Origin of the sequence: Streptomyces sp. NPDC088730 (assembly GCF_044751215.1) — a bacterium.
Classification (GTDB): Bacteria; Actinomycetota; Actinomycetes; order Streptomycetales; family Streptomycetaceae; genus Streptomyces.
This window is the reverse complement of sequence record NZ_JBIVLK010000004.1, coordinates 129,338-360,023: the sequence shown is the minus strand read 5'-3', so window position 1 is coordinate 360,023 and position 230,686 is coordinate 129,338. Positions and strand designations below refer to the sequence as shown.

Genomic DNA, 230,686 nt, shown 5'->3' with positions numbered 1-230,686 from the left:
GTCCCCTCGATCTTCGCGTCCGGGTCCGACCAGGTCAGCAGGGCGGCGCTGTACTCCTTGGTGCTCTGCTTCGGCAGTCCCTTGCGCCCGGCCCCCTGGCCGGCGAGCTCGACCGTGCGCACGGCCGCGGCCCGCGCCCGGTGGTCACCCGTTGTCGTACCGCCGGCGGGACCGGAGGCCGGACCGGAGGTCGCGTAGGCCGCCGACCCCGCTCCGCTCAGGACGAGGATGCCGACAGTCAGGAGCGCCCTTCTCCGCAGACCCAGCGGTCTGTGCGTGTGCTTCTTGCGCGTGCTCAATTCCCCACCCCATCGGTTCGTTCATGGTCACGTGAGTGCTGCAAGTCTTCTTTCAGGTCCCAGAGTTCAGCGTCTTCGAATCGCGGAGCGTCATACCCGGAAGCAGGTCCGGCCCGGCTGCCGGGCGCGGTGGCCTGCGAGGAACGGCGTCAGCCGCTGGTCGGACGCGGTTCTCAGTGCCTAAGCCTTGACGGCGGTTTACGTTGCCGCCCGGAACGCCCCGGACGCCGCGGTGTTCGCCGCCGGGACGCAGGCCAAGAGGTTCGCGGTGGTGCCGATGACGGCCCAGGCCGCCCGTGATCTCAACATCAGTCCCCCCGGGGATGCCGAATTCGCGCCGCGATCCCACCAGGTGTGGCGTGGAGCCCGCGGCTGGAAGGCCTTTCTATCGGACGGCTCTGACATCGGGCCCGGGTTTTTCCACTACGGAGTCGAATCGGTCGGTCCATCACCCGGTCCGGCTGCGGAATCTGGTCGCAGCACGACGGACCGCCCCGGAGCGGACTCGCTACCACGCGCGGACCCGGGAGACGGTGACAGGGCTGCTCCACACGTCCCGCCGCACGTCTGAATCCCTCGCCGGTATGGCCACCTGGACCGGTCTGTGGACCGCTCACACATCCCCGCCCGTCGCTGGACGGGGCAGCGGTGGGCGGGGGTCAGGGCAGGCGCAAGCCGCCGGCCGGCAGGCCCAGTTCCGCTTCCGCGAGTGTGCGGGCGAGGTTGGTGAGGGGGTCCATGCGCCGGTCGGCGCTGGTGTTGATGTACGCGCTGGCGCCGTCCACGACGGCGAGGATGCGTACGGCGGATGCCCACGGATCCTCGCAGCGGAACGACTGCTCCCGCACGCCGCGCGTGATGATCTGCTCGATGCGGTGGCACCAGCGCAGCTCCTGGCTCACCACCTGGTCGTGCAGCACGGGGCGGTAGCGGGACAGGTGCCGCGCGTTGATCCAGAGCTTGCTCACGTTGTCGAACTCGGTGTCCGAGATCAGGGTGAAGAAGCGCTGGAGGGTACCCAGGGGGCCGCCGTTCCCGGCCTCGGCGGCCGCCGCCTCGGGCAGCAGGCCGTCCAGCTCCGCCGTGGTGGCGCTGGTGAACGCCTCGGCCACGAGTTCCTCGACCACGGGGAAGTAGTGGTGGATGAGTCCGGACTGGACTCCGAGGCCGTCCGCGATCCGCTGTCGGGTGACGCACTCCAGGCCGTCCTCAAGGCCGACCCGCGCGGCCGCTGCCACGATCTCGCGCCGGCGTTCGGCCGCCGCTTTGCGGACTTGCCTCTCAGGACCCCTTGACGTCATGGCGAGGATGCTATTGGCTGTGCAGCCAAATAACAATTGGCTCTACAGCCAATAAATGGACCGCCGCTCGAACGGCTGCCGTGGTAACAGCCCGTATCGGGTAGGAACGGCAGGCCGGCGACGGCCTCCACCGTGTGAGCGCCGCCGAACGCGCGCCCAGCAATGCCAGGAGACGAACGTGGACCACAACCGCGCCGATGCCGGTGATCTGGCGGAATACGGCTACGAACAGGAGCTCAGACGCACCCTGTCCGCATGGGCCGTGTTCGCTCTCGGTTTCGCGACGATCTCCCCGGTGGTCGGCATCTACGCCGTCGCCCAGCTGGGGTTCGTCTTCGCCGGCCCCACCTGGATCTGGGCCGTCGTCGCCGCTTTCCTGGGGCAGCTGCTGGTCGCCACGGTCTACGCCGAGCTCTCCTCGCAGTTCCCGATCACCGGCGGGGTCTACCAGTGGGTCCGCCGGCTGGGCGGACCCCGGCTGGGCTGGCTGGTGGGGTGGATCTATCTCGCCTCGGCCATCGCGTCCCTGACCACCGTGGCCTACCTCGGTTCCAGCTGGCTGCACATGCTCTTCAGCGACTCGGCGCTGTCACCGGTGACCCATGTGCTGCTCGGCGTGGTCTTCATCGCCGTGGCCCTGGGCATCAATCTGCTCGGCGTCAACCCGGTCAAGCACTTCCTCAACGCGGGCATCGTCGCCGAAGGCGTTGTCTCCATCGCCGTGAGCGTGTTCCTGCTGCTCTTCGCACGGCACCACGGCTTCAGCATCCTGTTCGACACCCTGGGCGCGGAGTCCGCCTCCGGCGGGTCCGTCGTCGCCGGGTTCGTGACGTGTCTGGCCGTGGCCGGCTGGGCCTTCCTCGGGTTCGACGCGACCACCCAGGTCGCCGAGGAGACCGAGCAGCCGCGGCGCAGCGTGCCCCGGGCTCTGCTGCGCAGTTACGTCTTCGTGGCGTTCACGGTGCTGCTGACCTCGATCGCGGTGACGTTCGCGCTGCGCCGCCCCGAGGACGCCGTCTCCGGGAAGACCGTGGACCCCGTCTTCGACGCGGTGACGCAGGGCCTGGGCAGCTGGAGCGGGAAGCCGTTCATCGTCGTCGTCCTGGTCGCGTTCTTCGCCTGCGCCATCTCGATCCAGACCTATATCGGGCGGGCCGTCTACGCCTTCGCGCGGGACCGGCAGCTGCCCTGCTCCGCCCAGCTCGCCAAGGTCGGAGAGCGCCAGATCCCCTGGGTCTCGCTCACCGTGACGGCCGTCCTCGCCGGGCTCGGCCTCCTGCTCGGGCTCAACGGCAACGCGGCGGCCACGCTGATCTCCTTCGGATCCGGTGGCTTCTACTTCATCTTCCTGGCGGTCGCCCTCGTCGCGCTCGTCGCACGCCTGCGCGGCCGCTGGAATCCGGCGGAGGGCCAGTTCCGCCTGGGCCGGGCCGGTCTGGTGATCAACGTTCTCGCCGTGGTGTGGCTGCTGTTCGAGGCGGTCAACATCGCCTGGCCCCGCGCCGAACTCGCCCCGCCGTCGGGCAGCTGGATCCAGGTGTGGGCCGTGGTGCTGGTCTTCTCCGCGCTGCTCGTCGTCGGACTGGTCTACGTCGCCGTCGCCAAACCCCACACCCGCCTCACCCCCAACAAGTCGACCGAGGAAGTCAAGGCTCTCTGATGTCCGCGCACCTCTCCACCGCCACCGCCCCCGCCCTGGTCCACGACTCCGTGGCCGGACTGCACACCCGCGAGATCTCCCACCGGCCCGCCGGACCCGGCGAGGTCGAGATCGACATCCGCGCCGCCGGGGTGTGCCACTCCGATCTGCACATCCTGACGGGGGACTGGCCCAGCGACCGCCCCCTCGTCATGGGCCACGAGGCCGCCGGCGTGGTCACGGACACAGGTGACGGCGTCGGCGCGGTGAAGGCGGGCGACCACGTCGTCCTCTCCTGGTTCGCGCCCTGCCGCCGCTGCCGGAAGTGCCTGGCCGGCATGGCCTGGCTGTGCACCGGCACCCAGGCCGTGGCGAACACCCTGCCTGACGGCACGACACCCATCACCGACGGACAGGGGGAAGAGGTCTGGCCCTTCCTGGGACTCGGCGCGTTCACCAGCCGGGTCGTCGTTCCCGAATCTGCCGTGGTCAAGGTCCCCGAGGAGCTGCCGTTCGGCATCGGGGCCCTCCTGGGCTGCTCCATCTCCACCGGCATCGGCGCGGTCCTGAACACCGCCGGCGTGCGGGCCGGCGAGTCCGCGGTCGTCGTCGGCGCCGGAGGGGTGGGCCTGTCCGTGGTGATGGGGCTGCGCCTGGTGGGGGCCGATCCCATCATCGCCGTCGACCTCTCGCCCGAGCGTCTGGCCGCCGCCGAACGCTTCGGGGCGACGCACACGCTCGACGCCGCCACGACCGATGTGGCCGCCTGGTGCCAGGAGGAGCTCGGTGGGGTCGACTACGCCTTCGAGGCCATCGGCAGCCCGAAGGTCATCGAGACTCTCCCGGGCATGCTCACCTCCGGCGGGGCGGCCGTCCTGGTCGGCATGGCCGCCGACGGCGCGACGGGCGCGTTCAACCTCTTCGACCTCGCCGACCAGGGGAAACGCATCCTCGGCTGCAACTACGGCTCCAGCGTCGGCGCGATCGACATCCCGAAGCTGGCCCGCCTCTACCTGGCCGGCCGGCTGCCGCTGGACGAGCTGATCGGCAAGGTGCGCCCCCTCAGCGAAGCGGCCGCCGCCTTCGAGGACCTCAAGTCCGCCGTGGGGGCCCGCACCATTCTGGAACCGTAGGACTCCGCAACGCCGCCCGCTGCGGGACTCCGCAGTACCGCCCTCGCGGCTCGTACCGTAGGTGCCGCGACGCCGGCCGCACGGCACACCAGCGAGCGAGGCCGGCGCCGCGACCCCCTGCTACCGCTCCTCGCCCCTCGCACACCCTGGAGACCTGATGTACGCCGTCACCGACCCGTCCACCGGCACGACCACGCAGACCTACCCGACCGCCACCGACGCCGAGATGGCCGCGGCCGTCGACGCCGCCCACGCGGCCACCGCCTGGGGACGGAGCACCTCCGCGGCCGAGCGTGCCGCGCTGCTGCGCCGGCTCGGGGACCTGCACGCGGAGCACCGGGCCGAACTGGCGGCGGGCATCGTGCGCGAGATGGGCAAGCCGCTCGAAGAGGCGGAGGGCGAGATCGACTTCTGCGTCGACATCTACCACTACTACGCCGACCACGCCGAGGAGTTCCTCGCCGACGAGGAGCTGTCGGTCACCTCCGGACCCGGCCACGCCGTCATCCGGCGCAGCCCGGTGGGTGTTCTGCTCGGCATCATGCCGTGGAACTTCCCCGCCTACCAGGTCGCCCGGTTCGCCGCCCCGAACCTCGCCCTGGGCAACACCATCGTCCTCAAGCACGCCCCGCAGTGCCCTGCCACCGCGGCACTGCTTGAGCGGCTGGTGACCGAGGCGGGCTTCCCCGCCGGCGCGTACGTCAACGTGTACGCCACCAACGAGCAGATCGCCGACGTGATCGCGGACCCGCGTGTCCACGGTGTGTCCCTGACCGGCTCTGAGCGGGCCGGTGCCGCCGTCGCGGAGACCGCCGGGCGGCACCTGAAGAAGGTCGTCCTCGAACTCGGCGGCTCCGACCCGTTCGTCGTGCTGTCCGCCGACGACCTCGACTCCGTCGTGGACGCCGCCGTGTCCGCCCGCCTCGACAACACCGGCCAGGCCTGCAACGCGGCCAAGCGGTTCATCGTCACCTCCGGTCTCTACGACACGTTCGTGGAGAAGTTCACCGCCGCGCTCCTCGACCGCCAGTCCGGGGCTCCCCTCTCCTCGGTCGCCGCGGCCGACACCCTGGAGCGCCAGGTGGCCGCCGCCGTCGCGGAAGGCGCGACGCTGCACACCGAGGGCGAACGCCGCGGCGCCCACTTCCCGGCCGGGGTCCTCACCGGCCTCACCACCGAGCACGCCACCGCACGCCAGGAGCTGTTCGGCCCGGTCGCCACGGTCTTCCGGGCGGCCGACGAGGAGGACGCGGTGCGGATCGCCAACGACACCCCGTACGGCCTCGGTTCGTACGTCTACACCACCGACCCCGCACAGGCCGCCCGCGTCGCCGACGGCATCGAGGCGGGCATGGTGTTCATCAACGGTGTCGGCGCCGAGGGCGCCGAGCTGCCCTTCGGCGGCATCAAGCGCTCCGGCTTCGGCCGCGAGCTCGGCCGCCCGGGGATCGAGGAGTTCGTCAACAAGAAGCTCATCCGCACGGTGGCGTAGTCGGGGGCGGGCCCGCGGCGAATCCGGACGCGGGTCAGTACCGGCTGGTGTACTGCGGCGTCGTGTCCTTGGCCCGACGGTCTGCGTCCGGTGCGTGCCGGGCGAGCTTTTCGCCTTCGATGTCGACGTTGGGCAGGATGCGGTCGATCCACCGGGGCAGCGTCCAGGCGCGTGTGCCGAGGAGTGCCAGGGCGGCGGGGACGATCGTCATGCGGACGACGAAGGCGTCGAAGGCCACGGCGATCGCGAGGCCGAAGCCGAGCGACTTGATCATGGCGTCGTCGCCTCCGACGAAGCCGGCGAACACGGAGATCATGATGAGGGCCGCGGCCGTGACGACCTTCGAGCTGTGCTCGAAGCCGGTCGTGATCGCGGTGCGGGCGTCGGCGCCGTGGACGTACGCCTCACGCATGCGCGTCACCAGGAACACCTGGTAGTCCATCGCGAGGCCGAACACGATGCCCACCATGAGGATCGGCATGAGGCTCATGATCGGGCCGGTCTGTTCGAGGCCGACCAGGTCCTTGAGCCAGCCCCACTGGAAGACGGCGACGAGCGCACCGAGCGCGGCCAGGACCGACAGGAGGAAACCGAGCGCCGCCTTCACGGGGACCATGACGGAGCGGAAGACCAGGATCAGCACGAGGATCGCCAGTCCGACGACGAGCGCCAGATAGGGAAGGATCGCCGCGCTGAACTTCGCCGAGATGTCGATGTTCAGTGCGGTGGAGCCGGTCACCATGGACCGGGCGCCGGTGGACGACTCGGTGTCGGCGGCCAGCGAACGGATGTCGCCGACGAGCTCCTTGGTGGCGTCGCTGCTCGGCCCGCTCTTGGGGACCACCGTGATGATGGCGGTGTCGCCGGCCTTGTTGAAGGCGGCGGGCGACACGGACGCCACGTCCGGGAGCCCGGCGACGGCCTTGCTCATGCCGGCGGCGGTGCTGCGGGCGGTGTCAGGGTCCCGGTCGTCGACGGTCAGGGTCAGTGGGCCGTTGAAGCCGGGGCCGAAGGAGTCGGCCAGGATGTCGTACGCCTTGCGCTGGGTGGAGGAGGCGGGCCTGGAGCCGTCGTCCGGGAGCCCGAGCTTGAGCTGGGTGGCGGGCAGGGCGACGACGCCGAGAGCGACGACCGCGAGCACCAGCACCCTGACCGGCCTGCGCAGGACGAAGGCGATCCAGCGGTTGCCGGCCGCCTCGGGGGCGGCGGCCGGAGCCGGAGTGCGCGCGGGCTTCTTACGGGCTCTGCCCAGGACCCGCTCCCCGGCGAACCCCAGCAGCGCCGGCACCAGGGTGACGGCCACGAGAACGGAGACGACGACAGCCCCGGCGGCGGCCAGGCCCATGGCGGTGAGCATGGGCAGGTTGACCACGGCCAGACCGGCGAGGGCGATGACGACGGTCGCGCCGGCGAAGACGACGGCTGAACCAGCGGTGCCGTTGGCCCGTGCCGCGGCTTCCTTCGCGTCGTAACCGTCCGCCCGTTCGGAGCGGTAGCGGGAGACGATGAACAGTGCGTAGTCGATCCCGACGGCGATACCGAGCATCGACGCGAGCGCCGAGGTGTTGCTGTTGAGGTCGAAGGCCGCGCTCACCGCCGTGATGGCCGTGGTGCTGACGCCGACGCCCACGACGGCGGTGATCAGGGGGAGGCCGGCGGCGATGAGGGACCCGAAGGTCATGACCATGATGACGGCGGCGAGGGCGAAGCCGATGGCCTCCGCGGAGTGGCCGCCCTCCGGGGCCGCGAGCGCGTCGCCGGACGCCTCGACCGTCAGCCCGCCGTCGCGGCCCACGTCCAGCGCGGCGTCGATCCCGGTGTGATCGGCGTCGGTCAGGTCCGCTGCGGCAGCGGTGTAGTTGACCTGGGCGTAGGCGGTGGTGCCGTCCGCGCTCACCGCCTTGGTCGCGAACGGATCGCTGACCCGGCCGATGCGGGAAGAGGAGTTCTTGAGGTCCTTCAGTGCCGCTTCGGCCGCTGCCTTGTTCTCGGCACCGCCGATCTTCTGGCCGTCGGGGGCCCGTAGTACGACACGTGCGGACGCGCCTTCGGCGTTGGCGGCCGGGAACTTCTCGCCGAGGAGGTCGAAGGCGCGCTGGGACTCCGTGCCGGGCAGGGTGAAGCTCGAATCGGCCGAACCCGAGGTGCCGGCCGCGCCGGCGCCGACGGCGCCCAGGACGACGGCCCACAGGAGGACGACCAGCCGGCGCCGCCGGAAGGCGAACTGGCCGATCCTGTGCAGGAGAGTTGCCATGAGGGTGTGACTCCGTTTGGAAGGAAGGTGTTCGGTCGGCGGGCATACGCGGCGTGAACGGTGGTCGGCGTGGGTGCCGAACCGGGGCACCTGGCGCTGGGCGAGGGCTGGGCGAGGTGCGTCGCTCCTCGCTCAGCGCTTCCGTCCCCGGGTTCGAGGTGAGGGTGCCGCAGCGCCCCGCCGGGTGCGGCCGCGGACGCTGCGGCGCGTACCGGCCGCCGTCCCCACAGGGCGCGGCACGCCGTCCGGCTCCGTCACCGCGTGTGACGGTCCCGGACCCCGGCGGCGCGGTGCGGCCACCTGACCGGCCGGCCGCGGCGCCGCCGGCCATGTACGCCGTCGGCACTGACGGCGCTGATGCCGGCGGCCGGCCTCGGGGGAGGACCGGCCGCCGTGATCACCATGGTTTCCTGCGAAGACGCCCCGCGATGTCGGCCATAGGTACGGTTCCGGCGCGGGCCTGTCGGTCATTCGGCCGACACGGCGACCCGGACCCGTACACCTACGCTGACCGGCGTGGACCTGGACCTTCCGTTTACTCCCGCGGTCAAACGCCTCATCACCGTCTGTGCGCTGCTCGCGCTCGCCCTGACCGGGTTCGCGGACGTCGCTCTGCTGTCCATGGCGCCCGACCCGTGGCACCCCGCCACGAACTGGCTGCCCGTCCTGGTGACGGGCCCGCTCCTGATCCTCGCCGTGGGGGACACACGCTTCTCGCCCCCGCTGCTGCCGCGCATCTGGATGGCGGTGGCGATGTCACTGACGTTGAGCGGGATCTGTGTCGCGGTGCCCCAGACCGGGTCCTCCGTGGGCGCGCTGGAGACCGCGGGACTGCTCGGTCTGCTTCTTCGCACCGCCGCACGGACCGCGCGCCCGAAGGCGGCCGCCGCATCGGCCGCGGCCCTGAGCCTGACCGTGCTGGTCGTGCCCTTCCGCACCGGCTCGTGGTCGAGCATCGTGGCGGGCGTCTACGTCCTGACCGTGATAGTCGCCATCGTCATCACACTCGGCTGCGCGATCCGCGCCATGGAAGCGCGGCGCCGCCGGGCCATCACCGACGTACGCCAGGCGGAACGCCTCGCGCTCGCCCGCGACCTGCACGACCTGATCGCACATCACATGACCGGAATCATCGTCCAGGCCCACGCGGCCACAGCCGTCTACCCCACCGCGCCCGAAAAGGTCGAGCCGATCCTGCGGAACATCGCGCAGGCCGGCACCGAGACACTGGAATCCATGCGCCGCCTGGTCCGCGTGCTGAGGGAGGACAACCACACCGCGGTCCGCCCGGGAGACCTGCTCAGCGAGCTCGCCGAGCTGACCGCCGGCTACTCGACGCCCGCGGCCGCCGGCCTCGCGCCCGCCACCGCGCGCCTCGAAGCCACCGCTGCCGCGCGCACCGCCCACATCAGCCCCGAAGTGGAGATCTCCGCCTACCGCGTGGCCCAGGAAGCACTCACCAATGTGCGCAGGCACGCCCCCGGCGCCCAGGTCGAGGTCCGCCTCGACGCCGACAGCACCTGGCTGCAGCTCAGCATCACCGACACCGGAGGACCCCAACGCCCCGCTGTGCCGGCCGGCGGCCAGGGCGGCTTCGGCCTCATCGGCCTGCGCGAACGGGTCGAGGCACTCGACGGAGCCCTCCGCACCGGCCCCCTGCCCAGCGGCGGGTGGGAGGTGAGAGCCACCTTCCGGCTGCGTGCCCCGTCCTCGGCCCAGGACACCGCCACGCCCGCCGGCCCCCCGCCCGCGGCCTGACCCGAGCGGCCGGGCCGCTCATCCGGCCGGCCGTACCGCGCCGTGCTCCCACGCCCACGCGGCGATCTCCACCCGGTTGCGAGCCTCGACCTTGGCCTGGATCCGCCCCAGATACGTCTTGACGGTCGACAACGACAGGAACAGCTCGTCGCAGATCTCCTGATTGGTGCGACCGACCGCGATCAGCCGCACGATGTCCAACTCCCGCACGCTCAGCCCGGACGCCGCCACCCCGGACGGCGCCGCACCCGCCTCGGCCAGCTCCAGCCTCTTCAGCAGCCGCACCGTCACCGCCGGGGAGACGAGCGCGTCCCCCCGGGCCGCGGCGTGCACCGCCTCCACCAGCAAGGCCGGCGTGGCGTCCTTCAGCAGGAACCCGCAGGCGCCGTTGCGCAGCGCGGTACGCACGTAGTCGTCCTGGTCGAAGGTCGTGATCACCACGACGTTCAACGGATCGGCCACCCCCGGACCGGCCAGCTGCCGGGTCACCTCCAACCCGTCCAGCCGCGGCATCCGGATGTCGGCGAGCACCACCTGCGGGCGCAGCCGGTGCGCGAGCTCAACGCACTCCACGCCGTCCGCGGCCTCCCCGACCACCTCGATGCCGGGTTGCGCGTCAAGGATCATGCGGAAACCGGCACGCACCAGCTCCTGATCATCGGCAACCACAACGTCAATACTCGTTCCGGGCATACGCCAGTTCGTATCACAGCGGCCGCACCGCCCCGGCGCGCTCCTCCGCCGCCCGGCCCCCTCGACCACCACACCGTCACGTCGCCCACGCACCCGGACCTGCTCCCCGAGGCGCCCGCGGAGGCCGAGGCCGGCCCGCGCCGGAGGCTGCTGCTCCGTGGAGCCGGCGGCGGCCGCTCCGCCACCCGGGACTTCCTCACCGAGGCGAAGGAAGTCGCCCGCTACGTGGCACTCGACAGCCCCGACGCCTGGGCCAACTTCAGCCCGACGAACGTCGCCCTGCACGGACTCAGCGCGGCGGTGGCCTTCGGCGACGCGGGCGTCGCCCTGGACACCGCCCGGCCTCTCATGCGCCGCCACATCCCCGTCTCTGAACGTCGTGCCGCCCTGTGGATCGAGGCCGGCCGCGCATACAGCCAGCAGGGCCGCCTGGCGGACGGGTACCAGGCGCTTCGCATCGCGGAGAGCTGCGCGGCCCAGGACATCCGTCGCCCGGCCGTCCGTGAGCTGGTGGCCGACATGGCCGCCCGCGACCGTCGTCGTACGCTGCCGGAACTGCACCGTTTCAGCCGTCGACTGGGAGTCCCCGCGTGAGTGATCAGCCGGACCGGCAGACCAAGAAGCCCTTCCTCTACGTCGTCGTCTGCGCCTCCGGCATCGCCGGCGACGTCGGCATCCTGATCACCGCGGCCCAGAAGGCCAACTGGGATGTGGGCGTCGTCGCCACCCCGCAGGCCCTCGGCTTCATAGACACCGAGGCGGTCGAGACACAGACCGGCTACCCGATCCGCTCGGCCTGGCGCTCGCCCGGCGACCCACGGCCGCTGCCGCCCGCCGACGCCATCGCGGTGGCCCCGGCCACCTTCAACACGATCAACAAATGGGCTGCCGGGATCTCGGACACCCTGGCGCTGGGCATCCTGTGCGAGGCGTACGGCTTCGGCATCCCCATTGCCGTCATGCCGTACCTGAACTCGGCGCAGGCCGCCCATCCCGCTTACAGCCAGAGCCTGGATCGGCTGCGCGAGATGGGCGTCCTGATCGGTTCGTACGAGCCTCACAAGCCGAAGGCCGGCGGTGGGGCGGACCAGTACCGCTGGGAAGAGACGCTGGAGCTGCTTGCTCCCAAACGGTCCGCACCGGCCTGATCACCGCCGCCGTGCTGGTAGTGGTGCCTGCGGCGGCGGAGGTGCTGCTGCATGGTGGATAGGGGCAGCAGCGCGTAGTGGGGTGCTGCGCGCCGTGGCTTCCTGGGCGCGGGGACCAGGGACGTGACGGTCACCGAGGCGGCGGATGCGCCGGGTCAGCGCGCGGGCAGGGCCGATCGGGGTTGCTCGGGCCTCCGGCGTTGCATCGCCGGAGGCCGGCAGGTGCCCCAAGACGCTTGTGTGGACGGAGGAGCGCATCCTCCATTGGAAGCGCACCGGAGAGAAGCCCTCGCCGGTGATGGTCTGGACGCCGGAACACACCGGGCTCTTCCTCGACCATGTAGCCGGGGACCGGCTGTACGCGCCGTTTCACCTGGTCGCCTTCCGCGGACTTCGGCGAGGCGAGGCGTGCGGTCAGAGGTGGACCGACACGCACCTGGACGCCGGGCTCCTCACTGTCGCCAAGCAACTCGTGGTGAACGGCTGGGAGGTGTACGAGGACGATCCGAAGACGGACGCCGGAGCGCGCACCATCGCCCTCGACTCCGACACGGTCCAGGCCCTGACACGGCACCGTGCCCAGCAGGACAAGGACCGCAAGGAGTGGGAGAGCGCCTGGGTGGAGACCGGAAGGGTCTTCACCCGTGAGAACGGAGAACTGCTCCACCCTGCCAACGTCACGCGGCGGTTCATCGAACTGCACGAGGAACTCGGTCTACCGCCGATCCGGCTCCACGACCTCCGTCACGGTGCCGCCACCCTGGCTCACGCGGCCGGTGCTGGCCTGAAGGACATCCAGGAGCTGCTCGGTCACTCCTCGATCACCATCACGTCGGACACGTACACGAGCCTGCTCCCCGAGGCCGATCTGGCGATCGCAGAGGCTGCGGCCCGGCTCGTGCCGCGAGCGCGCGTCACGTCCGAAAAGGCCGCCCCCGAAGCGGCGGCCGAGCCCGACGACACGGAAAATTCCGGCCCAGAGTCCGTGCCGGATGATGCTGATCCGTTGGGAGAGGGCTTGGCCGACCAGGGCTGACCAGTGGGCCATGTGGGGCCCGGGCTCACGATTCCGTGAGCACCGCTCGGCATTCGCGGCGGGGGTTCAGTCGCTTCGGAGAACGGTGAACCACAGCCCCCGCGGCTGGGTTGCGCCACGGCCACTTCAATACAGCGAAGCTAAGACAGCAATTGATCACTCAAGCAGTGGATGAACAAAGGTCACGGTATGAATGACCTCTCCACTCTCCGACACCTCCTCAGAGAACACGAACCTACCGTTCATGCTGCTGTCCGCTGCCGACGAAGAAGGGAAGTCTTCCACCCTTGACCCTCGATCGAATCCAGGAGCCTTCTGGGTAGCGTTTTCATCAATCACCGCGCCGAGGTCCAGGGAGGGGGCACTGTCGACCCAGGTCTCAGTCCACCCTCCTTGAGGGAAGTCTCGCGGATCTCCAGAGCGTAGATGCTGGCGCATCGACTCCAATACACAATCCTCGACAGTGCGAGCAGCCTCCCGATTCGGAACGAGGCACCGATTGATCAGGACACCGCCCCGAGCGACGTGGGCAGCGACGCGGTCATACACCCTTGGCTCGTTATGCGTGATTCCGACCTTGATCAGCCCTAGGGGTGGAAAATGGATCAGGTATACCCAGTGAGGGAGATCCGGGTCGATCCCCTCTGCGCACCGCAAGCAAGGAGGGGCGCCAGCGGCGAGTGCACAGATGGAGACCTTCCTGCTCGCACCACAGTCGGGCTCAGCACAGTGCGCAGAGACTGGATCCGATAGCTTCGCATACCCGTCGTGCTCTCGAATCAATCCGAACTTGCCATAGAACTCGTTTTGCCAACCAGCGAGCTTTGACGTGAAGCATGCATAGCAATGCGTCCATGGCTTACTCGAACTCGAAAGTATGTGGACGGCGTTGAAGGTGTTCGGGGCAGCACAGAGTACGCACACGACATCGATCGACTCCCAAACTTCCCCAATACGGCTGACCATTTGACTCTCTGGAAGCGTCCTCCCAGACCCATCTACCATCTCAAAACCTGCTTCGCGGACCATTCGGGCCACGTCGCTCTGGTCCATCAGCCAGTGCTCTGGGTTCCGCGCCAGACCGTCCTCATACATGCGGCGACCGACGCACCAGTTGCAGAGTTCAATACTTCGCGACTGGATCTCCTTGTACGGAATCGCCCCGGGCCTGCCACAGGTCTGGCACCGGTATCTCCTCGGGGCCCCAGGAGATACAAACGTCCCCTCTGGATCTACCTTGAGTGCACGGTAGATCGCATCGATACACTCAACACAGCGTCCTGGCTTGCCTTTGCGATTGGCGCTCTCATTCTTGCCACACCTGGAACAGGGTCGGACTGCCATGGGGCCCCCTTCAGCGCGATTGCCTCTACGAGGCTACGGGCGGGCACTGACAACGGGCCGGGGTAGCCATCCTCGCCTCTCAGTGATCCCTTCACCGTGCGCGGTCAGCTCACAGAGGGCATCGCGGACGGATGACCTTGTCGGTGGACTACCGCCCCGGACCTACCGGAGCCTCCCGACGCCTACGCACACCAGGCCATCTGACGTGCATTTTTCATGATTCACAGGGCCCAGTGGGCGCGAGGTAGCCCCGGACAACTACAGCACTCCTAGCAGCAAGAGTCCTCCGGGGCGGCGGGCGGGGCGCTCTGGTTGGACGCCGCGGGCGTGGCCGCAGTCCGGGTGGGTGCAGGGGAGTGGTGCTGGTCGGACGGAAGCTGGCCGGTGGAAGAGTGGACCGTTGAGAACTTCAGGTCGCTCATCGCCACGGATTTGCCGTCGATCCAGCGCGTTGCGGCCATGCTGGACCTCTTCGCCGTTGAGCCGGAGCGCGCGTACAGCACCACCGCCCTAGTTGAGCGCATCAACCTCGACCGCAGTCAGATCAAGGGCGCCCTGACTGCCTTCACCCGGCACCTGCACGCGCACTACGGGCGCGGCAACTGGTCGATGAGGTTCGAGTGGGCCACCGACCCCGACTCCACCTACGCGGCTGAGGCGTTTACCGTCTCGACAAGGCGAACGCCGCTCGCTGGCAGGAAGCACGCGCTACAGCGTAGTGCGCGCGACGGGGTTGGACCTGGTTCAGGGCGGCCCACTCTGCCGAGACGACCGCTGCAGCCCGGCTCGTACCGCGAGCCCGCACCACCTCCGAAAACGCCGCCCCCGAAGCGGTGGCCGAGCCCGACGACACGGAGGATTCCGGCCTGGAGTGCGTGCCGGATGATGCTGATCCATTGGGCGATATTCGGGAGATCAACTCTCCGTCCGCTCACGCACCGCTCACGCAAACGGCCCCGGACGAGAAGTCCGAGGCCGAGTAGGCCCCTCCCTGGGGGATAAACCCCAGGTCAGAGCGGTAACGCGTGGTGCCCCCGGCAGGATTCGAACCTGCGACACCCGCTTTAGGAGAGCGGTGCTCTATCCCCTGAGCTACGGAGGCGCGGGCTTGGAGTGGCCTTGTCGGCGGCCCGGTGGACGGGGCGTCGGCAAGGGCTGCGAGCCCACTGGTCGGACGTGGTGTGGCGCCTTCTGCGATCTTGCCGGTGCAGGCGGCGGGGCATACCGGTGAACGACCAGGGACAGCCTAGCGGATCCGTCCCCGCGAAGGGCTTCCCCATCGGGTCGGTGGCATCGGGCGCCGGGTGTCTGGGTTCTGACCTGCGGTTTTCGTGGGCCCGGGTTCTTGGGGAGGGACGTGGTGGCGGCCCGCCACTCCTCCGTAGCCATCCCCGGCTTCGTCAACCCGGTCCTTCCCGTGCTGGTGTCCGCCGCGTTCGTCTGCGCGCTTGTCGGCCTCGTACTCCATCGCGGGCGACGCACGGTGAGTTGAGGGTGAGGCGTGGTGCGGGTCGCGGGGTCCCTTGACGGGGTGCGGGCGTGGGCATAGCGTCACGAAAGCCCTGAGCAAGCGCTTAGAGAGGTCGTTCGTGCCGCACCCCGACCAGACTCCAGCAGCCCCCGTTCCCGAGCCTGCCCGGGAGGCGGCCAGAGCCGGGCGGGTGGAAGCCGCGCTGACCGGGCCCGGGGGGCCGTTCGCCGTCGTGCGTGCCGAGGACGGGCCGCAGGCGGGGGTGCTCGTGTACGCGGACGGGCCCAGGACGCTTCGTGAGTTCGTGGAGACCACCTGGGCGTTCGGGGACCAGCCGTTCCTGATCTCGGAGGAACGCCGCTATACGTACGGGGAGTTCTTCGCCGCGGCCTCCGCGCTGGCGTGCCGGCTGAGCGGGGTGTACGGGCTGCGGCCGGGGGACCGGGCCGTGGTGGCGATGCGGAATCACCCGGAGTGGCAGATCGCCTTCTGGGCCGCGCAGTTGGCCGGGCTCGTCGCCGTGCCGCTGAACGCCTGGTGGACCCGGGACGAGTTCACGTACGCGCTCGACGACTGCGGGCCCCGGGTGCTCCTGGTCGACGGGGAGCGGTTGCCGCTGGTCGCGGACTGGGCCCGTGGCTCCGGGGCGCGCGTCATCGTCTTCCGTGACGAGGAGCGCGGGGCCCGTGGCGCGGAGCCGGCGGGCGGCGTCGAGTGGTACGCGGACCTGCCCGCGCCCGATCCGTACGCCGCGCCGCCCGAGGTCGAGATCCGGCCAGAGGACGACGCCACGATCATCTACACCTCCGGCACCACCGGCAGGCCCAAGGGCGCCGTCGCCACCCAGCTCGCCCAGGCGGGTGCCGCGCGCAACCCCCGGTTCCACGCGGCGGCGTCCGCGCTCGGCCGGGGCGTCATCCCGGGACAGGGGCCGGCGCCCGTCACGCTGCTCACGTTCCCGTTCTTCCACGTCGCCGCGTTCACCAGCTTCTACGCCGCGATGTCGGCCGGCGGCGCCCTCGTGCTGATGCGCAAGTGGGACGCGGAGGAAGCGCTGCGGCTGATCCGCGAGCACGGGGTGACGCACTACGCCGGGGTGCCGGCCACCGCGCTCCAACTGCTCGCCGCGGCCGCCGAGGAGGAGGACGGGCTGGAGAGCCTCCAGATGCTCAACACGGGCGGGGCCGCCGCCCCGCCGGATCTGGTGGCCCGGCTGACCGCCCGCTACGGGGAGCGGATCGAGCCGCGCAACGGATACGGGCTGACCGAGACCAGCGGCGGCGTCCTGGCGAACTTCGGTGCCGAGTACCGGGCGCATCCCGGCAGCGTCGGCCGCCCGACCCCCACCACCGAGGTACGGATCGCCGGTCCGGCGGGGGAGGAGCTGCCCGAGGGCGAGGCCGGCGAGCTGTGGCTGCGCGGACAGGCGCTGGTCCGGGGCTACTGGCAGGACGAGGAGGCGACGGCGCGGGCGTTCGGCGGCGGCTGGTTCCGTACCGGGGACCTGGCGGTGAGCCACGAGGGGCGGGTCGATGTCGTCGACCGGATCAAGGACATGGTGATCAGGGGCGGCGAGAACGTCTACTGCGTCGAGGTCGAGGGTGTGCTGCACGGCCACCCGGACGTCGAGGACGCGGCGGTCCTGGGTGTCCCCCATCCGGTGCTGGGTGAGGAGGTCGCCGCGGTGGTCAGGCTCCGCGCCGGTGCGGCGGCCACGGCCGAGGAGCTGCGGGCCCATGTGGGCCGGAGTCTGGCCGCTTTCAAGGTCCCGGCCCATGTGCTGGTCTCCGGCGAGCCGCTGCCCCGCAACGCCACCGGGAAGATCCTCAAGCGCGAGCTGCGCGGCCCTGTCGAAACGGAGGTCCGGGAGGTCAGGGGCGGGTGACCCGGACCCGGTAGTCACCCTTGGAGTCCTTGTCGACCACCGCTATGCGTATCCCCGTGGACCGGTCGGTGAAGGTCTGGCCGGGCTGGAACGGGGCGTCGGAGAGCTCCGCGTGCACGTTGGGCAGCCGGGTGCAGCCGCTGCTGTCCTTGGTGCTGTCCGCGACGGAGATGGGGCCCTGGCCGGTGTCGACGTCCGAGTTCACCTTGTAGATCAGCACGCCGGGCCGGCAGACGCCCTGGTCGTTGCCCCCCTGTGTCCGTACCTCCACCGCGTAGCCGGACTCCGCGCTCAGCGGGACGAACGCCAGCTTCGTGCCGCCCCGGGTGGCCAGCGGCTCCAGTACGTGGTCGCTGGTGCCGGTCCGCGAGGCGCAGCTGATCTGGTTGTTGTCCAGCCAGCCGAGCTTCCACTTGTGCCAGCCGAGCAGGTCGTTATTGGCGCCCCAGTCCTCGGACATGATGTCCCAGTGCCCGACCGAGCCGCCGCCCTCCATCGTGTAGAGGTCGGGGAGGCCGAAGACGTGGCCGTTCTCATGCGGCAGGACGCGGTATCCGGTCTGGGCGTACGACCCCGAGCCGTCGTCCTGCCGGCTGTAGACGAAGGACGTGTTGGCGAGCGGCACGCCGTCCGCGTACGGGGCGTCGTCGTTGCCCGAGAAGGTCACCGACAGCACGGTGTCCAGGGCGGAGGGGCCGGCGTTCGGGCTGACGAGAATGTTGACCAGGTCGTACGCGCTGAAGTCCACCTTCGGGTCGGCGGCGGCGACGATGTCCTGGACGAGGTGGCGGTAGCCCGGTTCGTACGGTGAGCCGCGCTCGATCCCGTAACCCGAGAACGGCAGTGGCATCCGCAGCCAGGACTTCACCGGGGCTTCCGGCACGTAGGTGAGTCGTCCGTACGAGCTGGTGCGGAACCAGTCGGTGGTCTGCGGGAAGAACTCCGCGAGCCGGTCCATGGCCGGCTCCGTGCCCGGCGCGTCCGGGAAGTCGACCATCAGGTTGAGCGCGTGGATCTGGCCGGTGGAGCGGGCGTAGCCCGGCTGGGTCGGCATGCCCTCCGACATCTGTACGCCCATGGACGCCGATATCCGGCACGGGCCGATCCCGGCCGTTCCGGTGCTGGACACCGGACCGGCGGAGGCCCGGCTGGGGAGGGGGAGCGTGCTGCTGGCCGAGGCCAGTACCGCGATGACCAGGGCTGTTGCCGCGCCGAGGGCGACCGGGTGGCGGTGCTTGCGTATCCGGTGGCGAGGCTGCTGCATGAAGGCGCCTTCGGGTCCGCGGCAGCCGGCCGACCCTGGCTGCGCTCTGTCGATCAGCCTCTGCCGGGTGGTGCGGGGCCGCGCGTTGGGTGCGCCGAAGGGGTGGGATTCTCCCGTTTCAACATGATGTGACCCAGGTCACATGAGGCCGGGAAATAACCGGGGACCATTTCCCCGTTTGCACCCGTGTCCCCGCGAAACGGGGAGGCGGTCCCCGGTTACGCGGAGAGGCCGCCGGAACAGCACACGTACCAGCAGTCACCGGAAGAGAAGGAGCGCCGTCGTGGACACCGTCACCCCCGCGGTCCCCGGAACCGCGCAGCCGCGTACGCCCCGCCCGCGGGCCGACGCGCTGCGCAACCGGGAGCGGATCGTGACGGCCGCGCGCGAGATGTTCGTCGAGTTCGGGCCGGATGTGCCGCTCGACGAGGTCGCCCGCCGCGCGGGCGTCGGCAACGCCACGCTCTACCGGAACTTCCCGGACCGGGCCGCGCTGACCCATGAGGTCGTCCTCGCGGTCACCTCCCGCACCACCGACCGTGCCGAGGAGGCCGCGAACGAAGAGGGAGACCCCTTCGCCGCGCTCAGCCGCTTCGTGCACGCGGCGGCCGACGAACGGATCGGGGCGCTGTGCCCGATGCTGTCCGGCGGCTTCGACAAGGACCACCCCGAACTGCTCGCCGAGCGGCGGCGCCTCGAAGAGGCCGTCGAAGGACTCGTCGGGCGTGCCATGTCCGCGGGGCGCCTGCGTACCGACATCGCCGTCGGTGACGTACTGGTCGCCCTCTCCCAGCTCACCCGGCCGCTGCCAGGCATCGCCTGTATGAACATCGACCGGTTCACCCACCGCCACCTCCAGCTGTTCCTGGACGGACTGGAGGCCCCGGCCCGGTCCGTCCTGCCCGGTACGGCGGCGACCTTGGAGGACCTGCGGCGCCGGAGCTGACCGGCGCGCCGGGCTCCTGAGACGGCTGCCCGGCCGCCCCGCCCCGATCACCCGCCCCCTTTCTTCTCGACCCTCGTCTCCTCCCGACCCTCACCCTTACGGGCCCTCACCGCATCCACGGTTCACGGCCCGGTTCACGACTTCGCGCGCCCGAACGCGCCCTTAGGTGGCTACTCCCATGTCAAAAACCCCTGATGTCCGACTCCCTGATCCGAGTCGCTGGAAGGCGCTGGCGTTCATCGCCCTCGCCCAGTTGATGGTCGTGCTCGATGCCACGATCGTGAACATCGCGCTGCCGCACGCCCAGACGGACCTGGGCATCACGGATGCCAACAAGCAGTGGGTCATCACCGCCTACGCCCTCGCCTTCGGCGGACTGCTGCTCTTCGGAGGCCGGATCGCCGACCTCTGGGGCCGTAAGCGCACCTTCGTCGTCGGGCTGATCGGCTTCGCGCTGGCCTCCGCACTCGGCGGAGCGGCCCAGAACCAGGGCATGCTCTTCGGCTCGCGCGCACTCCAGGGTGTCTTCGGCGCCCTGCTCGCCCCCGCGGCCCTCTCGCTGCTCGCGGTGATGTTCACCGACGCCAAGGAGCGCGCCAAGGCGTTCGGCATCTACGGTGCGATCGCCGGCGGCGGCGGCGCCGTCGGCCTCATCCTCGGCGGGTTCCTCACCCAGACGCTGAACTGGCGCTGGACGTTCTTCGTCAACATCCCCTTCGCGATCGTCGCCGCCCTGGGCGCGTACTTCGTGATCCGTGAGCCGGCCGGCGGCCGTAACCGGTCCTCGCTCGACATCCCCGGCGTCGTCCTGTCCGCGCTGGGCCTGGTCTCGCTGGTGTACGGATTCACCCGCGCCGAGTCCAGCGGCTGGTCGGACGCGCTGACCATCGGTACGTTCGTCGCCTCCGGTCTGCTGCTGCTGGCCTTCGTGCTGACCGAGTCCAAGGTCAAGTCGCCGCTGCTCCCGCTGCGCGTCCTGATGGACCGCAACCGCGGCGGCGTCTACCTCTCGCTGGGCCTCGGCGTCATCGCGATGTTCGGCCTGTTCCTCTTCCTCACGTACTACCTGCAGGTCGTCCAGGGCTTCTCGCCGATCAAGACCGGCTTCGCCTTCCTCCCGATGATCGCGGGCATGATCACCGGTTCGACGCAGATCGGTGCCCGGCTGATGACCCGGGTGCCGGCCCGGATGCTGATGGGTCCGGGCTTCCTGACCGCCGCCGTCGGCATGCTGGTGCTCACGCAGCTCCAGGTCGACTCGTCCTACGCGGCGGTCATCCTGCCGGGGCAGCTCCTGATGGGCCTGGGCATGGGTACGGCGTTCATGCCCGCCATGTCGCTGGCCACGCACGGCATCGAGCCGCGGGACGCGGGTGTCGCCTCCGCGATGATCAACACCTCGCAGCAGGTCGGCGGCGCGATCGGCACGGCGCTGCTCAACACCATCGCCGCCTCCGCCGCCACGGCGTACGCCACCTCGCACGCCGCGCTCGGCGCCACCGACCCGGAGCAGCTCAAGCTCCAGTCGATGGTGCACGGCTTCACCGGCGCCATCTGGTGGGCCGTCGGCATCCTGGTGGTGGCCTCCGCGATCGCGGCGACCTTCGTCAACGCCGGCCGCCCCTCGACGACCACGACGTCCGGTGGTACCGGTGCCGGTTCGGCCGACGGTGTCGAGGACGAGGTCCGGATTCCGGTCGTCGCCCACTGAGTCACCGCGCGGGGCGCTGGTCACCGCACAGGCCTCTGCCCCGGTTCCGTCCGACGGAACCGGGGCAGAGGTGCGTGCGGTGGGTGGCCTGTGCGGTGGGGCGGGCGGGTCAGCGGAGCCAGGGCAGGTCGGCGTCCGTGCCCTCCGGCTGCAGCCCGGCCGCGACGACCTGCATGATCTCCCCGAGCGAGCGCACCTGCTCGGGGGTGAGCCGGTCGAACAGCGCCTGGCGTACGGCGCTGACGTGGCCCGGTGCCGAGCGGCGGAGCATCTCGTGGCCCTCTTCGGTGAGGACCGCGTTCTGGCCGCGCTTGTCGGAGGGGCAGTCCTCGCGGCGCACCCAGCCGCTCTTCTCCAGCCGGGCGACGGCGTGCGAGAGCCGGGAGCGGGTGATCTTGGCGTCCTTGGCCAGCTCGGTCATCCGCTTCTGGCGGCGGGGCGCCTGGGAGAGCTGGACGAGCAGTCCGTAGTAGATGTGCGGCATACCGGCGTCACGCTGCAACTGGCGGTCGAGGTGATCCTCCAGGAGCGTGGCGGCGTGGAGGTATGCCCGCCAGACGCTCTGTTCTTCGTCGGTGAGCCAACGCGTCTGTTCACCGGTGGATGCCGTGGTCATGTACTCCACTGTACGACCTTTTCTTGAAAGTTGAACTAGATAGAGCTAAGGTCTCCGAAGGTAGGAACTTGAAGCTTAAAGAAGTATTCCTTCTGAAAGCTCCAGTAGAAGACTTACCTTGAGCAGCAGTGGATGGGGAGTGCCATGACAGTCACCGCGGAGCGCATGCCCGCCCTCTACCTCTCCCACGGCGCCCCGCCGCTGGCCGACGACCCGGTCTGGCCCGGTGAACTGGCCGCCTGGTCCGCCGGGCTGCCCCGGCCCACCGCCGTGCTGATGGTCTCGGCCCACTGGGAGGAGGCCCCGCTCGCGCTCGGCGCCACCGAGACGATCCCGCTCGTCTACGACTTCTGGGGCTTCCCCGAGCACTACTACCAGGTGCGGTACGCAGCCCCCGGCGCACCGCTGCTCGCCGAGAGCGTGCGCAAGCTGCTGCGCGGCGCCGGTACCCCGGTCCAGGACATCCCGGACCGGGGCCTCGACCACGGGGCGTACGTCCCGCTGGTGGAGATGTTCCCGGCGGCCGACATCCCGGTGCTGCAGATCTCCATGCCGACCCTGGATCCGCAGAAGCTGATGGACATCGGCCGCAAGCTCGCGCCACTGCGCGACGAGGGCGTCCTGATCGTCGGCAGCGGCTTCTTCACCCACAACCTGGCCGCCCTGCGGCATCCGGGCGGCGGCACCCCCGGCTGGTCGGCGGAGTTCGACGACTGGGGGAGCCGCGCACTCCAGGCGCAGGACGTCGACGCGCTGCTGGACTTCGAGAACAAGTCCCCCGCGGGCCGGCTCGCCCACCCGCGCACCGAGCACTTCGCCCCGCTCTTCGTGACGCTGGGCGCCGCCGAGCAGGAGCTGGACCAGGGGCGCAGCGTGATCGACGGGTTCTGGATGGGGCTGGCCAAGCGCTCGGTGCAGTACGGGTAGGACGCGTTTCGGACGGAGTGCCGTCCGCCGGGGTCAGAGCTCCGGAGGGATGAGCTCGATCGAGCGGAGTGCGGCGGCCAGCGCGGCCGGGCCGCCGACGTCCAGCGCGGTGTCGGTGAACTTGATGGTGTGGTCGTTGCCGTGTGCGGCGGCCCGCGCGAAGACCTCCTCCGGGGTCAGCCCTTCGGGCGCGGCCGGGTGCTCTGCGGGCCGTGCCGGGGTGTACGCGGCGGTGACCGCCGCACTGGCCGCCCACGCCGCGTCCAGGCTCGGGGCCCACAGCTCGCGGGGGAGCGCGGGCAGCGTGCGCAGTACGGCGTTGGGCGCGGTCGCGGCGTGCACCAGCATGATCGGTGAGCCGTGCGCGTGCGCCGCGTAGCGCTCGGTCGCGGCGCGCACCAGCTCCTCCAGCCGGGCGCGGGCGAGGTCCGGGTCCGTCGCGGTCCTGGTACGGGCGGGGTCCGGGTCCGTCGCGGTCCCGGCATGGGCGGGGTCCGGGTCCGTCGCGGTCCCGGTGCGGGCGGGGTCGGCGTCGGTCACCGGCCGGGGCGGCCATACCGGGAACCCGGTGAGCTGGTCCAGCCGTTCCAGGATGCCGCCGCTCTGGTCCGGCACCCGGTCCACGGCGTCCAGTGCGGCGGCCGCGCCGGTCACCGGGGCGAGCGGCGCCAGTGGCGGCAGCGGCTGGTGGCGGGCCGCCCAGTAGCCGAGGCCGTGGGCGAGCTCCGCGACGCGGGGCGCGTTCTCGCCGGAGGCCAGCAGGGCGCGTACGCAGTGGCCGACCCGGATCACCGGGTGCGTGGCGCCGGCCGCGATGCCGGGGAGCAGCCGGGGCCACCACTCGGCGAGGACCTCGCGCCAGGGCCGGTCGACGGTCTCCCGCTCGAAGTACGCCGTCCAGTCGGCGATGCGGCGGGGGTCGCCCAGGGCCTCGCGCCAGTTGTCCGGGGTCACTTCGGCGAACCGGTCGGGCATGTCCTCCAGCTTCGCCCGGTAGTGGTCCAGCCAGCGGTGCACGCCGGGCGCCTGGCCGTGGTGCACCAGTGCCTCGACCGCCATCGGGGCGTGGTTGCTCAGCCAGCCGTCCCGCTCGGGGCCGAAGGAGTGAAGCCGTTCCAGTGCCTCGTCGAGCGTGCCGGAGGTGTCGGGTGAGTTGCGCGTCGTGTCGTCCATGCCGCATCACGCTAGGCACCGCGACCGCTCTCCGTAACGGGCTGCCGACCTAGGGAGACCCACGGCTCCGGTCCTAGGGAGGTAGCCCGGCGGGACTAGGCCGAGGGCCCCAGGTGTTTCTCGTACCAGGCGACGTCCCAGTACCGGCCGAACTTCCGGCCGACCTCCGCGTACGTGCCGAGGTGGCGGAAGCCGAAGCGGTCGTGCAGCCGGACCGAGGCCTCGTTCGGCTGGGTGATACCGGCGTACGCCCGGTGCAGGTCCTCGCCGGCCAGTGCCTCGAAGAGCGCCGTGTAGAGGAGGGTGCCGATGCCGCGCCCGGCGGCGCCGGGGGCGCAGTACACGCTCACCTCGACGGAGGTGGAGTACGCCGCCTTGGGGCGGAAGGCGCTGCTGGTGGCGTACCCCAGGATCCGGGGAGCGGGGCCACCGGCACCCGACGCGTCGACATTACGGACATCCTGAGCAACCAGGAGCCGGTGCGGGCCGTCTACAGGGTGGGAGCGCAACCAGGGCAGACGCTGACCCGGAGTGAAGGGAGCCGTGTCGAATGTGAGGGCGGTCTCACGCACGTAATGGTTGTAGATGTCGGTGAGGGCTTCCAGATCGCCCTCGATACCAGGCCTGACCTGCGCCTCTGTGTCTATCTGTGTCATGTGCCCTCCCTTGGTGGCGCGACAGGGTACTGCATGATCGCGAAAATGAATGCCAGGCATGGGAATTCTGTCCGGATTCCAGTCGTTGTTTCCATCGGAAGCTGGGCACCCGAAAGGGTGTCGCGACCTACTCAGCAAGGAGCACGCATGGCAACCCGTGCCGTCGCCCGACGTTCGTCCTCCACCGGCGGGACCAACCGGGCAAGCAGTGTTCGCGCCGTGGGCGGGGAGATCGCCGATCGCGACCTGGTCGGCATGTATCTCGATGAGATAGCGCGCACGCCGCTGCTCGATGCCGCCAAGGAGGTCGAGCTGTCGCAGGCCGTCGAGGCGGGCGTCTTCGCGCAGCGGATCCTGGACGGCGCGGTGGAGAGCGATGCCGGTGGAGCCTCGCGCGAGGAACTGGAGGCGCTGGTCGCCGACGGCGAGCGCGCCAAGGACGTATTCATCCGGTCCAACCTCCGACTCGTGGTCGCCGTGGCCCGCCGGTATCCGCGGGCCGGGCTTCCGCTGCTCGACCTGATCCAGGAGGGCAACGCGGGCCTGGTGCGTGCGGTCGAGAAGTTCGACTACGCCAAGGGCTTCAAGTTCTCCACGTACGCGACGTGGTGGATCAGGCAGGCCATCACCCGCTCGATAGCCGACCAGTCGCGCACGATCCGGCTCCCCGTCCACCTGGTGGAGGAGCTCGGCCGGATCCGCCGGGTGCAGCGCGAGTTCAACCGCGAGCACGGGCGCGACCCGGAGCACGCGGAGATCGCCGCCGAGCTGGACTCCACGACATCGCGCGTCAGTGACGTGCTGGACTGGGCCCGTGACCCGGTCAGTCTGAACATGTCCGTGGACGACGACGGCGACACCCAGTTCGGAGACCTCCTGGAGGACACCTCTGCGGTGTCCCCCGAGCAGTCGGTGATGACACTGCTGCGCAGCGAGGAGCTGGAGGAGCTGATCGGCAGGCTCGACAACCGCACCGCCTCCATCATCCGGATGCGGTACGGAATCGAGGACGGCCGTGAGCGGACGCTGACCGAGGTGGGCAAGCAGCACGGGCTGACCCGGGAGCGAATCCGCCAGATCGAGAAGCACGCGCTGCTCGAACTGAAGCGAATGGCTCACGACACGGGCTTTGACGCTGCGGCGTGAGCCCAAGTCCAGTAACCTCCGAATTGGGCCACTTCATCGCGGCCCCCCTGAGCTGAGTCCCGGCGCCCACCCCCCCCTGGCGCCGGGGCTCATCCCTTTTTCCGGGCTCAGCCTCCTCACGGTGCCGACTGCGCGGCCGACGGCAGTGCCGCGCGGGTGAGTCTGCCGCCCAGGTCGTCCAGATACGCCACCAGCCGCGGCGGCCCGTGCGCGGTGAATTCGCAGCCGACCAGGGCGAGGCGCACCGCGACCCACTCCAGCGAGTCCGACAGCGCCGCGCGCAGCCGGCAGCTGTGCTCACCGGTCGGTTCCAGCGGGCCGATCGAGGCGGGCAGCCGCGAGGTGACGAACTCCGCCGGTGCCGCGAAGCTCACGTCGATCGCCAGCTCCGGTCTGATGCGTGCCATCGATCTGCCGAGGAGCTCCGCAGCGTCGCCGGTGGGCAGCTCCCGTGGCGTGAAGCGGGCCCCCGTCGGATACGGATCGCTCACCCGGTCGACCCGGAAGGTGCGCCAGGCCTCCCGCTCCAGGTCGTACGCGACCAGATACCAGCGCCACCCGGTGCTGACCAGGCGGTACGGCTCGACCTGCCGCCGCGTCTCGGCGCCGTCCCCCGCTCGGTAGGCGAACCGCAGCCGCTCCCGCCCGGTGACCGCGGAGGCCATCACGGTCAGCGTCTGCGGGTCGATCGTCGCGCCGTCCCCGCGGGCCAGCGGCACCGTCGCGTTCTGGAGGACGGAGACCCGGTGGCGCAGCCGCGAGGGCAGCACCTGCTCCAGCTTGGCCAGCGCCCGGACGGAGGCCTCGTCGACGCCCTCGATGGCGTGACCGGCCCCGACCCGCAGCCCCACCGCGATGGCCACCGCCTCCTCGTCGTCCAGCAGCAGCGGCGGCATGGCCGTGCCCGCCACCAGCCGGTAGCCGCCGATCGCGCCGCGCGACGCCTCCACCGGGTATCCCAGGTCGCGCAGGCGGTCGATGTCCCTCCGAATGGTGCGCGGGCTGACGTCGAGGCGTTCCGCGAGTTCACTGCCCGGCCACTCGCGCGGCGTCTGGAGCAGTGACAGCAGGTTCAGCAGTCGTGCCGGGGTGTCGGTCATGTCACCCAGGATGCCCAGCCATTGGGTCACGAGCTGACCTAATGGGCATTTAACTTCTTCATATGACTTCTTCCGCACCCCAGCCGTCCGGGACAGCCGCCGCCGCGGTGTCCCCGGATGCCTCGGACCGCCGCCGGTGGTTCGCGCTGGCCATCGTGATGACCGCAGCCTTCATGGACCTGGTCGACGTCACGATCGTCAACATCGCCATCCCGAGCATCAAGCGTGACACCGGTGCCTCGTTCAGCTCGATCCAGTGGATCACCGCCGGATACGCCCTGGCCTTCGCCGCCGGGCTGATCACCGGGGGCCGGCTCGGTGACATCTACGGCCGCAAGCGGCTGTTCCTCATCGGGATCGGCGGCTTCACCGTGGCTTCCGCGCTGTGCGGCTTCGCCGCCAACCCGGAGATGCTGGTCGCCTCGCGCATCCTCCAGGGCGGTACGGCCGCGCTGATGGTCCCGCAGGTGCTGTCGATCGTGCACGCCACCTTCCCGGCGCACGAGCGCGGCAAGGTCTTCGGCCTCTTCGGCGCGATCGTCGGCCTCGGCGCCGTGTCCGGGCCGCTGCTGGGCGCGCTGCTCACCGAGTGGAACATCGCCGGTCTCGAATGGCGCCCGATCTTCCTGATCAACCTGCCGGTCGGCATCGCGGGACTGATCCTGGGCCGCAGGTTCATCACCGAGTCCAAGGCGCCCAGGGCGCTGCGCCTCGACCTGATTGGTGTGGTGCTGGTGACGGTGGGGATGCTCATGCTGATCTACCCGCTGACCCGTGGCGAGGAGCTGGACTGGCCGCTCTGGGGCTACCTGTCGATGGCCGGCAGCCTCGTGGTGTTCCTGGTGCTCGTGCTGTTCGAGCAGCGGAAGGCGCGCCGGGACGGTTCGCCGCTGGTCGAGCTGTCGCTGTTCCGGGTCAAGAGCTTCGCCGCCGGTATCGCCGTACAGCTGACCTTCGGTGTCGGCCTCGGCATCTTCTTCCTGGTCTGGACGCTGTACATGCAGGAGGGGCTCGGCTGGAGCGCGCTGCGGGCCGGTACGACCGGCATCCCGTTCTCGGTGGCCGTCTCGGTCGCCGCCGGGATCTCCGTACAGAAGCTGGTGCCGCGCTTCGGGCGCAAGGTCCTCCAGGCGGGCGCGCTGCTGATGGCCGCCGGTCTGCTGCTCTACATCTGGGAGTCCGACCGCTACGGCATGGGGATCACGCCCTGGCAGATGGCGCTGCCGCTGGTGGTGATGGGGCTCGGGATGGGTCTGATCGTCGCCCCGCTGGCCGACGCGGTGCTGTCCGAGGTGCCCAAGGAGCACTCCGGCTCCGCCTCCGGGCTGTTCAACACGGTGCAGCAGATGGGCAACGCGCTGGGGCTCGCGCTCGTCTCGGTGATCTTCTTCGGGGCGATCGGTGACCGGCTCACGCCCGCGCAGGTGGGTCCGGCGTTCGCCGACGCCTTCGAGCAGTCGCTGTGGTGGGTGGCCGGTGTGCTCGCGGCCATCTTCCTGCTGATGTTCGCGCTGCCGGCCCGGCCGAAGCAGCACGTGGAGGGCGGCGACGAGGTGGCCGGGGCCTCCTTCCCCGCGGAAGCCGTCGACGAGCCCGTGCTCACGCACTGAGCGGACGGAGAACGTGAGCGGTGCCCGTACCCCCCGAGGGTGCGGGCACCGCTCACGTTCCGCCCGCTCAGCAGATGCGCGTACGGCTCTCCATCGCGCCGCGCGCCGTCTCCTCGTCGGCGTACACCTCGCACATGTGGCGGCCGTCGGGCGTCGCCGTGTGCTCGACCTCCCACAGGCTCGTCTCGCTGCCGTCCAGGAGCAGGAAGGCGTGCTCGTACAGCGTGAAGCCCGCGTCCCGCCCGTCCACCTGGCACTGGCGGCCGAAGATCTGGGTGATGTGGTGGGCGAAGGCGGCCCGCAGCAGGTGGGCGGTCTCCTCGCCGGGGACGTCACCGTTCTCCGCGCGGCGCAGCACGCGGCGGGCGTGGTCCGCGGAGTTGTCCGGGGCGTACATCCGGGGGAGCGGGGCCGGGGGCGCCGCCATCAGGGCCGTGAGGATCTCCAGGTCACCCTGCGGTCCCTCGTCCCCGAAGACCGGGGCGTCGCGGAAGCCGCCCGCGAGCCGGGCCGCGGCGATGTGCACGTCGGCCTCGTCGTCGTACAGCTCGTGCTGCCGGTCGCCGGGCTGTGAGCCGCAGCGGGGGCCCTCGGGGTCCCGCTGACCGCAGTGCACCAGCTCCCAGAGCGTTAACGGGCTGCCGTCGGACAGCAGATACGTATGCCGGTACGTCTCGCGGTGCAGCGTCGAGCTGTGGTGCGAGGAGTGCAGGGAACTGCTGTGGGCGAGGGCGGAGCCGAGCCGCTCGACCGTGCCGTCGGGCAGGTCGAACGAGTTGAGAGCCCGTCGCAGGAGTCGTTCGAGGTGCTGCTCGGTGGTCTCGTACGGATCGCTCAAGGTGCTTCTCCAGGCCGTCGCCGCGTGTTACCCGATGCGTGCTTAACGTAGTCCCTGGTTCTGACATCGTGACCGGGGTTCAGCAAAACGTATGACGCACGCAGAAGGTTCCCGGCGTTTTGCCCTAACTTCCTTGTGCGGAGGGCGAGTCGGCTGCGGGTCCGCCGCCCGCGGGCCGCCGCGGACGCGGCCGCGTGCCATAGAGGTCGCTGTACGAGAGGAACGTGCCGCCGCCCTCGTGGCCGTTGACGCCGGTAGCGGCCCGCACGGCCTTCACGATGGCGCGGGTCAAGGTCTCCGCACCCGCCGCGAGCAGGTCATTGAGCGCGATCGGGTCCGCCGGGTCCAGGGTCCGTCCGCCGGTGGCCAGCGCGAAGACGGTGTCCCCGTCGGTCAGCAGATGCACGGGCCGGATGGCGCGCGCCAGCCCGTCGTGCGCGGTGCCCGCGAGCTTCTGCGCCTGCGCCCGGCTGAGGTCGGCGTCCGTGGCGACGACGGCGAGCGTGGTGTTGAGCGGGGGGCGCGTGTTCGCGTCGTACGCCCGCGCCAGGCGCTGTTGCGCCGTGCGGTGGACCTCCGGCGCGGGGGCGGCGGCCGGTTCGGCGGCTCCGTACTCGCCGTACAGCACCCCGGTACGGGGATCGAGCACCGAGCCCGCCGCGTTCACCACGACCAGCACGCCCACCGTGACCCCGGACGGCAGCAGGACGCTCGCCGTCCCCACCCCGCCCTTCAGCTGCCCGGCGACCGCGCCCGTGCCCGCGCCGACGCAGCCCTCGGCGACCGCCGCCCCGGGCTCCGTGCGCGCGGCGTCCTCCACGGCGGCCCGGCCGGTCGACGCGTCCGGACGGGCCCGCCAGTCGCCGCCCCGGCCCAGGTCGAAGACGCACGCCGCCGGAACCACCGGAACGACCTGCGCCGGATCCGCCCCGACCCGCACGCCGCGCCCCTGCTCCTCCAGCCAGGCCATCACCCCGGACGCCGCGTCGAGCCCGTACGCGCTGCCCCCGGTCAGCACCACGGCGTCGACGCGCTGCACCAGATTGCGCGGGTCGAGCGCGTCCGTCTCCCGGGTGCCGGGGCCGCCGCCGCGCACATCGACGGCGGCGACCGCACCGCCCTCGGGGGCGAGGACCACGGTGGTGCCGCTGAGAGCACCCTGGCCCGCGAGCGAGGCGTGCCCCACCCGGATCCCGGCAACATCGGTCAGCGCGTCCATCCGGTGCTCCTCGGGGTCGGGGTCGGGGTCGGGGTCGTGAGAGTGGCGGGCGGTACGGGTGAACCTACCCGCGAGGGCGGGAGGAGCGGAGAGGGCGTCCGGACATCCGGGTATCCGGGCGTCCGGGTATCCGGGCGTCCGGATGGCGTCCCACGGCGACGCGCTCACCCCGTAGAGCCGCAAAACAGGACTAACACCCCCTTATATCCCTACGGTGGCGGGGTGACCGAGCCACCAGAGCCCTCCGCCGACAGGCCCGCCCGTTTCGCGCCCCCGGGTACCCGGTCCGCCACGGCCCGCGCGACCGCGGCCGGCGTCATCGTCTCCCTCCTGCTCGTCATCGCGATCGTGCTGGGCAGCAGGCTTCTGGAGAACTTCGACTCGGCCCTCCTGCCCTACGCCGTGGCCACCGTCTTCCTCGCCTTCGGCGTGGCCTACCGCTACACGGTGTGGGTCTCCGCGCCCGGGGCCCGGCGGCTGTTCAAGAAGGGCTGGGGGAGCCTCTTCTCGGTGGCCAACTTCCGCAACGCCCCCACCGCCCTGCCGAAGATGATCGCCACCTACCTCGGCTTCCAGAAATTCCTCGGCGCCCGCTCCCACGCCCGCTGGGCCGCCCACCAGCTGATCTTCTGGGGCTGCATCCTCGCCTCCCTGATCACCTTCCCGCTCACCTGGGGCTGGTTCACCTTCACCTCCGGCAGCGGCTCAGGACCCGGCTACGAGATGCGTATCTGGGGATTCAAGATCATCGGATTCGACTCCCTGAACATCCTCGGCTGGCTGATGTTCCACGGCCTGGACATCGCCGCCGTCCTCGTCATCCCGGGCGCCTCCTACTTCCTGTGGCGCCGGATGAAGGACCGGGGCGCCATCACTGGCCAGCGGTTCGCCTACGACCTGGTGCCGCTGATCGCGCTCATCGTCATCGCCGTCACCGGCCTGCTGCTCACCTTCTCCTCGATCTTCCTGCACGGCGGCGGATACGAGTTCCTGGCGATCCTCCACATGGTCTCGGTGGTCTTCACCCTCATCTACATCCCGTTCGGGAAGTTCTTCCACATCGTCCAGCGGCCCGCCGCGGTCGGCATGCAGCTGTTCAAGTACACCGGCCGGCAGGACCAGGAGGTCTTCAGCTGCCGCCGCTGCGAGGAACCCATCGACACCGCCCCGTACGTCGAGAACCTCCGCGGCACCATGCGCGACCTCAGCCTCGACTTCGACGCGTGGGCCGAGTACTGCCCGCGCTGCAAGCGGGTGCTGCGCGGCAGTGCCTATCTCTCCCAGGTGAAGAAGGGCTTCAAGTGACCGCGGACCCCCGTGCGGCCGACCCCCTGGCGATCGTGCCCCTCGACCCCTCCCTCGCGCCGCCGGGTACCCGCGCCTTCCGGGACGCGGGCGGCATCCCCGCCGACCAGTGGCACGCCGACCAGAACGGCGAGACGCTCGTCCCCACCCACTGCTGCTTCTGCGGTGTCCAGTGCGGGATGTACCTCCGCGTCGACCGGGCCGGCAAGGTCTTCGGCGTCGAGCCGCGCAACCACGACATCAACCGGATGCGCCTGTGTCCCAAGGGCATCAACGCCTACCAGCAGGTCAACCACCCCGACCGGCTCACCGCCCCGCTCATGCGCCGCACCCGCGACGAGGACTTCCGGGAGGTCTCCTGGGACGAGGCCCTCGACTTCACCGTCGCCGAGATCAAGCGCATCCAGCAGACCCACGGGAACGACGCCTTCGGGCTGCTCGGCGGGGCCAGCCTGTTCTCCGAGAAGACCTATCTGGTCGGCAAGTTCGCCCGGGTCGCCCTCAAGTCCCGGCACGTCGACTACAACGGCCGGCTCTGCATGGTCAGCGCCGCCGGTGCCAACAAGCTCGCCTTCGGCATCGACCGGGCAGGCAACCCCTTCTCCGACATCCTGCTCACCGACTGCCTGCTGATCGCGGGCTCCAACGTCGGCGAGTGCTTCCCCGTGATGACCCAGTACGTCTGGGGCGCCCGGGACCGCGGGGCAAGCCTGATCGTCATCGACCCGCGCGAGACAGCCATCGCCCGGACCGCCGACATCCACGTCGCTCTCAAACCCGGCACCGACTCGGCGTTTTTCAACGCCGTGCTGAACGTGGTCATCGAGGAAGGGCTCACCGACGAGAGCTATCTCGCCGCCCACGCCACCGGCTGGGAGGAAGTGAAGGCCAAGGCCGCCGAGTACCCGCCGGCCAGGTCCGCCGAGATCTGCGGGGTCCCCGCCGAACAGATCGTCCAGGTAGCCCGCACCTTCGCCCGCGCGCCCAAGGCCATGGCCTGGCACGCCCGCGGCATCGAGCACCATTCGCAGGGCGTCGAGAACTGCCTCACCGTGATCAACCTCTGCACCGCCACCGGGCACATCGGCAAACCCGGCGCCGGCTACGGAACCCTCACCGGCCAGGGCAACGGGCAGGGGGGCCGCGAGCACGGCCAGAAGTCCGACCTCCTTCCCGGCGGCCGCTCCATCAACAACGAGGAGCACCGACGGCAGATCTGCGAGATCTGGGGCATCGAGGAGTCCGAACTCCCGCCCGCCGGAACCTCGATGATGGAAATGGTCTGGCAGATGCAGCGCCGCGAGATCCGCGGACTGATCGGCATCTGCAACAACCCGTTCGTCTCCCTCCCCAACTACAAGGTGGTCAAGGAGGGGTACGACGCGACGGAGTTCCACGCTCAATTCGACTTCTTCCTCTCCGAGACCGCTGCCAACGCGCATGTCGTCTTCCCCGTCACCACCTGGGCAGAGGACGACGGGGTGATGGCCAACGCCGAGGCCCGGGTGGTCAAGCACAACAAGGCCCAGGACCCGCCCCCCGGCGTACGGACCGACACCTGGGTGATGTGCGAACTGGCCAAACGCCTCGGCGCGGGTGACAAATTCACCTTCGCCGACTCCCGCGAGGTCTTCGACGAACTGCGGATCGCCTCCGCGGGCACCGTCAACGACTACTACGGCATCACCTACGAACGGCTGGAGGAGACGGGCGGAATCGCCTGGCCCTGCCCCTCCACCGACCACCCCGGCACCCCCCGCCTCTTCGAGGACGGCAGGACCTACCACCCCGACGGCAAGATCCATCTGCAGGTCGTCGAGTGGCACCCGCCGATGGACCCGTACGACGACGAGCACCCGATGTCCCTCACCACCGGACGCACCGTCGCGCACTTCCTCTCCGGCAACCAGACCCGCCGGCTGGGCGCACTCGTCGAGCAGACCCCGCGCCCCTGGGCCGAGGTCCACCCCTCCCACGGCTTCCGCAACGGCGAACCGGTCCGCGTCGTCACCCGGCGCGGCAGCGAGGTCTTCCCCGCCCTGGTCACCGAGGCGATCCGCCCCGACACCGTCTTCATCCCGTACCACTGGCCCGTCCCCACCGCCGCCAACGCGCTGACCATCGACGCCCTGGACCCCCGCTCCAAGATTCCGGAGTACAAGGTCTGCGCCTGCCGCATCGAGCACGCCGTGGCGATCGACGAGGTCCCCGCGCCCCCGGTCGCGCCGGGCCATGTCGCCTACCCGGAGACCCAGGTCTCCCGCACCGACCCGCTGCCGCCCACCTCGCCGCAGGGCCGCGGCACCTCGGAGAGGAGCTGATGCCCGCATGATGGGCAGAACGATCTTTATCGACCCGGGGCGCTGCATCGGGTGCCAGGCCTGTGTCTCCGCCTGCCGCGAGTGCGACTCGCACCGGGGCAAGTCGATGATCCACCTCGACTACACCGACGAGGGCCAGTCCGTCGCCTCCCTTCCCACGGTCTGCATGCACTGCGAGGACCCCGTCGCCCCCTGCGCCGAGGTGTGTCCCGCCGACGCGATCCTGGTGACCGCCGACGGGGTGGTGCAGCAGGCCGACACCACCCGCTGCATCGGCTGCGCCAACTGCGTCAACGCCTGCCCCTTCGGTGTCCCGAAGATCGACCTCCAGGCGAAGCTGCAGATGAAGTGCAACCTCTGCTACGACCGCACCGCCTACGGTCTCGCCCCCATGTGCGCCACGGTCTGCCCGACCGGAGCGCTCTTCTACGGAACCGTCGAGGAGCTCCAGGCCGAGCGCCCCGGCGTACAGGTGGCCGACACCTTCGTCTTCGGTGAGAGTGAGGTCCGTACCGGCGTGGCCATGGTCGTCCCCGCCGACCGGGTCCAGTGGCCGGTGCCAGGCGGTCTGCCCGTCGTCGAGATCAACGGGAAGGACGTCCGCCGATGAGCGTCACCGACCAGCCGCCCTCCCCGCCGCCCGCCGGGGACCCGCGCGAGGCCCTGCACGACCGGATCGCCGCGGACTCCCTCACCACCAGGCGCGACTACCTGCGGATCGTCGCCACCGTCTCCGGCGGGCTCGCCGTCGGCGGCCTCGGTGTCGCCGCCGGCATCCTCCCGCGCCACGGTGAGCCCGACGACGCCAAGGCGCCCCAGCCGAAGAAGATCAGCGCTCAGCTGCTGCCCGGGGAGTCCGTCTCCTTCCGTTACCCGGACGAGGAGGACCGCGCGGTGGCCGTCCGGCTCAATGACGGGACGCTCGTCGGCTACTCCGCGATCTGCACCCATCTCGCCTGCGCCGTGCTCTGGCGGAAGGACCGGGGCTCCGAGGGCGAGCTGTACTGCCCCTGCCACGAAGGTGTCTTCGACGCCCGTACCGGCGAGGTCACCGCAGGACCGCCGCCTCGCGGTCTGCCCAAGGTGGTGCTCACCGAGCAGACCGACGGCAGTGTCTGGGCGGTGGGTACCGCGTACTCCGGCGAGAGCGCCGAGCACGGGCTCTGCCGACAGCTGGGCGACGACCGCCCGGACCTCGCCTCCCGGATCGGCTGTCCCGGAGCCAAGCGGGGCGCGGAGGCCCCCGGCGCGGCCGGCGTCACCGGAGCCGGCGAAGCCACCGGTGCCACGGCGGCCCCCCGTGCCACGGCGGCCCCCCGTGCCACGGCGGCCAGCGGGGCCGCTGCCGCCGACGCCCAGACCTCCGGCAGGCGGACATGAGCGACGCCCAGCAGCCCGAGCCCGGCCCGCACTACCCGGAGTACCACCCGGGCAGCGCCCGGCCCGAACTCAACCGGCCCGTCCACGAGCGCTATCCCCAGATCCGGCCCACCAGCGGGTACGGCGACCCCCGTGTCCGCCGCACCGGACCGGGACCGGGAGCCGGCACCGACCAGGAGCCGGAACGCTCCTCGAAGCTCACGGCCCGGCTGACCCTCGCCATGACCGTGGTCATCGGGCAGCTCTGGGGGCTGACCGTGATCATCGACGAATGGATGGAGGGCCACTCCGGCACCGCCTGGTGGGGCGCCGGATTCCTGTGCCTGTCGTTCCTCGTGGTGCTCGGCCTCTGGGCGCTGGACCCGAAGGACCGCTGAGCGGGGGCACGCTCCGGAGGCGGGACGTATCCCGGAGGGCGGCCGGGCCCCGGAGGGCGGCCGGATCGAGGATCCCGGACGTATCCCGGATGCCGGATTCATCCCCGAGGGCGGCCGGACCGAGGAGGGCGGCCGTATCCCCGAGGGCGGCCGTACCCTGGAGGCATGAGTACCGCCCCCTCCTCCGGACCGCGCGATTCGAAGCCGGGCCCGCCGGACCCTCCCAAGCCGAAGCCGGCGCTGGTCTTCGACGACCCGCTGGACCAGCAGTCCTCGGACGATACGGACCGGGGCTGGGGTGAGCGGTCCCCCTCCGGCGGCAGCGCCGCCGATCTGGCCCGCTTCCTCGACGACAAGCCGCCCCACCACATCTGAGCCGGTTACTCCCGGCCGCCCGGCCCTGAGCCCCCGGCCCCGGTGCTGCCGTCCGCCGGGCCGACCCGTTGCGAGACCAGCGCGTCGCGGATCTCCTTGAGCACCTCCAGCTCGCTGACCTCCAGCGTTTCCTGGACGCCCTCCTTCGCCGCCAGCATGGCCGCGCGCCTGGCGAGGTACTTCGCCATCGGGAGGACCATCAGGAAGTAGACGACGGCGGCGGTGATCAGGAAGCTGAGGGTGGCGCTGAGCACCGACCCCCACAGGATCCGGATTCCCTCGGTCGCCTCGCCCGTCGTCGGGTCCGTCGTGCACGGGCCCTTGAGGCAGGAGCTGTAGTGCTCCAGGTCCTTGGTGCCGAACGCACCGACGAGCGGATTGATGACGCCCTTCACGATCGCGTTCACGATGTTGGTGAACGCGGCGCCGATGACGACGGCGACCGCCAGATCGATCACATTGCCACGCATCAGGAAGGCCTTGAAGCCGTCCAGCAGGTTGGCCTTCTTCTTCTCGCTCAAGGGTGAGCCGTCCTTCGTGTGTGCCATAAACGGAGCGAACTCCTCCGCAACTTACGGCAGTACAAAGCGAAACAGTCCAATTCAGCGCAGTTGACAGGTGACATGATGGTTCGTCAGTGCGAATCAGCACAGAATCACCGCAAGTCCGGCTGAGGCTCCCGCGCCCGCCAGCGTCGCGGCCGTGGCTCGCGGCACGGACAGCACGACCAGCGCCCCGTTCTCCGTCGGGCCCCCGGCAGACGTCTGCGGCACCTGGGCCACCCGCGCGCTTCTCGCCAGTACCCGGGCATCGGTCCCGGACCCCGCGGAGGCGATCACATCGACGCGGTCTCCGGGCCGCAGCAGCCGTACGGTCGCCGCGTCCGCGATCCGTACCGGCGCCGACACCAGACGGACCGGCGGCGACGCCCGCTCCCGCGCCGTCCCGGCCGTGCTCGCCGCGGCACCGGCCGCTTCGGTCCCCGTACCGCCGTCGCCGCCCCGGCCCTCACCCCCGCCGAACCCCGAGGCGGCCAGCGCGGCAGCGGTCAGCGCCAGTCCCGCGGCAACCGACCGCCGCCGGCGCCACGCGGCCCGCCACATCCGCTGCCCGCCGCCACCGCGTACCCGCAACGGCGGGAACGCGGGCACCCCGCAGGGCGCGGGAGCGGGCGCGGACATCAACGGAGAGCCGGACGAAGGGGCGGGGGAGGAGACGGATGAGAGGACGGAGGAGGGGGCGGGACGCGGAGATACGGATGAGTCGAGTGAGCGTGGCGAACGCATGACGAACACCGCCTGGGTGAGGAGTCGCGGATCCGGAGCCGGGACGGCCCCGATGAACAGACCCCACGATCCGGCATGCACGGGATTCCCGCTGAGCCCTGTGGACGGCTCAGCGAATGTGGATAACTCCCCCACCCACCCGAGACATTCACCCGAGAAACCCACCCAGGAACCGGCTCAAGAACCGACTCAAGATCCGACCCCAGAAACCAACCCGAGGAACGCACCCCAGGAGCCCATCCCAGAAACCCACCTGAGGACCCACAGAAACCAACCCCGGGAACCAACCCCAGGAACCAACCCCGGAGACGCGCCCCGGGATCCCGTCTACGGCAGCTCGATCCCCGTGTCGATGCCCTCCAGTGCATGCGCGCACGGGCAGTCCCGGTCCGCCTCCGCGGGCAGCCCGGCCACCGCGTCGAAGAGGACCGAGCGCAGCCGGTCGACGTTGGATGCGAAGACCTTGAGCACTTCGGCGTGGGAGACTCCCTCGCCGGTCTCCGCGCCCGCGTCCAGGTCGGTCACCAGGGTCATCGTCGTGTAGCAGAGCCCCAGCTCACGGGCGAGCACGGCCTCCGGGTGCCCGGTCATGCCGACCACCGACCAGCCCATCGCCGCGTGCCAGCGCGATTCCGCCCGGGTCGAGAAGCGCGGCCCCTCGACGACCACCAGCGTTCCGCCGTCCACCGCCTCCCAGTCCCTGCCCCGGGCCGCCGCCAGCGCGGCCTTGCGCCCCTTCGGGCAGTAGGGGTCGGCGAAGCCCAGGTGCACCACGTTCGGCACCGCGCCGTCGGCCCGGGTCTCCCCGTCGTAGAAGGTCTGGGTGCGGGTCTTCGTCCGGTCCACCAGCTGGTCCGGCACGAGCAGCGTCCCCGGCCCGTAATCCGGCCGGAGCCCGCCGACCGCACAGGGGCCGAGCACCTGGCGCACTCCGACCGAGCGCAGCGCCCACAGATTGGCGCGGTAGTTGATGCGGTGCGGCGGCACAGCATGACCGCGGCCGTGCCGGGGGAGGAAGGCGACCCGGCGGCCGCCGATCTCGCCGAGGAAGACGGAGTCGCTCGGCTGTCCGTAAGGGGTGTCCACGCGGACCTCGGTGACGTCCTCCAGGAAGGAGTACAGGCCCGAGCCGCCGATCACACCGATCTCTGCGTTTGCCATGCCGTCACACTATCGGGGCCGCAAACGCCGATGACCCCGCCGAGTTGGATCAGCGGGGTCACGGGTGAAGCAGGTGGGTGGGGTGCCGGCTCAGGCAGCCGACGAACCGCTTGAAGAGCCCGAGGAAGAAGAGCCGGAAGAGCTCGACGACGACGAAGAACTCGAAGCGGAGGACGCCGACGAGGAGGCCGAGGACTTGCTGTCCGACCCCGTCGAGGACGAGGACGATCCGGAACCGGAGTTCTTCGCGGCGGCCGGTGCGGGCGTGCTGCTCGACGAGGAGCCGCGGCTGTCGTTCCGGTAGAAGCCGGAACCCTTGAAGACAATGCCGACCGCCGAGAACACCTTCTTGAGGCGTCCTTCGCAGCTCGGGCACACCGTCAGGGCGTCATCGGTGAACTTCTGCACCGCTTCGAGGCCCTCGCCACACTCGGTGCACTGGTACTGATAGGTCGGCACTTGTTCCTCCTGGCACTCTGACTCAATGAGTGCTAACGACGCTCCATAGTGACGTATTCCGCTGGATCAGTCCACTGTGACCGGCCCGCGGTGACCGATACCACGTGCCACGGTCCGCTCCGAAGGGCTCGGTACGAGCCTGGAACGCAGCGCCAGCAGCGTCACCAGCGCCAGCACCGTGCCCACCAGCGGCACCAGGAATCCGGTGCTCGCGCCATGGGCGTCGGCGAGCTGCCCCGCGATCGTCACGGCCGCCGCCTGCCCGAGTGCGACCGCACCCGTCAGCCAGGTGAACGCCTCGGTCCGGGCGGACGCGGGCACCAGCGCCTCGACCAGCGTGTAGCCGCTGATCAGGGCCGGGGCGATGCAGAGACCGACCAGCAGCCCGAGCGCGGCCAGCAGGGGCACGGAGTGCACCGCCCACAGCCCGGACGCGGTAAGGGTCAGCGCCGCGTACCCGGCGATCAGCCGGCGCCGCGGCCCGCTCTTCCAGGCGATCGCACCGCAGGCGATCCCGGCCAGCATGTTGCCGGCCGCGAAGATTCCGTACAGCACCCCGTTCGCGCCGGGCCTGCCGATCTCCTCCGCGAAGGCGGTCAGCGAGACCTGCATGCCGCCGAAGACCGCGCCGATCCCGAGGAAGGCGACCGCGAGCACGCGCACGCCGGGCACCGACAGGGCGGAGGCGTGCCGCGGGGAGCCGGTGGTCCCGGCCTCGCGCACGGGCGGCTGGGTGGCGCGCTGCGCGGCGAAGAACAGCCCGCCGACCAGCGTCAGCGCGGCTTCCGCGAGGAGCCCCGCCGCCGGGTGCACCCCGGTGCACAGGGCGGTGGCGATGACGGGACCGATGACGAAGGTGAACTCGTCCGTCACCGACTCGAAGGCGGCGGCGGTGGACATCAGGGGCGAGGCCTCACGGCCGGGCGCCGCCCCGAGCACGGCCGCCCAGCGGGCCCGCACCATGGGGCCGATCTGCGGGATCGAGGCACCCGTGGGCACCGCCGCCAGGAACAGCGCCCAGATCGGCGCGTCCGCCAGCGCGAGCGCCGTCAGCGCGCCCACGGAAGCCCCGTGCACCAGCACGCCGGGCAGCAGTACGGCCCGCTGTCCGAACCGGTCCGCGAGCTTACCGGTCTGCGGTGCGAACAGCGCCATGGAGACGCCGCTCACGGCGGCGACGGCGCCCGCGCTGCCGTAGGAGCCGGTGGTGTGCTGGACCAGCAGGACGATGCCGATGGTCAGCATGGCGAAGGGCTGCCGTGCTGCGAAGCCCGGCAGGAGGAAGGTCCACGCACCCGGAGTGCGCAGCAACTGCCCGTATCCGGGGCGGTCGGAGACCGTGGACACCACGGTCCATGCCTTTCTGCCGCCTGGTGGCCGTGCTCCTGCGTTACGGGCCGGCACCTGGGTGCGGGCCCGGTCAGGGGCTGCCGAGAGCTGTCCTCTTCGCGCGGAACTGCGGTAGATGCCGGGCGCTCGCAGCAAAGGCGGAGGACGCCACGACCGCCATACGGTCGCGCCAGCTCTGCGTCAGGCAGAGTTGGTCGATCAAGGTCGTTGGATATCGATCGTCTGGATGCCGATCGCTTGTCGATCGCGCGTCATGGCCGTACGCGTACGGCCGACGGGCAGATTCCTTTCATCGTACAGGCAGGTTTCCAGGTGCACCTGCGATTGTGCGCCAATCACCCTCCGTAACCTGCGAAGACGGGTGCGTCCTCACTGGTGGGCCTTCGCGTCACGGTCTTTCGCGTCACGGTCTCTCGCTTCGCGGTCTTCTGCGTCGCGGTCCTTTGCCCCGCGGCCCTTCGCGTCACCGCCCTTCGTCCCACTGCCTCTGGTGCCGCTGCCCGTTGTCCCGTTGCCCTTTGCCCCAACGCCCTGGGCGTCGCGGGTCCTCGCTTCACGGATCTTCGTCTCGCGGGTCTTCATCTCCCGGGGCGGTGCCCCGTGCGCCCTCGTCTCGTCCGGTGTCCGGCCCAGCTTCTTCACCGCCTTGAGCGCGTTGGAGACATGCGGCCCGGTGAAGGGCTCCGTGTCGGGATTCCCCTCGGTCCCCAGCCAGCCGGCCAGCTTGCCGCCCTCGCCGACCGCGCGCAGCCGTGCCTCCGTCGCGTCGCGCACCGGATCGGTCGTGACCACCAGCAGCTCGTCGCCCCGGCGCAGCACCGTCGGCGGGGTGGGCACGAAGCTCTTGTCGTCCCGTACGACGAGGGTGACCCCGGCCCCCGAGGGCAGTCGCAGTTCACCGACCTCGACGCCGTGCATCTTCGACTTGGCGGGGATGGCCACCGACAGCAGATGTCCGCGCAGCCGTTCCAGGGGCGCCGACTCGATGCCCAGGTCGGCGGCCTCGGACGGGTCCTCCGCGATCTTGAGGGCCTTCGCGAGCCAGGGCAGCGTCGGGCCCTGGATCAGGGTGTAGACGATGACGAGTACGAAGACGATGTTGAAGACCCGGGTGGAGCCCTCGATGCCGGACACCATCGGAATGGTCGCCAGGATGATGGGCACGGCGCCGCGCAGTCCGGCCCAGGACATCAGGGCCTTCTCCTGCCACGGCAATCGGAACGGCGCCAGCGAGAGGAAGACCTCCAGCGGCCGGGCCACCACGGTGAGCACCAGGCCCACGACGACGGCGGGCCAGAAGTCGTCGAGCAGATCGTGCGGGGTGACCAGCAGGCCGAGCAGCACGAACATGCCGATCTGGGCCAGCCAGCCGAGCCCGTCCGCGAAACCGCGGGTGGCGGGCCAGTGCGGCAGCTTGGCGTTGCCGAGGATCATCGCCGCGAGGTAGACGGCGAGGAAGCCACTGCCGTGGACCATGGCGCCCGCCGCGTACGCGGTCACCGCGATCGCCATCACGGCGATCGGGTAGAGGCCGGAGGCCGGCAGCGCCACGTGCCGCAGCCCGAACGAGCCCAGCCAGCCGACCGCGATGCCGATCGCCGCGCCGATCGCCAGCTCCAGCGCTATCTCGCCGACCAGCACGTACCAGTGGTCCACCGGGCCGACGGCCGAGAAGGCCACCACCAGGATCACCACGGGGGCGTCGTTGAAGCCGGATTCGGCCTCCAGGACGCCGGTGATCCGGGACGGCAGCGGCACCTTGCGCAGGACGGAGAAGACCGCGGCGGCGTCCGTGGAGGAGACGACCGCGCCGATGATCAGCGCCTGCCGCCACTCCAGGCCGACCAGGTAGTGCGCCCCGGCGGCGGTCACGCCCACGCTCACCGCGACCCCGACGGTGGAGAGCATCGCGGCCGCGGGCAACGCCGGCCTGACCTCTTTCCACTTCGTGCCGAGGCCGCCCTCGGCGAGGATCACGACCAGGGCCGCGTACCCGATGACCTGCGTCAGTTCCGCGTTGTCGAACTTGACGTCGAAGAGCCCGTCCTGCCCCATGACGACCCCGATGCCGAGGTACAGGAGCAGGCTCGGGAGCCCGCTGCGCGACGAGATCCGGACCGCCGCCACCGCGACGAGCAGGACAAGTGAGCAGACGAGCAGGAGCTCGTTGAGCGCGTGGACAGTCAGTGGCCGGTCCTTCCCTGCGAGCGCCTGCCGGATGGTGTTCCGGCGGCCGGTACTTCGTTACCTTACCTAATCTTTAACGTTTTCTTGATGCGTTCGAGTACTCGTGCGATCGCTACGCAATTCGAACCATCCCGATACCGCGTCAGAGGGGCTCCGAAGCTGCGCCTATGGTTGCTCCTGCACTCCCAGGACCACCCTGCCCCTCGAAGGACAGCGATGCCCGCCAACACAACCGCCTCTTCCGGCTCCACCGGTTCCGCCGGTGGCGGGTCGCGCAAGAAGAAGGGGCGACGCGCCCGACTGATCGTGATCGTCCTGGTGCTGGCGCTTGTCGCGGGTATCGGATACGGCACGTACTGGTCCGTATCGACCGTGCGGGCCTCGTACCCGCAGACCAACGGGACCGCCCGGCTCGCGGGCCTCGACAGCAACGTCGAGGTCAAGCGCGACAGCTACGGCATTCCGCAGATCTACGCGGACTCCGACTCCGACCTGTTCCGCGCCCAGGGATTCGTCCAGGCGCAGGACCGCTTCTGGGAGATGGACGTCCGCCGTCACATGACGGCCGGCCGGCTCTCCGAGATGTTCGGGTCCGGCCAGGTCGAGACGGACTCCTTCCTGCGCACGCTGGGCTGGCGCAAGGTCGCCCAGGAGGAGTACGACCACGTCCTGTCCGCGGAGACCAAGAAGAACCTCCAGTCGTACGCGGACGGCGTCAACGCCTACCTCAAGGGCCGCGACGGCAAGGACATCTCCGTCGAGTACGCGGCGCTGGGCCTCACCAACGACTACAAGCCGGTGAAGTGGACCCCGGTCGACTCCGTCGCCTGGCTGAAGGCGATGGCCTGGGACCTGCGCGGCAACATGCAGGACGAGATCGACCGTTCGCTGATGACCAGCAGGCTCGACGCGAAGCAGATCGAGGACCTGTACCCGCCCTACCCGTACGACAAGCACAAGCCGATCGTCTCCGAGGGCGGGATCTCCCCGGCCACCGGCGAGTACGACCCGCAGGCGGCACCGTCCGACTCGCTCGGCTCCTCGACCGTGCAGGGCGCCACCGAGGGGCTCAACACCCAGCTCGGCGCGCTCTCCGACACCCTCGACGAGATTCCCTCGCTGCTGGGCCCGAACGGCACCGGCATCGGGTCGAACTCCTGGGTGGTCTCGGGCAAGTACACGACGACCAACAAGCCGCTGCTCGCCAACGACCCGCACCTGGCGCCGCAGCTGCCCTCGCTCTGGTACCAGATGGGGCTGCACTGCCGCAGCGTCTCCGCCACCTGCAAGTACGACACCGCCGGTTACACGTTCTCCGGTATGCCGGGCGTGATCATCGGCCACAACCAGGATGTCGCCTGGGGCTTCACCAACCTGGGCGCGGACGTCACCGACCTCTTCCTGGAGAAGGTCTCGGCGGACGGCTACCAGTACGACGGCAAGGTGAAGCCCTTCACCACCCGTGAGGAGACCATCAAGGTCGCGGGCGGCAGGGACCGGCACATCACCGTCCGCGAGACCAACAACGGTCCGCTGGTCTCCGACCGCAGCAGCGAGCTGGAGAAGGTCGGCCAGAAGGCGCCCGTGACCAACGCCGCGCCGGACCGTGCGGACGGCTACGGGGTGGCGCTGAAGTGGACCGCGCTGGAGCCCGGCAAGTCCATGGACGCGGTCTTCGAGCTGAACCGGGCCAAGGACTTCACGACCTTCCGCGCGGCGGCCGAGCACTTCGAGGTTCCCTCGCAGAACCTGATCTACGCCGACACCAAGGGCCACATCGGCTACCAGGCGCCGGGCAGGATCCCGGTCCGCAAGTCCGGCGACGGCACGATGCCCAGCCCCGGCTGGTCCTCCGCCTACGGCTGGAAGGAGGACCCGATCCCGTTCGACGAGCTGCCGTACGAGTACGACCCGAAGCGCGGGTACATCGTCACCGCCAACCAGGCGGTCGTCGACGAGGACAAGTACCCGTACATGCTCACCAAGGACTGGGGCTACGGCACCCGCAGCCAGCGGATCAACGACCTCATCGAGTCGAAGATCAAGGGCGGCGGGAAGATCTCGACCGACGACATGCAGAAGATGCAGATGGACAACACCAGCGAGATCGCCGCGCTGCTGGTGCCCGAGCTGATGAAGATCAACATCTCGGACAAGGACGTCCGCGAGGCGCAGAAGCTGCTGGAGGGCTGGGACTACACCCAGGAGTCCGACTCGGCGGCGGCCGCGTACTTCAACGCGGTCTGGCGCAACATCCTCAAGCTCGCCTTCGGCGACAAGCTGCCCAAGGAGATGCGGGTCAAGGGCGAGTGCCTGAACGTGCCGCCGGCCAAGAGCTCCGGCCCGGTCGACGAGCAGGACAGGCTGGTACGCGAGTGCGGCCAGCGCGCCCCCGACTCGGCGCAGCCGGACGGCGGTGACCGCTGGTACCAGGTCGTCGAGAACCTCATGGACAAGCCGGACAGCGACTGGTGGAAGACGCCGGCGAACCGCAAGGACAAGGCGACCGGCAACCGCGAGGAGCTCTTCGCCCGCGCCATGAAGGACGCGCGCTGGGAGCTGACGGCGAAGCTCGGCAAGGACATCACCACCTGGAACTGGGGCCGGCTGCACCAGCTGACCCTGAAGAACCAGACCCTCGGTACGGAGGGGCCCGGACTGCTCCAGCGGGTCCTCAACCGGGGTCCGTGGAACCTCGGCGGCGGCGAGGCCGCGGTGGACGCCACCGGCTGGAACGCGGCCGGCGGCTACGAGGTCGTCTGGGTCCCGTCGATGCGGATGGTCGTCAACGTGGGGGACTGGGACAAGTCCCGCTGGATCAACCTCACCGGCGCCTCCGGGCACGCGTTCAGCGCGCACTACACCGACCAGACCGACAAGTGGGTCAACGGTGAGCTGCTCGACTGGTCCTACGGGACGAACGCGGTGACCGGCTCGACGACGGACACGCTGACCCTGAAGCCGTAAGGACTGCGGCGGCGGGCGGGCCCGCGGCGCTTCAGCCGATGCCGAAGCGCCGCGATCCCGACGGTGTCACCACCGCGTCCACGGGCTGGTCGTGCGGTTCCTCCGGGACCCGTGCGGCCACCTCGGCGTCGTACAGCAGGACGATCAGCGCCGGGTGCGCCCCGGCCGCCGAGAGGCGGGCCAGCACCCGGTCGTAGCTGCCGCCGCCCCGGCCGAGCCGCATCCCGCGCCCGTCCACCGCGAGGCCCGGCAGCAGCACCGCGTCGGCGTCCAGTACGGCGTCGGGGCCGAGCCGCTCGCCGTCCGGCTCCAGCAGTCCGCGGCCGGCCCTGGCGAGGCCGCCCGCGCCCTCGTACGGCGCCCAGTCCAGGTCGTTGTCCGGCAGGAGCACCGGCAGCAGTACCCGCACTCCCCGTGAGCGCAGCGCGTCCAGCAGGGCGCGGGTGCCCGGCTCGCGCCCCACCGAGACGTACGCGGCGACGGTTCGGGCCCCGGAGAGCTCGGGGAGCGTGAGCGCGCGGCGCGCCAGCGCTTCGGCGGCCCGTTCGACGTCCTGACCGGTCAGGAGGCTCCGTGCGGCGAGCAGTTCGCGCCGCAACAGTGCCTTTGCGGACATGTCGGTGTTCAACGGGGCACCCACGGACCTCTCGTACTGGCGTATATGAGTACAAAGTTAACCGGAGGCTCATCTTCCGCCCATGTGCGCCGGTTAAGGTTCAGCGCATGACTCAGTCGAACCCCAGGATCAGCAAGGCTGTCATTCCGGCGGCGGGCCTCGGTACCCGCTTCCTGCCGGCCACCAAAGCCACTCCCAAAGAGATGCTGCCTGTCGTCGACAAGCCTGCCATCCAGTACGTCGTCGAGGAGGCGGTGGCCGCAGGCCTCTCCGACGTACTGATGATCACCGGTCGCAACAAGCGTCCCCTGGAGGACCACTTCGACCGCAACTACGAACTGGAGTCCGCGCTCACCCGCAAGGGTGATGCCGAACGGCTGCGCAGGGTGCAGGAGTCGAGCGACCTCGCCACCATGCACTACGTCCGCCAGGGTGACCCGCGCGGCCTCGGCCACGCGGTGCTGTGCGCGGCGCCGCACGTCGGTGACCAGCCGTTCGCGGTGCTCCTCGGCGACGACCTGATCGACCCGCGCGATCCGCTGCTGGCGCGCATGGTGGAGATCCAGGAGCGCGAGGGCGGCAGCGTCGTCGCGCTCATGGAGGTACCGCCCGAGCTGATCCACCAGTACGGCTGCGCGGCCGTCGAGCCCACCGCCGAGAGCGATGTGATGCGGATCACCGGCCTGGTCGAGAAGCCGGAACCGGCCGACGCGCCCAGCAACCTCGCCATCATCGGCCGCTATGTCCTGGACCCCGCCGTCTTCGGGATACTGCGCCGGACCGAGCCGGGCCGGGGGGACGAGATCCAGCTGACCGACGCCCTGCAACTGCTGGCGGAGGACGAGAAGACCGGCGGCCCGGTGCACGGGGTCGTCTTCAAGGGCCGCCGCTATGACACCGGTGACCGGAGCGATTACCTCCGTGCCATTGTCAGACTCGCGTGCGAACGTGAAGATCTGGGTCCGGAGTTCCGGACCTGGCTCCGCAGTTACGTCACCGAGGAGATGTAAGACCTTGAGCAGCACGATCTGGTCGGTGGACGAGCACCTGGAAGACATCCTCGCCGCGGTGAAGCCGCTCGAACCCATCGAGCTGCAACTGCCCGACGCGCAGGGCTGCGTCCTGGTCGAGGACGTCGTGGTGGAGGTCGCCCTGCCGCCCTTCGACAACAGCTCGATGGACGGCTACGCGGTCCGCGTCTCCGATGTGGAGGGCGCCACAGAGGAGTTCCCCGCGGTCCTCACCGTCATCGGTGACGTCGCGGCGGGCGACGCCGGGCTCCTCGGTGACCAGCGGGTGGGGCCGGGGGAGGCCGCCCGCATCATGACCGGCGCCCCGCTGCCGGCCGGCGCGGAGGCCGTGATCCCGGTCGAGTGGACCGACGGCGGCACGGGCGAGGGCCCCGCCGCCTCGATGCGCGCCCATAGCGACGCCCCGGAGGGTGCGCGCGGCGAGGTCCGGGTGCACCGCCCGGTCGAGGCCCGTGCCCACGTCAGGGACCGGGGCAGCGACGTCCGGCCGGGTGATCTGGCCCTGCGCGCCGGTTCGGTGGTCGGACCGCCGCAGATCGGCCTGCTCGCGGCGATCGGCCGCTCGACGGTGAAGGTGCGGCCCCGGCCGCGCGTCGTCGTCATCTCGACCGGCAGCGAACTGGTCCAGCCCGGCGAGGAGCTGACCGGAGGCCAGATCTACGACTCGAACAGCTTCGCGCTGACGGCCGCCGCGCGCGACGCGGGCGCGATCGCCTACCGGGTCGGCGCCGTCACCGACGACGCCGAGACGCTGCGGGCCACGATCGAGGACCAGCTGATCCGCGCCGACATCGTCGTCACCACGGGGGGCGTCAGCGTCGGCGCGTACGACGTCGTCAAGGAGGCGCTGTCCTCGGTGGGCGACGAGGACGAGCCGGGCAGCGGCATCGACTTCCGCAAGCTGGCCATGCAGCCCGGCAAGCCGCAGGGCTTCGGCTCCATCGGCCCGGAGCACACCCCGCTGCTGGCGCTGCCGGGCAACCCGGTCTCCAGCTACGTCTCGTTCGAGCTGTTCGTACGGCCCGCGATCCGGACCCTGATGGGCCTGCCGGACGTCCACCGCCCCACCGCCAGGGCCACCCTGGTCTGTGACAAGGCGCTGTCCTCGCCCGACGGCAGGCGGCAGTTCCTGCGCGGCACGTACGACGCGGAGGCGGGCACCGTCACGCCCGTGGGCGGCTCCGGATCGCATCTGATCGCCGCTCTCGCCCAGGCGGACGCGCTGATCGTGCTGCCCGAGGACGTCACCTCGGCCGAGCCCGGCACCGACACCGAGGTGATCCTGATCCGCTGACCGGCGCCGGGTGGCGGTACGGTATCTGCCGCTGTGCCTTCCGGGGGACATCCCCCGGACCCCGGGCCCGCACCCCGGTGCGGTTCAGGGGCAACCGGCGCCCTACCGCTAGGCGGAGTGAGTTGAGTACGCAGAACAGGCTGACGCATATCGACGAGGCGGGCGCCGCCCGCATGGTCGACGTCTCCGAGAAGGACGTCACCGCGCGCGTCGCCCGTGCCAGCGGCCGGGTCCTCGTCTCGCCGCGCGTCATCGAACTGCTCCGGGGCGAAGGGGTCCCCAAGGGCGACGCCCTCGCCACCGCCCGCATCGCCGGGATCATGGGGGCCAAGCGCACCCCGGAGCTGATCCCCCTCTGTCACCCGCTGGCCGTCTCCGGCGTCACGGTCGACCTGAGCGTGGCCGACGACGCGGTGGAGATCCTCGCGACCGTGAAGACCACGGACCGCACGGGCGTGGAGATGGAGGCGCTGACCGCCGTGTCGGTCGCCGCGCTCACCGTCGTCGACATGGTCAAGGCGGTCGACAAGGCCGCGGTCATCACCGGCATCCGGGTCGAGGCGAAGTCGGGCGGCAAGTCCGGCGACTACCGCCGCACCGCGCAGTCCGGGGCGGACGCATGAGCGCCCCGGCGAGGGATTCCACCGGCTACCGCGCCCTCGTGGTGACCGCGTCGAACCGCGCCGCCGCCGGGGTCTACGCGGACAAGGGCGGCCCGCTGATCGCCGAGGCGCTGACCGGGCTCGGCTTCACCGTCGACGGCCCCCGGGTCGTCCCCGACGGCGACCCGGTCGAGCGGGCGCTGCGGGACGGGGTGGCCGCCGCGTACGACGTCATCGTCACCACCGGCGGTACGGGCATCTCGCCCACCGACGGCACTCCCGAGGCCACCCGCGCCGTCCTGGACCACGAGATCCCCGGCATCCCCGAGGCGATCCGTGCGGAGGGCAGGGACAAGGTCCCCACGGCCGCGCTCTCGCGCGGTGCGGCCGGTGTGGCCGAACGCACGCTCATCGTCAATCTGCCCGGCTCCACCGGTGGGGTGCGCGACGGTCTCGCCGTCCTGAGCCGAATCCTGGTGCACGCCGTCGACCAGCTGCGCGGCGGAGACCACCCCCGACCCGGGAGCCCGAGCTGAACGTCCCGACCTGGCCGGTGACCCTGGTGGACGGCGACGTCACCCTCCGGCCGATAAAGCTCCGCGACCAGAACATGTGGCGCGAGGTCAACCGGCGCAACAGGGACTGGCTGCGCCCCTGGGAGGCGACCGTGCCGCCGCCCGCCCCCGGCGGCCCGGTGGCCCAGCGCCCCACGTACCGGCAGATGATCCGGCACCTGCGGTCCGAGGCCCACGCCGGACGGATGCTGCCGTTCGCCATCGAGTACCGGGGCCGGCTGGTCGGCCAGCTGACCGTCGCCGGGATCACCTGGGGCTCGATGTGCTCGGGCCACGTCGGCTACTGGGTCGACCAGGAGGTGGCGGGACGCGGGGTGATGCCGACCGCGGTCGCCCTCGCCGTCGACCACTGTTTCCGCGTGGTCGGACTGCACCGGATCGAGGTGTGCATTCGCCCGGAGAACGCGCCCAGCCGGCGGGTGGTGGCGAAACTGGGATTCCGGGAGGAAGGGATCCGGCCCCGCTATCTGCACATCGACGGTGCCTGGCGGGACCATCTGATCTACGCGCTCACCGCGGAGGAGGTGCCCGACGGCCTGCTCCGGAGGTGGCAGCGGGCCAGGCCGGAGCAGCCCGAACATCGTACTAAATGAAATGTATGTTCGAAATTGATCGCCGTTTGACCGCTACCGGGTGGGCAAACACCGACTGTTGATCCGAACAATCACAAAAAAAGTCCTTGATATCAGCAGGATCGTGCGACACACCGCGCCAATTGGCGGATGCCTCCATGCAAACCCCTCTACGGTGTGAGATGTGAGCAGCAGCGGCCTCATCTACGCAGTCATCGTCGGGGCCTGGGCCGCCTACTTGGTGCCGATGTGGCTCCGCAGGCAGGACGAGCTCAACGAAGCCCGTCCGACGGAGCGCTTCAGCACCGCCATCCGGCTGCTGTCCGGACGGGCGGCGATGGAGCGCCGGTACGCCAAGGGGTTGCAGGAGCGCACCGACGATGAGGCGGCGCCCGACGCCGACCCGGACGCGGACACGGATCGAATGGATTCCGTCGACGTCCGGAACTTCTCCGCGCCTCCGGCGCATACCGAGGCCCGGGTCCATGACCCGGCCCGTACGCCGGAGCGCGCACCGAAGGAGCGCCCGGCCCGGGAACGTCCGGCGCCCCCGACCGGCCCCGACCCCGTATCCGCCCGGCGCGCCCGCCCGCGCCCCGGTGGCATCGATGCCGAACGAGCCCGGCGCGCGCAGCGCACGCAGGTCCTCGCACGCCGTCGGCGTACCACCGTCGTCCTCTTCCTCGGCTTCACGCTCGGCGCGGTCGTCGCGGCGGTCGGCGGCCTCGGCTTCCTCTGGGCCCCCGCGGTTCCCGCGGTACTGCTGAGCACGTACATCGTGCATCTGCGCGCCCAGGAGCGGCGCAGGTTCGCCTTCACCATGGACCGGCGGCGGGCCGAGGTGGCAGCGCAGCACCTGCGCGAGAACCGCCCGCGCAGGCACCAGCCCGTCACGACGGCCACCGCGGAGTCCGACGAGGACCCCGAAGCGCGTCACCCCGCCCCCGAGCCCACCCCCACGGTCTCCCCGCAGGAGGCCGGCCGCCGCGCCCTGGTCGAGCAGACGGACCACGCGGAGTGGGTGGACCAGCAGCGCGAACGCGGCCGGGTCCAGGGCGACAGCTGGGAGCCGGTCCCGGTCCCGCTGCCGACCTACGTCACCGCCCCGGTCGCCCCGCGAGCCACGGGCGGCGTGGAGGTCGGCAACCCGGAGACCTGGAGCGCGGCCCGCTCCAGCACCGCGGAACCCGCCCAGCCGGCCGCCCCGCGCCCCGCGGCACCCCCCGTGGACCCCGCACCGCGCCAGCGCACCGGCCAGTCCCGCCGCTCCCGCGACCGGGGCCGGACGCCTCTCTTCGACCAGTACGACGAGGACGACCGCCCGCGGGCGGCCAACGAGTGAGGCCCCCGCCGCGCGCCGCGACGCCGACTCGGCTGACCAGCGCCTGACGGATTTCCGAGCACCCCGTAGAGGGTGCTAAAGTTTCACTCGTTGCAAGGGCCTGTGGCGCAGTCTGGTAGCGCACCTCGTTCGCATCGAGGGGGTCTGGGGTTCAAATCCCCACAGGTCCACGCACGGACCGTTCGCGAGTTAGCTCGTGAATGGTTCACGGAATCCCGTCCGATCATTCGATCGGACGGGATTCCGTCGTTTCTGGGCTCGTCTGGAGGCCCGGGTGCGCACATCGGGGTGGTTCGGTGGCCGCCGTCCTGCTGCCAGCCCGTGTGCGGCATGGGTGTGCCAGGTCACCAGGATTCTCAGGTTCGCGAGTGACCTGGCCCGGGGCGCGGCGGTGCTTGCGGTTGCCGATGTCGAGGGCCCCCGCCGGCCGTGACGGCGTTGAGGCCGGTGCAGACGGACGGTGCGGACGGTGGGGTGTCGAGTGCGAAGCCGGAATCCTGCGCGGTGCCAGAGCCTGTGTCAGCTTCGCCCGCCTCGTGACCACCTGGCTCGCCCGTCGGGGCAGCATGTACACCCCGCCGCACGAAGGTCCTTGAGTCGGTTCAGGAACGGTGACGAGATCCCGTCCGATCGCAAGATCGGGCGGGATCTTCGTCGTTCCGGGGTCGCTCGATGCCTGGTCGGGGTGGGGGACGGCGGCGTATGCACTGCCAGGTGAGCGCACCGAGGCATACCGGCCCGGAGAGCGCCGGGGCGTCAGTGCTGTGTCAGTGCGGGTCGGCAGACTCTTCGCAGAGTCGCTGGGCGGCAGCCGATCCGCTGCCGGGGCCCGGCGGCTGGGTTTGGAGTCCGAACATGGGTGTGATCGGTACCGACAGGTCAGCCGAGTTGGCTGGTTCAGCCCCCTCCAGCTCCAAGGGTGCAGTCAGCTCGTCCTCGCGTGCGGTCCAGCGGGCCGTACCGGCCGTACTGGCTGAACTCCCCACGTCCTACCCGTACAACAGCGCGTCCCGGCCGCACCAGTGCTTCGGCGACCGTCCCTTGCCGTCGTCCCGTGGCGGTTCCCGCGCCCGGCAGTCGTTCGGGGCCGGCCGGAGCGTCGCCGAACGGGCGGGTGTGGAAGCCGAGTACCCCGTCGCCCGAGGAGAGTGAAGCCGTGGACAGTCCGACCGCGCAGCCCCTTGCCGGGACCCTCATCGACGTGCTGGTCGAGCGCGCCCGCGGGGTGACCGCAGGGCTGCCGCTCTTCACCGCGCTGGACTCCGGCGGTGACCCGACCGACCGGGTGAGCGCCGCCGCGCTGCTCGGCCGGGTGCGTGCCGTGGCCGCCGCCCTGCGCACGGTCGGCGCGGCCGGGGACCGCGTCGTCGTGCCCGCCCTGCCGGGGCTCGACTTCCATGCGGGCTTCCTCGGCTGCCTGTACGCGGGGATGATCGCCGTGCCGGTACCGCCGCTGCGGACCGGCGCACGGCACCGCGCGACCGTCCGCAACGATCGGCTGGAGAAGATCCTCCGTGACTGCGCGCCGGTCGCGGTGCTGGTGTCCACGCCGGAGGAAGCCGAGGACGCGCGGCGTGCCGACGCGGATGCCGGTGCGGGCCCCGAGCCCGTACCGGCCCGGATAGCCGTGCGGCAGCCGGCTGACCAGGGAACGCCGGGTCCCGCTCGTACGGCGTCGGACCCCGCCGCCGTCGCGCTGCTCCAGTACACCTCGGGCTCGACGGGCGACCCCCGTGGGGTGATCGTCGGCCACGGCAGCCTGGTCGCCAACCAGCGTGCGGTACGGGACCGCTGCGAGATCGGCCCCGAGACCACTGTGGTCAGCTGGCTGCCGCTCTTCCACGACATGGGGCTCTGTACCGGGCTCGTCCTGCCCCTGGTCTCGGGGGCGGCCGCCGTCACGATGGAGCCCGCGACCTTCGTGCGCGACCCGCGCGTCTGGCTGCGCGCCATCGAAGCGGAGGAAGACGTGTTCGCGGCCGCGCCGGACTTCGCGTACGAGCTGTGTGTCCGGCGGATTCCGGAGGCCGAGAGGGCCGGGACCGACCTGTCGACCTGGCGGGTTGCGGCCAACGGCTCCGAGCCGGTGAAGGCGTCGACGCTGCGCCGCTTCGCCGAGGCGTTCCGGCCCAGCTTCTTCCGCGAGGAGGTCTTCTCGCCGGGGTACGGGCTCGCCGAGTCGACGCTCATCGTCACGATGGGGAAGCCGCTCTTCCCGGCCCCGGTGCGCCACTACGAGCGGGCCGCCCTCGCGGAGGGCAAGGCCGTACCGGCCACGCCGTCCGCCGGGACGGTCGAGCTGGTCGGCTGCGGCACCGCGGTCACCGGGGCCGCGGTACGCGTCGTCGATCCGGAGACGCGCCGCCCCCTGGCCGAGCGGATGGTGGGCGAGATCTGGGTGGACGCCCCCGGGAACTGCGCGGGGTACTGGCGGAACGAGGCCGGGTCGGCCAAGGTCTTCGGCGCGCGGACCGAGGGCGCCGCCCCGGGGACGGAGGGGAACCACGTACGCACCGGTGACCTGGGATTCCTCGAGGAGGGCGAGCTGTTCGTCACCGGGCGCCTCAAGGACGTACTGATCATCGGCGGCGAGAACTACTTCCCGCAGGACGTCGAGGCGGTGGCCGGCGAAGCCCACGCCGCCTTCGCGTACCAGCGCGCCGCTGCCTGGCCGCTGGAGGAAGAGCGGAACGGGGTCGCCGTCGTGATCGAGACGGCCGAGCGGGACCAGGAGGTGCTGGCCGGGGCCGTACGGGCGGCCGGTATGGCGGTTGCCAGGGCGCTGCCCGCCCCGGTGAGCGTCTTCGCGGTGGCCAGGAACAAGGTGCCCCGTACCACCAGCGGCAAGATCCGCCGCCGGGCCTGCGCCCAGCAGGTGGCGGCCGGACAGCTGCGGCCGCTCGCCCAGTGGTCCAGCCGTTGAAGTCGAGGAGGAGACGTGAGGTCGAGAGGAGACGTGAGGATGAGTAGCCGACGAACCGGTCCGCAGGACGTGTCGGAGCAGGAAGTGGCCGACCACCTGGTCCAGTTGCTCGCCGGACTGCTGGAACTGGCGCCGGAGGCCATTGACCCCGAGGTGCCCCTCAGCGCGTACGGAGTCGACTCGGCGACCAGCACCTGGCTCGCGGGTGAACTGTCCAGCCGGTGCGGCATCCGGGTGGAGCGTGAGCTGCTGCTCGGCCGGCCGAGTGTGGCCGAGGCCGCCGCGGACGTGATGGCGGTGCTGCGCCGGCGGCCGGAGCGCGACCGGGTCTGAGCCGGGACCGCCCGTCCTTCCCGTGGCTGCCACGACGTCGGGGCCGGCCTTCCTCCGTACCCGGTGCGGCCGCTTCCCGGGACCGGGAGGCGGCCGGGACACGCGGGCCTGATCAGCCGGCCTTGGCGTACTTGGCCGTGACCGCCGCCCAGTGTTCGAGGACGTCCGCCGCGCCACCCGAGTCGACGGCTTCGGCGGCCTGTTCGAGGCCGGCCGCGAGCCGCTCGGTGACGGGGCGGCGGCTGGGCTCCAGGGCCGCGAGCCCAGCCGCGGCCGACAGCAGTACCGCGTCCCGGACCGGCCCCCGGTTCCCGGCGAACACCTCGTGGGCCACCCGTGCGTTGTGAGCGCGGTCGCCGCCGCGCAGCGCGGCGGCCGGCGCGTAGCCGATTCCGATGTCCCGCGGGTCGAAGGACTCGGTGCGGACCTCGCCACCGAGGACCGACCAGACCGTGGAGGTAGTGGTGACCGTCAGTTCGTCCATCCCGTCGTCCCCGCGAAAGACCAGCGCGGAGACTCCGCGGCGGGCCAGCACCCCCGCGAGCAGCGGCGCGAGGCGCCGGTCCGCGACGCCCACCGCCTGGGCGGTGGGCGACGCCGGATTGGCCAGCGGGCCCAGCACATTGAAGACGGTGCGGATGCCCAGCTCACGGCGCGGTCCGGCGGCGTGCCGCATCGCCGGGTGGAACGCCGGGGCGAAGCAGAAGGTGATGCCGGTCTCCTCGGCGACCGCCGCGACCTGCTGCGGAGCCAGCGTCAGAGCAACGCCGAGCTCCTCCAGCACATCGGCAGAGCCACAGGCGGAGGAGGCGGAGCGGTTACCGTGTTTGACCACGCGGGCGCCCGCCGCGGCGGCCACGACCGCCGACATCGTGGACACGTTGACGCTGTTGGAGCCGTCGCCACCGGTCCCGACGATGTCCAGCGCGGGGCCCGGGACGTGCAGCGGCACGGCGTGCCGGTACATGGCGTGCACCATGCCCTCGATCTCGTCGACGGTCTCGCCCTTGGCACGCAGCGCCACCAGGAGACCGGCCACGGCGGCCGCCCCGGCGCTGCCCGACATGACCTGGTCCATCGCCCAGGCCGTGTCGTGGGCGGTCAGATCTCCGCGTTCCAGAAGTGTGTTGAGCAGCTCCGGCCAGGTACGGCCCTGTGGCTCGGCAGTCACGGGAATTCTCCTTGAACGGCGCAAGCTGACGTGTCGCCGTCCAGTCTGCGAATGGCGGCAGCTTTCTTCCAGACCAATGTCGGGCGACCGGTACGGACCACTTCAGGAGGGACAGGACCGTGGCCTTGCATATAGCGGTTGAGGTGGTCAGGGATTCCAGAAACTCCCTGACCACGCAGATCCAGGAATTCATCAAGAGGGAGATATCCGAGGGAATTCTCCAGCCGGGCACCCGGCTGCCGTCCAGCCGCCGGCTCGCGGATGATCTGGACGTATCGCGCAGCGTGGTCGTGGAGGCGTACGGACAGCTCGTCGCCGAGGGATACCTGGAGGCGGCCCAGGGCGCGGGCACCAGGGTGGTGGGCCATTTCGAGGCCGAGCCCGCCCCGCCCGCCCTGCTGGACGAAGGCAAGGTGCCGCGGGTCCGCTGGGACCTGCGCCCCGGAGGCGGCAACACTCCGGCCTTTCCGCGGCGCGAGTGGCTGCGCTGCTACCAGCGGGCCCTGCAGGCGACGGAGCCGGCGCACCACGGCTACCCGCCGCCGGCCGGTGACCCCGCGCTGCGCCATGAACTCGCCGGCTACCTGGGCCGTCTGAGGGGGCTGCGCACCTCTCCGGAGCACCTCATGGTGGTGGCCGGATTCGCCCAGACGCTGAGCCTGGTCTGCGAGGTCCTGCCGGGCCTGGGCATCGACGCGCTCGCGATCGAGGACCCGGGCCACCCGGGGCAGCGGCAGTTCGTCCGCGAGAGCGGGCTGCGGGCGGTGCCGGTTCCGGTCGACGGCCAGGGCATCGACGTGGACGCGCTGGCCGCGTCCGGAGTACGCGCCGTCCTGGTCGCCCCCGCCCACCAGTTCCCCACCGGCGTCACCCTGTCCGCGGAGCGCCGCGAGGCCCTGGCGCGCTGGGCCCGGGACGTGGACGGCTGGGTGATCGAGGACGACTACGACGGTGGCCTGTGGTACGAACGGGGCCCTCGGCCACTGGCGTTGCAGCGCCTGATGCCGGGCCGGGTCGTCTACGCGGGCACCGCCAGCAAGACGCTGTCCCCGGGGCTCCGGCTGGGCTGGCTCGCCGCACCCCGGCCGATGCTCGACGAGCTGCTGCGGGCGCGCGCCCGGCACGACCTGGGCACCGAGACCCTTACCCAGCTGGCTTTCGCCGAGCTCCTGCGCACCGGGCTGTTCGACCGCCATCTGCGTCGTCTGAACGCCCTGGGTCGCAGGCGCCGGGACGCCCTGGACGAAGCGGTCTTCAGGTATCTGCCCGGTGCCGTGGTGCTGGGCCGGGGTGCGGGGCTGCACGCCTACGTGCGGCTGCCCCGGCACACCGACGAGGGGGCGCTGGTGGCCGGGGCGCTGCGCCGGTCCGTCCTGGTGCGCGGGGCCGCCGCGTTCCACGCCCGGCCGCGCCGGGATGCCCCGGCCCTGGTGGTGGGCCATGCGCATCTGCCCTGTTCCGGGGTGGCCGAGGCCATCCGCGCGATGGGTGTGCGGTCAGACGCCGATGCGCTGCTCCCGTGAACCCGCCGCGTCGGTGAGGAAGTTACGCATCATGGCGAGCCCGCCGGTCGTGGTGATGCTCTCCGGGTGGAACTGCACCGACTCGATGGGCAGCGTGCGGTGCCTCAGTCCCATCACATAGCCGTGGTCGATGGCGACGGCGGTGGTGACCAGCTGCTCCGGGAGGGGTTCGGCGACGATCAGCGAGTGGTAACGGGTCACTTCGAGGGTGTTGCCCAGCCCCCGGAACAAGCCTTCACCGTCGTGCCTCACCATGCTCGTCCGCCCGTGCATCACCTGGTCCGCCACCTCGATCGTGCCGCCGTGAGCCAGTGCGATGGCCTGGTGCCCGAGGCAGACGCCGAGCAGCGGCACCGTCCCGGCGAACCGGTGCACCAGCTCGACGTGACCGGACTCTGCGGGGTGCCCGGGGCCGGGTCCGAGCACCACCGCGTCGGGGCGCGAGGCGGCCAGCTCGTCGGGGGAGCGGGACAGCGACCGTACGACCTCGGTACGCGCGCCCAGAGTGCGCAGGTACTGGTCGATGATGTGCACGAAACTGTCGTACGCGTCGATCAGCAGGACCTTCATGTCCGGTACGCCCTTCGGCTCCGTGGTGTTCACGACAGCAGCTCCTCACCGGTGAGCGCCCAGTAGGCGGCCCCCATCTTGGCCAGCGTCTCCCGCCACTCGGCCGCGGGTTCCGACTGCGCCACGATGCCCGCCGAGCTCTGGGTGGAGTACGTGCTCCCGTCGTACTCGATGGTGCGGATGCACAGCGCCAGTTCGCTCCAGCCGCGTACGTCGACCAGGCCCACGGCGCCCGCGTAGCTCCCGCGCCGCTGCTCTTCGAGCCCGTCGATGATCTCCATGGCGCGCACCTTGGGCGCGCCGGTCATCGTCCCGGCGGGGAAGGTCGCCCGCACCACCTGCCAGGTGTCCAGACCGTCCTGGAGCCGGCCGGTGACCGTGGAGACGAGATGGAAGACGTGCGAGAAGCTCTCCACCGCCATCAGCCGGTCTACCGGCTGGGTGCTGGGGCGCGCCACCCGGCCGATGTCGTTGCGGCACAGGTCGACCAGCATGATGTGCTCCGCCTGCTCCTTGGTGCTCTCCCGCATCTCCTTGACGCGCCGCTGGTTCTCCTCCTCGTCCGTGCCGCGCCGCGCGGTGCCCGCGATGGGGCGCATCTCGATCGTGTCCCCCTCGACGCGGAAGAACAGCTCGGGGCTGGCGCCGATCAGCACGCTGTCCGCCCGGGGCATCAGGTACATGTAGGGCGACGGGTTGCGCTCCCGCAGCCGGCGGTAGACCTCGACGGGGGTCAACGCGGAACGCACGTCGAGGCGGTGGCCGATCTGGATCTGGTAGATGTCCCCGACCCCGATGTGGGCCAGGCACCGGTCGGCCCAGTCCATGAAGGTCTCCCGGTCCACGCTGTCGTGCACCGACAGGGGCGCGGGCGCCTCGGGAACGGCGGGGCCGGGCCGCCGCGCCAGGGCCGCGACGTCCACCGCGACCCGCGCGTCGGCGAAGGCGTCGCTCCGGGCGGTCAGCCGCCGGACCCGGCCCGACGACAGGTCGTACCAGACGGTGTCCCGGAAGAGCGTGAGGGTGATGTCCGGTCCGCGCGGAACCTTGGTGCGGTCCGGGAGCTCCTCCATGTGCCAGGCGGATTCGTACGCGAGCGTGGTCAGGAAGCCGAAGGCGTACGACGTCGCCGGGATCCGGGTGTCCACGGCGAAGAGGGCCTGCGCCCGCGAGAGCAGGCCCCACACCCGGTCCGGGCCGGTGAAGCGGTATCCGCGCACATCGGAGCCGGCCGGATGCTCGGCGGTCATCCCCAGCGACTCCGCCTCCTGTGCCAGGGCCAGGACGAGCGGACCGGCCCCGTCGATCTCGACGTAGCCGTCGTACACCCGGATCTCGGCCAGCCGGCCGAAGCCGACGACGGCCGAGCGGCGGTCCCGGGCGGCGCCGTCGACGCTCTCGAAGAGGAATACGTCCTGAACCGGGAGCAGCTCCCTCAGGTGTACGTACAGATCGAGAGGATCGTGGTGCGGCAGACCGGTATCGGTGACCGTGATACCGATCCTGCTCGTTCCCGGCATGGTGAACTCCTCGTGAATTCGGTGCCGATGGCGTTATCGGCCGGCCCACTTCTGCTCGGCCGCGGTCAGCAAAACAGTGGTGCGCCGGTGGAGCCAGACCAATCCGCACCCTCGGATGCGGTCCATTCCCGATTCGCTTGACCCGCACCGGCTCGTTGGATTGAGCTGGTGCACGTCTGAATCGGCGACACGAATTCCCGGTCGTCCCCACCGCGCCCCATTGAGAACTTCCTCCCTGTCCGCCGCCCGCCCGGAAGGCCGCAATGAGAGTCAGCAAGAGGGAACCCGAAGCGATGAAAGACGCCCGCGACTCCTGGCGCGGGCTCCCCGCGGCCCAGCAGCCGGACTGGCCCGACAGGGCCGCACTGCGGGCGGCGACCGGGCAGCTGGAGCTCGCCCCGCCGCTGGTCTTCGCCGCCGAATGCGATCTGCTGCGCCGCAGGATGGCCGCGGTGGCGCGCGGGGAGGCCGTCCTCCTCCAGGGCGGCGACTGTGCCGAGACCTTCGCGCGGACGACGGCCGAGGCCATCCACGGAAAGCTCAAGACCCTTCTGCAGATGGCCGTGGTGCTCACCCACGCCACCGCCCTGCCCGTCGTCAAGGTCGGCCGGCTGGCCGGCCAGTACGCGAAGCCCCGTTCCAGTGCCGTGGAGCGGCGCGGCGGCGTAGAACTGCCCTCCTACCGGGGCGATGCGGTGAACGGCGCGGAGTTCACCGCCGAGGCCCGGCGGCCCGACCCGGACCGGCTGCGCAGGATGTACGAGTCGTCGGCCATCACGCTCAACCTCGTCCGGGCCCTGACCACCGGCGGATTCGCCGACCTGCGCCAGGTGCACGCCTGGAACCAGGGCTTCGTGGCGGATTCGCGGGCCGGTGAGCGCTACGAGCGGCTGGCCGACGCGATCGACCGCAGCCTGGCCTTCATGCAGGCCTGCGGGGTCGACACCCGGGAGCTCGGCACCACCGAGTTCTTCGTCAGCCACGAGGGCCTGTTGCTGGAGTACGAGGCGGCCCTGACCCGCGCCGATCCCGGTACGGGCAGGTCGTACGCCACCAGTGGCCATCTGCTGTGGATCGGGGAGCGGACCCGGGACCTGGACGGGGCGCACGTCGAGTACTTCTCGCGGGTGGCCAACCCCATCGCGGTGAAGATCGGCCCCACCGTCAGCCCCGACTCCGTCATGGCGCTGCTCGACCGGCTCGACCCGGGCCGCGAGCCCGGCCGGCTCACCTTCGTGGTCAGGGCGGGCGCCGACCGCATCCGCGACGTGCTGCCCACCTTGGTGCAGAAGGTCGAGGCGGAGGGTGCGCTGGTCTGCTGGGTCAGCGACCCGATGCACGGCAACACCATCACCGCGGCGAGCGGCCACAAGACCCGCAGGTTCGACACGATCCTGGACGAGGTGCGTGGCTTCGTCGAGGTCCACCGCGAGCTGGGCAGCCATCCCGGCGGCATCCACGTGGAGTTCACCGGGGACGACGTCACCGAGTGCATCGGCGGGGGCAACACGGTCCTTCCCGAGCACCTGCACCAGCGCTACGAGACGGCCTGTGACCCGCGCCTGAACCACACGCAATCCCTGGACCTGGCCTTCCTGCTCGCCGAGATGTACCGCGAACTCCCCGGCCGGTCAGGAGCTAGCGACTGCTGAGGCCCCCCGCGCAAGGGCTCGGCCGGTGGATTTGGCGTCCGCTTAAAGACCTGGCGGCTCCGGGACCCCAAGGGCACGCTGAGGCCATCCGGCTCTCGGACGAGAGGGAACGACCGTGTCCCAGCAGGCCCTTCAGCACGGTGTGGCACCCGTCGCCATCCGCAGCGCCGCCTGGTATCTGCCCGAGCACACACTGCCGGTCACCGGGGTGCGGACGCTCGATGAGACCGAGCGGGCCACCCGCGACGCCCTGGGCATCGACACCGTCCGGGCGGACGACCGGCTCGACTCCGTCACTCTCGCGGAACGTGCCGCGCGCCGGGCCCTCGAAGAGGCGGGGCTCGGCGCCGGGGACCTGGGCGCCCTGGTGATGGTGGAGTCGCGGGCCCAGGAGACGTTCCTCAGCTCCGAGGCGACCCGGCTCCAGCAGTTGCTCGGCGCCGACAGCGCCCTCACCTTCTCGGTGGGCGGGCTCGGCTGCGTATCGATCACCCCGGCCCTGCTGGCGGCCCGCGGACTGCTGGCCGCGGACCCCGCCCTGGACCATGTCCTGGTCGTGCACGGCAGCAAGCCGGCCGCCGCCCTGCGCTACCGCCACCCCGTCACGGTGAACGGCGACGCCGGGCAGGCGCTGCTGCTCTCCCGCGGTGGGAGCATGCGGATACGTGACATCGCGCAGCTGAGCAACGGGCGTTACTGGGACCTGTTCCACGTCGACTACCGGGACCGCCCCACCGCCCAGTGGCGCGAACAGTGCACGGAACCCAGCACCTACTCCTTCCGCCTGGCCATGGAGACGCGCAACCGCCTCTCCTCGATGCTCGGCGACCTGCTGAGCCGCAACGGGATCGTCCGCGAGGATGTCGGCGGCTTCGTCAGCCAGAACCTGTCCGCGGGGGGATTCACCTTCCTGGAGGACTCCCTGGGCATCGAACTGCTGCCGGCGTGCCGGCGGAACCTGCGGAGGTACGGACACCTCGGCCCCATTGACGTATTCCTCAATCTCCGCACCGCACTGGACCGCGAAGAGGTGGCCCCCGGCGGCCTCGCGGTCCTGATCAACGTCAGCCCGGTGGCCGCCTGGAGCCTGCTGCTGGTCGAGACAGGTCCACAGGAGGACGTGGCATGAACGACGACGTCAACGACATCAACAACGCCAACGACATCACAGGGCAGATCACCGAGTTCCTGAGCGCGGCGCTCCGGCGGAGGATCGAGCCGGACGACGACTACTTTGAGCAGGGTTTCGCCGACTCCCTGTTCGCGCTGGAGCTGGTGACCTTCGTGGAGGGCCGCTTCGACCTCACGATCGAGGTCGAGGACCTGGATCTCGACAACTTCAGGACCGCCCACCGCATCACGGAGGTCGTGAGGCGCAAGGCCGGTGCCCCGGGGCGGGGAGTGGCGCATGCTGACGGGTCCTGAAGGCGGGCCCGGCGCCGCGACGCCTGAGGCGCCGCCCCCGGACCTGTTCCGGGCGGCGGAGGACGCGGCGGCCGAAGCACGCGCCCGCGCCTCTCGCTGGGACCAGGACGGCGGGCTGCCCGATTCGGTGCGGCAGCGGTTCGCCGCGTCGGGACTGCTCGCCGCCGACCTGCCCGAGCGGTACGGGGGCGCGGGCCTCGATCCACTCACGCTCGGGGAGATCACCGCACGGATCGGCGGTGAGTGCAGCGCCCTGCGCGGGCTGCTGACCGTACAGGGCATGGTCGCGGCGGCGCTGCTGCGCTGGGGAACGGCGGAGCAGCGGGACGACTGGCTGCCCCGGCTGGCCGGCGGCGAGCTGACCGCAGGCCTCGCGGTGACCGAACAGGCGGCCGGCAGCGAGCTGGGCTCGGTGGAGACCCGTATCGATCCACTGGGCCGGTCCGGCTCCCGGGAACTGGTCGTGAGCGGCCGCAAGCGCTGGATCACCTTCGGCGAGGTCGCCGACGTGTTCCTGGTGCTCGGCAGGTACGAGGGGAAGCCGGCCGCCGTGCTCGTGGACGCGGACCGGGCCGGTGTCGAGCGGGAGCCGGTGCGCGGGCAGCTCGGCATGCGGGCCGCCCGGATCGCCCATCTGTCCTTCGAGGGTGTGCGGGTGCCCAGGAGTCAGCTGGTCGCCCCGCCCGGTCTGGGGCTCTCCCATGTCATCGGGACCGCGCTCGACCACGGCCGCTTCACGGTCGCCTGGGGGTGCGTGGGGATGGCGGAGGCGTGCGTCGAGGACGCCGCCACCCACGCGGCGGCCCGCCGCCAGGGCGGCACCCTCCTGGGCGATCACCAGCTGGTCCGGTCGATGCTGGCCAGGGCGGCGGTGGACGCCGCCGGGGCCCGCGAACTCGCCCGCAGGGCCGCGGAGGCCCGTGCCCCGGGGCCGGGGCACGGGGTGCCGGAGACGCTCATGGCCAAGTACGCGGCGGCCTCCGCGGCGGCGACGGCGAGCCGCGACGCCGTCCAGGTGCTCGGTTCGGCCGGCTGCGCACCCGACAGCAGGGCGGGCCGCCACTTCCGGGACGCCAAGGTCATGGAGATCATCGAAGGAGCGCAGCAGGTGTCCGAACTGCACATAGCCGAAAGGCTGTTACGCCGCTTCGGGGCTGCGGAGCGCGGCACGGACCGCCCCGCCGGGTCCCCTTTCCCCGGGGCCGTGTCGTGACGGCGGCGAGCGGCGCTCCGACCGTCAAGTGCCTCGTGTGGGACCTGGACGACACCCTGTGGGACGGCGTGGTGCTGGAGGGCGACGACCCCGAGCCCTTCCCCGCCGCGCTGGAGACCCTGGCCGAGCTGGACCGTCGCGGCATCCTGCACGCCGCCGCCGGCCGCGGCGAGCGGAGCGTCACCGGCCGTCATCTGACGGAACGCGGGCTGGCCGAGTGGTTCTGCGCGGTGCGGGTGGGCTGGGGTGCCAAGTCCGCCTCGGTGCGCCGGATCGCGAAGGCCCTCAACATCGGTCTGGACACCATCGCTTTCGTGGACAACGACCCGGTGGAGCGGGCCGAGGTCGCGAGCGAACTCCCGATGGTCCGCTGCTACCGGGCGGCGGAGGTCGGACAGCTGCCGGAGTTGGCGGAGTTCCGGCCGGAGCACATCACCGCGGAGGCCACCGGACGGCGCCGGCTCTATCAGACCGAGTGGCAACGCCACGAGGCCGAGGAGGAGTTCACCGAAGGGCGCGAGGCGTTCCTCGACTCGCTCGGCCTGGTCATGGAGGTCCGCCCGGCTACGGAGGAGGACCTGTCCCGGGCGAGCGAGCTGACCGTCCGCACCCATCAGCTCAACAGCACCGGGCTGACCTACGGCATTGACGAACTGCGGCGGCTGAGCGCGTCCCCGGACCATCAGGTGCTGCTGGCCAGGCTCAGGGACCGCTTCGGCGACTACGGGATCATCGGCCTGTCCGTCAACGAACTCATCGGGCGGGACTCGGTCCTGCGGCTGATGCTGATGTCCTGCCGGGTCGCCTCGCGCGGGGCGGGGAGCGTGCTGCTGCACCACCTGATCCGGCGGGCACTGGCGGACGGCCGACGCCCGGTCGCGCATTTCACCCCGACAGAGGCCAACCGGAACCTGCTGGTCACCATGCGCTTCGCCGGCTACGCGACGACGGCCGGGGAGCAGGACCGCCTGGTGCTCGCCGTGGACCCGCGGCGCCCGCAGGGCAAGGCCCCGGGCCACACCCGCGTGATCGTCGGTGCGGAACGCCCGGCACGGGAAACGACACAGGAAGCGAGGCCGCGATGACCCGGCATCCAGGTGGCACCGGTGGGTCCGTCCGCGCGGAGGCCACTGCGGAGACCTCGGCAGAGGCCCTGGCGGAGACCCCGGCGCAGGTACGGCCCGTGTGGGCCGCCTTCCGCAGCCAGGTGGCCGCGGTGCCAGAGGAGACCGCGCTCGTGGTCGGCGGGGAGTCGCTGACGTACCGCGAGCTCGACCACGCCACGGCCGGTCTGGCGCGGCTGCTGCGGCGGCACGGGCTGCGGCCGGGCCGGGTCGTCTGTGTCCGGACGGAGCAGAGCGCCCTGTCCGTGGTGGCCATGCTCGCCGCACTGCGCACCGGCGCCACCTGGGCGGTCCTGGAACCGGACCTGCCCGTGGGGCGGTTCGAGGCGCTCTGCCGGGACGTCGACTGCGCGGTGGTGCTGAGCGAGGGCGACGACGCGGTACCGGCCTCCGCGCTCGCGGAGATGGCCGGCCCTCCGGTGGTCCTGGACGCGGCGGACCTCCCGCTGACCCGGCTCGTCCAGGCGGGCCGGGCGCTGCCCGCGGAGCCGTCCCCGCCGGACCAGGGGACGAGCCCCGCCTACATCGCCTACACCTCGGGGTCCACCGGTGTGCCGAAAGGCGTGCTGGTCGGCCGGGAACAGCTCGCGGCGTCCATCGGCTGCCGGGGGCCGGTGTACGGCACCGAGCGCTCCGTCTTCCTGATCGCGCTGCGGCTGTCCTTCGACGGGATCCTGGGCGGAATGTTCTGGTCGCTCACCGGCGGTCACACGCTGGTGCTCCCCGATCCCCGGCAGCTCGCGCGGGTGACGGAGTTCGTCCGGCTGGCCAGGGAACACCGTGTGACCCACCTGTTCAACATCCCCTCCTACTACCGGGCTGTCCTCCAGGACCCGGGTGGTCTGCCCGACACGCTGCGCCTGGTGGTCGTGGGGGGCGAGGTCTGCACCCCCCGGTTGGTGGCCGCACACCGCGAGCGGCTGCCCCGGGTACCGATCGTCAACGAGTACGGGCCCACGGAGACGACCATCGCCTGCACGGTGGAGACCGATCCCGGCCCGGCCGGGGACCGGGTCCCCATCGGGCGGCCCTGGCCGGGGGTGCGGACCCTGGTACTGGACGAGCGGCTGCGTGAGGTGCCGCCCGGGGAGCGGGGCGAGCTCTACGTCGGCGGCTCGCTGGTGGCGATCGGCTACGCGAACCAGCCGGCCCGTACGGCCGAGCGATTCGTCGCGGACCCGTACGGGCGGCGTCCGGGCGGGCGCCTCTACCGGACCGGGGACGTAGCCAGCGTCGACGAGCGGGGCGCGCTGCACTACCACGGCAGAACGGACAACCAGGCCAAGATCCGCGGGATGCGGATCGAACTCGGCGAGATCGAAAGCGTGCTGGAACACCATCCGGGCGTGGAGCAGGCCGTGGTGCTCTGCGAGCGTGCCGGGCAGGGCGAGCCCCAGGTGATCGCCTTCGTGCTGCCGGCACCCGGCAGCACCCCGCCGGACGCCGCGGAGCTGCGCCGACACTGCCGGGGCCGGCTGGTGGAGCAGGCCACACCGACCCTGTTCGTACGGGTCGGCCACATGCCGCTGGACCGCAGCACCAAGGCGGACCGGGCCGCGCTCCGCACCCTGATCCCGACGGACCGGCAGGGCTCCGAGGGCGCCGCGGACGGCGAATGGAGCGGCCACCGACCCGCCGTGGCCCGGGTCTGGGCGGAGGTCCTCGGGCACTCCGGCTCCACCCCGGACGACAACTTCTTCGCCGTCGGCGGGAGTTCGGTCAAGGTCATCGACCTGTTCGACAGGCTGGACGGGCTCTGGCCCGAGGCGCTGCGGGTGGGCGAGCTGTTCGACTACATCACCATCGCCGCCCAGGCACAGCTGATCGCGGAGCGCCTCGGCGAGCGCACCCGGGACGAGGAACCCGCCGCACCGGTCACCTACGAGCTCTGACACGCATGAACGGAGAGGCGACATGAGTGGTACGGGTGTGACACACGGCCGGCCGGCCATCGCAGTGATCGGCATCGCCACCAGATTCCCGCAGGCGGACTCCCTTGCCGCCTTCCACGCGAACCTGCGGGCGGGGAGGGACTCGGTGCGCCCGATCCCCGAGGAACGGGCGCGCGGCACCGGGCTCGATCCCCGGCACGACTACCCGGAGATGGGCTACCTGGAGCGGATCGACCTCTTCGACCACACGTTCTTCGGCCTCTCCCGGCGCGAGGCGGAGGTGACGGACCCGCAGCACCGGCTCGCGCTCCAGCTCACCCAGGAGGTTCTGGAGAACGCCGGATACGCACCCTCGGGGCTCCGGGACAGCCGGACAGCGGTGATCTTCAGTTCGCCGAGCAACGGCTACGCACCCCTGGTGCGCGAGCACGGCACCCTCGGCATGACCGGAAACATCCCCTGCGCCCTGCCCTCCAGGATCTCCCACCTCTTCGGATTCACCGGACCCAGCTACGGCGTGGACACCGGCTGCAACGGCTCGCTCGTCGCCGTGCACCAGGCCTGCCGTGAACTCGCCGACGACGAGGCGGACTACGCCGTCGTGGGCGGGGTGCAGCTCCGCCACGTCGTGCCGCCCGTCGCCGCGGTGGCCGACTTCCCCGGCATCGCCTCGCCGACGGCCCGCTCCCGCGCGTTCGACCGCGCCGCGGACGGCGCGGGTGCCGGCGAGGGCGGCGGGGTGGTGCTCCTCGCCACGCTGGAGCGGGCGTTGGCGGAGGGCGCGTTCATCCACGCCGTGATCCGTGGCAGCGCCGTGGCGCACAACGGCCGGCACTCCGCGACCATCAGCACCCCGAGTGCCCGCTCGCAGGCCCGGGTCATCACCAAGGCGTGGCGCACCGCCTCGCTGGACCCGGCGGACGCCGGATACATCGAGACCCACGGTTCGGGGACCCGGCTCGGCGACGCGGTCGAGGCCGAGGGCCTGGCCCTCGCCCGCCCGGACGGCGACCGCACGGTGAAGGTGGGCTCGGTCAAGACCAACATCGGGCACCTGGACCACGCCGCGGGGATCGCCGGGCTGATCAAGGCGGTACTCAGCGTGCACCACGGCGAGCTGTACCCCTCGCTGCACTTCGAGGAGCCCGCCGACGAGGTCGACCTCGAAGGCGCCCGTCTTGAGGTCGTCACCTCGCTCGAACAGTGGGGCGACGAGCCGCGCCGGGCGGGCGTCAGCTCCTTCAGCCTCGGCGGCGTCAACGCGCACTGCGTGGTGGAGCAGCCCCCGGCGGCCACCCCGGCACCACCCGCCGCCGGCCGCCCGCAGCTGTTCGCGGTGTCCGCCCGCAGCCGGGCCGGCCTGCTCGCCCAGTGCGAGCGGCTGTCGCTCGAACTGCGCGGCGCCCCCCTCCCGCCGGCCGGCGTCGCGCGGACCCTGAACGAGGGCAGGGACCATGGCCCCCACCGTGCGTCGGTGGTCGCCCGGGACACCTCTGAGCTCGCCGCGCGGCTGGCCGCGGAGGTCACTTGGCGCCGGGGCGAGGTGACCTCCGCGGCCGCCACCGGTTCCCCGGCCGCGCCCCGGGTGGTCTTCCTGCTCTCCGCGGACGCCACCCCCGCCGGGCCGCGCGATGAGCTGCCGGAGGAGCTGCCCGTACCGGCCGACCGCGCCGCGACGGCCGGCGGTCAGCTCGCGACGTACCGGCGGCTGGTCCGGGCGGGCGTCTCGCCGGACGGGCTGATGAGTTCGGGGATCTCCCGCTACACCGCCCGGTACCTGCGGGGCGGTCTGAGCACCGAGGACACCGCCACGCTGCGGCGGGCGCAGAGCGGGCAGGACCCGGCGGTGGCGGGCGACCCGCTGCGGGCGGAGCAGCTCCACGCGGCGGCGGAGGAACAGCTTTCCGAGGGCCCCGTGGTGTTCGTGGAGCTGGCGGCCCGTGGCGAGATCAGCGACCGCCTGGCGGCTCACCTCCACGACCGCGCGGACGCCCGCGTGCTCCGTCCGGAGCCCGGTGCGGCCGGCACCGACGTCGCCGTGCTGGAGCTGCTGGGCCGGTTGTACGAGGAAGGCGTCGGCCTGGACTGGGCGGCGCTGCGGGACGACCCCTCGGCGGGCCGGGTTCCGCTGCCGGGGCATCCGTCCACCGGCGTCCGCTGCTGGGCCGGGCCACCGGATGAGCTGCCGCCCTCCGGCGAAGCACCACCCCGGCGGCCCACTGCCGCTCCCGATCCGGCCGCCGCCACCGCTCCGGTTGCGGTGCCTGCCGCCGGGAAACCGGTCCGCGCGCACGGCGGGCAACGGACCGGGGAGCCCCGGACCGTACTGGACTGGCTGCGGGACACCCTCGTCGAGCTGCTGCACGCGGATGAGGTCCCGGCCGACGCGGACTACTTCTCCATCGGCGGCAACTCCGTCATCGCCCTCCAGCTCCTGGAGCGGGTGAGGGCGGGGTACGGGGTCCGGCTCAAGATGGCGGACATCTACGACCACCCCGTCGTCGGCTCGCTCGCGCGGGCCATTCAGGACCGGGCGCCGCACGCGCCCGCGCCGGCGCCGCAGGCCCCGGTCGCCCCGGAGGTGCCCGGCACCGAGCTGCCGCCGATCGTCCCGGGCGGCGAGCCGGTGCAGTCGTACGGGCAGGAGGGGATGTGGTTCCACCACCAGCTCGACCCGGAGACCACGCTCTACAACCTCCCCGGCGCCGCCCGGTACCGCGGCCCCCTGGACGTCGGCACCTTCCGGCTCGCCTGGGAGGACCTGGCGCGGCGCCACGAGGTGCTGCGGTCCAGTCTCGTCGAGGAGGACGGCAGGCCGGGGCTGGTGATCCGGCCCGAACCGGGTGACTTCTTCACCTATCTGGATGTCTCGGAAGAGGACGACCCGGAGGCCGCGGCGGGACCCGTCATCACCGCCGCCAAGCGCTGGGTCTTCGACATCGCCAACGAACCGCTCGTGCGGGTGACGGTGGTGCGGATCGGTGCAGACGACCACATCGTCTGCTCGTGCATGCACCATGCGGTGAACGACGGCTGGGCGCCGCAGATTCAGATGCGGGAGCTGCTGGAGTTCTACACGGCCCGTCTGGAGAACCGCGCCCCCCGCATGGAACCACTGCCGGTGCAGTACGCGGACTACGCGCGCTGGCAGCGCGAACTGCTGGCGGACGGCCGCCTCGACGGTGAACTGAGCTACTGGCGCGAGCGGCTGAGCGACCCGCCCGCGCTGGAGCTGCCCACCGACCGGCCGCGCGCCAAGCGGAGGGACTTCGCGGGTGCGACCCACTGGTTCGCCGTTCCGGGCCCACTGGTGCAGCGGCTGCGCGAGGTGGGCGGCCGGGAGACGGCCACCCTGTTCATGGTGCTGCTCGCCGCGCTCAACGTGCTGCTCGCACGCTGGTCGGGCCAGCGGGACATCGTCGTCGGCACCCCGACCCTCGGCCGCAACCGCCCCGAACTGTGGAATCTGCTCGGCTACTTCAACAACACCGTCGCGCTGCGCTCCGACCTGTCGGGCGAACCGGGCTTCCGCGAGCTGCTGCGCCGGGTGCGCGGGGTGGTACTCGGCGCGCTCGACCACCAGGAGGTCCCGTTCGCCAGGGTCGTGCGCGAGGTCGCGGCGGACCGCGATCCGAGCCGCAGCCCTCTCTTCGACGTGATGTACGTGCATCAGACGCTGCCACCGGCGGCCGACTTCGGCGAGATCGCCGTGACACCCGCCTACGACCCGGAGAGCGGCCGGCACTTCCCCGGGCTGCCCCCCGGCACCGCCAAGTACGACATCTCGATGGTCGTCGGCGAGCAGGCGGACCAGGACGGACTCGTGGTCATGATGGAGTACGCGACGCAGCTCTTCGACGCGGACACGATCTCCGCCATGTCCGAGGCGTTCGTGGCGCTGCTGCACGCCGTGGCGGACAACCCGGAGGCGCGCTGCGACGAGCTTCCCTGCGGACCTCCCCCGGGGGCCGGGCCGGCCATGGAGCGACCGGACCCCGCTCCCGTCCCGTCCGGGGCACCGGCCGAGCGGACCGTCCCGGCCGGGGCACCGGTGGGCGTCGTCGGCGCGGGCACGATGGGGGTCGGTGTGGCGCAGTGCTTCGCGGCGGCCGGCCACCCCGTGGTCGTCGTCGACAACGACCCCGGGGCGCTGGCCTCCGCGCCGGCCCGGCTCCGCGCCGGAATCAGGACCGCCAGGCTGCTGGGCCGACGGGCCGGGGCACCGGAACGGGCGAGCGCGCCCGCACCCGGTACCGAGTCCCTCGTGCGCTGGTCCGACGACCTCGCCGACCTGGCCACCGCTCTCCTGGTGGTGGAGTGCGCCCGGGAGGACGAGGGCGTCAAGGAGGGGATCCTGCGCGAACTGGACCGGATCTGCGGACCCGAGGCGATCTTCGCGTCCAACACCTCGTGCATTCCGGTCGGCCGCCTCGGGTCGTTCACCGGCCGCCCCGACCGGGTCATCGGCACCCACTTCATGAACCCGGCGCCGCTCAAGTCCGCGGTGGAGGTTGTTCGCGCCCCGGAGACCAGCGATCTCACCCTGGAGCGCACGGAACAGTTTCTCGCCCACGCCGGAAAGCACGCACTCGTGGTGCGCGACGCCCCCGGCTTCGTGACGAACCGGGTGCTGATGCTGACGCTCAACGAGGCGGCCGCGGTGCTGGGTGAGGGAACCGCCGACGCCGAGACCGTGGACCGTATCTTCCAGGACTGCTTCGGCCACCCCATGGGCCCGCTGCGCACGGCCGACCTGATCGGCCTCGACACCATCGCCGACTCGCTGGAGGTGCTGCGCCGGCACACCGGAGAGGACCGCTTCCGGCCCTGCCCCCTGCTGGCCCGTCTCGTCGCCGAGGGCAAGGTGGGGCGCAAGTCGGGCAGTGGCTTCTACGAGTACGCGCCACGGCACGCGACCGCCCCCGCCGCCCCGGACCGCCCGGCGTCCGGACGCACGCTCACCGAGCTGCTGGAGTCCGCCGCCCGGAGCCACCCCGACGCGGTCGCCGTCATCGGCGCCGACGAGAGGCTCACGTACCGGGAACTCCACGAGCGGGCCAACCGGCTGGCCCGGCTGCTGCTCGACCGGGGCGCCGGACCGGAATCGGTCGTGGGGCTGCTGCTCCCCAGGTCCGCCGGGACGCTGGTGGCGATGCTCGCGGTGCTCAAGTCCGGCGCCGCGTACCTGCCGCTCGACCCCGGCTACCCGGCCGAGCGGCTCCGCTTCATGATCGAGGACGCGGCACCCCGGTGCGTGCTCACCGAGACCGCCGTCGCCCCGCACGGCACGGGCGGCGCGAGCCGGCCGAGCACGTTCATCCGGCTCGACGACCCCGCGATCGCCGAGGAGCTGGAACGCCTCTCGCCCACGGCACCCTCCGACGCCGACCGCGCCGAACCGCTGCGGCCCGCGCATCCCGCGTACGTCATCTACACCTCCGGCTCCACGGGAACGCCCAAGGGGGTCGTGGTGCCGCACCGCGGTGCGGTGGAGCTGGTCGGCTCGGCGGCCGCCGAGTTCGGGGCCGGTTCGCTGGCCCACTCGCTGGCGGCGACCTCCTTCAGCTTCGACATGTCGGTGGCCGAGATCTTCCCGGCGCTGGCGGCCGGCGGCAGCGTCGAGGTGGTCGGCAGTCTCCTGTCGCTGCTCGACGGGGACCCGCCACGCTGGTCGGGCGGGCTGCTGTGCGCCGTCCCCTCCGTGCTCTCCAGGCTGATGGAGAGCGGCGGTCTCCAGCTGTCGGCCACGACGGTCGCGATGTGCGGTGAGGCACTTCCCGCCTCCCTCGCCGCACGGATCCGGGAGGTCATGCCCGGTACCCGGCTGCTCAACCTGTACGGCCCCACCGAAGCGACCGTCTACGCCACCGCGGCCACCGTCCGGGTGCCGGAGGGGGCACCGCCCATCGGACGGCCGTTGGGCCACATGCGCGCCTACGTGCTCGACAGCTCGCTCCAGCAGGTGGAGGCAGGCCGCCAGGGCGAGTTGTACCTGGCGGGCGGCGGCCTGGCCCGGGGATACCTGCGCCGTCCCGGGCTGAGTGCGGAGCGTTTCGTCGCCGACCCCTTCGGCCCGCCCGGCGAGCGGATGTACCGGACCGGTGATCTGGCCGCCCGACGCCCGGACGGGCAGCTCGACTTCCTCGGCCGCGCCGACGCCCAGGTCAAGGTCAACGGCTTCCGCGTCGAACCCGGCGAGGTGGAGGCGGTCCTCGCCCGGCACCCCGACGTCGCCGAAGCCATGGTCGGTCTCGTGGACAGGAAGGGGACGAGTGGCGGCGCGCGGCTCGTCGCCCACCTGGTGCCCGCGGCGGGAGCCCGTCTCCCCGCTGGTCACGTGCTGCGGGACTGGGCGGCCGAGCGCCTGCCGGCCCATCTGGTACCGGCCGAGCTGAGGGCCGCCGCCGCGCTGCCGCGTACGGGCGGCGGCAAGCTGGACCGGGCGAGGACGCCGGCGGAGGCACGGCCGGAGGAGGCCGGACCGCAGAGCGCCGACGGACCGGGGGAGGAGCGGATAGCGCGGGTGTTCCGCGAGGTGCTCGGGCTCGCCGAAGTCGCCCCGGACGTCAGCTTCTTCGACCTCGGCGGCGACAGCATCATGTCGGTCCAGCTGCTGCGCGGGCTGCGGCGGGCGGGTCTGGTCCTGACACCCCAGGACATCTTCGAGCACCAGTCGGTCGCGGCACTGGCCCGGACGGCGCGCGGCACGAACCGTACGGAGGCACCGGCCGCGATCGCCGGTTCCCCTGGCAACGGGCCGCAGCGCGTCCGGGAGAGGCCCGAAGAAGCCGCCAGCACGGTCCTGCTGCCGCTGAGGGAGTCGGGCGAACTGGCCCCCCTGTTCTGCGTGCACCCGGCGGCCGGCTACTCCTGGTGCTACGCGGGACTCACCTCGCCGCTCGGCGCCGATCGGCCGGTCTACGGCCTGCAGGCCCGTGGGCTGGACGGCCCCGACGTTCTGCCGGCGTCCCTGCGGGCGATGGCGGCGGACTACCTGGACCAGGTCAGGTCCGTCCGGCCCACGGGCCCCTACCACCTCCTCGGCTGGTCCTTCGGCGGGGTGGTCGCCCACGAGATGGCGGTGCAGCTGGAGGAGAGCGGCGAGTCGGTGGAGACACTGGCGATCCTGGATGCCTACCCGCTGGGCGGGGACGCCGCCGACGCCGCGGCCTCGGCCGAGGCCGCGCCGGGTTCGGTCGCCGGCCGGGACATCCTCGGGATGCTCCTGGAGCTCTTCGGCCACGACCCCGCCGGGTGGGCGGGGGAGTCGCTGACGTACCAGCGGTTCGTGGAGATCGCCCGCGCCCAGGAGGGGCCGCTGGCCTCCTTCGACGAGCAGCGGGTCGCCGCGCTGGCCCGGACCTTCACCAACAGCACGCGGATCGCCGGGCTGCACGAGCCGCGCCCGTTCGGCGGCGACGCGGTGCTGTTCACCGCGCGGGAACACTCGCCCGAGACCGCGCTCGGCCTGTGGCGCCCGCTGGTCAAGGGGTCGCTCGAAGCCCTGCCGGTCGACTGCGCGCACAGCGGGATGGGAAGCCCCGCGGTGCTCGGGGACCTCGGCCGCGTACTCGTCGAACGCTGGGCCTCCAGGACGTCACAGAAGGGGTCGGTGAACACTCCGTGAGGAACGAGCCGGAGCACGGGCACGTGGCGGAACACCCGTCGTTGCCGCTCACCACGACACAGCACGGCATCTGGATGGCACAGCAGCTGGCGCCCGTGGTCCGGTACCAGCTGGCGAGTGCGTTCGATGTCGCCGGAGACCTCGATCCGGAGCTGTACGAGGCGGCATTCCGGTTCGCCGTGGCGGAGACCGAGCCGTTCAGGTCCCGGTTCTCCGTCACCGCCTCCGGGGAGCCGAGGCAATGGGCCGGCCCCCTTCCCGCCTGGCACATTCCGGTCGTCGACTTCCGGCGGGAACCCGCGCCGGTGGCCGCCGCCCTGGACTGGATGCGGGAGGACATCCCGCGCCCGCTCGACCTGGAGAACGGCCCGGCGTTCAGAACGGCGTTCCTGCGCCTCTCCGAGGACCGGGTCTGCTGGTACCTGCTCGTCCACCACCTGGTGGTGGACGGCTTCGGCCTGGCGCTGTTCGCCCGGCGGCTCGGCGAGATCTACGCGGCGCTGGAGCGCGGCGAGGCCCCGCGGCCCGGCCACCAGGTGCCGTTGGACACCCTGCTCAACGCCGAACGAGCCTACCGCCGCTCGCCCGGCTTCGAGGCCGACCGTGCGTTCTGGATGGCGAGGATGGCCGGCTGGCAGGCGGCAGGCGGACCGGGTACGTCCCGGCCCGCCGTACCCGGCCGGACCGGCACCGGCCCGACGGGCGGGGCACCGGTGCGCGTCGCGGCCCGGCTGCCCGAGGACCGGGTGGCCGCCCTCCGCGCCCGCGCCTCCGCCCTCGACGTCCCCTGGACGGCGGTGGCGACCGCCTCCGCCGTCCTGCTGGACCACGCCCGCACCGGCGGGGGCGACGAGGTCGTCGTGGGGTTCCCGGTCGGCGCCCGCACCTCCAGGACGATGGGCGCCGTGGCCGGCGCGGCGTCGAACGTGGTCCCGCTGCGGGTGCCGGTCGACCCGCGCCGGTCGACCGGCGAGCTGATCCGGACCGTCGGCGAGGCGACCGCCCTCGCCCTCGGCCACCAGCGCTACCGGTACGAGGACCTCCGCCGCGATCTCGGCTTCACCGGGTCCGCGCCCGCGCCGTACCAACTGACCGCGAACATCGTCCCCTTCAGCTTCGGCCGGGGTTTCGCCGGCCGGCCGATGACGCTCCGGCAGCTGAACACCGGCGTGGTGGAGGACCTCTCCGTCATGATCAGGCCGGCCCACGGCCGGTCCGGCCTGATGGTGGAGGTGCACGCCGAGGCCGGGAGGTACGAACCCGAGGAGGTCGCGGCCGAGGCCGACCGCTGCGTACGCCTGCTCGACCAGCTGATCGACGCACCCCGGCGCCGCGTCGGAGAGCTGGACCTGCTGACACCGCGGGAGCGCGGGCTGCTCGTGCCGGCCGTCGGCACGCCCGCACCCTCCCGTACGCTCCCCGAGCTGTTCGAGCACTGGGCCGCGCTGACACCACAGGCCCCGGCGGTCGGCCACGGTGACCGGCGGCTCACCTATGCCGAGCTCAACGCGGGCGCCAACCGGCTGGCCAGGACCCTGATCCGGCGCGGCGCGGGACCCGGAGCCAGAGTCGCCGTGCTGCTCCCCCGCTCCGCGGAGCTGATCACCGCGATCCTGGCGGTGTCCAAGACCGGCGCGGCCTACCTTCCGCTCGACCCGGAATGGCCGCCGGAGCACACGGAACGGATCCTCGCCGATGCCCGGCCGGTCTGCGTGCTCTCCGGGACCGACCCGACGGAAGCCGCCGCGACCGCGGCGGCGGGCGACGCCGGCCCGGCGGACGGCGACACCGACCTGACGGACGCGGAGCGCGGCGGGCCGATGGTGCCCGACCAGGCGGCCTACGTCATCTACACCTCCGGGACCACCGGCCGCCCCAAGGGCGTGGTGGTCCCGCATCGCGGTCCGGTGGCACTGCTGCGGGACGGCGCCGCCGAGTTCGGCTTCGGCCCCGAGGACACCTGGACGATGTTCCACTCCTGCGCCTTCGACTTCTCCGTGTGGGAGATGTGGGGCGCCCTCGCGCACGGCGGCCGGCTGGTGATCGTCCCGCGCGAGGTGAGCCGGTCCCCCGGAGCCTTTCTCGACCTGCTGGTGCGCGAGCGCGTGACGGTGCTCAACCAGACGCCCTCCGCGTTCCGTTCGCTGGACCTGGCCGAGGCCGAGGAACCGGAGCGGTGGCGGGATCTGGTCCTGCGCTGGATCATCTTCGGCGGCGAGGCGCTGTCCTTCGGCGTCGTGCGCTCCTGGTACGGGCGGCACCCGGGCCCCACGCCCGCCCTCGTCAACATGTACGGCATCACCGAGACCTCGGTCCAGTCCACCCGGCTCGTCCTGGACCACGACCACGACCAGCACCACGACGCGGCGCGGGTCGTCCCGATCGGCCAGGCCGTCGCCGGCACCCGGCTGTACGCGCTGGACAACCTGCTGCGCCCGGTACCGCCCGGGGTGGTCGGTGAGCTGTACATCGCGGGTTCCGGGGTGGCCATGGGCTATCTGCACCGTCCGGCGCTGACGGCGCGACGCTTCGTGGCCGACCCCTTCGGACCCGCCGGGTCCAGGCTGTACCGCTCGGGCGACCTCGTGCGGGCCCGCCGGGACGGGTCGCTGGAGTATCTGGGCAGGTCCGACGACCAGGTCAAGATCCGTGGCTTCCGCATCGAACCGGCCGAGGCCGAGGCGGCGTTGCTCGCCGCCCCGGGGGTCACGGGCGGCGCCGTGCTGGCGAGCTCCGGTCCGCCGACCGGCCCGTCCCGCGCCGGTACGGACGGCGGTACGCGAGCGGAGGGGGCCGCACGGCTGGTGGCCTACGCCGTCCTCACCCGCGAGGCGGCGGGCGACGACCCCGGGCCCGCTCTCGCCCGGCTGCGGGAATGGCTGCGCGAGCGGCTCCCGGCGCACCTGGTCCCCTCCCTGTTCGTCCCGCTCGACAGGCTGCCGCTCACCCCCAACGGGAAGCTGGACCGGGCGGCGCTGCCCTCCCCGCACGCCCACGCGCACACACCGTCGCGCGCCCCGGACATGCCGCTGGAAGCCGAGCTGGCCGGGCTGTACGCCGAACTGCTCGCCGTGGAACAGGTGGGCGCCGAAGACGACTTCTTCCACCTCGGGGGCGACAGCCTGCTGGCGACGCGGCTGATCAGCATGGTGCGCCGGGCCGGCCTCGGCGCACGGGCGGAGCCGGACGTCAGGGACGTCTTCGTCCACCCGACCGTCGCCGGGCTCGCCGCCCATCTCAGCAACCCGGATCATCCGGGCAGCACCTCCGGGGCAACGGGGCCGCGGCCCGTCCCCCGGCTTCCGCTCGCCCGGCACCGAGGCCCCGAGCCGGTCCCGCTCTCCTACGGCCAGCGGCGCTTCTGGTTCCTGTACAAGCTCGCCGGCCCCGACAGCACCTACAACGTCCCCCTGGTGCTCCGCTGCGAAGGCGAACTGGACCAGGAGGCGCTCCGCGCCGCCCTGGGCGACCTCACGGAGCGGCACGAAACCCTGCGCACCCTCATCCAGCGGCGGGACGGCCGGGCGGTCCAGCACATCCTGCCGGCCGAGGCCGCGCGCCCGGCGCTCACGGTCGAAACCCCCGCCCCGGACCGGACGGCGGACGCGCTCCGCGCCGCGGCCGCCCGGCCCTTCCGCCTGGAGAGCGAACTCCCGCTGCGCGCGGTCCTCTTCACCGCGGAGGCGGCGGGCGGCCAGACGCTGCTCCTGCTGCTCCACCACATCGCCTGCGACCGCGCCTCGCTGCCGAGGCTGCTGGACGACCTCGCGACCGCCTACCGGGCGCGTGCCGCCGGTGGCGCCCCGGACTGGTCACCGTTGCCCACCCAGTACGCCGACTACACCGGTTGGCAGCACGAACTGCTCGGCACCGACAGCGAGCCCAGCGCACTGCGGTCCGGTCAACTCGCCTACTGGGACAAGGTTTTGGCGGACCTTCCGGAACGCATCCCGCTGCCCGCCGACCGTCCTGAGCGGTCGCCGTCCGGGCGCCCGGCGCACACCGGCGGCGACACGGTCGCCTTCACCGTCCCCGCGGACGTGCACCGGCGGCTCCTGGAGGTGGCCGCGGCCGAGCGGTCCAGCCTCTTCCTCGTGGCGCACGCCGCACTGGCCGCGCTGCTCACCCGCCTGGGCGCGGGTACGGACATCCCGGTCGGCACGGCGGTCTCCGACCGCGCGGACGCGGAGCTCGACGGCCTCGTCGGCTTCTTCGTGAACACGCTCCTCCTGCGCACCGACACCTCGGGGGAGCCGACCTTCCGGGAGCTGCTCGGCCGGGTCAGGCAGGCCGATCTGGCGGCCTTCGCCCATAGGGACGTGCCTTTCGACCTGGTCATGGAGGCGCAGGGGCCACGGCGGGCGGCGAGCGGGCAGGCCGTGTTCGGCCGGTCCCCGTTCCAGGTGATGCTGGTTCTCACCCCGTCCCTCCCCGAGAGGCTGGAACTACCGGGCGTGTCCGCCGCGGTGGACCTGGTCGGCGGGGACGCCGCCGGGTCCGAGCTGACCTTCGGCCTGTTCGAGCGACGGGACGCCGACGGCACCTGCCACGGCCTCGACGGGCGGATCGAATACCGGACGGAGCTGTTCGACCGGCCCACCGTCGAGGACCTCGGCGCCCGCTTCACGCTGCTGCTGCGCACGGTCGCCGCCGCTCCGGACACCCCGGTCCACACGATCGGTCCGGCAGGGCCGAACGGGCACTGACCGGCCCGCCGGCGGCCCGGTCACGGTACGTCAGCGGCCTGTCAGCGCCTCCCGACAGCATGGTCACGCTGGATGCCGGACAGTACTTTCCCTCCGTAGGTTGGCGATCACGTGTCGAAGATTTTGGGCCGCGCGGTCGTGGCCGGGATGGCGGGCGAGCAGACCTCGGGCGACGAGGGGGCGGGTACGACCGTACCCATTCCGCGCTGGGCGGAGCCCGGCACGGCGGTGACGCCGGTGACGGCGGAGACCGTCCTGCCGCCGGGGCTGACCGACGGCCTTCGCGCCGCCGCCGGGGGCGACGCCGCCTCGCTGGACGGCGTGTTCCTGGCGGCCCACCTGAGGGTGGTCTCCGCGCTCACGTCCCAGCAGGGCCTGCGCACCGCGTTCGTGCCCGCCGGCGGGGTCGCGACCGACCCGCACACCGTGTCCGTGGACGGGGTGCTCGATGGCAGCTGGCGCGAACTGACGGCCCGGCTGGAGCGGCCGGACCAGTGGCCCGGAGGGCCGGGCGGCGCGGCCGGGCCTCCGTACGAGTGCGTACTGGACCTGTCCTCGGCGGACCCGGCACCGCAGCAGGACGACGCGGCACTGTGGGTGGGCATCGGTGTCCGTGCGGGCCGCGTCACGATCCGGGCCAGGTCCCGTCTCGACGTGATGACCGCCGAGCACCTGGCCAGGATCACCGGCTACCACGTCCGGGCCCTGGAACTGCTGGCCGCGGATCCGGACGCCCCGGCGGGACAGGGGGAGCTGCTCTCCGCGGACGAGCGGCGCTTCCAGCTGGAAGCGCTGGCGGGCGCGGAGGAGCCCTGGGACGGGCGGCTGTTCGTCGAGCGGTTCGAGGAACGCGTGCGACGGCACCCGGACGCGGTCGCCGCCTCGCACCGGGACCGGTCGTGGACCTACGGCACGCTCAACGCGTGCGCCAACCGGATCGCCCACGCGCTGCTGTCGGACGGGCTCGGCCCCGAGGACGTGGTGGCCGTCGTCATGGAGCGCGGTCTGGAGTGGGCGGCGGCCACCCTCGGCGTGCTCAAGGCGGGCGGGTGCTACCTGCCCGTGCAGCCGGACTTCCCGGCGGCCCGGATCGCCGCCCAACTCGACACGGCCGACTGCCGCTTCGTGCTGGGAACGGGTGAGCATCCGGACGCCGCGGCCTCCGGGAGCGCGCGCCGCACGCTGGACGCCGCGTCCCTGTGCGGCGGGGGCGCGTCCGGCGCCGCGGGGGCGGACACCGCCGGAAACCCGGGACTGGCCCTGGCGCCCGGACAGCTCGCGTACATCTACTTCACCTCGGGCTCCACCGGCACGCCCAAGGGCGTGATGTGCGAGCACGCGGGGCTGCTGAACCACCTCCTGATGAAGGTGGAGGACCTGGACATCGGCGCCGGGGAGACCGTGGCGCAGACAGCGGTCCAGTCCCTCGACATCTCGTTGTGGCAGCTGGTCGCACCGCTGCTGACCGGCGGCAGCACCCGCGTCGTGGACACCGAGGTGCTTCTCGACGTAGACCGCTTCGTGGCGGAGCTGGCCGAGTCCCGGGCCGGCGTCGTACAGCTCGTCCCCTCCTACTTCGACGCGCTGATCAGCGCACTGGAGCGGCACCCCCGTGACCTGGGCGCGCTGCGCGTGGTCTCGGTGACGGGCGAGGAACTGAAGCTCGAACCGGTGCGGAGGTGGTTCGCGTGCCAGCCGCACATCAAGCTGGTCAACGCCTACGGAGCGACAGAGCTCAGCGACGACACCATGCACGAGATCCTGGACCGCGCCCCGGACCGCGGGTTCGTCACCCTCGGACGGATGCGGCGCAACGTACGCGGATACGTGCTGGACGAGCGGGGCCGGCTGGCACCGCTCGGCGCCACCGGAGAGATCGTCTTCTCCGGTGTGGCGGTCGGCCGCGGCTACGCCAACGATCCCGGACGGACCCGGGAGGCCTTCGTGCCCGACCCGTTCCGGCCGGGACAGCGGATGTACCGGACAGGTGACTTCGGGCGCTGGCTGCCCGGGGGCCGGCTGCAGTTCCTCGGCCGCCGCGACCAGCAGGTCAAGATCCGCGGCTTCCGCATCGAGACCGGCGAGATCGACAACCGGCTGCTGGCGGTGGACGGGGTGAAGGACGCCGCGGTCGTCGCCACGACGGGCAACGGCCGGCACAAGGTCCTGGCGGCCTTCCTCGTCGGCACCGGGCGGGTGCCCGACCACCGCGTGTGCGAGGCCCTGGCCGGCCACCTGCCGGAGTACATGATCCCGGCGTACTACCACTGGCTGGAGGCGCTGCCCCTCACCGAGAGCGGCAAGGTGGACCGCAAGGCGCTCGTCGGACTGGCCGACACACTCGGACACGCCGACGGGCCCACGGTGGCTCCCACGACCTTCACCGAGCAGCGACTGGCAGTGGCCTGGGCGGAGGCGCTGAACGCCCCGCTCCAGGGCATCGGGCGGGCGGACGACTTCTTCGCTCTCGGCGGCACCTCGCTCTCGGCGGCCTGGCTCGTGGTCAAGCTGGACCGGCTCGTCTCGCTGTCCCAGGTCATCGCCCACCCCGTGCTGTCCGAACTGGCCGCCGCCATCGACGCCGGACCGCACCCCGACCGCACCCTGCTCCGGCCGCTGGCGACGGCGCCGGCCGGGCGCGCGGCGCCCGCCGGGGTGCTGGTCTGCTTCCCGGGCGCCGGCGGCAACGCGGTCAACTTCCTCGCGCTCGCCCGGGAACTGGCTCCGAGCGGCATCGACGTGCACGGTGTCGAGCTGCCCGGCCACGACTTCGTGCCCGGCCCGCGGACCCTGGCTGAAGTGGCGGAAGTGGCACGGCGGGTGGAGCACGAGCTGGGACGGCTGCGCGCCGCACCGCTGCTGCTGTGGGGACAGGGGGAGGGGGCGGCACCCGCCCTGGCCCTGGCCCGGCTGCTGGAGGGCGGCCCGTTCGCGCCACGCCGGGTCCTTGTCGGAGGCGGCCTGCCGGGCGGCCTGGCCGGGCTGCGGGAGCGAATGGACCGAGCCCGCGCGATGAGCGACAGGGAGGTCACCGAGACCCTTCTCCGCGAGGGCGCCTATGTGGAGTTCGACGGCCTCAAGCCCGAGCGGGCCCGCCTCCTGGGCCCCGCCTACCGGCACGACATCCGCTCCGCCGGGGAGTTCCTGCTCGCTGCCCGGCAGCGGCCGGCGGACCACCGGATCGCGACGGGCATCGATGTCGTCGTCCCCGCGTCGGACTCCGGCACGCCGGGCGCTCCCGGGCGCGACCGCGCGGCGGACTGGCGGCTCCTCTCCGACGACGTGGAGCTGTGTGAACTGCCCGCCCCCGGAGCGCACTTCGTTCGTACCAGGGCGGCCGATGCCGCCGCGGCCGTGACCGCTGCGCTGTCGCGGCCCGCCCCTTCGTCCCCGTGAGGAAAAGCATGCCAAACGACGATGTGCCGGCGCCCCGCTCCGGCGACGCAGGCGGGCTCACCGGGCGGATCGCATCCGGCCCGGACGCGCTGCTGCGGGCCGAGGTGCTCGAACCACAGCTGCGCTTCGAGACCGAGGCCCTGCTGCCCGGGTACATCCAGCTGGAGAAGGTGCTGCTGCTGGAGTACCGACGGCTCGGTCTGCTCGACGGCGCCCAGGTCGGAGCCGTCGCCGCACTGCTCGACCGGGTCACCCCGGACGCTGTCGCCGAGGAGGCCGGGGAGAGCATGAGCGACATCGCCTTCACCCTGGAGCGCTATGTGTCCCGGCGGCTGGCCGAGGTGCCGCCCGCCTGGCACGTGGACCGCAGCCGCAACGACCTCCAGGCCACCGCCCAGCTGATGTACGGCCGCGCCCGGTTGCTGGACAGCGCCGAGGCCCTGGTCGCCTTCGGCCGCACCGCCCACCGGCTGGCCGCCCGCGGGGTGGACCTGGCGATGCCCGGCTACACCCATATGCAGCCGGCCCAGGTGATCAGCCCCGGGTTCTACTTCGCCGGGCTGTGCGACCAGGTGCTGCACACCCTGGAGCGGATGGAGGCGGTGTACCGGACCGCCGACGCCTCGCCGATGGGCGCGGGGGCCATGGCCGGGCAGGAGCTCCCCTGGGACCGCTCACGCATGGCCGGCCTGCTGGGATTCGGCCAGGTCAGGACCCACGCGCTGCGGGCGGTGGCGCAGCGCGACTGGGCACTGGAGGCGTGCGCGGAGTTCTCCCTGCTGGGTGTCGCGCTCAGCCGGTTCGTCACCGACCTGATGACCTGGGGCGGCGCCGGATACGGCTTCATCGACCTGCCGGACCAGTGGTCGGGGATCTCCTCCGCCATGCCGCAGAAGAAGAACTTCCCGGTGCTGGAACGCATCCGGGCCCGCACGGCCCACCTGAGCGCGGCCTACACGGACATCGCCACCAGCCAGCGGAACACCCCGTACAGCAACTCGGTGGAGGTCTCCAAGGAGGCGAACGCGGGGGTACCGGCGGCCTTCGACGCCCTCGGCTCCGTGCTCCGGCTGTTCGGCGCGGTGCTGGAGAACCTGGAGTTCCGGGAGGCCCGGATGCGCGAGGCCTGCGCCGCCGAGTACCTGGGCGGCTTCACCCTCGCCAACCTGCTGACGCTGCGGGCCGCCGTGCCCTGGCGCACCGCCCAGGTCGTCGCCGGCCGCTACATCGTGCGCGCCGTCGAACGCGGACTGCCGCCCGCGGAGCCGGACGGCCCGCTGCTGGAGGCCCTGCTGGCCGAGGAAGGGCACCGGACCGACCACGCCGCCGCCCTGCTCACCGAGGCGATGGGGGCGGCGGGCGGGCTCACCGCCAAGTCCTCCGACGGCTCGACCCATCCGGACGCCGTACGGGCCCTGCTCGCCGGGCAGTCGTCCGCGTTCGACGAGGCCGCCGAGCGCTGGCAGACCCGGCGCAAGGGCGTCGAGGAGGCGGCCGCCGGCCTCGACCGGCTGCTGGCCGGGCCGGAAGGGCGGCAGTAGTGAGGGTTCCCGAAGGGACACTGCGGCAGCCCGGCACGGAGCGCCACGAGGCCGCGCACGCGGCGGTGACCGGGGTGAGCACCGCGTTCGGCACGTTCGGGGAACTGCTCCAGGGCGTGCTGCCCGAAGCGGACAGCGACTTCCTGGTCACCCTGCCGATCGCCCGCTGGGCCCGCGCCACGTTCCACGGCATGCCGGACCGGGACGAGTTGCAGGTGCAGCCCCCGCACAAGCGCAAGGCGCTCCGGCTCGCCGAGATGATCGTCCGGTCCTCGGCGGCACCGATGGGCGGCGTGCTGACGGTCGAGAGCACCCTGCCGGAGGGGAAGGGGCTGGCCAGTTCGTCCGCCGACCTGGTGGCCACGGCGCGTGCGGTGGCCAACGCGCTGGGCGAACCGATGCCGCCGCGGCGGATCGAGACCCTGCTCGCACGCATCGAGCCCACCGACGGCGTCCTCTACCCCGGCATCGTGGCCTTCTACCACCGGCGGGTGGCCCTGCACTCCAAGCTGGGCCCGCTGCCGCCGATGAGCGTGGTCGGCGTCGACGAGGGCGGCGAGATCGACACGGTCGCCTTCAACCGGATCCCCAAGCCGTTCTCCGCCGCGGACCGGGAGGAGTACGCACGGCTGCTGGCGCGGATGACGACGGCGGTGGCGGACGCGGACCTCGCCGAAGTGGGCGCGGTGTCCACGCGCAGCGCCCTGATGAACCAAGTGCTGCGCCCCAAGAGGATGTTGTCGTCCCTGATCGACATCTGCGGGCAGGTCGGCGGCCTCGGAGTGGTGGTCGGCCACAGCGGGACGAGCCTGGGCGTGCTGCTGGACAAGGCCGATCCCGCCTACCCCCAGCGGCTGGTGGACGCCGCCAGCGCGTGCTCCGAACTCGCCGGGAACGTGGCGGTCTACCGGACCTTGAGCTTCGACCGATGACGATGGGAAGAGAGCGCACACATGCTGAGTCGGAACGTGATCGACGCCATCGGCAACACGCCGCTGGTACGTCTGCGGCTGGGAGCCGAACGGGACGTCGCGGTCTACGCGAAGCTGGAGATGAACAACCTGTTCGCGATGAAGGACAGGGTGGCCAAGCAGATCATCACCGAGGCGCGCAGGAGCGGCGTGCTGGCGCCCGGCGCCCCGATCGTGGAGAGTTCCTCCGGCACGATGGCCCTCGGGGTCGCCCTGGTGGGCACCGCGCTCGGCCACCCCGTGCACATCGTCACCGACCCCCGGATCGACCGGACGACGCTGGCGAAGCTGAAGGCGCTGGGCTGCGAGGTGCACGTGGTCGCGGCCATGGACTCCCAGGGCTGGCAGGGTGCCCGGCTGACCCGGCTGCGCGAGATCATGGCGCAGCTCCCCGGGACGTTCTGGCCCCAGCAGTACGAGAATCCGCAGAACCCCGCCGCCTACCGGCACCTGGCCGACGAACTCCTCGCCGACCTGGACACCGTGGACGTGGTGGTCGGAGCGGTGGGCAGCGGCGGGTCGCTGTGCGGCACCTCGCGGGTGCTGCGGGAGACCCTGCCGGAGCTGTACGTGGTCGGGGTGGACTGCGTCGGCAGCGTGCTGTTCGGCCAGCCCGACCGGCCCAAACGGCTGCAGAGCGGCCTGGGCAACAGCCTGCACCCGAAGAACCTCGACCAGGACCTGCTCGACGAGGTGCACTGGCTCAACGACCACGAGGCGTTCGGCGCGACCCGGGACCTGGCCCGGGAGGAGAAGCTGTTCGCCGGGAACACCTCCGGCTCGGTCTACCGGGTACTGGGCGCCATGGCGGAGCGGGCCGCCCCGGGGACGAGCATCGTGGGCATCTTCCCGGACCGCGGGGACCGCTACACGGACACGGTGCACAGCGACGAGCACTGGGCCGAGCAGGACGTGGAGCGGCTGCCGCTCGCCACGGTGCCGCGCCAGGTCCTCGACGGCACCGAGGTGCACAGCTGGTCGTTCCGCCGCAACCGCGCCGACGCTCCGCGCCCGGCGTTCGTCTTCGTGGAGTCCAACACCACCGGAACCGGCATGCTGGCGCTGCGGATCGCGGCGGAGGCCGGCTACGAGGCGGTGCTCGCGACGGGAGACCCCACCCGGTACGCCGGTCTTGAGGAGACCGGCGCCACGATCGTGGACTGCGCCACCAACGACACCGAGGCGCTGGTCCGGGCGGTGACCAAGGCGTTCGAGCCAGGGTGTATCGCCGGGGTGTCCACCACCAGTGAGTTCTATCTGGTGAGCGCCGCCGCGCTGGCCACCGCGGTGGGGCTGCCCGCCGAGAGCGGGGCGGCGATAGCCGGCTGCCGGGACAAGGGGGAGCTGCGGCGCACCCTGGCACGGGCCGGCGTCGGTCAGCCGGCGTTCGAGGTGGTGCGGGACGGGCGGTCCGCCGCCGAGGCGGCGGCCCGGATCGGTACGCCCTGTGTGGTCAAGCCGGTCGACGACTCCGGCTCGACCCGGGTGCGGCGCTGCGACTCCGCGGCCGAGGCGGCCGCCCTGGCCGAGGAGATCGTGGCGGTGCGGACGAACGGGCGCGGGCAGGCCACGGCGGGCCGGGCGCTGGTCGAGGAGTATCTCGACGCCCCGGAGTACAGCGTGGAGATGTTCGGGCTCGACGGCCGCCAGCGGCTGGTCGGCATCACGGAGAAGACCGTGACCGGCGCGCCGCACTTCGTGGAGTCCCGGCACATCGTTCCGGCCGATCTGCCGGCCGACGTCGCGCGGGAGGTGGAGCGGACGGTGCTGGACGCGCTGGCCGCCGCCGGCCTGGGCCGCGGCCCGACCCACACCGAGGTCAAGGTCACCGCGTCCGGCAGTGCGGTGGTCGAGATCAACCCGAGGCTCGCGGGTGGTCTGATCCCCGAGCTCTACCGTCTCGCCACCGGGGTGGACCTGCTCGCGGCCCAGGTGCGCTACGCCGCCGGGGCCGCCCCGACGCTCCCCGAGGGCTTCGAACGGTACGCGGGCATCCAGTTCCTGCTGCCAGGGGAGGCCGGGGTGCTGGAACGCGTCAACGGCCTGGAGGAGGCCCGCGCCGTCGCGGGGGTCGAACGGGTGACGGTCGCGGTCGCCGCGGGCAGCCCGGTCGCCCCGCCGGCGGATGCCTACGGGCGCGCCGGACACATCGTCGCGGTCGGGGAGAGCCGGGCGGCGGTCGTCGAGGCCCTGGACCGGGCCGCCGCGTTGATCGGATTCGAGCTGCGCGGCCGCTGAGGGCACTGGCAGCGGCCCCCGTCCCCGGATCGATGAGGGCGGGGGCCTCCGTGCCGAGTGGCCGGATGTCGCCCAACTCCCCAGTCGGGCAAGGCGTTTCCCTGAGCATCCCGATTGACGAGCCGACTTTCGCATGTAATATATCGCTGACAGGTATCAGCACAGTGTTACGCAAGTAGGGGGTTGCAGCCAGTGAAGAAGAAGTCGACCACTGTCAAGATCGCGAGCTGGAGCGCGGCTCACCCCTGGCGGGCCATCGTGGGATGGTTCGTCTTCGTAGCGCTGTGCCTGGGCGCCGCAGCCGTCGTCGGTACCAACAGCGCCACCACGGAGGACTACCGGGTCGGCAAGGCCGGGCAGGCCGAGGCGCTGGCCACCGAGGGCGGCCTGGAGCGCCGGCCGGTCGAGCAGATCGTCATCGACTCCCCGTCCGGTCCGCTGGACCTGTCGGTGGCCCGGTCGGCCGCCGCGGAGGTGACGACGCGGATGGGGAAGCTGCCGGAGGTCGACCGGGTGGAGAAGCCGGTCGTCTCGAAGAACGGCAAGGTGCTCCTGGTCCAGGTGGTCATGAAGGGCGAGGAGCTCGCCGCCCGCAAGAGCGTCGACCCGCTGGTCGCGCAGACCGCGGAGGTCCAGAAGAGCCACCCCGAGGTGCGGGTGGAGGAGACCGGCGGGCCCTCCATGAGCAAGGGGCTCGACAAGCAGCGCGGTGACGACCTCCTGTTCTCCGAGATGCTCACCCTGCCGGTCACGATCATCACCCTGATGATCGCCTTCGCCTCGGTGATCGCGGCCGGTGTCCCCGTCCTGCTGGCGATGTCCTCGATCGCCGCGGCGATGGGCCTGTCCGCCGTGGCCTCGCACGTCCTGCCGGACGCCGGTGTCGGCAACAACATCATTCTGCTGATCGGTATGGCCGTCGGCGTCGACTACTCGCTCTTCTACCTGAAGCGGGACCGCGAGGAACGGGCCCGCGCGGGCGGCCGGCTCGGTTCAGAGGCCATCGTCCAGCTCGCGGCCGAGACCGCCGGCCGGGCCATCGTGGTCTCCGGCCTCGCGGTGATCGTCTCCACCGCCACCCTCTACCTGGCGGCCGACGTCATCTTCTCGTCGCTGGCCACCGGCACCATCGTCGTGGTTCTCGTGGCCATGGCCAGCTCCCTGACCGTGCTGCCCGCCCTGCTGGCCAAGCTCGGGGCGCGCTCGGAGCACCGGGCCGCCCGCCGCGCGGAGAAGGGCAAACGGAACCGCGACCACGGCGGGACCAGCAAGGTGTGGCAGACGGTTCTGCGGCCCGCGACCCAGCACCCGGTGATCACCCTGGTGGTCTCCACGCTGGTCATGCTGGGCCTGGCCGCGCCCGCGCTCGGCCTCAACCTGAGCGTGCTGGGCAAGGACACCTTCTCCCGCGACATCCCGGCGGTGCAGACCTACGACAGGCTGATGTCGGCCTTCCCGGAGAAGCTGGTCCAGCACCAGGTCGTGGTGCGCGCGGACACGCCCCGCGAGCCGCGGGTGGCGCAGGCGCTGGCGGACCTCCGCGAACGCGCCCAGGCCGACCCGCTGTTCGCCAAGGACGCGGACGCCACGGTGCGCACCTCCGGCGACGGCCGCATCAGCAGTCTGACGCTGTCCGTCCCGTTCAAGCCCAGCTCCTCCCAGGCGCTGGACTCGCTCGACCACATCCGTGACGACTACCTGCCCGCGACGGTCGGCAAGGTGCCCGGCACCGAGGCGTATGTCACCGGTGACATCGCCCGCGACGTCGACTACCTCGACCACCAGAACTCCAAGCTCCCGCTCATCGTCGGCTTCCTGTTGCTGGTGACGTTCCTGGTGACGGTCGCGGCCTTCCGCTCGGTGGTGATCGGCCTGCTCGGCGTCGTACTGAACCTGCTCTCCGCGGCCGCGGCCTTCGGTCTGCTGGTCGTGGTCTTCCAGGGCGACTGGGCGCAGGGGGCGCTGGACTTCAACGCCACCGGCGCCGTCGGGTCCCGGGTGCCGTTGTTCCTGTTCGTCATCCTCTTCGGACTGTCCATGGACTACCAGGTCTTCGTGGTCAGCCGGATCCGGGAGGCGGCGCTGCGCGGAGTGGACACCCGCACGGCGGTGCTGGAGGGCATCGGCAGTTCCGCGGGGGTGGTGACCAGTGCCGCGGTCGTCATGGTCACCGTCTTCTCCAGCTTCATCTTCCTCAACCTCGTCGAGATGAAGCAGATGGGATTCAGCCTGGCCGTCGCGGTCCTGCTGGACGCCTTCATCGTGCGCATCATGATCCTGCCCTCGGCCCTGACCCTGCTGGGGAAGGCGAGTTGGTGGCCCTCCCGCAGCATGCACCGGGCCCTGTCGCAGCCTGCCGGACCCGCCGGGCCGGTCGTGCCCGAACTCCGCCAGGCCCAGGAAACCGGGCGGTTCTGAACCACGGCTGCCGGCTTCGGCAGCTCTCCGATCGGCCCTCCACCCCCGGGAGGGCAGCCTGCTGGGCCGCTCGCAACGAGTGGCCCAGCAGGCATTCGGGACGGCGGCCCCGTCCGGCCATACGGGTGCCGGTATGGGAGGAGCGGCCAGATGGTATTTCCCAGCGTCGCCCCGACAGGCCAGGCTTTGGACCCAGGCACGAAAGACGGGGGTAAGAAACGGTGGAGATACACATACTCGGTTCACTCACTCTGACTCAGGGATTCCAGCGCTGGGGGGTCGCTTCCAAGCGGATGAGCGTCGTGCTCGCACTGCTCGCCCTCTCTCCCGGGCAGCCCGTACCGTTCGACCAGCTCGTGGACGAGCTGTGGGGCAACGAACGGATCACCAATTCCAAGAACGCCCTCCAGGCGAACGTCACCCGGCTGCGGAAGCTGCTGGCCTCCATCACGGGCAGGCAGGGCAGCGATGTGATCCGTACTGTCAGTGGCGGCTACGCCCTCGACATTCCCCCGGAGGCGGTGGACGCCCACCGGTTCCGGGTGCTGGCAGAGCGCGGCGCGGCGCTCGTCGGACCCGACGCGCCGCGAGCGGTCGAGGTGCTGGAGGAGGGGCTCGGCATGTGGCGCGGCATGGCCCTGCAGGATCTCGCCGAGGGGTTCAGGTGCCGGATGGAGGCCGCACAGCTGGACGAGCGCCGGCTCACCGCCTATGAGGACCTCATCACCGCGAAGCTGGCGGTCGGCGTGGACCGGGTGTCGGTCCCGGAGCTGCGGCACCTGGCGGCCGAACACCCGGGCCGGGAAAGACTCAGTGAGCTGCTGATGCTGGCCCTCTACCGCGAAGGCCGGCAGACCGAGGCGCTGGAGGTCTTCCACGGCACGCGCCGCCGTCTCGCCGACGATCTCGGCCTGGAGCCGGGGCGCTCGTTGCACGAGATCTACCAGGCGATCCTGAAACAGGACGATATCCTCGGGCGCCCGCGGCGCTTCCTGACACAGACTGTGTGACCGACTGGCCCGCTCGCGAATCGAGCCTAGGATCGAAAAGGCGGGGGCCACCGGGAGAAGAACCGGTGCGCGTCTCGCTCTGGGATCTGGGTTGCGAGCCGAGGAGCCAAGTCTGCGATGGATGTCGAGTTGCGGCATGCCCGACTGGTGATCGCCATCGCGACCGCCCGGAGCATCTCCAAGGCAGCTGCCCGACTCGATCTTCCGCAACCTGCCCTGTCCAGCCAGCTCCGGCGCATAGAAAGGCAGTTGGGCGGAGAGATCTTCGCCCGTTCCCATCTCGGCGTGGTGCCGACGCCGCTCGGCGAACGGCTGATCCCGATGTTCATCGACCTCGCCCGGTCCGGTGACGCGCTGCTCGCCGAGGCGACCGCCGCGACCACGGACACCCTGGTCATCGGGAACGTCGAGTGGACTCCGCCCGCCCTGCGCGAGGCGATCACGGCTTCGCTGCCGAGCGTTGAGGTACGGACCGAGACGGTGGACCCGGCCGAAGCCATGGAGGCGCTCAGGGAGGGCCGGCTCAACCTGGCCCTGGTGCCCAAGGTGCTGACCGGACCGCTGAACGAGGCCGGCCAGGTGCCGCTCAGTACGGCTGTCGTGGTGAACGAGCCGGTATGGCTCGCGCTGCCGGTCGGCCACCGGCTGTCCGGGCCGGATCCGGTCGACTCCGCGCAGGCCGGTTCCCTGAACTGGGTGCGCTATGCGCGGGGCCACTGGTTCCAGGGCATCGAGGAGGAGGCGTTCGCCGCTCTGGCCGGCGACACCTCCGCCTCGGCGCACCGGGTGGGCGGACACCATGAGGCGATGAGCTGGGTCCGGGACGCCGGAATGGCCGCCCTGACCATCCCCACCGGCGCCACCAAGGACGTGAAACTGGTGCCGGTCGCCGACGCCCGTACCTGTGAACTGCTGTTGGCGTGGCGCAGCGAGGCGATCAGCCGGACGGTCCTGCACCGACTGCTGGACAGCGTGCGCCGCTACTACTGCGTGTACGCGAGCACCATTCCGGGCTACTGGTCGTGGATGGCGGACCACCCGGAACAGTTCCGCGAAGTGGAGCAGTACCTGCCGCGGAGCTCCCGGCAGCGGTCGGCCTCGCGGTAGGGCACGAGTGCGCTCCGTCAGCTGGCAGTCAGCCGGTTGTCAGGCGAATACCTCAGCATCGTGCGCATGACTACTGCAGCCACGAGCGCCGAACGCCGCGCCCAGATCAAAGACATCATCTGCGACATCCTGGAGATCGAGCCCGCCGAGATGACCGACAGCAGTCGGTTCAAGGAGGACCACGAGGCCGACTCCATGGGTGCCATCGAAATCCTCTCCTCCCTCGAACGCGCCTTCGGCGTCGACATCGATCAGAGCGAACTCGCCCGCATGACCAACCTCGACGCCGTGGTCGCCGTCGTCGACGAGGCCGTGGCCGCCAAGTAGCCGCCGCTGTCCGGCCCGGTTGCGTCCCGGCCGGGCGTGGAGGATTGGAGTACAAGGTGTACGACAACGATCAGCGGCCACGCCAGGTGGTGATCACCGGGCTGGGCCTGGTCACCAGTATCGGGCTCGGAGTCGAGGAGTTCCTGGGCGGCCTGCGCGCGGGCCGTAGCGGGGCCAAGCCCATCACGGCCTTCGACACCACCGGGTTCGCGCACTCCCAGGGGTGCGAGGTCACCGACTTCCGTCCCGCGGACTGGATCCGCACCATCGACCCGGAGGAGCTCGGCCGGGCCACACAGTTCGCCGTGGCGGCGGCCGGCATGGCGGCGGCCGACGCCGGGCTCAGTCCGCAGGAGCTCCGGTCCCGACGAGCGCTGGTGTCGGTCGGTACGACCGACGCGGAGTCGCGCGACCTCGACGTGCTGGCCGGCGAGCAGCTCGACCGGGGCCCGGAGCAGCTCACCCGGGGAATCGTGCGCAGGGCGCACGCCAGCCGGCTGTCCTCCAGCATCGCCCGTGAGCTGGAGCTGGTCGACGTCGAGGCACTGACCATCCCCACCGCCTGCGCGGCCGGCAACTACGCGATCGGCAGCGGGTACGACGCCATCCGCTCGGGTGACGTCGAGGTGGCGCTCTGCGGCGGCGCCGACGCGGTCTGCCGCAAGACCTTCGCGGGCTTCTACCGGCTCGGCACCATCGCGCCGGAGGTGTGCCAGCCCTTCGACCGGGAGCGCAAGGGCATCCTCACCGGGGAGGGCGCCGGGATCCTGATGATGGAGAGCCTTCAGTCCGCGCGGGCACGCGGTGCCCGCATCTACGCCGAGGTCCTGGGGTACGGGCTGAACTGCGATGCCCACCACCCCGTCGCACCGGACCGGGACAGTCTCGCCCGGTGCATGACCCTGGCCCACCGCAATGCCGGAATCACCGCCCAGGACGTCGACTTCATCTCGGCGCACGGCACCGGCACCAAGGCGAACGACGTGACGGAGACCGGCGCCATCCGGCAGGTGTTCGACGTGCCGCCGCCTACCGTCTCCATCAAGTCGATGGTCGGGCACAGCATGGGCGCGGCGAGCGCCCTGGGGTCCGCCGCCTGCGCGCTGGCCATAGCCGAGGGGTTCATCCCGCCCACGATCAACCACAGAGAGACCGACCCGGACTGCGGACTCGACTGTGTCCCCAACGAAGCGCGCCAGGCAGATCTGTCCGTGGTGCAGAACAACGCGCTCGCTTTCGCGGGCAACAACGCCGTGCTCGTCCTGGGACGGCACCGGGAGGCTTCCTGATGTCCGCGCTGGTCTTCTCCACCTGGTCCGCCGTGTCCCCGTTCGGGGTAGGCGCGGACCCGTTCCGCGAGGGGATACGGTCCGGCCGCAGCGCCGTCGCCGCCCTCGACCCGGACGCCTACCCCGGACCGTTCGAAAAGGGGGCGCTGATACCGGACTTCACCGCGGCCGCGCACCTGGGCAAGAAGGGCACCCGCACCATGGACCGGGTCACCGCCATCGCGGTGACCGCCGTCGGGCAGCTGTTGGCGGACGCGGGCCTGCTGGCGGAGGGGGGAGCGGGGCTGACGGACCGGCCCGAGGAGACCGGGCTGGTGCTGGGCACCGGTTCGGGCAGCGTCCAGAGCATCATGGACTTCACCCGGGACTCGCTCACCGCCGAGCGGCCGTACCACGTCGACCCGGCCCGCTTCCCCAACACGGTGATGAACCGGGCCGCCGGGCAGAGCGCGATCTGGCACCGGATCAAGGGCCCCAACACCACGATCGCGGGCGGTCGCCTGACCGGCCTGACCGCCCTGAGCTACGCCGCCCGGCTGCACCGCGGCGGACACTGCGCGCGGATCCTGTGCGGGGCCGCGGAGGAGTACTCCGTGCAGCGGGCCTGGCTCGAATGGCACGGCCGGGACGGGGACGACCGGGAGACCCCGCTCGGCGAGGGCGGCGCGGTCTTCCTGCTGGAGACCGCGGAGGACGCGCGCCGCGCCGGACGACGGGTCAGGGCCCGGCTGCTCACCACCCGCTTCCGCGCCTTCGGCGCTCCGGGCGAGACCCGGGAGGCACTGGCCGAGTGCGTCCGCGACGCCCTGAAGCAGGTGGGCGGACGGGCCGAGGACATCGGGCTGGTGGCCCCGGTGGAGACCGGCGGGGTACTCGCCGGCGTCGAGGAACTGGCGGTCGAGGACGTGCTGGGCCGCGTCCGGCCCCGGTGGCTGGGCAGCCGGGCCCTGCTGGGGGACACCTCGGCAGCGGCATCGAGCCTCCAGCTCGCGGCGCTGCTGACGGCGATCGAGGACGAAGAGGCCACTCCCGGAGCGCTCTCGCTGGCCACGGCGGTCGACCGGGACGGAACAGTCGGGTGTGCGCTGCTGGCCGCCCCCGCGGACGAGGAGAGCTGATCGTGGAGACAACCGCCCGCAGGGTCGCCCTGGTGACCGGGGGCTCCCGGGGCATCGGGCGGCACGTGGTCACCCGGCTCGCCCGGGACGGCTTCGACGTGGCGTTCTGCTACCGGTCCGAAGAGGACGCCGCGGAGCAGACCGCGCAGGAGGCGCGCAAGGAAGGAGCGGCGGTCTTCACCGCCCGAACCGACGTCGCTGATCCGAAAGCGGTACGGGACTTCGTCCGGGCCGCGGAGAAGGAGATCGGCCCGCTGCACGCGGTGGTCTCCTGCGCCGGAATCGTCCGGGACAACCCGCTGGTGATGCTGTCCGACAAGGACTGGGACGCCGTCCTGCGCACCAACCTGGACGGTACGTACCACCTGTGCAAGGCCGCCGTCTTCTCGATGATGAAGCGCCGGGCGGGCAGCGTGGTGACCATGTCGTCCGTCGCGGGGGTGTACGGCAACGCGACGCAGACCAACTACTCGGCCTCCAAGGCCGGGATCATCGGTTTCACCAAGGCGCTCGCCAAGGAGGCCGGCCGCTACGGGGTGCGTGCCAACGCCGTGGCGCCGGGGTTCATCGAGACCGACATGCTCTCCGGGCTCGCGGAGGACCACGTCGGCAAGATGACCGAGCGCATCCCGCTCGGCCGCTTCGGCCGCCCCGAAGAGGTGGCCGACCTGGTGTCCTTCCTGGTCTCCGACCGGGCCGCCTACATCACCGGCCAGGTGCTCGGTGTCGACGGCGGACTCGTCGTCTGAGCGGGGACGGCCCTCCGCGGTACCCATCGATTCGAAGGGGAAGGGCAGCATGCCCAGAAACAAGACGCCTCGGTTCTACTTCTCACTGCGCAGCCCCTACTCGTGGCTCGCCCACCAGGAACTGACCAGCCGCTACCCGGAACTGGCCGAGCGGCTGGAGTGGGTGCCGTTCTTCGAACCGGACGAGGAGAGCCGCCGCCTGCTCCAGGAGCGCGGCGGCCAGTTCCCGTACTCGGAGATGTCGCGGGCGAAGAACATGTACGTGCTCCAGGACATCGGCCGGATCACCAAGGCGCGTGGCATCACCGTCAACTGGCCGGTGGACAGGGACCCGGTCTGGGAGGTCCCGCATCTGGGGTATCTGGTGGCCGCGCGGGAGGGCCGGGGCCAGGAGTACGTCGCCGCGGTCTACCGGGCCAGGTTCGGCGAGGGCCGGAACATCTGCGATCCGGCGACCATCGCGGACATCGGCTCCGAGCTGGGCCTCGATCCGGAGAAGGTCTCCCGGGCCGAGGCCGATCCGCAACTGCGCCAGCAGGGCGCGGACATCCTGATGGACGTCTGCAGGGACGGGGTCTTCGGGGTGCCCTTCTTCGTCCGGGGCTTCAACCGCTACTGGGGCCTGGACCGCCTCGACGCCTTCGTGGAGCACCTGCGGGGCAAGGCGCCGGCCGAGGCGTCACCGCCCGCCGCGTCGGCCGGAGCCGTGGGCATCGGCCGCTCCGCCGACGACGGGCACGCGGGCGGCTGCGGCTGATCCGGCCGCCGTCCGGGCGGGCCGTCAGTGCGCTGTCAGCGCGCCCGGACACCATGAAACATGACGCTGCCCCCGCCGCCTCGAACGGCCGGCAAGGGGGGCAGCGGCACGTGTGCGCGGCCCCACGCCTGTGGACGTCGAGCGGGTGCTCACACGCTGACGGCCGCCCGGCGGCATGGACCTGATGAGCCTTTTTCCGAGGGGATTGCAATGACTCGTGTGCCGACGGCCGGTCTGCCGCTCACCGCTGGCCAGAAGGACATCTGGTTCGACGAGAAGCTCAGCGGCGGCGGTGCCACGTACAACACCGCCATCTACTGGGACATCGAGGGCCCGCTGGACCAGGAGCTCTTCGCGGCGGCGCTGGCCCGTCTCGCCGAGGAGTCGGAGTGCCTGCGGGTCCGCTTCTTCGAGGTGGACGGCGAGCCCCGGCAGGTCGTCGAGGAACTCGCCGGGCTGCCGCTGACGGTGACCGACGTGCGCGGTGCGGACGACCCCGCGGCGTCGGTCCGCGAGGCCATCGGGGCGGACCTGCGGGTGCCCTTCACCGTGGGCGGGGACGAGCCCCTGTTCCGGCTGAGCGTGTTCACCCTCGCCGAGGACCGCACCGTGTTCTGCCTCCTCAACCACCACCTGGTCTCGGACGGCTTCAGCTACGTCATCTACTGGCAGCGGCTGGCCGCCGTCTACGAGGCGATGAGGTCCGGCGGCTCGCTGGAGGAGAACCGGTTCGCCCCGCTGAACACGCTGATCGAGGCCGAGGCGGCCTACGTCGGCTCACCGCGCCACGAGCGGGACCAGGCCTACTGGCAGGAGCACTTCGCGGACTCCCCGGAGCTGGTGACCCTGGCCCGCCGGGACGCCGAGCCGGCCCAGTCCTTCCTGCGCGAGGAGACCGTCCTGGCCGACGAGCTCGCCGAGCGGCTGCGCGCGGTGGCCTGGGACGCCCGGGTGACCTGGCAGACCGTGCTGGTGGCGGCGCTCGGCGCGTACACCCGGCGGATGACGGGCACGGACGACACCCTGCTGTCGCTGCCGGTCACCGCACGGGTCGGCGGCACGATGCAGAACATCCCCGGCATGGTCGTCAACTACCTGCCGCTGCGGCTGCGGATCCGCCCGGAGACGACCCGCGGTGAGCTGCTGTCCGCCGCGTACAAGGAGATCTCCGGGGCGCTCAAGCACCAGCGCTACCGGGTCAGCAAGATCCGGCGGGGCATGGGCCTGGGCAGCGACGACCGGCGTCCCTTCGGCCCGTTCCTCAACATGATGCCGCAGATCGAGAAGCTGACGATCGGCCCGTGCGAGGCCGTCCTGCACAGCCCGTCCACCGGACTCGTGGACGACCTGGAGTTCACCGTCGCGGACAAGGGCGCGAACGGAGTCGCCGTCGACCTCAGCGCCAACGAGAGCCGGTACGACCGCGCGGAAGCCCGCGGCCACCTCCAGAGGTTCATCGGCTACCTCGACCGCTTCCTCACGGCCGGCGCCGACGACCGGCTCGGCACGCTGGAACTGCTGACGCCGCGGGAGGCGGAGCGGCTCACCCGGACGCTCACCGGTCCGGAGCGGCCCGAACCCTACCTCGGTGTGGTGGAACGCGTACGGGCCAGGGCGGCGGAGCGGCCCGACGCCGTCGCGGTGACCGACGACTCCGGCAGCCTGACCTACGCGCGGCTGACCGGCCGCGCGAGTGCGCTCTCGCGGCGGCTGGCGGGGACCACCGGACTGGTGGCCGTACTGGTCGAGCCCGGCCGGGAGTTCGTCGTCACGGAGCTGGGCGTGCTCGGCTCCGGCCGCGCCTTCCTGCCCATCGACTCCCGCTCCCCGCTCGCCCGGCTGACCGCCCTGCTGTCCGCCTCGGGCGCCACCACCCTGGTGACCGACGCCGCCTGCCAGGAGCTGGCCGGACGGCTGGCCGCGGAGGCCGGGCGGGACCTCCCCCTGGTGGTCCTGGACGACGCGGAGGACCCGCGGACCGCCCTCGCGCCGGTCGCCGGCGGGCCGCAGGACCTCGCCTACGTCATCTTCACCTCCGGGTCCACGGGTCAGCCCAAGGGCGCGATGGTGCAGCGCGGCGGCATGGTCAACCACCTGCTCGCCAAGGTCGAGGAACTGGCGCTGACCAGGACCGACAGCCTGGTGCACAACGCCCCCGTCACCTTCGACATCACGGTCTGGCAGACCCTGACGACCCTGCTGACCGGCGGCCGGGTCCGCGTCGTGAGCCGGGAGACGGCGGCCGACCCCGACGCCCTGTTCGGCACCATCGGGGCCGAGGGCCTGACCGTGCTGGAAGTGGTTCCGTCCCTGCTGCGCGCCACCCTCGACGCGTGGGACACCACCGGCAGCGCTCCGGAGCTGCCGGCCCTGCGCTGGATGATCTCCAACGGCGAGGCGCTCGCCCCCGAACTGTGCGACCGCTGGTTCCGCCGCTACCCGGCGGTCCCGCTGGTCAACATGTACGGGCCGACCGAGTGCTCGGACGACGTCACGCACGACTACGTCCGCCACGGCGACGTCCTGGACGGCGTGTTCGTCCCCATCGGCCGGCCCCTGCGCAACACCCTGCTGTACGTACTGGGCGACGAACTGCGGCCGGTGCCGCAGGGGGTCCCCGGCGAACTCTTCATCGGCGGCGCCGGAGTCGGCCGCGGCTACCTCGCGGACCCGCGCCGCACGGCCACCACCTTCGTCCCGGACCCGTTCGCCGGCGGCGGTGCGCGGATGTACCGCACCGGCGACCGGGTGGTCCTGCGCGCGGACGGCCGGCTGGACTTCATCGAGCGCCGCGACCACCAGGTCAAGATCCGGGGACACCGGATCGAACTGGGGGAGATCGAGACGGCCCTGCGCGGACTGCCCGGCGTCGGTGACGCGGTGGTGACCGCGAACGCGGACCAGGCCGGGCACAAACGGCTGATCGGCTACTTCGTCGCGGAGCGGGGACCGCTGGACCCCGATGAGGTCCGGGCCGGACTGGCCGGGGTGCTCCCCGGATACATGGTCCCGGCGGCCCTGACCGCCCTGGACCGGATGCCGCTGACCGCGCACGGGAAGGTGGACCGCAAGGCGCTGCCCGTGCCCGACTTCGCGGTACCGGCCGCCCTCCCCCCGGCGGCGCCCCGCAGCCGCGCGGAGGAGATCGTCAGCCAGGTGCTGGCCGAGGTGCTGGGGCTGACCGCGGTCGGTCCTGACGACAGCTTCTTCGCCCTGGGCGGCGACAGCATCAGCTCCATCCAGGTGGTCAGCCGGGCTCGCCGGGCGGGCCTGGTCATCACCTCACGCGATGTCTTCCTGCACCGCACGGCCGCGGCCATCGCGGCGGCGTCCCGGCCGGCCGAGGACACGGTCACGGAGGCGGCGCGCGACGGGGTCGGCGAGGTCGAGCTGACCCCGGTGGCGGACCAGCTGCGCGAGGAACTCGCCCATCTGCCCCGGGCGACACGCGAGTTCAGCCAGTACATGACCGTCACGCTGCCCACGGGCGCCGACCACGAACAGCTCGGGACGGCCCTGCAGGCCCTGGTGGACACCCACGACACGCTGCGGATGCGGCTGGTGGCGCCGGCACCGGGGCTGTGGTCCCTGGAGACGCTGCCCCCGGGCGCCGTACACGCGGCCGACCTGATCAGCCGGGTGGACGTCTCCGGGACCGAAGGCGACCCGCTGCCCGGCCAGCTGGCGGCCGCCCGCTCCCGGCTCCGTCCCGAGGACGGCCTGATGGTGCAGGCCGTGGTGCTCGACGAGGGCGCCGCCCGCCCGGCCCGGCTGCTGCTCGTCATCCACCACCTGGCCGTGGACGGGGTGTCCTGGCGCATCCTGCTGCCCGACCTCGAAGCGGCGTGGAACGCGGTGGCCGCGGGCCGCCCGGTCCGGCTCGACCCCGTCGCCACGTCCTTCCGGGGCTGGGCCAGGGCGCTCACGGAGCAGTCCCGCACCGCCCGGCTGGTGGGCGAACTGCCGGACTGGAACAACAGGCAGGGCGGCGACGACCCGCTGCTCGCGGGACGGCCGCTGGACCCGGCCGTGGACACCCACGCGGACGCGCGACAGGTGCGCGTCACCCTGTCGCCCGAGCGGACCGCCGAACTGCTCGGCACGGTACCGGCCGCCTTCCACGCCGAAGTCAACGAGGTGCTGCTGACCGGCCTCGCCCTGGCGGTCACGGACTGGCGCCGCGCCCGCGGGGTCCAGACCACCCGGACGCTGATCGAGCTGGAGGGCCACGGCCGCGAGCCGGTCGCCGGGGAGCTGGACCTCTCGCGCACCGTGGGCTGGTTCACCAGTGTCTTCCCCGTCTCCCTCGACCCCGGCGAACTCGACCGGAGCCGGCTGAAGGACGGCGGACCCGCCTGCGGCACCGCGCTCAAGCGGATCAAGGAGCAGCTGCGCGCGGTGCCCGGCCACGGCATCGGATACGGCCTGCTGCGCCACCTGAACCCGCAGTCCGCCCGGGTGCTGGCCCGGCACGCCGTCCCGCAGATCGGCTTCAACTACCTGGGCCGGTTCACCACGGGCGCGGGGGCCGCCTGGGAGATGGAGGCCGACGCCTCCGGCCAGAGCGCCCACCCGGACACCCCGCTGCGCTACCCGGTCGAGATCGTCACGATGACCGAGGACCGCCCCGAGGGGCCCGTGCTCTCGGCGACCTGGACGTACGCCGGCGGGCTGCTGGCGCACGACGACGTCCAGGAGATGGCCGAGGGCTGGTTCCGGGCCCTGGGCGAACTGGCCGACCACGCCCGCCGCCCCGGCGCGGGCGGCCGTACCCCGTCGGAGTTCCCCCTGGTCACCGTCGGCCAGAAGGAGATCGAGGCGTACGAGCGCGAAGAGGCCTACGCGGGCGGACTGACGGACATCCTGCCGCTGTCCCCGCTCCAGCGCGGACTGCTCTTCCAGGCCGAGTTCGACCGCCACGGCATGGACGCGTACACCCTCCAGGTCCTCATGGACATCGCCGGACCGCTGGACAGGGCCGCACTGCGCGCCGCGGTGGCCGCGCTGCTGGAACGCAACGACGCCCTGCGCGCCGGATTCCGGGACCGGGACGCGGGCGACCCCGTGCAGCTGATCCCCGAAGCCGTCGAACTGCCCTGGTACGAGGTCGACCTGACGGGTCTGGCGGAGGACCTCCGGGAATCCGAGGCGGCCCGGCTGACGGACGAGGAGTGGCTGCGCCGCTTCGACGTGGCACAGCCGCCGCTGACCCGCTTCACGGTCTACGAACTGGGCCCGGAGCGCTACCGCGTGGTGTGGACCGCCCACCACATCCTGGTGGACGGCTGGTCGCTCTCCGCCGTACTGGCACAGGAGCTCGTCACGCTCTGGTCCAACGGCGCGGACGCCTCGGTGCTGCCGCCGGTCGCTTCGGTCCGCGGCTACCTGGAGTGGTCCGACGCGCAGAACAAGGAGGCCGCACGGGAGGCGTGGCGCCGGGAGCTGGCCGGTGTGGACGAGCCCACCCGGCTCGGCCCCGCGGACCGTCCCCGGGTCGAGACGCTGCCGGAGACCTGGTCGGCCGAGCTGCCGCAGGAGCTGACCGCCGCGCTGACCTCCTGGGCCCATGCCCGCGGTCTGACCATGAACACCGTCGCGCAGGGCGCCTGGGCGGTCGCCCTCGGCCGTCTCACCGGCCGCGGGGACGTCACCTTCGGGGCCGTCGACTCCGGCCGCCCCGCGGACCTGCCGGGCGTCGAGCAGATCGTCGGATCGTTCATGCACACGCTCCCGGTGCGGGTGCCCCTCGACCCGGAAACCACCCTTGAGCAGCTGCTGGCCGACCTCCAGTCGCGCCGGCTCGCCCTCGAACCGCACCTGCACCTGGGCCTGGCCGAGGTACAGCAGAGCGTCGGCATCGGCGAGCTCTTCGACACCGTGGTGAGCTTCCACAACTACCCCACGGGCGTGCTGGACCGGATCGGCGAGCACATCCCCGGTCTGTCCATGCTGGACTGGAAGGCCCGGGTGATCGCCGAATACCCGCTGGCCCTGGGGGTGTTCCCCGGCGACCGGCTGAGGCTGGAGGCCCAGTACCGCTCCGATGTGTTCGACGCCGCACAGGTCGAGGCCGTCGTGACGCGCTTCGTCCACGTGCTGGAAGCACTGGTCGCCGCCCCCGGCGCACGGCTCGCGACGGTGGACGCCCTCGGTGACGGCGAACGCCGCCGGCTGCTCCGGGAATGGGCCGGCACCCCGGGACCCGACGCGCGGCGGCCGGCCACCGAGATCTTCGAGGCACACGCGGCGCGGACCCCCGGCCGGACCGCGGTCGTGCACGGCGAGAACCTGGAGGAGTTCGCTTACGGAGACCTCAACGCCCGCGCCAACCGGCTGGCCCGGCTGCTGGTCGACCGAGGGGTCGGCCCCGAACACGTCGTCGCCGTGGCGCTGCCCCGCTCGGCCACGATGGTCGTGGCCGCCCTCGCGGTGCTCAAGGCCGGCGCGGCCTACCTCCCGGTCGACACCGGGTACCCCGCGGACCGGATCACGTACATGCTGGACGACGCCCGCCCGGTGGCCCTGCTGACGGCCCAGGAGGTCCTGGAGCGGCTGCCCGCCGGGGAGACGGACGTCATCGCCGTCGACGCGGCCGACACCGTCACCGCGCTGGAGCGGTACCCGGACCATGACGTCACCGACGCCGAACGCCGCACCCCGCTCAGCGCGAGTCACCCGGCCTACGTCATCTACACCTCCGGCTCCACCGGCCGGCCCAAGGGCGTCGTCGTGGAACACGCCGGAATGCTGGGGATGATCGCGAGCCTGGTGGAACGCTTCGGCCTGGACAGCGACACCCGGGTGCTCCAGTTCGCCTCGTTCAGCTTCGACGCCTCGGTCTGGGAAATCATGCTGGCGCTGCTCACCGGCGGCTCCCTGGTGATCGCCGACGAGGAGTGCCGCACGCCGGGCCGACCGCTGGTCGACCTCATCAACAAGGCACGGGTCAATCTGGCCGGCCTGCCACCGGTGGTGGTGAACGGACTGCCGGAGGGCAGCACCCTCCCCGCCGATCTGCGGCTGGCGGTGGCCGGCGAGGCGGTGCCCGCCGAGACCGTCGAGCGCTGGGCCTCCCAGGTGCGGCTGTACAACGGCTACGGTCCCACCGAGGCCGTGGTGAGCTCCACGGTCAGCGGCCCGCTGACCGCGCCCGGCCGGCCGCCCATCGGCCGCCCGACCTCCGCACACCGCGTCTACGTGCTGGAACACGACCTGGCGCCCACCGCCGTCGGCGCCACAGGAGAGCTGTACGTGGCCGGCGGGCTGGCCCGGGGATACCTGGGCCGCCCGGACCTGACCGCGCAGCGGTTCGTGGCCGACCCGTACGGGCCCCCCGGCAGCCGGATGTACCGCACCGGTGACCTGGTGCGGTGGCTGGAGAACGGCGAACTCGACTACCTGGGCCGCGCCGACGACCAGGTGCAGCTGCGAGGCTTCCGGATCGAGCTCGGCGAGATCTCCTCGGCCCTGCTGGCCCAGGACCAGGTGGCCCAGGCCACGGTCACCGTGTACGAGGACGGTGACGGGGACCGGCGGCTGGTGGCCTACGTCGTCCTCACGGACAAGGACGCCGTCGCCGACGGACTGCGCGAGCAGCTGGCCGTGTCGCTGCCCGACTACATGCTCCCCTCCGCGGTCGTGGTGCTCCAGGAGATGCCGCTGACACCCCAGGGCAAGCTGGACCGCAAGGCGCTGCCCGCGCCGGAGCTGCGCGCCACCCTGCACGGCCGGGAGCCGCGCAGTCCGGCGGAGGAGATACTCCGCGGGCTGTTCGCGGATGTCCTCGGCCTGGACCGGGTCACCATCGACGACGATTTCTTCGACATCGGCGGGCACTCCCTGCTGGCGACCCGGCTGGTCAGCCGGGCCCGCGCCGCACTGGGCGTCGAACTGCCCATCCGGGCGCTGTTCGAGGCGCGGACGGTGGCCGCCCTGGCCGAGCAGCTGGTCACCGCCGACGCGGCCCGGCCGCCGCTCGCCCCGGCGCCTGCCGACGCCGATCCGGTGCTCTCCTCCGCCCAGCAGCGGTTGTGGTTCCTCAACCGGCGCGAGGGCAGGTCCACCGGCACCTACAACTCGCCGATGACCTTCCGGCTCTCCGGACGGCTGAACCCCGACGCCCTCCAGGCCGCGCTCCGCGACGTCGTGGAGCGGCACGAGGTGCTGCGCACGGTCATCCCGGAGACCGACGGCCGGCCCGGCCTGCGGGTCCTGGACGCCGCCACCGGCAGTCCGGTGCTGAAGGTCCGCTCACTGCCGGAGGCGGATCTCGCCGCCGCGCTCGCGAAGGAGTACGACCTCGGATTCGACCTGACCGTCGAACCGCCCATGCGGGTCAGGCTGTTCACCGTCGCCAAGGACACCCACGTCCTGCTGCTGGTCCTGCACCACATCGCCTTTGACGGATGGTCGATGGCGCCGCTGCTGGGCGACCTGTCGACCGCGTACCGGGCACGGTGCGCCGGACGGTCCCCCGAGTGGGCGCCGCTCCCGGTGGCGTACACGGACTACGCGGCGTGGGAGCACGAGCTGCTCGGCTCCCCGCAGGACCCCGACAGCCCCGGCTCCCGCCAGCTGGAGTACTGGAAGCAGACGCTGGCCGGACTGCCGGAGGAGCTCACCCTGCCGACGGACTTCCCCCGGCCGGCGGCCGGCGGCGACTCCGGCGGCGAGATCCTGTTCGAGCTCGACGCCGAGCTCTACAGCACCCTGGTGGCGATCGCCCGCGGCGCCGGAGCCAGTGAGTTCATGATGCTGCAGGCCGCATTCGCGGCGCTGCTGACCCGGCTCGGCGGCGGGACCGACATCCCGCTGGGCACGTCGGTGGCCGGGCGCACCGACGACGCGCTGACCGACATGGTCGGGTTCTTCGTCAACTCCCTGGTGCTGCGCACCGACACCGAGGGCGACCCGGCGTTCAGCGAGCTGCTGGCCCGGGTCCGGGAGTCCGACCTGGCCGCCTACTCCCACCAGGACGTGCCGTTCGAGCACATCGTGGAAGCGCTCAACCCGGTGCGGTCGCTGGCCAGGCATCCGCTGTTCCAGGTCATGCTGACGCTGCAGAACAACGAGGACGCGCCGTTGGAACTGCCCGGCCTCACGGTGCGGCCCGAGTTCGTGGAGTCCGGCCGGATCAAGGTCGATCTGGCCCTCCAACTGCTGAAGTGGCCGGAGGACGGCTCGATGCGGGGCCTGCTCGGCTACCGCACCGACCTGTTCACCCGCGCGGGCGCCGAGCGCGTCGTGCAGTCCTTCCTGCGACTGCTGCGCGCCGTGGCCGCGGACCCGGAGGTCCGGCTGAGCCGGATGGACGTGTTCGGCCCGGACGAGCGGGCCCAGGTGCTCACCGGCTGGAACGACACCGCGACGGAGGTGCCGGCCACCACCCTGCCCGGGCTGTTCGCGGCGCAGGCGGCCCGTACCCCCGGCGCCACCGCCGTCCGGGACAAGGACGGCTCGCTGACCTACTCGGAGCTCGACGCCCGCTCGAACCGGCTGGCCCGCAAGCTGATCGAGGCCGGGGCCGGGCCGGAGAAGGTCGTGGCGATCGCCGTGCCCCGCTCCCCGGAGGCGCTCGTCGCGATCCTCGGCGTACTCAAGTCCGGTGCGGCCTACCTTCCGGTCGAGGCGGACGAACCCGTCGAACGGCTCAAGCGGATGTTCGCCGAGGCCGCACCGGTCCGGGTGGCCACCACCACCGCCCTGGCGCGGCGGATGCTCGCCGCGGGGACGCCCCCGATCGTGCTGGACGGGCCCGCGGTCACGTCCGCGTCGGGCGAGCCGCTGACCGAGGCGGAGCGGCCCGGCCCGCTGCTGCCCGGCCACCCGGCCTATGTGATCTACACCGCCGGGGCGAGCGGCCGCCCCCGGGGCACGGTCGTCGAACACCGCGCGGTGGTGAACTACCTGGCCTGGGCCGGGGAGGCCTATCGCGCTCCGCGGGCCGAAGCGCTGCTGGCCACCCCGCTGTCCTTCGACATCTCGGTGACCGGGCTGTTCCTGCCGCTGACCACCGGCGGGACGGTGCTCCTCGGCGACCTGGCCGAGGGCGACGCGGTGGCGGGCGAGGGGGCCGCGTTCTTCAAGGGGACCCCGAGCCATCTGGAGCTCTTCGGCGTACTGCCCGACGGCTGCTCGCCCACGGGCGAACTGGTGCTGGCCGACGAGCCGGTGACCGGCGCGCGGCTGGACGAGTGGCGCAAGGCCCACCCGAAGGCGCGCGTGCTGACCGAGTTCGGCCCGACCGAGGTCACGGTCGGCGCGCTCGCCTCGGCCGTCGAGCCCGGGGAAGAGACCCCGGCCGGCCCGCTGCCGCTCGGCCGGCCGGTCGGCAACGTCCGGGCCTATGTGCTCGATCCCTGGCTGGGACCGGTCGGCCCCGGCGTGCCCGGGGAGCTGTACCTCGCCGGTGACGGACTGGCCCGGGGATACGCGGGCAGTCCGGGCGCGACCGCGGAACGCTTCGTGGCGGCGCCCCACGGCCCCGCGGGATCGCGGATGTTCCGCACCGGAGACGTGGTGAAGTGGGACGCGGACGGCAACCTGCGGCATGTCGGCCGATCGGACGGCCAGGTGCGCGTCAACGGATTCCGCATCGCCCCCGGCGAGGTCGAGGCCGTGCTGGAGCGCGAACCCTCGGTCGGCCGGGCCGTGGTCGTGGCGCGGGAGGACCGTCCGGGCGACGTCCGGCTGGTCGCCTACGTCGTCCCCGCCGAAGGGGCGGTGGCCGACCCGGCCGCGCTGGACAAGGCCGCGAGGGCGGCCCTCGCCGCCTACATGGTGCCGTCCTCGTACGTACCGCTCGACGCCGTCGTGCTGACCGCCGACGGGCGGGTGGACCGCGGGGCGCTGCCCGCCCCGGAGGAGACCAGGGCGACGGCGGGCACCCCGCCGCGCGATGCGACCGAGACAGCGCTGTACGACGTGGTCGCCGAGGTGCTGGGGCTGTCCCGGTTCGGTGTCGAGCAGAACCTCTTCGACGTCGGCATGGACAGCATGAAGTCACTGCGGCTGGTCAGCGGAGCCCGCGCCGCCGGGCTGGAGATCACCATCGCCGACGTCTTCGTGCACCAGAGCGTCGCCGCGCTCGCGGGAAGCTGCCGGCCGGAGCCGGCCGGCGTCGACACCGACGAGGACACCGCGCCACGCAGCGGGGCGGAGGTGATGGCCGGAGCGCTCGCCTCCGCGGCGGAGCTGGACCTGACCGACCCGTTCGGCGCGATGATCGGCATCAACCCGAACGGCGCCCGGCCACCGGTCTTCTGCGTGCACGGCGGTGTCGGGTTCAGCCTGCCGTACCTGCCGCTCGCCCAGCACCTGGACCCCGGGCAGCCGATCTACGGCATCCAGGCCCCCTGCGTGGTGGACTTCGCCCCGCTGCCGGGCTCCGTCGAGGAGATCGCCTCGGACTACGTACGGATGATCAAGGAGGTCCGGCCGGAGGGCCCCTACCACCTGCTCGGCTGGTCGTTCGGCGGCACCATCGTCTACGAGATGGCACTCCAGCTGCGCCGGGCCGGCGAGGAGGTGGGCGTGCTGTCCGTACTGGACGCCTATCCGCGCACCGGCGTCCCCGACGACCGGGAGGAACAGTCGCTGTTCGCCTGGCTGCTGGAGGGCATAGGCCACCACCGTTCCGAGTTCGGGGAACGGGACCTGACGATCGGTGACATCTTCGAGACGCTCCGCCGGGACCGCAGTCCGCTGGCGGAGATGGGCGAGCGGCGGATGGCCCGGATGGTCGACCTGATGGCCCACCACCAGACCCTGAAGTCGCTCTACGCACCCGGCCGTTACGACGGAAAGATGCAGCTCTTCGTCTCCGACTCCCCGCTCTCCGACGGGGAACGGACCGACAAGGTCGCCCTGTGGCAGCCGGTATTCGACGGCCCCATGGACGTTCACCGCATCGCCTGCACCCATGACGAGATGATGAGCCGCGTGCCGTTGTCCGAGATCGGGCCGGCCATCGCCGCCGAGCTGGACCGCTGGCACGCCGAGCACGAAGGCGGCCGCTCATGATGTCCCTCGCGCTCACCCCGCGCCCCGCGTCGGCCCTGCTCACGGAGATCACCGCGGTGACCGGCCGGCGGCTGCGGCACCTGCGGCGGGCCCCGGCCCGGGTCCTGGGCGTGGCCCTGAGCCCGCTGGTGAGCATGATCATGCTCGGCTACCTGTTCCGGGACTCCATCAGCCTGCCGGCCGGGGGCTCGTACGGGGAGTACGTGTTCGCCGGCGGCGCCGTCCAGGTCGCTCTCGCCTGCGTGGGGCCCACCGCCGTCTCCGTGGCGCTGGACCTCCAGGGCGGGATGACGGACCGGTTCCGCTCCCTGCCGATCAGCCGACCCGCGGTACTCCTCGGGCACACCCTGGCCGATCTGCTGGTGGGGCTGCTCGGGCTGGTCATCGTCACGGGCTTCGGGCTGCTGCTCGGCTGGCGCCCGCACACCGATCCGCTGCGGGTGCTGGGGGGCTTCGGACTGATCGCCGTATTCATCTACGTCATGCTCTGGCTGGGCGTGCTGTTCGCGCTCACGCTGCGCAACGTGGAGACGATCAGTGTGATCACCCCGTTCGTGGTGATCGTGCTGCCCTTCCTGTCGAACGCCTTCCTGGCCCCGCAGAACATGCCGTCGCTGATCCGGCCGGTCGCCGAGTGGAACCCGGTCAGCGCCGTGATCGCCTGCTGCCGTCGGCTGTGGGGCAACCCCGCGACGGCCGGCGGCACCTTCCCCACCGACCACCCCTGGGTGGTGGCCGGGGTGTCCCTGGGCCTGCTCTTCGCTCTCTGTTCACTGGTGAGTTTCCGCCGCTACCGCACCGCGGGCGCCTGATCCGCGGCCCTGGAGGAAGACAGCACATGAATCCCCAACCACGGTCGCCCGCGGGCGATCTCGAAACGGTGGACCTCACCGATCCGCAGACGTTCCTCGACGTCGACCTGGCGGACATGTGGCGCAGGTTCCGTGCGGAGCAACCCGTGTTCCGGCACCGCGCCACCGAACGGGGGCCCGCGTTCTGGGTGATCTCCTCGTACGCGGACGTGGTCGCCCTCTACCGCGACAACAAGCGGTTCACCTCCGAGCGGGGCAACGTCCTGGCGACCCTGCTCCAGGGCGAGGACTCCGCCTCGCGCAAGATGCTGGCCGTCACCGACGGCCCGCGCCACCGCGAGATCCGCAACCTGATGCTCAAGTCCTTCTCACCGCACGTGCTGGAGCCCGTGGTGGCCGGCGTGCACGAGCGGACCCGGCAGCTGGTCGCCGAGGCCCTCTCCCACGGCGAACTGGACTTCGTCAGCGACGTGGCGGACCAGATCCCGATCAACACCATCGGCGACCTCATGGACGTCCCGCGGGAGGACCGCGAGCAGCTCGTCGCCTGGAACACCCAGACGCTCTCCCGGCACAGCGCCGACGACAGCGAGATGGACGAGTGGATGGCGCGCAACGAGATCCTCATGTACTTCTCCGAGCTGGCGGCCAAGCGCAGGCGCAGCCCCGGGGACGACGTGATCAGCGCACTGGCCACCGCCACCGTCGACGGCGAGCTGCTGACCGAGGAAGAGGTCGTCTTCAACTGCTACAGCCTGATCCTGGGCGGCGACGAGTCCAGCCGGATGTCCTCGGTCGGCGGCCTGATCGCCCTGGCGGAGAACCCCGGGCAGTGGCACGCGCTGAAGTCCGGCGAGGCCGGCCTGGACAGTGCCACCGAAGAGGTGCTGCGCTGGACCACCCCCGCCATGCACTTCGGGCGCCGGGCCCTGGTGGACGTCCCCCTGCGGGACCGGACCATCGAGGCGGGCGACGTCGTCACCCTGTGGAACAGCTCGGCCAACTTCGACGAGGCCGTCTTCGAGGCCCCGCACGTCTTCGACCTGGCACGCACGCCCAACAAGCACGTCGCCTTCGGGTACGGGCCGCACTTCTGCCTCGGCGCCTTCCTCGGCCGCGTCCATGTGAACGCCCTGCTCGCCGCCCTGCGCTCGCAGGTCGCGGACATCAAGCTGGCGGGCCCGCCCACCAGGCTGTTCTCGAATTTCGTCGACGGCTACAGCGGGTTGCCGGTCGTCCTCTCCCCGGAATCCCCCACCGAGCGGAGCGCCGCATGAGCATCGGGATCGGAGCCATCCACTGCCTGCTGCCCACCGAGAAGACGGCGCTCGAAGACCTCCCCGAGTTCGGCATGCTGTCGCCGGAGACCGCCGACTTCGCCCGGGGCACCGGCGTGCGGACCGTCGGCGTCTTCAAGGAGACCGAGCAGGCGCCCCTCGCCGCCAGGGCCTGCCAGGAGCTGTTCGCCGCACACCCCGGGGACCCCGACACCCTGCTGATGGTGGGGCCGCGCGCACCGGACGTACTGCTCGGCTCCGACGTGGGCCGGGTGCAGGCGGAGGCCGGACTGGCCTCGGCGTTCGCCTTCACCGTCGACGGCCTGGGCTGCACCGGCTCCAGCGTCGCCTGGGCCCTGGCCCGGGACCTCCTGGCCGCCGATCCCGCGCGGGAACAAGTGGTGATCACCCACGCCAGCCGCCCCACCGGAGTGGACCGCGTCCGCTTCCCGGTCACCGTCGTCGGCGACGCCGCGTACGCCATGACCATGGTGCGCGGCGGCCGGCCGGTCCTGCGGGCCCACCGTCAGGAGACCGACGGCCGCTTCCACGACCTCTTCCGCGTCGACTACAAGGAATCGCCCTGGTACGAGTGGCGCGAGGTGTGCGAGGACCCGGCGCGCTACCGCTTCGGGCTCGCCACCACCAGCCAGCGCAGGCTCGGTTCCATGGTGGAGCAGGTGCTGGCGGACGCCGGAGTGGGCCGGGACCGGGTCAAGGCCACCCTGATGCAGAACGTCACCGCGAGCGCGTACGACTTCTACACCACCCTGCTCGGCCTGCCCATCCACCCGGTCTGCGGTGAACACCTTGCCGATTACGGGCACTTGGGAGCGATGGACGTGGTCCTCAACCTGGACGCCCTGCTGGCGGGCGGGGAACTGGAGCGGGGCGACCTGGTGATCGTGCTCAACAACAGTCCGGTGGCCGCCTGGGCGGTGACCCTGTGGGAGATATGAGCCCCGCCACGGCCCGGACCGCCACCTACGACCACGGAGAAGACTGATGGATTTCGCTCCCTCGCCCGAACAGCAGGCGTTGCGCGACAAGGTGCTCCGGTTCGCCCGGGAGAACCTCGGAGCCCAGGCCGCCGAACACGACCGCAACGCCACCTTCGACGAGCAGGGCTGGAAGGCCTGCGCCGACTTCGGCGTCCTGGGGTGGCCGATCGCCCAGGAGTACGGCGGCGGCGGGCTGGACCCGCTGACGGCGATCATGGCCTACGAGGCGCTCGGTGAGGGCTGCGTGGACAACGGCCTGGTCTTCGCGATCAACAACCACCTCTTCGCCTGCGCCGTCTACATCGCCGACCACGGTACGGAGGAGCAGCGGCGGCGCTGGCTGCCCGCGCTCTGCGACGGCTCGCTGGTGGGGGCCCACGCCCTGTCGGAACCGGACACCGGCTCCGACATGCTCTCCCTCACCACCACCGCCGTGCGCGACGGCGACACGTATGTGCTGAACGGGACCAAGAAGTTCATCAGCAACGGGCCGAGCGCCGGCCTGTTCATCGTCTTCGCCCGCACCAGCGACACCGGCGCCCGCCAGCGGGGTGTCTCCGCCTTCATCGTGCCGGCGGACACCGAGGGGATCAGCGTCCGCGACATCCCCAAGGCGGGTCTGCGCGGAACCCTGATGGGCGAGGTCGCCTTCGACGGCTGCGTGGTCGGCGAGGAGCAGCGGCTCGGCGCCGAGGGGGCCGGCTACCAGCTGTTCACCGCCACGATGGAGTGGGAACGCGGCTTCATGTTCGCCAGCCAGGTCGGCGTGATGAGCCGGCTGCTGAACCGCTGCGTCGACTACGCCGCCACCCGGAAGCAGTTCGGCCGCGCCATCGGCTCCTTCCAGTCCGTCTCGAACAAGGTCGCCGACATGCGGGTCCGGCTGGAGCTGGCCCGGCTGATGCTCTACAAGGTCGGCTGGCTGCGCTCGGAGGGCCGGCTCGCGATGCACGAGGCATCCATGCTGAAGCTCTACGTCAGCGAGGGCCTGAAGACCACCGCCCTGGACGCCATGCAGATCCACGGCGCCCGCGGATACACCGAGGAGCTCGGTATCGAGCGCGAGGTGCGGGACGTACTCGCCGGCACGATCTACGGCGGCACCTCGGACATCCAGCGGGCCATCATCGCGGGCCTGCTGGGCCTGCCCACGGCAGCTTAAGGACGTGTGAGCCGATATGCCCTCCTACCGACTCGACCTCGACGTACCGGTCTCGGGCGCGCACCGCGACGAGCTGCACCGACGGGTCTACTACCTCTCCGAATCCATCACCGGCTTCCAGCTGGTCACCGGCGGGCCCGGCGATGACGCGGTCGGCGCCGTCGTGGTGACGACCGGGCAGCCGGTTGACGCCGAAGCCCTGGCCAAGAAGCTCCGGCACCTCGTGGAGACCGAGGTGCTGCCCCAACTGCAGACGCCGCCCAAGGTGTTGTGGAGCTCGCCGTCGGTCCGCGCGCCGCGCACCGGGACGTTCTCCGCGCTGCTGGCGGACGGTGTGGTGCACGAGGCGGGACCGGGGCAGGTGGCGCTCGGCGCACCGGCGCTGGCCGCCCTGGACGCTTTCGACGGACTGCTGCGGGAGATCATCGACGAGGAGTTCGGGGCGGTGGAGTACCGCTACCCGACGCTGCTGCCGGTGTCCGCGCTGCACCGCAGCGGCTACCTGTTCTCCTTCCCGCAGCACCTGATGTTCGCCGCCCGGCTCGACGGTGACGTGGACACGTACCGGGAGTTCGCCGAGGAGGCGGCCGCGCGGGAGGACATCGGCGACCGGGTGCTGCACCGCTGCGCGCCGGTGGACCGCTGCCTGCCGCCCACGATGTGCTACCACACCTTCGACCAGTTCGCCGGTGCCACCCTGCCGGCCGAGAACACCGTGGTGACCGCCAAGGGCGGCTCGTTCCGCCACGAGTCCCGGTACCACCGGACCATGGAGCGTCTCGCGGACTTCACCATCCGCGAGACGGTCTTCCTCGGGACCGCGGAGTTCGTCCGGGAGGCGCGCGACCGGTTCCGCCGACGCGCCACCGAACTGGTCGAACAGCTCGACCTGGCGGGCCGCTGCGAGGTGGCCAGTGACCCGTTCTTCGCCGGGGCGGCGACCGCGATGCAGGTCTCCTCGCAGCGCCTGCTGGAGCTCAAGCACGAACTCCACCTGGACGTGGGGCCGGGCGAGAGCATCTCGGTCGGCTCGTTCAACCTCCACGAGAAGCACTTCGGTGACGCCTTCGGCATCAAGGGACCCGACGGCGGGACGGTCTACTCCGCCTGCGTCGGATTCGGCCTGGAGCGGCTCACCTACGCCCTGCTGTGCCAGTACGGCTGGGACGTCGACGACTGGCCGGTACCGCTGAAGGAGCGGTGCCGGAACACACCACGAGCGGGCAGGGGAATGTGATGACCGAGACCAGCCAGGTCCGGCGCGTAGGGGTACTCGGCGCCGGCACGATGGGCATCGGCGGAGCCCACGCCTTCGCGGCGGCCGGACTGTCGGTGGTGCTCGTCGACACCACCGACGCGGCTCTGGCCCGCGCCCGGGACCTGATCGCGGAGAACGCCAGGCTGTACGGGATGCTCGACCGCAGGCTGAGCACCAGCACCCCGGACGAGATCCTCTCCCGTATCGAGTTCCGTACCGGACTCGACGGCCTCGCCGACGCCGACTTCGTCGTCGAGAACGTGACCGAGAACTGGGACATCAAGGAGAAGCTGTACCGGGAGATGGACGCGGTGGCGCCCGAGCACTGCGTCTTCGGCGTGAACACCTCTGCCATCCCCATCACCAAGATGGCCTCGGTCACCGGCCGCCAGGACCGGGTGATCGGCACCCACCTGATGAACCCGGTGCCGCTGAAGAAGCTGGTGGAGGTGATCCAGGGCTTCCACACCTCCCCGGAGACCATCGAGCTGACCCGCGGACTGTTCAAGGCCATAGGCCAGGACATCGTGGTGGTCCAGGACTCCTCCGGCTTCGTGACCAACCGTGTCGCGATGCTCAGCGTGAACGAGGCGATCCTCCTGCTCCAGGACAACGTCGCGCAGGCGGGAGACATCGACCGGCTCTTCCGGCAGTGCCTCGGCCACCAGATGGGGCCGCTGGAGACGGCCGACCTGATCGGCCTGGACACCGTCATGTACTCGCTGGAGGTCCTCCTGGACAACTTCAACGACTCCAAATTCGCCCCGGCGCCACTGCTGCGCAAGCTGGTCGCCGCCGGCCGGCTCGGCCGTAAGAGCGGCCATGGTTTCTACCCCTACGAACCGGCGAGCGCCGGGAACAAGGCAGGTGCCTGATGTCAGACGACCTCATCAAGACCGTCCGCGCCTTCATCGCCGAACACGTGCGGGACACCGAACTCACCGACGACCACGACATCTTCGCGACGGGCAGCGTCAGCTCGCTCTTCGCGGTGCAGCTGGTGATGTGGGTGGAACGGACCTTCGGCATCACGGTGCAGCCCACCGACCTCGACATCGACAACTTCCGCACGGTGAACGACGTGGTGAGTTTCATCGGAGGCCGCCAGACGGCCCCCGCGTAGGTACCACGTTTCAGTCTTCAGTCAGGGCTGTGTCAGCGGGCCTCGACACGATGTTCGTGCCGAGGCCCGCTGCGGTCTTCACCCCCGGAGATATGGAGAACCCGACGTGACGAACCCCTTCGACGACCAGGACGGCACCTTCCTCGTGCTCGTCAACCACGAGGGCCAGCACAGTCTGTGGCCGTCCTTCAGCGAGGTGCCCGAGGGGTGGGCGGTGTCCCTCGGCGAGAGCTCCCGCGAGGCCGCCCTGGCCTTCGTGGAGGAGAACTGGACCGATATGCGGCCCAGCAGCCTCCACCGGGCCACCGCCGGTGACGCTTCCTGACGCACACCCCGCCGTTCTGCGAGAGGGCACATGGAAACCGCGATACGGGCCGAAGGCCTGCACAAGCGCTTCAAGAACCACCAGGCCCTGAACGGTGTCGACTTCGCCGTGGCAACGGGCACGGTCCTCGGTCTGCTCGGCCCCAACGGAGCCGGCAAGACCACCGCCGTACGAGTGCTCAGCACCCTGCTCGTACCGGACGGCGGGCACGCCGAGGTGGCCGGCTTCGACGTCGTCCGGCAGCCCTCCGAGGTCCGCAGACGGATCGGCCTGGCCGGTCAGTACGCGGCCGTCGACGGGCTGCTCACCGGCAGGGAGAACCTCACCCTCATCGGCGTACTGCTCCACCTGGGCAGGCGCGACGCGCGCCGGCGCGCCGGACAGCTGCTGGAGCAGTTCGAGTTGACCGGCGCCGCGGACAGGCCCGTACGCACCTACTCCGGCGGCATGCGGCGCCGGCTCGACCTGGCCGCCTGCCTGGTGGCCGCGCCGGCCGTGCTCTTCCTCGACGAGCCGTCCACCGGCCTCGACCCGGTGAGCCGGATGTCGCTGTGGAACGCCGTCCGCGAACTGGTCGCGGACGGCGTGACCGTTCTGCTGACCACCCAGTACCTGGAGGAGGCCGACTTCCTGGCCGACCGCATCGCGGTCATCGATGCCGGGCGGGTCATCGCGGAGGGCACACCGGGCGAACTCAAAAGAGCCGTCGGCCCGGACCGGCTGGAAATTCGGGTGATGGGCCAGGACGCGGTCGGTGACGCGTTCGTGGCCCTTTCCGCGGATGCGGCCGAAGAACCGGTCGTGGACCGGGAAAGGGGCATCATCTCGCTGCGGCTCGGAGACGGAATGAGCGGTATTGCCGCCGCTGCCACGGCATTGGAGAAGGCCGGGGTGAGCGTCGCGGATTTCTCCGTGCAACGGCCGACCCTTGATGACGCCTTCGCCGAACTCACCGGGCAGAAAGCCGGCTGAATCCGGCTGAAGGGCACCAGGAGAACGGGGGAAAGGTCATGCAGAGAATTCACTTCACGGCGGACGATCTCGCGAGAACACGGCTGCGGACGACGGCGGGCCCGGAAACGGAGACACGCCTCGCTCAGGAACTGTTCGCTCGCGGCGTCGGCCCGGTATACGCGCGATGGCGGCGGCAGGTGTACAAGCGGCTGCGGGCCAGGCCGGGCCCGCAGTCGTCCGCACCGACGGCGGGGGACTTCTGGCAGGCCGCCGTGGCCCCTTACTGGAACCGGGTGCTGGCCCACTGCGAGGCCGAGTCCGAGGCCCGGGGCCGGCTGGTCATGAGGGGCGGGGTGGAGGAGCTGTTCACCACCCTGGGCTGGCGGGTCACCTGGAAGGGCTTGGTGCTGACCCTGCACGACGGTCCCGACGAGAACGTCCGGCTCGGCGGCCGCGGACTGGTCCTCAGCCCCTCGGTCTTCCTCGCGCACCGTCCGGCACGGCTCTTCCACGATCCGCTGCGGCCCCAGGCCGCCCTGGTCTTCTCCGCGCCGCCGGACTGCGAGCAGTCCGGCGCGCTGTGGGACGAGACCTCCCTGTCGCAGGACTCGCTCGGCACCCTCGTGGGGCAGACCAGGGCGGCGGCTCTGCAGGAGCTGAGGGTGTCGAGCACCACCGGCCAGCTCGCCGACCGGCTGGGGGTCTCCGCTCCCTGCGTGAGCCAGCACACCGCCGTGCTGCGGCAGACCGGCCTCATCACCACCCGGCGGGTGCGCAATACGGTGCTGCACTCCGTCACCCCGCTGGGAATGGCCCTGCTGAACGGGAAGGTCGCCGTGCCGGCACCGTCCCCGGAGCGCTACGACGCTCCTCCGCTCCTCTCGGCGTGACGGAGCCGCGTTCAGGCGTTCTCGCCGGCCGGCCAGGTGCGGTACTCGCGCCGGCCGTAGACCAGTTCCGGCCTGCCGGGGAACTGGGTGACGCGCAGGACCCGGGCGACGACCACGAGATGGTCCCCGCTGCGGTGCCGTTGGCCGACCTGGCAGTCCGCGATGGCGTGGGCGTCCTCGAACAGGTGCGGACCGCCGGCCTCCGGATCGGCCGTGTCGTGCTCCCAGTGCACCCGGTCGAAGCGGTCCGGCTCACCCGAGGCGAACAGCGCCGCGGCCGGCCGTGCCGCGCCGTGCAGCAGGTTCACCGCGAACCGGCCGCTGTCCAGCACGGCCTCCAGGGTGGGGCTGCCCGACCTGAGGCACACCAGCAGGGTCGGCGGTTCCAGCGAGACGCTGCACAGCGAGGAGATGGTCATCCCGCGCGGCGTTCCGGCGTGGTCGACCGCGGTCAGGATGGCGACCCCGGTGGGGAAGCGGCTCATCATCGCGCGCTGGCCGTCGGCGACGGCCGCCCGGCGCTGATCGGCCGGGGGCTTCGGTCCGGTGAGTTGTGACAGTTCGGTCATGAGTGATGCTCCTGAGGGACGGACGACGGGGGCGCCGTGGCGGCCGGCGGGCCGCCACGGCGCCCGCGGACTCAGCGGCGCATGTGGGTGAAGTACTCGTACTGCGTCGGGAGCTTCTCGATGAGGGCCGCGGCCCGGTCGTGCACCGACTGGAACTCCTTCCGCGCCGCGTCCCCGTTGGCGAGGGCGAGTGCGGGGGAGGGCTTGAGCTCGATGCCGCCCATCCCGAGCAGGACGCACATGTAGGAGTACGGGGGCAGCCCGTGGTAGTGCGGGAACACCGACTCGCTGTCCGGCAGCTGGTGCTTCCAGTGCTCGATCCGCTCGGCCAGCCCGTCCGGCAGCTTCCGGGTCTTGGCGTCCTTCCAGTACTGGGTGTCGTTGCGCGCGGCGGCCGCGTAGTGCAGGGTCAGGAAGTCCCGGACGCCGTCGATCACGTTGGCGATGGAGCTGTTGTAACTGTCGCGGTGCACGGGGCTCCAGTCCGCGCCGGGGAAGTTCTTGACCAGCTGCTCCGCGGCGTGGTGGATGAAGAAGATGCCGGTCGACTCCAGGGGCTCGACGAAACCGCTGGTCAGTCCTATGCCCACGCAGTTGTTGACCCAGGAGCGGTTGCTGCGCCCGATGCGCATCTTGATGTGGTTCGCCTCGGCCGCGGCCGCCGCGGGGCCGACGAACTCGCGCAGCGTGCGTTCGGCCTCCTCGGGCGAGATGTAGTCGCTGGAGTACACGTAACCGGTGCCGATCCGGCCGTAGAGCGGGATGGTCCAGATCCAGCCCGCGTCCTGCGCGGTGGCGGTGGTGCAGGGCCGGATGCCCCGCGCCTCCATGTCCTGCGGAACCTGGAGCGCGACCGCGCTGTTGTTGGGCAGCACGTCCTGGAAGGAGATGAAGGGCTCCTCCAGGGCCTTGTTGAGCAGCATCCCCCGGAAGCCGGTGCAGTCGATGAAGAGGTCGCCCTCCAGCTCACCGTTCTCGGCGGTCTGCACGCTCTTGATCCAGCCGCGCTCGTCGAGCTTGACGTCCACCACGTCGTCGACGATGTGGGTGGCGCCGCGATCCACCGTGTACTTGGTGAGGAACTTGGCCAGCAGCGCGGCCTCGAAGTGGTAGGCGTAGGGGAACTGGGTCTTGCCCTGGTGTTCCGACATCGTCAGACCGTGGGGCTCGTCGGCGCTCTCGTCGAAGGGCTGGTTCAGCATCGCGCCGTCGAGGTGGCGCGGGCTGCGCTCGGCGTCGCAGATGTTGGCCATGACGAAGCAGTCGGTGTCGAAACGGTCGGTGCGGCCGTTCTGGAGCCACCAGTCGGCCAGCGGGAAGCCGTCGACAGACCCCATCTGCTCGAACGGGTGGTAGAAGTGGTGGCCGGGCTTGCGCCAGTTCTCGAAGCGGACCGCCAGCTTGTACGTGGCGTTACAGGCCGGCATCCAGTCGGATTCCTTGAGGCCGAGGAACTCGAAGAAATGACGAATGTCACTGAAAGTTGCCTCGCCGACACCAATGGTGCCGACCTTCTCGGATTCGACGAGGGTGATGTCGACTCGGTCCCCGAACGCGGCCTTGAGGTACGAGGCAGTCATCCAGCCGGCTGTGCCGCCACCAACGATCACGACTCTGTTGAGCATTAGCCAAACTCCAATTCCGCTACAAGACGGTTGACGAGGGGCTTCAACGCCATAAGAGCGAGCTTAGGTTTGACAAGACTTCGCCCACCACGTTGTTAAGTGGTGGGCGAAATCAGCAGGTGAAAGCGGGCGGGTTTTCCTGGGTTCGGCTCAGTCCCGGCTGCCGATCGCGGCGGAGGGGCGGGTGCGCAAGGCGATCCGGGTCGCCAGCAGGGTGGCGCCCAGGGTCAGGACGAGCGCGGAGGCGATGACGGTGATCAGGATGGACGGGGGGCCGGCGGGCATGGCCCGGTCGAGTACCGCGGAACTGAGCGGTACCAGCGTCGCCACCGCGATCAGCATGCCGAGCGCCAGGCCGGTGAAGGCGATCAGCAGCGCCTCCACGGTCATCATCCGCATGACCTGGGCGCGGGTGGCGCCGACGAGGCGCTGGAGGGTGAACTCCCTGCGACGCTCGGCGGTGGCCATCACCAGGGTGTTCACCAGGGCGATGACCGAGTAGCCGATCACCATGGCGACCAGCAGATAGGCCACCCAGGTCTGGGTGTCGTTCTGCTTCACCTGCGAGCTGATCAACGAGGCCCGTTCGGCGGCCCGCAGTCCCGGGACGGGCGCCCCGGGGCCGGTGAGCCTGGCCGCCAGCGCCGCGGTGTCGGTGCCGGGTGCGGCGGCGACCAGGATCTGCGGTACGCCGCCCTTGGTGGTGTGATCGGCGATCAGCTCCGCGGGCATCAACGCGGCTCCGTAGCCCCGCTGTTCACCGACCGTGGCCACCAGTTCGGGCTCGACCTTCGTGCCGTCGCCCAGCCGCATCGGAATCCGCTCGCCGAGCTTGTGCCCCTTCGCGGACGACTCGGGCAGCGCCACCGTGTCCGCCTTCAGACCGGCGAGGCTGCCACTCACCACGCGCACCGCGGTCGTACGCTCGATGCCCTCCGGTGAGATGCCGTTGATCTGCACCGGGGTGCCCTTCGGCGCCCTGCCCTTGCCGTCGTAATCGGCCCACTCGGCCTTCGACGGCTCCAGGAAGCCGGAGCTGGGGACGTACGCCGCTGTCGCCTTCACACCCGGCTGCTCGCCCACCCACTCCCTCACGGACGGGGAGATCCCGCCGGTGGCCGAGGTGAGCACCACATCGGCCCGCAGATTGTCCTTGAACGCCTCCTCGGCGCCCACGCTCTGGGTGGTCTGGAGGTAGATCAGGGCAGTGGCCATACCGGTGGCGAGCATGACGGGCATCACGGCCCCGGCCATCCGGATCGCCCGCGCCTTGGCGTTGAGGAGGGCCAGGTGCCCGGCGAAGCCGGTGACCGCCCGCAGCGGCCATTGCAGTACGGCCGTCACCACCTTGGTCAGTCCGGGACCCAGCAGTCCGAAGCCGATGGCCCACAGCATGGCGGCCGGAGTCGCGGTGCTGCCCGCCTTGGCACCGTCCATCTGCATGGTGACGAGGGCGAGCACGGCGCCGCCGGCCAGGCAGAGCAGGGCGGCGAGCGCCCGGATCCAGTTCAGCCAGCGGCGCTGCACGGCCGCTTCGGCCAGCGCCTCGGTCGGCCGGGTACGGGCGGCGCCGCGGGCCGCGATCCAGGCGGCTCCCACGGCGGTCACCAACGCCGCGCCGGCGCCCGCGATCAGCGGGACGAAGCCGGCCCGGTACATCATGACGTCGGGCACCACCTGGGCGTCCACGAACCGGCCCAGCAGCCATTCGCCCAGCCGCGGTCCCGGCACGCAGGCCAGCGCGGTGGCGAAGACGCCGACGATGAACGTCTCGGCGAGGATCATCCGGCGGACCTGGCCGGGAGTCGAGCCGATCGCGCGCAGCAGCGCCATCTGCCGCTGCCGCTGCTGGATCGAGAGACCGAGGGTGCTGGCGACCACGAAGACCGTGACCATGGCGGCCATTCCACCGAACACGGCGGACATCGAGACCAGGTTCTTGCCGTGGGTGACGACCTCGGGGAACTCCGCGCGGCCCCGCTTGTCGCCGCTCAGCACCGAGACCTGAGCGCCCTTGAGGGCCTGTTCGACAGCGGCCCGCACCTGCTCGGTGTCGGCCCCGGGATCGGTGGTCACCCCGATGGCATCGACCTCGCCCGTCTGCGGGGCCGCCCCCGTCGCGTCGGCGTCGGGGAGGAACACCGTGGCGCCGTCCCCCGGACCGTTCACCAGCGAAGAGACCTCGTACGGGCGGGCGGTCCCCCGCATCCCGAGGGTGACGCGGTCACCGACGTGGACATCCGCCCTCGCGGCGAGCCGGGAGTCCAGCGCGACGTGGCCGGCGGCGACCGAGGGTGCGCCTTCGGCGACGCGGTACGGGCCGAGCGGGGCGGATGCCCAGCCGTGGCCGGTGGCCGGGACGCCCCCCTTGCCACCGTCCCGGAGGAGGGTGACGGGCAGCGACAGATCCGGCACGGCGGCCTTGACCCCGGGTACCGCGGCGACCTTCCGCACGTCGGCGGCGTCGAGACCGACCCGCTCCTGGAAGACCTTGTTCGAGCCGGGGTAGTGCTGATCCCCGGTGACGACGATCGGAGCGGCGCCGTACCGCTGCGGTGCGGCCAGTCCGCGCACGCCGGTCTCCAGCAGCCCGCCGCAGGCGATCACGATCGAGGCACCGAAGAACAGGGCGATGAAGGAGGCGATGAAGCCGCCCTTGTGGAACTTCAGGGAGCGCAGTGCGAGACCGATCATCGGGTCGCTCCGCGCTGCGCGCCCTGTGCCTGGTCATCGGCCCAGGCGCCGAGGCGGGTCATGTGCTCGGCGACCATGTCGGCGGTCGGGCGTTCCAGCGAGTCGACGATCTTGCCGTCGGCGAGGAAGAGGGTGCGGTCGGCGTGGGAGGCCGCGACCGGGTCGTGGGTGACCATCACGATCGTCTGACCGGACCACTGCACCGCCTCCCGCAGCAGGCCGAGCACGTCGCGGGCGGTGTGGGTGTCCAGCGCTCCGGTCGGCTCGTCGGCGAAGACCACGGCGGGCCGGGTGACCAGCGCACGGGCGATGGCGACACGCTGCTGCTGGCCGCCGGAGAGCTCACCGGGGCGGTGCTTCTGACGCGAGGCGAGGCCGACGCGTTCGATCACCTCGTCGACATCGGCCGCCTTGGGGCGCCGTCCGGCCAGGCGTAACGGCAGTGTCACGTTGTCGCGCACGTTCAGCGCGGGCATCAGGTTGAACGCCTGGAAGATGAACCCGACGCGCTCGCGGCGGAGTTTGGTCAGATCGCGTTCCTTGAGCCCGGACAGCTCCACGCCGTCCAGCCGGACCGTGCCCGACGTCGGCCGGTCCAGGCCCGCGGCGCAGTGCAGGAAGGTGCTCTTGCCGGACCCGGAGGGGCCCATGACCGCGGTGAAGGTGCCCGCGCGGAGGCCTATGCTGACCCCGTCGAGGGCCGCCACCTTGTTCTTTCCGCCGCCGTAGGTCTTGTACACGGAGTCCAGGAGGACGACGGCCTCAGCCGAGCCGTCCGGTGTTCGGTTCATGGGTTTCCCTATCGAGTGTCGGCGCTGTGGAACTACTGGCACGGGCGGGGCTCGGCAGGACGGCGAGCGGGCCGGGGCGGGCGAGCACACCCTTGACCTGTGCGAGCGGGTCGGCGGGAGGGCGAAGAACCGCCTGGGCAACGGTCAGGTGCAACTGCGCCGCCGACACCACGAGCCGGGCGGCGAAGGGGAGCAGGGCCACCGCGACGACCGCGACGACCAGCGCTCCGGGCAGGGTGTCGATCGCGAGGTCCGAGCCGATCCGCCCCGCCGTCCCGCCGGAAGCGGTCGCGGCCCGGTACCAGAGCGGCAGCGTCACGACGGCGAGCGGCACCAGCCAGACGGCCAGTGCGAGGAGGTCCAGCAGGAGCAGCGGGGGGAAGAGGAGAATGAGGTAGACACAGTCGCGGACGATCGCGGGGTCGGCGCAGCGGGCCTTGAGGTGGGCGGGCAGTCCGGGCTCGGTGACGTCCTGGTACGCGTACGGGATCGGCTGGTCCAGCAGGTACGCGCGGCTCCGCTCGACCTGGGCGCAGCCCCTGACCACCCAGGCCCCGGCGATCAACAGCGGTATCGTCACCGTGATTTGGCTCGCCACCACGGAGATCAGGAGGGCCGCGGTCGCCACGGCGAAGAGGGTGCTGCCCACCACGAGGTAGCTGGCGAGGTAGCCGGAGGCCCGCCAGGGGGCAGCGGACAGCGGCAGTCGGACCAGCGAAGCGGGCGTACGTACACGGCTCGGCGAAAGCCGGCTCACTCGATCCTCCGGAGCATGTCGTCGATCGAGCCCACCCGGGCCTTCAGCTCCGCCAGTTCGGCCTCCAGGGACTCCTGCCGGGCGACGGCCTCCTCGGCCAGCTTGCGGTAGGAAGCCATGGCCACGGCGTCGGCGCGGTGGCGCTGGAGTCTGAAGTGGGAGACCACAGACACCGTGATTCCTCCGACGATGATCAGGACGATGGCGATAGCGACGATGGCGCCGGTCATGTCCGGGTCCCCCTCATAACGTTCTAGTCTTCCTCATTGGTGGGGCCGTCTGCCTCACGTGCGTGATTCTCGTCCGTCCCGGTCTCGTCCGCCTGGAGTGCGTCCAGGATCGTCTGCACGTTGAGACGCAGCTCGAACGGAGCCAGCTCGAAGTACTTCAACGCCTTCCCGTCGTCGGAGAGTTCGAGTGCTCCGACGACCAGGCCCGCCTTCTCCAGGCGCTCAAGATGCATGTAGAGCAGGGGGCGGGACATGCCCAGCTCGCGGGCCAGTTCACTGACGTACTTCCGGCCGCCGGCCAGCCCGGCGATGGTCCGGAGCCGTTGCGTGTGACTCACCGCGGACAGGAAGGTCAGCAGTTCTTCGCTGTTCAACATCTGCCTCCCCAGTGCGCCCGGCTGTACGTGTCAGCCAAATCTTTCACATGGCGAGAAAGGCTGTCAACAAAGGGGCCGGGGATCGGTCGCGCACGCCAGGAGCAGGCCGTCCCGCGCCAGCCACCGACCCTCGAAGGCCTCGGGCGGGGACGGCTGTCCCGGTGGGCGCTCGGCCAGGATCCGGGCCCGGAAGGTGCCGTCCGGCCTGGGGGAGACCTGCGCGTCGTGGAAACTCAGCCAGCGCCGCGTCACCGGGAACCACGCCTTGTAGACGGCCTCCTTGGCACAGAACAGCAGCCGGTCCCAGTGCACGTCCGGGTACCGGCCGGCGAGCTCGATGTGCCGCTCCCGTTCCTCGGGCAGCGCGATGTGCCGCAACAGGCCCTCCATCAGGGGCTCGTGCGGCTCCGCGTCTATGCCGAGGGTGCGGATGCCGGAGCGGTGCGTGACGACCGCAGCACGGTAGCCCGCACAGTGGGTCATGCTTCCGACCACACCGGCGGGCCATTGCGGGGCGCCGCGCTCGCCCGGCACCAGTGGCGCCGGCGGCAGGCCCAGCTTCCCGAGGGCATCGCGTGCGCAGTGCCGCACCGTCGCGAACTCCAGCAGCCTCGGCTCGCCGACCCTGCCCAGTGCGGCCCGCTCGCCCGGGTAGAGCGTCGCCTCCGGCACGTCCCCGAAGCACTCGGCGGCGGCGACACCCGCGGGCACAATCTCGTCGATCACTTGGCCGCCTCGCGCAGGGGGGCTATCGGGGAACGGAAACGAGCTCCGAGGCATCGCGCCCGGTGGTGCCGCCCTGTTCTCCGGCGCCGTCCGGCTGCGCTTCGAGGACCGGCTCGACCGCGTCCGGGCCCAGCAGCCGGAGCAACGGCCGCGTCATCATCGTGGTGGCGAGGGCGACGATGGTGAGCAGGCTCAGCATCCGCTGGTCGATGATGCCGGCCTGGAAACCGATCTGGATGATGACCAGTTCGGTCAGCCCGCGCGAGTTGAGCAGCGCGCCGAGCGCCAGAGCGGGCCGGCGGCGCATCCCGGTGAGGACCGCGCACAGCGCCGGTCCGAAGATCTTGGTGACGGTGGCCAGGAGGAGCAGCCCGCCGAGCGTCAGCGCCGTGGTCCGGTCGAAGTGGAGGGCGCCCAGATCGATCGTGAGGCCGAATCCGAAGAAGAAGAACGGCAGCAGCACGGTCTTCGCCGTGCCGGACAGCCTGTCGGCCACCCGGGCGGCCCGTGCGCTGCCCCTCGGCCAGGCGAGCCCGATCAGCAGGGCCCCGATCAGCTGGTGCACCCCGATCAGGGTCGTCAGCGCGGCTGTCGCGGCGATGCCGGCGGCGAGCAGGACCATGGTGACCGCGTCGCTCTCACCGCCCTCGGCGGCTTTCGCGTGGGAGTGCGCCCAGCGGGCCAGTCCCTTCCGCAGCGGCCCGAGGAAGAACACGGTGATCGCCGCGGCGATGAAGCCGTTCAGCAGCACCCCCGCGGGTCCGCCGCCGTGGAGCTGGGCCAGCAGCCCGGTGAGTACCAGCCACACCACGCCGTCCCCGGCCGCCGCTGCGAAGAGGCTCAACTGACCCTGACGGGTGCGGGTGAGTCCCAGGTCGGTCAGGATGCGAGCCAGCACGGGGAAGGCGGTGACACTCAGCGCACATCCCACGAACAGCACGAACACCACCGGGTTGCCGGCCGACCCCATGAAGGTGTGGACCAGCGGCACGGCGACCGCGGCCCCGGCCGCGAAGGGCACCAGCAGAGAGGCCTGGGTCACCAGGAGGGCCTGCGTTCCGGTGCCGCGCAGCCGCATTCCGGTCAGCTCGCGGCCGACACCGAACATGAAGAAGACCAGGCCCACCTGGGCCAGCCCGTCCAGCATCGGCAGAACGCCGGACGGGAAGAGCCAGCCCGCCGCCCCGGGAACGAACCGTCCCAGCAGGGTCGGTCCCAGCGCCAGCCCGGCGCAGATCTCCCCGATCACCCGCGGCTGTCCGAGCCGGTCGGCGAGCAGCCCGCCCAGATAGGCGGCGAGCAGGATCACCGCCACGGCGATCAGGAAGTGGCCGCCCTTGTCGAGGCCGTGCGCCGTGGCGGCCGCGTCCCCGGCCGGGGCCGACTTCCGGGTGGCCATCCAGGTGGCCGAGGCGATCACCGCCAGGGGCACTGTCACGATCAACACCATCGTGGTCCAGCGTCGCTGTCCGAACAGGCTCTCTCCACGCACGATGCACACTCTCCGTGTTCTCGATGGGCGGGCGACGCGGCTCAGCCGCGTCGGTTCTCGTCGTGCTCGGCGCCGAGCGCCTCCCGGACCACGTCGTACGGCGGTGACGCGGCCAGGTAGAAGTGGTCACCGGGCACCACTCGTTGCCGGAAGCTGCCGGTGGTGTGCTCGGCCCATCGGGCGGCCTGATCCGGCGTCACGCGTGTGTCGTTGTCCCCCAGCACGGCCGTGACCGGGCAGCGCAGCAGGGGGCCGGCACGGTGGGCATAGGCACCCAGCATCTGGAAGTCGCCCTTGACGTACGGCAGGATCAGCTCGCGGAACATCGGGTTGTCCAGCAGCTCCGCATCGGTGCCGCCCAGGTCCGTCAGCGTCGCGATGGCGCTCTCGTCGTCCAGCGCGGCCGCCCGGGCCTCCGACCGGACCGAGTGGGCCGGCCGGGTCCCCGACACGAAGAGATGCGCGGGCCGCGCGCCCTCGGCCTCCAGGATCCTGGCCGTCTCATAGGCGACGACAGCGCCCATGCTGTGGCCGAACAGCGTCGTGGGACGGTCCATGAGAGGCCGGACGGCGTCCGCGATCTCCCCCGCCATCGCCACCAGGTCGGTGGCCGGGGGCTCCCCGAACCGGTCGGCCCGCCCCGGGTAGCAGACCGCGTGCACCTCGAACTCGGGGAGGCCCTTGCGCCACTCCCGGAAGAAGTACGACGACCCCCCGGCATGGGGGAAGCAGACCAACCGTCGGGTGGCGAAAGGGCGGGGTTCCCTGCATTCCGTCCAGGCCATCAAAGCGCTCCTGCTGGTCGTATGCCGAACGTGCTCGGCTGTTCCACGGGCCCGCCCATTGGACCCGGCCCCGCTGACAGCCAACTGACAAGGGCGTGGCCCCGGCGCCGCCACGGCGGGAACGCACTGCCGGTGCCGGGGGGCGGCAGCCGTTCGAGCCGTAGGGTCGTGGCATGGCGACTGAAGACGGCCCGGCCCCCGACCCCGAGCGCACGCAGGACCGCGCGGACGCGAACCGGAGTGAACCGGCAGAGGATCCTGCACGGGCCTGCCCGTCGAACCGCCCTCCCGGCATCGAGTACATGGACAACACCTTCGTCACCCTCTTCTGGCGACGGCAGCTCCTCACGGATGCCGGACTGCGGCTCGAAGAGAGCGGGTTCCGGGTGGTCCACCTCGCGGCGGGGGAGTGGACCCGCGAGCGGGAGATGCACAGTGCCTTCGCCGCGGCGCTGCGGTTCCCCGACTACTACGGCCACAACCTCGACGCGCTGAACGACTGCCTCGGGGACGTGGCCTGCCACGGCCCCTACGACGACGCACCCGAAGGCACCGGGCTCGTCCTGTCCGTCACCGACTACGACCGCTTCACCGCCGCCTGCCCGGACGCGGCCCAGTCCGTCCTGGACATCGTCGCCGGCCAGGCCCGCCACGCGGCGGTGCTCCGGCGCCGCTTCTTCTGCCTGGTCCACAGCAACGACCCGGACATCCGGTTCGAACCGGTCGGCGCCGTGCCCGTCCTGTGGAACCGCGACGAGTGGGCCGACGCCAGACGCCGCTGAGGGGCCCACCCCCGGCCACGATCCGCCGGACAGACCCTAAGCGCGCCTGCGGACGCGGCGGACGAGCACGATGATCAGACACAGCAGAACCACGCCGCCGACGACGAAGATCCATGGGTGGCCGCCGCTTCGGCCGGCCGCCTTCGCCGGTGCGGCGACGGGGAGCGGGTCGTGGTGGTCAACCGGGTAGGCGCCGCCGCCGAGCCACACCTTGCCCTGCCGGTCGGGCGCCGCGTGCTGGGCCGAGGCGGCCACCGCGTCGGTCAGGCCCTGGTGCTGGGCGGAGAACGCGGCTTCGGCCATCGGCACCAGGTCGACGTTGCTGAAGTCGACACCGCCATAGCTGTAGGTCACGTCGTAGCGGTAGTCGCCGACCCGCTTGACGCGGTGGACGTTGAACTCCTTCTTGTTGTACGACTTCACGTAGGCGTCGAAGACCTGGCGCGACGACCATGACTCACGGGCCGGCCACGGGCTCACGTCGCCGCTGTCAATCAGCCCGGCAAGGCTGCCGTCGGTGTGCTTCTCGCGATACCACTCGGCGGCGACCCGGCTGAGGTAGACGCGGCGCAGGTCGGCGAAGTCGGCGCCCTTGTTGACGTTCTCCTCGACCTTGGGCAGCACCTTGGAGCGGAAGAGCGAGACCATGCGGTCGTCCGACTTGGCGCAGCCGGAGCTGCCGCCCCGCGACTTGAGGTAGTCGGCCTCCATCTTCACTTCGAGTGGGGCGTCGACGATGTAGAGGCCGCCGTTGTGCTCGTAGACAGCGGCCGGCTTGGGGACGATCCACTGGCGCAGCGAGATGCACGACTGCTTGCCGGGGGTGAACTTGCCCCAGAACTCCTTGCCCAGCGCGGTGTCGGGGTGGATGAGTCTGCCGACGAGGGTCTTCATCCGGAAGTCGGCCTGGAGCAGGACCCGCCCGACATCGGTCGCGCCGAGCTTCGGGTCGACGATGCGGTCGGGCTCGGTCGGGTTGAGGTTCACCCAGAACGTCGACCGAGGCAGGCTGAGCCAGACGAAGAACGCGTCCGAACTCTGGTTGACCGCTGTCTTGCCCGCTGCGGCCTTGTGGTCGGTACCGGGCGTTGAGTCGGCGGCGAACGAGTACTGCAACCGGCCGCCCGCGCCCTCGTTGAGATAGCGCAGCTGGAGCGTGGAGAAGTCGATTCCGCCGGGATCGGTGCCGTTCAGCGCGGCGACCGCGGCGCTCTGCACGGGCGAATTGCCGGGTCTGTTGAACGGCTCGGCCTTCACCAGCGCCGAGGCATCGCCGGTGACCTTCTTACCGTTGTCGACGAACTTCTGGGCCAGATGTTTCTTGTTCTCGCGGAGCGTCTCCTGCCGCTTCGCGCCGGTGGGCGGATCGTCGACGGCGTGCACGACCTGCTCCACGTTGGGAAATATTCTGCGGGTTTCGAGCATCTTGCGGCAGCTGCTGTCCCCTGCCCCCGTACAGGGCTCCTGCTCGGTGGAGACCTTGAACGTCCGGTTGAGGAGGTCCTTCCGCACGGGCGGCGGGCTCTTCAGCCGGCCCGCTGCGTAAGCCTCGGACGCCAGCGAATTGAAGTTGACCGTGACCAGCCCATCGAGCGGTTCCGAGTGCATCAGTCCACGATTCAGCCTGCTCTGGATCCGCTTCGCCGACTCACCGGACAGGTCCCAGGTGAGACTGGACGCCGCCTTCTCACCGGCCGAGGTCGGCGCCCGCCAGTCGACGATCTCATTGTTCGCGTCGCGGAGTGGCCGCAGATCCCATCCGACGAGCTGGAACGTCTTTGCCTGCGAGTCGAAAAGCAGTAACTGGATGATGGCCGTGTTGGTGTTGGCGACCGTGCCGTCGGCGCGGGGGGAGGGCAGGCGGTTGTTGATGCTTCCCGTCGTGATACATAAGGCCTTCCCGGGAACCACGTCCGGTATGAAGCTCGTGCCGACGTTGGTGTCGTAGCTGACCTCGTACGGCGCCCTGGAATGCAGCGAGCGGTATATCAGATTCGGGATCATGAGGATCCACTCCGGGTCGTGCTCGGTGACCTTCTCGAAGCGGACCGTCCCCGGCTGGTCGTCGGCGAGGGCGGGAACCGGCGGGACTGCCAGCAGTACTGCCAGCAGGGCGGCCAGCCCCGCCAGGACACGCCGCACGAAAGCCGTCCGCCGCCCCCGGACGGCGACGGCGATCACAGCTCGACTCCTTCACGGAGGCCGTCGAGCAGGCCTGGCCAGTAGGCACCGGTCTCGGCGGCAGCCGGATCGAGACCGGCCAGGACCGTCTCGAACCGCGCGTAGGCCGCGAGGCCGTCCTCAGCTGTCATCCCTGCCACGGTCGGATCCCAGATCTCGCGGCGCCAGACGCCCAGGGCGACCAGGAAAAGCGGCAGGCTGGAGCCGACCAGTACCAGAGCCGGGACGTGGCCGCCCGAGAAGGTATGGACCCGCCCGCTTCCTGGGTCAGCCACGAAGGACGGCATCTCCCAGTCCGTGGCGATAAGCAGCCGGCGGCTGTCGAGGCGCTCGACCCAGTGCGACATGCGGTTGTCGTGGACGAATGCGATGCCCTGCACCTCGACCGTGGGCAGCCCCACCGACGTCAGGAACTCCACGACATCCGGCGCGACACCGTGCGGAATCCGCCCGGCTGGGATCGCCTTGAGCCGGCTGGCCCACAGGGCGTCGATGTCTCTGATCAGCTCACGGTCGGCACGCTCAGCCATGATCGAGTGTCCCCCTTCGACTCGGCTCATCCGCTTGTGCGATTCCCAGTCGGCCGGACCGGTACACCGGCGTCATCCACCGGTCTTGATGGACCGGAGTCGGTTCGGACACCACAATCGCCCACTGCGCTGCCCCAGCAGTCCGTACCTCGTGACCGCCGAGCGGGTGGCGGACGAGGCGGACGAGTAGGAGCGCGGCGGTGCTACTCGCAGAAGACGCGCACCTGGCCGCTGGGGTCGTCGACGTCGACGGTGACCTCGTCGAGCTGCTCGACGAGTTCCTCGAGGTGCTCCGGTTTGAGTTCGGTGAGGTCGATCGGTACGCCCGACCTGCGCAGGCCCGTGTTGGCCCGGGTGAGCGCCTGCGGGGGGAGGAGGCTCGCGATCCGGACCCCGGCGCGCAGCAGTTGCAGCGGAACCTGGATGTTGACCCGGCTCGGACCCTCGCCGGTGCCGTCGTCCTCCGAAGACACCATCACCCGCAGGTACTTGGGCCGGGGCTTCGGACGGGGTGCGGCTCCCTGCTCCGACTCGGGCTGCCGGCGCTGGAGGGCGTCGATCAGCCGCTCCGCCTCGTCCGCGGTGATCTTGCCCTCGGCCAGCATCTGCAGGATCTGGCGGCGCTGCTCGTTCATGGCTGTGCTCCCCTTCGGAGTCATCGAAGTCATCTGAGTCACCTGACGCCTATCCGGAAGGCGATCGGGCCCTGGTCGATCTCGAACCTGGTGCCGGGCAGCGCCCACAGCAGGTGCCAGGCAACGCGCAGCGCGCTCACCGGACTCAGCCGGAAGGCGCGGCGGCACGCGATCAGCCCGGCCACCACGGCGAGCAGCAGCAGCGGCGACAGCAGCACGGCCACCGGCAGGAGCGGGATGTGCAGCCGGCGCCGGTTGCCGTTGGCGCGGCGATAGCCCACCGTCAGCAGCTGCGGGATCACTGCGGCCGCTCCAGCTCGTCCAGCGCCTCCTGGGCGCTGATCTCGCCGCGCTGGAGGCGGTCGAGGACGTCGGCTCCGGCGGGCGCCGGGTCGGTGTCGACGAAGTCGAGCCGGTCCGCGATCCGCTTCAGCCGGGATTTGATCGTCGGGTAGCTCACCCCGAAGATCCGCTCCATCTCCTTGATCGAACCGTGCGACCGCACGAACGCGGCGACGAACACCTGGTCCTCGACGGCCAGCTGCGCCAGCTGCGGCGGCTCGAACTGTCCCTCGACCGCGATATCGCTGTCGGTGAGCCGGACCCGCTCGACCACGAACGGACGGCCCTGCGTCAGGTCGGTCAGTTCCTGCCAGTCCACCCTCGGCTCCTCTGCACTCGTACGCGCACTCATACGCGCAAGCACTCGTACGCGCACGCACTCATCCGTGCATGCGCTCATGTGCAGTTCTATATTGAGTTTATTGAGGAGTCAACGCAGAAAACTTAATTTCCTTCAACTGAGCTTCAAAGGTCAGGCTTCCCCGTCCCGCAGCGGCTTCGCGAAGCAGCGGCTGTTGGGGTACGTGCGGTAGTGGCCGAACTTCTCGCAGGGCTCGTAGCCGCTGGAGAGGTACAGGGCGATCGCCTCCGGCTGCTGGTCGCCGGTCTCCAGGACCATGCGGACGCGGCCGGCCGCGCGGGCGTCGGCCTCCAGTGCGGCCAGGATGCGGCGGGCGAGCCCCTGGCCGCGCCCCTCGGGTATGACGTACATCCGCTTCAGCTCGGCGTCCCCGTCCGAGTAGCCCTCGGCGTTGCGCTCCTGTGAGCGCCAGCCGCCGGTGGCGACCGGGCTGTCCGACGCGTCGTAGGCGATCAGGTACCGGCCGTGCGGCGGGTCGAACATCGTGGCGTCCAGCGGTGTGACGTCGCCCTCGTCCCCGTAGCGCTCGGCGTATTCGAGCTGCACCCAGTCGTTGAGTTTGACGGCGTCAGGGTGGTCGAAGGCGCGGGTGTGGATATTCATGCGTGCAATCGTACATGTATGCGACACCCGGATGTCGGTATCGTGCCGGGATGCTCACTGTGACCACCGTGAATGTAAATGGTCTCCGCGCCGCCGCCAAGAAGGGCTTCGTCGAGTGGCTGGCGCAGACCGACGCCGATGTGATCTGCCTCCAGGAGGTGCGGGCCGAGGCGCAGCAGCTGCCCGAGGATGTACGGGAGCCGGAGGGGTGGCACACCGTCCACGCCCCGGCCGCCGCCAAGGGCCGGGCCGGGGTCTCGCTCTACTCCCGCCGGGCCCCCGAGCGGGTACAGATCGGGTTCGGCGGCTTCGGGGACGCCGGGGCCGAGGAGTTCGACACGAGCGGCCGGTACGTCGAGATCGACCTGCCGGGCGTCACGGTCGCGAGCCTGTACCTGCCCTCGGGCGAGGTCGGCACGGAGAGGCAGGAGGAGAAGGAGCGCTTCATGGCGGCCTTCCTCCCCTACCTGACCGGGCTGAAGGCGCGGGCCGCCGCCGAGGGCCGCGAGGTGGTGGTCTGCGGTGACTGGAACATCGCCCACCAGGAGGCGGACCTCAAGAACTGGCGGGGCAACAAGAAGAACGCCGGCTTCCTGCCCGAGGAGCGCGCGTGGCTGACCCGGGTCTTCGAGGAGGCCGCGTACGTCGATGTCGTGCGGTCGCTGCACCCGGACGTCGCGGGCCCGTACTCGTGGTGGTCCTACCGGGGACAGGCCTTCGACAACGACACGGGCTGGCGGATCGACTACCACGTCGCCACTGAGGGGCTGGCCGCACGCGCCGCGAAGGCGTTCGTCGAGCGGGCCGCCACACACGGCGAGCGTTGGAGCGACCACGCGCCCGTGACGGTGGTGTACGGGCAGTAGGACCGCCCCGCTACTCCCGCGGCTCCGCCGCCTCCGCGTCGCGGCGCAGCCGCCGGTCCAGCGCCATGGAGAGTTCCGCGTCGACCACCGCGCGTGCCAGCGGGCGCAGTTGGGGAGGCTCTTCCTGTGTGCTGTGATCGCGCAGGGTCGAGACGAACAGGTCCGCCAGGGCGTCCGCGTGTTCGCGGACCCGGCGGCCGGAGGCGAGGACGGTGGCGAGCGGGACGCCCTCCCGTACCAGTTCGGCGGAGACCTCCAGGAGGCGGCGGCTGATGTGCACGATCTCGTCGCCGTCCGTGCCGAGGTAGCCCAGCTCCATCGCGGCCGCCAGGTTCTCCGGGGTCGACTCGCTCTCGAAGTAGTCCGCGAGCTGCTCGGGCGTGAGCCGGACCGGGGTCTCCTCGGTCGGTTCGCCCAGGCCCAGCACTTCGGCCACGTCCCGGCCGCTCTCGAAGGTGCGGGCCAGGTCCGCGATGCCGGTGAGGGTGTGGCCGCGCTCCAGCAGGCCGGTGATCGTGCGCAGCCGGGCGAGGTGGTGGTCGTCGTACCAGGCGATGCGGCCCTCGCGGCGCGGCGGTGAGATCAGGCCGCGCTCGCGGTAGAAGCGCAGGGTCCGGACGGGGATACCGGCTTCCTTGGCCAGCTCCTCCATGCGGTATTCGCGGTGCTCGTCTCCGTCAGCCACCCCCGCACCCTACCGGCCGCCCCGCCGCGGGGGGCGCTTGTTGTACCGCCGGTAACTTTCCCCTGCCGCACCCCTACCCATCGGTACGGGGCTGCTCTAGTCTCCCAACTGTGCCAGTGATTGCTGGCAGAGTCGTGGGACGTATCGCGGGGAGGCGGCAGCATGGCCCAGCACGAACATGTACGAGTGGCGGTGATCGGATCCGGATTCGGGGGCCTCGGAGCCGCTGTCCGGCTCCGCCGCGAAGGCATCACCGATTTCGTGATCCTGGAACGCGCCGGTTCGGTCGGCGGCACCTGGCGCGACAACAGCTATCCGGGCTGCGCCTGCGATGTGCCGTCCCACCTCTACTCGTTCTCGTTCGCCCCCAATCCCGAGTGGCCGCGCACCTTCTCCGGGCAGGAGCACATCCGCGCCTACCTGGAGCACGTCGCGGACACCTTCGGGCTGCGCCCGCACCTCAGGCTGGACCACGAGGTGACGATGATGCGCTGGGACGGCGACGAGCTGCACTGGGTCATCGAGAGCGCGAACGGCGCGACCGTCGTGGCCGATGTCGTCGTCTCCGCGACCGGGCCGCTCTCCGACCCCAAGCTGCCCGACATCCCCGGGCTCGCGGACTTCCCCGGCAAGGTCTTCCACTCCGCCCGCTGGGACCACGACGCGGACCTGACCGGCAAGCGCGTCGCGATGATCGGCACCGGCGCCTCCGCGATCCAGATCGTGCCGTCGATCCAGCCCAAGGCCGCGAAGCTCACCCTCTTCCAGCGCACCCCGCCCTGGGTCATGCCGCGCATGGACCGGCAGATCAGCGGAGCCGAGCGCTGGCTGCACCGCACGCTCCCCTTCACCGGCACCGCACGCCGCGGACTGCTCTGGGGCATACGGGAGTTGCAGGTCAGCGCCTTCACCAAGCACCCGGACCAGCTGGGCCTGGTCGAGCGGATAGCCAAGTCCAACATGGCCCGCTCCATCAAGGACCCGGCCCTGCGCGCCAAGCTGACCCCCTCGTACCGCATCGGCTGCAAGCGCATCCTGCTCTCCAGCGCGTACTACCCGGCGCTCGCCCAGCCCAACGTGGACGTGGTCGCCTCCGGCCTGAGCGAGGTGCGCGGCTCCACGGTCGTCGCCTCGGACGGTACGGAGGCCGAGGTCGACGCGATCGTCCTCGGCACCGGCTTCCATGTGACGGACATGCCGATAGCCGACCGCGTGGTGGGCGCGGAGGGACACACCCTCGCGGAGTCGTGGAAGGGCGGCATGCAGGCGCTGCGCGGGGCGAGCGCGGCCGGCTTCCCCAACTGGATGACGATCATCGGCCCCAACACGGGCCTCGGGAACTCCTCGATGATCCTCATGATCGAGGCCCAGCTGAACTACATGGCCGACTACCTCCGTCAGCTCGACGTCCTCGGCGGAAAGGTCGCCCTCGACGCGCGCCCCTCCGCCGTCGGAACCTGGAACCGCCGCGTCCAGGAACGGATGAGGCGCACCGTCTGGAACACCGGCGGCTGCACCAGCTGGTACCTGGACGCCAACGGCCGCAACACCACCGTCTGGCCCGGCACCACCGCCGAGTTCCGCAGGGCGACCAGGGCGGTCGACATCGCGGAGTACCAGGTCGTCCGCGTGCCGGCGCAGCGGAGTGCGGACAACGCCGTCTCCGAGGAGGTCGCCGGATGAGCCGCCCGCTGCCCGGCCGGAGCACCCGCCCCGTGCCCGCCCGCGAACTCATGGCCGTCTCCGCCGACGGCTCCCGCGTCCACATAGAGGTGCACGGACAGGACGGCGCACCGGCGGTCGTCCTCTCCCACGGCTGGACCTGCAACACCGGCTTCTGGGACGCCCAGATCCGGGACCTGGCCGTCGACCACCGCGTCATCGCCTACGACCAGCGCGGCCACGGCACCTCGCCCGCGGCCGGCCCCGCCGGATACACCACGCGGGCACTGGCCGACGACCTCGAAGCGGTGCTCGCCGCCACCCTGGAACCGGGCGAGAAGGCCATACTGGCCGGCCACTCCATGGGCGGCATGACGATGATGGCCGCCGCCCGCCGGACCGGGCTCCGCGAGCACGCCGCTGCCATACTGCTGTGCAGCACCGGCAGTTCGCGGCTGATCGCCGAAGCACGGGTCGTGCCGATACGGGCCGGTGCGCTGCGGACCCGGCTGACCCGAGCGATCCTCGGCTCCCGCGCGCCGCTCGGCCCCGTCACTCCGCTGTCCCGCCGCATCATCAAGTACGCGACCATGGGCGCGGGTTCGGCGCCGGAGCGGGTCGAAACCTGTGCCCGCATCGTGCACGCCTGCCCCCGCGGACCCAGGTTCGCCTGGGGCCACGTCCTCGCGGATCTCGACCTCGAAGAGGGCGTACGGGAGCTGCGGGTGCCCACCGCGGTGATCGCGGGTACGGAGGACCGGCTGACGCCGCCCGCCCACGCCCGCGCCATCGCGGCGGCGCTCCCCGACTCCCTCGGGCTCACCGAGCTGGCGGGCCTGGGGCACATGACTCCGGTGGAGGCGCCGGAAGCGGTCACGGCGAAGATCCGGGAACTCGCGACCGGGTATCTCCCGTTGCGCGGTACGGCTGGTGTAGAGGGCAAGGAGGAGGTCGCATGAGCGGCAGGCACAGTCTCGAAGGTCAGGTCGTCGTCGTCACGGGAGCGGCGCGCGGTGTGGGCGAGCTGCTGGCCCGCAAGCTCTCGGCGCGCGGAGCGACGCTCGCGCTGGTCGGCCTGGAGCCGGACGAGCTGAAGAAGGTCTCGGAGCGGCTGCACGGCGACAGCGACCACTGGCACGCCGACGTCACCGACCACGAGACGATGGCCCGGGTCGCCCAGGAGGTCAAGGAGCGCTTCGGCAAGATCGACGTCGTCGTCGCCAACGCGGGCGTGGCCTCCGGCGGCCCGTTCGTCGACTCCGACCCGGCCGCCTGGCGACGGGTCATCGAGGTCAACCTGATCGGCAGCGCGGTCACCTGCCGGGCGTTCCTGCCGATCCTGATGGAGAGCCGGGGCTACTTCCTCCAGATCGCCTCGCTCGCCGCGATGACCCCCGCGCCGATGATGACCGCCTACTGCGCGTCCAAGTCGGGCGTCGAGGCGTTCGCGCACAGCCTGCGCGCGGAGGTCGGCTACCGGGGCGTGAAGGTCGGCGTCGGCTACCTCTCCTGGACCGACACCGACATGGTGCGCGGCGCCGACGAGGACGACGTCATGCGCGAGCTGCGCCAGCGGCTGCCCTGGCCGACGAACCGGACGTACCCGCTCGGCCCGGCCGTCGACCGGATAGTGGCCGGTATCGAGAGGCGTTCGCCGCATGTGTACGCCCAGTGGTGGCTGCGCGGCATGCAGTCGGTACGCGGCTACCTGCCGTCGGTGCTCGGCGTCGGCGGACGGCGCGAGATGATGCGGTACGGCTCGCGGCTGGACGGCGTCAGCAAGGGTCTTGTCGGTGCGGGAGGCGCCGCTGACCAGGCAGAACGCGCGTCGCACACGCAGCGTAAATGATCGAAATGCGATGAATGCCCGCTCGTGTAAGTCTGGTCGAGGCCCTTACGGGGCCGTCCCCCACGCACCCCACGAGGAGTGAACAGCATGGGCATCGCGGACCAGTTCAGGGACAAGGCGAAGGACCTTGCCGACCAGGCGCAGAAGAGGGCGAAGGACGGCAAGGGCAACGGGCCGGACCGTTCGCAGGACGCGTCCGAGCGGGTCTCCGGCGCGTCCGAGCAAGCTCGCGACAGGGCCCGGGGCGCTGCGGACGACGTGCGCGGGCGCTTCGACCGCTGACGGCGGCGCTCGGGTGTGAGCGATGTGTGATGTGTGTTGAGGGGCGTGTCCGGCTTCGTTCCGGGCGCGCCCCTCCCGCGTCAGGGGCCGGTGGTGAGCGGCGACCCGACCGTGGAGCCCATTCTTATACCGGTATAGTTAGACCGGTATAGTTATTGGACGCACCTGAGAGGTCCCCCATGATCGAGATCCTGAACTCCGCACGGCTTGAGCGGGCGAAGGACACCGGCGGCCTGGTCGGAGACATCCTCCACACGCTGAAGCGGCGCAGCGCGGTCGGGACGAACCTGCTGGACATCGACCGGTGGGCCAAGGAGATGATCATCGAGGCGGGAGCGCAGTCCTGCTACGTCGACTACGCGCCGTCCTTCGGGCGCGGCCCGTTCGGGCACTACATCTGCACGGCCGTCAACGACGGAGTGCTCCACGGGCTCCCCCACGACTACGCGCTGGCGGACGGAGATCTGCTGACGCTCGACCTCGCCGTGGTCAAGGGCGGGGTGGCGGCGGACGCGGCGATCAGCTTCCTGGTCGGCAAGGCCAGGCCGGCGGAGAGCGTGGCCATGATCGAGACGACCGAACGCGCACTCGCCGCCGGCATCGCCGCCGCCAGGCCCGGGGCGCGCATCGGCGACCTCTCCCACGCCATCGGCACGGTCCTCGGCAAGGCGGGCTACCCGATCAACACCGAGTTCGGAGGCCACGGGATCGGCTCCACCATGCACCAGGACCCACACGTCGCGAACACCGGACGGCCCGGCCGCGGATACAAGCTGCGCCCCGGACTGCTGCTCGCCCTGGAACCGTGGGTCATGGCCGACACCGCCACACTCGTCACCGACGCCGACGGCTGGACCCTGCGCAGCGCGACGGGCTGCCGGACCGCGCACAGCGAGCACACCATCGCCATCACCGACAGCGGAGCCGAAATCCTCACCCTGCCGACGGCCTCCTGACGCCGCCCGCGCTCGTCAGCGGAGTTTCAGCTGTTCGCGCAGCCGCTTCACATGGGCCTGGATGTCGCGTTCGATCCCGGGCTCCTCGGCGGACGCCGGGTGGGCGGGTTCGCGGCAGGGGCCGCACAAGCCGTCCCGGAACGCTTCGGCCTTGCCCGGTGCGCCGCAGTCGGTGCACTCGATCATCAGACGGGGCACTGATGTGTCGCCCTGCGGTGCGGGGGGTGCGGCGGCGGGCCGGTGGGGCGGGAGCTTGGTGACGAGGCGCTTCCTGACGAAGCCGAGCGGTGAGTCGACGGTCGCGGGCAGTCCTGCGGTGACGGCGTGGATGAGGTAGTCGGCGTCCACGCCGCGTGCGAACCACTCGGCGGCCGATTCCTCCAGTTCCCGGCAGTCCTCCTCGGAGAGCCCCAGGCGCCTGTCGGCAGGGCCCAGCCGGGCCAGGGCGAGGTAGGCGGGCGACGGGTCCGCCGGGGCGGTGCGCTGTTGCGGTACGGCCGGGGCGGGCGCGGGTGCCTCGGGTGTCGCGGGGGCTGCTGGTTCGGCCGGGACCCACGGGGGAGGGGGTGCGGCCGGTGCGGGCTGCGGTTGGTGCAGGCGGTGGCCCGCTTCGGCGGTGAGGAAGGTGTTCCACCACTCGTTGTCGCGGGCCACGCGCGACCAGAAGGTGCGGGTGACCCAGCGGACGTTGTCGCCGTCACCGACCGCGCACCGCGCCTGGCGCAGGTGTCCGGCCACGCCCAGGGCCCGCAGCGCGCTGCCCACGGCCATCTGCCCGTACAGGGGCTGGCACTTGGCGAGCGACTTGATGTTCATCGCCGAGCCCTCGGGGAGCTGGTCGACGTATCCGGCGATGTACCGCTCCCGCTCCGGCAGGAACGCGAAGTCGTCGGCGCGGGGAGGGCGCTGGTCAGGGACGGAACGCTTCCCGTAGCCGGGGCCGGGACTGGGGGCGTCGGCAGGGCAGGGCTAAAGTTCTGGGTAGCCACGAGATCGCCTCGCTTGCTTCGATCTTGGGGTGAGACCCCGGCCGGTGCGTTGAACACCGTGTCGGGGTCGTTTCGTTGGGGGCACGGTAAGCAGCCGCGACGCTGAGCCGCAAGTCGGTCACAAATAGTCACACTTGCTCGCCGTTACGGGTCAGGGAGGTAGGGAGGTTCTCCCAACCTCTTTCTTCTACCCACCGGTTGTCAGACATCGCTCGAATCTCGGAGCCCGAACCCCGGCCCTCGGATCCCGGGGTTCGAGACTCGGGCCGCCTCTCCGTCACGTACCCACGAACGAGTGAACAGGCTTCCGACGCTCGGTCTTCGGATCTCGGATCTCGGGGCTCGACGCTCGGGGCTCGACACCCGAGCCCCGAGGCTCAAGGGCAGGTGGTGGCGGCGCTGGGCAGAAGCGGCACGCCGCGTGTCCTCAACGCACCAGGAGTTCGACGGCGACCCTCAGGCGTTCAAGGTAGGACTCCCGCGTCGCGGCCTGGTGCTTGAGGCCGATCGATGCGCTGATCATCGTCTGCGCGACGGGGGCGGCCGTCTCTTGTCCTGACTCGACGGCGATCGCGCCCGTGATCAATTCTCGAAACGGCGTGGAGCGGTCTGTGTGATCTCTCCGAGGAGGTTGGTGTTGTCCGCTATGACCGCGGCGACATCGCGTGCCAGCGGGCCGACGCAGCGGCCCGCCCATTGGCCGAAGGCTTCGACGAGGCGCTCCGGAAGGGGGCGGTCGACGTCGGTCAGGAGGTCTTCGGCCACTGCGATGTCGCGTTCCAGGGCCTGGGTTGCGGCAGGTCCAGACCCGTCCGGCGGTCGGTATCGGTGGTTGGCGACGACAGGGGGCCGGCCCCGGGAGCTGGTCTCGACCGACCTGCTCCGCACCTGACCTCCCGGCGTCACGCAACCTGCGCCCGACCTGCCGGCGCAGGAAACGTCGTAGGGCCTGTCCGGTGGGTCAGGCGTGCCCCGGCCATGATCCGCCGACAGGCCCTAGCTCAGCAGTCCGAGCAGCCGCCCCACCGCCTCCACTGCGGGCCGGCCCACCTCGCCGACCGTGGCCGCGATCTGCGCGAGGGATGCCAGGACCATGCCGCGCTCACGCAGGGCGCTCCGGTCGGGGGTGAGCTCGGGCAGCGCGCCGTCGACGGTCCGGGCCTGGTCCGGGGCGAGGTGCGGGCGCAGCTCACCCAGGAGGCGGGTGAGCTCCTTGACAGCGGCCCGGAGCTCGGCGTCCTCCGCGGCACCGCCGACGGTGCCGTAGTTGATGCCGACGTTCTCGCGGCCGCCGTTCATGTTGACCACGGGCCCGTAGAAGTTCGACGCCTCGCTCATAGCTTGAACCCCGTGTTCCCCCGGCCGCCGTTCATGTTGACGACAGGGCCGTAGTTGTTCGTGCTGTTGTTGTGGAACTGCCGCACGATCGCGGTGAACTCGGCCTCCGGGTTGTCGATCGCCTGCACGATCAGTCCGGCGATCTGCCGCAGCTCGTCCATGCTCTCCAGGGTCACGACCACCTTGGAGCCGCTGTTCATCTCGACGACCAGTACCGGCTTCGCGGACCCGATCAGTTCGTTGATGACCGCGAACAGACAGATCGCGAAGACAACGAGCACGAAGCTCCCGTTGCCGCTCTCCTCGACGTCGCCCTCACTCGCGTAGTTGATCGCGGCATAGACCACGACGGTGAGGATCAGCCATTGCACGATGCGGCTGAAGGCCCTGCCCCAGTTGTGCTTGAGCCTGAACGCGTCGACCCAGGTGATGTTGTGCAGCGGGACGGCCGCCGACCCCACCCACAGCGTCCGGCGGCTGACCCGGAGGACCAGGGGGTCCCCCTTGCGGCGAGGCTGATCGCCGCCTCCGGGGTTCTGGAGCCGTCCGGGTATCGCGGAGCCTGGCTGGACGGGCCGCCCCTGCGGCGGTGGGGGAGCCTTCGGCCGTGGAGGCGAATTGGGTGGCGGCTCGGGCGCTGGTGCGCCGACCGTTCCGGTGTCGTCCATGGCTCCCCCGTGTGGTCGTCAGTCGCACCCGCTTGCCGCGGGAGCACCATTAAGCGCCCAGGGAGAGGTGTGGGGCAGAGGGGAAGTGGCCAAATTGCCGTGTGCTGGCCGGTACTTGACGAGTGGTGTGGGTCCCTGCGGTCCGCCAGGGTGCTCAGGACGCCTTGACGGACTCGATGAAGGGCACCCAGGCAGCCGCGTGCAGCTGTTCTGCCATGTGGTGAGGCGGAAGGATCGGCATCCACAACAGGGCCTCGGGCAGGATGACCCAGTACCGCGGAGTCTGGTGACTGCTCTCGAAGAGCTGCGCCCGTCCTAAGGGCTGTCCCTCGCATCGACCTCTTCGTCGCCCGCCGGCCCTGGAGCTGTGGCTGCATCGACGACCTGCTCCGAGACATCGCCGACGACAAGATGGCGGGCGTCCTCGTCACCGACACCCGGATGCAGCGCATCCACCACCCCTACGACGGTGGCGCCGACGTCTTCCACGCCACGTCCGAGGAACGGGACCGGGTGCGCGATCGGCGTGCCCACTGGCGTTCCCGTCACCCCTCGGGTCTCCGACCGGCTCGGATCTCCGTCCCGCTCAGAATCGTCTCCACTGCAAGCACCGGGTTGAGAGGCTCCACGAGCTCTTCGGTGGCGACGGCCACGAGACGCGCGGGCGCATCACCGTCCAGCAATGCGCTCACATATTCGATGGCTTCCGCAGGCGAGAACATCGGCAGGTTCTGGCGCAGTGTCCTTACAGCGTGCATGCGTCCGCGTGCGGCAGCGACTTCGCACAGCGCCTCGTGCAGATCGTCCACTGCGGTGCGCACCGGCAGCCCACGTATCCGGGCCCGATAGTCGGCCTCCCACTCCCCGGATACCGCGGAGACGACGCCGATCCGGTGCAGTCCACCGTCGACACGGTCGACGAGGTAAGGCCCGTTACCGGCCAGCATGAACTCCGGGTTCCGGGTGCGCACGAACTCCTCGGAGGTCCAGGAGACGATCCACACCAGCTCGTGCTCCTCGACGTCGACCACAGCCATCCGCATCGCGTCCACCCCCGCAGCCCGCCACTGCTGGTAGTCGCGCTCCAACTGGTCCTCGACAGCCCGAACGGCGGCCTCTCGCTCGATCACGCGTGCAGCTTCCCGCACTGACCTCTCTCTCGACCAGAGAAGGCAGGGGCTCGACGTCAGGCGCGGGCGTGAACGCCCATGCCCCCAGCCACGGTGAGGTCGTTGCCGGTGATGTAGCCGGCGGCGTCGGAGGCGAGGAAGGCCACGGCCTCCGCGACATCGGAGGGGATTCCGGCGCGGCCGAGCGGGATGTCCCGGGCCCAGGTGTCGATCATGTCCCGGGGGACGCCCAGCTTGTCGTAGGCGGGGGTGTCGATGAGGCCGGGGCTGACGGTGTTGACGCGGATGCCGCGCGGGGCGAGTTCGAGCGCGAGGGACCGCATGAGGGGCATCAGGGCACCCTTGGCGGCCGTCATGGCCGCCCCGAGCCCTTCGCCCGCGCCCACGGTGCAGACGACGGAGGCGCCGTCGTCGAGGAGCGGGAGCGCCTTTTGAAGGGTGAAGAAGTTGCCCTTCACGTTGATGTCGAACAGGGCGTCGAAGGCGTCCTCGTCGGTCGACTCGATCGGTCCTGGGCGGGAGACGCCCGCGTTGAGGAAGAGCAGATCGAGGGAGCCGAACCGCTCCCGTACCCGGTCCATGGCGTGGTCGATGTCCGGCAGGGACCGGGCGTCGGCCCGGACCGCCGTGATGCCTTCGGGGAGCCGGGCGTCCGCGACGCTGTCGCGGCCGGTGACCATGACGCGGTAGCCGCGTGAGTGGAGCAGTTCGGCGGTCGCCCGGCCGATGCCGCTGGTTCCGCCGGTGATCAGGGCTGAGGGTGCGGGCATGGCGTGTCCTTTGCATCTGGGTGCGCCGTTGCATACGGCCACTTCTGGCAGCGTACGACAGATTGGCAGTCGCTGCCAGGTGGAGTGTGACTGTCAGGGTGGCAGTGCTGGGATAGCCTGGCCGTATGGAGCAGGAAGCCAAGAAGGCGGAGGGGCCCGCGCCCGCCACGCTGTGGGCCCGGACGCGGCAGCTGGCCTCTCAGGAGATCCTGGGGACCGCTCTGCGGCTGTTCACCACGCAGGGATACGACGAGACGACCATCGCTCAGATCGCCCGGGAAGCCGGGGTCTCGCAGCGCACCCTCTTCCGCTACTTCGGCACCAAGGAAGAGCTGCTCGGCGGCGGGCAGGAGCGGTTCGGGCAGGTGCTGGCCGAGGCCGTCGGCGGACAGCCCGCCGAGGCCGACGTCTGGGAGGTGCTGCGCGCGGGGATCGTCGCCGTGCTCGCCCTGCACGACAGCCGCGAACAGGCCCTGGAACGGTTCCGCCTCCTGCACCACACGGCCTCGCTGCGCGCCGGCTGGCTGGAGAAGCGGCTGCGGTTCCAGGAGGACCTGCTGCCGCTCGTCCGGGCGCGCACGGGCGCTGCGGCCGACGACGCGGAACCGGCTGCCCGCGCGGTGATCGGGACGGCCTTCGCGTGTCTGGACGCCGCGTCGATGGCGTGGGTCGAGAGCGGTGGCGAGGGCGAGATCATGGACCTGTACGACACGTGCCTGGCGGCGGTACGGGGCTGAGCCGCGACCGGTCAGTCGGTGCGGGGCTGAACCGCGACAGGCCAGTCGGTCAGTCGATCCGGTTCCGAGTGGCGGTCCGGTGGTCTTCGGGCGGCCAGACGGTCAGCTGCGCCCCGTCACAACTGACTGTCCGGCCGGGGTACACGGCCTGGACGGCGGCCCGGTCCAGGCCGTCGATGTCGCCGCGCAGGATGACCGTGCCCGGCTGGTGGGAGACCCACACCGTGCCGACCGGCCAGACCACGATGCTGTTCCCGCACCGGGTGACGTGCCGCCAGGGGTACGCCTGGTGCAGCGCCGCCAGCGCGTCGTCCCCCCGGCCGTCGGCGTAGTCCCCCTCCAGGCATACGAGCGTGTGGTGACGGCTCGCCCGTCCCGTGCCGTCGGGCCACGGCCGGTCGTAGGGGCGGGCGGCTAATGCGTCGGCATCGTCGCGCCCGAACAAAAGATGTTCCGGAGTGCGAACGTACTCATGTGAATCGGACACCGGGCAACCCTCCAAGTCGCGTGTCACCTCGCGAGGTTGCCGAGCCCCCGAGGCTTTGCTTGAGGAAATCTATAAGATTGCTTCCGCGAATTGCAAGCGATATAGGTAGCCGTTCAGGGGGTCCGCGACGGCGGGCCCCCGGCCAATCCGGACCCACGCGGCGGCAGCGGCGGCTGGTGGCGGCCGGACCTGATGTCGGCAGGTGGGAGCGCCCGTATGCTGGCCGTGTACCGCCTGTCGGACTCACGCGTGACGGGCAGGCGGCCGAGGAGGTGAAAGGGAATGAGTGTCGCCGTCGACCACACCGGGCCCTGGACCGTCGCCGACGTCCTGGCGCTGCCCGAGGACCGTACGAACCGCTACGAACTGCTGGGGGAATCGCTCGTGATGTCCCCCGCCCCCGGTATCCGCCACCAGCGCGCATCGCTCCGGCTCGCCATGATCCTGCATGCGGCGGCCGCGGCCGCCGAGGCACCGGTCGAGGTGCTGGAAGCCGTCAATGTCGTCCTGCCCTCCGGTCTTGTCATTCCCGACCTCGTGGTGGCCGATGCCGGTGCGACCGCTGAGGACGGTGTAAGTGTCGACGCGGACGCTGTCCAGCTCGTCGTCGAGCTCGTCTCTCCCGGCAACCGAATGGTGGACCGCAAGTTCAAGCCCATGCTTTACGCCGAGGCCGCCATCCCGCACTTCTGGCGCCTGGAGTTCGACCCCGCGCCCATGCTCGTCGTCTACGAGCTGGAAAGCGGCCGATACGTGGAGCGAACGACCGCGCTCGCCGGTGTGACCACCTCGCTGGACGCGCCGTTCCCCGTAACGATCGATCCGGCTGGTCTCTCCCGCCAGTAGACGCCGTCCGACGACAAGCGGCTGCACAGTCCCGAAGCTCACTCCACCGTCCTCCACAGGTGCGGACCGTACGCGGAGACGGTGTGGTGCGAGTCGCGGGCGCCCGCAGGACGACAGGACGGGAGGGGGGCTGTGCGGCTCGGCAACTGACGTCAGCGAGGCTTGTGTTGCCGATAGGCGGGTACTCGCAGCAGCACTTCTCCGCCGTGGCTCTCAGGGGCTCCGGTGGGTTATCCGCGGTGCGGCCGGGAGCCGCTGAGTGAGGGGGCCTTGGTGCGTGTTGTCGTCGGACTGTTCATCTTCTTCTTCGGTGGGTTCTTCGTCGTATCGTCCGGACGGCTCAGTAGGTTCGGGGGAGTCAGGCAGGCTCAGTCCAGGGGCATGCAGACCTGGAACCGGACGATGTTCGTCGTGATCGGCGGAGTGCTCTCCCTCGGCGGCCTCGCGTACGCCTTCGGGCTCGTCGGGTAGCGCTCGTCGGCCTCGTCCCGGAGCGAATTCCGGGACGAGGCCGACGGGCGCTCGCGGGCCGGCTACTTCGTGGGGAGGCGCTCCAGCAGGCCCCGGAGGTCGTCGGCGTGCTCCTCCTCCTGGGCGAGCAGGTCCTCGAAGACGCGGCGGGTGGTGGGGTCGCGGTCACCGAGCCACTGCACGATCTCCGTGTACGAGGCGATGGCGACCCGTTCGGCCACCAGGTCCTCCTCGATCATGGCGGTGAGGCCCTCGCTCGCGTCGTACTCCGCGTGGGAACGGCTGGTCAGGGTGTCGGGGTCGAAGTCCGGCTCGCCCCCCAGCTGCACGATCCGGGTGGCGAGCTTGTCCGCGTGCTGCTGCTCCTCCTGCGCGTGCTCCAGGAACTCCGCCGCCACGGGCTCCGAGTACATGCCCGTCGCCGTGTAGTAGTGGCGCTTGTAGCGCAGGGTGCAGACGATCTCGGTGGCCAGTGCCTCGTTGAGCACCTGGAGCACGCGCGGCAGGTCCGCGCCGTACGCGTCGGTCACCGGGCCCCTGCCCATCTCCGCTCGGGCACGCTGGCGAAGGGTCTCGATGTCGGTCAGAAAGTCGGCCACTGCACATCCTCCTCGTCGTCGGGTACGCCGTTCGTCCATCAGTCTGGAAATGACCCGGTTCGGCGTGCCCTGTGCAACGCGTTCCCTGATCCACGCGAGGGGAACCTGGGCCGTTCGACGGGTTTTCTGCCGCTTCATCCGACCGGTCATCCGGCTTGCGGGCCTCCTGCCCGGTGAGACCGGCCTGTGCGGTCGGCGGTGGTACACAGCTGGGCGTCGGCCTCGATCAGTGCGTGTCCGTCGCAGGCGATAACGGCCGCTCCACGTCCAGCGCGGACGCGGGCCCGCTCGCCGGCGATGCAGCCGCCGCCCACGACGGCCAGCCGGCCCGGTGGCTCGCTCAGCCGCATCACGGTGTCCGAGGTCCCGTACGGGAGGCCGGCCCGGCTTCACACCCGGGGGAGCGCCCGCGCCCGTGGTTCCGTGTCACATGGATCGGTCGAGGTTGACCGCCGCGCTGATCAGCGCGAGGTGCGTGAAGGCCTGCGGGAAGTTCCCCAGCTGCTCGCCCGTGGTCCCGATCTGTTCCGCGTAGAGGCCCACGTGGTTGGCGAAGGTGAACATCTTCTCCAGCGCCAGCCGTGCCTCGTCGATCCGGCCGCTGCGGGTCAGCGCCTCGACCCACCAGAACGAGCAGATGGTGAACGTTCCCTCCGTCCCGTCCAGCCCGTCGGGCGCCTCGGCCGGGTCGTACCGGAAGACGAGGGAGTCCGCGACCAGCGCCTTCCTGATCGCCTCCATCGTGCCGAGGAAGCGGGGGTCGCGTGGCGAGAGGAACTTGACCATCGGCATGATCAGCAGCGAGGCGTCCAGCACACGGGAGGGCGGCTCGTCCGCCTCGCGGAGGCGCTGGACGAAACTGCCCAGTTCCTCGTTCCAGCCGTCCTCCATGACCTGCCGGTACATGTCGTCCCGCGCACGGGTCCACCGGACCAGATCGGCCGGAAGCCCGCGCCGGCGCGCCATCCGCACCATGCGCTCCACCGCCACCCAGGACATGATCCGCGAGTAGGTGTGGCGCTGCCGCCCGGCACGCGTCTCCCAGACCGACTCGTCGGCGCTGTCCCAGCGTTCGAGCAACCAGTCGACGATGGTCGTCAGGTCCTGCCAGGCCCGGTAGGAGATGCCTGCCCCGTACTTGTTGAACAGGTAGATGGAGTCGATGAGTTCGCCGTAGACGTCGAGCTGGAGCTGCTGCGCCGCGCCGTTGCCGGTGCGCACCGGCGCGGAACCCCGGTACCCCTCGAAGTGCCGGAGCTCGCACTCGGGCAGGTCCGGCTCCCCGTCGATGGTGTACATCGCGTGCAAGGGGCCGGTGGCGCCGTCGCCGCAGGCCCTGCTGAGGCAGCGGGTCAGCCACGCCACGAAGGACTCGGCCTCCTCGGTGAACCCGAGCCGCAGCAGGGCGTACAGGGAGAAGGCCGCGTCCCGAATCCAGACGTACCGGTAGTCCCAGTTGCGGGGGCCGCCGATGCGCTCCGGCAGTCCGAGCGTCGGAGCGGCCACGACCGCCCCGGTGGGTTCGTGGGTCAGGAGCTTCAGGGTGAGGGCCGAGCGGTGCACCATCTCCCGCCACCGCCCCTGATACGTGGACCGGCCGAGCCAGGTGCGCCAGAACGCCACGGTGGCGTCGAACAGCTCCGACGTGGCGTCCGGGTCCAGGGCACACGGCTCCGCGCCGGCCGCCCCCGGCTCCTCGACCTCCAGAACGAAGAGCACCTCGTCGCCCTGGCCGAGCTCGAACGTCCCGTGGGCCTCGCCGTCCGCCACGGACAGGCCGCTGCCGCTGCGCACGAGCAGCGTGAGGCCGTCGGAGACGAACCGGACCCCGCCCTCGCAGGCGACCGCCCGGTGGGGGGCCCGCCCGTAGTCGAGCCGCGGCGCGATGCGGGTGCGCATCCGCATGCTGCCGCGCACCGATACCACCCGGCGCACCAGCCGCTGGCGGTGGTTCTCGTCGTGGGGCCGCAGGATCGGCATGAAGTCCTGCACCTCGACCATGCCGTCCTCAGCGAGGAACCGGGTGATCAGGACAGCGGTGTCGGGGAAGTAGAACTGCTGGCGGGACGCCGTTTCGCACCGCGGTCCGATCTCCCAGACCCCGCCGCGCTCCGCGTCCAGGAGTGCGCCGAAGATGCTCGGGGAGTCGAAGCGCGGCGCGCAGAACCAGTCGATGCGCCCGTCGGTGCCGACCAGCGCGGCGCTGCGGAGATCCCCGATCAGGCCGTGCTCCCCGATGGGCAGGTACGCCTCCGGCGGCGCACCGCCGCGGTCCGCGCTCACCGCGGCGGCAGCGGCGGTCGCCTCAGGTCCGGGACCGAGGCGTATGTCGGCGGGCTCTTCGGTGGGGTCGCGGCCAGTAGGTCCAGGGCCATCCAGACCGCGTCGTCCAGCACCGCGTGGCGGCCCTCCGCCCAGTCCAGCGGGGTGCGCAGGGCCTCCACGTCGGGGGAGACGCCGTGGTTCTCCACCGTCCAGCCGTAGGCGTCGAACCACGCGGCGTTCATCGGGACCGTGATCATCGTGCCGTCGCCGAGGCGGTGGCGGCCGGTCATGCCGACCACGCCGCCCCAGGTGCGCTGGCCCACCACCGGGCCCAGCTTCAGCAGCCGGAACGCGGCGGTGATCATGTCGCCGTCGGAGGAGGTCGCCTCGTCGGCCAGCGCGACGACCGGGCCGCGCGGGGCGTTGGAGGCGTACGACACGGGCTGGGCGTCGCGGGTGAGGTCCCAGCCGAGGATCGTGCGGGTGAGCTTCTCGATGACGAGTTCGCTGATGTTGCCGCCCGCGTTGCCGCGCACGTCCACGATCAGGGCCTGGCGGGAGACCTCCAGGCGCAGGTCCCGGTTGAACTGGGCCCAGCCGGAGCCGCCCAGGTCGGGGATGTGCAGATAGCCGCAGCGGCCGTCGCTCAACTCCCGTACCACCTCGCGCCGTTTGGCCACCCAGTCCTGGTAGCGCAGCGGGCGTTCGTCGACCAGCGGGACGATCGCGACCCGGCGGGAGCGGCCCTCGGCCCCTGCGGGCCTGAAGGTCAGCTCGACCGTGGTGCCCCCGGCGGCGGCGAGCAGCGGGTAGGGGCCGGTGACCGGGTCCACCGGGCGGCCGTCCACATGGGTGAGGACCGCGCCCTCCCTGATGCCCGTACCGGCGAGCGGGGAGCGGGCCTTGGAGTCGGAGGACTCGCCGGGCAGGATGCGTCCGATGGTCCAGTCGCCGTCCCGGCAGAGGAAGTTCACGCCGAGCAGGCCGATGGCGCGCTGGTAGTGCGGCGGGCCCTCGTTGCGGCGGGCGGGGGCCACGTAGGCGTGCGAAGTGCCCAGTTCGCCGAGGACCTCGCGGAGCAGATCCGCGAACTCGTCCGGGGTGGAGACCCGTTCGACCAGGGGGCGGTACTGGTCGAGGACCGCGTCCCAGTCGATGCCGCACATGTCCGGCTCCCAGAAGTAGGAGCGGATGATGCGGCCCGCCTCGTCGAAGGCGCCGCGCCACTCGGCCGCCGGGTCGACGTCGTGCAGGATGCGGCGCAGGTCCAGGTAGACCGTGGAGTCGTTGTCGCCGGGCTCGGTCGCGGGGACGGCGCGCAGCTCCCCGTCGTCCATGACGACCAGCCGGGAGGCGTCGCCGCTGACGGCGAACCAGTCGAGGTGGTCGACGAGTTCGGCCTTCCTCGCCTTGGCGATGTTGAAGTGCTCCAGCGTCGGGCGGCCCGACATGTCCGCCGGGTTGGCGAACGTCTCCCCGAGCGCGCCGGAGATCGGCCAGCGCAGCCACACCAGGCCGCCGCCGCTGACCGGGTACAGCGCGGAGTACTTGGAGGCGGCGACCGGGAACGGGGTGACCCGGCTCTCCAGGCCCTCGAACTCGACGGTGACCGTGGAGCCCTCCGCGGCGCCCGCCTCCGCCGTGTCCACCGGGTCGAGGCCGCCCGCGGCCGGGCGGCCGTCGGGGGAGAGCGCGAAGGGGGAGGGGGTCGCGGAGGAGAGCGGGACCAGGTAGGGGCGGCAGCCGAGCGGGAAGGAGAGGTCCCCGGTGTGCACGTCGTACACCGGGTCGAAGCCGCGCCAGGAGAGGAACGCGAGATAGCGGCCGTCGCCGGTGAAGACGGGGTTCTCGTCCTCGAAGCGGCCGTTGGTGACATCGACGATCACGGGCGATCCGGCACCCGTGATCCGGGCCAGTTTGATCTGGCGCAGGGTGCGGCCGATGCCGGGGTGCGACCAGGTCAGCCAGGCCCCGTCCGGGGAGAACGCCAGATCGCGGACCGGCCCGTTGACCGAGCGGATCAGCTCGACGGGTTCGCCGGTGGTGTCCTCCTCGACGTCCAGGAGGAGGAGGCGCCCGTCGTGCGAGGCCATCGCGAGGATCTCGCCGTCCGGGTCCGCCACCAGCTCCTGGACCCTGCCGATCCGCCCGGAGGCGAGCCGGCGCGGGGCGCGGTCGCCGCTGGCACGCGGCAGGTAGGCGATCTCGATCGCGTCCTCGCCCTCCGCGTCCGTCACGTACGCCACCTGGCCGCCGCTGCCGAGCATCTCCGGCAGCCGGACCCGGACTCCGGGGGTGTCGGCGATGGTGCGGGCCGGGCCGTCGCGGTGGGTGAGCCAGTAGAGGCTGCCGCGTACCGATACGGCGCTGGCCCGGCCGGTCTCGTCCACGGAGAGCGAGTCGACGTGGCTGGCGGCCGCCACCTGGTACGGGCGCCGCCCGGAGCGCGGGCCGCCGAGCCGCACCTCCAGCCTGCGCGGAACGGCCTCGGGCGACTCCAGGTCGTCGGCCAGCCACAGTTCGCCCGCGCACTGGTAGACGACCCGCCGCCCGTCGCTGGAGGCGTGCCGGGCGTAGAACGCGTCGTGGTCGCTGTGGCGGCGCAGTCCGGTGCCGTCGGGCAGGCAGGAGTAGAGGTTGCCGACGCCCTCGTGGTCGGAGAGGAAGGCGATCCGGCCGCCGACGAACATCGGTGAGCCGAGGTGCCCGCCGATGTCCGGGAGCAGCCGTTCGCCGTGCAGCCACAGCCGTCCCGTCGCCCCGCCCCGGTAGCGCTTCCAGGCGGCGGGCTCGTGCGGCGGGGTGCCGGACAGCAGCAGGGTGCGGCGCTCGCCGTCGATGTCCGCGACGGCGATGTCGGAGACCGGCCCCCAGGGCAGCCTGCCGCCGGGGCTGCCGTCGGTGGGCACGCTGTAGGCCCAGGAGAAGTACGAGAACGGCTGCCGGTGCGAGGAGACGGCGAGGATCTGTGCGGCGTCCCCGGCGTCCGGGGTCCAGCCGCAGACCCGGGCGTCCGTCGAGCCCCAGTAGGTGAGCCGGCGGGCCGGGCCGCCGCTGACGGGTGCGAGGTGGATCTCGGGGTCGAGGCTGCGCCAGGTCGTGTACGCGATCCTGGTTCCGTCGGGCGAGAAGCGCGGATGGCTGACTCTGGTGCGGTCGACCGTCAGCCGCCAGGCACGTCCGGGGCGCTCTCCCTCCGCGACGAGCGGAGCGACCCAGAGATCGTCCTCCGCCGCGAAGCAGAGGAGATCCTCGTGGAGGTGCGGGAACCGGAGATACGAGACGTCGTCACTCACCCCCCAATGCTTTCCGTGCGAGCGGGGGGCGGCAACTTGTGGTGCGGAACACAAGCGAAACGATTCCGTTTCGCTGAGCGGCCGGGGTACCGTCGAGGTGTACGAAACAGTTTCGTTCGATTGACATGAGTTCGAGCGAGCGTCGTACGCAGCACACGTAACACCCACACATCGCACGAGCTCGGGAACGGGGGTCGACACATGGCACGCACACGGCTCACGCCCGAACGCGAGAGCGAGCTGTACGCCGCCGTGCTCGACCTGCTCCGTGAGGTCGGTTACGACGCCCTGACCATGGACGCCGTCGCCGCCCGCACCCGTTCCAGCAAGGCCACCCTCTACCGCCAGTGGGGGAGCAAGCCCGAGCTCGTCGTCACGGCTCTGCGGCACAACAAGCCCGTGTCCCTAGCAGACGTCGACACCGGCTCGCTGCGCGGCGACTTCCACGCCGTCCTGAGCCGTAGCGATGACTGTCAGATGGAGAAGGACGCCGCGCTGATGCGGGGTCTGAGCCATGCCGTCCACGACAACCCCGACCTCCTCCAGGCCCTGCGCGCCCTGCTGGTCGAGCCGGAGCTCTCCGGCCTCGACGTACTGCTGCGCCGAGCCGTGGACCGGGGTGAGCTGCGTCCGGACAACCCGGCGCTGAAATATCTGCCACACATGCTGATCGGTGCGTTCGCCGCTCGGCAGCTGGTGGAGGACCGCCCGGTGGACCAGGCGTTCCTCTTCGACTACCTCGACTCCGTGATCCTCCCCGCTCTCGGAGTCTGACCGCCGTCCCCACGGCCCCGCACAGCCCTCTCCCCAGAAGCTCCACCTGACACGCCGCTCTCGTCGTCGGGCTGGTTCCCCACGCCTTTTTCCACTCAACGACCCGACCGGGAGTACGCCTCCGTGGCCACATTCCTCTACAAAATCGGGCGGCTCGCCTTCCGGCGCCGCCGCTATGTCGCCCTGATCTGGGTGGCCCTGCTGGCGCTCGCCGGATTCGGCGCGGCCTCCGCGTCCACCGCCACCTCCAGCTCCTTCTCGATCCCGGGCACGGAGGCGCAGAAGGCCTTCGACCTGCTGGAACAGCGATTCCCCGCGGCCAGCGCCGACGGCGCGACCGCGCGCATCGTCTTCAAGGCCCCCGAGAACGAGAAGATGACGGACCCGGCCAACAAGGCCGACGTCAAGAAGATCACCGCCCAGCTGAAGTCCGGCTCCGACCAGGTGGCCTCGGTCGTCGACCCGTACACCGGCAACGCCGTCTCCAAGAACGGCTCGACCGCGTACGTCTCGGTGACCTACAAGGTCAACTCGATGGAGCTGACCGACGGCACCCGGGACGCCCTGGAGGACGCGGGCGCTGCGGCGCAGAAGACCGGGATGACCGTGGAGATCGGCGGTGACGCGCTCCAGGTGATGCCGGAGACCGGCGCCACCGAGGTCATCGGCATCGCGCTGGCCGCGGTGGTGCTCGTCATCACCTTCGGCTCGCTCATCGCGGCGGGGCTGCCGCTGCTCACCGCGCTGATCGGTGTCGGCATCGGCGTCTCGACGATCACGGCCCTGGCCAACGTGCTGGACCTCGGCTCCACCACCTCGACGCTCGCGATGATGATCGGCCTCGCGGTCGGCATCGATTACGCGCTCTTCATCGTCTCCCGCTACCGCGCCGAACTGGCCGAGGGCCGGGAGCGCGAGGAAGCGGCGGGACGGGCGGTCGGCACGGCCGGTTCCGCGGTCGTCTTCGCCGGGCTCACCGTGGTCATCGCCCTCGTCGGCCTGGCCGTCGTCAACATCCCGATGCTGTCGAAGATGGGCTTCGCCGCGGCCGGCACGGTCGCCATCGCCGTCCTCATCGCCCTCACCCTCGTCCCGGCCATGCTGGGCTTCGCGGGCAAGCGCGTCATGGGACGCAAGGCGCGCAAGGCCGCGGAGGACGAGAACAGGCCCGACGCCAAGCCGAACATGGGCACCCGCTGGGCCCGGCTCGTGCTGCGCAAGCCGGTGTGGGTGCTGCTCGTCGGCGTCCTCGGCCTGGGCGCCATCGCGATCCCGGCCGCCTCGCTGGAGATGGGCCTGCCGGACGACGGCTCCCAGCCCACCAGCACCACCCAGCGCCGCGCCTACGACCTGCTCTCCGACGGGTTCGGCCCCGGCTTCAACGGCCCGCTGATGGTCGTCGTCGACACCGAGAACAGCTCCGACGGCAAGGCCGCCGCCAAGCGGGTCGGTGACGAGATCTCCGGCATGAAGGGCGTCGTCGCCGTCACCCCGGCCAACTTCAACAAGACCGGCGACGCGGCGATGATCACCGTCGTCCCGAAGGACCGGCCCAGCTCCGTCGAGACCGAGAACGTGGTCCACGCGATCCGCGACGCGGGCAAGGACATTAAGTCCGACACCGGCGCCGAGGTCCTGGTCACCGGCTCCACCGCGATGAACATCGACTTCTCGCAGAAGATGAACGACGCGCTGCTGCCGTACCTGGCGCTCGTCGTCGGCCTCGCCTTCCTGCTCCTGATGGTGGTCTTCCGGTCGATCCTGGTGCCGCTCAAGGCGGCGCTCGGCTTCCTGCTCTCGGTCGTCGCGGCCCTGGGCGCGGTCGTCGCGGTCTTCCAGTGGGGCTGGCTCGGCTCGCTCTTCGGGGTCGAGCAGACCGGTCCGATCATGTCGATGATGCCGATCTTCATGGTGGGTGTCGTCTTTGGTCTGGCGATGGACTACGAGGTCTTCCTCGTGACCCGGATGCGCGAGGCGTACGTCCACGGCGAGAAGCCCGGCCAGGCGATCGTCACCGGCTTCAAGCACGGCGCCCGGGTGGTCACGGCCGCGGCCGTGATCATGATGGCGGTCTTCTCCGGCTTCATCGGCTCCAGCGAGCAGATGATCAAGATGATCGGCTTCTCGCTGGCCATCGCCGTCTTCTTCGACGCGTTCATCGTCCGGATGGCGATCGTGCCCGCCGTGCTCGCCCTGCTCGGCAAGCGGGCCTGGTGGCTGCCGCGCTGGCTGGACCGGGTCCTGCCCAACGTCGACGTGGAGGGTGAGGGGCTGCGCAAGGAGCTCGGCACCGCCACCGATGACGGGGCCGGTCCGGACCACGGCGGTGAGCGCGAGCTGACCCGCGTCTGAGCCGCTCCCGAGCCGTTCACCGAGCCGCAGAACTCCGGAGCCGCGTCTGAGCGGAGCGCGGCCCCGGAAAGCGCCGGTTACCTGTGGGGACGGGGGGCCGGAGCGACGAGAGCCCCCGTGCACCTGGTGTGCACGGGGGCTCTCGGCATGCCGCGGGTCAGGCGGGGGCGGCCTCGGCCCTGGGGGCGGTGTGGGTGCGGCGCAGGAAGCGGATCAAGGGAGAGCTGTCGAACTGCACCACCTCGACACCGGCCGCCGAATGGAGCTCGACGACCAGCTGGGCCCGGCCGCACGGCCAGATCCGGTAGCTGTCGCGCTCGACCGGGGCGCGCAGCCCGCGCTCCAGCAGCTCACGTCCGACGGCCCACTCCGTACCGCTGGGGAAGGCGATCCGGATCGTGGGCGGGGTGTCCGCGCTGTCGTGGCGCAGCTCCACCGGGATCACGGGCAGGTCGCGGGCGTCGGTGACGAGCCGGGCTCTGGCATGTTCTCTGATCACGGGGGACATGGGCCGGCTCCTCCTATGCATATGACTCTTATGTACGTCTTCGCCCTCTAATGTCGCATATTTTACGTAAAGAGCATGGTGAGAACCCTGAGCAGTTGTGACGGTGGCGCTCTTGCAAACGGTTCGCAACAAGGTTCTATTATTGAGAGGTTCATGACCCCGCGCAGTCACGCAGTAACGCAGGAAGCGGAGCCTCCCCCATGCATGTACCCGACGGATTCATCAACGCACCCGTCTCCGCCGTGGCCGGAGTCGTCGCCGCCGGTGCCGTGGCCGTCAGCCTGAAGGGGGCCCGCCGGGAACTGGACGAGAAGACCGCGCCGCTGGCCGGGCTGGTCGCCGCCTTCATCTTCGCCGTGCAGATGCTGAACTTCCCGGTCGCCGCCGGTACCAGCGGCCATCTGCTGGGCGGGGCGCTGGCCGCGATCCTGGTCGGGCCGTACACCGGAATCCTCTGCGTCTCCGTCGTCCTGCTGATGCAGGGCATCCTGTTCGCGGACGGCGGGCTCACCGCGCTCGGCGTGAACATCCTGGACATGGGCATCGTCACCACCGTCGTCGCCTACGCCCTCTTCCGCGGGCTCACCGGCCTGCTGCCGCGCACCCGCCGCTCGATGACCGCCGCCTCCTTCGTCGCCGCGCTCGTCTCCGTACCGGCCGCGGCCTGCGCCTTCACGCTGATGTACTGGATCGGCGGCACCACCGACATCCCGATCGGCAAGGTCTTCACCGCGATGGTCGGCGTCCACGTCCTGATCGGCATCGGTGAGGCGGTGATCACCGCGCTGACCGTCGGCGCCGTCATCGCCGTACGCCCCGACCTCGTGCACGGCGCCCGCGGACTCACCGCCCCGCTCAAGCTCCGGGTCGACGGCGAACTCGTCGACGCCCCCGCCCGCGAGCCCGTCGCCGCCGCACCCGCCGCCCGCTCCAACCGGGGCCTGTGGGCCACCGGCCTGGTCACCGCGCTGGTGCTGGCCGGATTCGTCTCCTTCTACGCCTCCGCCAACCCCGACGGCCTGGAGAAGGTCGCCACCGACCAGGGCATCGACAAGAAGACCGAGGAGCACGCCTCCAAGGACTCCCCGCTCGCGGACTACGGAGTCAAGGACATCTCCGACGCCCGGATCTCCGGCGGACTGGCCGGAGTGATCGGCGTCGGCGCCACCCTCGTCGTCGGCAGCGGCGCGTTCTACGTCGTCACCCGCCGCCGCCGGAAGGGCGACGAGCCCGAGGCCGTCACGAGCACGGACGCGAAGGTCTGATGGGCGCCGGACACGCCCACAAGCTCTACCGGCACGGGCACTCGCCGGTCCACGACCTGCCGCCGCACTGCAAGCTCGCCGCCGTCTTCTGCTTCGTCGTGGTCGTCGTCACCACCCCGCGCGAGGCGGTGTGGGCCTTCGGGCTGTACGCGCTGCTCCTGGCGGGCGTCACCGCGGCGGCCCGCGTCCCGGCCGGCTTCCTCCTCAAGCGGCTGCTGATCGAGGTGCCGTTCGTCGCGTTCGCGCTGCTCATGCCGTTCGTCGTGCCCGGCGAGCAGACCCACGTACTCGGCCTCTCCGTCAGCGTCCCCGGCCTCTGGGGCGCCTGGAACGTCCTGGCCAAGGGCACCCTCGGCGTCGCCGCCTCCGTACTCCTCGCCTCCACCACGGAGCTGCGCTCCCTGCTGCTCGGCCTGCAACGACTGAGGCTGCCGCCGCTGCTCGTCCAGATCGCCTCCTTCATGATCCGGTACGGCGATGTGATCACCGACGAGATGCGCCGGATGTCCATCGCCCGCCGCTCGCGCGGCTTCGAGGCGCACGGGGTGCGGCAGTGGGGCGTACTCGCCAAATCGGCGGGCGCGCTCTTCATCAGGTCCTACGAGCGCGGGGAGCGGGTCCACCTCGCGATGGTCAGCCGCGGCTACACCGGCACCATGCCGGTCATCGACGAGGTGACCGCCTCGCGCACCCAGTGGGCGTACGCCTCGGCACTCCCCCTGCTCGCCCTCGCCGTGTGTCTGCTGGGATGGGCCGTATGAGCACAGAGCCCGACCCCGTACCGCCGTCCCTCGAAGTCAGCGGCCTCGCCTACGCCTACCCCGACGGCCACCAGGCTCTCTTCGGCGTCGACCTGACCGTCGCACGCGGCGAGCGCGTCGCCCTGCTCGGCCCGAACGGGGCCGGCAAGACCACCCTCGTCCTGCACCTGAACGGCATCCTCGACGCGGGCGCCGGCACCGTCCGGGTCGCCGGGCTCCCCGTCGAGAAGCGCAACCTCGCCGAGATCCGCCGCCGCGTCGGCATCGTCTTCCAGGACCCCGACGACCAGCTCTTCATGCCCACCGTCCGCGAGGACGTCGCCTTCGGGCCCGCGTCCGGCGGGCTGCGCGGCGCGGAACTGGAGGAGCGGGTCACCGACGCGCTGAAGCAGGTCGGCATGGAGGAGTTCGTCAACCGGCCGCCGCACCACCTCTCGTTCGGGCAGCGCCGCCGCGTCGCCGTCGCCACGGTCCTCGCGATGCGGCCGGAGATCCTCGTCCTGGACGAGCCCTCCTCCAACCTGGACCCGGCCTCCCGCCGCGAACTGGCCGACATCCTGCGCTCCTTGGACGTCACCGTGCTGATGGTCACGCACGATCTGCCGTACGCCCTGGAGCTGTGCGGCCGCGCGGTCATCCTCAGCGAAGGCGTCATCGCCGCCGACGACCGCACCCAGGACCTGCTCTGCGACGAGCAACTGATGCGCGCCCACCGGCTGGAGCTCCCCTTCGGCTTCGACCCGCGCTCCGTGACGGTGAACACGAGGTAACAACCTCACCCGCCCCACCCGCGACCTGCGCGGCAATGCACCATGGGGGGATGAGCGGGAGCGCGGGAACAGGCGTGGACGTACGGGGCGCGGTGGTGCCCGGATTCGAACCGGTCCGGGATGCTTTCATCCGTAACTTCGAGCAACGCGGCGACCGGGGGGCGGCGGTCACCGTCTACCGGCACGGGCACAAGGTCGTCGATCTGTGGGCCGGGACCAGAGACGTGGACGGCGCGGAGCCGTGGGCCGTCGACACCGTGCAGGTCGTCCGCTCGGCCGGCAAGGGCATCGCCGCCGCCGTCCCGCTGCTGCTGCACCAGCGCGGCCAGATCGATCTGCACGCCCCCGTCGGCACCTACTGGCCGGAGTTCAAGGCCAACGGCAAGGAGCGCGTACTCGTCCGCCACCTCCTCGCCCACCGGGCCGGCATCCCGGCCCTGGACCGGACGCTGACTCCGCGGGAGGCCGCCGACGGGGTGAGCGGGCCGCTCGCCGTCGCCGCCCAGCGCCCCCAGTGGGAGCCCGGTACCGACCACGGCTACCACGCGCAGACCTACAGCTGGCTCATCGGTGAACTGGTGCGGCGCGTCACCGGGCGCACGGTCGGCCGCTGGGTCGCCGAGGAGATCGCCCGCCCGCTCGGTCTGGACTTCTGGTTCGGCATCCCGGCGGACGAGGCCCACCGGGTGGGCCGGATCGGCCCGGTCGAGGCGCCCGCGGGCGAGGAGACGGGCGCGCTGCGGATGCGGCCCAAGCGCTCGGTCGTCGAGGCCTACCGCGACCCGGACTCGCTGACCCGCCGGGCGTTCGGCGCGATCGACCCGTTCCCCGACGAGAACGACCCCGGCTACCAGTCCGCCGAACTCCCGGCGTCCAACGGGATCGCCACCGCCCGGGGCCTGGCCCGCTGCTACGCCGCGATGATCGGGCCGGTCGACGGCCACCGGCTGTTCGCCCCCGCCACGCTGACCCTGGCCCGCACGGAGGAGTCCGCGGGGCCCGACCGGGTGCTGGTCGTCAACACCCGTTTCGGGCTCGGCTACATGCTGCACGGACCGGCCTCCCCGCTGCTGGCCCCCGGCTCCTTCGGCCACCCCGGGCGGGGCGGCTCGCTCGGCTTCGCGGACCCCGAATCGGGCATCGCGCTCGGCTATGTGACGAACGGTCTGCAGAAGGGAGTAACCGCCGACCCCCGTGCCCAGGCCCTGGTCCGGGCAGTACGGTCGGCGCTATGACTTCTGCCGCGCTCACGCGCTTCGACGGTTACGGCGTCCTCATCACCGGTGCGGGCCAGGGCATCGGTGCCGCCACGGCCCGCCGCCTCGCGGCCGAGGGCGCCGGGGTCCTGGTCACCGACCTGGACCCGGAGCGGGCCGCGCGGGTGGCGGCGGACATCGTCGCGGCGGGCGGCCGGGCCGAGTCGCTGGGCTGCGACGTGACGGACCGGGCGGCGGTCGAGGCGGCGGTGGCCCACGCGGTCGCGGTGTTCGGCGCGCTCGACGTGCTGGTGAACAACGCGTACTCCTGCGCCCCCGACGAGGCGCTGTTCGAGGACGAGCCGGACGACGTCTGGGAGCGCGATCTCGACGTCACCCTCAGCGGGGCCTACCGGTGCGCGCGGGCCGCGATGGCGCACCTCGCGGCGTCCGGCCGGGGCGCGATCGTCAGCATCGGCTCGGTCAACGGCGTGCAGGACTTCGGCAACCACGCCTACAGCGCCGCCAAGGCGGGCCTGGCAAGCCTCACCCGTACCCTCGCGGGCCACGCCGGGCCGCGCGGGGTGCGGGTCAACCTGGTCGCGCCCGGAACGGTCCGCACCGACGCCTGGTCCGGCCGCGAGGACGAGATCTCCCGCGTCGGCGGCCTCTATCCGCTCGGCCGGGTCGGTGAGCCGGAGGACATCGCCGCGGCGGTCGCCTTCCTCGCCTCCCGCGACGCGGCCTGGGTCACGGGCACGACGCTGTGCGTGGACGGCGGGCTCACCGCGGTGAACACCGGCTTCCGGCAGGCCGTCGCGAAGGACTGAACCCGGTCGCGGCGGGCCGGACCCGCCCCCCGGCCCGACCTCCCCGGCCCGACCTCCCCGGCCCGGTTCAGCGGTCGGTCGCGTCGTCGTACACGCCCACGATCCGTTCCAGGAAGGCCGCCACGACGGCCTGTTCGCCCGGGGACAGCTCCGAGGCGGCCTCGGTGACGCCCTCGATGACCGGCGCCACATGCTCGTACGCCGTGGCGCCCCAGTGCTCGGCCGGGGTCACGATCACCTTGCGGCGGTCGGTGGGGTGCGGCTCGCGGGTGGCGTGGCCGCCCGCGACGAGCCGGTCGATCACCAGGGTCGTCGCCGCCGTCGAGGCGTCCAGCCTGCGGGCGAGGTCGGTGGGCGTGGTCGGCCCGACGTTGACGAGGTGGTCCATCACGGCCAGACCCGCCGGGTCCACCCGCAGCCGCCGCCCCAGATAACGCTCGAACCGCTGCTGCCGGAGCGTCAGGTTTCGTAGCTGCTCGCGGATGGCGCCACCTGTCGTCGAGGAGCCCGCGGGCGCCGGGGCGGGGTCGGTGGCGGGCGGTTTGACATCCATGCGGCTCAGGATACTCTCGATATTGCTAAGAATATTGGTAATCAATGATCTGAGGTAAAATGAGCGCGACGGAGCCGATCGCCGCACCGGCCGGGGGCCCGCCTCCGGCCGGGGACGCCGGGAGAGCCGTGGAGGGTCCCTACCGGTGGCGCTGGCTGATCCTGGCGGTGATGCTCGTCGCCGAGATCATGGACCTGCTGGACGCGTCCATCGTCAACGTGGCCGGGCCGGAGCTGGAGAAGTCCCTCGGGGCGGGCCCGGTCGGCCTCCAGTGGGTGATCGGCGGATACGCGCTGACCCTGGGCGCCGGACTGATCCTCGGCGGCAGGCTGGGCGACCGCTACGGGCGCCGCACGATGTTCCTGCTGGGCCTCGCCGCCTTCACCCTCACCTCACTGCTCTGCGCCTGCGCGCCGAGCATCGAGTCGCTGATCGTCTTCCGGCTGCTCCAGGGCACCGCGGGCGCGATGCTCCTGCCGCAGGGCCTCGGACTGCTGCGGGAGAACTTCTCCGGCGCCGAACTCACCAAGGTCTTCGGCATCTTCGGCCCCGTGCTGGGCCTCGGCGGCATCGTCGGCCCGGTCCTGGGCGGCGGACTGATCCAGGGGGACTTCCTGGGCCTGGGCTGGCGGCTGGTCTTCCTGGTCAACCTGCCCATCGGCCTCGTGGCCCTGATCGTCGCCGCGAAGGCCGTACCGAAGAAGCCGGGCGACCGCACGGTGGTCGTCGACGGCGTGGGGGCGGCGCTGGTGGCCCTGTCCTGCGCGCTGCTGGTCCTGCCGCTGAACCAGGGCCAGGAGTCCGGCTGGCCGCTGTGGACCTGGCTGTGCATGGCCGCGTCCGCCCTCGGCTTCGCCGCCTTCGCGCTCCAGCAGCGCCGCACCGCGGCCCGGGGGCGCCAGCCGCTGGTGACGCCCGCGCTGCTGCGCAAGCCCGCGTACACCGTGGGGCTCGGCGGGATCGCGCTGTTCTTCGGCGGACTCGTCGGCAGCCAGCTCGTGCTGACCCTCTACCTCCAGATCGGGCAGCACTTCACCGCGGGCGAGGCCGGTCTCGGCAATCTGCCGCTCGCCGTGGGCACCGCGATCGGCGGCGCGGTCAGCGGCGCTTTCCTCGCCGAGCGGATCGGCCGGGCGGTCCTCCAGATCGGCCCGCTGGTGCAGCTCGCGGGCGCCGGACTGCTCTGGTACGAGCTCGGCTCGACCGGCTCGTTCTCCGTCTGGGACATCGCGCCCGGCGTGGCCGTGTCCGGTATCGGCGCGGGCATGGTGATCGCCGCGCTGTTCAGCTTCATCCTCGCCGCAGTGGACGACAGCGAGATCGGCTCCGCCTCCGGAGTGCTCACGGCGGTGCAGTCCATCGGCGGCTCGATCGGGGTGGCCGTCTTCGGCTCGGTGTTCTTCGACCGGGCCACGGCCGGTGACTTCACCGCCGGTTACCGGCACGCGCTGATCGCCCAGGCCTGTCTGCTGGTGGCCTTCCTGGGCGTCACCCTGCTGCTGCCGAAGAAGGCGCGGCCCGAGGGCGACGAGTTCGCGGAGGCGGACGAGAACGCGACGGCGTGACGGGGGACGGGCGGTGTGTCCTCGCGCCGGGCGTGGCGCACACGGCACCGGCCCTCCCGGGGGCAGTCCCGGAAGGGCCGGCGCGCGGGGTACCCGGCCCCTCAGACGGGTACCCGCAGGCGCTGCCCGCGCTGGACCTCCGTCTCCCCCCGGGTGGCTCCGCGGGAGGAGAACAGCCGGTCGGCGGCGAGCGCGCCGGGCCCGGAGAAGACGATCAGGAGCAGGGTCCAGCAGAAGAAGACCGCGGCCTCGCCGCCGTTCTCCATCGGAAGCAGGCCCCGCCGCTGGTGCACGTCGAAGTACGCGAACGCCATGGAGCCGGAGCCCACCAGGGCGGCCGTTCTCGTACCGAGGCCGAGGATCACCAGGCTGCCCACGGCCAGCTGGATGACGGCCGCGTACCAGCCCGGCCAGGTGCCCGCCGGCACCCGCGCGTCGCCCAGCAGCCCGAAGAGCGAGGCGACTCCGTGGCAGGTGAAGAGCAACCCGATGACGATGCGGAACAGGCTGAGCGCGTAGGGCTGTGCCCGCCCCAGGTTGTTGATCATCATGAGGGCCCTTCTCCTGTCAGCTGTAGACGCCGAACTCGTAGAGCGAGTAGCCGTAGCCGGAGCCGCGCGCCGTGCCGTTGATCCGCACGTAGCGCCCGGTGCCGTTGACGTCGATGTCGTCGATGTCGCCGTTGCCGTCGGTCACCGACTTCACCGTCGTCCAGCTCTGTCCGTCCTCCGACGTCTGGATGTCGTACGCCTTGCCGTACGCCGGGTCCCAGGCGAGCTGCACGTGCTTGAAGGCCGTCGAGGCGCCCAGGTCCACCTGGACCCACTGCGGGTCGCTCCAGTCACTGGCCCAGCGGGTGTCGAACTTGCCGTCCACCGCGTTGGACGCGGCGCACGGGCAGCCGCCGGTCGGGTCGGTCTGGAACGAGGACGCCGTGGCGGTCTTGCCCTGGGACACGTTCGTCCCGTCCACCTTCGGCGGGACCACCTTGAGGGACGCGGTCTCGATGCCCTCGTTGCCCTTGCCGTCCGTGGCCTTCACGTAGACCTTGTAGACGCCGGTCTTGCCGGGCGCCTTCGCGGTCAGGGTGCCGTCACCGTTGTCCTTGGTCTCGGCCGGGACGAGCGCCTTGTTCTGGTCGATGTAGTTGCTGCTGAACAGCACCTGGGAGGTGACCGCGTCGCCGTCCGGGTCGGACACCTCGGCGCTGATCTTCACCTCGCCCCCGGTGGGAACGCCCTCTGTGGCGTCGGCCACCGTCATGCCGGTGATGACCGGCGGGGTGTTGTCGCCCGAGGTGTCCGCGCCGTACGCCTTCTTCACGGCGTAGTACGAGAGCCTCTTCTCGCCGCCCGGCAGCAGGTTGAACCAGACGCCGCCGAAGTCGTCCTCGACGCCGTAGTGGAACATCGTGGCGCCGAGCGCCACCCCGGTGTGGCCGGTGACGCAGCCCCACGCCTTGGTGTAGCCCTCGGCCTTGGCGACATCGGTAGGCTCGGTCGGGACGCCGTTCGCGTCGTCGTCGACCTCCCACTCACCGGCCGGGCCCGTCTCGGTGACGATGTAGGGCTTGTCGTAACCGCCCTGCTCCCAGTCGGACTTGATGTTGCACACCGCGTTGTAGGCGTTGACGGCGTACAGGTCGAGGTCCGGCGCGTTCTTCTTGTAGTACGGCCAGGCGCCCGTCCAGGCGTCGGTGGAGGTGACCGGGTGGTTGGGGTCCACCGTGTGGATCTTCTTCGCGATGTCGTTCACGAAGGTGGTGTACGCGTTGCGCTGGGCCTCCAGCTCGTCACCGCTGTAGCAGTTCTGCAGGCCGAGCGTCGACTCGTTGCCGACGTTCCACATCAGCACGCCGGGGTTGTCCTTGTAGGTGTCCACCCACTTGGGGAACTCCGCGAGCATGTCGTTCTTGTACTGGGTGTCCGTCAGGTAGTTGACGCAGCCGCCGCTGCCCGGTCCGCCGCCCGGCTGGAGCCAGAATCCGGCGATCACCTTGACGCCGTTGGCGGCCGCCGTGTCGAAGAGCGGCTTGCTGGTGGCGTCGGTGCCCCAGGTGCGGATGGTGTTGACGCCCATGGACGCCACGTCCGGCATGTACTTCCCGGCGTCGGCGACCGAGGGGCCCCAGGTCAGACCCTTGACGGTGTACGGCGAACCGTCGACGGTCAGCTGCCAGGCCCCCTGTGAACCGGTGACCTTGACGACGCTGCCGGCCGCCTGGGCGGCGGGTGCCTGGAGGGCCACCATCGCACCGGCCAGCAGGGCCGCCGCCGCGAAGGGGGCCACGAGGCGTTTGGCCGTACGGGTGGGGGGGTGGTGCATGTCGATCTCCTTGAGGGTGGGGGGAGGTGGGGTAAGTGAAGGGGAGACAGCGGGAAGACAGGTGGGAGAGGCTGATGGGGGAGGAGTGACCCCGGGTGATCTTGGAGAGCGCTCTCCAGGATGGTCCGAAAAAAGACCCCCACCCGGGGTGCGGCCGTGCGATCGCCCGACCGTCCGGCCCTGCCTGCTACGGGAGTTCGTAGTCCCCGTTGAGCACCGCGCCCTTCTCGGGGTGGTTCTCGTCGTAGCCGTGCGGGTCGCACTGGAGCCCGCCCTTGACGCAGTGGGTGACCATCGCGTCGAGCGTGGCGGTGTCCCACCCGTTCATGAAGTCGTAGTGGAACGAGAAGCCCTTGCCGCTGGCCAGCTTCACCTGCGACATGTCGCCGTTGACCGGCCAGGCCATCTTGAACTCGATCATCGGCAGGGCGACGGGGTGGTCGGCCGGGCACGAGTTGTAGTTGGCGCCTCCGGCGACCGGGTACGCCATGTGGCTCTTGTGGTCGGGCGTGTCCAGGTGGATGCCGTCCCAGCAACTGGGCGCCTGGAGGCGCAGGTTGAGGTAGGTGTCCCGGCTGGTCGGGCAGGTCGCCGGGAAGTCGTAGTTCTTGAACGACTCGCCGCACTCCCAGCCCTCGACCGTGCCCTTGAGGTTCTTGAACTCGTCCTGCGTCTGCATCGGGCTGCCGACGACGTACCGCAGTCCCTTCGGGAAGGGGCGCACGCTCCGGTAGTCGGTGACTCCGGACTTGTAGTAGATGGTCTGGACGCCCTCGGGGAGGATCTTCGTGTTCCCGTTGAAGAGGCTCGGCATCCAGTACCCGGACTTGTCGCCGGGCGCCAGGCACGTCGTGTCACCGGTCTCCAGCGAGGCGGCGGTGGTGTAGGCGTTGGTCGTGGTGTTGCCCATGAACGTGTGGTCGTGGGACTTGCCGGGCTGGCCCGGATAGACGATCGGGTCGTCAGGGGCCGTGTGGGTGGGGGCGCACTTGGCCTGGAACTCGTGGAAGTACGCCGGCGGCGGCACCTCCATCGAGGGGGTGACCCCGGTGACCGGCGGGTTGGCCATGATGTAGCCGTCCCCGTCCGGGTCGTCGCCCGAAGCCTTGGTGGAGGCGGGCATGCCGGGCATCCCCGGCATGGAGTACGCGGCGTGCTCGGCGTGTGCGCCCGCCGCCGCGACCGGCGTTTCCGTGGACGCGTTCGCCGTCGCGGCGATCCCGGCGATCCCTGCCGTGGTCAGGGTCAGCGAGGTGAACAAGAGCAGTCCGGTGAGTGTTCTCGACCTCCGTGGCATGGAGACCTCCTGCTGCGTGGGTGGGGGTGCATGAAGGTGGGAGAGCGCTCTCCCATTCCGGAGTGTTCCGCTCCTGACAAGAGCGTGTCAATAGTTCGTGAACGACCGCCGCGCGGCGGCGAGTTGGCGGAGAGCCGCGAGTTACCCTCGGTAACACGCTGTGGCCTGGACCGGTTCGCGGATCGTCCGATCCGCGTGGCCATTCGCCGGACGCCACCTACATGAGAGGTGGACCCGGGGACCGTGTACGTCAGGCGGTGCGCGAGGGCGGGCGACGCACTTCTCGGACCCGGGGGCCGCTCCGTCAACCGAGGGACGGCCCCCGCGCGCGGCGTGGTTGGCGCACTCGGCGCGGCTCCCGCTCCCGCGCACGGTGGCGATGGCGGGGGCGCGATGAGTATCGGCTTACGTCCCTTCCAGCCCTTCGACCTGCCCGGGATGTACCGGGTGTGCCTGCGCACCGGTGACTCCGGCCGGGACGCGACCGGGCTCTACGGCGGCCCCGCTCTGCTCCCGCACGTCTACGCGGGCCCCTACCCGGCCGCCGACCGGCCGCGGCCACGTGGACCGGCAACCTCAACGGCGAACACGAGTCGTGCGTCGAGGCCGGGGCCGTCCCCGGATCGGCTACCGCCTTCGCCGTCCGCGACAGCAGGCCCGAGGGGGCTGGCCTCGAACTCGGGTTCACCGAGCCCCCGCCCCCTCAACTCGTGTGCAGCATCAGACCGATCCCCACCACCATCAGCCCCGCCGCCGCGACGCGCGGGGCGCCGAAACGTTCCTTGAAGAAGACCGTGCCGATGGCCGCGCCGACGATGATCGAGGACTCGCGCAGCGCGGCGACCGGGGCCAGTGCGGCGCGGGTCTGGGCCCACAGGACGAGCCCGTACGCCGTTACCGAGAGGGCGGCGCCGAGCAGTCCGCGCAGTGCGTACGGGCGGAGCTCGGCGGCCAGCGCGGAGCGGCGGCGGTACAGGGCGTACACCGGGATCGCGATGCCCTCCAGGATCATCAGCCAGGCGACGTACCCGAGCGAACTGCCCGAGGCGCGTACGCCCACACCGTCGACCGTCGTGTAGCCGGCGATGGCGAGACCGGTCGCCAGCGCGGCGACGATCGCGGGCCAGTGCGGGCGCTTGCCGGAGCCGCGGATGCCCCAGAGGGCCAGTCCGACCAGCCCCGCGGAGGCCACCGCGACGCCCGCCGCGGCCCAGCCGTCCGGGCGTTCGCCGACGAAGACGGCGGCCAGGACGGTGACGACGAGCGGGGCGGTGCCCCGGGCGATCGGGTACATCTGGCCGAAGTCGCCCAGGGTGAACGAGCGCATCAGCAGCAGCATGTACGTCACGTGCAGGGCGGCGGAGAGGATCAGGTACGGCCAGGCGCCGGCCGCCGGGAACGGGACGAAGGCGGCGGCGGCCGCGCCGATCAGCAGTCCGCCGCCGGAGATCAGGGTGAACGAGACGAGCTGGTCCTTGATCGCGTGTGCGATGGCGTTCCAGCCGGCGTGCGTGAACGCGGCTATCAGGACGGCTGTGGCGACGAGCGGTGTCATGCGGTCTGCTCGCGCACGTCCACCACCGTGCCGCCCGCGAGCTCGATCAGCGTGCCCGGATCGAGCGGGAAGACCGTGTACGGGGTGCCGGCCGCCGCCCAGACCACCTCGTGCGCGAGGAGCCCCCGGTCGGCCAGCACCCGGGTCCTGGTGCGGTGCCCGAACGGCGGCACCCCGCCGATCGCGTACCCGGTCGCCTCGCGCACCACGTCAGCGCCGGGCCGCGTGACCTTCACCGCGCCCAACTCCGCCCGCACCCGATCCATGTCGACCCGCGACGAGCCGTCCATCAGCACCAGGAACGGCACCCCGTCGGCCTCGAAGATCAGCGACTTGACGATCTCGCTCAGCGCGCAGCCGACCGCGGCAGCCGCCTCGGCGGCGGTCCGGGTGGCCTCCGGGAAACGGCGGATCTCGACGTCGAGACCCAGCTCGCGCAGCGCCTCGGCGAATCGGGGATGGGCGGCGGCGGTGTCGCCGCCCGCCGGTACGTTGGTGTCGGAAGTGCTCATGCCCCGCACGCTATCGGCCGTGGCCGCGGGCGTGCGAGCCGGATTCCCGGAGGCGGCCGGCCTACGGCGAAGGCTCCCACCACGATCGCGGCGGGAGCCCCGGAGCAGCTGTGATCACGCCCCGCGGTCACGGTCCCGCGAGCAGGACCTCCGCGACGACCGGTCCTGCCGCGTCCCCTCCGTGGCCGCCCGACTGGACGAGGGCCGCCGCGGCCAGGTCGTTGCTGAAGCCGGTGAACCAGCTGTCGGACGAGGCGTGGCCGTCGACCTCGGCGGAGCCCGTCTTGGCGCCCTTGGTGCCGCCCACCCGCGCCATGGCCTCGGTCCCGGTGCCCTCCGGGCTGGTGGCGGTGTAGTTCAGCATCTCCTTCAGCTGCCCCGACACCCCGGCCGGGAGCGGGTTGGCGACGGCGAAGGTCCGGTTGTCCAGGTTCTGCGGGACGATGTAGGGCTGCCGGAACTGGCCGCTGACGGCGGTGGCGGTGACGGAGGCCATGTTCAGCGGGTTCATCTCGATTTTGCCCTGGCCGATGAACGACGCGGCCGTCTCCGCGTTCTGTGACTCGGGCACGCTGCCGTCGAACGTAGAGACGCCGGTCTGCCAGTTGCGGCCGATGCCGAAGTACTGCGCCGCCTCGACGCCGAGCGCGGTGTCGCGCTTGCCGTCACCCAGCGGCAGCACCGGCTTGATGAACGCCGTGTTGCAGGACCTGGCGAAGGCCCGCTTCAACGTGGGGCCGTCCGTCATCTCGAAGTCGTCCAGGTTGTGGAAGGTGACCCCCTTCCAGCTCACACTGGACGGGCACTTGACCGGCCCGTTCGCGCTGCCCAGGCCGTTCTGGATGATCATCGCGGCCGTCACGATCTTCATCGTCGAGCCGGGCGCCACCTTCGCCCACCGGGCCGCGTCGTAGCCGTCCTCCCGGTTGTTGGCGAGGGCGCGGATCGCGCCGGTCGACGGCTCCACGGCCACCACGGACGACTCCTCGAACTTCTTCACGCCCCGCTCGGCCGCCGCCTGGATCCTCGCGTCCAGCGTGGTCCGGAGCTTGCCCGGCTTCCCCTTGACCAGGGTCAGCAGCGTCCTGTTCGCGCCGTCCTCGTTCGCGCTGTTGATCCAGGTCTCGACACCCGCGGTGCCGCCGGTCTTCCCGCCGTACTTCTTGCGCAGCTCGTCCAGGATGACGCCCAGCGAGGGGTACTTCTCCTTGGTGAGCACCTGGCCGTTGTGGTCGACCGCCTCGATCGGCGCGGTCTTCGCCTCGCCCGTCTCCAGCGACTCGCCCTTGGCCAGATCCGGGTGGAGGACGGCGGGCTTCCAGTCGACGAGCGCGTGGCCGGTGGACTGGCCGCGCACCACGGTCAGTTCGGACTTGTACGACCAGGGCTTCGTCTTCCCCTTGTACGAGACGGTCGCCTCGACGGTGTACGGGACCTTCGCGCCGACCGCCGGGCCGGGCGTGATCACGGCCTTGGTGACATGGGCCGTATCGCGGTAGCCGGCCAATGCCGGTCCGGACTCGCCCTCGTTGTTGGTGAGGTGGGACGCGACCGCCGCGTCGCCCTTCGCCCACGCCGCGAGGAACTTCTTCGACGTGTCGGCCGTCTCCTGCTCGGTGACCGGCCCGGTCCGCACCTCCTGCGAGGCGGTCTCGGTGTCCGTGCCGCCCCCGACGCCGCTGTCCCCGAGCCCGTCCAGGATGTTGTACGCCCCGTAGCCCACCCCGCCGACCACGACCGCGAACACCCCGCCGACTATGCCAATCTTCACTCCACTGCGCATTCCTGCAGTCCCCCTCCCCCGGAGGCTTCCTTGAACATGTTCAAGGAAGCATTTCCCGGCACTTTACGGGACGGTAGTGACAGCGGAGACGGTTGTTATCGGAACGCGATCCGTCCGGGCGTGAACAGGACGGCCGTATACGGGTATTCGGGCCTTTCCTCTGGCCTCTCTGTCGATCTTCTCCGTCAAGGAGGCGCACAGGCCCACCCGTTGTGATGACTCTCCGTTTATCAAGCGCGACTGAAGGTGATCATTGCTGCTGAGGGCGTACAGAAAGTGCCCCTGACCTACCTCGCACAGGAGGACCCCCCACATGCGCCGAACCCTGATCTCCGTCGGAAGCGTTGTCGCTGCCGGAATGCTCGCGTTCGCGGGTACCCAGTCGGCATTCGCCGCGAGCGGCACGCTGATCGTCAACGGAGTGGCGTACGAGAACCCCGCCCCCGGCTGTTACCCGGCGGCCAATGAGGACGCCCAGGTCGACAACCAGACCGACTCGGATGCCGAAGTCTTCCTCGACGCGGCCTGCGCGGACGGGCCTGTCACCGTCATCGGCGCCGGTGACTCCGGCGACGTCCCCCCCGGCGGAAGCATCAGGCTGTCCTGACGCCCTCCGCGGCCGATAGGCACCCGGGGGGCGTGGCCGCCGGCCACGCCCCCCCGGCCGTCCGTCCGCCCGGTCAGATCCAGGTGTCCAGCCACATCCGGTCGCGCCAGGAGCCCTCCGGGATCGGTGTCCCCGTGTACAGCGGCCAGAAATAGATGAAGTTCCAGACGATCAGCAGCACCAGCACGCCCGCCGCGACCGCCCCCAGGGTCCGGCGCCGTTCGCCCGAGGGATCACCGGCCGTCAGACCCAGTTCGTGTTTCGCCCCGGTGCCCGCCGCCGGGCCCAGCATCGCGCCGATCATCATCGCCACCGCGAGACAGAGGAACGGCACGAACACCACCGCGTAGAAAAGGAAGATGGTGCGTTCCTGGTACAGGAACCACGGCACCCAGCCCGCCGCCACCCCGCACGCGATCGCGCCCGCCCGCCAGTCCCGGCGGAAGGCCCAGCGCCACAGCACGTACACCAGCGCGAAGCACGAGGCCCACCACAGCAGCGGGGTGCCGAGCGCCAGCACCTCGCGGGCGCACTTGCCGGTCTCCGAGGCGGCGCAGCCGTTCTGCTCCTCGTAGAAGTACGAGACCGGCCGGCCCAGCACGATCCAGCTCCACGGATTGGACTGGTAGGTGTGCCCGGACGTCAGGTTCACATGGAATTCGTAGACCTGGTACTCGTAATGCCACAGGCTGCGCAGCCAGTCCGGCAGCCAGGTCCAGCTGCCGCCCCTGCCGTCGGTCGCCGCCCAGTCCCGGTAGTAGCCGTGCCGGGCGGGGGAGTTGTGGATGATCCAGCCGGTCCACGAGGCGACGTAGGTCAGGACCGCCACCGGCACCGTGGAGACGAACGCCGGGACCAGATCCCGCTTCAGCACCGCCGTGTACGGCCGCATCGCGCCCGCCGTCCGCCGCGCCCCCACGTCCCACAGGACCGTCATCAGGCCGAACGCGACCAGGATGTACAGCCCGTTCCACTTGGTGGCGAAGGCCAGCCCCAGCATGAGCCCGGCCGCGATCCGCCACGGCCGCCGGCCCAGCCGCAGCCGCTCCGCCACGACGACGTCCGGCCGCAGCACCCCCTCCGCGTCGACTGGCAGCGCCGCCGCGAGCCGGCGCCGCGCCCAGTCCCGGTCGATCAGCAGGCAGCCGAACGCGGCCAGCACGAAGAACATCAGCACCAGGTCGAGCAGCGCGGTGCGGCTCATCACGAAGTGCAGCCCGTCCACCGCGAGCAGCGCGCCCGCCAGACAGCCCAGGAACGTCGAGCGGAAGAGCCTGCGGCCGATCCGGCACAGCATCAGCACCGACAGCGTGCCGAGCACCGCGACCATGAACCGCCAGCCGAACGGCGTGAAGCCGAAGAGCTGCTCGCCGATCCCGATGATCCACTTGCCGACCGGCGGGTGCACCACATAACCGGGGTCCACCGGGATGCTCACCTTGGACGGGTCGTCCAGGATCAGCTTGTCGACATCCTTGGGCCAGGCCCCCTCGTAGCCCTGGTTGACCAGCGCCCAGGAGTCCTTGGCGTAGTACGTCTCATCGAATATCACCGCGTGCGGACTGCCCAGGTTCCAGAACCGCAGCACCCCGGCGACCAGCGCCACCAGCAGCGGACCGCCCCAGGCCGACCAGCGCAGCAGCCGGTCCGCGAGCACCGGAGGCACCCCGAGCACCGCCCACAGCCGGCTCCCGGGGCGGGTGTACGGCGGAACCAGCCGTTCCCGCAGCCCGATCCCGGGCCGCGGTGAATGGCCGAAGCGGCGCAGCCGCTGCTGCCAGGAAGTCGGCTCCGGGCCGTACTGATCCCCGGCGTCTTGGCCCTGCCGGGCATCGGGCGCTGTACTCGTCACCGCGCCATCGTAGGGAACGCATCTGTGCGAGTGGTGCCGCCCTTGCTGGGAGGATGGACCTTGTGACGGAGACGACTGGAACGCTGGTACTCGCAGGGACCCCCATCGGCGATGTGGCGGACGCCCCGCCACGCCTCGCCGCCGAACTGGAGACGGCGGACGTCGTCGCCGCTGAGGACACCCGGCGGCTGCGCCGGCTGACCCAGGCGCTGGGCATCCACACGACGGGGCGTGTCGTCTCCTACTTCGAGGGCAACGAGTCCGCCCGCACGCCGGAGCTCGTCGAGGCGCTGACCGGCGGGGCCCGCGTGCTGCTGGTCACGGACGCCGGGATGCCGTCCGTCTCGGACCCCGGCTACCGGCTCGTCGCCGCCGCCGTCGAGCAGGGCATCAGGGTCACCGCGGTGCCCGGACCGTCGGCCGTGCTCACCGCGCTCGCCCTGTCCGGGCTGCCGGTGGACCGGTTCTGCTTCGAGGGCTTCCTGCCGCGCAAGGGCGGCGAGCGCCTCGGCAAGCTGCGCGAGGTCGCGGCGGAGCGCCGCACCATGGTCTTCTTCGAGGCCCCGCACCGGCTCGACGACACCCTGGCCGCGATGGCCGAGGTGTTCGGGACCGACCGGCGCGCCGCCGTCTGCCGTGAGCTGACCAAGACCTACGAGGAAGTGAAGCGCGGTCCGCTGGGCGAACTGGCGGCCTGGGCGGCCGAGGGCGTACGCGGCGAGATCACCGTCGTCGTCGAGGGCGCGGCCGACTCCGGAGCCGAGGAACTGGACGCCGCCGAGCTGGTACGCAGGGTGCAGGTGCGCGAGGAGGCGGGGGAGCGGCGAAAGGAGGCGATCGCCGCCGTCGCCGCCGCCGCCGGCCTGCCCAAACGCGAGGTGTTCGACGCGGTGGTGGCGGCAAAGAACGCAGCTCGGACGGGCCCGCCGGAGGGCAAAGGACTATCGTGAAAGGCAAAGCGAAAGCCGCGTATCGGCCCCTTTTGCCACGAGAAGGCCAAGACCGCTCCAACACTCGACAGGGCCCGGTGCGCTTGTGCCGGTAAAGGCGTCCACTGGATAGCAGGACGCATTCTCCGGGGTGCTTGTCCGACGGACAAGAGGAGCAGGCATGAGTGAGATCGCAGCAACCACCGTGCACGAGGCCTACGCCTTCGCCTGCATGAGGTGCGGACACGGCTGGGAACAGGCATACGAGATAGAGCACCACGTCGACGCCTCCAACAACGCCTTCGTGGTCTACAAGGCGGACGGTGAACGCGTGCCGTCCCCGCTTTCCACGCCCACCTGCGCCAACTGCGGCGGGCACGTCGTGCGCATCATGCGGTCCGGTCGCGTCTCGACCGTCCAGCAGCTGATGCGTAACCGCCTGCCCGCCGGCAACAACCCCGTCGGGGCTGCGGCCGGGACCCCTGCCGCAGCCGACGCCGACGGCACCGCCGACGCCCACGAGCGGAAGGCGCAGGCCGTGGCCGCCACCGCCGTCCCCGGAGGCGAGCACCACTGGCACCTCTCGGACCTGCTGCACCCCTTCCACCGCAGGTGAGCCCCGGGCCCCGGCCCCCGTCCTCGTACCATCGTGGCCATGAGCCGTACCGAAGCCCCGCCGCTGCCCGAGCCCCTCGGAGTACCGGTCGCTGATTCGCACACCCACCTGGACATGCAGGACGGCACCGTGGAGGAGGGCCTGGCCAGGGCCGCCGCGGTGAACGTGACCACCGTGATCCAGGTGGGCTGCGACGTGAAGGGCTCGCACTGGGCCGCCGAGACCGCCGCCGCCCACACCGGCGTGTACGCGGCGGTCGCCCTGCACCCCAACGAGGCGCCCCGGATCGTGCACGGCGACCCCGAGGGGTCGTCGCGGCAGGGCGCCCGCGAGGCCGGCGGCACGGCGGCCCTCCACGAGGCCCTCGCCGAGATCGACGCCCTGGCCGCGCTGGACCACGTACGCGGCGTCGGGGAGACCGGACTCGACTACTTCCGGACCGGCCCCGAGGGCGTGGCGGCCCAGGAGGAGTCCTTCCGGGCCCACATCGAGATCGCCAAACGGCACGGCAAGGCGCTCGTCATCCACGACCGCGAGGCGCACGCCGATGTGCTGCGCGTCCTGGCCGACGCGGGCGCCCCCGAGCGGACCGTCTTCCACTGCTACTCCGGCGACGCGGACATGGCCCGGATCTGCGCGGACGCCGGGTACTTCATGTCCTTCGCGGGCAACGTGACGTTCAAGAACGCCCAGCCGCTGCGCGACGCGCTCGCCGTGGCGCCCCTCGAACTGGTCCTGGTCGAGACGGACGCCCCCTTCCTCACCCCGGCCCCGTACCGGGGACGGCCCAACGCTCCGTACCTGATTCCGGTCACGCTGCGTGCCATGGCGGCGGTGAAGGGCGTGGACGAGGACGCCATGGCCTCTGCGGTCGCAGGCAACACGGCGCGGGCGTTCGACTACTGAGTGGCGCCCGGCGAAAGAGGTCCGTGAGCGACTTACGCTTAACGGGTGAGCACCACAGAGCCCGACGCCCTCCTGGGCCCCGCAGACATCCGCGAGCTGGCCGCGACGCTGGGCGTACGCCCCACCAAGCAGCGCGGCCAGAACTTCGTCATCGACGCCAACACGGTCCGCCGGATCGTGCGGACCGCCGAGGTGCGTCCGGACGACGTGGTGGTCGAGGTCGGCCCCGGCCTCGGCTCGCTGACCCTCGCGCTCCTGGAGGCGGCGGACCGGGTCGTCGCCGTCGAGATCGACGACGTGCTCGCCGCCGCCCTGCCCGCCACGGTCGCCGCCCGGATGCCGCGGCGCGCGGACCGGTTCGCCCTCGTCCACTCCGACGCGATGCTGGTACGGGAACTGCCGGGCCCGCCGCCGACCGCGCTGGTCGCCAACCTTCCGTACAACGTCGCCGTGCCGGTGCTGCTCACCATGCTCGACCGCTTCCCGACCATCGAGCGGACCCTGGTCATGGTCCAGGCGGAGGTGGCCGACCGGCTGGCCGCGCGGCCGGGCAACAAGGTCTACGGAGTGCCGTCGGTCAAGGCCAACTGGTACACCGACGTCAAGCGCGCCGGCTCCATCGGCCGCAAGGTCTTCTGGCCCGCCCCGAACGTCGACTCGGGACTGGTGTCCCTGGTGCGCCGGGCCGAGCCGGTCGCGACCACGGCGAGCAAGGCCGAGGTCTTCGCGGTCGTCGACGCCGCCTTCGCCCAGCGCCGCAAGACCCTGCGCGCGGCCCTGTCCGGCTGGGCGGGCTCCGCGCCCGCCGCGGAGGCCGCCCTGGTCGCGGCCGGGATCTCGCCGCAGGCCAGGGGCGAGGCGCTGACCGTCGAGGAGTTCGCCGCCATCGCCGAGAACAAGCCCGCCGGTGCCGGGCCCGCTGAACCCGGTCCCGCCGACAGCACGACCGCCGAGAACACGCCCGCCGAGAACAAGCCGGAGCCGTCCGCATGACCGAGAGCGTCACCGTCCGGGTACCCGCGAAGGTCAACGTCCAGCTCGCCGTCGGCGCCGCGCGCCCCGACGGCTTCCACGACCTGGCCAACGTCTTCCTCGCCGTCGGCCTCTACGACGAGATCACCGTCACCCCGGCCGACGCACTGCGTGTCACGTGCGCGGGGCCGGACGCCGCCCAGGTCCCGCTGGACGCCACCAACCTCGCCGCCCGCGCCGCGATCGCGCTGGCCGGGCGGTACGGCATCGAGCCCCGGGTGCACATCCACATCGACAAGGACATCCCGGTCGCGGGCGGGATGGCGGGCGGCAGCGCCGACGGGGCCGGCGCCCTGCTGGCCTGCGACGCGCTCTGGTCCACCGGCGCCCCCCGCGACGAGCTGCTGGCCATCTGCGCGGAGCTGGGCAGCGACGTCCCGTTCAGCCTGGTCGGCGGCGCGGCCCTCGGCGTCGGCCGGGGCGAGCGGCTGACCCCGGTCGAGGTCGGCGGCACCTTCCACTGGGTCTTCGCCGTCGCGGACGGCGGCCTCTCCACCCCGGCCGTCTACCGCGAGTTCGACCGGCTCACGGCCGGGATGGCGGTACCGGAACCCGTCGCGTCCCCCGTGCTCCTGGAGGCGCTGCGGAGCGGCGACACCAAGGACCTCGCCGCCGCCCTGAGCAACGGCCTCCAGCCCGCCGCGCTGTCGCTGCGGCCCTCGCTGGCCGACACCCTGGCGGCGGGCACCGGCGCGGGCGCCCTGGCCGCGCTGGTCTCCGGCTCCGGCCCGACCACCGCGTTCCTGGCCGAGGACGAGGCGTCGGCCAGGACGATCGCGGACGCCCTGACCGCCTCCGCGACCTGCCGCACCGCCCGGATCGCGACGTCCCCGGCGGCGGGGGCGACACTCCGCTGACCGGGGCGGGCCGGAGCGTCCGGCCCCGCTCAGCCGAGCCGGACGCTCCGCCGCGCCAGTTCGAACGCCGGGAGCATCCCCTCGTGCTCCTGCGCGTCCAGCCCGCCCAGGTGCACCACCACCGGCCCGTCCGGGGTGGCGACGGCGAAGGCGCGGGCCGGGCGCGACTCCTCCATGACCTTGCTGTGGACGGTGTAGCGGGCCTCGGCCACGGGCAGCTTCCCGGCCGTGGAGGCCGTGTACGTGATCTTCGAGGCGTTCTTGTCGGCCGTCACGAAGCCCTCCAGCGCCTGGCGCGGCGTTCCGGACCTGCCGTCCCCCTGCCAGACCCGCAGGAATCCGATGTGCCCGGCCGGCTTCGCGTCGATCTCGCACACCATGGCGACCGGGCCCTGCCGGCTGAGCGCGGCGAACTCGGAGTCCGGCTCGTCGGGCACCACGGCCTTCGCCTTCCAGTGCCGCGCCAGGTCGAAGACGACGGGCAGCTCGCAGCCGGAGCCGGAGCCCCCGACCGTGCCGCCCCTGGCCGCGGCCCGGTCGCCCCCCGCCCCGCCGCCCGGCTTCGTGTCCGCCTCCGTACCGCCGCCGGACCCCGAAGAGCAGCCGGTCAGCGCGGCGGATGCCAGCAGCGCGACGGATGCCAGCAGGACGGTCGCCGGCCCGCGAACCGTACGTCGTGCCATGAAGTCCCCCACCCCGGTGAGACCCGGGAACCCGCCCGGATCTTGATCAATTCGGGCAAGGTACCGCAGGGATCCGGGGTGAGCGGGCGCTCGTGAGGAGCTCCGCGCCGCGGCGACTACGCTGAAGGTTCAGTGTTCTCCCTTCGAGCTGGAGCGTTTGTGGCCGTCAACCTCGTCAATGTCGAGCAGGTCAGCAAGGTGTACGGCACCCGTGCGCTGCTCGACGGTGTGTCCCTCGGTGTGTCCGAGGGGGACCGGATCGGTGTCGTCGGTCGTAACGGCGACGGCAAGACGACCCTCATCCGGATGCTCGCCAAGCTGGAGGAGGCCGACACCGGCCGCGTCACCCACAACGGCGGGCTGCGCCTCGGTGTCCTGACCCAGCACGACTCCCTCGACCCGAAGGCGACCGTCCGCCACGAGGTCATCGGCGATCTGGCCGACCACGAGTGGGCGGGCAGCGCCAAGATCCGCGACGTGCTCACCGGGCTGTTCGGCGGTCTCGACCTGCCGGGCTTCGAGCACGGCCTGGACACCGTCATCGCCCCGCTCTCCGGCGGTGAGCGCCGCCGGATCGCGCTCGCGAAGCTGCTCATCGCGGAACAGGACCTGATCGTCCTCGACGAGCCCACCAACCACCTCGACGTCGAGGGCATCTCCTGGCTGGCCGGCCACCTGCGCGCCCGCCGCTCCGCGCTGGTCTGCGTCACCCACGACCGCTGGTTCCTCGACCAGGTCTGCACGCGCATGTGGGACGTCCAGCGCGGCACCGTCCACGAGTACGAGGGCGGCTACAGCGACTACGTCTTCGCCCGCGCGGAACGGGAGCGGATCGCCGCCACCGAGGAGGGCAAGCGGCAGAACCTGATGCGCAAGGAGCTGGCCTGGCTGCGGCGCGGCGCCCCCGCCCGCACGTCGAAGCCGCGCTACCGCATCGAGGCGGCCAACGAGCTGATCGCGGACGTGCCGCCGCCCCGCGACACCAGCGCGCTGATGAAGTTCGCCAACGCCCGGCTCGGCAAGACCGTCTTCGACCTGGAGGACGTGACCGTCCAGGCCGGACCCAAGACGCTGCTCACCCACCTCACCTGGCAGCTCGGCCCCGGCGACCGGATCGGCCTGGTCGGGGTCAACGGCGCGGGCAAGACCTCGCTGCTGCGGGCGCTGGAGCAGGCGGCCCGCACCCAGGGTGACGCGCAGCCCGCGGCCGGGAGGATCGTCGTCGGCAAGACGGTCAAGCTGGCCTACCTCTCCCAGGAGGTCTCCGAGCTGAACCCGAACCTCCGGGTGCTCGAAGCGGTGCAGCAGGTGCGGGACCGGGTCGATCTCGGCAAGGGCCGGGAGATGACCGCGGGGCAGCTCTGCGAGCAGTTCGGCTTCACCAAGGAGAAGCAGTGGACCCCGGTCGGCGACCTCTCGGGCGGTGAGCGGCGCCGGCTGCAGATCCTGCGGCTGCTGATGGACGAGCCCAACGTCCTGTTCCTCGACGAGCCGACCAACGACCTCGACATCGAGACCCTGACCCAGCTGGAGGACCTGCTCGACGGCTGGCCCGGGTCGATGATCGTGATCTCGCACGACCGGTTCTTCATCGAGCGGACCACGGACCGGGTGCTGGCGCTGCTGGGCGACCGCTCGCTGCGGATGCTGCCGCGCGGCATCGACGAGTACCTGGAGCGCAGGCGCCAGATGGCCGCGGCGGGCACCCCCGCCGCGGTGGCGCCCACCTCGTCCTCGCAGCCCGCCGCCGCTCCGGCCCCCGGCGTCTCCCCGCAGGAGGCACGCGCGGCGAAGAAGGAACTGCAGAAGGTCGAGCGGCAGCTCGACAAGATGTCGACCCGCGAGACGACGCTGCACGCCCAGATCGCGGACAACGCGACGGACTTCGAGAAGGTGGCGAAGCTGGACGCCGAACTGCGTGAACTGGTCGCGGAGCGCGATGTGCTGGAGATGCGCTGGCTGGAACTGGCCGAGGACGCCTGACCGCTGAGCCGCACCGCCGCGTAACTCATGCGGCCGGTGCGGCTGGTGTGGTCGGTGGGGCCTGTGGGGCAGATGGTAGAAAGAGATCTTGCCCGGCGCGGTAGCCGGACCGTGCCACACCGCAGGTGACAAAGGAACAGGGGGACGGGCCGATGAGCCAGCCGCCCGGACAGCAGCCGCCGCAGGGTGAGTTCGGAGCCCCGTACGGCCCGCCGCCCGAGACGTTCCCGCCACCGGGCCAGGGCACGGCACAGCCGTCCGGCCCGTACGCGGCGCCCGCCCAGCCGGGCCCGTACGGACCGCCAGCCCAGCCCGGACCGCCCGCGCAGCCCGGACCATCCGCCCAGCCCGGACAGCCCGGACCACCCGCGCAGCCCGGACCATCCGCCCAGCCCGGACAGCCCGGACCGCCCGCGCAGCCCGTGCCGGGTTACGGACATCCGCCGCAGCCCGCACCTGGGTACGGCTACCCGCCGCAGCCCGCGCCCGGTTACGGGTACCCGCCGCAGCCCGGCCCGTACGGACAGCCTGCGCAGCCCGGTTACGGCTACCCGGGGCAGCAGCCGCCGCAGTCCCCGCCGCCGCAGCCCGGCGGGTCCCGGGGCGGCGGGCGGTTCCGGGGCGGGACCGGGGCGATCATCGGCGCCGTGCTCGCGGTGGCGCTGCTGGCCGGCGCCGGCATCTGGTTCGCGCTGGACGGGGACGGCGGGAGCGGGAAACCCGCGGCCGGACCCGGGCACAGTTCGGGGCCGCCGGACACCTCCTCCTCGTCCCCCTCGCCCGTGCCGACCGGTGACGGGGGCCACGACACGATCAGCCCCGCCGCCGAGGCCGCCGCCGTCAACGCCGAGCGCAGGCCGGGCGAGGCGAAGATGCTCTGGCTCCAGAAGGGCGGCGTCGATCTGCCCGGCGGCGGCGAGGACGTGTACGGCCCGTGGTTCGCCGGCGACACCGTCGTCACGGCGATGTACCGCACCGTCACCGGCTACGACGCCACCGACGGCTCGGTCAGGTGGAGCCTGCGGCTGGCCACCAGCATGTGTGCGGCGCCCTCGCAGCCCACCGCCGACGGCAAGATCGTCCTGGGCGTCAAGCGCACCACCTCGGGCGACGCGGAGTGCAACGGCCTCCAGATGGTCGACCTCACGACGGGCAAGGCCGGCTGGCACAGGACGTACGTCCGCCAGGGCGTCTGGGACGGGCTCTCCGACCTCAGGATGTCCACCAACGGCGGCACCGTGACCGTGGGGCGCACCTCCAGGTCCGACGCCTTCCGGGTCAGTGACGGAAAGGTGGTGTTCGGGAAACTGCCCGGCAACTGCCAACCGTTCGGGTTCGCCAGTGGCGAGGTGGCCATCGCGGCGGCCAGCTGCCAGACGGCCGCCGACGACCACAAGGAACACCAGGTGCAGCGGATCGACCCCGCCACCGGCAAGCGGCTGTGGACGTACAAGGTCAAGAAGGGCTGGCAGGTCGCGCAGATCTACTCCGCGAACCCCATCGTCGTCTCGCTCAAGCAGGCGGACGACAAGTGGGGCATCCTCGTCCTCAACGCCGACGGCACCTACCGCACCCAGCTCGCCGGAGGGCCCGGCGACTACGCGGTCTCCTGCGACGCGGACCTGATCGTCCAGGGCCCCAACCTCGACAACTGCGCCGGGGTGGCCGCCGACGCGAACACCTTCTACATGGCGACCAAGGCCGTCGACCTCAAGACCGGTGACGGCAACAAGGTCGCCGCCTTCGACCTGACCACCGGCAAGTACAAGTGGTCGGTCGACTCGCCGCCGCAGCAGTCCCTCACCCCGCTGCGGACGGAGGGCGGCAAGCTGTTCATGTATCTCGGGGCCGCCAAGAACAAGGGGGGCGGCATCGCCTCCGTACCGAGTACCGGCGGCACTTGGAGCCCGGTGCTGCGGCATCCGGTCTCCGGCGCACCCACCGAGCGCGGCTTCTCCCTCTCGCGCATCACCTACGTGGGCGGACGCTCGTACCTGACGCAAGCGAGGATCAGCGGCGTCGAGGACGGGGACGAGATCGAGGAGCGCTCGATCGTCGCCTTCGGGAGCTGACGGGGCGTAGGCGTAACGGCAGCATCACGGGCCGGTTCTCCCTTGGGCACAGGGGTGGACCGAACCGGGGCGGGCGCTGGGACGGGTGGTAGAAAGAAGCCCCGCTCGACTGTCGTAACACTGCGGGATCCATGCCCGATTCGCTCCATTTCACTGGGGATTCAGGGGGTCTAGGCCGACTCCCGGAGCCCCGGTGGAATCGCGGGGGAGTCCGGAACGGGCACCGGACCGCACGAAGGGGGACGCGCTGATGACCCAGCCGCCCAGCCAGCAACCGCCGCAGGGAGGCTTCGGCGCTCCGCAGGAGCCGTCGCAGGGGGTCCCGCAGCCGCCCCAGGGCCCGCCCCGGACGCCGCCGCCGCCCGCGCAGCCGCCCCAGGCACCGGCCACCCCGCCGGCACCGCCTGCCGCGCAGCCGGGCTACGGCTACCCGCAGCAGCCGGGCCAGCAGCAGCCGGGCCCGTACGGTCAGCCGCAGCAGCCGGGTCCCTACGGCCAGCAGCCCGGTCCCTACGGACAGCCGCAGCAGCCCGGTCCCTACGCACAGCAGCCCGGTCCCTACGGCCAGCCGCAGCAGCCGGGCCCGTACGGCCAGCCGCAGCAGCCCGGTTACGGCTATCCGCAGCAGCAGTACCCCGGCGCACCCGTTCCCGGGGGCCCGGCGGGTCCCGGCGGGCGCAGCCCCTTCAAGGGGAAGCCCGCGGTGATCATCGCTGCCGCGGTTGCCGCGCTGCTGGTCATCGGCGGCGGCGTCTACCTGGCCACGAGCGGCGGCGACGACGACAAGAAGCCCGTCGCGGAGAAGAGCACCGACGACGCGAAGCCGTCCGTCTCGCCCTCCGTGGACGAGGGCGACGGCAACGGCACGGGCCGGGAGGGCAACGACGACCTGAACGCCGGGCGCAAGGACGGCGAGGCCAAGGTCCTCTGGCTCCAGAAGAACGACGTCGACCTGCCGCGCAACGGCGCCGACGTGTACGGCCCCTGGATAGTCGGCGACACCATCGTCAAGGGCATGTACCGCACCGTCTCCGGCTACTCGGTGGCCGACGGCAAGCCGAAGTGGACGCTGAAGCTGGGCACGGACATCTGCTCCGCACCGGCGCAGACCACCACCGACGGCAAGATCGTCATCGGGGTGAAGGACGGCACCACGGAGAAGGCGGACTGCGCGGACCTCCAGCTGATCGACCTCAACACCGGCAAGACCGGCTGGAAGAAGTCGATCAAGAGCAGTGGTCTCTTCGACATGCTGTCCGACATCTCCCTCGCGATCAGCGGCAACACCGTGACGGTCGGCCGCACCGGCGCCTCCAACGCCTTCCGGGTGAGCGACGGCAAGGCGCTGTTCGGCAAGCGCGCCGGCAACTGCCAGCCGTTCTCCTTCGCGGGCGGCGCCAAGCTGATCGCCGCGACCAACTGCCGCACCGGGGACGTCGAGAACCCGCAGCACGAGGTCGAGGAGATCGACCCGGTCTCGGGCAAGCCCAAGTGGACGTACAAGCCCGCGCGCGGCTGGGAGATCGACCGCTTCTACTCGGTGAGCCCGCTCATCGTCTCGCTGACCAAGGGCAGCGGCGACAGCAAGAAGTGGAGCATTCTCGCGCTCAAGGAGAACGGCTCGCTGCGCTCCCAGATCGTCAGTGACAAGGGCGACTCGTTCGCGACCAACTGCGGCGGGATGTTCGCCATCTTCGGCAAGTCCGTCGACGGCTGCGCGGGTGTCGCGACCGACCCCAACACGCTCTACATGGCGACGCAGGACGACACCAGCGGCTCCGCCCGGACCAACAAGGTCGTCGCGTTCAACCTGAACACCGGCAAGACCAAGTGGAAGGCCGACGCACCGGCCGGGCAGACGATGCGGCCGCTGCGGATGGAGGGCGGCGACCTGCTGCTCTACGTGGACGCCGGTTACGGCAAGGGCGGCGGGATCGCCAGCCTCGCGCCGACCGGGGGAACCCCGCAGATGGTGCTCCAGCACCCGGACTCGACGTCGGAGATCGAGAGCTCCTTCTACAACGAGAAGATCCTCTACGCGGGCGGCCGTTCGTTCGTCCTGAGCGGGCGGGTCAGCGCCAGCAACGACAAGGAAGAGCTGGAGACGAAGACCATGATGGCCTTCGGCGAGTAGCGGCTCACCACGGCACCCGCAGGAACCCGCAGGCCGCGGACGGCAGCAGACCCGCCCGCGGCCGGCTCCGGCCCACCCCGACCGACTCTTCTCCAGAGGTACCCAACGCCATGACGCAGCCGCCCCAGCCGCCCCCCAACGAACCGCCGCAGGGCGGGTTCGGCGCACCGCAGGACCCGCCGCCCGGCGGATTCGGCGCCCCGACACCGCCGCCCGCCGACCCGTTCGGAAAGCCGCCGCCGACCCCGCCGGCCACCCCGCCCCCGGGCGGCTACGGTGCTCCGCCGCCCGCGGGCCCGCCCCAGCAGCAGCCCGGCTACGGCTATCCGCAGACGCCCCCGCAGGACCAGCCGCCGCAGCCCGGTTACGGGTTCCCGCCGGGTCAGCCGCCGCAGCAGGGCTACGGCTACCCGCAGCAGGGCCAGCCGCCGCAGGGCTACGGGTACCCGACCGCCCCGATGCAGCAGCCGCACCAGAACGGGAACGGGCCGAAGAAGTTCTCCACCCAGGCACAGATCATCGTCGCCGCGGTGGTCGCCGTGGTGCTCATCGTCGGCGGCGGCCTCTGGTACGCCTCCAGCGGTGACGACGGCGGTGACAAGAAGGACGAGGCGTCCACCTCCGCCGGCACCGACGGTGAGAGCAAGGACGGCGACGGCAAGGACGTCGGCGGCGGCAAGGAGAAGGCCCCGGCCAACACCAAGTCCTCGGTCGCCTTCCAGCTGCCGCAGCCCAAGGTCACCGAAGTCACCACGGTCGACGGCTCCTGGCTGACGGACAAGGCCTACGTCAAGACGGGCGTCAACGAGGTCACCGGCTACGACCCCGCCAAGGGCACCAAGCTCTGGTCGATCCCGCTGACCGGCCAGCTCTGCGCCGCCTCCCGGCACATGAGCAAGGACTTCAAGACGGCCATCGCCTTCGAGGCGGGCAAGCGGACCGCGGCGAAGAAGTACCAGCCCTGCGACCACGTGGGCGCCCTGGACCTGGCCACCGGCAAGCTCATGTGGAGCAAGTCGGTGAACGCCGCCACCGGCGGCGACGCCCCCGTCCGGTTCAGCGAGGTCACCCTCAGCGGCACCACGGTCGCCGCGGCCGGCTCCGAGGGCGGTGCCGCGTTCGACCTGGACACCGGCGCCGAGCGCTGGAAGCCGAAGGTCAGCACCGACCGCTGCTACGACACCGGGTACGCCGGCGGCGACGCGCTCGCCGTGGTCCGCAAGTGCGGCTCGTACGACGACCCCCAGCTCACCATCCAGGCGCTGAACCCGACCACGGGCGCCCCGCTCTCCTCGTACAAGATGCCGCCCGGTGTCGAGTACGCGAGCATCGTCTCCACCAAGCCGCTGGTCGTCGCGGCCGACGTCGGCGACACCGCGGGTGACGGCAGCGGGATCTCCGACTTCTTCTCGATCGACGCCGCCACCGGCAAGCTGCTCGTCCGGATCCCGGCCGACGCGGAGAAGTACGCGGCCAAGTGCGGCTCCACCGAGGTCGAGAGCTGCCAGCATCTCGCCGTCGGCAACAACCGCATCTACCTCCCCACGGAGGAGCACGACGGCGGCGAGGACACCAGCGACACCAACGAGATCGTCTCCTTCGACCTGACCACCGGCAAGCAGACCGGCGACCGGGCCGACGCGGGCGACGACTACACGCTGTTCCCGCTCCGGATGGACGGCGGCAACATCATCGCGTACAAGGAGCCCCCGTACGACAAGGGCGGCCAGGTCGTCTCCATCGACGGCAGCACCTTCAAGCAGACCGTGCTGATGGAGAACCCGGGCGACGAGACGGTCCGGGACGCGGAGACCAGCTTCTCCCCGGAGTACGCCGAATACCGCTACAGCGGCGGGCGGTTGTACATCTCCGAGACGATGATCAGCAAGCCGAGTACGAGTTCGCTGGACGACAAGGAGTACCTCGTCGTCTCGTTCGGCACTGGCTGACCAGACGTCAGAAGCAGTTCCGGCCCTGCCGGTCGATCAGTCGACCGGCAGGGCCGGTCGCTTTGCAGACCTCAAGTGGCCGGGAACCACACACGATGGGGTAAACCACGGTCATTCCAAGGGTCTTCTGCCGGCTTAGACGCACGCGGCGTCGAACATGCGTGTAACTTGCCGGGTCTAGAAGTCCGGGGGCCTGGCGCCAGTGCTACGGGGGTTTGCTCGATGGGCGTGCGGCTGATGGTGGTCGATGACCACCGACTGCTCGCCGAGGCGCTCGCCTCGGCGCTCAAACTACGGGGCCACCGGGTGCTCGCCGCGGCCGCTCCCACCGCCGGAGCGGCGGACCTGGTGGTGAGCCGGGCTCCGGAGGTCTGCCTGTTCGGCACCGCCGCACCCGCCGAGCCGGGCACCTTCGAGCCGATCACGCGGATCAGGAGCGAGCGCCCGCAGATCGCCGTGGTGGTGCTCGGCCCGGTGCCCAGCCCGCTGGGGATCGCGGCGGCCTTCGCCGCGGGCGCCGCCGGCTACGTACGGCACGACGAGCGGATCGAGGGCGTCGAGCGGGCGATCACCAAGGCACGGGCCGGTGAGGCGGCGATCGCGCCGCAACTGCTCCAGGGCGCCTTCGCCGAGCTGCTCAACCCGGCGGTCCAGCCGGACGACGAGGGGCAGCGGCTGCTCCACATGCTCACCCCGCGCGAGGTCGAGGTGCTGGTCCGGGTCGCGGAGGGGGAGGGCACCCGGCTGATCGCGGCCGGGATGCGGATCGCGCCGAGCACCGCCCGTACCCATGTGCAGCGGGTCCTGATGAAGCTGGGTGTCGGCTCCCGGCTGGAGGCGGCGGCGCTGGCCGCCCGTACCGGCCTGCTGGACCGGGCGGCGGTCACGCGGCAGGGGCCGGACACCGTCGGCTGACGGTGTCCGGCCCCTGCCGGTGGTGCGGTCGCCCCCGCGTCTCAGCCTCTCAGCGGCCGGGCGCGTCCGTGGTGTCCGGCACCGCGGCCGGCGGCTGGGCCGGGCGCAGCTTCAGCCAGACCAGGAAGAACAGCCCGAGCGCCAGCATGGCCAGGCCGGTCCACAGGTTGATGTGGACGCCCTCGGCCTTCTTCAGGTCCGCGTCGGACGGGTTGATCCCGGCGATGGTGACGATGACTCCGTAGACCACGAAGAGACCGCCGATGATCCGCCTGATGTCGAAGAGGCGGGCCGCCGTGGCGGACTTCTTCTCCAGATCGGAGACTTCCTTGTGCATGTCGGACATGGTGAGTTGCTCCGATCAGAACGAGTAGGGGAGGTAGCACAGGGCGGCGAGCACGATCGCTCCCCAGCCCAGCAGGGCCGGCCTGCGGTACCAGGCGTCGTCGCCCTCCGCGGGCGCCTCTTCGAGGTCCGGGGACTCGGTTCCGTATACGAGACCGGCCAGTTCGGCCTCCGGCTTGGGGGCGGTGAAGAGCGTGACGGCGACCATCACGACCGCGCCCGCGACGAACCCGACGATCGCGGAGACGAAGTTGGCTCCCTGGTCGCTCGGGATGTCGATGATGCCCTGCTTGTAGATGACGAAGTAGTTGACCATCGCGGCCGTGGTACCGGCCAGCAGGCCCCAGACACCGGACTTCATCGAGGCGCGCTTCCAGAACATGCCGATGATGAAGACGACGAAGAGCGGGACGTTGAAGAACGAGAACAGCGTCTGGAGGTAGCTCATGATGTTGGAGAAGCTGGCGGCGATGAACGCCGTGCCGATGGAGGCCAGCACCCCGATCACCGTGATGCCCCGGCCGAAGCGCAGGTAGTACGCGTCCGACTGGTCCTTCTTCACGTACCGCGCCCAGATGTCCGTGGTGAACACGGTGTTGAACGAGGAGACGTTGGCGGCCATGCCCGCCATGAACGCGGCCAGCAGACCGGTCACCGCGATGCCGAGGACACCGTTGGGCAGCAGCTCCCGCATCAGCAGCGGGATCGCGTCGTTGTACGTGGTGCCGGAGCCGGCGGTGCCGATGTTCGGCACGATCACGGCGGCGACCAGGCCGGGGATCATCACCAGGAAGACGATGAACATCTTCGGGAACGCGGCGATCAGCGGCGTGCGCTGGGCGGCCGAAAGGTTCTTCGCGGACAGGGCGCGCTGCACCTCGGCGAAGTTCGTCGTCCAGTAGCCGAAGGAGAGCACGAAGCCCAGGCCGAGGACGATCGTCAGCCAGTTGGCGCCGAGCGGGTTGGCGTCACCGATGCCGGTGCCGCCCCAGGCGCTCATGAAGTTCGAGCCGTGGCTCGACGTCAGTGAGTCGCTCAGTCCGTCCCAGCCGCCGACGCGCTTGAGGCCCAGCACGGTCAGCGGGATCAGCGCGGCGAGGATGACGAAGAACTGCAGTACCTCGTTGTAGATGGCGGAGGAGAGCCCGCCGATGGTGATGTAGATCAGGACGAAGAGGCCCGCGACGACGATCGCGACCCACTGCGGCCAGCCGAGGAGGGCCTCCACGACGATCGACAGGGCGTACAGGTTGACGCCCGCGATCAGGACCGCCGAGAAGGCGAAGAGTATGGAGCTGAGCAGGTGTGCCGACTTGTCGAAGCGGTGGAGCAGGAACTCCGGTACGGAGCGGACCTTCGACCGGTAGTAGAAGGGCATCATCACGAGGCCCAGGAAGACCATCGCGGGGATGGCGCCGATCCAGTACCAGTGGACGACCGCGACGCCGTACTGGGCGCCGGTCGCCGCCATGCCGAGGATCTCGGTGGCGCCGAGGTTGGCCGCCACGAAGGCCAGACCGGTCACCCACGCGGGCAGCGACCGTCCGGAGAGGAAGAAGTCGAGGCTCGTCCTCACGCTTCGCCGGGCGGCGAAGCCGATGCCGAGAACGACGGCGAAGTAGATCGCCAGGATCGTGTAATCGAGCCCGTTCGTGGGGAGCCGGAGCCCGGATGCCAAAGGGTGCATGGGGGGAACTCGCTTCGTTGCGTGTACTGAACCCGAAGGAAACTACGCCCTTGTGTTCAGAAAATGAACAGTTCCATTGAGCATCTTTGTTTGATTGTGATCGTATGGCCCGAAAACCCGGCCCTAATCCGCGAGAACCCCACGGGAAACCCGCGAGAGTCCAACAGATCCTGTCAGTGAGCTGTGCGAGACGCGGCTCACATCCGGCCGCACTTGGTTGGCCTGGACTCATTGACGTGTCTGTTGATTTGTGGTTCCTTGTGTTGAGTTATGTTTGGGAGGAGTCTGGTGAAGAAGACGGTTACGACGCTCGCCGACGGCCGGGAGCTGCTCTATTTCGACAGCCGTGACGACGCGGTCCGGGACGCCGTCGACGGGCGGCCGCTCGACGCCGTGGCGACTTCCTCCGAGATCCGCCGGGACCCCCTGCTGGGGGACAGCGTCGCCGTCGCCTCCCACCGCCAGGGACGTCCGTACCACCCGCCGGCCGACGAGTGCCCGCTCTGCCCGTCGCAGGAGGGGCGGCTCAGCGAGATCCCCGACGACCACTACGACGTCGTCGTCTTCGAGAACCGCTTCCCCTCGCTGGCCGGTGACTCCGGCCGTTGCGAGGTCGTCTGCTTCACCTCCGACCACGACGCCTCGTTCGCGGACCTCACCGAGGAGCAGGCCGGCCTCGTGCTGGAGGCCTGGACGGACCGCACGGCCGAGTTCGCCGGGCTCGACCAGGTCAAGCAGGTGTTCTGCTTCGAGAACCGGGGCGCCGAGATCGGCGTGACGCTCGGCCACCCGCACGGGCAGATCTACGGCTACCCGTTCGTCACCCCGCGCACCGATCTGATGCTCCGCTCGATGGAGAAGCACCGCGCCGAGACCGGCGGCAACCTCTTCGACGACGTCGTCGCCCGCGAGATCGCCGACGGCGACCGGATCGTGCTCTCCGGCGAGCACTGGGTGGCGTTCGTGCCGTACGCGGCCCACTGGCCGTACGAGGTCCACCTCTACCCGCTCCGCCGCGTCCCCGACCTGCGGGAACTCGACGACGGCGAACGCACCGAGTTCACACAGGTCTATCTGGAACTCTTGAGGCGGTTCGACCGGATATTCGGACCCGGCCACCCGCCCACGCCGTACATCTCGGCCTGGCACCAGGCACCGTTCGGCATCCAGGACCGGGAAGAGTTCGCGCTCCACCTTGAGCTCTTCACCGTGCGAAGGACCCCCAGCAAGCTGAAGTTCCTCGCGGGTTCCGAATCCGGCATGAGTGTGTTCATCAACGATGTGCCGCCGGAGGCCGCGGCCGCGCGACTGCGAGAGGTAGCGAGCGAGTGAGCAAGTCCCCCAAGAAGTACCTGGTGACCGGCGGTGCGGGATACGTGGGCAGCGTGGTCGCCCAGCACCTGCTGGAGGCGGGTCACACCGTCACCGTCCTCGACGACCTCTCCACCGGATTCCGCGAGGGAGTCCCGGCCGGCGCCGGGTTCGTCGAGGGCCGGATCCAGGACGCCGCGAAGTGGCTGGACCCCTCCTACGACGGAGTGCTGCACTTCGCCGCGTACTCCCAGGTCGGGGAGTCCGTCACCGACCCGGAGAAGTACTGGGTCAACAACGTCGGCGGCTCCACCGCCCTGCTCGCCGCCATGCGTGACGCCGGGGTGCGCACCCTGGTCTTCTCCTCCACCGCCGCCACCTACGGCGAACCCGTCTCCAGCCCCATCACGGAGGCCGACCCCACGGCCCCGACCAGCCCGTACGGCGCCACCAAGCTCGCCGTCGACCACATGATCACCGGCGAGGCGGCCGCCCACGGGCTCGCCGCCGTCTCGCTGCGCTACTTCAACGTGGCCGGGGCGTACGGCGACTGCGGCGAACGGCACAGCCCCGAGTCGCACCTGATCCCGCTGGTCCTCCAGGTCGCCCTCGGGCAGCGCGAGTCGATCTCGGTGTACGGCGACGACTACCCCACCCCCGACGGCACCTGCGTCCGCGACTACATCCATGTCGCGGACCTCGCCGAGGCACACCTCCTCGCCCTCGACGCCGCCACCTCGGGCGAGCACCTGATCTGCAACCTCGGCAACGGCAACGGCTTCTCGGTCCGCGAGGTCATCGAGACGGTCCGCGAGGTCACCGGCCACCCGGTCCCCGAGACCGCGGCCCCGCGCCGCGGCGGCGACCCGGCCGTTCTCGTCGCCTCCGCCGCCACCGCCAGGGAGCGCCTCGGCTGGCAGCCGTCCCGCGCGGACCTGGCCGGAATCGTCTCCGACGCCTGGACGTTCGCCCGCCGAGAGGAGCCCACCGCACCATGACCGACACCGCTGAGCCGACGGACACCGCCGAGCCGGCCACCGTCTCCACCGAGCCGGCCGAGCCGTCCACCGAGCTGACCGACTCGTTCACCGAGCTGTACGGGACCGTGCCCGAGGGGGTCTGGGCCGCCCCCGGCCGGGTCAACCTGATCGGGGAGTACACCGACTTCAACGACGGCTTCGTGATGCCGCTCGCACTGCCGCACACCGCGCGGGCCGCCGTCGCCCGCCGCACCGACGGCATCCTGCGGCTGCACTCCACCGATGTGCCGGGCGGCGTCGTCCAGCTCCGCGTCGACGAGCTGGCCCCGAACGAGGGCCACGGCTGGGCCGCCTACCCGGCCGGCGTCGTCTGGGCGCTGCGCGAGGCCGGCCACCCGGTCACGGGCGCCGACATCCAGCTGACCTCCACCGTCCCCACCGGCGCCGGGCTCTCCTCGTCCGCCGCCCTCGAAGTGGTCACCGGGCTCGCCCTGAACGACCTGTTCGGGCTCGGCCTCGGCCACGCCGAGCTGGCGGTACTGGCCCAGCGCGCGGAGAACGCCTTCGTCGGCGTCCCCTGCGGGGTCATGGACCAGATGGCCTCCGCCTGCTGCACCGAGGGCCACGCGCTGCACCTGGACACCCGCGACCTCACCGTCCGCCAGGTCCCCTTCGACCTGGCCGCCCACGGCCTCCAGCTCCTCGTCGTCGACACCCGCGTCAAGCACGCACTCGGTGACGGCGCCTACGCGGAACGCCGCGCGGCCTGCGAGGAGGGCGCCCGGCTGCTCGGGATCCGCACCCTGCGCGAGCTCCCGTACGAGGGCCTGGGCGCCGGGCTCGACACGCTGGCCGCCGCCGGCGCGGACGAGTCCGTGGTGCGCTGCGTGCGCCACGTGGTCAGCGACAACCAGCGCGTCGAGCAGGTCATCGCGCTGCTCGACGCGGGCGGCGTACGCGCGGCGGGCCCTGTCCTCACGGCGGGCCACGTCTCGCTCCGGGACGATCTGCGGGTCTCCTGCGTGGAGCTGGACCTGGTGGTCGAGGCGGCGAACGCGGCCGGGGCGCTCGGTTCCCGGATGACCGGCGGCGGCTTCGGCGGCTCCGCGATCGTGCTCCTGGAGGAGGCGCAGGCGGACACGGTCACCAAGTCGGTTCTGGAGGCGTTCACTTCGGCGGGTTACGCGGCCCCCCGGGTCTTCCCCGCCGTCCCGTCCGCGGGCGCCCACCGGATCGCCTGACCGGGGACCGGACCGGCCGCCGGGCGACTACCCGGCGGCGGGTCCGCCGAGCCGCTTGGTGAGGGTGAACTCCGTGACGCCCGGCGGGTAGTCCTCGACCCGGCCCGTCACCTCGTAACCCCGCTTCCGGTAGAAGTCCGGGGCCTGGAAGTCCCAGGTCTCCAGCCGGGAGCGGGTGCAGTCCCGGTCCGCGCGGGCCACCCGTTCCGCCTCGGCGAGCAGCCGCGAGCCGAGGCCGTGGCCGCGGTGCCGGGCGTCGACCCAGAGCACGTCCACATGGAGCCAGTGCGCCCAGGTGCGCCCGGTCAGCCCTGCGGCGACCTGCCCGTGGGTGTCCAGCGCCCATACCTCCAGCGGGAGTTCGCGCGCCGCGGGCCCGCCCCGCAGCGCGCGGATCTCCGGCGAACCCACGGTGTTGTCCTCGCGGAGCCTTCTGCTCAGCAACTGACGTCGTTCTCTGTCCACTTCTGTCTCAAGACGGAACATGCACCACACCCTAGGACCCGTGAGGACGCTCAGTTCCGCGAATCGCCTCCCGCCCCGGGCGGCCGCCCGTACGCTGATGCACAGCACCGGTGGGGGCCGGTGCTGATTCAGGGGTACGAGACAGCCGGGTGCGACACCCGGGTGGGGGTGGCGAATCGGTGCCCGGCGGCGGCTGTGGCACCGCGGTCCGATCCCCTGTTCCGGGTGTCGCACCCGTGCCGGTCCGTCGCTGACGGGGGGCGCACGCTACGGGGCGCCCCAGAACGCACAGCATGGGGGTGCCTGTGGTCCGTATCCGGGTTCTCGTGGTCGACGACCACCGCATTTTCGCCGAATCGCTCGCCGCGGCGCTCGCGGCCGAGCCCGACGTCGACGTCTCGGCGGCGGGCAGCGGACCGGCCGCCCTGCGCTGCCTGGAGCGCGCGGCCGCCGAGGGGCGCGGCTACGACGTGCTGCTGGTCGACGCCGAGCTGGGCATCCTGGCCCCGGCCGGCGGCCGCAGGGCCACCGGCCCGGTGGCGGTGCCCGACCGGCCGGCCGGCGGGGCGCCGGCCGACGGCATCTCGCTGGTCGCCGGGGTCCGCGCCAGCCGTCCCTCGGTGCGCACGGTGGTGCTCGCGGAGAAGGACGACCCGCGCCGGGCCGCGCTCGCGCTGCAGGCCGGGGCCTGCGGCTGGGTCGCCAAGGACTGCTCGCTCCAGCGGCTGCTCGCGGTCATCCGGGGGGTGCTCCGCGACGAGACGCACCTGCCTCCCGCGCTGCTCACCGGGGTGCTGCGGGAACTGCTGGCGGACCGCAAGCACCGCAGCGAGAGCGAACAGCTCGTCGAGTCGCTGACCCCGCGCGAGCGCGAGGTGCTGCGCTGCATGGTGGCCGGACTCGGCCGCAAGGCGGTGGCGGAGCGGCTTTTCCTCTCCCCGCACACGGTGCGTACCCACATGCAGAACGTGCTGGGCAAGCTGGGGGTGCACTCGACGCTGGCGGCGGTCGCGCTGGCCAGACGGGCGGGCGTGGGCCCGGCCGATCCGGAGCCGGGGCAGGTCCTAGCCGGGGATGTTGTCGAAAGGGGCAGTCAGCTGGCGTAGCAGCCCGGCCAGTTCGCCGCGCTGGTGGCGGGAGAGTTCGCCCAGGATGGCTCGCTCCTGGGCGAGCAGCCCGGCCAGTGACTGGTCGGCCTTGTCGCGGCCCTCCGCGGTGAGCCGGACCAGCACTCCGCGGCGGTCGCTCGGGTCGGGGAGCCGTTCGACGAGGTTCTTCTTGGTCAGCCGGTCGATGCGGTTGGTCATCGTGCCCGAGGTGACCAGGGTCTGGGTGAGCAGCTGGCCGGGGGAGAGCTGGTACGGATCGCCCGCGCGCCGCAGCGAGGTGAGGACGTCGAACTCCCACGGCTCCAGGTTGTGCTCGGAGAAGGCGATCCGGCGGGCCCGGTCGAGGTGGCGGGCCAGCCGGGAGACGCGACTGAGGACCTCAAGCGGTTCCACGTCGAGGTCGGGGCGCTCTCGGCGCCATGCAGCGACCAGCCGGTCTACCTCGTCCTCCATGTGGATCAGTGTAGAGGGTCTGTCGACATGAAGTCTCTTGAATTCGAGTCTCTTGGAATCGAGTGTCTTGACATCAAGATACTTTCGGGATGATCCTGACCCCATGACCGCACCGATCTGGGATCCGCAGCAGTACCTGCGCCACGCGGACCACCGCACCCGCCCCTTCCACGATCTGCTGGCCGCCGTCCCCCCGCTCCCGGGCACCCCGGCCCCCCGGATCGCCGACCTCGGCTGCGGAGCCGGCAACGTCACCGCCCTGCTGGCCGAACGCTGGCCCGGCGCCCGGATCACCGGCTACGACAACTCCCCGCAGATGCTGGAACGGGCCCGCGCCCACGCCACCGCCCTGCTGGACTTCGCCGAGGCCGACGCCGCGACCTGGACCCCCGCCGAGCCCTGTGACCTGATCGTCTCCAACGCCCTGCTCCAGTGGGTGCCCCACCACGCGGAGCGCTTCCCCGACTGGCTGGACGCCCTCAGCCCCGGCGGCACCCTCGCCCTCCAGGTGCCCGGCAACTTCGACCAGCCCAGCCACGTCCTGATGCGCGAACTGGCCGGCTCCCCGCGCTGGCGCTCCCGGCTCGGCGGCCTGCTGCGCCACGCTGACGCGGTGCTCAGCCCCGCCGGCTACCTGGACCGGCTCGCCGGCCCCGGCCGTACCGCGGATGTCTGGGAGACCACCTACCTGCACCTGCTGCCCGGCGAGGACGCCGTCCTCGACTGGGTGAAGGGCACCGGCCTGCGCCCCGTCCTCACCGCCCTGGCCGGTGACGAGGAGGCCCGGAGCGCCTTCCTCACCGAATACCGCGACCTGCTGCGCACCGCGTACCCCGCGGGCCCGCACGGCACCGTCTTCCCGTTCCGCCGTATCTTCGCCGTCACCCACCGGGAGAAGTGAGGGTCCGGCACCCGGAGCGCCCCGCCCCCGGAGTACCGGGGGCGGGGCGCTCCGGGTGCTGCCGTGCGCTCAGTACAGGCTGTTGTAGGTGCCCCAGCCGGAGCCGATCTTCACGCGCTTGGAGATCTTCCCGGTGCCGGTCGACGTGTAGAGGTACGCGTCGCCCTTGGCGTCGACGCCGATCAGGTCGGCCTTGCCGTCACCGCTGATGTCGCCCGGCGCGACGAGCTTCTTGTAGGTGTTGAAGCCGGTGCCGATCTTGACCTGCGCCTTGAAGGGCTTGGTGGCCGAGCCGGTGCCCTTGTACAGGTACAGCGTGCCGTCCGACTTGCGGGCCACCATGTCGGCCAGTCCGTCGCCGCTGAGGTCGCCGGCGCCGACGAGTGTGTACGACTTGAAGCCGTAGCCGACCTTGACCTTGGCGGCGAAGCCGGTGCCCGCGCCGTTGCCCCGGTAGAGGTGCAGATCGCCGGCGGTGTTGCGGGCGATCAGGTCGGCCTTGCCGTCGCCGCTCAGGTCGCCGGGACCGATGAGCGCGTTGTACGAGCTCCAGCCGCTGCTGACGCGCGAGCCCTCGTTGTAGAGGGTGCCCTTGTAGTTCTCCAGCAGGTTCGCGTAGCCGTCGTTGTCGAGCGAGGACGGGAAGCTCATGCTGGCACCGGCCCAGCCGCCGCTGTCACTGGCCTTGACGCGGGCGCTGAGCTTGCCGTTGTTCTTCGCGTAGTACCAGTAGAGCGTGCCGCCCGTGGTGCGGGCCATCAGCTCGTTCTTGCCGAAGTCCGGGTTGCCGCCCTGGCCCGTGAAGAGCGAGGAGCCGTTCCAGCCGGTGCCGATCTGCTTCCGCTTGAGGAAGGTGCCCTTGCCGGTCGCGTCGTACGAGTAGAGCGTGCCGCCCGTGGTGCGGGCCATCAGGTCGCCGAGACCGTCGCCGGTGGCGTCGTCGGTGGCGACGATCTGGTTGTACGTGTCGAAGCCGGTGCTGACCTTGACGCGTGCCTTGTACGGCGCCGAGGCCTTTCCGGTGCCCGCGTAGTAGTACAGCTCACCGGCCGGCGTACGGGTGTAGAGGTCGCCGATCCCGTCGCCGTTGACGTCGTTCGCGCCGACGATCTGGTCGTAGGAGGCCCAGCCGTAGCCCACCTTGACGCCGGCTTTGAAGGGGGCGCCGGTGACGGTGCCGGTCCCCGCGAACAGGTAGATGTCGCCGGCCGGTGTGCGGGCGAGCAGGTCGCCCCGGCCGTCGCCGGTCATGTCGCCCACGGCGACGAGCTTGTTGTACTTCTGCCAGCCGGTGCCGGACCAGCCGACGCCACCGGCGCCGACGGCGCTCCGGACCTGGTGGAGCGAGAGCTTGCCGGTCGCCGACAGGGTGAGCAGCTCGGGCCTGCCGTCGCCGTTCAGGTCGCCCGGCGTGATGACGTCCTTGAACTTCTCGTCCGGGTCGGCGGGGTTCAGGGCGAACTCGTAGGGGCTCGTCCCGTTCGTCGGAACGACGTAGTAGGTCCCGTCGATCCCCCGGTACAGGGTGTCGGTGTAGCCGTCGCCGTCCACGTCGAAACGCGGCTCGGCGGGCGCCGCCGCGGCCTTCGCCGCCCGTGCGGCGGCCGGCGACTTCTTCTTCGCCGGGTGCTCCGGCAGCGTCAGCGCGGGCTGCGCGCCGGCGGCGGGCACGCGCGGCAGGGTGGCGCCGTGCCGCGCGGGCGCCGGTCCATCGGCCGAGGCCGGAGCGGCCAGCAGCATGCCGGCCGAGAGAACGATTGAGGTGCAGGTCGCGATCCGTCGTGCGCGCTTCGAGCGCACGGGCACGGCACGGCCGGGTTCCACAGAAGACAAAGCCCCCCCAGGGGTACGTGGTGGAACCGGGAGAAACGTCTTCACAGGTGCGTCACGCGCAGGGTGAAGTGCTCCCGGGACAGGCACAGACTCTACAACCGCGACCCCCGGGCCAGAAGCGGTTTAGCGAGGGATCAAGGCCGTGGCCCGGACGGACCACAGCCGGTCCACAGCCTCCCGCGTCAGCTCTTGCGGTGGCCTATCAGCCGGGGCCTCGACTCCAGGTTCTCCAGCCCGTGCCACGCCAGATTCACCAGATGCGCCGCCACTTCGGCCTTCTTCGGCCTGCGGGCGTTCACCCACCACTGCCCGGTCAGCGCCACCATCCCGACCAGCGCCTGCGCATACAGCGGGGCCAGCTTCGGATCGAAGCCCCGGGCCTTGAACTCCAGCCCCAGGATGTCCTCCACCTGCGTGGCGATATCGCTGATGAGCGAGGCGAACGTGCCGGTCGACTGGGCGACCGGCGAATCACGCACCAGAATCCGGAACCCGTCCGTGTAGGTCTCGATGTAGTCCAGCAGCGCGAACGCCGCCTGCTCCAGCAGCTCACGCGGGTGACCGGCGGTCAGCGCGGTGTTCACCATCTCCAGGAGCTGGCGCATCTCCCGGTCCACCACCACCGCGTACAGCCCCTCCTTGCCGCCGAAGTGCTCGTAGACCACCGGCTTGGAGACCCCGGCACGCGCCGCGATCTCCTCCACCGAAGTGCCCTCGAAACCCTTGTCGGCGAAGAGGGTGCGACCGATGTCCAGCAGTTGCTCGCGGCGTTCCTTGCCCGTCATCCGCACCCGGCGTGCCCGCCGGGCGGAGGGTGCGCGGGATTTCTCGCTGCTTGTGCTTCCGTCGGTCGCCACGTCGTCAATCATGCCGCGTCGGCCTCCGCCGGGTGGCGCCGGGACTCGATACGGGCGGAGTCGGGCCAGCGCACGTCCGTCGCCCAGCCCAGTTTCTCGAACCAGCGGATCAGCCGGGCACTCGAATCGATCTGACCGCGCATCACGCCGTGCCGCGCGCTCGTCGGGTCCGCGTGGTGCAGGTTGTGCCAGGACTCACCGCAGGAGAGGACCGCCAGCCACCACACGTTGCCGGACTTGTCGCGGGACTTGAACGGACGCTTGCCGACCGCGTGGCAGATCGAGTTGATCGACCACGTCACATGGTGCAGCAGCGCGACCCGGACCAGGGAGCCCCAGAAGAACGCCGTCGCCGCCCCCCACCACGACATCGTGACCAGACCGCCGACCAGCGGCGGGATCGCCAGCGAGACGATCGTGAAGGACAGGAAGTGGCGGGAGATCCCGCGGATCGCGGGATCCCTGATCAGGTCGGGGGCGTACTTCTGCTGCGACGTCTGCTCCTCGTCGAACATCCATGCGATGTGCGCCCACCACAGCCCCTTCATCAGGGCCGGCAGCGTCTCACCGAAACGCCACGGGGAATGCGGATCGCCCTCGGCGTCCGAGAAACGGTGATGCTTGCGGTGATCGGCCACCCAGCGCACCAGGGGACCCTCCACCGCGAGCGAACCGGCCACGGCCAGGGCGATACGGAGCGGACGCTTCGCCTTGAACGAGCCATGCGTGAAGTAACGGTGGAAGCCGATCGTGATGCCGTGGCAGCCGATGTAGTACATCGTCACCATCAGCCCCAGATCGAGCCAGCTGACACCACGGCCCCAGGCCAGCGGCACCGCCGCGACCAGGGCCAGGAACGGCAGGACGATGAACAGCAGAAGCGCGAACTGCTCGATCGACCGCTTGTTGTCCCCGCCGAGCGTGGCGGAGGGAGGACTGTCGGCCGCCGGAGCGGCCTCGATCACATCGGGGCTGGTCTTCATGGGGAGTCCCCTGTGGGTGAGAACGCGACGGAATGCGTGGGCTACGCATCCGTAACCTACGGCGTCGTAAGTATGGCAGCGCGGAGCCCCGCCACAAGAGGGACCGGCCTACCCCGCACGGAGTGGCGTCATATGGGGTAGGGGACAGAACGCGTACCCCCGCGGGCACCCGTCTTGAAGTGCGGACACCTGTCGGGGCGCGAACAGCGCCGAAAGCACGGACACCTATCCTGGAGAGGTCGGACAGCGCGGTCCGCACTCTGCTTTCCCGGGGGTGGCGTGGCACCCGCTGCCAGCCGCGGGCCCCGGATCCCGTGCTCAACCACTGCAAGGAGCCGCACACTGTGAGCAGTGCCGACCAGACCCCCGCCGCCAGCCCCGAGCTGCGCGCCGACATCCGCCGCCTCGGTGACCTGCTGGGCGAGGCCCTCGTACGCCAGGAGGGCCAGGAACTCCTCGACCTCGTCGAACGGGTCCGCGCCCTGACCCGCACCGACGGCGAGGCCGCGGCCGAACTCCTCGGCGACACGGACCTGGAGACCGCCGCACAGCTCGTGCGCGCCTTCTCCACCTACTTCCACCTCGCCAACGTGACCGAGCAGGTCCACCGCGCCCACGAGATGCGCGACCGGCGCGCCGCCGAGGGCGGACTCCTCGCCCGCACCGCCGACCGGCTCAAGGACGCGGACCCCGAGCACCTGCGCGAGACCGTCAAGAACCTGAACGTACGGCCCGTCTTCACCGCACACCCCACCGAGGCCGCGCGGCGCTCCGTACTCAACAAGCTCCGCCGCATCGCCGCACTCCTGGAAACCCCGGTCATCGAGGCCGACCGGCGCCGCCAGGACATCCGGCTCGCCGAGAACATCGACCTCATCTGGCAGACCGACGAGCTGCGAGTCGTCCGCCCGGAGCCCGCCGACGAGGCCCGCAACGCCATCTACTACCTCGACGAACTCCACGCCAACGCCGTGGGCGACGTCCTGGAGGACCTGGCCGCGGAGCTGGAGCGCGTCGGCGTCGAACTCCCCGCCGGCACCCGCCCCCTCACCTTCGGCACCTGGATCGGCGGCGACCGCGACGGCAACCCCAACGTGACGCCCGCCGTCACCTGGGAAGTGCTGATCCTCCAGCACGAGCACGGCATCACCGACGCCCTCGAACTCGTCGACCAGCTGCGCGGACTGCTCTCCAACTCCATCCGCTACACCGGAGCCACCGACGAGCTCCACGCCTCCCTCCAGGCCGACCTGGAAGCCCTCCCCGAGATCAGCCCCCGCTACAAGCGGCTGAACGCGGAGGAGCCCTACCGGCTCAAGGCCACCTGCATCCGGCAGAAGCTCGTCAACACCCGCGAGCGCCTCGCCTCCGGCACCCCCCACCGCCCCGGCTGCGACTACCTCGGCACCGCCGAGCTCATCGCCGACCTGGCCCTCATCCAGACCTCCCTGCGCAAGCACAAGGGCGGCATCGTCGCCGACGGCCGGATGGACCGCACCATCCGTACGCTCGCCGCGTTCGGCCTCCAGCTCGCCACCATGGACGTACGCGAGCACGCCGACGCCCACCACCACGCGCTCGGACAGCTCTTCGACCGCCTCGGCGAGGAGTCCTGGCGCTACGCCGACATGCCCCGCGACTACCGGCAGAAGCTCCTCGCCAAGGAACTCCGCTCCCGCCGGCCGCTCGCCCCGACCCCGGCCCCGCTGGACGCGGCCGGCGAGAAGACCCTCGGCGTCTTCCACACCATCAGCCAGGCCTTCGAGCGCTTCGGCCCCGAGGTCATCGAGTCCTACATCATCTCGATGTGCCAGGGCGCCGACGACGTCTTCGCCGCCGCCGTCCTCGCCCGCGAAGCCGGCCTCCTCGACCTGCACGCCGGCTGGGCCAAGATCGGCATCGTCCCGCTCCTGGAGACCACCGACGAGCTCAAGGCCGCCGACGTCATCCTCGACGAGATGCTCGCCGACCCCTCCTACCGCCGCCTCGTATCGCTCCGCGGCGACGTCCAGGAGGTCATGCTCGGCTACTCCGACTCCTCCAAGTTCGGCGGCATCACCACCTCCCAGTGGGAGATCCACCGCGCCCAGCGCCGCCTCCGCGACGTCGCCCACCGCTACGGCGTACGCCTGCGCCTCTTCCACGGCCGCGGCGGCACCGTCGGCCGCGGCGGCGGCCCCTCGCACGACGCGATCCTCGCGCAGCCCTGGGGCACCCTGGAGGGCGAGATCAAGGTGACCGAGCAGGGCGAGGTCATCTCCGACAAGTACCTCATCCCCGCCCTCGCCCGCGAGAACCTGGAACTGACCGTCGCGGCCACCCTCCAGGCCTCCGCGCTGCACACCGCACCCCGCCAGTCCGACGAGGCCCTCGCCCGCTGGGACGCGGCCATGGACACCGTCTCCGACGCCGCCCACGCCGCGTACCGCAAGCTGGTCGAGGACCCGGACCTGCCGACGTACTTCCTCGCCTCCACCCCGGTGGACCAGCTCGCCGACCTGCACCTGGGCTCGCGGCCCTCCCGCCGCCCCGGCTCCGGCGTCTCCCTCGACGGACTGCGCGCCATCCCGTGGGTCTTCGGCTGGACCCAGTCCCGGCAGATCGTCCCCGGCTGGTACGGCGTCGGCTCAGGCCTCAAGGCCCTGCGCGAAGCCGGTCTCGACACCGTCCTCGAAGAGATGCACGAGCACTGGCACTTCTTCCAGAACTTCCTCTCCAACGTCGAGATGACCCTCGCCAAGACCGACCTGCGCATCGCCCGCCACTACGTCGACACCCTCGTCCCCGACGAGCTCAAGCACGTCTTCGACGCCATCGAGGCCGAGCACGCGCTGACCGTCAGCGAAGTCCTCAAGATCACCGGCAACACCGAACTGCTCGGCACCAGCCCGGTGCTCCAGCAGACCTTCGCCATCCGCGACGCCTACCTGGACCCGATCTCCTACCTCCAGGTATCGCTGCTGGCCCGCCAGCGCCAGGCAGCGGAACGCGGCGAGGAACCCGACCCGCTGCTCGCCCGCGCCCTGCTGCTCACCGTCAACGGTGTCGCCGCCGGACTCCGCAACACCGGCTGATCAGCCGCCGCGGGTGCGGTCCCGTCACAGGGCGAAGAACGTCGCCACCAGCAGGACCGCACCCGCGATCCCGGCACCCCACGCGATCCGGGGCAGCCGCATCCCACCACCGATCACCAGCGCCGCGAGCACCAGCGCACCGCCCAGCGGCACCCACGCGTGCAGCAGACCCGGCGTCCCCGTCCGCACCACCTCGAACGTGCCCGGCTTCACGACGACCGGGAAACGGTCCCCCTTCTTCGCCGCCACGGACTTGTCCACCGACACCCGGGAACGCCCGGAACCGTCGTCCGAGGGCACATACGGCCCCGTACACACCTCGCTGCCGCACCCGGTGACCGTCATCGTGCCGTGCTCACGCCCCTTGGCCAGCACGATGTGCTGCGCCGAGTCCCACGAGGCCAGCGCCCCCGCCACCAGCAGCAGCAGAACGACACAGCCGAGCGCGGCGGTGCGGCCGTGGTGCAGGACACGTCGGGAGGAGCTGCGCTTCATGGGGGCCGATCCTTGGGCAGCGCCCCACGCCCGGTCAAGCTGTGGCTGAAAACAGCATGCTTACCGGGGTGTATGTCGGGAATCGCCGCAGGAATCCCGGCTACCGGGACTCAGGAGTTGTACGCGCTCTGCGCGCGCTCCAGACCCTCCGCCAGCAGGCACTCCACCGAATCCGCCGCCCGGTCCACCAGGAAGCCCAGCTCCTTGCGCTCCGTGGACGAGAAGTCCTTCAGAACGAAATCGGCAACCTGCATCCGGCCCGGCGGACGCCCGATGCCGAACCGGATCCGGTGATAGTCGGGCCCCATCGACTTCGTCATCGACTTCAGCCCGTTGTGACCGTTGTCCCCGCCGCCCAGCTTCAGCCGCAGCGAGCCGTAATCGATGTCCAGCTCGTCATGGACAGCCACCACATGGTCGAGCGGCACCTTGTAGAAGTCGCGCAACGCCGTCACCGGGCCACCCGACAGATTCATGTACGACATCGGCTTCGCCACCACCACCCGGCGGCTCAGCGGCCCCGGCGGGCCCATCCGGCCTTCCAGCACCTGCGCCTGCGCCTTCGGAGCCCGCTTGAACTTCCCGCCGATCCGCTCCGCGAGCAGGTCGGCCACCATGAAGCCCACGTTGTGCCGGTTCGCCGCGTACTCGGGGCCGGGATTGCCCAGGCCCACGATCAGCCAGGGGTCGGTGGCGTCGGACATCGCGCTGGGTCTCCTCGCGTACGGCGGGTGGCGGACAGAGAGACGGGGCGGCGGCTCCCTCCCGGGAAACCGCCACCCCGTCAGTCAAGCAGGTGGGGCGAGGCTCAGGCCTCGGCACCCTCGGCCTCGGCGGCGTCCGCGGACGGCTCCTCGGCCTGGGCGGCGACGACCGCCAGGACGACCGCGTCCGGGTCGGCCTCGGCCAGCACCGAACCCTTGGGCAGCGGGATGTCCTTGGCGAGGATCGACGCACCGGCGTCCAGTCCCGCGATGGAGACCGTCACGGAGTTCGGGATGTGGGTGGCCTCGGCCTCGACGAGCAGCGTGTTCTGCACGTACTCCAGCAGGTTGCCGCCCGGGGCCAGCTCGCCCTCGACGTGCACCGCGACCTCGACGTTGACCTTCTCGCCGCGCTTCACGGTCAGCAGGTCGACGTGCTCGATGTTGCCCTTGATGGCGTTGCGCTGCACGGCCTTCGGGATGACCAGCGCGTCCTTGCCGTCGATCTCCAGACCGATCAGGACGTTGGCGGTACGGAGCGCGAGCTGCAGCTCGTGGGCCGGCAGCGTGATGTGGACCGCGTCGGCGCCGTGGCCGTAGATGACGGCGGGGACGAGGTTGGCGCGACGGGTGCGGCGGGCGGCGCCCTTGCCGAACTCGGAACGGACCTCGGCGTTGAGCTTGATCTCGGCCATGACTGCACTCCTCGTAAGGTGACAAAAACTGCGGAAGGTCACCCGGCCCACGACAGGCCTGCTACGAAGAGCGCGTCGATAACGGACCGCCGTACCTATGAGTACGGCCTCCCTCGCCGAGCAACTCGCTGAGTCTACCCGGCGGGGAGGCCGCACCCCAAAGTGGATCTTCTGTGACGTTCTTCGCCCGGAGGGAAGCGCCTACTGCTCCTACTGCTCCTCGAAGAGGCTCGTGACCGAACCGTCCTCGAAGACCTCGCGCACCGCGCGGGCGATCGTCGGCGCGATCGAGAGCACCGTGATCTTGTCGAGCTCCAGCTCACCCGGCGTCGGCAGGGTGTCCGTGAACACGAACTCACTCACCTTCGAGTTCTTCAGCCGGTCCGCCGCCGGGCCCGAGAGCACACCGTGCGTCGCCGTCACTATGACGTCCTCCGCACCGTGCGCGAACAGGGCGTCCGCGGCGGCGCAGATCGTGCCACCCGTGTCGATCATGTCGTCGACCAGGACACAGACCCGGCCCTCGACGTTGCCCACGACCTCGTGGACGCTGACCTGGTTCGGCACGTCCTTGTCGCGGCGCTTGTGCACGATCGCCAGCGGGGCGTCCAGCCGGTCGCACCAGCGGTCCGCGACCCGGACCCGGCCCGCGTCCGGCGAGACGATCGTCAGCTTCGAACGGTCGACCTTCGCACCGACGTAGTCGGCCAGGATCGGCAGCGCGAAGAGGTGGTCGACCGGGCCGTCGAAGAAGCCCTGGATCTGGTCGGTGTGCAGGTCGACGGTGAGGATGCGGTCCGCACCCGCCGTCTTCATCAGGTCCGCGATCAGACGGGCCGAGATCGGCTCGCGGCCGCGGTGCTTCTTGTCCTGACGGGCGTAGCCGTAGAACGGCACGATCACCGTGATGGAGCGGGCGGACGCGCGCTTCAGCGCGTCCAGCATGATCAGCTGCTCCATGATCCACTTGTTGATCGGAGCCGTGTGGCTCTGGATCAGGAAGCAGTCGGCGCCGCGGGCGGACTCCTGGAAGCGGACGTAGATCTCACCGTTGGCGAAATCGAAGGCCTTCGTCGGCACGAGGCCCACACCCAGCTGGTGCGCAACCTCCTCGGCCAGCTCGGGGTGGGCGCGGCCGGAGAAGAACATCAGTTTCTTCTCGCCGGTCGTCTTGATCCCGGTCACAGCACAGTCTCCTCAGACGTGTTCCTGGCGCTGCACGCAGATGTCCCGATGTGCAACGAGCCAGCCGAAATGGGGTGAGCATCTATCACGGTACGCCGTGCGCGACGTACCTGATTCCGGTCAGCTTTCGCCGCCGGCCTCCTCGGACGCGGCCTGAGCCGCCTGTGCGGCCGCGCTGCCCGGACGCTTCCGGGCCACCCAACCCTCGATATTCCTTTGCTGGCCACGGGCCACGGCCAGCGAACCGGACGGCACGTCCTTCGTGATGACAGACCCGGCCGCGGTGTAGACACCGTCCCCGACCGTGACAGGCGCCACAAACATATTGTCCGATCCGGTACGGCAGTGAGAGCCGATCGTCGTGTGGTGCTTGGCCACACCGTCGTAGTTCACGAACACGCTCGCGGCACCGATGTTGGTGTGGTCGCCGATCGTCGCGTCACCGACGTACGACAGATGCGGAACCTTCGTGCCCTCGCCGATCGTGGCGTTCTTCATCTCCACGTACGTACCGGCCTTGGCCTTCGCACCCAGCCGCGTACCCGGCCGCAGATACGCGTACGGGCCGACCAGCGCGCCCGCACCCACCTGCGCCCCGTCCGCCACCGTGTTGTCCACCCGGGCGCCCGCGTGCACGACGGTGTCCGTCAGCCGCGAGTTCGGACCCACCTCGGCGTCCTCCCCGAGATGCGTCGCACCCAGCAGCTGCGTACCCGGGTGCACGATCGCGTCCCGCTCGTACGTCACGGTCACGTCGATCAGCGTCGACGCCGGGTCCACCACGGTCACCCCGGCCGTCATCGCCCGCTCCAGCAGCCGCTGGTTCAGCAGCCGGCGGGCCTCCGCCAGCTGCACCCGGTTGTTGATCCCGAGGATCTCCCGGTGGTCACCGGCGACCGAGGCGCCGACCCGGTGCCCCGCCTCACGCAGGATCGACAGCACATCGGTGAGGTACTCCTCGCCCTGGCTGTTGTCCGTACGGACCTTGCCCAGCGCGTCCGTCAGGAGCTGCCCGTCGAACGCGAACACCCCGGAGTTGATCTCCCGGATCGCGCGCTGCGCCTCGGTGGCGTCCTTGTGCTCGACGATCTCGGTGACCGCACCGGTCGTCGCGTCCCGGACGATCCGCCCGTACCCGGTGGAGTCGGGGACCTCGGCGCTGAGCACGGTGACGGCGTTGGCGTCGGCGGTGTGGGTGGCGGCGAGCGCGGCGAGCGTCTCGCCGGACAGCAGCGGGGTGTCGCCGCAGACCACGACGACGGTGCCCTCGACGGTCCCGCCCAGCTCGTCGAGGGCGACGCGCACCGCGTTCCCGGTGCCCTTCTGCTCGGCCTGGTAGGCGGTGCGCACCTGGGCGTCCGCGGCGGTGAGGTGGGCGGTGACCTGCTCGCTCGCGTGGCCGACGACCACGACGAGGTGCTGGGGCGCCAGCTCGCGGGAGGCCGCGACGACATGTCCGACGAGCGAGCGCCCGGAGATCTCGTGCAGGACCTTGGGGGTCTTCGACTTCATGCGGGTGCCCTCACCCGCTGCGAGGACGACGACGGCTGCCGGGCGTTCGGAGCTCACGGATTGGCCCTTCGGCTTCGGGTGGTGGACATCCGCAGGATACCGGGGGGTGTTCGACCGGGCATGAGTGCGGGCCCCGACCACTTGGGTCGGGGCCCGTCGCTTGGGCTCCCCCACCAGGACTTGAACCCGGACAAATAGCACCAAAAGCTACTGTGCTGCCAATTACACCATGGGGGATTGATGCCGACTAAACCGGACATTGTCCCCGGTCGCCGGATCGGCACCCAACACTATGCCGTACCAAGCCCCTTCTACGCGACGATAAAGGTCGGCGCTCTTGGTCGTGTAGATGACGAGGCAGCCGCGGTAGGTGGCGCCGGTGTTCTTGCGGTTGGTCTTGGGGGTGTGCTTCTTGAGAGTGGCCCGCTTGAAGCAGGCTCGGGGCACTCCTGTCAGGTCCGCCCAGAATTCCTCGGCGCCTGCCACGTCCGCGGTCTCATGAATGCTGACGCGGAGGTGCAGTCGTTCGGCTGCGACGCCGAGCAGGCCGAGCCAGTTGAGGTACAGCTTGACCACGTTGGGGTCACTGTTGATGAATTGCAGGCTCTCCCTGCGGCTGTGCGGCTTGTCCTTCGTGCCCTCGGCCCAGTAGAGCGTCACTCCCGCCAGGAAGAGCTCCCGGTCGGAGAGCTCACCCACGGACTCGCACGCGATCCGTTTCGTCTGTGCCCGCTCCTGGTCCCGGCGGGCGCGCAAGTCGGCGAGACCTGCGTTCATGCGGGCGAGGCGCTCCTCCTTCGAGTATCGGGGTTCCGGCTTCGGGAGATCTCTTACCCACAGGGAGACCGAACTCTTCGAGCAGCCCAGTTCGGCCTCGATCCGGTCGTACGTCATGCCCTGGAGACGCAGCTCGCGAGCCTTGGCGCGCAGTTCGTCCTTGGCGCGTGGGCGCCTGGTCCACTCCGGGGCGGGCTCGCCCGCGAGAAGACGGTGAAGGGTGTCGTTGTTGAAGACCTTCAGCCGGTCCCGGATCTGCCGCACGCTCAAACCCTCCCGCCGCAGCGCGACCGCCTGCTTGCGGAGCCCCTCGAAATCCGCGTACTTGCCGGTGATTTCCGTCATGGGGCAAGCGTTGTCCGGAATCCGGACGTCCGGGTCGAATGGGTGGTCGATTCGCCATTTCGGGCGATCGTCGATCGTTTCGTCTCCGTTCGAACGCGCGACGTGCTGTCCGGGTCACCCGAAAATGAGGTGCGCCCGCCCGTACGCTGGATGCCATGACCGCAACGGGGGCAGACCGGGAAGCGGCGGGACCGACCACCCGCGGCTACTGGTGGTGGGAACGGCGACGGAGTGTCGCACTGGATGTGGGACTGGCGCTGTTCTCGGCGCTGGAGTGTGCGCTGGAAGGGGTGGAATTCGCGGGGGACACCGGGCTGCCGGTGCCTCTGGGGGTGGTTTTCGGATTCGTGGCGGGGGCCGTGCTGCTGGTCCGCCGGCGCTGGCCGATCGCCGTGGTGCTGGTGTCCGTCGCCACGACACCGGCCGAGATGGGCTTCCTGATGGGCCTGGTCGGCCTGTACACGCTGGCCGCGTCCGACGTGCCCCGGCGGATCACCGTGGTGCTGATGAGCATGTCGCTGGTCGGCACGTTCATCGTCACGTACGTACGGCTGCGGCAGGGGGTGTCGGCCAGTGCCGACTTCGGCCCGGGCGACTGGTACGTCCCGATGCTGTCCCTCTTCATGGCGGTGGGGCTCACCGCGCCGCCCGTGCTGTTCGGCCTCTACATAGGGGCCAGGCGCCGGCTGATGGAGAGCCTGCGGGAGCGGGCCGACTCGCTGGAGCGGGAGCTGTCGCTGCTCGCGGACCGGGCCGAGGAGCGGGCCGAGTGGGCCCGTACGGAGGAGCGGACCCGGATCGCCCGCGAGATGCACGACGTGGTCGCCCACCGGGTGAGCCTGATGGTCGTGCACGCCGCGGCGCTCCAGGCCGTCGCGCCCAAGGACCCGGCGAAGGCCGTGCGCAACGCGGCGCTCGTCGGTGACATGGGGCGCCAGGCGCTGACCGAGCTGCGCGAGATGCTCGGGGTGCTGCGCACGGGGGAGCCGATGGTGGCGCGGGTGACGAAGGTGCCGCTCGCCTCTGTCGGCCGGACGGCCCCGGTCGTGGCGGAGGACGGGCCCCGGCTGGACGAGGTGGAGACGCTGGTCGGGGAGTCACGGGCGGCGGGGATGACGGTGGAGCTGTTGGTGCAGGGCGAGACGCGGCCGTACCCGCCCGAGGTCGAGCAGACGGCGTACCGGGTCGTGCAGGAGGCCCTGACGAATGTGCACAAGCACGCGGCCGGCGCGAAGACCTGGGTGCGGCTGGCACACCGGGGCGCGGAGGTCGCCATGCAGGTGGAGAACGGCCCCTCCGACTCGGCCATGGCCGACGCCGGGCTGCCCAGCGGCGGCAACGGGCTCGTGGGCATGCGGGAGCGGGTGCTCGGTCTGGGCGGGGTCTTCGTCTCCGGGCCGACGGACTCGGGCGGCTTCCGGGTCTCCGCGGTGCTGCCGGACGCCTCCGGCCCGGCGCGCTGACTCCCGGGCCGGAGGCGGTCAGGCCGAGGTGAGGCGTTCCGGCTGGGCGCCGGTGACGAGAGTGGACAGGGCTTGGTCGATGTCGGGGCCGAGGTACCAGTCGCCGGTGTGGTCGATGCTGTAGATCCGTCCCTCGGTGTCGATCGCGAGCACCGCCTGTCCGTCCCCCTCCTCGCCCAGCGGCGCGACCTCGGTCTCCAGGGCGCGGCCCAGGTCCGCCAGGGTCCGGGCCAGGTGCAGCCCGCGCAGCGGGTCGATCCGTACCGTCGCGGGTGCGATCTGGCGGCCGGGTGCGGTGGGGGTGAGGCGCAGTCCGCCGAATTCGGCCCAGGCCTCCACGGCCGAGGGGAAGACGGCGTGCTGGTGGCCGGCCGGTGAGGTGTGTGAGCGCAGAGCGTCGGCCCACTCCTCGGCCTGCCGGATGTCCCAGCGGCCGGGCTGCCAGCCGGCGGCGCGCAGGGCGGCGTCGACGGCGACGGGGAAGCGGGTGGAGGCCTGGCGGTCGTGGTTCGCCGGGTTCGCCTGTTCGGGGAGGTCGTGTCGGTCGGCCATGGGGGCGCGGTCAGCCCTTCTCTGCGGTGGTCGCCGCTCCGGTGGTGAGGTCGACGGGTCGTACGCCGAAGTGGGCGAGCATCACCGAACAGGAGCGGCAGGGCGGTGCGTAGCTGCCGTGCAGGGGGTCGCCGTCCTCGCGGATGCGGCGTGCGGTGATCCGGGCGTGCTTGAGCGCGCGGCGGGCCTCGCCGTTGGTGAGGGGCTTGCGCTGGGCGCGCTTGGAGCGGCCGGCCTCTGCGGCGGTGAGGTGCCGGGAGAGCAGTATCGCTTCGGGGCAGCGGCCGGTGAAGCGTTCCCGCTGGCCGCTGGTGAGGGTGTCCAGGAAGTCCTGGACGAGGTGGTGCAGTACGGGTGGCTGGTCGCCCTTGCCCGCGGTGCAGGTGAGCGTGTCGCCGCGGACGGACAGCGCTGCGGCCACGGCCGGCAGGATGCCGTCGCGGCGGTGGGTGAGTCGGGGTGCGTGGCGGGTTTCGGTGCTGCTCCAGCTGAGTCGTGGGTCCCCGGATGTGACGGTGTGTGCAGAGTGTGCGGTGTGCATGGTGCGTTGTCCCTCCCGTGCCCGCAGCGGCCGCTGCCGAATGTGCACGCCCCCGTGTATGCGGGTGACAGCCTGCCAAATGTGTCGGGTCGTGTGAAAGCTGGGTCGGGAAAACGTGTGCGCGTGTCGCCCGATGGTGGCCCGGCCGTCGCTCATCCGGCACAGCGTTGTGACGGTTCGTGACGGAAATGGCCGGGCGCCGGTGGGGCGGGACCCGTTCTTGCGGCACCGCATAGGCTGTGCCTGGACCGCCCCCATGGGCAGGTCGGTCCTCATCAGCCAGACGCAGCAGGGGGCAACCGCCATGACGACAGGTCGGCTCGGGCAGCAAGCCGCGCCACCGAACGGGGCCTACGCCGGGCAGCTCGTGCACTTCCCGGATCCTGTCCGGGCGTCCCGCCACCCCAGAGGTGTGCGCATGGACGGGAACGGGTGTCCGGAGTTCGTGCCGTACGCACGTGCCGCCGCCGAGATCGCGGAGCCCCCGCAGGGCTTCGGTGTCGACGAACTGCGGCTCACGGACTACGTGTCGGCGAACGCGGCGCTGGCGGCCAGTGGCCACGAGCTGTGGGACACGATCCCGGCGGTGGCCACCCCGCACGGCTGGACCTGGCACCACGTGCCGGGCGGCCGGCGGATGGAGCTGGTCCCGGTCGAAGTGAAGGCGCTGCTGCGGCACCACGGCGGGCTCGCGACGACCGCGGTGGACCAGAACAAGCGGGGCACGCGTCCGCTCCAGGAGACCCGGCCCGCGCACTTCCGGCTCCCGAAGGGGGCCGTGGCGGTGAGCGAGCAGCAGATCCAGGGCGTCGAGGAGGACCTCGGCTACCGGTTGCCGGGTGCGTACCGCACGTTCCTGAAGGCGGCCGGCGGTTCGGCCCCGGTGGGTGCGGCGCTCGACGCGGAGCTGGGGCTGCTGGTCGACCAGCCGTTCTTCACGGTGCGCGACGAGGCGGCTGTGAACGATCTGGTCTATGTGAACAAGTGTTTGCGGGACCATCTGACGAAGGATTACCTGGGGGTCGGTTTCGTCCAGGGCGGCATTCTCGCGGTGAAGGTCCGGGGCCAGGGCATCGGCTCGGTCTGGTTCTGCGCGTACGACGACGCGCGGGACCAGGACGGCTGGAGTGTCCAGGAGCGGGTGGACCGGCTGCTGTTGCCGTGCGGCGTGGACTTCGACGCCTTCCTGCAGCGTCTCGCGGGCAACCCGCCGGAGCTGGAGACGGTGGCGAACCTGATGGTGGACGGTGGCTTCGCGCGCGCCGTCCCGGTGGAGGGGTGAGCGCGATGGTGACCTTCGCACAGGCGCAGGAGCGCGCGGACGAGTGGGTCAACGGCGACGTTCCGGCGTATCAGCACCGCGAGGTGCGGGTGCGTGAGTTCGAGCTGGGTTTCGTGGTGTGGGCCGAGGACCGGGCGAACGGTCCGGTCTCCGACGGTGGCCGGCAGCGGCTGGTGATCGCCCGGGACAGCGGTGAGGCGACGCTGTGGCCCGGTCTGCCGGTCGGTGAGGTGATCCGGCGGTACGAGGAGGAGTACGGCGCCGCGGAGGTGGCGCAGGCTGCTCCGGAGCCGCCGCAGCGCATCGATCTGAATCAGACGTCGTTCCTGTTGAGCCCGCCGGAGTGGCTCCAGGAGGCGGCGGACAAGCTGGGTATTCCGGACCGGCGGGCGGAGGGTTCGGAGGACCGGCTGCCTCCGCAGGCACCGGCGGCTGTTCCCGCTGTTCCTGCCGCGCCTGCTCCGATTCCCGCTCCCGCGTCTCCTCCCGAGTCGCCTTATTCTTCCGGTCCCTCTCCCTCTCCCTCTCCCTCTCCCTCTGCTCCGTCCTCTCCGTCGGACGGGCGGGGTGCGTACGAGCCCACCGCGCACGAGGGGGTTCAGGCGTCCTCGCCGCAGCCGCCGGTGGGGGCCACGCCGTGGGCGGGGACCGATACCAACGCGGGTTCCGACGAGGGGGAGGTGGGGCTGCCGGCCACGGTGTTCGCGCCGCCGCTCTCGGGTGCGGACGACGAGGAGGAGCCGCCCCGGGTGGTGTCGGCCGAGGCGCCGACCGCGTTGATGTCCGGGGGCAGCCAGTTGCCCCGGACGGCGATCGTGCCCGGCCCCGACTCGCGGAACCCCGGACGCCAGGGCCCCGGTGCGCCTGGTGCCCCGGGTGTTCCCGGCGCACCCGGTACGCCCGGTGGTCCCAGCGCTCCCGGTGTTCCCGGTACGCCCGGTGTTCCCGGTGCTGCGGACATCTCGCAGGAGGCCACCAGCAAGGCGACCGTCCCACCGCGGGGTGCGCGTGGTGGGGGTTCGACGCCTCCGCCGCCGCCCGGCGCCCCCGGTGTTCCGGGCGCGCTGCCGGGCGCGCCGGTGCCGCCGCCCTCCGGACCGGGTGCGCCCGGTGCCCCGGCGGGCGGGTACATGCCGACGCAGCTCGCCCCGCAGCAGGGCCCGCCCGGAGCGCCGCAGCCCCCCGGTCCGCCCGGTCCCCCCGGCCCTCCCGGTGCGACGCCGCCGCCCGGCACCGACGTGCATCAGGCGGCCACGATGTTCGCGACCCCCGCCCAGGTGGGCCCGCCCGGAGCGCCGCAGCCGCCGGGCCCGCCCGGTCCGCCCGGCCGGCCCGGTGTCCCTGGCGCGCCGCAGCCTCCTGGTCCCCCCGGTCCTCCCGGCCCTCCTGGTCCTCTCGGTCAGCCGGGTCCCCCCGCTCCTCCTGGTCCTCCCGGTCCTCCCGGTCCTCCCGGTGCGACGCCGCCGCCCGGTGCCGGTGTGCATCATGCGGCGACGATGCTCGCGGGTCCGGCACAGCTGGGCCCGCCCGGCGCGCCGCAGCCTCCCGGTCCGCCCGGTCCGCCCGGTGGATCGATGGGGGGTGTCCCCGGACAGCTGCCGCCGCCCGGTCACACCCCGCCGCCGGCGGCGTACGGGTATCCGCAGGCGCCCCCCGGCCGGCCGACCGTCGGCCCCGGCTACCAGGCCGTGCTGCGCTACCGGGGCCCCGACGGCAGCGAGCAGCAGCTGATCCGGCGCTCGGCGCCGGGCACCCCGCACCCCGAGTGGCAGATGCTGCACGAGCTGCGGGCCATGAACGTGCCGCCGCAGCAGGTCATCGAGCTGCACACGGAGCTGGAGTCCTGCGAGCTGCCGGGCGGTTACTGTGCCCGGATGATCCGGGAGACCTGGCCGCAGGTGCGGATCACCAGCGTGGCCCCGTACGGCACCGATCACGCGAGCCGGCAGCAGGGCATGCAGCACCTGCTCACCCACCAGGGCGAGCTGCACCAGGTGGCGGACGGGCCGGCGCGTCCGGCGCCGGTGCGGGCGCCGCTGCCGCAGTTGCCGCCCGCGATGCCGGTGCCGCCGGAGGCCGTCGCGGAGGAGTTGCTCCGGACGTTCGGTCCGCAGGGCGTGCTGCGCTTCGACCAGCGTGCGGTGTCCCGGCAGGGGGTGCCGGAGATCGTGGCGCGGACCCTGGTCTGGGCCGGGCTGCCCGCCGACTTCGGGCCGTTCTTCTGGGCGCAGCCGGGTCAGCCCGTGGTGCCGACGCTGGCCGAGCTGGCCGCGCAGCGCCAGGTGCAGCCGGCGCCCGACGCGGGGTCCTACCTCGTGATGGGTTCGGACTTCGGCCGGGCGATCTGTGTGCAGTACGGGACGGCGAACATCGTGGCCGTGCCGGTGGAGGCGGGGCCCGGCGGGCAGTCGGTGGCGCCGCAGTTCGTGAACACCGGACTGCCGGAGTTCACCCGGTCGCTGGCCCTGCTGGGCCGGATGTGGCGGCTGCGGTTCGGGCTCAATCCGGAGCAGGCCGGCCGCTGGACGGTCGACTTCCAGGCGCAGCTGGTCGCGCTGGACCCGGCGGCGCTGGCGTCGCCGGAGAGCTGGTGGTCGGTGCTGCTGGAGCAGATGTGGGACGGCCTGATCTGATCGTCGAACATCCGTAGCACGTCAGCGGGTGTGGTGCCCCGTTCCCGGCAGAATCCCTGCTGGGAACGGGGCGCCACGCTTTTGCCGTCTGTGATGCCGGTCGCTTCCGTCCGGAAAGCATCGAAAGGATTCCGACTTCTCAGCCAATTGCCGCATCCTTGACGTATTGCTCGATGGTCGGGCCCGGAGAGTCGGAAAGAGGCGTCAAGGATGAGTTCTGCACCGGTGTCCGCGCACGGCTTCGTCGGCGTGCGCGGACGTGGCTACCGTCCGGAGCAGGTGGACCGCATGGTGGCGGGGCTGTCCGCCGAGCGGGACGAGGCTCAGGAGCGGGTGGCGCGGCTGACGGAGCTGGCGGAGACGCTGGCCGCGGAGTCGGCCCGGCTGGATGAGGCCGTCGCCGTGCTGGCACCGCAGGACTACGCGTCGCTGGGGGAGCGGGCGCAGCGGATCCTGGCGCTGGCCGAGGGCGAGGCGGAGGCGTTGCGGGGGGCCGCGCTGGAGGAGTCGCAGTCCTTGCGGGACGCGGCGGACGCGGCGGCGCGGACCGTGCGCGAGTCGGCCCGTGCGGACGCGGAGGCGATGCGGGCGGCCGCGGCGGACCGTGCGGAGCAGTTGGTGGCGTCGGCCGAGGCCGAGGCCGGTGAGGCGCTGACGGCGGCCCGGCTGGAGGCGGCGGCGGTGCGCGAGGAGGCGGACGCCGCGATGGAGGCGACGCGCAGCCGGACGGCGAGTGTGCTGGCGCACCAGGAGCAGGAGCACGCCGAGCGGTGGAAGGCGGACGGGCGGGAGCTGGCGGACGCGGAGGCGGCGCAGTCGGCGGAGCACGCGGAGCTGACCGGGCGGGCGGATGCCGTGCTGGCCGAGGCGCGCCGGGCGCTGGCCGAGGCGGAGGAGGCCGCGCGGCACGGTCAGGAGGACGCGGAGGCGCGGGGTGCGGAGCTGGTCGCGGCAGCCCGGGTGCGTGAGGAGCGGGTGGTGCGGGAGACGGAGCGGGTGCTGCGGGAGCACGAGGAGGGGCGCGAGGACGTGCAGGCGCACATGGCGCATGTCCGTAACTCGCTGGCGGCGCTCACCGGGCGGGTGACTCCGGCGGGGGACTGAGGCGTACCGGGTGGGGGTGCCGGCCGGGGTCAGGGGCGCGGCCAGGGCTGCTTGGAGAGCTGCTCGATGCCGCTGTTGAAGCGTTTGAGATAGCCGGCGAACGCGGCGATGTCGTCGTCCGGCCAGTCGTGCATGACCTGGTCCAGGGCGCGTACGACCCGTTCGCGTTCCTGGTCGAGGAGGGCGGCGCCCTTCTCCGTGATGCGGAATTTGCGGGCCATGCCGCCGCCCGGGTCCGCGATGCGTTCGGCCAGTCCGGCGCGGGTCGCCGCCGCGGTCTGGCGGTTGAGGGTGGAGGCGTCGAGGCCGAAGGCCTCGCTCAGTTCGCCGTTGGACATGGGGCCCTGGATGCGGATGCGGCTCAGCAGGATGTAGGCGCTGCGGTCCATGAGGGCGTACTTGTGCCGTCCGCCCCTCTGGTGGGCGAGGTCGTGCCGTCCGAGCAGCATCTGCTCGTACTCCACTTGGTCCGTTGGCCTGGCCATGTCTCAGCGGCCTCCTGCTCTCTGGTGGGCTCCGGATCATGCTCTCACGCGGCGTGCATCTGACACGTGGTGTGTATGACACATTAGGCGTGTACGATGCACATCGCTATCTCAGGCGGGCTGCCCGGCGAACTGTCCAGCGGGCCGTCCGGCGAACAGTCCGGCGGACGTCCCGGCGGACCGGACGACGACCCTTTTAGGAGTTCCTCCTCATGGATGCCCCCCAGCCGACAGCCAGAACGGGCGGTGTGGTCGCGACGCTCGCGTTCGCCGGAACCGTGGCGGCGGTCATGCAGACCCTGGTCACGCCGCTCATCGCGGAGCTGCCGAAGCTCCTCAACACGTCGGCCTCCAACGCCACTTGGGTGATCACCGTCACCCTGCTGGTCTCGGCGGTGTGCGTGCCGGTCTCCGGGCGGCTGGGCGACCTGCTGGGCAAGCGCCGGATGCTGCTGGTGTGCTCGGTGCCACTGTTCGTCGGTTCCGTGGTGTGCGCCCTCGCGTCCTCCGTCGTCCCGATGATCGTCGGACGCGGTCTGCAGGGCATGGGCATGGGCATGGTGCCGCTCGGCATCGCCCTGCTGCGTGACGTGGTGCCGAAGGAGAAGCTGAGCTCCTCCATCGCCCTGGTGAGCGCCTCCCTCGGCATCGGCGGCGCCCTCGGCCTGCCGATCGCCTCCGCGGTCGCCCAGTACGCGAGCTGGCGGGTGCTGTTCTGGGGCTCCGCGGCGCTGGCCCTCACCATCTCCGCACTGATCTGGTTCCTGATCCCGGACGTCCCGGCCGGTGCCAAGGGGCAGCGTTTCGACGTGCCCGGCGCCCTCGGCCTCGCCGTCGGCCTGGTCTGCCTGCTCCTGGCCGTCTCCAAGGGTGCCGAGTGGGGCTGGACCTCCACGACGACGGTCGGCCTGTTCGCCGCCGCCGTGGTGGTGCTCCTGGCCTGGGGGTTCTGGGAACTGCGCACCAGGGACCCGCTGGTCGACCTGCGCACCACGGCCCGCCCCCGGGTGCTCATCACCAACCTCGCCTCGCTCTTCGTCGGCTTCGGCATGTACGCGGGCATGCTGATCGCGCCGCAGCTGCTGCAGTTCCCCGAGGCCACCGGCTACGGACTGGGCCAGTCGATGCTCGCGGCAGGCCTGTGGATGGCGCCCGGCGGCATCATGATGATGATCGTCTCCCCGCTGGGCGGGAAGCTCACCGACGCCCGCGGGCCGAAGTTCACCCTGATCAGCGGGGTGCTGGTGATCGCGGCGGCCTACGGCCTCGGCATCCTCCTGATGGGCTCCGCCTGGGGCCTGATGCTGTTCCTGATGGTCAGCAGCAGCGGCGTCGGCCTCGCCTACGGCGCGATGCCCGCCCTGATCATGAGCGCGGTCCCGGCGTCCGAGACCGCCGCCGCCAACGGCTTCAACACCCTCATGCGCGCCCTCGGCACCTCGATCGGCGCCGCCGTGATCGGCGCGGTCCTCTCGCAGATGACGACGGAGACGGGCGGCTACAGCTTCACCTCGGAGGCCGGGTTCCGTACGGGCCTGATGTTCGGCTGCGGTGTCGCCATTGTCGCGGCGGTGATCTCGACGTTCATCCCGGCCGTCCGCGGTCCGGCCGCCGGCGGGAAGACCGACGCCACCGCCTCGCCCGAGGTGGCCCCGGCCAGGGGCTGACCTTCCGGCACATCGCGGGGCCCCTCCTCACCGAGGGGCCCCGCCCGCACTCCGCGACGCCTCCTCACCGAGGTGCGCTGTCCGGCTCCTCCGTGAGGACCGGGAAGCGGCGCGGGGCGACGAACACCAGGACCAGCAGCGCGACGACGGCGGCCGCCGCGGCCCCGAGGTAGACCCGGTCGACGGCGGCGTCGACGGCCCGCCGCAGATAGTCCGTCGCCGCCGCGCCCATCGCGCCCGGGTCGTCCAGGGCGTGCGAGACGGAGTCCAGGTCGCCGGGCAGCCCGGCGACGGGCGCGGCCGCGAGCCGTGCGGCCAGAACTCCGTTGGCGACGGCGCCGAAGAGCGCGGCGCCGATGCTCTGGCCCAGTTGGCGGCAGAAGAGCACGGAAGCCGTCGTCGTACCGCGTTCGGCCCAGCCGACGGTCGACTGGACGCCGATGATCAGCGGCAGCTGGAAGAGCCCGAGCGCGGCGCCGAGCAGCAGCATGATCAGGGCGGGCTGCCAGGCCCGGCCCGGGTACGGCAGCAGCGGGAAGGCGAGCAGGACCAGCAGGGCTCCGGACATGCCGGTGATCGCGGTGCGGCGGAAGCCGATGCGGTTGTAGACCCGGTTGGAGAACGCCGCGGAGACCGGCCAGCTCAGCGTCATCACCGAGAGCACGAAGCCGGCGGCGATCGGCCCGAGTCCGAGCACCGACTGCGCGTAGGTCGGCAGGAAGACGGTGGGCGCGACCATCAGCAGGCCCATCGCGCCCAGCGCGAGGTTGACGGAGGCGATGGTGCGCCGCCGCCACACCCAGCCGGGGATGACCGGCTCCGCGGCCCGCCGCTCGATGAGGACGGTCAGCGCGGCGAGCACCGCGGTCCCCGCCAGCAGTCCGAGGGACGGCGCGGAGAGCCAGGGCCAGGCGACCCCGCCCTGGACGAGCGCCGTCAGCAGCAGGGCCCCGGTCGCGAAGACGGCCAGCGAGCCCGCCCAGTCGATCCGGGGGCGGGGGCTGCCCGCCGCGCGGCGGACCCGGGACGGCTCGTGGAGGTGGCGGGCCACCAGCCAGAGGGCGAGCGCCCCGACCGGCAGGTTGATCAGGAAGATCCAGCGCCAGTCCGCGTACACCGCGAACAGCCCGCCGAGCACCGGTCCGGTGACCGCGGAGGTGGCCCAGACGGTGGACAGTTTCGCCTGGATCTTCGGACGCTCCTTCAGCGGGTAGAGGTCCGCCGCGATGGTCTGGACGGTGCCCTGGAGCGCGCCGCCGCCGATCCCCTGCACCACCCGGAAGGCGATCAGCGCGGCCATGTTCCAGGCGGCGGCGCAGAGCACGGAGCCGAACAGGAAGAGGATCACGCCGGCGATCAGCACCGGCTTGCGTCCGAAGGTGTCGGACAGCTTCCCGTACACCGGCAGTGTGACGGTCACGGCCAGCAGGTAGCCGGAGAAGAGCCAGGAGAAGACGGAGAACCCGCCCAGATCCCCGACGATCTGCGGGATCGCGGTGGAGACGATGGTGCCGTCGATGGCGGCCAGCGCCATACAGAGCATCAGGGCCGCGACGACCGGGCCGCGGCCGCGGGGCTCCGCGGGGGAGGGGCCGGGGCCGAGCCCGGACCCCGATATCGCTTCCGTGCCACCGCCAGCGCCGCTCACCAGGATTCCTTCCCCATGCACGTAAGTTCCGACACTGTCTCACCTGCGGCTCCCCGTGGGCAGACGGCGACGGTCCGGCGGGCGCGGGCCCGCGCCCTGAATCCGTGGGCGGGCACCCCCTGGTCCAGTCCCTGAGAGCGCCCTCCACCCGGGGGCCCGGACCCCTAGGGGTAGCTCCTTGCTTTCGCCCGGGGATCGTTCCTCCCGGCGGAGGACGTGGCCGGTGCCGCCCTCTCCGTAGCGTGGTTCACACACCGCGACTGCGGCTGACCGCAAGGGGCGGGGTGGGGAAAACCCCACCCGAAGACTGCGCTGGGCACCAGCGCGCCTGACCCCCTCCGGCAGACAGACTTCAGGGCAGACAGCGACCGTTCGGCGCAGACGGCGATCGCTCGGCGCTGACCGACATAGGAGATAAACCGTGACAACGGCTGTGACCATTCCCAGGCACGAGGGCACTGGAGGGCGTACGGCTGTTGCTGCGCGGGCGCGGCAGGTCGTCAAGGCGTACGGGGTCGGGGAGACCCGGGTCGTCGCCCTCGACCACGTCGATGTGGACATCGCACGCGGGCAGTTCACCGCGATCATGGGCCCGTCCGGCTCCGGCAAGTCGACGCTGATGCACTGCCTGGCCGGACTCGACACCGTGACATCCGGGCAGATCCACCTCGCCGAGACCGAGATCACCGGTCTCAAGGACAAGAAGCTGACCCAACTCCGGCGCGACCGGATCGGGTTCATCTTCCAGGCGTTCAACCTGCTGCCGACGCTGAACGCGCTGGAGAACATCACGCTGCCGATGGACATCGCCGGCCGCAAGCCGGACGCCGCCTGGCTGCGGCAGGTCGTGGAGACCGTGGGCCTCTCGGAGCGGCTGAAGCACCGGCCGACCGAGCTCTCCGGCGGCCAGCAGCAGCGGGTCGCGGTGGCGCGGGCGCTCGCCGCCCAGCCGGAGATCATCTTTGGTGACGAACCGACCGGGAACCTGGACTCGCGGGCCGGAGCCGAAGTGCTCGAATTCCTGCGCAAGTCCGTGGACGAACTGGGCCAGACCATCGTCATGGTCACCCACGACCCGGTCGCCGCCTCCTACGCGGACCGGGTGCTGTACCTCGCGGACGGGCGCATCGTCGACGAGATGCTCAACCCGACCGCGGACCAGGTGCTGGACCGGATGAAGGACTTCGACGCGCGCGGGCGGACGTCATGACCGTCTGGAAGACCTCGATGCGCAACTTCTTCGCGCACAAGGGCCGGATGGCGCTCTCCGCCGTCGCCGTCCTGCTGTCGGTGGCGTTCGTGTGCGGCACGCTCGTCTTCACCGACACGATGAACACCACGTTCGACAAGCTCTTCGCCGCGACGTCCGCCGACGTCACCGTCAGCCCGAAGACCGCAAAGGCCGACGAGACCCCGGAGAACGGCAAGCCCGAGTCGCTGCCCGCCTCCGTCGTCGCACAGGTCGGGAAGGCCGACGGGGTGAAGGAGGCCGAGGGCGCCGTCTCCAGCTCGGCGGTCACCGTCGTCGACAGCCACAACAAGAACATGGGCTCCGACACCGGCGCCCCCACCATCGCCGGCAACTGGACGCGCAACGAACTGCGCTCCATGGAGATCACCTCCGGCCACGCCCCGCGCGGACCGACCGAGGTCATGGTCGACGCCGACACCGCCGACAAGCACCACCTGAAGATCGGTGACGAACTGCGCACCATCGCCGTCACCGGCGACGTCCGCGCGAGGATCAGCGGCATCGCCACCTTCAAGGTCACCAACCCGGGCGCGGCCATCGTCTACCTCGACACCGCCACCGCCCAGCAGAAGCTCCTCGGCGGCCCCGACGTCTTCACCCAGATCTCCGTCACCGCCGAACCGGGCGTCAGCGACACCCAGCTGAAGAAGAACGTCGCCACCGCCCTGGACGGCTCCGCCGCGTACAAGCTCCAGACCCAGAAGGAGGCCGCGGACGCCAACAAGGACTCGATGGGCTCCTTCCTCGACGTCATGAAGTACGCGATGCTCGGCTTCGCCGGGATCGCCTTCCTCGTCGGCATCTTCCTGATCGTCAACACCTTCTCGATGCTTGTCGCCCAGCGCACCCGCGAGATCGGCCTGATGCGGGCCATCGGCTCCAGCCGCAAGCAGGTCAACCGGTCCGTGCTCCTGGAAGCGGTGCTCCTCGGCATCGTCGGATCGCTCCTCGGCGTCGCCGCCGGGGTCGGCCTCGCCGTCGGCCTGATGAAGGTCATGGGCGCGGTCGGCATGGAGCTGTCCACCCAGGACCTCACCATCGCCTGGACCACCCCGGTGACCGGGCTCGCGCTCGGCATCATCGTGACCGTGTTCGCCGCGTACGTCCCGGCCCGCCGGGCCGGCAAGGTCTCCCCGATGGCCGCCCTGCGCGACTCCGGCACCCCGGCGGACGCCAAGTCCGGCTGGATCAGGGCCGGCACCGGGCTGGTCCTGACCGGCGCGGGTGCGGCGGCCCTGTGGGCGACCACCCGGGCGGACAAGTCGAGCGACGGCTCGGCCTTCCTCGGCCTGGGCGTGGTCCTCACCCTCATCGGCTTCATCGTGATCGGCCCGCTGCTCGCCGGCGTCGTCGTACGGGCGCTCAGCGTCGTCGTCCTCCGGTTCTTCGGACCGGTCGGCCGGCTGGCGGAGCGCAACGCGCTGCGCAACCCGCGCCGCACCGGAGCCACCGGGGCGGCCCTGATGATCGGCCTCGCCCTGGTGGCCTGCCTCTCGGTGGTGGGCTCCTCCATGGTCGCCTCCGCCACCGACGAGCTGGACAAGTCGGTGGGCGCCGACTTCATCGTGCAGTCGTCCACCGGCCAGCTGATCGTCCCTCAGGCCGCGAAGGCGCTGGCCGCCGCACCCGGCATCGAGCACGTCACGAACTACAAGGTCCTCGGCGCGAAGCTCACCAACCCCGACGGTTCGACCGTGGACAGGGACGTCACCGCCGCCGACCCGACGTACCCGCAGGACCTGCGGCGCGAGACCGTCGGCGGTGACCTGACCGCGGCCTACGGCAAGAACGCGATGTCGGTCGGGGAGAAGTACGCCACCGCGCACGGCATCGAGGTCGGTGACACGATCACCGTCGGCTTCAAGGCGGGCACCCCGGCGAAGCTCAAGGTCGCCGCGATCACCTCGGACGACACGAGCGTGGACCAGGGCACGATGTACCTGAACACCTCGACCGCCGAGAAGTACGTTCCCGCGGACAGGATGCCGAAGAACGTGATCATGTTCGCCAAGGCCCAGGACGGCAAGGAGAAGGAGGCCTACGCCGCCCTCAAGAGCTCGCTCGCCGACTACCCGCAGTACAAGGTGCAGAACCAGGCCGACTTCAAGCAGGACCTGAAGGACCAGATCGGCCAGCTCCTGAACATCGTGTACGGACTGCTCGCCCTGGCGATCATCGTCGCGGTCCTCGGCGTCGTGAACACCCTGGCCCTCTCGGTCGTCGAGCGGACCCGCGAGATCGGCCTGATGCGCGCCATCGGCCTCTCCCGCCGCCAGCTGCGCCGCATGATCAGGCTGGAGTCCGTGGTCATCGCCCTGTTCGGCGCCCTGCTCGGACTCGGCCTCGGGATGGGCTGGGGCACCTCGGCCCAGAAGCTGCTGGCCCTGGAGGGCCTCGGCGTCCTGGAGATCCCGTGGCCGACCATCATCACGGTCTTCGTCGCCTCGGCCTTCGTCGGACTGTTCGCCGCCCTGATCCCCGCGTTCCGGGCCGGCCGGATGAACGTCCTGAACGCCATCGCCACGGACGGGTGAGACGGCGCTCACCGTGAACCGAGACCTCCGGCCCCGGGACGTCCCTCCAGACGCCCCGGGGCCGGATCCGTGTCCGGGGTACACCCGGACGGGCTGCACGAAGCTGCCGCGGCCGTGCAGCAAGCTGACACGGCCGCACCGACTCCTTCCGGCCCTCCGCTGGCATCGTCGTGCTGCCGGGAACCCCCGGCAGCAACGCAACCGCCGGAGGGAATCGTGTCCAGTTCCTCGCGTCCGCGGCAGCCGGACGGTGTCGCACACCCCGCGACCGTTCCCGCGTCCCCCGTTCCCGCCGCGTGCGGCCGGGAAAACGGACCGGCCGACGGCCGGGAGTAGGCGGCCGTGATGCGGTTCCATCTGCTCGGGCCGCTGACCCTCGCGGACGGCCACGAGGCCGTGGTGCTCCAGCCGTCGAAGCCGACCGTCCTGCTGGCCGCGCTGCTGCTGCACGCCAACACCGTGGTCTCCGCCGAATACCTCCAGCGTGCCGTGTGGGGCGAGGAACAGCCCGTCACCGCCAAGGCCGCCCTCCAGACCTGTGTACTGCGGCTGCGCCGGCTCTTCACCCGGCACGGGGTGACCGGCACGGTGATCGAGGCCGTGCCCGGCGGCTACCGGATCACCGCCGCCCCGGACACCCTGGACCTGCTCGGCTTCCGTGAGCAGGTCCGCCGGGCGGTGGCCCTGTCGGACGATCCGGACGCGGAGCTGAGCACGCTGAGGGACGCGCTGGCGCTCTGGCAGGGCTCGCTGCTGTCCAATGTGCGCTCCGACCTGCTGCACCGGGACGAGGTGCCCCGACTGGCCGAGGAGCGGCTGCGCAGCGTGGAGCGGGTCTGCGACCTGCTGCTGCGGCTGGGGCGCTGCGGGGAGGCGCTGGTCGAACTCTGGTCCGCCACCCGGGCGTACCCGGAGAACGAGCGGCTCCGCGAGCAGTTGATCGAGGCCCTGTACCGAACGGGGCGCCAGACGCAGGCCCTTGCCGAGTACCGGAGGGTCAAGGAGTTCCTGCTGGACGAGCTGGGAGTCGACCCCTCGCCCTCCCTCCAGCAGCTGGAGCTGGCGATCCTGCGGGGTGAGGACCTCGGCACCGGGCACGGCCCGGCCGCGCTGCCGGCCGCCTCCCCGGCGCTCACCGGGGAGGCCGGGGCACCCGCCGGCCGCGCCGCCCGTCCGGTGCCCGTCGTGCCCAACTTCACCGGCCGGGAAGCCGAGACCGCCGCCATGACGGCCCGGCTCACCGCCCCCGCGGAACCCGGCGAGGAGGCCCCGCACCCGCTCACCGTCCTGGTGTCGGGGCCGCCCGGCATCGGCAAGTCGGCCCTCGCGCACCAGGTCGCCCACCTCGTGCGGGACGCCTTCCCCGGCGGCCGGTGGCTGGTGCCGATGACCCGTCCGGACGGCGGGGCGCGCCGGTACGAGGACATCGCCGCGGAGGTGTCCCACGCCCTGCGGGCCGGGCCGGACGGCGAACGCGTCCTGCTGGTCCTGGACGACGTGGTGGACGCCGGTCAGGTGCGCCCGCTGCTGCCCCCGGTCGCCGGTGCGCGGGGGGCCGTGATCACCACCAGCCGGATGGGGCTCGCCGGTCTCATCGCCACCCACGGCGGGTGGGTGCACCGGCTCAGCGCCTTCACCGAGGCGGAGTCGTACGCCCTGCTGCTGTCGGTGCTCGGTGCCGAGCGGGTCGAGGAGGAGCCGGACGCGGCGCACCGCCTCGCCCGGCTGTGCGGGCACTTCCCCTTCGCGCTGCGCATCCTGACGGCCCGGCTGCTGACCCGCCCCGGGCTGCGGCTCGCCGACGCCGTCGGCTGGCTGGGTGCGGACCCGCTGGCCCGGCTCACCCTGACGGACTCGCCCGACATCTCCGTGCGGGCCCTCCTCGACGGCGCGCTGAACCGGCTGGAACCCCGGCTGTCCGAGGCGTTCCAGCTGGTCGCGGCGGCACCCGGGGGCACCTTCGGCCCCGACGACAGCCCGGCCGTGCCCGAGACGGTCCTGGAACAGCTGGCCGACGCCGGACTGCTGGAGGACGGCCCGCCGGGCCCGTACCGGGTCCACGAACTGCTCCGCAGCTACGTACGCAGAACCGCCCCGGAACACATCCGCCGCACAGAGAAGGTGTGACCCCATGGCCGCGAACACCCCGATTGCCGCACCCGCGACCGCCGTTGCCGACCCGGCCGGGACCGGTACGTTCGACGCGCTCGCCGCGACCCGGCCGCGCGTCCGGCGCGACGTGCTGTTCACCGAGACCCCCGGCGGGGTGCTCTTCCACAACGCCGACGGCGGCTTCCACCTGACCGGCCGGACCGCCTACCGCTTCGCCTCCCTCGTCGTCCCGCACCTGACCGGCCACCACCGGCTCGCCGACCTCTGCGCCGGGTTCGGGCCGGCCCAGCGCGCGATGGCCGCCGAACTGGTCAAGGCGCTGTACGGGCGCGGCTTCGCCCGTGACGTGCCCGAGCCGGCGGAGGCGGCGGACCCGGTGCCGGACGCGGCCGCCGCGGAGCGGTTCGCGGCGCAGATCGCGTACGTCGACCACTACGCCGACGGCGCGGCCGAACGCTTCGCCCGCTTCCGCGCCACCCGGGTCGCCGTGCTCGGCGACGACGAGACCGCCCGCTGGTGCGCGCTGAGCCTGCTGCGCAACGGGTGCGCGCGGATCGGCACGGCGACGGAGTCCGAGGAGGTCACGGCCGAGGCGGCGCGGGCCGGTGCGCGGGCCGACCGGCTCGGCGCCGGAGCGGGAGCGGACTGGGACGCGCTCGACGGGTACGACGTCGTCGTGGTCAGCGGTACCGGGGCCGGGGCGCGCACCCACCGGCTGCTGGCCGCCGGGATACCCGAGGGCCGCACCCTGATACCCGCCTGGACGTTCGGCGAGCGCGTGGTCGTCGGCCCGCTCGCCACCGCCGGCTCCACCGGCTGCTGGTCCTGCGCGGTGCTGCGGCTGGGCGGCAACGTGTCCGCCGCGGAGGCCGCCGCGCTGTGGGGCGAGGCCGCGGGCGCCACCCCGGAGTCCGGCGCCAGGGTGTCCGGTCCGGTCGCCGCGATGGTGGGGAACCTCATCGGCTACGAGATCTTCCGCCTCACCACCGGCGCGCTGCCCGCGGAGACCGACGGCCAGGTACTGATCCAGGACCTGGCCTCGCTGGACGTGCGGGCCGAACCCGTGCGGCCCCACCCGCGCTGTGTCCGCTGCGCCGCCCTCGACGACGGACAGCCGCCCGCCGCACTGCCCGAGGGGCTGGCGCTGCCGGTCACCGCGACGGTCGGGACGGCCCGGGACGCGGAGGCGATGGTCGAGGAGCTGAACCGGATCAGCACGGCGCTGGTCCGCCCGTACACCGGGGTCTTCAGCCGGTACGACGACGAGGCGCTGACCCAGACCCCGCTGAAGGTCAGCCGGGTCGAGGTGGCGCTCGGCGCGGGGGTGCGGCGGCTGGTCGCCGCCTTCGACGTGCACCATCTGGCCGGTGCGCGGATGCGGGCGCTGTACGCCGCCGCGGCGGCCTACGTCGAGCACGTGGTCCCGCCCGCCGGGACGGCCGCCGAGGGGGCCGGGGCGGAACGGGTGCTGGGTCCCGGGGCGTTCACCACCTCCGGCGGCACCGGCGCGGCCCCGGCCGCCTGGACCGTCGCGGCCTCGCTGCTCACCAAGGAGCCCGTGCGGGTGCCCGCGGAGGCGGTGCGCACCTTCGGTCCTGGCAACCACCACCGGGTGCACCTCGCGACCTCCGCCGGATCGGGCGCCGGCCCCGGTGCGCGGGAGGCCGCGGGCACCGGGCTGATGTCGGCCCTGGCACACGAGGCGCTGCTGCGGGCGGTCCGCGGCCACGCGGCCGTCAGCCCGGTCGCCGCCGACGGGGCGGACCCGGAGCTGGTGTTCCTGCTGAAGACCGCGGCCAACCTGGACCTCGCGGTGGAGCTGCTCGACCTCGGTGAGGCGGAGCGCACCTCGGCGTACGCGGTGCTGGCCCGTGAGGCCGACGGGCCCTCGGGGCAGGGGCGTTGGGCGATCGGTGCGGGCCTCTCCCGGCGGGCCGCCGTCTGCGCGGCGCTGCGGGACCTCCTGGGGCAGGCACAGCTGGCCGCGGAGGACCCGGGCGGCGTCGTGGACCTGGGCGACCCGCTGGTCCGCGACCTCGCCGCCGCGGCCGTCGCGGTGACCGGCGCCCCGGTCACGGCGGGCGGGCCGGAGACCACGTTCGACACGGTGCTGGAGCGGCTGCGGCTCGCCGGACGCGACGCGCTGTACGTGGACACCACTCCGGCGGACCTGGCGGCGGCGGGCATCGCCACGGCCAGGGTGCTGCTCACGGTGGACGGTGCGGGTGCCCCCGATGCCCGTTGAGACGCCCGTGCGCGCCGCCGGCCCGGCGCAGGAGTCCGCGCGCCTGCTCACCGGCCTCCTGCGCGAGGCGCTGAGCCGGCACGGCGCACCGCCGCCGCTGGACGTGGCGCCGCTGGGGGTCCGCGACGCGTTCGCGCCCGGCGGGGCCGGCCCCGCGCCCGCCCCCGGCACCCCCGTGCCCGTGCCCGTCCGCCTCTACGGCAGGCACGCGGTCGTCGGCCCGTTCGCGACGGCGCCCGGGGGCGGTCGGCAGCCCTGTGCCCACTGCCTGGAGCGGCGCTGGCAGGCCGTCCGGTCCGTCGCGCTGCGCGAGGCCCTGGAGCTGGGCTCCGGTACCAGGGCGGCCGGGGAGTCCCCCTACGTCACGCCGTTCACCGCCGACGCCCTCGCCGGTCTCGTCGCCGCCGTGACCGCCGGGCACGGACCGGAGACCGGGGCCTTCCCCGCCGTGCACCTGGTGGACCTGGAGACCCTGACGGTCCGGCACTACCCGCTCGTGCCCGATCCGGAGTGCCCGCGCTGCGGACACGTCGAACCGGACACCGCCGAGGCCGCCGTGCTCACCCTGCGGCCCGCCCCCAAGGCCGGGCCCGGCACCTTCCGGGTCCGCGACATCGGGACGTACGAACTGCCCGTCGAGCCGTACGCCAACCCCGTCTGCGGCTCGCTCGGCCCCTCCGTCGTGCAGGACGTCTCCTCGACGTCGACCTCGGCCACCATCGGCTGCTTCTCCATGCGCTCGGGCGAGTACCTCCGCGAGACGTACTGGGGCGGTCACGCCGACACCTTCGCCGAGAGCATGCGGATCGGGGTGCTCGAAGGACTGGAGCGGTACGCGGGCATGCGCTCCCGGGCCAAGCGCGCACAGACCCGCGGTTCGCTGGACGCGCTGCGCGAGCGTGGTGAGCACGCCCTGGACCCGCGCGTCTGCGGGCTGTACTCCGACGCCTTCCACCGCGCCAACCCGCACGTCCCGCCGTTCTCCCCGGACCGCGAGATCCCCTGGGTGCACGGCTACTCGCTGCGCGACAGCCGCCCGGTGCTGGTCCCGGAAGTCCTCACGTACTACCACGCGCCCGGCCTGGAGAACCGCTTCGTGCAGGAGAGCTCCAACGGCTGCGCCTCCGGCGGCTGCCTGGAGGAGGCCGTCTACTTCGGCCTGATGGAGGTCATCGAACGCGACGCGTTCCTGCTGACCTGGTACGGGCGGGCCGCGCTGCCCGAGATCGATCCGCGCACCAGCCGCCGACCGGCCACCCGCCAGATGGTCGACCGGCTGGAGATGTACGGCTACGAGGCCCGCTTCTTCGACACCCGGATCTCCTTCCCCGTCCCCGTCGTCACCGGAGTCGCGGTACGGCCCGACGGCGGTCTCGGCCTGATGTGCTTCGGGGCGGGCGCCGGACTCGACCCGGAGGCGGCGCTGTCCGGTGCGCTCTGCGAGATCGCCACCGACGCGGTGAACCTCCGGCGCCGCACCGAGCGGGAGCTGACCCGGCTGCGTGCCATGGCCGACGACTTCGGCCGGGTCGAGGCGCTGCACGACCACCCGCTGGCCTACGGAATCCCCGAGATGGGCAGTCACGCCCACTTCCTGATCGGCGAACCGGGAGCGCCCCGCCCGCCCGCCCGGTCCTTCGACGAGCTGTACGGGGACGGCTCCGTGCCCGCCGTCTCCGATGACCTGCGGGAGGACCTGGCGCGGTGCGTGGACGTGGTCACCGCCGCCGGCTTCGACGTGATCGTCGTCGACCAGACCATGCCGGAACAGCGTGAACTGGGCCTGACCACGGTCTCCGTCATCGTGCCCGGGCTGCTGCCGATCGACTTCGGCTGGACGCGGCAGCGGGCGCTGCACATGCCGAGGCTGCGTACCGCGCTGGGCGCGGCCGGGCTGCGGCCGGGCGAACTCACCGACGCCGAACTCAACCCGGCCCCCCACCCCTTCCCGTGATCCGTCACCCGTGACCAAGGAGCCTGCCATGGGGTACGCCCATGAATACGCCGACGCGATCCTCCAGCGAAACCGGGTCCCGATGGAGCCGGTGGACTACGTGCCGAACTGGGCGGACGGCCCGCGCAAGGGCAAGCACTACCCGGGCGTCGACAGCATGCCGCTGCCCGCGTCCGGCTATCCGGCCGACGCCTCGCTCGGCCGGGGACTGGACCAGGACGCCCCCAGGGACGGGGAGTTCGACCTCCCGGCGCTCTCCGGAATGCTCCGCGACTCGTACGGGCTGACCGGCCGCAGGCTCGGCGTCCAGGCCAACACCGATCTGGGCGCCCTGCCGCACTACCCGCTCGCCAACTGGTCCCGGGGCTCCGCCTCCGGCGGCGGCCTCTACCCGGTCAGCGTGTACTGGGTGTCCGGGGCGAGCGGGCCCGTCCCGCCGGGGGTCCACTACTACTCCACCCGCCACCACGCCATGCAGCGGCTGCTGACCGCCGAGGTGTCGCACGAGGTCCGGGCGGCGCTCGGGGACGGGGCGCCGGGGCCGGACACCGACCAGTACCTGGTCCTGGGCGTCAAGTACTGGCAGAACGCCTTCAAGTACAACAACTTCTCCTTCCACGCCGTGTCCATGGACCTCGGCGCGTGCCTCCAGACCTGGCGGATGTGGGCGGGCGCCCGGGGACTGTCCGTCGAGCCCGCGCTCTGGTTCGACGAGGAGCGGCTCGGGCGGCTGCTCGGCGTGGACCCGGAGGAGGAGGGGCTCTTCGCCGTCGTCCCGCTGAAGTGGGCGGAGTCCGGACCCCGCCGGGCGCCGGCCCCCGCGCTGCCCGCCGGGATCTCCGTGCGCCACCGGGACCAGGAGCGTTCGCGCACCGTGCTCACCTTCGACGCGCTGCGCCGGATGCAGGCGGTCACCGCCGGGCACGCCGCGGACCGGCCGGACCCCGCGGACCTCGCGCCCGCGGCGGCGCACCCCGTGGACCGGACCCGCCCCGAGGTGGCGCTGCCGCCCGCCGGGCCGCT

181 protein-coding genes, 3 tRNA genes and 2 pseudogenes (2 of these 186 cut by a window edge) are annotated in these 230,686 nt (G+C 71.5%); 107 read left to right on the top strand and 79 right to left on the bottom strand.

Annotated features, from left to right (window positions below; genetic code table 11):
- Positions 1-299, bottom strand: the beginning of a protein-coding gene (locus ACIP89_RS16600; protein WP_402115427.1) for an FG-GAP-like repeat-containing protein. It extends 2,413 nt beyond the left edge of the window; the window shows 299 of its 2,712 coding nt (coding positions 1-299); it begins with the start codon at positions 297-299; its stop codon lies beyond the left edge, outside the window.
- Positions 300-958: 659 nt separating this feature from the next.
- The gene (locus tag ACIP89_RS16595) at positions 959-1,600 is read right to left on the bottom strand and encodes a TetR/AcrR family transcriptional regulator (RefSeq protein WP_402115425.1); all 642 of its coding nucleotides are present in this window, start codon (positions 1,598-1,600) and stop codon (positions 959-961) included.
- Positions 1,601-1,778: 178 nt separating this feature from the next.
- On the opposite strand from ACIP89_RS16595, the gene ACIP89_RS16590 reads away from it, so the two are divergent.
- The 3 genes from ACIP89_RS16590 to ACIP89_RS16580 all read left to right on the top strand — a co-directional run bounded on the left by ACIP89_RS16590 (position 1,779) and on the right by ACIP89_RS16580 (position 5,864).
- Positions 1,779-3,260 carry an APC family permease gene (locus tag ACIP89_RS16590; RefSeq protein ID WP_401927133.1) on the top strand — a complete coding sequence of 494 codons (1,482 nt, stop codon included), beginning with the start codon at positions 1,779-1,781 and terminating at the stop codon, positions 3,258-3,260.
- Positions 3,260-4,372, top strand: coding sequence for an alcohol dehydrogenase catalytic domain-containing protein (locus ACIP89_RS16585; RefSeq protein ID WP_401927131.1), 1,113 nt, complete (start codon positions 3,260-3,262; stop codon positions 4,370-4,372). The genes ACIP89_RS16590 and ACIP89_RS16585 overlap by 1 nt, the downstream gene beginning before the upstream one ends.
- A gap of 157 nt (positions 4,373-4,529) precedes the next feature.
- Complete coding sequence (locus ACIP89_RS16580) at positions 4,530-5,864, top strand: NAD-dependent succinate-semialdehyde dehydrogenase (protein ID WP_401927129.1); 1,335 nt, start codon at positions 4,530-4,532, stop codon at positions 5,862-5,864.
- 34 nt (positions 5,865-5,898) lie between these two features.
- Here ACIP89_RS16580 and ACIP89_RS16575 read toward each other — a convergent pair whose 3' ends face one another.
- Complete coding sequence (locus ACIP89_RS16575; protein ID WP_402115423.1) at positions 5,899-8,118, bottom strand: MMPL family transporter; 2,220 nt, start codon at positions 8,116-8,118, stop codon at positions 5,899-5,901.
- Between the two features lie 516 nt (positions 8,119-8,634).
- Between ACIP89_RS16575 and ACIP89_RS16570 the strand changes: the two genes are divergently transcribed.
- On the top strand, positions 8,635-9,876 hold the full coding sequence (locus tag ACIP89_RS16570; protein WP_401927124.1) for a sensor histidine kinase: 1,242 nt from the start codon (positions 8,635-8,637) through the stop codon (positions 9,874-9,876).
- A gap of 18 nt (positions 9,877-9,894) precedes the next feature.
- On the opposite strand, the gene ACIP89_RS16565 is transcribed toward ACIP89_RS16570, so the two are convergent.
- Entirely contained in the window at positions 9,895-10,569 is a 675-nt protein-coding gene (locus ACIP89_RS16565) for a response regulator (RefSeq protein WP_402115421.1), read from the bottom strand.
- 147 nt (positions 10,570-10,716) lie between these two features.
- Here ACIP89_RS16565 and ACIP89_RS16560 point away from each other — a divergent pair.
- The 3 genes and pseudogenes from ACIP89_RS16560 to ACIP89_RS16550 form a co-directional block, all read left to right on the top strand.
- A pseudogene (locus ACIP89_RS16560) lies at positions 10,717-11,163 on the top strand (transcriptional regulator); the annotation flags it as partial.
- On the top strand, positions 11,160-11,717 hold the full coding sequence (locus ACIP89_RS16555; protein ID WP_402115419.1) for a flavoprotein: 558 nt from the start codon (positions 11,160-11,162) through the stop codon (positions 11,715-11,717). The pseudogene ACIP89_RS16560 and the gene ACIP89_RS16555, both read left to right, overlap by 4 nt.
- 211 nt (positions 11,718-11,928) lie before the next feature.
- Positions 11,929-12,753 (top strand): annotated as a pseudogene (locus ACIP89_RS16550) (site-specific integrase); the annotation flags it as partial.
- Between the two features lie 2,370 nt (positions 12,754-15,123).
- Here ACIP89_RS16550 and ACIP89_RS16545 read toward each other — a convergent pair.
- Positions 15,124-15,199: transfer RNA gene (locus tag ACIP89_RS16545), tRNA-Arg, on the bottom strand.
- 559 nt (positions 15,200-15,758) lie between these two features.
- On the opposite strand from ACIP89_RS16545, the gene ACIP89_RS16540 reads away from it, so the two are divergent.
- Positions 15,759-17,453 (top strand): class I adenylate-forming enzyme family protein, encoded by a 1,695-nt coding sequence (locus ACIP89_RS16540; RefSeq protein ID WP_402115417.1) that lies wholly within the window; start codon positions 15,759-15,761, stop codon positions 17,451-17,453.
- On the opposite strand, the gene ACIP89_RS16535 is transcribed toward ACIP89_RS16540, so the two are convergent.
- Complete coding sequence (locus ACIP89_RS16535) at positions 17,440-18,717, bottom strand: M6 family metalloprotease domain-containing protein (RefSeq protein WP_402115415.1); 1,278 nt, start codon at positions 18,715-18,717, stop codon at positions 17,440-17,442. The genes ACIP89_RS16540 and ACIP89_RS16535 overlap by 14 nt on opposite strands.
- Positions 18,718-19,000: 283 nt before the next feature.
- Here ACIP89_RS16535 and ACIP89_RS16530 point away from each other — a divergent pair, with 283 nt between their 5' ends.
- Complete coding sequence (locus ACIP89_RS16530) at positions 19,001-19,663, top strand: TetR/AcrR family transcriptional regulator (RefSeq protein WP_401927118.1); 663 nt, start codon at positions 19,001-19,003, stop codon at positions 19,661-19,663.
- Positions 19,664-19,841: 178 nt separating this feature from the next.
- Positions 19,842-21,374, top strand: a complete 1,533-nt coding sequence (locus ACIP89_RS16525) for an MFS transporter (protein WP_401927115.1) — start codon at positions 19,842-19,844, stop codon at positions 21,372-21,374.
- 109 nt (positions 21,375-21,483) lie between these two features.
- Here the strand turns inward: ACIP89_RS16525 and ACIP89_RS16520 are convergent, their stop codons facing one another.
- Positions 21,484-21,999 (bottom strand): MarR family winged helix-turn-helix transcriptional regulator, encoded by a 516-nt coding sequence (locus ACIP89_RS16520; RefSeq protein WP_401927113.1) that lies wholly within the window; start codon positions 21,997-21,999, stop codon positions 21,484-21,486.
- Between the two features lie 135 nt (positions 22,000-22,134).
- Here ACIP89_RS16520 and ACIP89_RS16515 point away from each other — a divergent pair, with 135 nt between their 5' ends.
- Positions 22,135-22,917: a dioxygenase gene (locus tag ACIP89_RS16515; RefSeq protein ID WP_401927111.1), complete on the top strand. Its 783-nt coding sequence runs from the start codon at positions 22,135-22,137 to the stop codon at positions 22,915-22,917.
- A gap of 33 nt (positions 22,918-22,950) precedes the next feature.
- On the opposite strand, the gene ACIP89_RS16510 is transcribed toward ACIP89_RS16515, so the two are convergent.
- Complete coding sequence (locus ACIP89_RS16510) at positions 22,951-24,090, bottom strand: questin oxidase family protein (RefSeq protein ID WP_401927214.1); 1,140 nt, start codon at positions 24,088-24,090, stop codon at positions 22,951-22,953.
- 95 nt (positions 24,091-24,185) lie between these two features.
- Positions 24,186-24,746, bottom strand: coding sequence for a GNAT family N-acetyltransferase (locus ACIP89_RS16505; protein ID WP_402115413.1), 561 nt, complete (start codon positions 24,744-24,746; stop codon positions 24,186-24,188).
- Between the two features lie 147 nt (positions 24,747-24,893).
- Between ACIP89_RS16505 and ACIP89_RS16500 the strand changes: the two genes are divergently transcribed.
- Positions 24,894-25,892, top strand: a complete 999-nt coding sequence (locus ACIP89_RS16500; RefSeq protein WP_402115411.1) for an RNA polymerase sigma factor RpoD/SigA — start codon at positions 24,894-24,896, stop codon at positions 25,890-25,892.
- A gap of 116 nt (positions 25,893-26,008) precedes the next feature.
- Here ACIP89_RS16500 and ACIP89_RS16495 read toward each other — a convergent pair whose 3' ends face one another.
- On the bottom strand, positions 26,009-26,992 hold the full coding sequence (locus tag ACIP89_RS16495) for a helix-turn-helix transcriptional regulator (RefSeq protein ID WP_402115409.1): 984 nt from the start codon (positions 26,990-26,992) through the stop codon (positions 26,009-26,011).
- A gap of 62 nt (positions 26,993-27,054) precedes the next feature.
- On the opposite strand from ACIP89_RS16495, the gene ACIP89_RS16490 reads away from it, so the two are divergent.
- Positions 27,055-28,602, top strand: a complete 1,548-nt coding sequence (locus ACIP89_RS16490) for an MFS transporter (protein WP_401927205.1) — start codon at positions 27,055-27,057, stop codon at positions 28,600-28,602.
- A gap of 67 nt (positions 28,603-28,669) precedes the next feature.
- Here ACIP89_RS16490 and ACIP89_RS16485 read toward each other — a convergent pair whose 3' ends face one another.
- On the bottom strand, positions 28,670-29,440 hold the full coding sequence (locus tag ACIP89_RS16485) for a DUF6227 family protein (protein ID WP_401927203.1): 771 nt from the start codon (positions 29,438-29,440) through the stop codon (positions 28,670-28,672).
- A gap of 124 nt (positions 29,441-29,564) precedes the next feature.
- On the bottom strand, positions 29,565-30,659 hold the full coding sequence (locus ACIP89_RS16480) for a P1 family peptidase (protein ID WP_402115542.1): 1,095 nt from the start codon (positions 30,657-30,659) through the stop codon (positions 29,565-29,567).
- A gap of 222 nt (positions 30,660-30,881) precedes the next feature.
- On the opposite strand from ACIP89_RS16480, the gene ACIP89_RS16475 reads away from it, so the two are divergent.
- The 6 genes from ACIP89_RS16475 to ACIP89_RS16450 all read left to right on the top strand — a co-directional run bounded on the left by ACIP89_RS16475 (position 30,882) and on the right by ACIP89_RS16450 (position 36,417).
- Positions 30,882-31,964: an MFS transporter gene (locus tag ACIP89_RS16475; RefSeq protein WP_401927091.1), complete on the top strand. Its 1,083-nt coding sequence runs from the start codon at positions 30,882-30,884 to the stop codon at positions 31,962-31,964.
- Entirely contained in the window at positions 31,961-34,285 is a 2,325-nt protein-coding gene (locus tag ACIP89_RS16470; protein ID WP_402115408.1) for a molybdopterin oxidoreductase family protein, read from the top strand. Before ACIP89_RS16475 ends, ACIP89_RS16470 begins: the two co-directional genes overlap by 4 nt.
- Before the next feature lie 7 nt (positions 34,286-34,292).
- Positions 34,293-34,895, top strand: a complete 603-nt coding sequence (locus ACIP89_RS16465) for a 4Fe-4S dicluster domain-containing protein (RefSeq protein WP_024489583.1) — start codon at positions 34,293-34,295, stop codon at positions 34,893-34,895.
- Positions 34,892-35,665, top strand: a complete 774-nt coding sequence (locus ACIP89_RS16460) for a Rieske (2Fe-2S) protein (protein ID WP_402115406.1) — start codon at positions 34,892-34,894, stop codon at positions 35,663-35,665. The genes ACIP89_RS16465 and ACIP89_RS16460 overlap by 4 nt, the downstream gene beginning before the upstream one ends.
- Positions 35,662-36,042, top strand: coding sequence for a hypothetical protein (locus ACIP89_RS16455; RefSeq protein ID WP_401927084.1), 381 nt, complete (start codon positions 35,662-35,664; stop codon positions 36,040-36,042). Before ACIP89_RS16460 ends, ACIP89_RS16455 begins: the two co-directional genes overlap by 4 nt.
- 165 nt (positions 36,043-36,207) lie before the next feature.
- Positions 36,208-36,417 carry a hypothetical protein gene (locus tag ACIP89_RS16450; protein WP_402115405.1) on the top strand — a complete coding sequence of 70 codons (210 nt, stop codon included), beginning with the start codon at positions 36,208-36,210 and terminating at the stop codon, positions 36,415-36,417.
- 5 nt (positions 36,418-36,422) lie between these two features.
- On the opposite strand, the gene ACIP89_RS16445 is transcribed toward ACIP89_RS16450, so the two are convergent.
- The 6 genes from ACIP89_RS16445 to ACIP89_RS16420 form a co-directional block, all read right to left on the bottom strand.
- Positions 36,423-36,965 carry an MscL family protein gene (locus ACIP89_RS16445; protein WP_402115404.1) on the bottom strand — a complete coding sequence of 181 codons (543 nt, stop codon included), beginning with the start codon at positions 36,963-36,965 and terminating at the stop codon, positions 36,423-36,425.
- A 96-nt stretch (positions 36,966-37,061) separates the two neighbouring features.
- Positions 37,062-37,598 carry a hypothetical protein gene (locus ACIP89_RS16440; protein WP_402115402.1) on the bottom strand — a complete coding sequence of 179 codons (537 nt, stop codon included), beginning with the start codon at positions 37,596-37,598 and terminating at the stop codon, positions 37,062-37,064.
- Positions 37,599-38,030: 432 nt separating this feature from the next.
- A complete protein-coding gene (locus ACIP89_RS16435) occupies positions 38,031-38,864 on the bottom strand; it encodes an S-methyl-5'-thioadenosine phosphorylase (protein ID WP_401927078.1) in 834 nt (277 codons plus the stop codon).
- Between the two features lie 90 nt (positions 38,865-38,954).
- Entirely contained in the window at positions 38,955-39,323 is a 369-nt protein-coding gene (locus ACIP89_RS16430) for an FmdB family zinc ribbon protein (protein WP_402115401.1), read from the bottom strand.
- 66 nt (positions 39,324-39,389) lie between these two features.
- On the bottom strand, positions 39,390-40,673 hold the full coding sequence (locus tag ACIP89_RS16425; protein WP_401927072.1) for an MFS transporter: 1,284 nt from the start codon (positions 40,671-40,673) through the stop codon (positions 39,390-39,392).
- Positions 40,674-41,042: 369 nt separating this feature from the next.
- The gene (locus tag ACIP89_RS16420; protein ID WP_401927183.1) at positions 41,043-42,800 is read right to left on the bottom strand and encodes a potassium/proton antiporter; all 1,758 of its coding nucleotides are present in this window, start codon (positions 42,798-42,800) and stop codon (positions 41,043-41,045) included.
- A 276-nt stretch (positions 42,801-43,076) separates the two neighbouring features.
- Here ACIP89_RS16420 and ACIP89_RS16415 point away from each other — a divergent pair, with 276 nt between their 5' ends.
- Positions 43,077-45,827, top strand: coding sequence for a penicillin acylase family protein (locus ACIP89_RS16415; RefSeq protein ID WP_401927067.1), 2,751 nt, complete (start codon positions 43,077-43,079; stop codon positions 45,825-45,827).
- A gap of 31 nt (positions 45,828-45,858) precedes the next feature.
- On the opposite strand, the gene ACIP89_RS16410 is transcribed toward ACIP89_RS16415, so the two are convergent.
- Positions 45,859-46,443: a 5-formyltetrahydrofolate cyclo-ligase gene (locus ACIP89_RS16410; protein ID WP_401927180.1), complete on the bottom strand. Its 585-nt coding sequence runs from the start codon at positions 46,441-46,443 to the stop codon at positions 45,859-45,861.
- A 107-nt stretch (positions 46,444-46,550) separates the two neighbouring features.
- Here ACIP89_RS16410 and galU point away from each other — a divergent pair, with 107 nt between their 5' ends.
- The 9 genes from galU (at position 46,551) to ACIP89_RS16365 (ending at position 55,115) form a co-directional block, all read left to right on the top strand.
- Positions 46,551-47,453 carry a UTP--glucose-1-phosphate uridylyltransferase GalU gene (galU, locus tag ACIP89_RS16405; RefSeq protein WP_401927062.1) on the top strand — a complete coding sequence of 301 codons (903 nt, stop codon included), beginning with the start codon at positions 46,551-46,553 and terminating at the stop codon, positions 47,451-47,453.
- Between the two features lie 4 nt (positions 47,454-47,457).
- Positions 47,458-48,768 carry a gephyrin-like molybdotransferase Glp gene (gene glp / locus ACIP89_RS16400; protein WP_402115398.1) on the top strand — a complete coding sequence of 437 codons (1,311 nt, stop codon included), beginning with the start codon at positions 47,458-47,460 and terminating at the stop codon, positions 48,766-48,768.
- A gap of 122 nt (positions 48,769-48,890) precedes the next feature.
- Positions 48,891-49,391, top strand: coding sequence for a cyclic pyranopterin monophosphate synthase MoaC (moaC, locus tag ACIP89_RS16395; protein WP_401927059.1), 501 nt, complete (start codon positions 48,891-48,893; stop codon positions 49,389-49,391).
- Complete coding sequence (locus ACIP89_RS16390) at positions 49,388-49,906, top strand: molybdenum cofactor biosynthesis protein B (RefSeq protein ID WP_401927057.1); 519 nt, start codon at positions 49,388-49,390, stop codon at positions 49,904-49,906. Before moaC ends, ACIP89_RS16390 begins: the two co-directional genes overlap by 4 nt.
- Before the next feature lie 17 nt (positions 49,907-49,923).
- Positions 49,924-50,538, top strand: a complete 615-nt coding sequence (locus tag ACIP89_RS16385) for a GNAT family N-acetyltransferase (protein ID WP_401927173.1) — start codon at positions 49,924-49,926, stop codon at positions 50,536-50,538.
- 163 nt (positions 50,539-50,701) lie between these two features.
- Positions 50,702-51,859: a gephyrin-like molybdotransferase receptor GlpR gene (glpR, locus tag ACIP89_RS16380; RefSeq protein WP_402115396.1), complete on the top strand. Its 1,158-nt coding sequence runs from the start codon at positions 50,702-50,704 to the stop codon at positions 51,857-51,859.
- A 96-nt stretch (positions 51,860-51,955) separates the two neighbouring features.
- Positions 51,956-52,029, top strand: a tRNA-Ala gene (locus ACIP89_RS16375).
- Between the two features lie 986 nt (positions 52,030-53,015).
- A complete protein-coding gene (locus ACIP89_RS16370) occupies positions 53,016-54,782 on the top strand; it encodes a fatty acyl-AMP ligase (protein WP_402115394.1) in 1,767 nt (588 codons plus the stop codon).
- Between the two features lie 39 nt (positions 54,783-54,821).
- Complete coding sequence (locus tag ACIP89_RS16365) at positions 54,822-55,115, top strand: acyl carrier protein (protein ID WP_402115392.1); 294 nt, start codon at positions 54,822-54,824, stop codon at positions 55,113-55,115.
- Positions 55,116-55,227: 112 nt separating this feature from the next.
- On the opposite strand, the gene trpD is transcribed toward ACIP89_RS16365, so the two are convergent.
- A complete protein-coding gene (gene trpD / locus ACIP89_RS16360; RefSeq protein WP_401927045.1) occupies positions 55,228-56,286 on the bottom strand; it encodes an anthranilate phosphoribosyltransferase in 1,059 nt (352 codons plus the stop codon).
- A 119-nt stretch (positions 56,287-56,405) separates the two neighbouring features.
- Between trpD and ACIP89_RS16355 the strand changes: the two genes are divergently transcribed.
- Positions 56,406-57,809, top strand: coding sequence for a PLP-dependent aminotransferase family protein (locus ACIP89_RS16355; RefSeq protein WP_402115390.1), 1,404 nt, complete (start codon positions 56,406-56,408; stop codon positions 57,807-57,809).
- Here ACIP89_RS16355 and ACIP89_RS16350 read toward each other — a convergent pair.
- Together ACIP89_RS16350 and ACIP89_RS16345 are read right to left on the bottom strand one after the other, a co-directional pair.
- Positions 57,783-58,379, bottom strand: a complete 597-nt coding sequence (locus ACIP89_RS16350; protein ID WP_401927590.1) for an anthranilate synthase component II — start codon at positions 58,377-58,379, stop codon at positions 57,783-57,785. The two genes, ACIP89_RS16355 and ACIP89_RS16350, sit on opposite strands and share 27 nt — an antisense overlap.
- 29 nt (positions 58,380-58,408) lie before the next feature.
- Complete coding sequence (locus ACIP89_RS16345; RefSeq protein WP_402115388.1) at positions 58,409-59,899, bottom strand: anthranilate synthase component I family protein; 1,491 nt, start codon at positions 59,897-59,899, stop codon at positions 58,409-58,411.
- 293 nt (positions 59,900-60,192) lie between these two features.
- On the opposite strand from ACIP89_RS16345, the gene ACIP89_RS16340 reads away from it, so the two are divergent.
- The 31 genes from ACIP89_RS16340 (at position 60,193) to ACIP89_RS16190 (ending at position 117,282) form a co-directional block, all read left to right on the top strand.
- Positions 60,193-61,551 (top strand): class II 3-deoxy-7-phosphoheptulonate synthase, encoded by a 1,359-nt coding sequence (locus ACIP89_RS16340; protein WP_402115386.1) that lies wholly within the window; start codon positions 60,193-60,195, stop codon positions 61,549-61,551.
- A gap of 115 nt (positions 61,552-61,666) precedes the next feature.
- The gene (locus ACIP89_RS16335) at positions 61,667-62,680 is read left to right on the top strand and encodes a 3-oxoacyl-ACP synthase (protein ID WP_402115384.1); all 1,014 of its coding nucleotides are present in this window, start codon (positions 61,667-61,669) and stop codon (positions 62,678-62,680) included.
- Complete coding sequence (locus tag ACIP89_RS16330) at positions 62,677-62,976, top strand: acyl carrier protein (RefSeq protein ID WP_402115383.1); 300 nt, start codon at positions 62,677-62,679, stop codon at positions 62,974-62,976. The genes ACIP89_RS16335 and ACIP89_RS16330 overlap by 4 nt, the downstream gene beginning before the upstream one ends.
- Complete coding sequence (locus tag ACIP89_RS16325) at positions 62,960-64,189, top strand: acyl-CoA dehydrogenase family protein (protein ID WP_402115381.1); 1,230 nt, start codon at positions 62,960-62,962, stop codon at positions 64,187-64,189. Before ACIP89_RS16330 ends, ACIP89_RS16325 begins: the two co-directional genes overlap by 17 nt.
- A complete protein-coding gene (locus ACIP89_RS16320) occupies positions 64,186-65,274 on the top strand; it encodes an HAD-IIIC family phosphatase (protein WP_402115379.1) in 1,089 nt (362 codons plus the stop codon). The genes ACIP89_RS16325 and ACIP89_RS16320 overlap by 4 nt, the downstream gene beginning before the upstream one ends.
- Positions 65,271-67,205, top strand: coding sequence for an amino acid adenylation domain-containing protein (locus ACIP89_RS16315; protein WP_402115378.1), 1,935 nt, complete (start codon positions 65,271-65,273; stop codon positions 67,203-67,205). The genes ACIP89_RS16320 and ACIP89_RS16315 overlap by 4 nt, the downstream gene beginning before the upstream one ends.
- 22 nt (positions 67,206-67,227) lie before the next feature.
- A complete protein-coding gene (locus ACIP89_RS16310; protein WP_402115376.1) occupies positions 67,228-74,832 on the top strand; it encodes an amino acid adenylation domain-containing protein in 7,605 nt (2,534 codons plus the stop codon).
- Positions 74,829-79,538 (top strand): amino acid adenylation domain-containing protein, encoded by a 4,710-nt coding sequence (locus ACIP89_RS16305; protein WP_402115374.1) that lies wholly within the window; start codon positions 74,829-74,831, stop codon positions 79,536-79,538. The genes ACIP89_RS16310 and ACIP89_RS16305 overlap by 4 nt, the downstream gene beginning before the upstream one ends.
- A 111-nt stretch (positions 79,539-79,649) precedes the next feature.
- Complete coding sequence (locus tag ACIP89_RS16300; RefSeq protein WP_402115372.1) at positions 79,650-82,934, top strand: amino acid adenylation domain-containing protein; 3,285 nt, start codon at positions 79,650-79,652, stop codon at positions 82,932-82,934.
- A gap of 8 nt (positions 82,935-82,942) precedes the next feature.
- Positions 82,943-84,475, top strand: a complete 1,533-nt coding sequence (locus tag ACIP89_RS16295) for an argininosuccinate lyase (protein ID WP_402115370.1) — start codon at positions 82,943-82,945, stop codon at positions 84,473-84,475.
- Complete coding sequence (locus ACIP89_RS16290) at positions 84,475-85,407, top strand: kinase (protein WP_401927017.1); 933 nt, start codon at positions 84,475-84,477, stop codon at positions 85,405-85,407. The genes ACIP89_RS16295 and ACIP89_RS16290 overlap by 1 nt, the downstream gene beginning before the upstream one ends.
- A 21-nt stretch (positions 85,408-85,428) precedes the next feature.
- Entirely contained in the window at positions 85,429-87,684 is a 2,256-nt protein-coding gene (locus tag ACIP89_RS16285; RefSeq protein WP_401927016.1) for a pyridoxal-phosphate dependent enzyme, read from the top strand.
- Between the two features lie 192 nt (positions 87,685-87,876).
- The gene (locus tag ACIP89_RS16280) at positions 87,877-90,102 is read left to right on the top strand and encodes an MMPL family transporter (RefSeq protein ID WP_401927132.1); all 2,226 of its coding nucleotides are present in this window, start codon (positions 87,877-87,879) and stop codon (positions 90,100-90,102) included.
- A gap of 293 nt (positions 90,103-90,395) precedes the next feature.
- Positions 90,396-91,112 (top strand): BTAD domain-containing putative transcriptional regulator, encoded by a 717-nt coding sequence (locus ACIP89_RS16275; protein ID WP_401927010.1) that lies wholly within the window; start codon positions 90,396-90,398, stop codon positions 91,110-91,112.
- Between the two features lie 117 nt (positions 91,113-91,229).
- Entirely contained in the window at positions 91,230-92,219 is a 990-nt protein-coding gene (locus tag ACIP89_RS16270) for a LysR family transcriptional regulator (protein ID WP_401927008.1), read from the top strand.
- 66 nt (positions 92,220-92,285) lie between these two features.
- Positions 92,286-92,546: an acyl carrier protein gene (locus tag ACIP89_RS16265; RefSeq protein ID WP_401927007.1), complete on the top strand. Its 261-nt coding sequence runs from the start codon at positions 92,286-92,288 to the stop codon at positions 92,544-92,546.
- A 56-nt stretch (positions 92,547-92,602) separates the two neighbouring features.
- Positions 92,603-93,835 carry a beta-ketoacyl-[acyl-carrier-protein] synthase family protein gene (locus ACIP89_RS16260; protein ID WP_401927004.1) on the top strand — a complete coding sequence of 411 codons (1,233 nt, stop codon included), beginning with the start codon at positions 92,603-92,605 and terminating at the stop codon, positions 93,833-93,835.
- On the top strand, positions 93,835-94,953 hold the full coding sequence (locus ACIP89_RS16255) for a beta-ketoacyl synthase N-terminal-like domain-containing protein (RefSeq protein WP_402115368.1): 1,119 nt from the start codon (positions 93,835-93,837) through the stop codon (positions 94,951-94,953). Before ACIP89_RS16260 ends, ACIP89_RS16255 begins: the two co-directional genes overlap by 1 nt.
- Positions 94,954-94,955: 2 nt before the next feature.
- Positions 94,956-95,702 (top strand): 3-oxoacyl-[acyl-carrier-protein] reductase, encoded by a 747-nt coding sequence (gene fabG, locus ACIP89_RS16250; RefSeq protein ID WP_401927001.1) that lies wholly within the window; start codon positions 94,956-94,958, stop codon positions 95,700-95,702.
- Between the two features lie 49 nt (positions 95,703-95,751).
- On the top strand, positions 95,752-96,459 hold the full coding sequence (locus ACIP89_RS16245) for a 2-hydroxychromene-2-carboxylate isomerase (protein WP_401926998.1): 708 nt from the start codon (positions 95,752-95,754) through the stop codon (positions 96,457-96,459).
- 210 nt (positions 96,460-96,669) lie between these two features.
- Positions 96,670-108,480 carry an amino acid adenylation domain-containing protein gene (locus ACIP89_RS16240; protein ID WP_402115366.1) on the top strand — a complete coding sequence of 3,937 codons (11,811 nt, stop codon included), beginning with the start codon at positions 96,670-96,672 and terminating at the stop codon, positions 108,478-108,480.
- Positions 108,477-109,292, top strand: a complete 816-nt coding sequence (locus tag ACIP89_RS16235; RefSeq protein WP_401926994.1) for an ABC transporter permease — start codon at positions 108,477-108,479, stop codon at positions 109,290-109,292. The genes ACIP89_RS16240 and ACIP89_RS16235 overlap by 4 nt, the downstream gene beginning before the upstream one ends.
- A 26-nt stretch (positions 109,293-109,318) precedes the next feature.
- Positions 109,319-110,569 carry a cytochrome P450 gene (locus tag ACIP89_RS16230; RefSeq protein WP_402115364.1) on the top strand — a complete coding sequence of 417 codons (1,251 nt, stop codon included), beginning with the start codon at positions 109,319-109,321 and terminating at the stop codon, positions 110,567-110,569.
- Positions 110,566-111,528 carry a 3-oxoacyl-[acyl-carrier-protein] synthase III C-terminal domain-containing protein gene (locus tag ACIP89_RS16225; RefSeq protein ID WP_402115362.1) on the top strand — a complete coding sequence of 321 codons (963 nt, stop codon included), beginning with the start codon at positions 110,566-110,568 and terminating at the stop codon, positions 111,526-111,528. The genes ACIP89_RS16230 and ACIP89_RS16225 overlap by 4 nt, the downstream gene beginning before the upstream one ends.
- 46 nt (positions 111,529-111,574) lie before the next feature.
- A complete protein-coding gene (locus ACIP89_RS16220; protein ID WP_401926987.1) occupies positions 111,575-112,732 on the top strand; it encodes an acyl-CoA dehydrogenase family protein in 1,158 nt (385 codons plus the stop codon).
- Positions 112,733-112,748: 16 nt separating this feature from the next.
- Positions 112,749-113,969, top strand: coding sequence for a hypothetical protein (locus ACIP89_RS16215; RefSeq protein ID WP_401926985.1), 1,221 nt, complete (start codon positions 112,749-112,751; stop codon positions 113,967-113,969).
- Positions 113,969-114,865, top strand: coding sequence for a 3-hydroxyacyl-CoA dehydrogenase family protein (locus tag ACIP89_RS16210; RefSeq protein WP_401926983.1), 897 nt, complete (start codon positions 113,969-113,971; stop codon positions 114,863-114,865). The genes ACIP89_RS16215 and ACIP89_RS16210 overlap by 1 nt, the downstream gene beginning before the upstream one ends.
- Positions 114,865-115,113: an acyl carrier protein gene (locus ACIP89_RS16205; RefSeq protein WP_390089372.1), complete on the top strand. Its 249-nt coding sequence runs from the start codon at positions 114,865-114,867 to the stop codon at positions 115,111-115,113. Before ACIP89_RS16210 ends, ACIP89_RS16205 begins: the two co-directional genes overlap by 1 nt.
- A 106-nt stretch (positions 115,114-115,219) precedes the next feature.
- Positions 115,220-115,438, top strand: coding sequence for an MbtH family protein (locus ACIP89_RS16200; RefSeq protein WP_401926981.1), 219 nt, complete (start codon positions 115,220-115,222; stop codon positions 115,436-115,438).
- 30 nt (positions 115,439-115,468) lie between these two features.
- Positions 115,469-116,410 (top strand): ATP-binding cassette domain-containing protein, encoded by a 942-nt coding sequence (locus tag ACIP89_RS16195; protein ID WP_402115360.1) that lies wholly within the window; start codon positions 115,469-115,471, stop codon positions 116,408-116,410.
- A gap of 38 nt (positions 116,411-116,448) precedes the next feature.
- Positions 116,449-117,282 (top strand): ArsR/SmtB family transcription factor, encoded by an 834-nt coding sequence (locus ACIP89_RS16190; protein WP_401926976.1) that lies wholly within the window; start codon positions 116,449-116,451, stop codon positions 117,280-117,282.
- 11 nt (positions 117,283-117,293) lie between these two features.
- On the opposite strand, the gene ACIP89_RS16185 is transcribed toward ACIP89_RS16190, so the two are convergent.
- The 10 genes from ACIP89_RS16185 to ACIP89_RS16140 all read right to left on the bottom strand — a co-directional run bounded on the left by ACIP89_RS16185 (position 117,294) and on the right by ACIP89_RS16140 (position 127,328).
- Complete coding sequence (locus ACIP89_RS16185; protein ID WP_401926973.1) at positions 117,294-117,851, bottom strand: flavin reductase family protein; 558 nt, start codon at positions 117,849-117,851, stop codon at positions 117,294-117,296.
- 71 nt (positions 117,852-117,922) lie between these two features.
- Positions 117,923-119,476 carry a tryptophan halogenase family protein gene (locus ACIP89_RS16180; protein ID WP_401926970.1) on the bottom strand — a complete coding sequence of 518 codons (1,554 nt, stop codon included), beginning with the start codon at positions 119,474-119,476 and terminating at the stop codon, positions 117,923-117,925.
- Between the two features lie 150 nt (positions 119,477-119,626).
- Positions 119,627-122,170 carry an FtsX-like permease family protein gene (locus ACIP89_RS16175; RefSeq protein ID WP_402115359.1) on the bottom strand — a complete coding sequence of 848 codons (2,544 nt, stop codon included), beginning with the start codon at positions 122,168-122,170 and terminating at the stop codon, positions 119,627-119,629.
- The gene (locus tag ACIP89_RS16170) at positions 122,167-122,961 is read right to left on the bottom strand and encodes an ABC transporter ATP-binding protein (protein WP_401926965.1); all 795 of its coding nucleotides are present in this window, start codon (positions 122,959-122,961) and stop codon (positions 122,167-122,169) included. Before ACIP89_RS16170 ends, ACIP89_RS16175 begins: the two co-directional genes overlap by 4 nt.
- Positions 122,933-123,718, bottom strand: coding sequence for a sensor domain-containing protein (locus ACIP89_RS16165; RefSeq protein ID WP_401926963.1), 786 nt, complete (start codon positions 123,716-123,718; stop codon positions 122,933-122,935). Before ACIP89_RS16165 ends, ACIP89_RS16170 begins: the two co-directional genes overlap by 29 nt.
- On the bottom strand, positions 123,715-123,948 hold the full coding sequence (locus ACIP89_RS16160; RefSeq protein ID WP_401926960.1) for a hypothetical protein: 234 nt from the start codon (positions 123,946-123,948) through the stop codon (positions 123,715-123,717). The genes ACIP89_RS16165 and ACIP89_RS16160 overlap by 4 nt, the downstream gene beginning before the upstream one ends.
- Before the next feature lie 23 nt (positions 123,949-123,971).
- Complete coding sequence (locus ACIP89_RS16155) at positions 123,972-124,325, bottom strand: ArsR/SmtB family transcription factor (RefSeq protein ID WP_401926958.1); 354 nt, start codon at positions 124,323-124,325, stop codon at positions 123,972-123,974.
- Between the two features lie 63 nt (positions 124,326-124,388).
- A complete protein-coding gene (locus tag ACIP89_RS16150; RefSeq protein ID WP_402115358.1) occupies positions 124,389-125,051 on the bottom strand; it encodes a 4'-phosphopantetheinyl transferase in 663 nt (220 codons plus the stop codon).
- 22 nt (positions 125,052-125,073) lie between these two features.
- A complete protein-coding gene (locus ACIP89_RS16145; RefSeq protein WP_402115356.1) occupies positions 125,074-126,489 on the bottom strand; it encodes a cation:proton antiporter in 1,416 nt (471 codons plus the stop codon).
- A 95-nt stretch (positions 126,490-126,584) separates the two neighbouring features.
- A complete protein-coding gene (locus ACIP89_RS16140) occupies positions 126,585-127,328 on the bottom strand; it encodes a thioesterase II family protein (protein ID WP_401927100.1) in 744 nt (247 codons plus the stop codon).
- Between the two features lie 173 nt (positions 127,329-127,501).
- On the opposite strand from ACIP89_RS16140, the gene ACIP89_RS16135 reads away from it, so the two are divergent.
- Positions 127,502-128,110: a barstar family protein gene (locus ACIP89_RS16135; RefSeq protein WP_402115355.1), complete on the top strand. Its 609-nt coding sequence runs from the start codon at positions 127,502-127,504 to the stop codon at positions 128,108-128,110.
- A gap of 36 nt (positions 128,111-128,146) precedes the next feature.
- Here ACIP89_RS16135 and ACIP89_RS16130 read toward each other — a convergent pair whose 3' ends face one another.
- The 6 genes from ACIP89_RS16130 to ACIP89_RS16105 all read right to left on the bottom strand — a co-directional run bounded on the left by ACIP89_RS16130 (position 128,147) and on the right by ACIP89_RS16105 (position 132,762).
- Positions 128,147-130,291, bottom strand: a complete 2,145-nt coding sequence (locus ACIP89_RS16130; protein ID WP_402115354.1) for a hypothetical protein — start codon at positions 130,289-130,291, stop codon at positions 128,147-128,149.
- Positions 130,288-130,821 carry an SUKH-4 family immunity protein gene (locus ACIP89_RS16125; protein ID WP_402115353.1) on the bottom strand — a complete coding sequence of 178 codons (534 nt, stop codon included), beginning with the start codon at positions 130,819-130,821 and terminating at the stop codon, positions 130,288-130,290. The genes ACIP89_RS16130 and ACIP89_RS16125 overlap by 4 nt, the downstream gene beginning before the upstream one ends.
- A 203-nt stretch (positions 130,822-131,024) precedes the next feature.
- Complete coding sequence (locus ACIP89_RS16120; protein WP_401926943.1) at positions 131,025-131,456, bottom strand: SHOCT-like domain-containing protein; 432 nt, start codon at positions 131,454-131,456, stop codon at positions 131,025-131,027.
- Positions 131,457-131,494: 38 nt separating this feature from the next.
- Positions 131,495-131,758, bottom strand: a complete 264-nt coding sequence (locus tag ACIP89_RS16115) for a hypothetical protein (protein WP_401926940.1) — start codon at positions 131,756-131,758, stop codon at positions 131,495-131,497.
- Complete coding sequence (locus ACIP89_RS16110; RefSeq protein WP_402115351.1) at positions 131,755-132,117, bottom strand: DUF2089 domain-containing protein; 363 nt, start codon at positions 132,115-132,117, stop codon at positions 131,755-131,757. Before ACIP89_RS16110 ends, ACIP89_RS16115 begins: the two co-directional genes overlap by 4 nt.
- A gap of 153 nt (positions 132,118-132,270) precedes the next feature.
- The gene (locus ACIP89_RS16105) at positions 132,271-132,762 is read right to left on the bottom strand and encodes a GNAT family N-acetyltransferase (protein WP_401926935.1); all 492 of its coding nucleotides are present in this window, start codon (positions 132,760-132,762) and stop codon (positions 132,271-132,273) included.
- Positions 132,763-132,812: 50 nt separating this feature from the next.
- Here ACIP89_RS16105 and ACIP89_RS16100 point away from each other — a divergent pair, with 50 nt between their 5' ends.
- A complete protein-coding gene (locus ACIP89_RS16100) occupies positions 132,813-133,628 on the top strand; it encodes an exodeoxyribonuclease III (RefSeq protein WP_401927089.1) in 816 nt (271 codons plus the stop codon).
- A 10-nt stretch (positions 133,629-133,638) separates the two neighbouring features.
- Here ACIP89_RS16100 and ACIP89_RS16095 read toward each other — a convergent pair whose 3' ends face one another.
- Positions 133,639-134,280 carry a MerR family transcriptional regulator gene (locus ACIP89_RS16095; RefSeq protein ID WP_401927282.1) on the bottom strand — a complete coding sequence of 214 codons (642 nt, stop codon included), beginning with the start codon at positions 134,278-134,280 and terminating at the stop codon, positions 133,639-133,641.
- A 195-nt stretch (positions 134,281-134,475) separates the two neighbouring features.
- Between ACIP89_RS16095 and ACIP89_RS16090 the strand changes: the two genes are divergently transcribed.
- From ACIP89_RS16090 to map, 5 genes are all read left to right on the top strand, one after another.
- Positions 134,476-135,996, top strand: coding sequence for a flavin-containing monooxygenase (locus ACIP89_RS16090; RefSeq protein ID WP_401926930.1), 1,521 nt, complete (start codon positions 134,476-134,478; stop codon positions 135,994-135,996).
- Positions 135,993-136,934 carry an alpha/beta fold hydrolase gene (locus tag ACIP89_RS16085; protein ID WP_401926928.1) on the top strand — a complete coding sequence of 314 codons (942 nt, stop codon included), beginning with the start codon at positions 135,993-135,995 and terminating at the stop codon, positions 136,932-136,934. Before ACIP89_RS16090 ends, ACIP89_RS16085 begins: the two co-directional genes overlap by 4 nt.
- Complete coding sequence (locus tag ACIP89_RS16080) at positions 136,931-137,824, top strand: SDR family oxidoreductase (protein ID WP_401926927.1); 894 nt, start codon at positions 136,931-136,933, stop codon at positions 137,822-137,824. The genes ACIP89_RS16085 and ACIP89_RS16080 overlap by 4 nt, the downstream gene beginning before the upstream one ends.
- An 87-nt stretch (positions 137,825-137,911) precedes the next feature.
- Complete coding sequence (locus ACIP89_RS16075) at positions 137,912-138,106, top strand: hypothetical protein (protein ID WP_401926924.1); 195 nt, start codon at positions 137,912-137,914, stop codon at positions 138,104-138,106.
- A 179-nt stretch (positions 138,107-138,285) separates the two neighbouring features.
- Positions 138,286-139,062: a type I methionyl aminopeptidase gene (gene map, locus ACIP89_RS16070; RefSeq protein WP_402115349.1), complete on the top strand. Its 777-nt coding sequence runs from the start codon at positions 138,286-138,288 to the stop codon at positions 139,060-139,062.
- Positions 139,063-139,077: 15 nt separating this feature from the next.
- Here map and ACIP89_RS16065 read toward each other — a convergent pair whose 3' ends face one another.
- The 8 genes from ACIP89_RS16065 to ACIP89_RS16030 form a co-directional block, all read right to left on the bottom strand.
- The gene (locus tag ACIP89_RS16065) at positions 139,078-139,878 is read right to left on the bottom strand and encodes a MarR family transcriptional regulator (RefSeq protein WP_402115347.1); all 801 of its coding nucleotides are present in this window, start codon (positions 139,876-139,878) and stop codon (positions 139,078-139,080) included.
- 600 nt (positions 139,879-140,478) lie between these two features.
- Positions 140,479-140,637, bottom strand: a complete 159-nt coding sequence (locus ACIP89_RS16060; protein WP_402115345.1) for a hypothetical protein — start codon at positions 140,635-140,637, stop codon at positions 140,479-140,481.
- Positions 140,634-140,816 (bottom strand): hypothetical protein, encoded by a 183-nt coding sequence (locus ACIP89_RS16055; protein ID WP_402115344.1) that lies wholly within the window; start codon positions 140,814-140,816, stop codon positions 140,634-140,636. The genes ACIP89_RS16060 and ACIP89_RS16055 overlap by 4 nt, the downstream gene beginning before the upstream one ends.
- A 231-nt stretch (positions 140,817-141,047) precedes the next feature.
- A complete protein-coding gene (locus ACIP89_RS16050; protein ID WP_401927074.1) occupies positions 141,048-141,389 on the bottom strand; it encodes a hypothetical protein in 342 nt (113 codons plus the stop codon).
- Positions 141,386-141,883 (bottom strand): DUF6232 family protein, encoded by a 498-nt coding sequence (locus ACIP89_RS16045; RefSeq protein WP_401927587.1) that lies wholly within the window; start codon positions 141,881-141,883, stop codon positions 141,386-141,388. The genes ACIP89_RS16050 and ACIP89_RS16045 overlap by 4 nt, the downstream gene beginning before the upstream one ends.
- A 489-nt stretch (positions 141,884-142,372) precedes the next feature.
- Positions 142,373-142,591, bottom strand: coding sequence for a hypothetical protein (locus ACIP89_RS16040; RefSeq protein ID WP_402115342.1), 219 nt, complete (start codon positions 142,589-142,591; stop codon positions 142,373-142,375).
- 11 nt (positions 142,592-142,602) lie between these two features.
- Positions 142,603-143,187, bottom strand: coding sequence for a YrhB family protein (locus tag ACIP89_RS16035; protein WP_402115341.1), 585 nt, complete (start codon positions 143,185-143,187; stop codon positions 142,603-142,605).
- Between the two features lie 56 nt (positions 143,188-143,243).
- The gene (locus tag ACIP89_RS16030) at positions 143,244-143,957 is read right to left on the bottom strand and encodes an SDR family oxidoreductase (RefSeq protein WP_402115339.1); all 714 of its coding nucleotides are present in this window, start codon (positions 143,955-143,957) and stop codon (positions 143,244-143,246) included.
- 125 nt (positions 143,958-144,082) lie between these two features.
- On the opposite strand from ACIP89_RS16030, the gene ACIP89_RS16025 reads away from it, so the two are divergent.
- Positions 144,083-144,694 carry a TetR/AcrR family transcriptional regulator gene (locus ACIP89_RS16025; RefSeq protein ID WP_402115338.1) on the top strand — a complete coding sequence of 204 codons (612 nt, stop codon included), beginning with the start codon at positions 144,083-144,085 and terminating at the stop codon, positions 144,692-144,694.
- A gap of 49 nt (positions 144,695-144,743) precedes the next feature.
- Here the strand turns inward: ACIP89_RS16025 and ACIP89_RS16020 are convergent, their stop codons facing one another.
- Positions 144,744-145,139, bottom strand: a complete 396-nt coding sequence (locus ACIP89_RS16020) for a hypothetical protein (protein WP_402115336.1) — start codon at positions 145,137-145,139, stop codon at positions 144,744-144,746.
- 324 nt (positions 145,140-145,463) lie between these two features.
- On the opposite strand from ACIP89_RS16020, the gene ACIP89_RS16015 reads away from it, so the two are divergent.
- Complete coding sequence (locus ACIP89_RS16015; protein WP_401926889.1) at positions 145,464-146,027, top strand: Uma2 family endonuclease; 564 nt, start codon at positions 145,464-145,466, stop codon at positions 146,025-146,027.
- A gap of 273 nt (positions 146,028-146,300) precedes the next feature.
- A complete protein-coding gene (locus tag ACIP89_RS16010) occupies positions 146,301-146,498 on the top strand; it encodes a hypothetical protein (protein WP_402115335.1) in 198 nt (65 codons plus the stop codon).
- 62 nt (positions 146,499-146,560) lie between these two features.
- On the opposite strand, the gene ACIP89_RS16005 is transcribed toward ACIP89_RS16010, so the two are convergent.
- The 3 genes from ACIP89_RS16005 to ACIP89_RS15995 all read right to left on the bottom strand — a co-directional run bounded on the left by ACIP89_RS16005 (position 146,561) and on the right by ACIP89_RS15995 (position 152,658).
- The gene (locus ACIP89_RS16005; protein WP_401926884.1) at positions 146,561-147,097 is read right to left on the bottom strand and encodes a bacterioferritin; all 537 of its coding nucleotides are present in this window, start codon (positions 147,095-147,097) and stop codon (positions 146,561-146,563) included.
- 426 nt (positions 147,098-147,523) lie between these two features.
- On the bottom strand, positions 147,524-149,380 hold the full coding sequence (locus ACIP89_RS16000; protein WP_402115334.1) for a glycoside hydrolase family 15 protein: 1,857 nt from the start codon (positions 149,378-149,380) through the stop codon (positions 147,524-147,526).
- Positions 149,377-152,658, bottom strand: coding sequence for a S41 family peptidase (locus ACIP89_RS15995; protein ID WP_401926879.1), 3,282 nt, complete (start codon positions 152,656-152,658; stop codon positions 149,377-149,379). The genes ACIP89_RS16000 and ACIP89_RS15995 overlap by 4 nt, the downstream gene beginning before the upstream one ends.
- A gap of 201 nt (positions 152,659-152,859) precedes the next feature.
- On the opposite strand from ACIP89_RS15995, the gene ACIP89_RS15990 reads away from it, so the two are divergent.
- Both ACIP89_RS15990 and ACIP89_RS15985 read left to right on the top strand, forming a co-directional pair.
- Positions 152,860-153,432 carry a TetR/AcrR family transcriptional regulator gene (locus ACIP89_RS15990; RefSeq protein WP_371772718.1) on the top strand — a complete coding sequence of 191 codons (573 nt, stop codon included), beginning with the start codon at positions 152,860-152,862 and terminating at the stop codon, positions 153,430-153,432.
- A gap of 123 nt (positions 153,433-153,555) precedes the next feature.
- On the top strand, positions 153,556-155,784 hold the full coding sequence (locus ACIP89_RS15985; RefSeq protein WP_401926876.1) for an MMPL family transporter: 2,229 nt from the start codon (positions 153,556-153,558) through the stop codon (positions 155,782-155,784).
- A 157-nt stretch (positions 155,785-155,941) separates the two neighbouring features.
- Here ACIP89_RS15985 and ACIP89_RS15980 read toward each other — a convergent pair whose 3' ends face one another.
- Entirely contained in the window at positions 155,942-156,292 is a 351-nt protein-coding gene (locus ACIP89_RS15980) for an SsgA family sporulation/cell division regulator (RefSeq protein ID WP_401926874.1), read from the bottom strand.
- A 200-nt stretch (positions 156,293-156,492) separates the two neighbouring features.
- On the opposite strand from ACIP89_RS15980, the gene ACIP89_RS15975 reads away from it, so the two are divergent.
- The 5 genes from ACIP89_RS15975 (at position 156,493) to ACIP89_RS15955 (ending at position 161,114) form a co-directional block, all read left to right on the top strand.
- Positions 156,493-157,557, top strand: coding sequence for an energy-coupling factor ABC transporter permease (locus ACIP89_RS15975; protein ID WP_401926872.1), 1,065 nt, complete (start codon positions 156,493-156,495; stop codon positions 157,555-157,557).
- Positions 157,557-158,318: a cobalt ECF transporter T component CbiQ gene (gene cbiQ, locus ACIP89_RS15970; RefSeq protein ID WP_401926869.1), complete on the top strand. Its 762-nt coding sequence runs from the start codon at positions 157,557-157,559 to the stop codon at positions 158,316-158,318. Before ACIP89_RS15975 ends, cbiQ begins: the two co-directional genes overlap by 1 nt.
- Positions 158,315-159,088, top strand: coding sequence for an energy-coupling factor ABC transporter ATP-binding protein (locus ACIP89_RS15965; protein WP_401926866.1), 774 nt, complete (start codon positions 158,315-158,317; stop codon positions 159,086-159,088). Before cbiQ ends, ACIP89_RS15965 begins: the two co-directional genes overlap by 4 nt.
- Before the next feature lie 74 nt (positions 159,089-159,162).
- Complete coding sequence (locus ACIP89_RS15960; RefSeq protein ID WP_402115540.1) at positions 159,163-160,323, top strand: serine hydrolase domain-containing protein; 1,161 nt, start codon at positions 159,163-159,165, stop codon at positions 160,321-160,323.
- Positions 160,320-161,114, top strand: a complete 795-nt coding sequence (locus ACIP89_RS15955; protein ID WP_401926865.1) for an SDR family NAD(P)-dependent oxidoreductase — start codon at positions 160,320-160,322, stop codon at positions 161,112-161,114. Before ACIP89_RS15960 ends, ACIP89_RS15955 begins: the two co-directional genes overlap by 4 nt.
- 67 nt (positions 161,115-161,181) lie before the next feature.
- On the opposite strand, the gene ACIP89_RS15950 is transcribed toward ACIP89_RS15955, so the two are convergent.
- Positions 161,182-161,667 carry a MarR family winged helix-turn-helix transcriptional regulator gene (locus ACIP89_RS15950; RefSeq protein ID WP_401926863.1) on the bottom strand — a complete coding sequence of 162 codons (486 nt, stop codon included), beginning with the start codon at positions 161,665-161,667 and terminating at the stop codon, positions 161,182-161,184.
- 170 nt (positions 161,668-161,837) lie between these two features.
- Between ACIP89_RS15950 and ACIP89_RS15945 the strand changes: the two genes are divergently transcribed.
- Positions 161,838-163,232: an MFS transporter gene (locus tag ACIP89_RS15945; protein WP_402115538.1), complete on the top strand. Its 1,395-nt coding sequence runs from the start codon at positions 161,838-161,840 to the stop codon at positions 163,230-163,232.
- Positions 163,233-163,333: 101 nt separating this feature from the next.
- On the opposite strand, the gene ACIP89_RS15940 is transcribed toward ACIP89_RS15945, so the two are convergent.
- The 6 genes from ACIP89_RS15940 to ACIP89_RS15915 all read right to left on the bottom strand — a co-directional run bounded on the left by ACIP89_RS15940 (position 163,334) and on the right by ACIP89_RS15915 (position 170,704).
- The gene (locus ACIP89_RS15940; protein ID WP_402115537.1) at positions 163,334-163,780 is read right to left on the bottom strand and encodes a DoxX family protein; all 447 of its coding nucleotides are present in this window, start codon (positions 163,778-163,780) and stop codon (positions 163,334-163,336) included.
- 19 nt (positions 163,781-163,799) lie between these two features.
- Entirely contained in the window at positions 163,800-165,557 is a 1,758-nt protein-coding gene (locus ACIP89_RS15935; RefSeq protein ID WP_402115332.1) for a discoidin domain-containing protein, read from the bottom strand.
- 187 nt (positions 165,558-165,744) lie between these two features.
- Complete coding sequence (locus ACIP89_RS15930) at positions 165,745-166,854, bottom strand: DUF1996 domain-containing protein (protein WP_402115330.1); 1,110 nt, start codon at positions 166,852-166,854, stop codon at positions 165,745-165,747.
- 703 nt (positions 166,855-167,557) lie between these two features.
- The gene (locus ACIP89_RS15925; protein ID WP_401926856.1) at positions 167,558-168,409 is read right to left on the bottom strand and encodes an EamA family transporter; all 852 of its coding nucleotides are present in this window, start codon (positions 168,407-168,409) and stop codon (positions 167,558-167,560) included.
- Positions 168,406-168,921 carry a YbaK/EbsC family protein gene (locus tag ACIP89_RS15920; RefSeq protein ID WP_401926854.1) on the bottom strand — a complete coding sequence of 172 codons (516 nt, stop codon included), beginning with the start codon at positions 168,919-168,921 and terminating at the stop codon, positions 168,406-168,408. The genes ACIP89_RS15925 and ACIP89_RS15920 overlap by 4 nt, the downstream gene beginning before the upstream one ends.
- Before the next feature lie 127 nt (positions 168,922-169,048).
- Positions 169,049-170,704: a penicillin-binding transpeptidase domain-containing protein gene (locus ACIP89_RS15915; RefSeq protein WP_402115329.1), complete on the bottom strand. Its 1,656-nt coding sequence runs from the start codon at positions 170,702-170,704 to the stop codon at positions 169,049-169,051.
- Between the two features lie 313 nt (positions 170,705-171,017).
- Between ACIP89_RS15915 and ACIP89_RS15910 the strand changes: the two genes are divergently transcribed.
- A complete protein-coding gene (locus tag ACIP89_RS15910; protein ID WP_401927039.1) occupies positions 171,018-171,311 on the top strand; it encodes a hypothetical protein in 294 nt (97 codons plus the stop codon).
- A gap of 73 nt (positions 171,312-171,384) precedes the next feature.
- Here ACIP89_RS15910 and ACIP89_RS15905 read toward each other — a convergent pair whose 3' ends face one another.
- Complete coding sequence (locus tag ACIP89_RS15905; protein ID WP_401926845.1) at positions 171,385-173,163, bottom strand: dolichyl-phosphate-mannose--protein mannosyltransferase; 1,779 nt, start codon at positions 173,161-173,163, stop codon at positions 171,385-171,387.
- A gap of 62 nt (positions 173,164-173,225) precedes the next feature.
- Here ACIP89_RS15905 and rsmI point away from each other — a divergent pair, with 62 nt between their 5' ends.
- The 5 genes from rsmI to ACIP89_RS15880 all read left to right on the top strand — a co-directional run bounded on the left by rsmI (position 173,226) and on the right by ACIP89_RS15880 (position 177,503).
- Entirely contained in the window at positions 173,226-174,113 is an 888-nt protein-coding gene (gene rsmI, locus ACIP89_RS15900) for a 16S rRNA (cytidine(1402)-2'-O)-methyltransferase (protein WP_401926843.1), read from the top strand.
- Positions 174,114-174,273: 160 nt separating this feature from the next.
- Positions 174,274-174,708 (top strand): hypothetical protein, encoded by a 435-nt coding sequence (locus ACIP89_RS15895; RefSeq protein WP_401926840.1) that lies wholly within the window; start codon positions 174,274-174,276, stop codon positions 174,706-174,708.
- A 39-nt stretch (positions 174,709-174,747) separates the two neighbouring features.
- Complete coding sequence (locus tag ACIP89_RS15890) at positions 174,748-175,614, top strand: TatD family hydrolase (RefSeq protein ID WP_402115327.1); 867 nt, start codon at positions 174,748-174,750, stop codon at positions 175,612-175,614.
- 45 nt (positions 175,615-175,659) lie between these two features.
- Positions 175,660-176,607 carry a 16S rRNA (adenine(1518)-N(6)/adenine(1519)-N(6))-dimethyltransferase RsmA gene (gene rsmA / locus ACIP89_RS15885; protein WP_402115326.1) on the top strand — a complete coding sequence of 316 codons (948 nt, stop codon included), beginning with the start codon at positions 175,660-175,662 and terminating at the stop codon, positions 176,605-176,607.
- Complete coding sequence (locus ACIP89_RS15880; protein WP_401926831.1) at positions 176,604-177,503, top strand: 4-(cytidine 5'-diphospho)-2-C-methyl-D-erythritol kinase; 900 nt, start codon at positions 176,604-176,606, stop codon at positions 177,501-177,503. Before rsmA ends, ACIP89_RS15880 begins: the two co-directional genes overlap by 4 nt.
- A gap of 29 nt (positions 177,504-177,532) precedes the next feature.
- Here the strand turns inward: ACIP89_RS15880 and ACIP89_RS15875 are convergent, their stop codons facing one another.
- Entirely contained in the window at positions 177,533-178,186 is a 654-nt protein-coding gene (locus ACIP89_RS15875) for a lipoprotein (RefSeq protein ID WP_402115324.1), read from the bottom strand.
- Positions 178,187-178,345: 159 nt separating this feature from the next.
- Here ACIP89_RS15875 and ACIP89_RS15870 point away from each other — a divergent pair, with 159 nt between their 5' ends.
- The 5 genes from ACIP89_RS15870 to ACIP89_RS15850 all read left to right on the top strand — a co-directional run bounded on the left by ACIP89_RS15870 (position 178,346) and on the right by ACIP89_RS15850 (position 187,239).
- A complete protein-coding gene (locus ACIP89_RS15870; protein WP_401927027.1) occupies positions 178,346-180,169 on the top strand; it encodes an ABC-F family ATP-binding cassette domain-containing protein in 1,824 nt (607 codons plus the stop codon).
- Between the two features lie 152 nt (positions 180,170-180,321).
- On the top strand, positions 180,322-182,241 hold the full coding sequence (locus ACIP89_RS15865) for a PQQ-binding-like beta-propeller repeat protein (RefSeq protein WP_402115323.1): 1,920 nt from the start codon (positions 180,322-180,324) through the stop codon (positions 182,239-182,241).
- A 250-nt stretch (positions 182,242-182,491) separates the two neighbouring features.
- Positions 182,492-184,375 (top strand): PQQ-binding-like beta-propeller repeat protein, encoded by a 1,884-nt coding sequence (locus tag ACIP89_RS15860; protein WP_402115321.1) that lies wholly within the window; start codon positions 182,492-182,494, stop codon positions 184,373-184,375.
- A gap of 110 nt (positions 184,376-184,485) precedes the next feature.
- Complete coding sequence (locus ACIP89_RS15855) at positions 184,486-186,324, top strand: PQQ-binding-like beta-propeller repeat protein (protein WP_402115319.1); 1,839 nt, start codon at positions 184,486-184,488, stop codon at positions 186,322-186,324.
- Between the two features lie 222 nt (positions 186,325-186,546).
- Positions 186,547-187,239, top strand: coding sequence for a response regulator transcription factor (locus ACIP89_RS15850; RefSeq protein ID WP_401926816.1), 693 nt, complete (start codon positions 186,547-186,549; stop codon positions 187,237-187,239).
- A 49-nt stretch (positions 187,240-187,288) separates the two neighbouring features.
- On the opposite strand, the gene ACIP89_RS15845 is transcribed toward ACIP89_RS15850, so the two are convergent.
- Positions 187,289-187,585 (bottom strand): hypothetical protein, encoded by a 297-nt coding sequence (locus ACIP89_RS15845; protein ID WP_401926813.1) that lies wholly within the window; start codon positions 187,583-187,585, stop codon positions 187,289-187,291.
- Positions 187,586-187,600: 15 nt separating this feature from the next.
- Positions 187,601-189,271 (bottom strand): sodium:solute symporter family protein, encoded by a 1,671-nt coding sequence (locus ACIP89_RS15840; protein WP_402115318.1) that lies wholly within the window; start codon positions 189,269-189,271, stop codon positions 187,601-187,603.
- Positions 189,272-189,559: 288 nt separating this feature from the next.
- Here ACIP89_RS15840 and galT point away from each other — a divergent pair, with 288 nt between their 5' ends.
- From galT to galK, 3 genes are read left to right on the top strand one after another with little or no spacing between them, the layout of a single operon-like run.
- A complete protein-coding gene (gene galT / locus ACIP89_RS15835; protein ID WP_402115317.1) occupies positions 189,560-190,603 on the top strand; it encodes a galactose-1-phosphate uridylyltransferase in 1,044 nt (347 codons plus the stop codon).
- A complete protein-coding gene (gene galE, locus ACIP89_RS15830) occupies positions 190,600-191,580 on the top strand; it encodes a UDP-glucose 4-epimerase GalE (RefSeq protein ID WP_401926807.1) in 981 nt (326 codons plus the stop codon). Before galT ends, galE begins: the two co-directional genes overlap by 4 nt.
- Positions 191,577-192,803: a galactokinase gene (gene galK / locus ACIP89_RS15825; RefSeq protein WP_402115315.1), complete on the top strand. Its 1,227-nt coding sequence runs from the start codon at positions 191,577-191,579 to the stop codon at positions 192,801-192,803. The genes galE and galK overlap by 4 nt, the downstream gene beginning before the upstream one ends.
- 27 nt (positions 192,804-192,830) lie before the next feature.
- Here galK and ACIP89_RS15820 read toward each other — a convergent pair whose 3' ends face one another.
- On the bottom strand, positions 192,831-193,289 hold the full coding sequence (locus ACIP89_RS15820; RefSeq protein WP_401926802.1) for a GNAT family N-acetyltransferase: 459 nt from the start codon (positions 193,287-193,289) through the stop codon (positions 192,831-192,833).
- A 272-nt stretch (positions 193,290-193,561) separates the two neighbouring features.
- Here ACIP89_RS15820 and ACIP89_RS15815 point away from each other — a divergent pair, with 272 nt between their 5' ends.
- Positions 193,562-194,374, top strand: a complete 813-nt coding sequence (locus ACIP89_RS15815; RefSeq protein ID WP_401927009.1) for a LuxR C-terminal-related transcriptional regulator — start codon at positions 193,562-193,564, stop codon at positions 194,372-194,374.
- Here the strand turns inward: ACIP89_RS15815 and ACIP89_RS15810 are convergent.
- Positions 194,333-194,830, bottom strand: coding sequence for a MarR family transcriptional regulator (locus ACIP89_RS15810; RefSeq protein ID WP_250969335.1), 498 nt, complete (start codon positions 194,828-194,830; stop codon positions 194,333-194,335). The two genes, ACIP89_RS15815 and ACIP89_RS15810, sit on opposite strands and share 42 nt — an antisense overlap.
- 103 nt (positions 194,831-194,933) lie before the next feature.
- Between ACIP89_RS15810 and ACIP89_RS15805 the strand changes: the two genes are divergently transcribed.
- Entirely contained in the window at positions 194,934-195,731 is a 798-nt protein-coding gene (locus tag ACIP89_RS15805; RefSeq protein WP_401926798.1) for a trans-aconitate 2-methyltransferase, read from the top strand.
- A 69-nt stretch (positions 195,732-195,800) separates the two neighbouring features.
- Here the strand turns inward: ACIP89_RS15805 and ACIP89_RS15800 are convergent, their stop codons facing one another.
- From ACIP89_RS15800 to ACIP89_RS15790, 3 genes are all read right to left on the bottom strand, one after another.
- Positions 195,801-197,471: an FG-GAP repeat domain-containing protein gene (locus ACIP89_RS15800; protein ID WP_401926796.1), complete on the bottom strand. Its 1,671-nt coding sequence runs from the start codon at positions 197,469-197,471 to the stop codon at positions 195,801-195,803.
- 275 nt (positions 197,472-197,746) lie between these two features.
- On the bottom strand, positions 197,747-198,433 hold the full coding sequence (locus ACIP89_RS15795) for a TetR family transcriptional regulator (RefSeq protein ID WP_401926794.1): 687 nt from the start codon (positions 198,431-198,433) through the stop codon (positions 197,747-197,749).
- Complete coding sequence (locus ACIP89_RS15790) at positions 198,430-199,404, bottom strand: acyl-CoA desaturase (RefSeq protein WP_402115314.1); 975 nt, start codon at positions 199,402-199,404, stop codon at positions 198,430-198,432. Before ACIP89_RS15790 ends, ACIP89_RS15795 begins: the two co-directional genes overlap by 4 nt.
- Positions 199,405-199,748: 344 nt before the next feature.
- On the opposite strand from ACIP89_RS15790, the gene ppc reads away from it, so the two are divergent.
- Positions 199,749-202,478: a phosphoenolpyruvate carboxylase gene (gene ppc / locus ACIP89_RS15785; protein WP_401927000.1), complete on the top strand. Its 2,730-nt coding sequence runs from the start codon at positions 199,749-199,751 to the stop codon at positions 202,476-202,478.
- Positions 202,479-202,502: 24 nt separating this feature from the next.
- On the opposite strand, the gene ACIP89_RS15780 is transcribed toward ppc, so the two are convergent.
- The 7 genes from ACIP89_RS15780 to ACIP89_RS15750 all read right to left on the bottom strand — a co-directional run bounded on the left by ACIP89_RS15780 (position 202,503) and on the right by ACIP89_RS15750 (position 208,191).
- Positions 202,503-202,973, bottom strand: coding sequence for a hypothetical protein (locus ACIP89_RS15780; protein WP_401926787.1), 471 nt, complete (start codon positions 202,971-202,973; stop codon positions 202,503-202,505).
- A 110-nt stretch (positions 202,974-203,083) separates the two neighbouring features.
- Positions 203,084-203,677, bottom strand: coding sequence for an aminoacyl-tRNA hydrolase (gene pth / locus ACIP89_RS15775; RefSeq protein ID WP_401926785.1), 594 nt, complete (start codon positions 203,675-203,677; stop codon positions 203,084-203,086).
- A gap of 104 nt (positions 203,678-203,781) precedes the next feature.
- On the bottom strand, positions 203,782-204,372 hold the full coding sequence (locus ACIP89_RS15770; protein WP_401926784.1) for a 50S ribosomal protein L25/general stress protein Ctc: 591 nt from the start codon (positions 204,370-204,372) through the stop codon (positions 203,782-203,784).
- 210 nt (positions 204,373-204,582) lie between these two features.
- Positions 204,583-205,557 carry a ribose-phosphate diphosphokinase gene (locus tag ACIP89_RS15765; protein ID WP_024490433.1) on the bottom strand — a complete coding sequence of 325 codons (975 nt, stop codon included), beginning with the start codon at positions 205,555-205,557 and terminating at the stop codon, positions 204,583-204,585.
- A 120-nt stretch (positions 205,558-205,677) separates the two neighbouring features.
- Positions 205,678-207,126 carry a bifunctional UDP-N-acetylglucosamine diphosphorylase/glucosamine-1-phosphate N-acetyltransferase GlmU gene (gene glmU, locus ACIP89_RS15760; protein WP_401926995.1) on the bottom strand — a complete coding sequence of 483 codons (1,449 nt, stop codon included), beginning with the start codon at positions 207,124-207,126 and terminating at the stop codon, positions 205,678-205,680.
- A 108-nt stretch (positions 207,127-207,234) separates the two neighbouring features.
- A tRNA-Gln gene (locus tag ACIP89_RS15755) sits at positions 207,235-207,306 on the bottom strand.
- Complete coding sequence (locus ACIP89_RS15750) at positions 207,292-208,191, bottom strand: hypothetical protein (RefSeq protein ID WP_402115313.1); 900 nt, start codon at positions 208,189-208,191, stop codon at positions 207,292-207,294. Before ACIP89_RS15750 ends, ACIP89_RS15755 begins: the two co-directional genes overlap by 15 nt.
- Positions 208,192-208,346: 155 nt before the next feature.
- Between ACIP89_RS15750 and ACIP89_RS15745 the strand changes: the two genes are divergently transcribed.
- The gene (locus ACIP89_RS15745; RefSeq protein ID WP_401926990.1) at positions 208,347-209,654 is read left to right on the top strand and encodes a sensor histidine kinase; all 1,308 of its coding nucleotides are present in this window, start codon (positions 208,347-208,349) and stop codon (positions 209,652-209,654) included.
- Between the two features lie 18 nt (positions 209,655-209,672).
- Here ACIP89_RS15745 and ACIP89_RS15740 read toward each other — a convergent pair whose 3' ends face one another.
- Entirely contained in the window at positions 209,673-210,206 is a 534-nt protein-coding gene (locus tag ACIP89_RS15740) for an SUKH-3 domain-containing protein (protein WP_401926774.1), read from the bottom strand.
- Positions 210,207-210,216: 10 nt separating this feature from the next.
- Positions 210,217-210,747 (bottom strand): YwqJ-related putative deaminase, encoded by a 531-nt coding sequence (locus ACIP89_RS15735; RefSeq protein ID WP_401926772.1) that lies wholly within the window; start codon positions 210,745-210,747, stop codon positions 210,217-210,219.
- A gap of 304 nt (positions 210,748-211,051) precedes the next feature.
- On the opposite strand from ACIP89_RS15735, the gene ACIP89_RS15730 reads away from it, so the two are divergent.
- The 3 genes from ACIP89_RS15730 (at position 211,052) to ACIP89_RS15720 (ending at position 215,766) form a co-directional block, all read left to right on the top strand.
- Positions 211,052-212,029 carry an SMI1/KNR4 family protein gene (locus ACIP89_RS15730; RefSeq protein WP_401926769.1) on the top strand — a complete coding sequence of 326 codons (978 nt, stop codon included), beginning with the start codon at positions 211,052-211,054 and terminating at the stop codon, positions 212,027-212,029.
- A 5-nt stretch (positions 212,030-212,034) separates the two neighbouring features.
- Positions 212,035-214,662, top strand: coding sequence for an SUKH-4 family immunity protein (locus tag ACIP89_RS15725; protein WP_402115311.1), 2,628 nt, complete (start codon positions 212,035-212,037; stop codon positions 214,660-214,662).
- Between the two features lie 210 nt (positions 214,663-214,872).
- A complete protein-coding gene (locus ACIP89_RS15720; protein ID WP_401926764.1) occupies positions 214,873-215,766 on the top strand; it encodes a cellulose-binding protein in 894 nt (297 codons plus the stop codon).
- Between the two features lie 29 nt (positions 215,767-215,795).
- On the opposite strand, the gene ACIP89_RS15715 is transcribed toward ACIP89_RS15720, so the two are convergent.
- On the bottom strand, positions 215,796-216,251 hold the full coding sequence (locus ACIP89_RS15715; protein ID WP_401926762.1) for a MarR family winged helix-turn-helix transcriptional regulator: 456 nt from the start codon (positions 216,249-216,251) through the stop codon (positions 215,796-215,798).
- A gap of 212 nt (positions 216,252-216,463) precedes the next feature.
- Between ACIP89_RS15715 and ACIP89_RS15710 the strand changes: the two genes are divergently transcribed.
- The gene (locus ACIP89_RS15710) at positions 216,464-217,918 is read left to right on the top strand and encodes an MFS transporter (protein WP_402115310.1); all 1,455 of its coding nucleotides are present in this window, start codon (positions 216,464-216,466) and stop codon (positions 217,916-217,918) included.
- A gap of 64 nt (positions 217,919-217,982) precedes the next feature.
- Here the strand turns inward: ACIP89_RS15710 and ACIP89_RS15705 are convergent, their stop codons facing one another.
- Complete coding sequence (locus ACIP89_RS15705) at positions 217,983-219,566, bottom strand: MFS transporter (protein WP_401926757.1); 1,584 nt, start codon at positions 219,564-219,566, stop codon at positions 217,983-217,985.
- 421 nt (positions 219,567-219,987) lie between these two features.
- Here ACIP89_RS15705 and ACIP89_RS15700 point away from each other — a divergent pair, with 421 nt between their 5' ends.
- From ACIP89_RS15700 to ACIP89_RS15675, 6 genes are all read left to right on the top strand, one after another.
- Positions 219,988-220,776 carry an ABC transporter ATP-binding protein gene (locus tag ACIP89_RS15700; protein ID WP_401926756.1) on the top strand — a complete coding sequence of 263 codons (789 nt, stop codon included), beginning with the start codon at positions 219,988-219,990 and terminating at the stop codon, positions 220,774-220,776.
- Positions 220,773-223,352: an ABC transporter permease gene (locus ACIP89_RS15695; RefSeq protein ID WP_402115308.1), complete on the top strand. Its 2,580-nt coding sequence runs from the start codon at positions 220,773-220,775 to the stop codon at positions 223,350-223,352. The genes ACIP89_RS15700 and ACIP89_RS15695 overlap by 4 nt, the downstream gene beginning before the upstream one ends.
- A gap of 345 nt (positions 223,353-223,697) precedes the next feature.
- The gene (locus tag ACIP89_RS15690) at positions 223,698-225,479 is read left to right on the top strand and encodes a BTAD domain-containing putative transcriptional regulator (protein WP_402115536.1); all 1,782 of its coding nucleotides are present in this window, start codon (positions 223,698-223,700) and stop codon (positions 225,477-225,479) included.
- Positions 225,480-225,483: 4 nt separating this feature from the next.
- Complete coding sequence (locus ACIP89_RS15685) at positions 225,484-227,709, top strand: TOMM precursor leader peptide-binding protein (RefSeq protein WP_402115306.1); 2,226 nt, start codon at positions 225,484-225,486, stop codon at positions 227,707-227,709.
- Positions 227,699-229,663 (top strand): TOMM precursor leader peptide-binding protein, encoded by a 1,965-nt coding sequence (locus tag ACIP89_RS15680; protein WP_402115304.1) that lies wholly within the window; start codon positions 227,699-227,701, stop codon positions 229,661-229,663. Before ACIP89_RS15685 ends, ACIP89_RS15680 begins: the two co-directional genes overlap by 11 nt.
- Positions 229,664-229,691: 28 nt before the next feature.
- On the top strand, positions 229,692-230,686 hold the 5' portion of the coding sequence (locus ACIP89_RS15675; protein ID WP_402115303.1) for a nitroreductase family protein. It continues 592 nt past the right edge of the window; 995 of the gene's 1,587 nt are visible here — the first part of the coding sequence; its start codon is at positions 229,692-229,694; the stop codon falls past the right edge of the window.

Excerpts from the sequence above, each read along its gene's own strand:
- ACIP89_RS16595 (WP_402115425.1), bottom strand. The coding sequence starts at position 1,600 with ATGACGTCAAGGGGTCCTGAGAGGCAAGTCCGCAAAGCGGCGGCCGAA.
- ACIP89_RS16585 (WP_401927131.1), top strand. The coding sequence starts at position 3,260 with ATGTCCGCGCACCTCTCCACCGCCACCGCCCCCGCCCTGGTCCACGAC.
- ACIP89_RS16580 (WP_401927129.1), top strand. The coding sequence starts at position 4,530 with ATGTACGCCGTCACCGACCCGTCCACCGGCACGACCACGCAGACCTAC.
- ACIP89_RS16575 (WP_402115423.1), bottom strand. The coding sequence starts at position 8,118 with ATGGCAACTCTCCTGCACAGGATCGGCCAGTTCGCCTTCCGGCGGCGC.
- ACIP89_RS16565 (WP_402115421.1), bottom strand. The coding sequence starts at position 10,569 with ATGCCCGGAACGAGTATTGACGTTGTGGTTGCCGATGATCAGGAGCTG.
- ACIP89_RS16535 (WP_402115415.1), bottom strand. The coding sequence starts at position 18,717 with ATGCAGCAGCCTCGCCACCGGATACGCAAGCACCGCCACCCGGTCGCC.
- ACIP89_RS16525 (WP_401927115.1), top strand. The coding sequence starts at position 19,842 with ATGTCAAAAACCCCTGATGTCCGACTCCCTGATCCGAGTCGCTGGAAG.
- ACIP89_RS16515 (WP_401927111.1), top strand. The coding sequence starts at position 22,135 with ATGACAGTCACCGCGGAGCGCATGCCCGCCCTCTACCTCTCCCACGGC.
- ACIP89_RS16510 (WP_401927214.1), bottom strand. The coding sequence starts at position 24,090 with ATGGACGACACGACGCGCAACTCACCCGACACCTCCGGCACGCTCGAC.
- ACIP89_RS16505 (WP_402115413.1), bottom strand. The coding sequence starts at position 24,746 with ATGACACAGATAGACACAGAGGCGCAGGTCAGGCCTGGTATCGAGGGC.
- ACIP89_RS16500 (WP_402115411.1), top strand. The coding sequence starts at position 24,894 with ATGGCAACCCGTGCCGTCGCCCGACGTTCGTCCTCCACCGGCGGGACC.
- ACIP89_RS16495 (WP_402115409.1), bottom strand. The coding sequence starts at position 26,992 with ATGACCGACACCCCGGCACGACTGCTGAACCTGCTGTCACTGCTCCAG.
- ACIP89_RS16490 (WP_401927205.1), top strand. The coding sequence starts at position 27,055 with ATGACTTCTTCCGCACCCCAGCCGTCCGGGACAGCCGCCGCCGCGGTG.
- ACIP89_RS16480 (WP_402115542.1), bottom strand. The coding sequence starts at position 30,659 with ATGGACGCGCTGACCGATGTTGCCGGGATCCGGGTGGGGCACGCCTCG.
- ACIP89_RS16465 (WP_024489583.1), top strand. The coding sequence starts at position 34,293 with ATGATGGGCAGAACGATCTTTATCGACCCGGGGCGCTGCATCGGGTGC.
- ACIP89_RS16460 (WP_402115406.1), top strand. The coding sequence starts at position 34,892 with ATGAGCGTCACCGACCAGCCGCCCTCCCCGCCGCCCGCCGGGGACCCG.
- ACIP89_RS16455 (WP_401927084.1), top strand. The coding sequence starts at position 35,662 with ATGAGCGACGCCCAGCAGCCCGAGCCCGGCCCGCACTACCCGGAGTAC.
- ACIP89_RS16450 (WP_402115405.1), top strand. The coding sequence starts at position 36,208 with ATGAGTACCGCCCCCTCCTCCGGACCGCGCGATTCGAAGCCGGGCCCG.
- ACIP89_RS16445 (WP_402115404.1), bottom strand. The coding sequence starts at position 36,965 with ATGGCACACACGAAGGACGGCTCACCCTTGAGCGAGAAGAAGAAGGCC.
- ACIP89_RS16440 (WP_402115402.1), bottom strand. The coding sequence starts at position 37,598 with ATGTCCGCGCCCGCTCCCGCGCCCTGCGGGGTGCCCGCGTTCCCGCCG.
- ACIP89_RS16435 (WP_401927078.1), bottom strand. The coding sequence starts at position 38,864 with ATGGCAAACGCAGAGATCGGTGTGATCGGCGGCTCGGGCCTGTACTCC.
- ACIP89_RS16415 (WP_401927067.1), top strand. The coding sequence starts at position 43,077 with ATGCCCGCCAACACAACCGCCTCTTCCGGCTCCACCGGTTCCGCCGGT.
- ACIP89_RS16410 (WP_401927180.1), bottom strand. The coding sequence starts at position 46,443 with ATGTCCGCAAAGGCACTGTTGCGGCGCGAACTGCTCGCCGCACGGAGC.
- galU (WP_401927062.1), top strand. The coding sequence starts at position 46,551 with ATGACTCAGTCGAACCCCAGGATCAGCAAGGCTGTCATTCCGGCGGCG.
- ACIP89_RS16390 (WP_401927057.1), top strand. The coding sequence starts at position 49,388 with ATGAGCGCCCCGGCGAGGGATTCCACCGGCTACCGCGCCCTCGTGGTG.
- ACIP89_RS16365 (WP_402115392.1), top strand. The coding sequence starts at position 54,822 with ATGAGTAGCCGACGAACCGGTCCGCAGGACGTGTCGGAGCAGGAAGTG.
- ACIP89_RS16350 (WP_401927590.1), bottom strand. The coding sequence starts at position 58,379 with ATGAAGGTCCTGCTGATCGACGCGTACGACAGTTTCGTGCACATCATC.
- ACIP89_RS16345 (WP_402115388.1), bottom strand. The coding sequence starts at position 59,899 with ATGCCGGGAACGAGCAGGATCGGTATCACGGTCACCGATACCGGTCTG.
- ACIP89_RS16340 (WP_402115386.1), top strand. The coding sequence starts at position 60,193 with ATGAAAGACGCCCGCGACTCCTGGCGCGGGCTCCCCGCGGCCCAGCAG.
- ACIP89_RS16330 (WP_402115383.1), top strand. The coding sequence starts at position 62,677 with ATGAACGACGACGTCAACGACATCAACAACGCCAACGACATCACAGGG.
- ACIP89_RS16325 (WP_402115381.1), top strand. The coding sequence starts at position 62,960 with ATGCTGACGGGTCCTGAAGGCGGGCCCGGCGCCGCGACGCCTGAGGCG.
- ACIP89_RS16315 (WP_402115378.1), top strand. The coding sequence starts at position 65,271 with ATGACCCGGCATCCAGGTGGCACCGGTGGGTCCGTCCGCGCGGAGGCC.
- ACIP89_RS16310 (WP_402115376.1), top strand. The coding sequence starts at position 67,228 with ATGAGTGGTACGGGTGTGACACACGGCCGGCCGGCCATCGCAGTGATC.
- ACIP89_RS16295 (WP_402115370.1), top strand. The coding sequence starts at position 82,943 with ATGCCAAACGACGATGTGCCGGCGCCCCGCTCCGGCGACGCAGGCGGG.
- ACIP89_RS16285 (WP_401927016.1), top strand. The coding sequence starts at position 85,429 with ATGCTGAGTCGGAACGTGATCGACGCCATCGGCAACACGCCGCTGGTA.
- ACIP89_RS16275 (WP_401927010.1), top strand. The coding sequence starts at position 90,396 with ATGAGCGTCGTGCTCGCACTGCTCGCCCTCTCTCCCGGGCAGCCCGTA.
- ACIP89_RS16270 (WP_401927008.1), top strand. The coding sequence starts at position 91,230 with ATGGATGTCGAGTTGCGGCATGCCCGACTGGTGATCGCCATCGCGACC.
- ACIP89_RS16265 (WP_401927007.1), top strand. The coding sequence starts at position 92,286 with ATGACTACTGCAGCCACGAGCGCCGAACGCCGCGCCCAGATCAAAGAC.
- ACIP89_RS16255 (WP_402115368.1), top strand. The coding sequence starts at position 93,835 with ATGTCCGCGCTGGTCTTCTCCACCTGGTCCGCCGTGTCCCCGTTCGGG.
- ACIP89_RS16245 (WP_401926998.1), top strand. The coding sequence starts at position 95,752 with ATGCCCAGAAACAAGACGCCTCGGTTCTACTTCTCACTGCGCAGCCCC.
- ACIP89_RS16240 (WP_402115366.1), top strand. The coding sequence starts at position 96,670 with ATGACTCGTGTGCCGACGGCCGGTCTGCCGCTCACCGCTGGCCAGAAG.
- ACIP89_RS16235 (WP_401926994.1), top strand. The coding sequence starts at position 108,477 with ATGATGTCCCTCGCGCTCACCCCGCGCCCCGCGTCGGCCCTGCTCACG.
- ACIP89_RS16230 (WP_402115364.1), top strand. The coding sequence starts at position 109,319 with ATGAATCCCCAACCACGGTCGCCCGCGGGCGATCTCGAAACGGTGGAC.
- ACIP89_RS16225 (WP_402115362.1), top strand. The coding sequence starts at position 110,566 with ATGAGCATCGGGATCGGAGCCATCCACTGCCTGCTGCCCACCGAGAAG.
- ACIP89_RS16220 (WP_401926987.1), top strand. The coding sequence starts at position 111,575 with ATGGATTTCGCTCCCTCGCCCGAACAGCAGGCGTTGCGCGACAAGGTG.
- ACIP89_RS16215 (WP_401926985.1), top strand. The coding sequence starts at position 112,749 with ATGCCCTCCTACCGACTCGACCTCGACGTACCGGTCTCGGGCGCGCAC.
- ACIP89_RS16210 (WP_401926983.1), top strand. The coding sequence starts at position 113,969 with ATGACCGAGACCAGCCAGGTCCGGCGCGTAGGGGTACTCGGCGCCGGC.
- ACIP89_RS16205 (WP_390089372.1), top strand. The coding sequence starts at position 114,865 with ATGTCAGACGACCTCATCAAGACCGTCCGCGCCTTCATCGCCGAACAC.
- ACIP89_RS16195 (WP_402115360.1), top strand. The coding sequence starts at position 115,469 with ATGGAAACCGCGATACGGGCCGAAGGCCTGCACAAGCGCTTCAAGAAC.
- ACIP89_RS16190 (WP_401926976.1), top strand. The coding sequence starts at position 116,449 with ATGCAGAGAATTCACTTCACGGCGGACGATCTCGCGAGAACACGGCTG.
- ACIP89_RS16185 (WP_401926973.1), bottom strand. The coding sequence starts at position 117,851 with ATGACCGAACTGTCACAACTCACCGGACCGAAGCCCCCGGCCGATCAG.
- ACIP89_RS16180 (WP_401926970.1), bottom strand. The coding sequence starts at position 119,476 with ATGCTCAACAGAGTCGTGATCGTTGGTGGCGGCACAGCCGGCTGGATG.
- ACIP89_RS16175 (WP_402115359.1), bottom strand. The coding sequence starts at position 122,170 with ATGATCGGTCTCGCACTGCGCTCCCTGAAGTTCCACAAGGGCGGCTTC.
- ACIP89_RS16170 (WP_401926965.1), bottom strand. The coding sequence starts at position 122,961 with ATGAACCGAACACCGGACGGCTCGGCTGAGGCCGTCGTCCTCCTGGAC.
- ACIP89_RS16160 (WP_401926960.1), bottom strand. The coding sequence starts at position 123,948 with ATGACCGGCGCCATCGTCGCTATCGCCATCGTCCTGATCATCGTCGGA.
- ACIP89_RS16155 (WP_401926958.1), bottom strand. The coding sequence starts at position 124,325 with ATGTTGAACAGCGAAGAACTGCTGACCTTCCTGTCCGCGGTGAGTCAC.
- ACIP89_RS16140 (WP_401927100.1), bottom strand. The coding sequence starts at position 127,328 with ATGGCCTGGACGGAATGCAGGGAACCCCGCCCTTTCGCCACCCGACGG.
- ACIP89_RS16135 (WP_402115355.1), top strand. The coding sequence starts at position 127,502 with ATGGCGACTGAAGACGGCCCGGCCCCCGACCCCGAGCGCACGCAGGAC.
- ACIP89_RS16125 (WP_402115353.1), bottom strand. The coding sequence starts at position 130,821 with ATGGCTGAGCGTGCCGACCGTGAGCTGATCAGAGACATCGACGCCCTG.
- ACIP89_RS16120 (WP_401926943.1), bottom strand. The coding sequence starts at position 131,456 with ATGAACGAGCAGCGCCGCCAGATCCTGCAGATGCTGGCCGAGGGCAAG.
- ACIP89_RS16105 (WP_401926935.1), bottom strand. The coding sequence starts at position 132,762 with ATGAATATCCACACCCGCGCCTTCGACCACCCTGACGCCGTCAAACTC.
- ACIP89_RS16100 (WP_401927089.1), top strand. The coding sequence starts at position 132,813 with ATGCTCACTGTGACCACCGTGAATGTAAATGGTCTCCGCGCCGCCGCC.
- ACIP89_RS16095 (WP_401927282.1), bottom strand. The coding sequence starts at position 134,280 with ATGGAGGAGCTGGCCAAGGAAGCCGGTATCCCCGTCCGGACCCTGCGC.
- ACIP89_RS16090 (WP_401926930.1), top strand. The coding sequence starts at position 134,476 with ATGGCCCAGCACGAACATGTACGAGTGGCGGTGATCGGATCCGGATTC.
- ACIP89_RS16085 (WP_401926928.1), top strand. The coding sequence starts at position 135,993 with ATGAGCCGCCCGCTGCCCGGCCGGAGCACCCGCCCCGTGCCCGCCCGC.
- ACIP89_RS16080 (WP_401926927.1), top strand. The coding sequence starts at position 136,931 with ATGAGCGGCAGGCACAGTCTCGAAGGTCAGGTCGTCGTCGTCACGGGA.
- ACIP89_RS16075 (WP_401926924.1), top strand. The coding sequence starts at position 137,912 with ATGGGCATCGCGGACCAGTTCAGGGACAAGGCGAAGGACCTTGCCGAC.
- map (WP_402115349.1), top strand. The coding sequence starts at position 138,286 with ATGATCGAGATCCTGAACTCCGCACGGCTTGAGCGGGCGAAGGACACC.
- ACIP89_RS16065 (WP_402115347.1), bottom strand. The coding sequence starts at position 139,878 with ATGAACATCAAGTCGCTCGCCAAGTGCCAGCCCCTGTACGGGCAGATG.
- ACIP89_RS16050 (WP_401927074.1), bottom strand. The coding sequence starts at position 141,389 with ATGAGCGAGGCGTCGAACTTCTACGGGCCCGTGGTCAACATGAACGGC.
- ACIP89_RS16030 (WP_402115339.1), bottom strand. The coding sequence starts at position 143,957 with ATGCCCGCACCCTCAGCCCTGATCACCGGCGGAACCAGCGGCATCGGC.
- ACIP89_RS16025 (WP_402115338.1), top strand. The coding sequence starts at position 144,083 with ATGGAGCAGGAAGCCAAGAAGGCGGAGGGGCCCGCGCCCGCCACGCTG.
- ACIP89_RS16015 (WP_401926889.1), top strand. The coding sequence starts at position 145,464 with ATGAGTGTCGCCGTCGACCACACCGGGCCCTGGACCGTCGCCGACGTC.
- ACIP89_RS15990 (WP_371772718.1), top strand. The coding sequence starts at position 152,860 with ATGGCACGCACACGGCTCACGCCCGAACGCGAGAGCGAGCTGTACGCC.
- ACIP89_RS15980 (WP_401926874.1), bottom strand. The coding sequence starts at position 156,292 with ATGTCCCCCGTGATCAGAGAACATGCCAGAGCCCGGCTCGTCACCGAC.
- ACIP89_RS15975 (WP_401926872.1), top strand. The coding sequence starts at position 156,493 with ATGCATGTACCCGACGGATTCATCAACGCACCCGTCTCCGCCGTGGCC.
- cbiQ (WP_401926869.1), top strand. The coding sequence starts at position 157,557 with ATGGGCGCCGGACACGCCCACAAGCTCTACCGGCACGGGCACTCGCCG.
- ACIP89_RS15965 (WP_401926866.1), top strand. The coding sequence starts at position 158,315 with ATGAGCACAGAGCCCGACCCCGTACCGCCGTCCCTCGAAGTCAGCGGC.
- ACIP89_RS15955 (WP_401926865.1), top strand. The coding sequence starts at position 160,320 with ATGACTTCTGCCGCGCTCACGCGCTTCGACGGTTACGGCGTCCTCATC.
- ACIP89_RS15950 (WP_401926863.1), bottom strand. The coding sequence starts at position 161,667 with ATGGATGTCAAACCGCCCGCCACCGACCCCGCCCCGGCGCCCGCGGGC.
- ACIP89_RS15945 (WP_402115538.1), top strand. The coding sequence starts at position 161,838 with ATGCTCGTCGCCGAGATCATGGACCTGCTGGACGCGTCCATCGTCAAC.
- ACIP89_RS15940 (WP_402115537.1), bottom strand. The coding sequence starts at position 163,780 with ATGATCAACAACCTGGGGCGGGCACAGCCCTACGCGCTCAGCCTGTTC.
- ACIP89_RS15935 (WP_402115332.1), bottom strand. The coding sequence starts at position 165,557 with ATGCACCACCCCCCCACCCGTACGGCCAAACGCCTCGTGGCCCCCTTC.
- ACIP89_RS15930 (WP_402115330.1), bottom strand. The coding sequence starts at position 166,854 with ATGCCACGGAGGTCGAGAACACTCACCGGACTGCTCTTGTTCACCTCG.
- ACIP89_RS15925 (WP_401926856.1), bottom strand. The coding sequence starts at position 168,409 with ATGACACCGCTCGTCGCCACAGCCGTCCTGATAGCCGCGTTCACGCAC.
- ACIP89_RS15920 (WP_401926854.1), bottom strand. The coding sequence starts at position 168,921 with ATGAGCACTTCCGACACCAACGTACCGGCGGGCGGCGACACCGCCGCC.
- ACIP89_RS15915 (WP_402115329.1), bottom strand. The coding sequence starts at position 170,704 with ATGCGCAGTGGAGTGAAGATTGGCATAGTCGGCGGGGTGTTCGCGGTC.
- ACIP89_RS15910 (WP_401927039.1), top strand. The coding sequence starts at position 171,018 with ATGCGCCGAACCCTGATCTCCGTCGGAAGCGTTGTCGCTGCCGGAATG.
- ACIP89_RS15895 (WP_401926840.1), top strand. The coding sequence starts at position 174,274 with ATGAGTGAGATCGCAGCAACCACCGTGCACGAGGCCTACGCCTTCGCC.
- ACIP89_RS15890 (WP_402115327.1), top strand. The coding sequence starts at position 174,748 with ATGAGCCGTACCGAAGCCCCGCCGCTGCCCGAGCCCCTCGGAGTACCG.
- ACIP89_RS15880 (WP_401926831.1), top strand. The coding sequence starts at position 176,604 with ATGACCGAGAGCGTCACCGTCCGGGTACCCGCGAAGGTCAACGTCCAG.
- ACIP89_RS15875 (WP_402115324.1), bottom strand. The coding sequence starts at position 178,186 with ATGGCACGACGTACGGTTCGCGGGCCGGCGACCGTCCTGCTGGCATCC.
- ACIP89_RS15865 (WP_402115323.1), top strand. The coding sequence starts at position 180,322 with ATGAGCCAGCCGCCCGGACAGCAGCCGCCGCAGGGTGAGTTCGGAGCC.
- ACIP89_RS15860 (WP_402115321.1), top strand. The coding sequence starts at position 182,492 with ATGACCCAGCCGCCCAGCCAGCAACCGCCGCAGGGAGGCTTCGGCGCT.
- ACIP89_RS15855 (WP_402115319.1), top strand. The coding sequence starts at position 184,486 with ATGACGCAGCCGCCCCAGCCGCCCCCCAACGAACCGCCGCAGGGCGGG.
- ACIP89_RS15850 (WP_401926816.1), top strand. The coding sequence starts at position 186,547 with ATGGGCGTGCGGCTGATGGTGGTCGATGACCACCGACTGCTCGCCGAG.
- ACIP89_RS15845 (WP_401926813.1), bottom strand. The coding sequence starts at position 187,585 with ATGTCCGACATGCACAAGGAAGTCTCCGATCTGGAGAAGAAGTCCGCC.
- ACIP89_RS15840 (WP_402115318.1), bottom strand. The coding sequence starts at position 189,271 with ATGCACCCTTTGGCATCCGGGCTCCGGCTCCCCACGAACGGGCTCGAT.
- galK (WP_402115315.1), top strand. The coding sequence starts at position 191,577 with ATGACCGACACCGCTGAGCCGACGGACACCGCCGAGCCGGCCACCGTC.
- ACIP89_RS15820 (WP_401926802.1), bottom strand. The coding sequence starts at position 193,289 with ATGTTCCGTCTTGAGACAGAAGTGGACAGAGAACGACGTCAGTTGCTG.
- ACIP89_RS15815 (WP_401927009.1), top strand. The coding sequence starts at position 193,562 with ATGGGGGTGCCTGTGGTCCGTATCCGGGTTCTCGTGGTCGACGACCAC.
- ACIP89_RS15810 (WP_250969335.1), bottom strand. The coding sequence starts at position 194,830 with ATGGAGGACGAGGTAGACCGGCTGGTCGCTGCATGGCGCCGAGAGCGC.
- ACIP89_RS15805 (WP_401926798.1), top strand. The coding sequence starts at position 194,934 with ATGACCGCACCGATCTGGGATCCGCAGCAGTACCTGCGCCACGCGGAC.
- ACIP89_RS15800 (WP_401926796.1), bottom strand. The coding sequence starts at position 197,471 with ATGCTGCTGGCCGCTCCGGCCTCGGCCGATGGACCGGCGCCCGCGCGG.
- ACIP89_RS15795 (WP_401926794.1), bottom strand. The coding sequence starts at position 198,433 with ATGATTGACGACGTGGCGACCGACGGAAGCACAAGCAGCGAGAAATCC.
- ACIP89_RS15790 (WP_402115314.1), bottom strand. The coding sequence starts at position 199,404 with ATGAAGACCAGCCCCGATGTGATCGAGGCCGCTCCGGCGGCCGACAGT.
- ACIP89_RS15780 (WP_401926787.1), bottom strand. The coding sequence starts at position 202,973 with ATGAAGCGCAGCTCCTCCCGACGTGTCCTGCACCACGGCCGCACCGCC.
- pth (WP_401926785.1), bottom strand. The coding sequence starts at position 203,677 with ATGTCCGACGCCACCGACCCCTGGCTGATCGTGGGCCTGGGCAATCCC.
- ACIP89_RS15770 (WP_401926784.1), bottom strand. The coding sequence starts at position 204,372 with ATGGCCGAGATCAAGCTCAACGCCGAGGTCCGTTCCGAGTTCGGCAAG.
- ACIP89_RS15750 (WP_402115313.1), bottom strand. The coding sequence starts at position 208,191 with ATGACGGAAATCACCGGCAAGTACGCGGATTTCGAGGGGCTCCGCAAG.
- ACIP89_RS15745 (WP_401926990.1), top strand. The coding sequence starts at position 208,347 with ATGACCGCAACGGGGGCAGACCGGGAAGCGGCGGGACCGACCACCCGC.
- ACIP89_RS15740 (WP_401926774.1), bottom strand. The coding sequence starts at position 210,206 with ATGGCCGACCGACACGACCTCCCCGAACAGGCGAACCCGGCGAACCAC.
- ACIP89_RS15735 (WP_401926772.1), bottom strand. The coding sequence starts at position 210,747 with ATGCACACCGCACACTCTGCACACACCGTCACATCCGGGGACCCACGA.
- ACIP89_RS15730 (WP_401926769.1), top strand. The coding sequence starts at position 211,052 with ATGACGACAGGTCGGCTCGGGCAGCAAGCCGCGCCACCGAACGGGGCC.
- ACIP89_RS15725 (WP_402115311.1), top strand. The coding sequence starts at position 212,035 with ATGGTGACCTTCGCACAGGCGCAGGAGCGCGCGGACGAGTGGGTCAAC.
- ACIP89_RS15720 (WP_401926764.1), top strand. The coding sequence starts at position 214,873 with ATGAGTTCTGCACCGGTGTCCGCGCACGGCTTCGTCGGCGTGCGCGGA.
- ACIP89_RS15715 (WP_401926762.1), bottom strand. The coding sequence starts at position 216,251 with ATGGCCAGGCCAACGGACCAAGTGGAGTACGAGCAGATGCTGCTCGGA.
- ACIP89_RS15710 (WP_402115310.1), top strand. The coding sequence starts at position 216,464 with ATGGATGCCCCCCAGCCGACAGCCAGAACGGGCGGTGTGGTCGCGACG.
- ACIP89_RS15695 (WP_402115308.1), top strand. The coding sequence starts at position 220,773 with ATGACCGTCTGGAAGACCTCGATGCGCAACTTCTTCGCGCACAAGGGC.
- ACIP89_RS15690 (WP_402115536.1), top strand. The coding sequence starts at position 223,698 with ATGCGGTTCCATCTGCTCGGGCCGCTGACCCTCGCGGACGGCCACGAG.
- ACIP89_RS15685 (WP_402115306.1), top strand. The coding sequence starts at position 225,484 with ATGGCCGCGAACACCCCGATTGCCGCACCCGCGACCGCCGTTGCCGAC.
- ACIP89_RS15680 (WP_402115304.1), top strand. The coding sequence starts at position 227,699 with ATGCCCGTTGAGACGCCCGTGCGCGCCGCCGGCCCGGCGCAGGAGTCC.